Here is a 230,686-nt window from a genome sequence, read left to right as displayed (position 1 = left end):
ACCAGTATTTTACACAGCCTAAGGGGAGCAAAACCATTTACCTGCAGCCCACGCGGTAATAGTTTTTACAACGGCAAACATGGTTTAAAGATGCACTAATGATAAAGGGCATACCTGCATGGGTATGCCCTGTTTGTTGTAAAATAAAGTGCAGGTATCAGCAAGCCTCAAGCTATTTTAGCCAAACGTATGCTGCAGTTCCAACTGTTGGTCCAGCACGATAAAATTTGCGGCAAAACCCGCAGCCAGCTTGCCGTACTGCGTATCAAGCCCCATTACCTGCGCCGGGTACAGGCTGCACATGCGCAGTGCCTCTTCTACTTTAATGCCGGCATGCTGCACCAAGTTGGTAAATGCGGCATGCATCGTTAAAGCCGATCCGCTGAGCACACCGTTGCTTTCATACTTATCGCCAACTTTTTGGTGCCGATAGCCGCCTTCGGTGGTTTCGGTAACCGCATCGGTAATGGCAAACAGGCGGTTGCCCATCATTTGGTGCGCCAGTTGGATGGCTGCAAAATCAACATGGTGCCCATCCGGGATAATGCTGGCCCTTGCCGAGTGGTGCAGTAGCAACGCACCTACCAGTCCTGGCTCGCGGTGCTGCAATGCACTCATTGCATTGTACATATGCGTGGCTACGCCAATGTTTTGTTCGTTAAAAGCCCGGTTGGCCTGCGCAAAGCTGGCACTGCTGTGCCCCGCCGAAACCATCACGCCATAAGATTGCACCAGTTGGATCACTTCATCGCTGCACACTTCCGGTGCTAGGGTAATCATCGTAATCACGTCTTTGCCATACTCCAGCAGTTGGCGGGCTTCGTCCAGCGTTGGCGGGTGCACACATTCGGGCAGGTGCGCACCGCGTTTGGCCATACTGATCCAAGGCCCTTCCACATGCAGCCCGATGGCGCCCTTGCCACCCTGCTGCTGGTACTGCCGCACTGCATCAATGGCTTTGAAAAAAACATCCATGGTGTTGGTAGCCACTGTGGGCTGAAACAGCGGCGCCCCGCCGGCTGCGCAATATGCATACAGATCCTGGAGCGCATCAACGGTGGGATGTACTGCCAGCAATTTGCTGTTGGCGCCATAAATCTGCAGGTCGATAAAGGCGGGTGCCATGCTGGCCAACTCAAAATGCGTATGAACAGTATCGGCGGGTATTTCATCGGCGGGCAGCAGGGCTTCAATGCGGCCATTGGTCACAACAAGTGCATGATCGTGGAGCCATGCTTCGCCGGTAAAAATTTTGGGCGCCGAAAAATAAGTGCGGGACATAGGGGCAAGATAGCAAAGAAGGGAGAGAGAAGAAGTCGGAGGTTGGAAGACGGAAGTCCGAAGACGGAAAAGACGGGAAAGTCGAGAGTCGGGAGTTTAGAGTTGGGAGTAGTGTTGGTTGTGGTAAAAGGAATGGTCTTGCGTTTGTGTTTGCAATAGGGTGGCTCAATTTTTCAAACATCTCTTTCAGCTGCTGACTGGGAAATCCATTTCAGACCAAGCCTGCATCCATTCCATTCTTTACTGTCTTTCCTGTCTTTCCCGTCTTCGGACCTCCGTCTTCCGACTTCGGACTACTCATACACCCCGCTTTTCAGCATCACTTCCTGCATGCCTTTGAGCATGGTTTTCCAGATGGTGGCAAAAAAAGATTGGTTGGAGGGGCGGGCATATACCACTTCGTTGCCGTGCCGCACCACGCCATCGGGGCCGGGATTGCTGGGGTAGAGTGTAAACTTGTTGAGCAGTTTAGTGAGCAGTTTTTTGGTTTTCAGTGCGCCGGTTTCATCGTCAATAGTGCGCAGGATCACGGCCATGTTTGAATAGCGCATTTCCACCCGTCCGTAGCCGCGGTAGCTGTCGCCGCGCAGTGCAAACTTGATGTCGTCGATTTTGCCCGATGTAAGTTCGGTGTTGCCGAGCGGCATGGCCACCGTATTGAGCTGCGCGGCCGTTACATTTCTGGCCCTGCCCGATACAGCCCATTCGCCATCAGCCGAGTCGAGGTAAAAAGTAAAATGGGCCTCCAGCGGGCTATTTTCTAAAATGTTGGTGTTCATCTGCGCCACACACAAGGGGTCTTTCTGGATTCGTGCCGGCAGGTTGGTTACATTGTTTACCAGTAGGTTGGTGCCCCTAAACGTGAGTGTTCCCTCCTTGTCTGTTTTTTCGCCCCGCTCGGTGTAGCTCAGGTCGCCGTTTTTTACATGCAGCGTACGCACATCAATAGCCATGGGTGCATGCAGCAGCCGCTGGTGAGGGTAAGTGCCCAGTTTACTTACATACTCCGGCGGCAGCGTTTTATCCAGGTAAATTTCTAGGTCCGGTTGCACCACCACGGCACTGTCGGCCACAATAATATTGTCGTGAATAAAGCGATCAAGTCGCAGGTTGGTAAAATAAGCCTTGTTGGTAGTCACCTCGTAGCGGCTCATGCGCCGGCCCATGGTTTTGTAAAATGTGGCCAGGTCGAGGGTTGGCTGCAGGGTAAAATTGGCCAGTTCCAGGTAGCGGTCGCCCGACGAATAGTAAAGCTGCTCCGCCGCCATGTTGTACAACGAATCGGGGGTGCGGTAAGAAAGGTCGGCAAACCGCAGCGTGATGTTTTTGGTAAATACAATACGCGATGTATCAGCAGCGGCCGCCGAATCTACCCGCACATTGTTGAACTGGGCCACACAGCGATCGAACTGCAGTTGCACCGATTCGGATGTATCGGCGTTGGCATAGAGCAGTTTTATTCCGTCCAGGTTGATGCGGTCGACCTGAATGCTGCGGATGGCCGGCTGCAGCATTTTCCACAGCGGCTGTGCGTTGCTGGCAATATTGTTGGGCCGCACATGCCGCGACAGCCGAACGTTTGCTTCTTTTGAACCGATTTCCGTGATTTCTATACGCTTGCTGAACAGGAGGCGGAACACGCTGAGCCCGCTGATATATCCACGCTGCAGTTGCAGCTCCATAGTGAGCGACGGCAGTGCATGGGCCGCATCGAGCCGGCGGTAATGACTGCTGTCAATGTCGATGCGCAGGTTTTCGACCGTTACATTGCCGCCAAAAAAGTTTGCTTTCAGGTTGCCCAGTTCGTAGCGGTACAAACTGTCGGAGCCCTGGATGATGAGGGTATGCAGGCGTTCGCGGAGCATGGGCGTTACCAGCCGGTTGGCCATGAGCAGGAGTATGGCAAAAACCAACCCCAGAAAGATCGCAGCTATCCCTATTATTGTTTTCCACCGCCTGTTTCGCCACGCCATGCACCAGTGATGAAATTGGCATGCCAGAACGGGAGGGAATATCGAACAGATGAACAAGGAACAGAGGAATGATGAAGTTGAGGGAAGAATAACGAACAAGGAACAAGGAATGTTGAATGACGAAGGGAATGATGAATTGGAAATGATGAGTTATGAATTAGTGAGCCGGCTCGTTAAAAGAGAAATGCAAAAATTTGACACAAAGAAATGAACAAAAAAAGGTGGGCATGGCCCACACCTGTTGGTAGCGAATAATGTTTTCAGGTAAATATCATTTTCGTTGATCGTAGATCAACCCTATGGAATGGTTAGATGCGGCAACGACAGACGATAAGAGCAGGTTTGGGCTACGCCCAAATTGATGCCAATAAAATGTCATGCTACCAATGGTTGTGGGCTACGCCCACTGGCTACAAACCATATACTTTTTGTTAACCGACATTATTTTGTCCATACAATACCGCCATTTGCACCACGACAACCAATAATCAATAACCGGCTGTTCCCCTTCTGCGGTTCGCCATTCCTTGTTCCTTGTTCGTTATTCTCCCCTCGACTTCATCATTCCTCTGTTCCTTGTTCATCTGTTCGATATTCCTTACTCCATCACAAACCGGTAACCGATGCCTTTGATGGTAATGATTTCAATAGCGGGGTCGGCTTTGAGATAGCCGCGCAGTTTGGTCACATACACATCGAGGGTGCGGCTGTTGAAAAAAGAATCGGAGCCCCAGAGCAGGATGAGGATATCGCGGCGCTCCACAATATTGTTGCGGTTTTGGTACAACAGTTTCAGCAATTCACTTTCGCGGTATGATAGTTTGCGTTCTTCTTCGTCGCCGGAAAGAGTTTGGCGCCGCAGGTTAAACACCAGTTTACCCAACCGCACTTCCTCGGCTTGCAGATCAGGATCAGCACCCCTGTTTTTGAGCACATTTTCAATGCGCACCAGCAACTCCTCCATGCTAAACGGCTTGCGGATATAATCGTTGCCGCCCAGTTTAAAGCCAGCTACCACATCCCGCACTTCTGACTTTGCCGTCAGAAATATAATGGGCACCGATGCATCCAGCTCCCTGATCTCGTCGGCAATGGCAAAACCATCTTTGCCCGGAAGCATAATGTCCAGCAGGCACACGTTCGGCTTTTCCTTTACAAAAGCATCCACGGCTTCCATACCATCGTGTATGCCAATCACATCGTAACCTTTATCGCGCAGCGTATCGGTTACAATGCGGGCCATAAACATTTCGTCTTCTACATACAAAACGCGGGGCTTGCTCATGCGGGTTGTTTGGGTATGGTAATTACAAAACGGCTGCCCGTTCCTTCTTCCGAATCAACGCGGATGGTGCCTTTATGCTTTTCCACCACGTGGGCCACATAACTCAGGCCCAGGCCGTATCCTTTTGCGTTGTGCAAATTGCCGGTGGGCACCCGAAAGAATTTATCAAACACTTTATCGCGGTATTCTTTTGGAATGCCGATGCCGTTGTCGGCCACACACAGCTGCACCGAACCGCCGGCGTCTTTTACCAACACATCAATCTGTGGCTTGCCGTTGCTGTATTTAAGTGCATTGTCCATGAGGTTAAACAATACGCTGACGAGGTGCAGGCGGTCGCCTTCCAGCACGGTATCGCCTTCCTGCTCAACGGTTACGTTGGCACGGTACTTTTCAAACTGCAGCCGCATCGATGCCGTTACTTCATCCACCAGTTCCCGCATGTTGAGGCGCTCATATTTCAGGTCCACTTCTTTGGTTTCGAAAATGGAAAGCTTGAGCACTTTATCCACCAGCAGCGACAGACGTTGCAACTCGTTGTGCGAAATATCGAGGTACTCTTTAGTGCGCTGTTGGTCCATCGAGGCATTGAACGAGCGGAGTGCTTCAATGGCCACGCTAACCGTAGCAATGGGCGTTTTCAGCTCGTGGGTAATGTTCGAGATAAACTCGTTTTTAATATCGGTAAGGCGCTGCTGGTGCCGCAGGTTGCGGTACAGCAGGATAAATGAAAGGGCCGTAAATCCAACAATAAACAAGGAAAGAAAAATGGGCGCCATGATGCGGCGCATCAGGTAGAGGCCGGCCTGCTGCACTTCCAGTTGGTACGTTACCGGGTGCAAAAATCCCAGCGTCACTTCATTAAAAGCGCGGCGTTCGCGGTCGCGTTCAAAACGGTTGATGACAAAAGACACATGGATGTTTTGCGAGTCGAGGCGCTGTGCATATACCGCCCTTACCTCGGAAAGTTTTACTGAATCCTGCGCTGCGTCCATTTCGTATAAAATGCGGAACAGGCGATCTTGTCGTGGTATTTTTTGGGCCAGGCTGTCGAGCGGCATGCTGGTTTGCCGCAGCGAGTCAGTGATGCGTTCGCGCAGCACATTCATCATGGCCGTTGTTTTTTGGTTGCGGCCCATTGGCCGTGTTACCACCGTACGCAGCGGATCCTGGTTTACATGGCTGCTGTCGGTGTTCAGCTTCAGCTTGGTGGCCTGCAGGCTGTGCACCGTTTCGCGAAACATCCAGTTGGTGCGCATCTCCAGGTTACGCCGTTCCTGATCGTAGGTATTGTACAACCAATAAATTTGGAAGGCGGCAATGCCCACGATGGTTACACCCAGCAAAACCGGCAACCATTTGATATGACTGATGCGACGCATAGTTACAAATGTATCCTATTCGCCTACCGTTCATCCTGATGTTAACCATTATTAACGTAGCTGAAATCCCGCATTTTAACAGGCACCGAAATTTTTCGTAAACTTTGTTTCATGACCCGATTTTTACTTGCCATGGGCACGCTGCTTTTTGCTATGCCGGCGCTGGCCCAGATGAAAGAAGGAAAAGTGGTGTACGAACGTACCATGCAGTTTCAGATGCGCTTGCAAAATGTGGATCCGGCGGTGGCCAACAACCTGCCCCGCAGCCGCACCGATCGCTTTGAATTATCATTTACCCCGGCTAAAACCCTTTGGGAATCGCTGCCCGATATGGAAGAAGGCGAAGGCGGTGGTGGCCCCGGCGGCGGCATGTTTATGCGCTTTGGCGGCGACGATTATGTGTACACCAACCTTGAAACCGGCGTATCGGTAGCCAAGCAGGAACTGGCATCGAAAAACTATATTGTTACCGACAGCCTGCGCAAACTGGCCTGGAAATTAACAGACGAAACAAAGCCCATCCTGAACTATAAAGCCCGCAAAGCCGTGGCTCAGCGCATTGGGACCCGCTTTGTGATGAATATGGAAAACGGTGAAATGAAACGCAAGGAAGTGGCCGACACGGCCAGCATCACTGCCTGGTTTACCACCGAAATTCCTGTTCCGGCCGGACCCGAATTTAACGGGCAACTGCCCGGCCTGATCCTGGAGCTTGAAATGAATGCAGGCCGCATGGTGTACAAAGCAGTGGAGATCAGCCCCAAAGTAAATGCGGGAAACATTAAAGAACCGAAAGGCGGCAAATCCATTACAGCAGCGGATTTTGCGCTGGAACGCAATAAGATGTTTGAAGAAATGCGCCGCAATATGCCGCGTGGCGGTCCCGGTGGCGGTGGCCAACGCATTGTGATTCAAGGCAATTAGAATTTGGTTTACAAAAGCTAAAAAAAGGGAAAGCATTCAGCTTTCCCTTTTCCTTTTAAGCCAATAAATAGCACCAAAGCTTTTTCAACAGCCATCAACATTGCTTCAACTATTGGCTGCGTTTACTGAACAGCATTTGCTCTATTCATCGCCGGCGCCGGCTTCGTCATCGTCCCGCTCTTTGTCGTACACCAGCAGCTGCACTTTCCACTCCGGAAATTCAAACTGCATCGACACATCTACCCGCAGCTTTTGGTACTGCGTAGGCGGTGCCACCAGGGCCAGTGTGCTTACCGCAAAGCCGCGGCTTTCGTCCGCCTCCTGGTAGTTGCCCCGCAAGGTGTACTGGTCTTTTAAGTAAAAAAGATTGGCACCCTTGATCTGCTGGTACAGCCACTTGTATTTTTTGGCTGCCGCCACATAATCTTCGGTGGTGTACAACAAGGCCTGCCAGCTATACACTGGTTTGCTGCCCGAAGAATAAGCAATGATGGAACAATGGTCGGCATCAGCGATCTTAATCTTGGAACGATACTCGGTAGACTGCGGGTTGCGGTCCACCACCTCGCCGCGAATGGCTGCAAACTGAGCTGGGTAGTCGTCCACTACTTTTTGCAGGTCGGCACGGATGCCGGTTGGAACGGGGAAACGAATTTGTGCGAAAGAAATCTGGGAAATAAATAGAATTAATGTAATACAAAGGGTACATTTTCGTTTCATAAGCAGGATTTTGGCGTAAATTATAGAATTTTTCCACAGTCAAAAGCCGTTTTATCCACATTTATTCATATCTTGAAAGCTCATCATATCGCCATATAAAATATACCTGTATGAAAAACAAAAACATCGTCCATGCCCGCCAGAAAGCTGAGATCTACAAAGATTACTATCGTCCATCCATCAACCCACTGCGGTTTTTGAAATCCGTACTGGGTGTGCTGTTCTTTGGATCGGGCACAGCAGCCAATAGTTATAACCCCAAAAACAGGGGCCTGTAACCGGCTTTATTTTTTTACCCGTATTGTTTTTTTAGTCTCGACATAAGCATACTGCATATAGCCTAGACTGTAACTTTTAAAATAAAAACACCCCGCAAATGCGGGGTATTTTTATTTTATGCACAGCTATTTTATGCGCAGCACATTTTATGTATCGGTAATGAACAGCAAGCTCCAGGCAACAATAGCCTGAAGCTTGCGGACTGCATTTATTGCATGCCCCTGCCGCCACCAAAGTTACCCCCACCCATGCGCATCATTTGGTTGCCGCCACGCTGGTTGCCCTGCGTGTTGCCCATGCGATTGAGGTTGTAGGTAAAGGTGAGCATGAAGTAGCGCTGCAATACGCTGTTCTGGATGTCTTCAATATAGTTGTCGGCCACGTTGCGGCTGATGGCGCGGTTCTGCTTCATGATGTCGAACACAGAGAGCTTCAACTCACCGCGGTTGTTTTTCAGCATCTGCCGGGCAAAAGAAGCATTCCACAAAAAGAAGCTTTGGTTGTAGCCCTGCGTAAGACCGGTTGTAGTTGTGTAATCGAGGTCGGTGCTCAGCACCCATTTCTGGCTAAAGATGTAGCTGATATCAGCCGAGGTAACATAAGTATAATACTCGTTGTTGCCTCTTGTGTTCAGCGTATTGCGGGTAAGGTTGTATGTAACACCACCGCTGAAACCAATGTCAAACTTCTCTTTGTAGTTATAGTTCACCCGAACGTTTTCGCCCAGTATCAGGTTGTTGGTATAGTTCTTCAACTCGCCGGCATAGCTGATGTTGCGGAACATGTTCATGGTGGTGGTGGTATTGATATTACCGCCTTTGATCTTGCTGATGGGCACACCAAAGTTGATCATACCATTCATGTTAAATGCACCGTCGGCGTTAACCGGGCGGCTCAATTGGATACCCGAGTCCAATTGCAGCACCTGGTTTACGATCTTGTTGTACGTGTTCGAAAAAGTAAACCGTGCAAACAAGTTGCGGTACTTCATCATGTCGAATGAATTGTACTGCATTGTAAAGTTGTTGCTGTACTCCTGGCGCAGGGAAGGGTTACCTTCTGTTTGATACAACGGGCTGCTTACATCGCGTATGGGCTGCAACTGTGTAACACTTGGCTGGTTGGTGCGGCCGCGGTATTCAAATCGGAAGTTTTTGGAGCGGGCAAAACGATAGTTGAACTGCGCCGAAGGAAACAGGTTCGTAAATGTTTGCGACAGCTGCGTTTTACGCGACAGGTTATTGCTGTTAAGCGTTAGCCTTTGCGCAGCCAAACCAAACTGGTAGTTATATTGCTTTTTCACCACACGCAGGTTGGCGCCAACGCGGTTACTTTCGTTTACATTTTCAAACAGGTTGGTTTGAAATGCATTCAACACATCAAACTTGCCGGTGCCGTTATTAAAATCATACACCTGCCGGTCGTTGCGGCTTGAGTTGTTGTTATACTGATAATTCAGCTCCAGCGTTTTGTCGCGGCCAATGGGCTCGGTGTAGGAAGCCGATGCACCATAGTTGTTGCTTTTATTATCCACGATGTTGATCTGGTTCACTACACTGTCGCGGAACTTGATGCCTTCCCTGTAATAACCAATATTTGAAAACGTGCTGCCGTTGCGATCGTTGTTGGAAATGCTGTTCGACAGGTTGATGGAAAATGTGCGGCCACGCTTGGCAAACCGGTGGCGGAACAGGAGGTTGTTGTTGAAGCTGTTGCCGGTACCGTTATTTTTTTGCAGCGTGGTATTATCCAGTTGCTTATAGGTAAGCTTTCCATTTTCCACCAAATTCTGTTGCTCGCTTGAGCGGTAGCTTTCGCTTTGCTGCAGCGATACGTTGGGCGTATATACAATAGAGTTGAACGAATCGATCGAATGTGTCAAGCGCAGGTTAAGGCGGTGGTTGGTGCCCTGGTTATTTGAAGTCACCGACTGCGGACGCAGCACCGTAGAGTCGCCACCAAAGGTGCGGCGAAAGCTCGAACTGTTGTTTTCGGTATTGGTATTGTTGAAAAAATATGAACTCGTTACTTCGGTTTTTTTACCCCACAGATCGCTGTAGTTGAGGCCCGCCATGGTATTGCGGGTAATGCCGGGGCCACTGCCGCCGGTGTTGATGCCCGTTACATCGTTTTGCGTAAAGCCCTGGTTGTTTACGTTGTTGGAGCGGCTTACCAACGACAGTTTGGTAGCGCCTTTAAAATAAGATGCGTTTACATTCGCTTCATAGCGGTTGTCGGTGCCATAGCCTGCACCTGCACGGCCAAACACGCCTTTGTTTTTATCTTTTTTCAGCTTCAGGTTAATAGCCCTGGTGCGGTTGCCATCGTCCACGCCGCTAAACCTCGATTGCTCGCTGCCTTCTTCAAACACTTCTACGTTTTCGATCATGTCGGCAGTAAGGTTGCGGGTAGCCATTTTGGGGTCGTTGCCAAAAAACTCTTTGCCATCCACATAAATCTTTTGCACGTTCTCGCCCTGCGTTTTTACCGTACCGTCTTTTTCCACCTGCACGCCAGGCAGCTTTTTCAGGAGGTCTTCAACGGTAGCGTTGGGTTTTGTTTTAAATGCATCGGCCCTGAAGGCGAGTGTATCGCCTTTTACCTGGATGGGTGGCGTGCTGTTGATCACCACTTCGCCCAGTTGTTTGTATTCCTGGTCGGCATAAATGTTACCGAAATCTTTCACTGGCGCTTGTGCCGTTAAGCTAAATGGCTTTTGAATGCTGGGATAACCCTGGTAAGAAACCTGCAGTATATACACACCGGTATCGAGGTTTTTTATTTCGAAAAAGCCACTGTTAGAGGTAAGCGAAAAAGAAATAAGCGAGGAATCTTTGGCGCCCATTACCGAAACGGTTGCATCGTTCAGGCCCTGCTTGGAGGCAGAGTCGAGCAAGGTACCCCGGACAGAACCCGGAAATTTTTGTGCATACAGCGACTGGGCACTGCAAAAAGCAAAGACGGCCAAAAGTATAAAGCGGTACATAAGCAGGTGAATTGCCTACGAAGTTATTCGCAAGCCGCATCATTAAGGGTTAAAGAACGTTAAGACCTTGATGAACGGCACTGGCGCCACCAACAAAACCAAAAGCCTTCACTGATGGTGAAGGCTCCGGCCAGATTGAAACATTATTGATTACAACTCGGGAAATTCTTATTGAACAGCTATCAGCGTTGTGGTAGATGTAGTGTTGCCGGTAGTTTCCGCGCTTTTTACCAGGCCCACACCTTTGGCATACCACATGGTGTTTTGCATTACAGTGTTGGTAGCATTTGCTTCGCCAATTTTCATGCTCAATGTGCCTTTGAACGACCACTTCATGCAGTTCTTGAATGTGCCGGCAGGTGTGGTTACATCTTCAAAGCCGAGCACTTTACCATCGCTAAAAGTAAAGTCCATCGAGATCTCGTACTCATCTTCATCATCGTGCTGAATCCAGCCAATGTGCATGGGATCAGAAAACTGGATCACGTCATTCACTTTAGGGTTCGCAGGCAGCTTTTGCAGCAGCGGGAAACCCGTGATGGAGAAGTCAGATACATCCGGATCCTGCTCCATCTCCGCCAACACTTCTTTCAGATCGGCAGGCAACGTGTTGGCATAAACGATCTGGCTGCTGGTGTGGTGTACAAACGGGTTGAGTTTAGTGCCATCGTCGAAAGCCGTTTCATAATGAATCACTTTGCCGCCGGCCGAATCTTTTTGGTTCAACACACGCAGGTTGTGCTCCGAAATCTCACCGGCATCATCAGAGCGGTATTTCCATACTTTGTTGGTAGCGGTAGGAAAATAGCTTTGCTCCTGTGCGGGAGGGTTGCCACCGCCGCCGCCATTTCCGGGTGTGTCGTCGTCTTTTTCACAAGCAGTGAGCAACATGCCCATTGCCATTACAGCAAGCAGGTTGCGGGTCAATTTTTTGGCGATGGAGGGCACACGTGTGGCCATAGAGGTTGTGGTCATAAACAAGAAGTTTTGGTTTGTTTTTAAAAATTTTTGGTTGTGAGGTTGGTGTTTGGTGTTTTTGAATGGCGTTAGTTTCGGTTACTGGTGTTGGTTAGTTTTGGTTGTTGTTTGATTGCTTGGCAAAGATGCGGTGTGTGTTTGCTGCACACAACCACTTTGGTAACGAACGGTAAAAATGAGGGTCTGAGTTGAAGGGAATGGGGCATGAGCTGCAATGATGGCTTTTTGGAGAAGTCGGTTTTATACCGGGTTTATGCTTGGCCGCTAATATGTTGATTGATATGATGTTGCAACAGGGAATTTAGCTTTGCTTGGACCTACCTAAGTTTAAATACGGCACCATCCAAAGCCCACTTTCTATCAATAAAATAACAAAGGTGTAGCTTATTACTGCACCAATTCCATTGTACTTATCTAAGATATCACCCGCAATTTGTGTGACTAGATAAATTACTTGAGCATTATTCTAATCAATTTTGTCAGCCAATTCTGCTTCAATTTCTTTAACAGTTGGCAGCTTCCCTTTCAATGATGGAGGTATGTTTTCTGTTAGTTCATATTCGCTAACACCGATAGGCCGATTGATGCCCCGCAAGGCATATTCGGCTATCACTTTATTTCGTTCTTTACAAATTAATATCCCAATGGAAGGCCCATCAGTTGGATGCCGCAGGTTGTCATCTACAACATTGAGATAAAAATTAAGCTTGCTGGCGTATTCAGGAATGAACTTGCCGGTTTTTAATTCAATCACCACAAAACAGCGGAGCTTCAGGTGATAGAACAGAAGATCAATATAAAAATCCTCACCGCCTACTTCCAAATGATATTGGCGGCCTACATAGCTAAAACCTGCGCCCAACTCCAGCAAGAACTTGGTTATATGTTCAACCAATGCATTTTCTAAATCTTTCTCCTTGTATGCTTCACCCAAACTCAGGAAGTCAAACTTGTATGGGTCTTTCATGAGTTCCTTCGCTAGGTCGCTCTGAGGCTGCGGCAACGTAGTAGCAAAATTAGTGACTGCATTACCTTTTCTGCGGTACAAACCACTTTCTATCTGGTGTACCAGCACATTGCGGCTCCAGCCATGAACAGCTGTTTCGGTTATATAAAACAATCGTTCTTCGGGATCTTTTACTTTATCGAGTAACGTGATGTGATGATACCAAGTAATTTTTGCAAGCGGGTCTTGCACTTTTTGTACATCGGACAATTTTGCAAGTGGCACTTGCAAAATTTTATTTCCATCTTTTCTGTGAGCACCTACAGCAGGCTGTAAAAACAAAGGATAAGCATTTGCAAATTCCCGCATGTACCGCAAGTTTCGCGATGAAATGCCTTTCATATCCGGAAACTCACTGCGCAAGTCGCTGGCTAATTGCTCTACTACTTTTCCGCCCCAGCCTACGCTACCTTCCCTGTCAGCAATAGCTTTTCCCATCTTCCAATACAGCACCAGCAAATGCACATTTGCAGTAAGTGTTGCCTCTAGCCGGGCCGACTGAATTTCAGCTTTTAGCTGCGCTACAAATTCATTATAGTTAGCCGGCTGTTTCATATTTGAAAAATATTCAAACCTTTTCCAAGTGGTATGCTAGTGGCTAGGTAAGCGATATAAATACCAGCCTTTCAACGTGGTATTTATATCGCTTGTGTTATTAACTGAACAAGTACTCCACATCCTCCTTCGTCAGCGTTTTTACAAACGAAGAATCATCGGCGATCAGGTCTTTTGCCAGCAGGCGTTTGCGCTCCTGCAACTGCATGATCTTGTCTTCGATTGTGTCTTTACAAATCATGCGGTAAGCAAAAATGTTTTTTGTTTGTCCAATGCGGTGCGTACGGTCAATGGCTTGCTGCTCCACGGCGGGGTTCCACCATGGATCAACAATGTATACATAGTCGGCCGCAGTCAGGTTCAAACCCACGCCACCCGCTTTCAGCGAAATAAGAAACACCCGCACTTCATCATCGCCCTGGAAACTCCTGATTGCTTTTTCGCGGTCGGGTGCCGTGGTGCTGCCATCAAAATATTCGTACTTGATGCCCAAGCTATCCAGCTTTTCGCGGATGAGCGCCAGCATGCCTAGGAACTGCGAAAACACCAGCGCTTTGTGGTTCGAAATATTCTCTGTGATCTCCCGGCCCAATTCTTCCAACTTTATCGAGTGGTTTTCGAACCGCTCCGTTTCGTTTAAGATGGCCGGCGAATCGCAGATCTGGCGCAGCTTCATCAGGCCCTGCAAAATGGTGAGCTGCGATTTTTGAATACCCTGCTCCTCGATGGTGCCCATGATGCGGCTGCGGAAATCGTTGCGGTACGCATCGTAAATACGGCGCTGCTCGCCTTCCATTTCGCACCAAAGCACCATCTCTGTTTTGTCGGGCAGGTCTTTGGCCACCTGCTCTTTGGTGCGGCGCAATATGAACGGATACAACAGTTTGCGCAGGTGATCTTTTTGTTCCGCTTCGCCAAATTTATCAATGGGGATGGCAAATTCCTGGCGGAAAAATTCCATCGAACCCAGCATGCCAGGGTTGAGGAAATTCATTTGCGCATAAATATCAAATGTATTGTTCTGCAGCGGCGTACCACTCATGCATACACGGGTTTTTGCATTGAGCAGGGCCACGGCCTTGGTTACTTTCGATGCCGGGTTTTTAATCGCCTGGCTTTCATCAAGCACTACGCAATCAAACTTTGTGGCCACAAAAGTTTTGATGTCGCTGCGCAATGTGCCGTACGTGGTAATGATGATGTTGTGGTGTTGCAATGCATCCACGCTGCGGTTGCGCAATGGCCCGTGATGTATGTAGTAAGTAAGCCCCGGTGTAAACTTCTTGATCTCGTTTTCCCAGTTGTAAATAAGCGTAGTAGGACAAACAACCAACGCTGTTAACTCACCATCCTGGTCATCGTGGTAATGTTGTAAAAACGAAAGTGCTTGCACGGTTTTACCCAAACCCATGTCATCGGCCAGGATACCGCCCCAGCCTACTTCGCGCAGGTAGTTGAGCCATTGAAATCCGGCCACCTGGTAGGGGCGCAAAATGCGCTCCACCTGTTGTGGTGGCGGCACTTCACGGATGTCGTGAAAGTCGCGGAGCTTTTCGTATTTCGCTTCAAGTTGTATGGTCAGTTCTTCTTCATCGCGGTTTTCATACAGTTCGTCAATCACGCTGAGGTGATAGCGGGAAAGCTTCAGCGCATTGCCTTTGCCTTCGCCCACCCGAAACAGGAGTGAATATTTTTTAAGCCAGTCTTCGGGTAAAATGCCCAAGGTTCCATCGGCCAGTTGCACAAACTGCTGCTTGTTGGCAATGGCTTTTTTTACTTCGGCTACTGTTACCCGTTGGTCGCCAAAAAGTATGTCCACTTTTGCATCAAACCAATCAGTGTGGCTGCTGATGAAAATGTGCGTGGACGGCTTAGCGGTATTGAAACGAAAGTTCTTTAGTGATTCAAAACCAAACACGGGAACCTTGTGATCCTTCATGCTGTCCACAAAAAGAAAGAACCAGTTGTTCTTGAGCACATCGGCGCCTTTCAGGGCCAGCGCTGCGCCATCTTCAAACCTTACAAAGTTGGAGTGCAGCGTACGCAGCTTGTGCATGAATGCTTCTTCAGCATCGCGGTTGCGGTGCACCACCATTACTTTGCCGCCTTGCGGCACAATCAGTTCATCGCGGTCTTTGGGGCGTGTGTCAAAACCTTTGTAATTGAAAATGGGTTGAAACACCAGGTAGTCGCCTTTCTCCTGCAAGTACAGGCGCACATCCGGCTCACCGTCTTTTACCTCGCCAATCAGTTCGCGGCTAAAGTCCACTTTATAGTCGCGGCTCAGGGGCAAAATTTCTTTTTCCAACACCTGCGGCCAGGCCTCTGTGCTGTATGTTTTTACGCCGGTGCCGTATTGCATGGCAATGGTGGCGCCGTCGGTATTTTCCCACAGGTACACCTGGTGGTTGTATAAAAAAAACAGCGGCGTAGGCACTTCGTTATCGCTGAGCGAATAAGCAACGGCTTCGGGTTTGATGAAACATTCCACCGCAAAGTCGGCACCCTGGCGCTCCACCGAAAACTGCGGCAGCAGGGTATTGTTGTTGTATTCTACTTTTTGCAGGTTGGCCGTTTTAAAAGCCTGCCCTTGCGGCAACACAAAAATGGCCGCCTCGTTTTCGATGCAGATCTTTTTCAGCTTCGGCACAAAATATTCAAGGATCAGGGTCTTTGTTTCCTCGGGCAGTTCATCGCCTTCCTGGTGCACGATGTTTTCCCAAAAACCCGAGAACGGCGAGTTGCGGTTGATGTATTTGTTTACATCCGCCTCCTGCAGTTTGCGGGCATTGCTGATCAGGCTTCGGCCCCGTTCGTCATACCCGTCCAGGTCAATATATTTCGACAGTTCCAGCTTTTGCACGGTGCCCAAAAACTGGCCTTCTTCGTCCATTTCACCTTCTACCACATCCACGAAAAAATGCGGGTATGCAGGCCGGTTAAGGTTAAACACCACACCCAGTTGCCGTGTGGCGGTGGCCACTTCTTTTTGTACGGGCAGGGGCTGCGCCACCGGTGCCGGCGCTTCGGCACGGCGATAAGTGGGCAGCGGCGCCGGTGCAATAATGCGTTTGATGCTGGGATCAAGCACCCGCAGGTAAGGCTTGCCTTCTTTGTAATTAAACTCAAACTTGCCTTTCAGGTCGTCGCTCAACGAATAGCCATAGGCTTCCAGCAACTTGTTTTTTTCCTTGTCCCAGTTGCGGATGGTATCGAAATAATAAGGTCCTTCTTTTTGCAAAAAATAGAGGAACACGATGATCTTGGGCAGGCACAGCGGATGCTCTTCGTCTTCGTAATCGGACGAAGTATCGAAGGTGCGTTCTTCGTTGCGGCGGATGATGACATAATAATCGCGGCCATCGAGGGTTACGGTGGCTTTTACGGTTTCGTCTTTTGCGCTTTCAATTTTTGGCTTGCCCTTTTTCAAAAACGCCTCGGCATCCATCATCACCTCCGGCGAGCACATCATGCGCAGGGTTTTCAGCTCAATGCTGCGCATTTTGGCCACGGTGTGGTGCTGGTCGTATGCGGCATCGGCGGTATCAAGCAGGCCTTTATCCAACATCTCCTGCAGGCGCAGCAGGCCGGCCACTTCGTGGCGGCAAATGTCGCCCAGGTTGTACGGGCAGGCGCAGCGCAGCGAAAGCCCTTTGGGATCTTTATACTGCTGGATGTGCACTTTGTAAAAGGTGCCGTAGTTATCGTCTTTTACCCGAAAAACTGCGTTACCAAACAGCGGGTCGTGTTCCACCATGTCAACAAAGCCCATGGCATGGATCTTTTTTCCGCGGCGGATCACTTCATCTGTTCCCTGGGTATAGATGTATTTGAGTAAATGTGGTAAGGCCAAACGACGTTCTTTTAAGGGTGTAAGGGGTACTTGTATTGTTTTTTACATTCGCCACCCACCGGACCCAAAACAACGCTGCAAATGCCTGCACAATCCGGAAAGGGCAATTTGCAAAAGTAAAAGAAAGTAGGGGAGAAAAACTTGAAGAAAATTTGAAATTTATTGGCCCGGCAACAACATAGCGCTGCTACCGGGCCAGCGTAGGGCCGGCGGTTAAATCACCAGCCTTGCATCCTGGTAGTAAGGCAGCACATTGGCCAGGTCGGGGGTAAGGCAATGGCGTATATCGCGTTCCAGTCCAAAGTTCATGAGGCGGTGGTAGTGCGATGCGTTGTTTTGCTGCATAAAGCCAAACAGGTCGTCCTGCGCCAAGCCATACAGGTTGCGGGCCATTGCGGTGGCATCGCAGTTAATGGAAAAGTGTTTACCAATGCGGCTGGCCACAGCGCCGGCAAACAGCGTATCTTCCAGGTTCACACGGTCTTTCCAACCGGCGCAGCCCAATATCACGGCCTTGTTTTGCGCCACCAGGTGATCGCATACCGCAGACAGGTTTAAAAAGGCGCCGGTAACAATTTCCTGTGCGCCCCGGTTCAGCGCCATATGCAGCAGCTTGGTGCCGTTGGTGGTGGTAAGCACCAAGGTTTTGCCCCCAATAAAATCGCGGGGATACTCGAACGAAGAATTGCCGTATTGCAGGCCCGGTGCAATTTGCCCATCCCGTTCACCGGCAGTAATGCATTCTATTTCGCGGCCGTACTGTATGCAGCGCTCCACGGTATCAACCGGTATAATTTGCTTAGCGCCGTTGTACAATGCCGTGGCAATGGTGCTGGTTGCCCGCAGTACGTCAATTACTACAACAATGGTGTCTTTTACATCGTACAGCGGCAGCAGCGCCGGCGAAAGGCAGGTATATAACGAGGGTTTTTTGTTCATCTATTTTTATTGAAAAAAGAAGTGTTCAATTTGAAAATTCGGGGATTTGAAAATTTGAAAATGGATTGGAGGAACATTATGCAATTACTGACTACCATGATTATGAAACACCAAATAATAATCAATAATGATTAATTAATAATCCATGCCACACAGCAAGCATTTTCAAATTTTCAAATCACCACACCTTCAAATTTTCTTTAGCTAAACGGCAGCTTCACCACTTTTGCGGCCAGTTGTTTGTCCCGCACTTTTATGTAAATGGTGCTGTCGATATCGGCATGGGCCGTTTGCACATAACCCAAGCCTATGGCCTTGCCCAGGCTGGGCGACTGTGTGCCGGAAGTAACATAACCAATGGCATTGCCATCCGCATCGCAGATCTCGTAACCATGACGCGGAATACCTTTATTCACCATTTCAAAACCAGCCAGTTTACGCGTTACGCCGGCTTCTTTTTGCTGTTGCAAAATGTCTTTTGCAGTAAAATCGGGTTTAGCCAGTTTAGTGATCCAACCCAGGCCCGCTTCCAGCGGCGATGTGGTATCGTCGATATCATTTCCGTACAGGCAATAACCCATTTCCAGGCGCAGCGTATCACGGGCACCCAGGCCAATGGGCTTTAATCCCTGCGGACCGCCTGCTTCAAAAATGGCGTTCCATATTTTGTCGGCTGCGCCGTCTTTGTCTTCAAAATAAATTTCAACGCCGCCAGCACCGGTGTAGCCCGTTGCGGATATCACCACGTTTTTTACACCGGCAAATTCGCCGCGAACAAACGTGTAGTATTTCAGGTTCAGCACATCCATGCTGGTAAGCGGCTGCAGTATTTTGGTAGCATTGGGACCCTGCACGGCCAGCAGGCAAGTTTTGTCCGAAATGTTGTGCATTTCCACATTGCCGGTGTTGTGTTGCACAAACCAGTTCCAGTCTTTTTCAATGTTCGATGCGTTCACCACAATCATGTACACAGCTCCTTCTTCAATGCAATAAATGAGCAAGTCATCAATGATGCCGCCCTGCTCGTTGGTGAGGCAGCTGTACTGCGCTTTGCCCGCCACCAGCTTCGATGCATCGTTGGTGGTAATGCGCTGGATCAGCTCGAGTGCACCCGGCCCTTTGAGCATGAATTCGCCCATATGGCTTACATCAAACACGCCGGCAGCCTTGCGAACGGTGGCATGTTCATCGTTGATACCGGAATAAGAAATGGGCATATTGTAGCCTGCAAACGGAGCCATCTTAGCGCCCAACGCAATATGCTTGTGGGTGAACGGTGTATTTTTCATGAACGCATTTTTGAAGGGCAAAAGTAACTGTTAGTTCGGGGTTTCCTGCAGGTTGGTATTTGGGCAGTTGCGATAAAAAAAGGCTCCCAGGAATGGGAACCTTCTAAGCAAATGGCCAGCCGGCCATTTAACTTCAACCAAGGTTGTGGTGCACCGTGCAAAAGCGCCACTGCATACAAACCGCAAGTATGCTGCGGTGCGGCAAATATTATAGTTGCCGCAGGGTGGCCCTTTCCACCACTGCACCGTTTTCGCGTATGGTGAGGTGTTTTGTTTTTTGCCCGCTTTCGGGGCCAAATTCAAAGGTTAGGTCTCTTTCTTTTATAAAAAAACTGTGGTTGTTTGCTGCAAAAAGCGCAAACGATTGACCACCCACAGTGATGTGTAAATTGCTGCCGCTGCGTTTTACAACGATGGGACCTTTTGCGTTGCTGTTGTAGGTTCCTTCCAGCTTGTTCAGCGTTCGCCGCGATAGTTGCACTTCCTGCCGTTTGTTTTGGTACACCGCGGGTTTGTGATCGTAGCTCAGCACCCGCGACATTTTCCATTCGCCGCCACGCAATACCCATAGTTGTGTAAAACGTGCATGTCCGTCGAGGTACTCCGGCTTGCCGCCGTCCGTTACATAAAAAATATGCTCGCCGGAAATAAGGGCGCCGTACACAGCGCCGTTGCTATACATGGGAAACACCTGCACGGTACCGGCCACTGCCTCGCGGCGCAACTTATAACCCGGCGTGCCGCACATGCCCTTTTTTACGTTGGCCGAAAGCGTGGCCAGGCCTGTTGTAGCGCCGCCTTTATCGTGGTAAAATTCTACGTCTTCGGTAAACAGTGCATCCATGCCCGCAACATCGCAGCGGTTGTATGCAGCCCAAAAGGCGCTGTCTTTTTGAATAATAGTCGAACTGATATCTCCCTGCTGCGCCTGTGCCACTACCGGTTGCGCATAACCTAAAAACAAGGTAACTGCGGCAATGATGGGTGTGCTGAACGATTTCATAATGCTGGTGTTTTGATGGGTGTGCAAGGCATAACACAGGGAGCGGGAAAGTGCAGCAGTGCCGCCTGGCGGGGCAACACTGCCTTATGTTATATCATAAACGGAAATGTAGGCATCAGTGCAAAGGCTGTGGTTTCGGGTTTGATGCGGATGGGTGCACTGGTAGAGGTACGCTCCAACTCTTCGAGGCGGCGGCGCTCTTCTTGCAGCTGGCGTTCTTTTTCTTCAATGCTGCGGCGCAGGCTGTCGCCGCTGTTGCCGCCTTTGTATTCGTAAACACCTTCGCTTTGCTCGGTGGTAGTGCTGCTCGATTGTACATCGGTAGAAACCAGGTCGCCGTTTTCGGTCATCACATAGTCCACACCAGTTTGCCAGTCAAATGAGCGGTCGTCCCAATCCCAGTCGCGGTTGCGGCGGCCAGGCTCGCCAATGCGTACGTTCATGGGTTCCAGTTTATCGGTAACCGAAGGATCGAAGCGGAGCTTTTTGCCGACAGGCACCCGTATTTCCACTACTACTTCCTGTCCGCGGAACTTGTTGTTGCGGCCGATGGCAAAACCGCTTCCCAGGTTCAGCACGCTGTCGGCGTAGTTCACGGCGTATTTAATGTTGCCGGCTCTTGTTTCGGCTGCACGACGGCTGTTGCCGCGGCTATATTTATACACCGTAACCTTGTAGTTCGAGTCTTCGCTTTTTACCACGCGGATGTCTACATTGGCCAGCTTCATGCTGTCTTCGGTGAGGTCCCAACCCATGTTTTCGTTGTCGTCTACCCACCACCAGTCGCCGCTGTATTCAATGGCAGGCTCGGCTACGTTCACCAGCATGCGGCTGTTGAGCGGCTGTGCTACCACCACATCCTGGGCCACTTCTTTTTTAAACCTGAAATCTTTTCCCAGCGATGCAGCCAGCAGCGAAGCGCTGATCCAGCCCAGGGTCCAGAGGCCCGCAAAGGTCCAACCCAGGTAGTGGCGCTGCGAACGAACTTTCATCAGGCGGCGCACCAGCCAGGTAATAAAAGCTACCAGCGGCACGGCCAGGAACAGGATGATGGTGCCCCAGAAAAATGTTTTTTGCCAAAAACCATCGAGCACAAAATCCATTATGCTTTCCTTCATTGGCCACAGGGCCGGACCACCGCCAAAAATCAGTACGATCAGGCCTACAAACAAGCCAAAGGCAATGGAGCCGGCAATGAAAATAAAGAAGGCTTTGAACAGCACACCTATTGCATGGCCGATGCCGCTGGCTACGGGGCGGGCAGTTTGGGCCACTTCGGCGGCAAAGCTGCGGCCGCGGGTGTTTACAAACTCCGATGCTTCGGCGCTAAAACGCTGGGCAGAGTCGCGTACCTCCTGGCCAAAAGCCTGGGCACGGTCCTGCACGTTTTGCTTGATGGAGTTTACATCCACCTTTTCGCCGCGCATCTCCATTTTTTCAAACGGAGAGCGGGCTTCGGGCAGCACAATCCACAGCACTATGTAAGCGAGGAAGAACGTGCCGGTGAGTGATCCTGCAAAAAAGTTGGGAAAATTGGGTCCATCAAATGGATCAAAAACACCATTCAGTACAGAGATCACAATGTTGAGCAGCAGCGGTGCGGCAAATATGAGGCGGATGGTGCTGGCCGATTTGTTGAAATAAGCACCCAGGCCACCGGCTACCCCGCCAATGATGCGGTCTTCGGGGTTGCGAAAAAGGCGTTTACCAGAATAGCCGTCCAGATCGCTTGCCGGCAAAATAGCCCAGGCAAGGATGTAGAGCAAAAAGCCAAAACCAAAGCCGCCAAAAGTGATGATGGCAAACAGGATGCGCACCACCGCGGGGTCGACATTGATGTAGTTGGCAATACCGGCACACACACCGCCCAGCATTTTATCGCTGCTGTCGCGGTACAGGCGGCCTTTGAAGCGCTGCTTGCCGCCGGTGCTTTGGCTGTAAGTAAAATTGGGCTCGTAAGGGGCGCCGGCAGTTTGGCTTGCGGCTTCGCCTTCGGTGGCTTCAAAATCTTCTACGCGGCCCATGGAACCGATGATTTCGTCCATATCGGCTTCGGTAACGGCGGCGGCACCTTTGCGTACTTTATCGTTCATCAGTTCGGCAATGCGGCTTTCAATGTCGTTGATGATCTCGTCGCGGCCTTCTTCGGCGGCAAAGTAGCGGCGCAGGCTTTCGATATAGCGTTGCAAACTTTCATAAGCAGCGTCTTCGATGGGAATTACCCTGCCGGAAAGGTTGATGTTAATAATCTTTTTCATTGTTATTGCGGTTTGGTTGAAGTTTCGATCGTTGACTGGCTGGTAAGTGCATTGACGCCGTTGGAGAGTTCCTGCCATGTTTGCTCCAGTTCGCTGTAAAAGGCGGCTCCTTTTTCAGTGAGGGAGAAGTATTTGCGGGGCGGCCCGGAAGAACTTTCCACCCACCGGTAGGTGAGCATGTCGGCGTTTTTGAGGCGGGTGAGCAGGGGATATAATGTGCCTTCCAGAATCTGAAGGTTGGCGGCCCGCATTTCTTCCACAATATCGGAGGGGTAGGCCTCACCCCGGCGAATGATGGAAAGAATGCAAAACTCCAGAATCCCCTTCCGCATTTGGCTTTGTGTGTTTTCGATATTCATATCGGTAACCTCCTTCTGGGTTTTTGTTTTGTTGAAACAAAGCTAATTGAGTTTTTAGTACTATGCAAACTAAAGTACCAGTTTTTTTATGGTAACTGATGCTGCCGAGTATTGTCAACACGCCATTTCGTTTGATTATCAACGGTTAAAAGAGTTTATCAAATAATAAGAAGTTTTTGGGCGGCAATAAAATGGGATGGATGGACATCAAAAAAGCGTCCGGATGGACGCTTTTGGGCTTAAACGATAATTTTTTAGACTTGGGCTTTACGGAGTAATACCAAAAAAAAACGAATTGCTGGTATGCCGCATCAACGCCGGCTCCATATGGACCGGCACAGGCATGTTTTGATATAAGTTACAGGACAACGATTACCAACCGCTTGCAAACGTTGCCTTGTTCGTGCCCTGTTTTAATCAACAATATTTAGTTCAAACGCGTATCGCGAATGGCATCAGACAACTGTGATTCGATGGCATATAGCCAGCGCAGTGAACCGGGGTTAAGTTTCCACCTGTTTTCTGCAGCGCGGCTCAGGCTAAAAGAAATAGGCTTTTGTTTTTCATCTTTCGATGTAATAAAAAACTTGACGCCGTTCATATTCTCCATCCTTGTAAATACAAACAGCCTGCTTTCATTGTCCACTAATATTTCCTTTGAAAATCGATCCATGATGTATTGTTTAAACGATGAAAAAAGGATACAATAAAAAACCCCGGATAACCGGGGCTTTTTATTGTATCGTTGTATTAATACCTGTTCTTGTTATAACTGTCGCTGTTATTAAAGTTGCGGGCAGGCCTGTCTTCTTTAGGCTTAGCCTCCATTACCTTAATGGTTCTGCCGTCAACGTTTGCTTCATTCAATTCAGCAATCGCTTTTTTAGACGCAGCATCATCGCTCATTTCCACAAAACCAAAACCTCTGGAGCGGCCTGTTTCCCTGTCATTGATAATCTTGGCAGAAGTTACTTCACCATAAGGTGCAAAAAATTCTCTTAAGTCTTCATCCTGTACGTTGAAGCTTAAGTTTGAAACGTAAATGTTCATTCTTAAAAAATAAGTAGATTAATATGTACTTGAGGAAGGCGAAGAGTAAAAACTAACTAAGATGCAACGGAGCAGGATAATTACTGAATACTAGTGCGAGGCTCAAATTGACTTGGTGAAGATAGGGTAATTAAACGGAAGGCTAAGAAAACAAATCACAAAGAATATACAACATGCCATTTCAACCGCTGCTGGTACGCCGCCCCAGTTACCCCCACGGCATACCAACAACGGCCAAATGGGGAATATTACTATTTAAAAGTTCATTACTTATGTACTATCGGGATCCAAATAGTAATAGGATCAGCAAGATAAATGGACCCTTCAAGCTGCCGACCGTTGAACTCGGTATAGCCATCACCAATCCATTTAGGTGCTTGCCCCTGCTTACAGGGGAAATCAGGCGTAATGAAAAACACCGGAAAAACAAAATCCATACTCGAGTAATTTTTTTCTTTAAACATTTTTAAAAGCGGATGTATATCGAGTCGTTTTTCAATGCGCTTCAACTCGTATTTGAATACGGCAGGAGCACTGTCTGAAAATGCAAAGCCTTCAATATTTCCTTCTTTTACCGATACTTTCAACATAAAAATCCGTGAAGAGCAGGTGTCGGTGATCCATTCATTTGATATACTAAACCCTCTTTCAAAAGAGCGTACAAATGGTTTTAAGGTTTCATAATTCACCTGGCTTTTAGCCGCAGTATACCCGAACAACAGGATAAGGATCAGAATCTTTGCCTTCATAAGTATTAGTTACATTTTGTACCGGCGTTGCCAGTCAGATGCTGAGTGTTATTGAAAATAATTCTATTCTTTACATCCGTTGATAACAAACCCCATTGCTGAGTTTGTTCTAATCCACCCCAACATAGGTCCTGAGCAACTATAGGGTCTAATGACGGATACATACTTAAAACAGCAGTTGTCATACGATTGAGGGTGGTTGGGTCAGCCATTATTCCATGGCTGATATTATCTGGAATCACTTTTCCCTTGTTATGACTAATCCATGCATGCATCACTTCGTGAAATATTGTTGCTGCAATGTATTCTTTCGAACTTGCAGGTAGTTTTTGTGAATTAAGCCTAATTCTATATCTCACAATTCCGGATGCAGTACCCTCCGGGGATGTTGTAGCATCATCAGATTCATCCAAGAGCGTACCATCTTCAAACATTAAATCTAAATCCTCATTTAAACTAAAAGTATTGTTGATAAATGCAACCAGCTCATGTCGTATATTATTACTAATCGCGGCATCCACCATTCCCCTAAGACAAGAGTTTTCAACATTGTTTATAACGTTCTCAGGTTCCCATGCATTTTCATCACAAGGATTAAGCACATACGTGGTACCACTTGCATCCTGCCAGGTAGTTTGTGCTGTGCCCTGTTGTACTGGACATGGGTCTGGATCTACAATACCACCATCTGTCATTTCTCCTCCGCCACCGCCTTCATCCGGTTGAAAGTTTTGCCAGTCTCCAGGCTCATTGTCATTTACAAATTCTGTTTTGCAGATGCTGCGGGTGGCACAGCTTCCCGGGGTGGTTGACCCTCCCACATACACGCAAGATTTGTAAGGTTTACAAGTAGTTACCAGTGAACTCAACTGGTTATTCGGATCGCTGCTGCTTTGGGCCGCTTCAAAACTAATGCGGAACCGATCGCCAATTTTTCCGCCCATTATACGGCCATCATTTACCACAAAATTCTTGTAGCCAAACAACTGTTCTTCCATCATCGCAAAAAGCAGCATCAGTTTTCTGGCGTTCCACTGTCCGGCCGTTTCCTCAAAACCATAATCGGGGTAGTGCTGGCGGTAAACAATTTTGTATGCCGTGTCTGCACCTTTTACTTTTACCATCAATAAAGCACTTACCCGTTTAGCTCCCGGTTTTACAAATGGAACGGCATACATTTTCTTTTTAACTGTTCCCTTAGCCTCCATGCCCATTATGCCGCTGCCGCCTTCGGTTATGCGCAAGGCATCATTCCATTTCGGCATGCCTGCCTGCTGAGAAAGCTTGTTAATGAAAGCAGTGCGGTTGTTGCGTTCGCTTAGCCTGCCTGCAACTATTTTCATGGTGGCATCTGTTTGTGCCGAAACATCAAAAAACTCGTTGGCCAATTTTTGAGAAGCAGGATCCGTTGTTGTGTCATCAGCCTTGCGGCACCATGTAAGTACAAAAGCCAGGCTAATTAACAGGCATGTATTAGTTAGAAAAAGAAAACGCTTTGGTTGCATGTTATTTTATTAGATGCGCAATATAAATGAGCTGCTTAAATTAATGCATACGGTAAACACCTGACTGGTTTAGTAATTTTACGATTCCATAACTCTTATTGAAAGATTTTTTACACCGCATTTTTACGCCATTGCTGGTGTGGTGGGATGGCTAATGTGCGCCAGCCCACCAGCAACCAACTAAGTAGTTGGTACGCTACCGCACCAAGCACTGCCGCATACCAACTACGGCGTAACCACCATTCATAACATGACCATAAACAGAAAGCGCCTTGCAGCGCCTTCCTATCAATCCTTTCTAATCATTACCATCACTGGTTCCTATTTCTTCAACCCGATCTCCGCCAGCCGCTCGTCCAGGTATTCACCGGCGGTAGCATCTTCATAAGCTTTAGGGTTAGCGGCATCCACGCATCCTTCCAAGCAAGCCAAATTCATCGACGCTTTGGGATGCAGGAAAAACGGGATGGAATAACGGCTGGTGTTCCACAGTTCCCGCGGCGGGTTTACCACGCGGTGCGTGGTGGACCGCAGCTTGTTGTTGGTGAGCCGCTGCAACATATCGCCCACATTAACCACAATCTGCTCCGGCAGCGAGGTTACGCCTACCCATTCATTTTGTTTGGTCAATATCTGCAAACCATCGGCAGAAGCACCTACTAATAAAGTAATGAGGTTGATGTCTTCATGCTGCTCGGCCCGGATGGAGCTTTTGGGTTCGCCGATAATAGGCGGGTAATGAATGGCCCGCAAAATGGAATTGCCGTTGTGCACATACTGCTCAAAATATTGTTCGTCGAGGCCCAGGTACAGCGCAATAGCCTGCAGCAGGGCACGGCCGCTGCGTTCAAAGTTTTTATAAGCAGCCAGCAGCGTAGGCGTAAACTGCGGCACTTCGGCCACCACTACATTGTCGGGGTATTGCGCCTTGATGGGATCACCGTCTTCCACCGTTTGCCCAAACTGGAAAAACTCTTTCAGGTCGGGTGCTTCAAATCCTTTGGCGTGTTCGCGGCCAAAAGATGTGTAGCCCCGCTGGCCGGCCAGCTCCTTTTTCTCGTACGATAATTTTACATCGGTAGGCAGCGCAAAAAAATGCTGCACGTATTGATAGAGGTCGGCAATTAAATCATCGGGGATGCCGTGGTTTTTTACCGCTACAAAACCCACTTCTTCATAGGCATTGCCCAGCGCCTGCACAAATTGTTGCTTGCGGGCAGCATCGCCACTCAGAAAATCGGACAGGTCTACCACAGGGATCGTCATAACACAATTTTTTATTTAGGGAAATGAGGGCAAATTTACACCGCCGGTTACTCACACAAAATTTATTGTACCTATGCGCGGTCTGTTCCTTTTCCTTCCTGCATTTTGGCTGATGGCATGCACTGCGCAACGAGCGGGTTATACACATGATCAGGCAATCACTAAGCCGGGTACTGCCCCGCAATACAACGATCTTTTTTATTGGGCAGCACATCCGCACAAATGGGATCCGTCGGACAGTGTGCCACAACCCCTGCGCAGCGAACGGCGCGATACCATTGCCGATGTATTTTTTATACACCCTACCACGTTTACACAAAAAGGATTGCAGGGAAATGCATTGCTGCACGATACCGGGTTGAACCGCAAAACGGATGGCAGCAGCATCCTGTTCCAGGCATCGGCATTCAACCAGCATGCACGGGTGTTTGCACCCCGCTACCGGCAGGCGCACTACGGTTCATTTTTTCTTGATTCAGCTGCAGCTATTCCCATTTTTGATACGGCCTATAATGACGTAAAAACAGCCTTTGCATTTTACCTGCAACACCATCACAACAACCGTCCAATTGTTATTGCAGCGCATAGCCAGGGTGCACTGCTGGCCATCAGGCTGCTGCACGATTTTTTTGACGGCAAGCCTTTGCAACAACACCTGGTGGCCGCATACATTGTTGGCTGGCTGGTTAAGCGCAACGAGTTTGCACAAATACAGGTGTGCAGCACACCGGGGCAAACCGGTTGCTTTGCCAGTTGGCGCACATTTAAAGAAGGCTATGTGCCCCCTTATATTGCTTTGGAAAAAGGCAGTGCAGCCGTGGTAAACCCGCTGCACTGGCGCATATCGGATGATGTGGCGCCATACAGCCTGAACAAAGGCAGCGTGCTGCGCCAGTTTAATAAAGTGGTGCCGCATGTGGCCGATGCACGCATTGTGCCGCAGGGTGTGTTATGGGTAAGCAAGCTGCGCTTTCCGGGAGCTTTCTTACTCAACACCTCCAACTACCACATTGGCGACATCAACCTGTTTTATGTAAATGTGCGGCAAAATGTTGCCGATCGCATTAGGGCATTTTTACAGCATTAGCGCCAGCATCCATCCATGCAGTTTCAGCTTCGGTTGGTGCCACCAGTGCATAGCGGGTTACGCCGTTGATGGTTACTTCATCAAGTACATCCACCACGTTTTTGTAGGATGCATCAGCCGAAGGTTTTACCATCAGCACTAAGTCTTTGGCAGAGCGGCCTGTGGCAAGCAGCTGCTGTTGCTTTTGCCTGATGAGGGCACCAACACCTTTGGTGATGTGATAGTTGCTGTGCACGATTTTTTTATTATGCATAGCATCGTCCCAAAAGCCTTGGTATGCGGCCACTTGATTATTTCGGCCAAGCAACACCGTTAGTGTTACCGATTCGCCTGAATCCATAGGTGGTCCATCGGCCGGCACGGCCAGCGGCATCACTGCCTGGCTGCCCATGGTGGTAGTAAAAATAAAAAAGGTGATGAGCAAAAAGCCCAGGTCAACAAGCGGGGTCATATCTACACGCAGCGATGGACGGTACATGCGGGGCCCTTTGCCGCTGGCAGATGGTGTGGGTAAGCTGGCCATGGTTTATTTTTAATGATAAGATTCAGTACGGCACAAAATGCACATCATTTCAGACCCGATTTTTGTTTGTAGCTTTCAACAGGTGCCGTGGTGCCGTTTTTGCCACCCAAAAAACGCTATATGAATACGATCATCATTCCTACCGATTTTTCAGCCAGTGCAGAAAATGCTGCGGTGTTTGCCGCACACCTGGCACGCCAGGTGCAGGCCCGCCTGCTGCTGGTGCATGTATATCAAATACCGGTAACCATGAATGACATGCCGGTGATGGTGTTATCGGCCGATGAACTGCGCCGCAGCGCCGACGAGCAACTGACCCGCCAGCGCACCGATCTGCAGGGGCAGTTTGGCGATGTAGTGATAGAAGCGGAAAGCCGCCTCGGCAACATCAACGACGAGCTGGACGATCTTTGCCAGGAAATAAAGCCAGTGGCACTGGTAATGGGTACTCATGGTACCAGCGGGCTGGAACGGATGCTTTTTGGCAGTACAACGGCGTCGGTTATGCGCCACAACCAACTGCCCGTGATTGCCGTGCCCAAAGACCATAAACGATATGGGCTGCGCAAGATAGTGCTGGCTGCCGACCTCCTGGATCAATCGAAAATACCCACGCAACGCATCATCGAAGTAACACAGCAACTCGGTGCATCGCTCGACCTGGTGCATGTGGCCATCAACAACGCATCCACCACCGATGCTTCGCGCCAACTGTTGGAAAAACTGCAGCCGCTGCAACCCAGTTTTCATACCGTACAGCACCAAAATGTTCGCGATGGATTGGTGCAATACCTGCTCGATTACGAGGCCGATTTACTGATGGTTTTACCACATGAACACAACCTGATTGAACGCCTGTTTTTTAAACTGCATACCGAAGATATTGTGCGGCATGCACCCGTGCCGGTGATGGCGATCAGGTGTTGAGAGAAGTCCGAAGACAGAAGTCCGGAAAGTCGGAAGACGAGATTTGCAGTTGTAAGTGTCTTTTGATTTTCCGGATTTTATGTTTTGTGGTTTAACTCAATGACCTGCGCAGACCGGTGATCATGGCCAGAATTTCTTCACACGAAGAATAAATCATAGAAAAGTCTTCATGACTGATGATGTTGCGTTTTTGTGCAATGAAAATGCAGCCGACAACTTCAATATTTGAACGCAAAGCGATTTGCAGAAATCTACTGAATTCATTATTGGATAAACTGGTGGAACCTTCTGCGATGTTTAAACAAATAGAATCAGCGGCACGTTTTATTTGCGTTGCCAGTACAAACATTTCTTCCTTTGGAAATTTTCTGGAAACATCATGAACAACGCCTGTTAGTTCAAGCGCTTTTTGCCAAACCGTAAGTTTTTCAAATTTGAATGGCATTGCAGTTAGTTTGAAGTAAAATACAAATTGCTTCAAACAAAAAAAGTCCGGAAAGCCAAAAGACGCTCAGTACAACAGTACCCGTCCTCCGACTTTCCGGACTTCCGTCTTCGGACTTCTACTAAAACTCCGCACTCTTCGGCGTACGCGGAAAAGCAATCACATCGCGGATGTTACCCATGCCGGTAACAAATTGCACCATGCGTTCAAAGCCAAGGCCAAAGCCTGCATGCGGCACGGTACCAAAGCGGCGGGTATCGAGGTACCACCACAATTCTTCGTGTGGAATGTTCATGGCGGTCATGCGTTGCTCCAGTTTATCGAGGCGTTCCTCACGTTGCGAGCCACCCACAATTTCACCAATGCCTGGTGCCAGGATATCCATGGCAGCAACAGTTTCGCGGCCGGGTGCACAACCATCATCCTGGCGCATATAAAACGCTTTGATAGCAGCCGGGTAGTTGGTAACGATCACTGGTTTTTTAAAATGCTTTTCTACCAAATAGCGTTCGTGTTCGCTTTGCATATCAATGCCCCAGGCCACATCGTACTGAAACTTTTTCTTTTTATAATGCGGCGACTGCAGCAAGATATCAATGGCTTCAGTGTAGGTAATGCGTTCAAATTTATTGTCCACCACAAACTGTAATTTCTGGATCAGGTCCATTTCGCTGCGTTCGGCTTGCGGCTTGCTTTTTTCTTCGTCCAATAGGCGCTGGCGCAAAAACTCAAGGTCTTCTGCGTTGTGCTCCATCACGTGTCGAATGAGGTATTGAATAAATTCTTCGGCAAGGTTCGCGTTGTCTTCCAGATCGCAAAAAGCCATCTCTGGTTCAATCATCCAAAACTCCGCAAGGTGCCGTGCCGTGTTGGAGTTTTCGGCGCGGAATGTAGGCCCAAATGTATAAATCTCACCAAAGGCAGTAGCACCCAGTTCGCCTTCCAGTTGTCCGCTCACCGTAAGGTTGGTGGCACGGCCAAAAAAGTCTTCTGCAAAATCAATGGTGCCATCTTCTTTGCGCGGCGGGTTATCGAACGGTAATGTAGAAACGCGAAACATTTCACCGGCACCTTCTGCATCCGATGCAGTAATGATAGGCGTATGCAGGTACACAAAACCTTTTTCGTTGTAAAACTTATGTACCGCAAATGCCAGCGAATGGCGGATGCGAAACACCGATCCAAATGTGTTGGTGCGAAAACGCAGGTGCGCTATTTCACGCAAAAACTCGAGGCTGTGTTTTTTGGGTTGCAGCGGGTATTTTTCCGAATCCGAATCGCCCAGGATTTCCACATGTTCGGCCTTTACTTCCACAGCCTGTCCTTTGCCCAACGATGCCACAACAGTACCGGTAACTTTCAGCGATGCCGATGTGGTAATGCGCCGCAGCAGCGCATCATCAAACTTACCCAGCTCCAGCACCACTTGCAGGTTGGCGTTGGTAGAGCCATCGTTGAGGGCTACAAACTGATTGTTGCGAAATGTACGCACCCAGCCCATTACCGTCACCGATTGTCCTTCGGGCTGCATTTGCAACAGCGCTTTTATTTTGGTCCTGTTATTGAACATATAAAATTAGAATGAGGGGCAAAGATAATGGAGCAAAAGGAGCAATTTGCGCCTGATAATTAGCATGAGCCTGATATTGGCGGCGACCGAAAAATTTTTGGTTTTCTCTTTTTAGGCGTATAATTGCAGCGGAATGCGTTGAGCGATCAATCCCTTATTCTCTCGCAACAACCGGTTTTCAATTTTTTTCCATTCAATTTTTAGCAACGCCTCATAGCTATCTGCCATACCAGGGCGTAAAAAAGAACTTTCATTTAGTATGTACGATATTTTGCAATTGAACGATATGATCGTTCCTGAATTGCTGGACATTGCCGAACAACTTCGCATTGACAACGCCAACAAATTAGATAAGCAGGAACTTATTTATAAAATACTGGATCGCCAGGCTGTAGTTGCCAGCGAAGGCAAGGCTGCTCCGCAAGGCGACCGTCCGCGCCGCAAACGCATCATCAAAGCGTCTACGGCCAACTCCACCGAAGAGGCAGTAGTGGAAGATATTGCACCGGACCCCGTACCTGAAGCAGCAGCAGTTGTTGCACCAGCCCCCGAGCCGGCAGCAGCGCCCCAGCAACAAGCCGATGGCAAACGCATTGTACGCAAAGCGGCACCGGTAAAAAAAGAAGCACCACAAAAACAGGAAGCGCCGCTAAAGCGTGGCCGCAAAAAGCAGGACGAAGCAGCACCCGTTGCCCCCGAACTGCAACTGCAACTGCCGGTAGCCGAACCCGAAGCAGCACAGCAACCCGAACAACCCGCTCAGGAAGAAGTGCAAGCGCCGGAAAACGCGATTTCGGATGCAGCCCGCGCCGAAAAATTTTTACAGGCCACCAACAAGCTTTTTGAAAAACGCCGCGAACAACAGTTCAATATCGAATTTGATGGCATCATCATTGGCGAAGGCGTTTTGGAAATGATGCCTGATGGTTATGGCTTTCTCCGCTCCTCCGATTACAACTATCTTTCTTCTCCCGATGATATTTATGTGTCGCCCTCACAGATCAAATTGTTTGGTCTGAAAACCGGCGATACCGTATACGGCTCGGTACGTCCACCAAAAGAAGGCGAGAAATATTTTGCTCTCCTGAAAGTGGATACTATCAATGGTAAAAAACCGGAAGATGTACGGGACCGCGTTCCATTCGATTACCTCACGCCGCTGTTTCCGTTTGAGAAACTGAACCTGTTTACCACGCCCACCAATTATAGCACCCGCATCGTTGACCTGTTTACCCCCATTGGTAAAGGCCAGCGCGGACTGATTGTGGCGCAGCCAAAAGTGGGTAAAACAGTGCTGCTGAAAGAAGTGGCCAACGCTATTGCAGCCAACCACCCAGATGTGTACCTGATGGTGGTACTGATTGACGAACGCCCTGAAGAAGTTACCGATATGGAACGCTCTGTACGTGCCGAGGTAATTGCTTCTACGTTTGACGAGCCCGCCGAAAAACACGTGAAGGTTTCTACCATTGCCATGCAAAAAGCAAAGCGCCTGGTAGAGTGCGGCCACGATGTGGTGATCCTGCTCGACTCTATTACCCGCCTGGCCCGTGCACACAACACCGTGGCGCCATCGTCGGGTAAAGTATTGTCGGGTGGTGTGGAAGCCAACGCCATGCAAAAGCCAAAACAATTTTTTGGCGCAGCCCGCAAAATTGAATTTGGCGGATCGCTCACCATTATTGCTACAGCACTGGTGGATACCGGTTCGAAGATGGATGAAGTGATCTTTGAAGAATTTAAAGGTACCGGCAACATGGAACTGCAACTGGACCGCCGCCTGGCCAACCGCCGGATTTTCCCGGCCATCGACCTTACGGCATCGAGCACCCGCCGAGATGATTTGCTGTTGGACAAAGACGTGCTGCAGCGCATGAACCTGCTGCGCGTATATCTTACCGATATGAACACCGAAGAAGCAATGAACGAATTGCTGAAACGGATGCGGGGCACCAAAAGCAACGAAGAGTTTTTGGCCAGCATGAACCGATAATTATCAAATGCATTATATTGTAAAAATGCCCTCTGACCGGAGGGCATTTTTTATGGTGGCAAAACCAGCAGCCAAGAATTTTTCGACCGCCGGGCAAGAATCCGGAAAAGAATACGTTTTTTTACAATCTGATCCAGTTCCTGAAAAACGGCCATCCGCCAACCAACATGAAAAACCTTTTTTGTTTTATACTTCTATTAAGCGCCTGCTCCCTTCATGCCCAAAACATCAGCGGCTTTTACTCCGGCACGTTGCTGAACGACAGCACCGGCAAAGAACAACAATACGAGCTTGCCTTGAGCGAATACCGCGGCAAGATCACTGGCTACTCCTACACCACCTTTATTGTAGATGACAAGTTTTATTACAGTGTAAAGCGTGTGAAAGCACAACGCAACAATGGCACACTGGAAGTGGAAGATGTAAAAATGCTGGGTAATAATTTTCCGCAGGCACCCGACAAAGGTGTGCGGCAGGTGATGATCATTCCGTTGAACGAAAGGGACAGCATTACCGAAATAAAAGGCACCTGGAAAACCACTGAATCGAAAAAACATCGCTTTTACTCAATTGGTGGTGCTATGGAAATGCGCCGCGAAGCAGACAGTAGCCGCATGGCGTTGCTTGGGCATTTGAAAGACCTGGGCGAATGGCAACAACCCGTTGCACAGCCTGCACCGCAAACCATTGCTGCTGCACCAACACCGGCGGCAAAACAATCCACGCCGAAAGCTACAGAACCCAAGCCCGCAGCGGAAAACAAAAATCCTGTTGCCCCTCCGGTATTGGCTTATAACAAACGTTCCGAACAAGTGGCCGAACGCTTTGTGGCCACCACCGATAGCCTGGTGCTGCATTTTTACGACAACGGTATGGTGGATGGCGATACCATTTCGGTGTACCTCAATGGGACCAATATCATCAGCAAAACGAAACTTACTGCAGCAGCAGCCAAGCAAACCATTCAACTCGATCCTTCCATTGAAGTGCATAAGCTGGTGCTGGTTGCTGAAAACCTGGGCACCATTCCGCCCAACACCGGACTGCTGGTAATCCAGGATGGTACACAGCGCCACCAGGTGCATTTCACCGCCGACCTGCAAACCAATGCAGCCATCGAGTTTAGAAGAAGAAAGGATAAATAGGAGCGCACAAAAAAACCCATGCAGTAAACACGCTGCATGGGTTCGAATATCGTTTATTACACTGCTATTTTATGGCATCAATTTGCGCGGCCAGCTTGCGGTCTTTATCGGTGATGGTGTTGCCGGCGCTGTGTGTATTCAGCCAAATTTCTACTGTATTCCACACATTGGTCCAACGTGGATGATGATTGGCTTTTTCGGCCAGCAGCGCCACACGGGTCATGAACGCAAATGCTTCCGAAAAATCCGCAAATTCAAACTTGCGGTACAGTGCATTATTTTGTTCCTGCCACATGGGGATAATTTAAACATGAGGAAATTTGAACATTTGAAAATGGAATGCGTTCGAATTAAAACGCAGCTGCTACAGCACACACATTTTCATCAAGCAACGGGCTGTTTTATTTTCAAATTAATGAATCTTCAAATCTTCAAATTAAAACACCAGATGTTCCTTGTTGCGGATCTTTTCGTTGTTTAATTCGGTAACCAGTTGCACGCCACGAATTTGTTTGATAGAGTGCACCAGGTGATCGAGTTGCGTGGTTTCAGCATCATCGCCTTTCAGCAACCACAAAAAATCCAGGTGCCTGAATTCGGGCAGCAGGTACTCGCCATCAAACTGGTTGTTGTACAGGTAATGCTCCACCGAGTTGTAAGGCTCGCAGTATTGGTAAATGGCAAAAAAGTAATTGCGCTTTTTCTTGGTGAGCTGTATTTCGATTTCGTTGTTGATTCTGAAATCAATGCCAAGCTTGTGATTGAGTTGCCAGCAAAACTGGTAATCCTTGATTGGCGCCATGATGCCCAGCAAGCGTGTTTCTGCAAAAAAGCAGTCGGTCATTTCTCTAGGATCAAGTACTAATTTCATTACTACCAAGTTACTAAGTACACAAATGTAGGGTGCTCAAATCAGGTTTATATGCGGGAATAAATGTCCACAATATGCCCAATGTATCTACATCCTTGACTACCGTGCATTTGCTGGCGTGCATAAACTTTTACGCACAATTTTATCGGCACATTTGTTCACGTAATTTCAAAAACAGGGTGCAATATTTCAGTGTTGTTTTTACAAACCCATCCATACGCTAAAACCGTTACCCAGCCTGTGTTTTACAGCTCCACTACACCCGACAGCTTTTGTGCACCGCGCATATACGTTACCGTTACTTTTTCGCCTTTGTTGAAACGGCCCAGTGCTTCCATATATTTTTCCATGGAAGATATATCCAGATCACCCATTTGTACGATCACATCGCCGGCCTTGATGCCCGCTTTTTGCGCCGGCCGGTTTTCCGTTGTGCCCTCTACACGTACACCCTTTCCACTGAATGTATAATCGGGCATAATGCCCAGTGTTACCCTGAATGATGATGCAGTATTCATCTGCACTTCGCGGGTAGGTGTAAAGGCTATTTTGCCACCGGTTTTTTCCAGTTGCTGCACCACGCTGTAAATGTGTTTTACAATATGCAGTGTGCCTTCGTAATTTATTTTATCGGCATCATCGGTGGGCTTGTGGTAATCGGCGTGGGTACCGGTGAAATAAAAAAGCACCGGTATGTTTTTGCGGTAAAACGAAGTATGATCGCTGGGGCCCGCGCCGCTGCTATCAAACCTGAATTGCATATTGGCTTTATACACGCCACGTTTGCCCGATGTGTTCAACACCTGGCTCCACGCCGGCGATGTGCCGTAGCCGCCAATGGTGAGGGTAGGGCTGGCAGCATTCAACCGGCCCACCATATCCATATTGAACATAGCGCTTGCCGTGGCCAAATCAATCGTTGGGTTTTCGGTAAAATATTTTGAGCCAAACAATCCCAACTCTTCGCCGGAAAAAGCAAGGAACAGGTAATTGAATTGCCGCGGACCCGAAGCTTTCAGCATGCGGGCCAATTCGAGCAAGGCCGCAGTGCCGCTGGCATTATCATCAGCGCCGTTGTGCACCAGGCGTGTGCCGCTGGCATTGAGCGAACCGCCATCCTCACCATAACCCAGGTGATCGAAATGGGCGCCAAAAATGAGCGTAGCTGCAGCGTTGTTATTGATATAACCCGCTACGTTGGTGCCCGTCCTGTTTTTAGGGCCAATGTCGGTACGCAGGTCAATATCCAGCGTGGCAGATGGATCGTTGAAATATTTTTTAATGGCGTCTTTTGTCAGATACACCACCGGGATTTTTGCGGCATCGCTGCGGTCTGCAGCTTTAAACTTTATATCTGCGGCGGCCGGTGTGGTATTGTACACAAACAATGCGGTGCCACCTTTTGCAGCCACCTCCTGCGCTTTTTTCAAAATGGCGGCATCAAGGTCGAAGTGCGGGTTTGTTTTGGCCGCTTCAAGCGTTTCCTTTAGGTCCACAAACCAGGGCATGCCTTCTTCGTGAAGCGCCATGGAAGGCAAAGCCTCCAATGATGCATTGGCGCTGTATGGTAGGGGAAAAAAATCGCGGTGCAGCTCCAGCAGTTTACCCGCAACCGTCAGGTGTGTGGGCGTATTGACCTGCCGGCCTTCGTACACTTCGAAGGGCTGCAAAAACTGCTGCGTGCCTTTTGGCTGCAAGCCGATGGCGCCAAATTGCTCCGATAGGTAGCGGGCAGCAATAGCCTCGCCGGGTGTGCCCGTGCGGCGGCCTTCCAGCGAATCGTGGGCCAGGAAGCCAATGTGTTTTTTTAAATGCTCCAGCACAGCCCGGTCTTCTTTTTTAAGTTTCTGGGCAACAGTTGGCAACGCACAAAACAGGAGAATAATAATGTACAGGTTCCGCATTGATACAGGCTTCAAAAGTGCTTACAAAGGTAGGTACCGGGTATGATGTGCAAGGATGATATGATTAGAAAAATACCTTTCATCAATCGCCAGGCACAAGCAAGGAACGAATACCGCCGCTGTAAATTTTGCAAAACACCATTTTTTATCTGCCCGCCCGAAAGTTTTGTAAAACTTCCGCCTTTCGTAAAGGCCGGGCGGCCGGTATGGTTAACTTTGCGGCCCATACGTGATACCTCAACATTTACATATAGCACTGGTAGGCAACCCCAACAGCGGTAAGAGCTCGCTGTTCAACAGCCTTACCGGTATGAACCAAAAAGTGGGCAACTTTCCGGGTGTAACCGTAGACAAGAAAACCGGCTTTACCGACCTTGGCAACGGCAATGAAGTAAAGGTCATTGATCTGCCCGGCACTTATAGCCTGTACCCCAAGCGCCTCGACGAGTGGGTAAGCTACCGGGTTCTGCTCAACCAGGATAAAGACATTCATGCCGATGCCTACGTGGTGGTGATTGACGCCGCCAACCTAAAGCGCAACCTCCTGTTTTGCACCCAGATCCTAGACCTGAAAAAACCGGTGGTGATTGCCCTGACGATGGCCGACCTGGCCAAAAAGAAAGGCATCCGCATTGACATTGCGGAACTGGAGCGGGAACTGGGTGTGGCCGTTGTGGCGGTAAACCCACGCAAAGGCAAGGGTATTGCGCAGCTAAAAAAAGCAATTGAGCAAACACTGGGCGGGCAGTATAAAGTGCCGGTTCGTGACTTTATTGAAAACAAGGCACTGGCCAGCGCTGCCATCACCGACCTGCAGCATATGCTCCCCGGAGTTTCCGACTACAGCGCCCTGCACCTGCTCATCAACCACGAAGGTTTTGAACTGGATGCTGCCACGCAGCAAAAAATTGAAGGCATCGAACAAACGCATGGGTTCAATCCAACCAAAACCCAGGCAGCCGAAATTTTGCAGCGCTATGGCCGCATCAAGCACATCATGCAGGTAGCCGTGGCCGAACCCGATCCGCTGGAGCAAACCCTTTTTACCGATAAACTGGATAATGTGCTGCTGCACCCGCGGTGGGGCTACCTGATTTTATTGGGTGTGCTGTTCCTCTTGTTTCAAAGCGTGTTTCTGCTGGCTCAGTACCCCATGGACTGGATCGACACCGGATTTTCGGCGGCTTCGGGCTGGCTGGCGCAGGTGCTTCCGGAGGCATGGTGGAGCGACCTTTTAATAAATGGGTTGATGGCGGGCATTGGCGGCATCCTCATTTTTGTGCCACAGATCATGATCCTTTTTGGACTGATTTCGCTGCTGGAGGATACCGGCTATATGGCCCGTGTTTCTTTCCTTACCGACCGGCTCATGCGCAGCGTGGGCCTCAATGGTAAAAGCGTGATGCCCCTGATCTCGGGTTTTGCCTGTGCTGTGCCGGCCATTATGAGTGCCCGCAGCATTGAAAACCGCAAGGAGCGCCTGCTTACCATATTGATTACGCCGCTGATGAGCTGCGCTGCACGGCTGCCGGTGTATGCCATTCTTATTAGCCTGGTTATCCCGAACACGTACTATTGGGGATGGATCAGCTTGCAAGGCTTGGTGATGATGGGGCTGTACCTGCTTGGACTGGTGGTGGCCCTGTTGGTTTCGTATGTGGCCAAATGGTTCATACACATCAAAGAGAAAAGCTTTTTCATCCTGGAGTTGCCCATTTATCGGGCACCCCGATGGAACAATATCCTGCACACCATGTTCAGCAAGGCCCGCATTTTTGTAACCGATGCCGGCAAAATCATCATCATCATTAGCCTGGTGTTGTGGGGGCTAAGCTCATTTGGGCCTGCGGGTAAAATGGAAGCCGTGGAGGCGCAATTTGCGCAAGCTACAGCAGCAGGTACCCGTCCGATCGAAGAGCTGGAAACAGAATACAATACGGCTAAACTTGAAAACTCATACGCAGGGTTGCTGGGCAAAGCGCTGGAGCCGGCCATTGCGCCATTGGGCTACGACTGGAAAATCGGCATATCGCTAATTACGTCGTTTGCTGCCCGCGAGGTGTTTGTAGGCACCATGGCTACCCTGTATAGTGTAGGCGAAGAAGATGGCGAAGGGCAATTGCTGCGCGATAAAATGAAAGCCGCCACCCGTGCCGATGGCACGCCGGTGTTTACGCTGGCCACTGGCTTGTCGCTGATGCTATTTTATGTATTTGCGATGCAGTGCATGAGTACATTGGCCATTACCAAAAGGGAAACCCGCAGCTGGAAATGGCCCACCATTCAACTGGTGTATATGACTGCACTGGCCTATGCGTTTAGCTGGGCCGCATTCCAAATTTTTTCATAACTGCCTGATTTTGAGACACTAATACACAAAGGGAAATCAGAAACACCAAAGAATTTCCTTAGTGCATCTTATGTCTTCGTGTCTTTGTGGTTTAAATTTTTATTGAAACTTGTCCGCGCCGTCGGCAGGCGTCCAATTCTTTCCTTCAAAATGCTGCCATAGGTAAGCCGACAATTTCCGGGTCAGGGTCCAGGCTTCGTTGTCCGGCGTCCAGCTTTGGTCGCGGTTGTTTTTGGTGGCGATACAAAACAGGTAGGCAGACTTTTTTCCACGCACCAGCACTACTTCGCTCCGCGACTCATTTACCGCACCATTTTTACTAAAAACAGCAGCATATGGAGCTATTTCGCTGAGCGCTTCGGCATCCCAATAGTTGCGGTTCAGCAGGCGCAGCAGTCGGTCGGAAGCAGCGGGCGATATCACCCGGCGCCGGTAGATTTCCTCCATCAAGCCCGCAATGGCGCGGGGCGTCATTTGGCCCCAGCCGTATACTTCCCGGTCTGCTTCGCGGCTTGGAGTCCTGGAGTTGACACCTAGCTGCGGGAAACCAAGCGTATCCATGAGGACATTAACGGTGGTGCCGCCACCTGCCAGCGATTGCAGCCACAGGCTGGCGGTATTGTCGCTGGTAGTAAGCATCAACATCAACACTTTGCTGAGGTCGATTTGCTCCCCGTTTTTAAACGAGCCTAGAATATCAACTCCGGGATACAGCAACGAGTCTTTGTAAACCAACGGCTGATGATATGTCAATTCACCGCGTTCCAGCTTTTGCATGATGCCCACGGCGATGGGAATTTTTACAATGCTGGCGGTTGGGAAAATGGTATCGGCATTATAGGCCGCCATTCTGCCCGAACGCAGGTCTTTTACATAAATACCCACCTGGCCGCCGAAGCCAACTGCCATTTGCTCAATGGCCTGCTGCAGTTTTTTATGCTGCTTCTGCGCCTGTAGGGCAGGAGTAATACAGAGCAAGAGGATGGGCAACCACCATTTGTTCAGGAGCAGCATTTTGCAGCAGGATCGTGCTGGAAAGATTGCTTTGCTCTTTTGATTCAAAATCATTTAGCCACTTTAGGATAATCGAGCACCAGTTGGCAAAATGCCCGGATGCCGGTTTTCATGCCTTCTTCATCTACAAAAAACTTAGGGGTGTGGTGCGGCGCAGATTGTTGCTCGGTAGTATTGAGCGGGCGGCCACCCACATATAAAAACAGCGACGGTACTTTTTCAGCAAAAAACGAATAGTCCTCCGCACCGGTTGCGGCATCCATCTCAACCAAATTGCCGCCGGTGGCCTTTTGCAGCGAAGGCATCATTTTCTGGAGCAGCGGCGGATCGTTGTACACAATGGCGGTTTTGGGCTCAAACGAAACCGTGGCCGTAGCACCCGACGCTTCTGCAATGTTCGTTGCCATGGTTTGAATGCGTCGCTTGACGTCGGTACGCATGGCCGTATCCAATGTGCGGATGGTACCGGCCAACTGGGCCTGCTCAGGAATGATGTTTTCCCGCACACCGCCCTTAAAAATAGTGGTGGAAATAACCACGGCATTCTTGGTGAGCTCCATTTGCCGGCTCACAATGGTTTGCAAGCCATTGATTACCTGGGCACCTACCACCACAGGATCTACGCCCAGCCATGGTTGTGCGCCATGTACCTGCTTGCCTTTAATGGTAATGGTAAACCAATCAGCTGCGGCCATCATGCCCCTAGCGCGGTAGCGAATTTGTCCCACCGGCGTTTGCGCATTGATGTGCAGGCCAAACATCACATCCACTTTTGGGTTGTCCATTACGCCTTCTTTGATCATCAGCAGGGCACCGCCTTCCTCACCAGCGGGTGGACCTTCCTCGGCCGGCTGAAAAATGAATTTCACCGTTCCGGCCACTTCCGCTTTGCGTTTGCTTAAAATCTCCGCGGCACTCATCAGCATCGCCACATGGGTATCATGGCCACAGGCGTGCATTACGCCTACCTGCTGTCCATTGTATGTAGCGGTGGCTTTAGAGGCAAAAGGCAGGTCGGTTTCTTCAGTTACGGGCAGGGCATCCATATCGGCACGGAGCCCAATGACCGGACCGGGTTTCCCGCCTTTTAATATACCTACCACGCCGGTGTGGGCCACGCCTTCCTGCACTTGCAATCCCAACGACTTCAGGTGAGCGGCAATTAGTTTAGCGGTATTGGTTTCCCGGTTGGATAGCTCCGGGTTTTGGTGCAGTTGCCTACGCCAGCTAACAGTCTTGGCGAAAAGCGCATCTACATCGGTAGTAAGCCATGCAGGGGAGTTGTTGCTTTGGGCTGTAGCAGCAACGGAACTCAGCAGAAAAAGATAGATGGATAAGAACAAACGCATCATTTAGTTGAACATTTAGGTCAATTTAAAGATAGCTGCTAATTATCAAGGGCTTAGTTTTCTCTTTTTTCTATTTTAGCCCATGCCCTTGTTGCGACATGTTCGTTTTCTAAAAAGTGTTTTACTGTACAGCTTAACTGCATTTGGCGGCCCCCAGGCACATATCGCCATGATGCTGAAAACATTTGTACACCGCACCCCTTATGTAACCGAGGAAGAGTTGCTGGAGTACAACGCGTTTTGCAGCTTGCTGCCCGGCGCATCGTCTACGCAAACCGTAATGCTCATTGGCTACAAGAGGGGAGGATTGCCGCTAGCGGCATTGACAGTGCTGGTGTGGATACTGCCCGCATGCCTGCTGATGGGCGCCTTTTCGTTTTTGCTCCACTATTTCGACAAGACATCGCTACACACAGATATTTTCAAGTTTATCCCGGCCATGGCTGTTGGCTTTCTAGCATATGGAACTGCAGCGGCCTTTGGTGTGTCTATTCGTAATACCATTACTTGGGTTATTATGTTGGTTGCTGCAGCCGCCACTTATGCTTTTTTCCGGTCACCTTGGATATTTCCGCTGCTTATTGTACTGAGCGGCATCGCCACCAACTTGAGCCACAAACGCATTCCACAGCAGAATGTGACCCGCAAAAAGCTGAAATGGGGCAATCTCTGGGTGTTTGTCGCCATTTTCGTCATTACTGGGACCATTAGTGAAACAGCCCGTGTGAATAACTGGCATAATCGAAAGGTTATCAACCTATTTGAGAATGTGTATAGGATGGGCGGATTTGTTTTTGGTGGCGGTCATGTGCTGATGCCGCTGATGTACGAGCAGTTTTCCGTGCGGCCAGAAGCGGTACAGGAACGAAACCCGGAGGCCATCCGCATCCGTAAGGAGGATATGACTACCGGAATGGGTATTGTGCGGGCTATTCCTGGTCCCGTGTTCTCTATTGCCTCGTTTGCAGGTGGCATGGCGTTGAAAGATCTGGGAAAAGAAATGCAGGTGCTGGGTTGTGTGATCGGCTCTGTTGCCATTTTCCTACCCAGCACATTGTTGGTTCTATTCTTTTTCCCGGTCTGGAATAACCTAAAGAAATACGCAGCCGTATACCGGTCGCTGGAAGGGATTAATGCGGCCGTGGTAGGAGTGATGATTGCGGCCACCTTTTACATTTTGAAAGATATTACCCTGATGGAGTTTACTCCTACAAGTATGGTAAATATTGGCATCCTGTCAGCTACATTCCTGCTTTTAAAATTTACCCGCCTGCCGTCGCCTGTAATTGTGGTTGCCAGCCTGCTGTTGGGCTACTTTCTTTGAACTTTGTAAAAGCGGTTCTCGGCCAACTCCGCCTCAATTGGCGCAGGTACCAGGTACTTTATGGATTTCTTCTCTGAAATAAGTTGGCGGATATGGGTGGCGGATATCTCCAGCAAAGGCGCCTTAAGGATTGTCACATCTGCGCCTAATTTGTCCCGAACTGGAAAGTCAGGACGCAAGTAAACAAGGAGCGGATAACGTTCTGTAATGGCTGTATAGTTATGCCATTTGTGTAGGTTTTGAAAAGAGTCGCTCCCCATCAGGATGGAAAACTGCCGCGTCGGGTACTTCTCCGCAAGATAGGCCAGCGTTACAGCGGTATAAGACGGTTTCGGCAGGGCAAACTCCACATCTGATGCTTTTAGTCGTGGGTCTCCATCTATTGCTTTTTGCACCAAGTGCAGGCGATCATATTCGTTCAGGAGGGTAGCAGACGGCTTGAATGGATTTTGTGGAGAAATAACAAACCAAACTTCATCGAGGTCAGTTTCATTGAGCACATGATTGGCAATGATGAGATGCCCAATATGAATAGGGTTAAACGACCCGAAATACAGCCCTGTCTTCATCTATTGCTGCTACAAGGTTTCAAGAATGATTTGATCAGCTTCGTTCAGGCGCAGGCTCAACGAGTAACCGGCCACACGAATCGAAATGGGATCGCCAAGAGGCGCTACCTGTTCCACCACCACCCATTCACCCGGGATACAGCCCATTTCCATCAATTTCAGCTCCAGATCTGAACTCGCAAAACCCTTGATCTTTGCCCGCTGCCCTTGTTTTAGCTTCGATAGTTTCATTTCCATAATCAAAGCGCAAAGCTACTGCATTCAATTGCGGTTCATTACCGAATTTTGGAAATGCAAGCTTCCTTTCCCATTCAGTTTCACTTTGCGGACGTACAATTTTCATTTCCGAAACGGACGGCGACTAAAGAAATGGTGCTCACTCTTTTTAGACAGGAGGAAAGCAAGATTGAGCACATCAATTACATCTTCTGTACCGATGAATACTTACTCGGCCTCAATCAACAGTATCTATCCCACGATACACTTACGGACATCATCACTTTTCACTACCACCGACAAGGACAACCCGTTCATTCCGATGTTTACATCTCTTGGGACCGCGTAAAGGAGAATGCGCAGAATTTCAAAACCACATACCGGCGTGAACTGCATCGTGTTATTTTCCACGGTGCATTGCATCTTTGTGGCTATAAAGACAAAACAGCAAAGGACCAGAAGCTGATGCGCCAAATGGAAGACAAATACCTGAGCCTGTTCCTATGATGTTTCACGTAGCACTGTTTCAAACCGAAACACCAATATTACATTTGTAACGGAATGTTCCACATAACACAGTTTCAACTTGAAACCTGAACATGGCAAGAAAACGTTGGACACCCGCGAAAGATGTAAATGACCAAATTCAAAACACCCGCCAAAAGAAGAAATGGCAGATCGCACTGCGCCGTTACCTCTTAGAAGGCCAGAAGTCAACGCAATACGCCCCATATTTCGGCCTCGACGCGTCACTTTTCCGCGAGTGGATAGAGGTTCAGTTTGACGAGCACATGAATTGGGGGAATTTCTCGGCCGTTTGGCAACTCGACCACGTTATTCCAACCCACTACTTCAAGCTGGAAGATGAACAAGAACTCAAGCTTTGCTGGAACTTCATCAACATCCGGCCGGGCACTGTCCAAGATGAGGAAGGCTCTTTAAAAGTAGATGCACTCACGGCCAAGGCCTATTTCACCAATCTATTCGAGCTCACAGGGCTGGCGCAATGCGGAGAAATGCTGGAAAAGATAAAAGTATTGGAAGCCGCACAACAAGCCGCCGCATCCAAAACGGCGCAATTCCTCAGCAGCCACAAAGAGCAACTTGAAACGATGCGCCAATGGAATACAGCCGACTTCGAGCGGCTCAACACCGGCACATCCTTTCAAGACTTGGCTTTTGAAAAGACCTTTTTTAAAAAGTTTGCGTAAGCAATAACAGCAGTTGCGCTGCTTTGCAGGTACTTTTGCACCTATGTTTCCGCAGTACGATGTTATTGTAGTTGGTGCCGGCCACGCCGGTTGTGAAGCCGCAGCCGCGGCCGCTAATCTGGGTTCCAAAACATTGCTCATTACCATGAACCTGCAGACCATTGCACAAATGAGCTGCAACCCTGCCATGGGCGGTATTGCCAAAGGCCAGATTGTGCGGGAGGTGGATGCATTAGGCGGCTATTCGGGCATTGTTTCTGACGAATCGATGATCCAGTTTCGGATGCTGAACCGGTCTAAAGGCCCAGCAATGTGGAGCCCACGGACCCAAAATGACCGCATGTTGTTTGCCCAAAAATGGCGCGAACACCTGGAGGAAACAGCGAACCTCGAGTTTTACCAGGATATGGTGAAAGGCCTGCTGGTGGAAGGGAATAAGGTAACCGGCGTAATTACTGGTTTGGGTCACGAGATCAAAGCCAAAACCGTGGTGCTCACCAATGGTACGTTTCTCAACGGCGTTATTCATATTGGTGAAAAACGCTTTGGCGGAGGCCGCGTAGCCGAGCGGGCAGCCGAAGGAATTACAGAACAACTGGTATCCTTGGGTTTTGAAAGCGACCGCCTGAAAACCGGAACGCCGCCGCGGGTAGACGGACGCTCATTGGATTACACCAAAATGGAAGAGCAAACAGGCGACGAAGAAGTCACCGGCTTTTCTTACCTCAATACACCCAAGCCTAAACAACAGCGCAGTTGCTGGATCACGTACACCAACAACCAGGTGCACGACATGCTAAAAACCGGCTTCGACCGGAGCCCCATGTATGCGGGCCGCATTGAGGGCACAGGCCCAAGGTATTGCCCCAGCATAGAGGATAAGATCAACCGCTTTGCTGAGCGGGAACGCCACCAGATTTTTGTTGAGCCAGAAGGCTGGAACACAGTGGAGATCTATGTAAATGGCTTTTCAACCTCCCTACCCGAAGAAGTGCAACATGCCGCGTTAAGGATGGTACCTGGCTTTGAAAACGTTCGATTTTTCAGGCCAGGCTATGCTATTGAATACGATTTCTTTCCGCCAACGCAGCTTCGGTATTCGTTGGAAACAAAAGGATTGGATAACCTGTTTTTTGCCGGCCAAATCAATGGCACTACCGGATACGAAGAAGCTGCTTGCCAGGGCTTGATGGCGGGCATTAATGCACACCTGAAATGGAGGGGAGAAGCGCCGTTTATCCTGCGCCGCAGCGATGCGTACATCGGCGTGTTGATTGATGACCTGATCAGCAAAGGAACACAGGAGCCTTACCGCATGTTTACCTCCAGGGCTGAGTTCCGCACCCTGCTGCGCCAGGATAATGCCGACCTGCGCCTGACCGAAATGAGTTACCGCATGGGACTGGCATCGCAGGAGCGCATGGACCGGGTTATTGAGAAAAATGCAGCGGTTGCGGCCATCAAGGAAAAAATTGGGGCTACCCAGTTGGACCCTTCAGAAGCCAATCCATTCCTGGAATCATTGGGCAGCGCACCCATCCAGGAAAAACAGCGATTGGAAAAAATATTGCTGCGCCCCAATATTGGCCTCGAAGCAATCGAAAGTTCGCAGCCAAAAGTGGCTGCCGACTTGGCCATTTTCGACAAGGAATCGAAAGAGCAGGCCGAAATCCAGATCAAGTACCAGGTGTACATTGACAAAGAACGGGAACTGGTTGCCCGCATGAAGCAAATGGAAGACCTGCTGATACCGGAAGGCTTTAATTACCGCAAAATACAGGCGCTCAGCATTGAAGCCCGGGAAAAACTGGACCGGATGAGGCCGCAAACATTGGGGCAAGCGAGCCGCATTTCGGGTATCAACCCAAGTGATGTGCAGATACTGATGGTATACATGGGGCGGTGATGATGGCTGACCGGTAAACGTTTTTCCACTAATTGCCGTTTAAAAATTTGTCGCGACTCAATCGCAACAATATATCGCGGGTGCCAGCGTTCGTTGGCACCCTTTTTATGCCCATAACCTAACGGCCATTGTCGGCGATACCCGCCAGCAACGGCGCTGAATGCATGCATCAATAGCTAACCAAACCCTTGTGCACATGAAAAAATTTTACCTGCTGGTGGCCCTGTTAGCTGGGCTTCAAACTATATCTGCCCAAACCATATCGCTCAACGAACTGCTGAACATGGCCGGCATCGGTGCCAGCAAATTCCAGCAATACGCTTCGCGTAAAGGATTTCAGACGGAAGAACGGCAGCAGGATTTTGTTCGCATGCAATACACCCGCGACACGGCCAACGCCTTTTTTATTTCGCGGCAATGGAACGGACGCGGCGGTTGGCTGCGCCTGGAAAAAATAACCGCCACAGATTATGACCTGCTGAAGCAGCGCATAAAAGCAGACGGTTTTGTAGCCGGCGAATTGAAAGCAAAAGTGCACACCGAACTTTTTGAAAAAGGTTCGTTGCTGATCACTGCCTCGCCTGAAATAGACCTGGAAGAAGGAAAGCGGTTATACAACATCGTTATACAAAACAAACCACTGCCCAAGGCAAAAGACCTGCAGTTTGCCGAAGACCTGTTGCAATTTGATTCGCACCAGCAATTGGTGCAGGTGTTTGGTGCCGGCAACGTTCGTAAGGATGCATTTATAGCCGACGATGAAAGCCAACAGCCATGCTCGGTAATATTTCCGCAAAGCCCGTACGAAGCTGTGTTTATTTGGAACGATGGCAACAACTTGCGCATACTGGAGCAGGTACGTGTGGGCGGCAACCCGCACACCAGATCATCGCTGCAATACAGCAACTCAGTATCGCAAAATCGTTGGATATCGAAGCAGGGCGTGTATCCAACCATGACGCTCGACCAACTGGTGGCCCACAACGAATCACCGGTGAACTTTTATGGTTGGGGCGCTGAAAATTCAGGCATGTTGTGCAGCACTTCAACTGCGGGTAAACTCGACTTGTCGCAACTTAGTTTTGTATTCAGTTGCTTCAATTGCAATGATGAAAAATACTATGGTGATGCCCGCCACAACGCGAATGATGTGATCCGCGAATCGAGGCGGGTGCACATTGCTACAATGATTTTGAAGCCGGAAACATTAGAGGAACTAACGGCTGGCCACAACCGAAAATAATTGAGAGAAAACACTTATGCACAAATAAAGTGTTCCGGTATTGCTGCAAGAAAGAAAACGGACCAGCGTTGCAGCATTGAAAATGGCGCTACATTCAATTATCCAATACAGTTATAGAAAAACCAAACCGATTATCCTAAGAAAGCCGTCCAGATCCAATCCTTTGTTGAAAGACCCCAGGCGTCCAATCCATGAAATGAACCATTACCTAAACGCCTGAAGAAATTGCTCCCTTGCTGTAAAGCAGGGGAGTTTTTTTATGTGGTTATCCAGATGGATGTAACTATTAAAACAGCATGTCTTTGCAATAGATGTCTGGCGTTGAAAACTTGTCATGCCGAACTTGTTTCGGCATCGCCTGCATTATTCGCAAGTGCTATAAGTGCTGAATACGCCCCGACTTTTTTTCAATAAGAAGTAAATAATAGTTGGAGATGCCGAAACAAGTTCGGCGTGAAAAACCCTAATAAGTACTTTGCTTAAATGAATTGCAGGATCAAAAAAAAGCCCGATACAAAAGTACCAGGCTTCATTCTGTGGTGTGGGCCGGGATCGAACCGGCGACACAAGGATTTTCAGTCCTTTGCTCTACCGACTGAGCTACCGCACCATCCTTGCTCCGCGTTTTACCGCTGAACGGGCAGCAAAAATAAGGAACTCGGTGATATAAAGCGCAAAAATGGAAAAGAGTTTTTCAATATTATTTGCTTTCCCTTTGTGCGCCAATTGCTTATACAAAAACAGCCGGTTTGGAAAAACCTAGTTGCCGTATACGCTTAAAAACTTGATCCGCATGATCTTTAACTGTTCCCAGTTGTAGTTGCTGTCGGCCAGCTCTTCCTGCGCCAATTGCAGCGACGATACCTCGCAGCTTTTAAAATACTCCATGATCTCTTCCTGCTCGTACTCATCCAGCATATCGTTGATGGCGTAATCCAGGTTCAGCTTGGTGCCGCTGGCCGCAATGGTTTCCATTTCTTCCAGCAGTGCATCCATGCGCAGGTCTTTTGCCTTGGCAATATCCGGCAGCGGAATTTTCTTGTCCACCTGCATGATGATGTGCACCTTGTTGCCGCTTTTGTTCACCACGCTTTTCATCACAAAATCATCCGGCTTGGTGATGTTGTTTTCTTCCACATAGCTGGCCACCATTTCAATAAACGGCTTGCCGTATCGGGCAGCTTTTCCTTTGCTTACGCCACTGCATTTTTCCAACTCCGGAATGGTGGTGGGAAACAGCGTGGCCATATCCTGCAACGAGGTTTCGAGGAAAATAACGAACGGCGGCAAACCCTTACGCTTGGCTTCTTTCTGACGCAGTTCTTTCAGCATCTCAAAAAGCTTTTCATCGGTAACGGCAGCACCCGCAGCATCGGCCGCTGCTGCAGCTTCATCGTCGTCGGCATTGGCTTCTTCAAACAGGTTGCTGAGCACAATAGAAAACGACTTGGGCTTTTTCAAAAACTGGTGGCCTTTGTCGGTGATCTTCAGCACGCCGTATTCTTCAATGTCTTTGTGCAACAAATCTTCGAGCAACATCTGGCGGATGAGTGAATTCCAAAAATGCTGCGGTTGCTCCTTTCCTTTGCCAAAAACATCCAGTCCTTCGTGGCGGAACATTTTGATCTTGGGTGTAAGAATGCCGCTGGTGATCTGCACCACGTAGTCGGTAGCAAAACGCTCATCCAGCGCCATAATGGTTTGCAGCATCAGTACTATGTTTTCCTTGGCTTCAACCCGTTCTTTCGGATGCTTGCAGTTATCGCACAGGCCGCAGTTCTCGGTAGTGTACTCCTCGCCAAAATAGCTCATGAGGACTTTGCGGCGGCACACGCCACTTTCGGCATAAGCCACTGTTTCGTTGATCAATTGGGCGCCCACTTCACGTTCGCTCAGCGGCTTGTCGCGCATCAGGTGCTCCAGCTTCGACACATCTTTGTGCGAATAATAAAGGATACATTTTCCTTCCAGTCCATCACGGCCGGCGCGGCCTGTTTCCTGGTAATAATTTTCAATCGACTTTGGAATATTGAAGTGGATCACAAAGCGGATATCGGGCTTGTCGATGCCCATGCCAAAAGCAATGGTAGCCACAATAACCTGCACGTCTTCGTTCAGGAACTGGTCTTGCCGCTCGGCACGCAGCTTGGCATCGAGGCCGGCATGGTAAGCCACCGCTTTTACACCATTGGCCATCAGCATATCGGCCAGTTCTTCGGTGGTTTTACGGTTGAGGGTATAAATGATGCCGCTCTTGCCCTTGTTCTGCACAATAAATTTGGCGATGCTTTTCAGCGTATCGTCTTTTTTAACCTTGGGCAGAATTTCGTAATAAAGATTGGTGCGGTTAAACGAAGAAATAAAGGTGTTGTGGTCGCGCAATCCCAGATTCTTTACAATATCGCTCTGCACCTTGGGCGTGGCGGTAGCTGTTAGCGCAATCACTGGCGACTCAGGCGCAATCACATCCATCATATCGCGCAGGCGGCGATACTCAGGGCGGAAATCGTGGCCCCACTCCGAAATACAGTGGGCCTCATCCACCGCAAAAAACGAGATCTTCAGTGCTTTGAAGAAATCGAGGTTATCCTGCTTGGTGAGTGTTTCCGGGGCAACGTATAACATTTTGGTGCGGCCGGCCTGCAGATCGTCCTGCACCACTTTAATTTCTTTTTTGGTGAGTGTGGAGTTCAGGAAATGCGCCACATCGTCCTTTTCACTGTAACCACGCACCAGGTCTACCTGGTTTTTCATCAGTGCAATCAGCGGGCTGATGATAATGGCCACGCCTTCGCTTACAATGGCGGGCAATTGGTAGCAAAGGCTTTTACCGCCACCGGTGGGCATGATCACAAATGTATCGCGGCCCGAAAGCAGGGAGCGGATGATTTCTTCCTGTTGTCCTTTAAATTTTTTGAAACCGAAATGTTCCTGTAATGCAGCTTCCAGGTCAAGTGTTGGGGAAGCAACTGCAACAGCCGGGGTGTTGGTTTTTCGGGTAGAAACTCTTTTTCGCGTAGTGGCCATTTTGATTCTTGTTTATTGCTTTAAAAAAAGCAACCATATATTGGTGTTGGTGCAAATTGATATTAGCCCGCAGGGTATTGCCACTTACAAAAGCTTGCTACAACTCGCAAAATGTTTTATTTCCGGAGGGTAGAGAATGGCGGCCCGTAGGGCGTTTCGAAAAGTATGCGAATTTAACGAAGTAGGCGGGCAATGCAATTGTTAAAAAGGTTAAAACCGGGTTTTTAACCGGTGAAGGGCCTGCAGTGGAAATGCGCTATTTTTGCGGCCTTGGAAAAGATTAGCTCCATACAGCAAGAAGCACTGCGCACCATTACGATGGAAGCTGAAGCAATTAGTAGGCTGGCGCAGTTTGTAAACGAGGATTTTGAACAGGCCATTGCCACACTGGCTGCCTGCCAAGGCCGCATCGTGATCAGCGGCATTGGTAAAAGCGCCATCATTGCGCAAAAGATCGTGGCTACACTCAACTCCACCGGTACGCCAGCCATTTTTTTACATGCCGCCGATGCCATCCATGGCGACCTGGGCATGGTGCAGCAAAGCGACGCGGTGATCATTATTTCCAAAAGCGGCGAAAGCCCGGAGATAAAAGTGCTGGTACCCCTCATTAAAAATTTTGGCAACAAACTGATGGCAATGGTGGGCAATACCACATCATACCTGGCCCGAAATGCCGATCATGTGTTCAACACAACGGTAGATGCCGAGGCTTGTCCCAACAACCTGGCGCCAACCACCAGCACCACTGCACAACTGGTAATGGGCGATGCCATTGCAGTGTGCCTGATGCAGCAAAAAGGTTTTAAAGTAGATGACTTTGCAAAGCTGCACCCGGGCGGCACTTTGGGCAAAAAACTATACCTGCGGGTAGCCGACCTGTGCCGCGACAACGAAAAGCCGCAGGTGCGGGAAGACGCTACTCTGAAAGAAGTAATTGTGGAAATGACTCGCAAACGCATGGGTGTAACCGCAGTAACCAAAGGGGACGGCGAACTGGTAGGCATCATTACCGATGGCGACCTGCGTCGCATGCTGGAACGTGATGGCCTCGATAAAATCCGAGCCACCGACATCATGACCCGTAACCCAAAGAACATCGGTCCAAGAGAAATGGCCGTAAACGCATTGGGCATTTTACGCCAGTACGAGATCACGCATTTGCCGGTTACAGAAGACGGCCGTTACCTGGGCATGATTCAACTGCACGACCTGGTGAAAGAAGGCTTGATTTAAATAAATAAACAACGCATTTTTATACAAACAACCAAAACCAGCTGCGCCTTTTATTGCATTGCTAAAAAAGACCGGCTTAAAAACAATCCGACGTGGTAAACAACGACACTAAACACACATACGTGGCCATCATGGCCGGGGGCATTGGCAGCCGCTTTTGGCCCATCAGCCGGGTAAATCATCCCAAACAATTCCTTGACATTTTGGGCACAGGCAAAACGCTGATCCAGCAAACACTGGAGCGGTTTACGAAGTTTGTACCCATCGAAAATATTTTTGTGGTAACAGCCCGCGACTATGTGGACATCACCCGCGAACAACTGCCCCACCTGCCCGAAAGCAACATCATTGCGGAGCCGTATCGCAAAAACACGGCACCTTGTATTGCCTACATTTCTTTCCGGCTGCAGCAGTTGGATGCTAATGCAAAATTGATTGTAGCTCCCGCCGATCATCTGATTTTGGATGAAGAAAAATTTATGCAGGTGTGCGCCGGTGCACTGGAGTTTGTGGAAGAGAAAAATGCACTGGTAACACTGGGCATTAAACCCACGTATCCCAACACTGGTTATGGCTATATCCAGCACGAAGATGCTGCTGTGGCCACCGATGTGTACCGCGTAAAAACATTTACCGAAAAGCCCAACCGCGAACTGGCCGAAACCTTTATACAATCGGGCGACTTTTTATGGAACGCCGGCATTTTTGTTTGGAAACTGAGCACCATCCTGGCTGCATTTCAGCGCCACCTGCCCGAGATGTACGAAGTGTTTGCCGCCGATGAAGACAAGTTCAACACCAGCGAAGAAGCAGCCGTACTCGAAAACATTTACCCGCAGTGCACATCTATTTCCATCGACTTCGGCATCATGGAAAAAGCAGATAACGTGTTTGTAATTCCGGCCTCATTTGGCTGGAGCGACCTGGGCACCTGGAACAGCGCATGGGAAAACATGGAAAAAGATTACCTGGGCAATGCCGTTGCCGGCAAAAAAGTAATGGTGGTAGATGCTACGCGTTGCGTGGTGCATACTTCCAACGAAAAGCTGGTGGTGTTGCAGGGCCTCGATGATTTTATTGTGGTGGACACCAAGGACGTGCTGCTTATTTGCCAGAAAGAAAAAGAGCAGGAAATAAAAGAATATACTGCCGAAGTAAAACGCAACATCGGTGACAAGTTTTTGTAAAAAAGCTATCCACAAATGCGCTTGAATGTTAAAAGAAAGGCACCAGCTTCTGGTGCTTTTTCTTTTTTAGTTGTACACTTCCTCTTTGTCATCCTGAGCGCAGCGAAGGATCTGAGTGTTGCACTAAAAACAAAATGCATACGGGCAGGCTACCTACAATTTTCAAGATCAAACTGAATGTAAGCTTAGATCCTTCGCTGCGCTCAGGATGACAAGCACGCCGCTGTTAATCAACCTCCCAAAAACCAAATTTGTTTTCCACATCGCCAACCAGTAATTTGAATTGTGGCAACTGTAAGTGAACTTTGGAATAATTACCAGTCATGAATTTCAACAACATACTTTTCCTCGATATAGAAACCGTGGCGCAGTCGGAGAACTATGAACAACTGTCCGAATCGTGGCGCGAACTGTGGGACCATAAAGCCCGCAGCCTGATCCGCAACCCAGAGCAGGACACACCGGAAAGCATATACGACCGTGCCGGCATATACGCGGAGTTTGGCAAAATCATCTGCATTTCGTGCGGTTGCATACAAGGCCAGGGCGAAGACAAAAAACTAATCATCAAATCTTTTTTTGATGACGATGAACACAAGTTGCTCACCCAATTTGCGGCCATGCTGCAAAAATGGTCGGGCAGTTCCGAAAAGTTTTTGTGTGCCCACAACGGGAAAGAATTTGATTACCCTTACTTGTGCCGCCGCATGATCATCAACGGCATTGAAATACCAGAAGCCCTCAAAATTGCAGGCCGCAAACCCTGGGAAGTGCGCCACCTCGATACTTTGGAGATGTGGAAATTTGGCGATTATAAAAGTTATACATCACTGAAATTGCTGGCGCAGGCATTGGGCATTCCATCGCCAAAAGACGACATCGATGGCAGCCAGGTGTACTCGGTTTATTACAAAGAAAAAAACCTGGAGCGCATTGCCACTTATTGCCAGAAAGACGTGGTAACACTCACACAGATACTGCTACGCATGCACTGCCAGCCCCTGATCAAACCCGAAAACGTAACGATCAAGTACGTGCAGCAAATGGACATTATTTCATAAAGGGATGCCATCTCCAAAAGAGGTGGCATTTTTCATTTAAAACAAAAACATGCAGCGCACCAATTACGCATCGGGTTCCAAGTGGGAAGACATTGTAGGCTATAGCCGCGCCGTAAAAGTGGGCAACATTGTAGAAGTTACCGGCACTGTGGCCTCGGGGCCTGATGGTGCCGTGGTGGGGCATGATGATGCGTATGCACAAACAAAATTTATTTACCAGAAAATAGCCGAAGTGTTGCAGCGTGCTGGCGCCGACATGAAGGATGTGGTGCGGGTACGGATGTTTGTAACCGACATCAGCCGCTGGCAGGAATATGGCCGTGCACACAGCGAATTTTTTAAGGAAATAAAACCCTGCAACACCATGGTGGAGGTAAGTGCATTGATCGGACCCGGATACCTGGTAGAAATAGAAGCCACCGCAATCATCGCCGAATAAATTTATTAGCCTAATTTTCATAGCCCGTTTTACAGCGGGCTATTTCTTTATCAGCTATTCACCACATGCACCAATTGCAGATTACCGACAAACTGCCCAATGTGGGCACCACCATTTTTACCGTCATGAGTGTGCTGGCCGCCGAGCTCAAAGCCATTAACCTGGGCCAGGGCTTTCCGGATTTTGACATGAGCGAAAAGCTTATCTCGCTGGTAAGCCAGGCCATGCGCAACGGCCACAACCAGTATGCACACATGAACGGCTACATGCTGCTGCGTGAAGCCATTGCCGAGAAAATATCTTTTCTATACAACCAGGAAGTAAACCCTGATACCGAGATCACCGTTACTGCTGGCGGCACTTATGGCCTGTTTACCGCCATGGCCACAGTGCTGCATCCCGGCGATGAAGTGATTGTATTTGAACCGGCGTACGACTGCTATATTCCTACTATTGAAATGCTGGGTGCAACAGCAGTGCGGATTCCGCTGGTGTTTCCAACCTATAGTGTGCCCTGGCAACGGGTAAAAGAAAACATCAACCAGCGCACCAGGGCCATCATCATCAACTCGCCGCACAACCCCACGGGTTCTATTCTTTCGGCAAACGATATGCAGCAGTTGCAAAGCCTGGTGCAGGATACCGACATCATTATTATTTCCGACGAAGTGTATGAACACACGGTGATGGACGGCTTACAACACGAAAGCATTCTACGGTATCCGGCCTTGCGGAAGCGCAGTTTTGTTTCTTTTTCGTTTGGTAAAAATTACCACTGCACGGGCTGGAAGATTGGTTACAGCATTGCACCGCCTGCCCTGATGAAAGCATTTAGAAAAGTACACCAGTTCAACTGCTTTAGCTGTGATATGCCCAAACAGGTGGCCCTGGCCGAGTATTTAAAAGACCGAGATGCATACCTGCAACTGGGCTCGTTCATGCAACAGAAACGCGATTTTTTACAAGGTCTGATGCAGCAAACCCGCTTCGAGCCCATGTCGAGCAAGGGCAGTTTTTTTCAATGTTATTCGTACAAAAATATCTCCGACGAAGGCGAAGCACAGTTTGCACAGCGCCTGGTGCGGGAACACGGTGTGGCTGTGATTCCGCTTTCCGCTTTTTACCAGGATGATGTGAACAACAATGTCGTTCGTTTTTGTTTTGTAAAAAAAGACAGCACGTTGGAACAAGCAGTGGAACGATTGGTGGGGTTGTAGAATAACGAACAGACGAACAAGGAATTTCGAACAGAAGAAGTGGGTGGGAGAATATCGAACAAGGAACAAGGAATATTGAACCGCAGAAGGAAACAGCCAATGATCAATATTTGAATGATTATTTATTATTGGATGATTGATTATTGATTTGATGAGGAGAAGGGAATGTAACCGGAAGGCAAAGCGATTGTCGATTTGAATAAAAGCAGGGTCAATAAGCTCTATAAATTTTGGGCGTAGCCGATACCCGTTGGTAGCAAATAACCAGTTTTAAGCATCCTGTTGGGCATAGCCCAACCCTGAGAACCTGGTTACAATTTTGGGGCATCCATTTCAATCCATAGGGTTGTTCTACGATCAACAGCATAAAATTGATTTGCGTTTGTCCTGTGTTACCAAAAGGTTTGGGCTATGCCCAACTATTAATTATTGGGATGCATGCCCAATTCATAACTCACAATTCATAATTCAACCTTCTCACCCGGCCTTCTACATTCATCTGTTCCTTGTTCATCTGTTTGACATTCCACTGCTCTTAATCATTCTAAATCATACAAATCACTGGTTCCTACCTTTGCACAAATCATTGTGCATTGACCACTCCGCTCCTGTCGCAGACCAGTTACCGTGTTTTGTTTCCCCTGCTGGGCATTGTATATATCATTGGCTTGTTTGTGCCGCTTATGGACAACGACTCGGCGCACCACGCCGTTATTGCGCTGCACATGCACCTCACCGGCGATTATGTAAGCCTCATTGACGCCGGCGTGCCCTACCTCGATAAGCCGCACCTGCACTTTTGGCTGGCAGCCCTGAGCTATAAAATATTTGGCGTCACAACGTTTGCTTACAAGTTGCCTTCGTTTTTATTCACCATCATGGGCACCTATGCCACTTACCGGTTAGGCAAAGCTTTGTATAACAACGAAGCGGGCAAACTCGCTGCATTGATTGTAGCATCAGCGCTGGCCTATATGCTGGCCAATATGGATGTGCGCATGGATGCAATCCTTACTGCATGTGTGGCGCTATCATCGTGGCAATTGGTGGAGTGGATCAAACACAAAAAAGCGAAGTTTGCCATAGGTGCCGCACTGGGACTGGCTTTGGGCTTTTGCACCAAAGGCCATATTGCTGTAGTAACACCTGCAGCAGGCGCATTTTTTTACATCCTCAACACCAAAAATTGGCGCAGCTTTTATCATCCGCAACTGTTGCTGATCCTTGCTGCATTTGCCTTATTTATTTCGCCTGTTGTATATGCTTATTACCTGCAATACGACATGCACCCGGAAACTGTTGTACGGGGCCGCAACAACATTTCGGGTGTAAAATTTATCCTGTGGCAGCAAAACACCGAACGCTTCCAGGGCGACTCTTTCGGCTCCGATGCAAAGAATGATTACTTCTTTTTTATCCACTCTTTTCTGTGGGCTTTTGCACCGTGGAGCGTTTGGGCATTTGTGGCCATGGCGCACCGCTTCCGCTCTATTACCGCCCGCCGATGGGAGTGGTTTACACTGGGCACCATTGTTCCCATTTCATTGATCCTAACGTTTTCCGGGTTCAAACTGCCGCATTATCTCAACATCACTTTTCCTGCCGCTGCGGTATTGCTGGCGGGCTTTATACAACAATGGAAGCGGGAAGACCGCAGGCCCAAACCCTACGCCATTTTGCAATCAGTGATCTGCGTGATCTTATTGCTGGCAGTGGGTTTGATCAACATCTGGGCATTCCCGGTGTACAACATTTGGGTAATCGCAGGGTTTTTATTGCTGGTAAGTTTGAGTTACTGGATTTTGAAAAATGAACCCGGCCGCTGGCAGCGCATCATCACCGGTTCGGCGGTTACATCGGTGCTGGTTTGGAGCCTGCTCAATGGCAATTTTTACCCGCAGTTGTTAACCTACCAGGGCGGCAACGAGTTGGCAAAAAAAGCAACCGGTGTTTATCGGGAAAACCTGTTTCAACAACCCGGCATCCGTGCATTTTCTTTTGATTTTTATACACAAACATTGGCCAAACCATTGCCCCAAGGATGGGTGGAAAGCGGCAAACCTGCATGGGTGCTGGCCGACAGTACCGGCATTGCAGCACTGCGCAGCAAATACCGCCTGGGCAACATCATGCGGCACAGAGATTACAGCGTAACACAACTGACCGGCACATTCATCAATCCGGCCACACGCCGCAAAGCCTTGACAGAACTGGCACTTGTAGAAATAGTAGGAACAAAACAGGATTGATGTAGGTTTAAAGTCTAATGTTTAAAGTTGGATTCACCATTACACTAACCTTAAACTTTAAACCTTGAACATTCACAAAAGCAGTAACATGAACAACGCATTGGATATACTGATCATTGGTGGTGGGCCAATTGGCCTGGCTTGCGGCATTGCGGCAAAAAAGGAAGGCCTTAGTTATGTGATTGTGGAAAAAGGTTGCCTTGTAAACTCGCTGTATAATTACCCATTGAACATGACCTTTTTTTCCACTTCCGAACGGTTGGAAATTGGTGGTGTTCCATTTGTTTCTATACAACCAAAACCGACCCGCTCGGAGGCATTGGAATACTACCGCCGCGTAACCATTAACTACGATCTCAACATCCGCTTGTTTGAACCCGTAACCGGTGTGCAAAAGGGCGCAAATGGTTTTATTGTTACAACTGGCAAAACAACATACGAAGCGAAAAATATTATTGTGGCCACCGGCTTTTACGATATCCCCAATTTATTGAACATACCCGGCGAAGACCTGCCTAAAGTGCGCCACTATTACTACGATCCGCATTTTTATGCGTTTCAAAACGTGCTGGTGGTAGGTGCCAACAATTCGAGTGTGGATGTGGCTTTGGAAACATGGCGTAAAGGTGCACAGGTAACAATGGTGGTGCGTGAAAGTGAAATAGGCAGGCGGGTAAAATATTGGGTAAAACCCGACATTGAAAACCGCATTAAAGAGGGCAGCATCAAGGCATATTTTAATTCGAAGCTTGCAGCCATTCGTGCAGATGAAGTGGATATACAAACAGCGGATGGGATAGTAACCATACCGAACGATTATGTAATGGCCATGACGGGTTATCAACCTAATTTCAAGTTGTTGCGATCCTTTGGTGTGCAGCTTTCTGATGACGAAAAATTAGCACCGGCTTACAATGGGGATACGATGGAAACAAATGTTTCGGGTCTTTATCTTGCCGGAGTGGTGTGCGGCGGCATGGATACGCATAGCTGGTTTATAGAAAACTCGAGGGAGCATGCGTCTAAAATTGTAGCTGCAATTCTGGCAAAAGAAACAGCGGACAACTAACCCTATTTTATATATAAAAAAAGCCTGCTTGCACCAAATTACAAGCAGGCTTTTTTGTGTAAACAGCCTTCATCCTTTTATTGCGGCAAGCCGCTATCAAACCGTTTCGTAAGCATGTATATCATGCCATTCGTCGGAACCGGCCAAAGCAATTTTTGTTTCGGAAGGCAGCTGGCCTTCATCTATCATGCTTTTAATTTGTGCCAATGATTTCGGTCCTTTAGGAATGCCATTATCCGATAAATAAAAGAACGAATCAGATGGCTTTGCAGCGATCCTATCGGAAATCAGTTTTGTTGCGTTGACCGCATGTGAAGTAAGGTTTTTTGTAACGCCTGTAATATTACTTCCCGCACTTTTCAACATATGGCGCAGCCGTTCACCGTCATCTGTTCTAAATTCTTTTAATGAGGTTGAATCGTTGCCAGTCATATCAAACTGCAGGTAAGGCGCTTCGGAAAAACCAATAAACTGGGCAACGAAAACGGTGGGTATGCCCGACCGCTTAGAGTTATACTCCTTAACAGTTTGATTATACTTTTCTCGGTTATCCTGAATATTTACTTCGCAGTTAGTAATGTTGTCCATAAGACGGTGGTACTGGTCGCTAGACTTTAAATTCGGAAACCGCTCAGCAACCCCCTGAATGGTCGAAAGCACCGTACCCGACTGCTGATAGGAAGTCATCAGGTTTGCGGTATTGGTGTCTTGTGCAATTTTCAGATGCACAAACTGTTCGCCCTCCTGGTAGTTCTTAACAATATCAATCAGTTGGTTGATCAGCGTTAGTTTTTTGGAAATCGCAACTTGGACGTTAGAGGCTTTTTCCTTTACATTTTGCGAAAGCCTTTGCAGCGAATTGTAAGAAGATGCAACGACTACCAAAATTAAAATAATCAGGACAACGAGAAAGGTTCCCATATTCTACTATTTAAATTATTTTGATACAATACATCGGCTGGTGCATAAACAAGTCCCTTCTTGCTAACGCTGATACAATAGCACTGCTCGTCTAAAACCGTTTTATTAAAATGGCTTATCGCAAAAGCATGAGCACTGTATTCGTATAAAAGGTGTAGAAAAAATTGGCGTCTATGCAGTTCTCCGAGGTGGATTGATAAACATAGGAAAACGGGTTATCCACAAAATAACCAATATTGCAAGAAATACAAATATCTCCACATGTTTGCCGGCAGCAGCATCACGAAAAATCAAGGACCATAGCAACCAACAATCCTTTGTGAATATTGAACAGACAGCAGAGAATGCTGTTTTAAACCAGTTACCTTTGATGTACTATGAAAAAAAATTCTGTTCTTTTTATAGCAACCGTTTTTGCTGCACTGTCCACACAGGCACAAAAGCCCATTAATTGGACCGAAAAACAATTGATGGAACCAGCGGCACTGGCCACCGTTTTAAAAGAAAACAGCAAGCTTCCGCTGATTGTTTCGGTTGGTCCCGGTGCACTGATACCCAACTCTGTGGATATCGGCCCCGGCAGCGATGAAGAAAACATTGCAGCATTTGGCAAACTGCTTTCCGGCAAAAAGAAGGAAGAGAAAATTGTGGTGTATTGCGGATGTTGTCCGTTTGCACAATGCCCCAATGTGCGGCCCGCCATACAAGCTTTGAAAGATGGTGGCTTTACCAACTATTACCTCCTCAACATTCCTAAGAATTTAAAAACGGACTGGATCGATAAAGGATATCCAACCGTGAAATAACAAGAGCCCGCACTTGCGGGTTTTTTATTTGGCGGCTGTTCGTCATTGCGAGGCGCTGCGTACGCCTGCAGCTAGTTGCCTTCATTGCGCCGAAGCAATCTCCTGCTAACTATAGAATCAAAAATGATTTGCAATAGGACCCAAAGATGAATTGAGATTGCTTCGGCGCAAACATGAGTTTAAATGATAAATGCGTCCATCGCCTCGCAATGACGGCAGCACTGTGGTGCAAGGCTTGCAAATAAAAAATACTGTTGCTAATTTTTATACACCAAAACTAAAGCCCATGAACAAGCAAGGCTGGGTGTATATCCTCACTAATGCACATCACACCACCTTGTACACTGGCGTTACCAGCAACCTGTATCAGCGCATGCAACAACACATGAATCATATTTATCCTCATTCTTTTACTGCCAAATACAATTGTAGCAAACTGGTGTATTACTGCGCATACGCCACTATGATGGATGCCATACATGAAGAAAAAAGAATCAAAGGCAGCAGCCGGATGGATAAAGTGCACTTAATCTCCCAGCAAAACCCGGAATGGAAAGACTTGTGGCAAACAGAAATTTCTTAAATGCTCCAAATGAGTAGCACAGGTGTTCAGTCGTCATTGCGAGGCGCAGCGGAAACATTGAAATATCATCAAGTCAACGCGCCGAAGCAATCTCCTTTCGAATTATTAACACTACAATTGAAAGCTTATTGTAATAAACTCCGAAGTAGCAGGAGATTGCTTCGGCGCCATAGCCGCTACATTTCAACAAGCCACTCCTGCGCCTCGCAATGACGGGCAGCCTCCAAACAAAAAAAGGCCCGCAAACGCAGGCCTCAATACTGTCAACTACCAACTATCAACTGCCAACTAAATCAACCCTGCCCGTTCACTGATCTCCAGCATCCTATCCAGGCTTTTCTTTGCCTCCAAGCGCAGTTCCTCGTCCATCAGGATCTCGGGTTGTTCGTATTTCATACACAGGTATACTTTTTCCAATGTGTTACGCTTCATGTGCGGGCAGTCGTTGCAGGCGCAGGAATTATCGGGCGGAGCCGGAATCAGCACCTTGTCAGGAGCCTGCTTGGCCATCTGGTGCAATATACCTGCCTCTGTTGCCACGATAAACTCTTTGTGGGGTGATTGCTTCACGTAAGCCAGTAACTGCGTTGTAGACCCTATAAAATCGCTTATACGCAGGATCGGCTCCTCACACTCGGGGTGCGAAATGAGTTTTGCCTCCGGATGCCGCACCTGCAGCCTGGTGATTTTCTCCAAACTAAAGATCTCATGCACCATACAGGCACCGTTCCACAGCAGCATATTGCGGCCAGTTTCCTTGTTGATCCAGGCGCCCAGGTTTTTATCCGGCGCAAAAATGATCTTCTGGTCTTTCGGAAAGCTTTCCACAATGGCCTTGGCGTTGCTCGACGTACAAATAACATCGGTTAGTGCCTTGATGCCGGCGCTGCAGTTGATGTAAGAGATCACCACATGGTCGGGGTGCTGCTCCCTGAACTTCTTAAACAGAGGCGGCGGGCAACTTTCGCTGAGCGAGCAGCCGGCCTTCAGATCCGGTATCACCACTTTTTTGGTGGGGTTCAGGATCTTGGCGGTTTCGGCCATAAAGTGCACGCCGGCGAACACAATCATATCGGCGTTGGTTTGCGCCGCTTTTTGAGCCAGCCCCAGGCTGTCGCCAATATAATCGGCAATGTCCTGGATGTCGGCCTCCTGGTACAGGTGCGCCAGGATGATCGCGTTTTTTTCTTTTTTCAGCTTTTCGATTTCGGCAAAAAGATCAAGGGTGGGGTCAATGTCCACGTCAAGAAAACCTTTCTCTTCTACCTCGTTTTTTTGCGCTATCAACATATCCGTATCCATCTAATAATTTATAATAGTTTATTTATTTAAAAGAAAAAGCTATTACTATTAGGGGTGTGCATTAGTGGATAACCCCAAACCGACTGAACCAACCGTACAAATATGGTGCAGTTATACACAGCTACCCACAGTTTGTTCACAACAAAGGTAGCGCATACCGCCTCTTTTGGTGCAGTTTCCACACCGGTGTGGATTACCCACTGGTAACAACAAATGCTTACATACCGTTTTTACTACCTGTGAATAGCATCGGGATAACGGGTGGGTTTTGGACACCGGCAGGGGCCCCTCCCCCTTTCCCGAAACTTATAAGCCATCCATCCACATCGGCTTTCCCACCCTGCCACCCCTTTATCCACATAAAAAGTGAACAATTAACAGCAAAATCAGGCCTAGGTGCCGTGGCTTGTCCTAACTTTCGGGGTTGAACCATGTGTGCAGGAATGGCGCGGAGGCGGCAGGCTTAAAACAATGCAAAATATAGCGATATTAACAGGGTGGGCATTTCGAAACCCTTGATTTATGCGGCTTTCAGGGGTTTTCCCCAATTTGTTGATAACCTGATTTCCCCTATTTTTGCCCACTCTTAAAATACCACAGTACCACCTTATGTCAGTTATTCAGCAAATCAGGGACAAATATGCCCGTTGGGCCGTAGTAGCCATTGCGTTGTCTTTGCTTGGTTTTATTATGATGGACGCCTTTGCCGGACGCACCAGCGTGATGGGCAACAACAGCACTACTCTGGGTGTCATCAATGGCCATGAAATAGATGTGCAGGAGTTTGAGCAAAAAGTAAAGGCCCAGGAAGAAATGGCCCAGCAGCAAGGTATGGCCCTGGGCGAGGAAAGCCGCCAGCAGATCATCGAGTCTGTTTGGAACGGCGAAATTGACCGGGCCCTGTTGCAAAGCGAAATTGACGAGCTGGGACTGGCTATTGGTAAAAAAGAAATCAACGACATCCTGTTTGGCGCCAACCCGCCCCAGGACCTGCGCCAGGGCTTTACCGATCCGCAAACCGGCCAGTTCAATGTGCAGGCAGCGCAGCAATATTTTGCCAACCTGCGCAAAAGCGGCACCCCCGAGCAGAAAGCCCAGATGAACCAGTACCTGGAAAGCCTGGAGCTGCAGCGCCTGTCGGAGAAATATTCTTCACTGCTGGGCAACAGCACCTACTATGCTAAATGGTTTGTTGAAAAACAAAATGCCGACAACAGCCTCGTGGCCAATGTATCTTATATTACTGTACCGTACGCTACGGTGTCGGACAGCGCCGTAAAAGTTTCGGACAGCGATATCCAGAGCTATATCAACGAACGTAAAGACGAGTTTAAGCAGGATGTGGAAACACGTTCTATTAATTATATCGTGTTCAATGCATCGCCTTCGGCTACCGACAGCACCGCGGTGCTCAACACTATCAGCGGGCTGAAAGAAGGTTTTGCCACTGCTACCAATGCAGAGCAATACCTGACCCAACAAGGCACTACCCTTCCTTATTTTGACGGCTATCTGGCTGGTTCCAAAATCCAGATTCCTGCCAAGGATTCTATTTTTTCGCTGCCCATCGGCGGTGTGTACGGACCTTACCAGGATGGTAACTCTTATGTACTGGCCAAAAAGCTGGACCAGAAAGTACTCCCCGATTCTGCCCGTGTACGCCACATCCTGATCACCAACCAGGCGCAGCCCGATAGCGTTGCCAAACGCCGCATCGATTCTATTGCCCTCGCCATCCGCGGCGGTGCCAATTTCGATTCGCTGGCCAAGCGTTTTTCCGAAGATCCAGGTTCCAAAGACAAGGGTGGTGTGTATGAATATTTCCCGCAGGGCCAGATGGTAGCTGCCTTCAACGATTTTGCTTTTGGCAAACCCGTAGGCACCCGCGATGTGGTTAAAACCGAGTTTGGCTACCACCTGATTGAAGTGCTGGGCCAAAAAGGCGGCGAAATGAACTACAAGATTGCTTACCTGGGTAAAGAGATCGTGCCCAGCAGCGAAACCGATAATGCCGCTGCCAATGCCGCCAACCAGTTTGCCGGCGACAGCCGCAGCCTGAAGGCATTCAACGAAAACTACGACAAAAACCTGCGCAGCAAAGGCTACAACCGCCTGCTGGCTGCCGACATCCGCCCCAACGATTTCCAGGTGGCCGGTATCGGTGCATCCCGCTCCCTGGTGAAAGCCATCTTTGAAGCCGACAAAGGCGATGTGCTGGAGCCACAGCGTGTGGGCGACAACTACGTGGTAGCAGTGGTTACCGAAGTAGAAAAAGAAGGTGTGGTGAGTGTTGCCAAAGCCCGCAACGTGGTAGAGCCCATTTTGCGCAACAAGAAAAAAGCCGAGCAGATCAAAACCAAGCTGGGGAAAATTTCTTCGCTGCAAGCTGCTGCAACTGCTGCCAACCAGCCCGTGCAGGTGGCCGACAGCCTGAGCTTTGGCGGTGCCCGCAATGCAGCACTCGGCTACGAGCTGAAAGTGGTAGGTGCCGCATTTAATCCCGCTAACAAAGGTAAAGTAGTGCCAGAAGCACTGGAAGGCCAGGCTGGTGTATATGTGGTGCAGGTAAACAACGTAAGCGCTGTTCCGCAAGGTGCCGCCGACATCAACATCCAACGCCAGATGCTGGAAATGCAGGCTCGCCAGCAAATGATGTATCGCTCGCCGCTGCAGGCACTGCGCAAATCGGCCGACATCAAAGACAACAGGTCTAAGTTTTATTAATAGCTTTTTGTTTTAAAATATCCCAGCCCGCAACATTAAACGTTGCGGGCTTTTTTATGCACTTTAAGTATCGTTGCCTGTCATCCTGAGCGCAGCGAAGGATGACAAGCAAAAATCAATCAACAGGATCTGGTGTGTTGCTTACATACATTCAAGGCTAACTTTGCACCTTCAATACAAACACATGCAGCCTACGATATACTATTGTTACGATGCTTATTGCGGATGGTGTTACGGATTCAGCCCGGTGATCAAAAAACTGGAAGCCGCATACAAAGACCGTCTTTCTTTTGATGTGCTCTCCGGTGGTATGATCCTGCCCGAAGAGCCCACGCATTTTGGCACCATGGCCAAATACATTCAAACAGCGTACAAACAAGTGGAGCAAACCACCGGCATCGAGTTTGGGCAGGATTTTCTCTGGCATGTTTTTCATCCCGAAGAAACCGACTGGTACCCCGATTCGACCAAGCCCGCTATTGCGCTTTCTATTTTGAAAGAACAGCATCCCGAAAAAGCCGTCGCATTTGCCTCCGACCTTCAGTATGCCCTCAATTACGAAGGCCGCGACCTCACCGACAACGAAGCATACCGCCACCTGCTGCTTCAGTACGATTTGGCTGAAGAGGATTTTTACACCAAGCTCAAAAGCGAGGAGTACCGCGAAAAAGCATACTATGATATGGCCTTGGTAAAACAGTTGCAGGTAAATGGTTACCCCACTGTGCTGATGCAGGTAAGCGATGCGAAATTTTACCTCCTCAGCCGCGGATACACCGATTATGAAACCCTGCAGGCAAGGGTGGAAAAAGTGTTGGAAGAACTGGCCCCTTAAGCCGCTGCACACTTGCTGCACCATTATCAAAAATGTTGGTGCAGCAAGTGTTGCATTTTTATTTCGGTAAAAAAACGGACCGCAAAAGGCTGCATGGTTTACATTTAGAGAACGGACGCAAAATCCGTTGCACTAACATGAAAGCTTTGCCAACGATTGTAGGTTCGCTGCTGCTGGCAGCCACCACCTTGTGTGCTACGGCACAAAAAGCGCAACCGGTAAAAACCGATGCAAAACTTGCTGCATCTTTTAAGCAGCAATACACCGATGCTGCAGCGCAGTACAAACTGCTGGCAAAAGCATTGCCGCCAGACAAATTCCCGAAAACATATTTCCCCCAAACAGGCAAATACGAATTCAGTAATTCGGGTTGGTGGTGCAGTGGTTTTTATCCTGGCACATTGTTGTACCTGTACGAGCAAACCGGCGACAAGGAATTGTATAACGAGGCGATGCGCATCATGCAGGTGTTGGAAAAAGAAAAAAATAATAAGTCCACACACGACCTCGGTTTCATGATGTTTTGCTCATTTGGCAACGCCAACCGCATTGCATCAAAACCAGAGTACCGCGATATTTTACTGACCAGTGCACGGTCTCTATCTACCCGCTTCAATCCTACAACAGGCACCATCAAATCATGGGATTCAAAGCCCGAGGATTTCCTAGTCATCATCGACAATATGATGAACTTGGAATTACTTTTTTGGGCCACTAAGGTCAGCGGCGATTCCAGTTTTTATAAAACAGCCATCACACATGCCAACACCACTATTCAAAATCATTTTCGCCCTGATGGCAGCTCTTACCACGTAATTAACTACAACCCGCAAACCGGCGCTGTACAACAAAAGCGCACTGCACAAGGTGCCGCTGATGAATCGGCATGGGCCCGCGGGCAGGCATGGGGCCTGTATGGATACACGGTGATGTACCGCGAGACCGGCGACAAAAAATACCTCGATGTGGCGGAGCGCATTGCGCAGTTCATGCTCAACCATCCCAACATGCCGCAGGATAAAATTCCGTACTGGGATTTCAATGCACCAGACATCCCCACTGCGCTGCGCGATGCTTCGGCAGCGGCCATTACGGCTTCCGCATTGCTGGAGTTGCAGGGCTATGTAAGCGGCACCAACAAAACAAAATACCTGCAGGCAGCCGAAACAATGCTGCGCAATTTATCGAAGCCGCCTTACCGCGCCGCAGTGGGCACCAACGGCGGATTCATTATTGAACATGGTGTGGGCCACAAGCCCGCCGGCACCGAAGTAGATGTGCCGCTTACTTATGGTGATTATTATTTTGTAGAAGCGATGAAGCGCTACCAGCAACTGGCTGCAGGTAAAAGACTAACGTTTTAGCGTAGCCGACATGCAAATACAATACAACGAAAGCAATACATGCAAGGGCTATTTTAATTTACGGGTAAACAAATGGGCATATGCAACGCGTAGCATTTAAAATGAAACTTTTTCCGGGTAATGAAGCTGCATACAAAGAGCGGCATGATGCCATCTGGCCAGAACTAGTGCAGCTATTAAAAGCAACGGGCATCAGCGACTACAGCATTTTTTTAGACAGCGAAACCCATACGCTTTTTGGTGTGCTGCAAATAGCCGACAAGGCAGCAATGGATGCACTGCCGCAACAACCCGTGATGCAAAAATGGTGGGCCTATATGCGCGACCTGATGGAAACAAACGCGGATGGCTCGCCGGTATCCATTCCGCTGCAGGAAGTTTTTTATATGCCCTGAATCAACACCATTTCATTTCACAACCATTACATCCGTAGCTATAAACAACCGCTATGTTCACCACCCAATCATATCGAATAATTGTGTTCATGTTGCTGGTATTTGCCAGTGTACAAATGCAGGCGCAAAAAGGCAAAACAGCACCAACCGACCGCGAGGTTTGGCTGCAACACCTAGATAAAATTGCACGGCCTGTACTCTCCAACCTTGCTGCCGACCAGTTGAAAGAAACCATGCCCATAGTGCTGCCGCAACATGTGGATAACGCCGAACACCGCGGCAAAGTGGCTTACCTCGAAGCATTTGGCCGTACGCTTTGTGGCATTGCACCCTGGCTCAATAGCGAAGGCGGCAACGCAGCCGAGGTGGCGCTGCGCAACCAATACCGGCAGTGGTCGCTGAAGGCATTGGCCAATGCAGTAAACCCCGCAGCAAAAGATTATATGGTGTGGAATGGTGGGCAGCCGCTGGTTGATGCATCGTTTGTGGCCTTTGCGTTGGTGCGTTGTCCGTGGCTTTGGGAGCATAGCGACACAGTTGTAAAGGCCCACCTGATTGATGCATTTAAAACCACCCGCGGCACCGTGCCGGTATACAGCAACTGGATTCTTTTTTCAGGAATGATTGAAGCATTTTTTTGCAAGTATGGGCTTGACTACGACCCGGTGCGCATTGAATACAGCATCCGTGAATTTGCCAACCATTGGTATGTGGGCGATGGCATGTTTTCCGATGGGCAGGCGTTTGCGCTTGATTATTACAACAGCATTGTAATACAACCTTACCTGGCGGCCATTGTGGATATTGCCGTGCAAAAAAGGGGCGCATACAAATGGTTCGCACCGCAAATGTTGCAGATTAACCAGCGCTATGCCGAAGTGCAGGAGCGCTACATTCACACCGATGGATCTTACCCGGTGCTGGGCCGCTCCATTGCATACCGCAGCGGCGTGTTTCACCATCTCTCCGATATGGCGCTGCGCAAAGCTTTGCCCGCTTCGTTGCAGCCTGCGCAGGTACGCAGTGCACTCACTGCTGTTTTAAATAAAACCATGCAGGCGCCGCAAACTTTTACTACCGGCGGCTGGCTCAACATAGGTTTGTATGGGCACCAGCCGGGCCTGGCCGAACGTTATATCAACACCGGTAGCCTGTACATCTGCAGCACAGTGCTGGTGGCTTTAGGTTTACCGCAAACAGATCCTTTCTGGGCAGCACCTGCTGCACCGTGGACCTCCGTAAAAGTGTGGAGCGGTGGGGATATGCCTGCCGATCATGCACTGGATCTGCAATTGAAATGACGGCACATGCAACAAGCTGCAGCTACAATTCATATCTTTCAATCATAACATTGTTTGCACAAAAAAAATAAGGATGAAATATTTACTGATTGCCCTGCTATTGACCACTACACAATTGCATGCACAAACCAACAATGAAAAAGCCGTAACCGCCGCGGTGGAACAATTGCGCCAGTTGATGATCACACCAGACAGCAGCGCATTGGTAAAACTTGTTTCAAACGATTTGAGTTATGGCCACTCCAGCGGACTGGTAGAAGATAAAGCTGCATTCATCAAATCGCTGGTGAGCGGCTCGTCGGATTTTGTGAGCATGAACCTGTCGAACCAAACCGTGCAGGTGCTGGGCGAAACAGCCATTGTGCGCCACCTGCTGGAAGGTGAGATCAACGCCAACAACGCGACTTCGAAAGTGAAGCTGCATATTTTGCTGGTGTGGCAAAAGAAAAAAGAAGGATGGCAACTGGTGGCCCGCCACGCGGCAAGGGCTGCTTAAAAAGCCAATCTTTTTTTACCAACACCAATGGCCAACAGCCGCTGCACCACTTGCAGCCGCCCGTTGGCCATTTTTATTTTTGGCCGTAAAATAAAAAATGCAACGTTTTTGCATTTTTTATTGCCTATAGTGATAAACCAAAATGTATGCGCCGGCTTTTACCAATACTGCTGCTTTTTTCGGCCTGCACCGATATGAACATGAGTGATGATTTTCCGCCCGGTCCTGCTTTTGTTCCCGTGTATGCCAGCGTGGAGTGGGATGCGCCTGTGGAAATGCAGCCCGCAAAGCCCACTGTTACCGCCGGAAAAATTTATGCGTTCCGCGATTATGCTTTCCAGGTTGATCAGTACAAAGGCATCCATATCATCGACAATGCCAAAAGTGCCGGCGCCAAAAAGATCGGGTTTTTACAAATACCGTTTTGCACCGAAATAGCCATCCGCAACAATTACCTCTACACCAATCACAACAACGATATGGTGGTGTTTAACCTGGCCAATCCCACGGCACCGCAACTGGTAAAGCGCCTGAAAGATGCATTCCCAGCAATGAACACCATACAAGAGCATCCCCCATTTTCGAACGTAATGTTTGAATGCCCCGATCCTGCAAAAGGCATGGTGATAGACTGGGTGCAGCAAACGGTAGCCAACCCCAAATGCCGCCGTTAATTCAAGTTCAATGATTTTTTTTAAAATGATTGGCCCACTAAAGCCGGCTCATTTTTCAACAATGCCAAAACAAAATATCATGCGTTTGCTTTTGTCTGCGCTTCTTTTTATAACACTGCTCGGCTGCGATAAGTCGGCATCGGACAGTAAACTGTATAACGGCGGCGGCACGGGCCAGGGCGGCTCGCTGGCACGTTTTACCATTGCCGGAAACTACCTGTACACGGTGGATAACGAAGACCTGAAAGTGTATGAAATATCGGATGCGGCCAACCCGGTATATAAGCGTACAGTGCAGGTGGGTTTTGAAATAGAAACCATCTTTCCATTCAAAAACCGGTTGTTCATCGGCTCTACCAGCGTGGTGCATATTTTTAGCCTCGACGATCCATCGAAGCCGGAGAAATTGAGCGAAGCCATTTCGCCGGAAGTAATGCGCCGTTGCGACCCGGTGGTGGCAAAAGACACGGTGGCTTTTGCAACATTGCGCACCAACGGCCCCTGCGGTGGCGTGCAAAGCATACTGGCGGTATACGATATCCGCAATGTGGCAAAGCCCGTGCAGCGGGCCAGTTTTCCATTAACAGAACCATATGGCCTTGGTTATTCCGACACGGTGTTGTATGTATGCGACAACCAACAGGGATTGATGGTTTTTGATATCAAAAACGCATTTGAACCCAAGTATGTAACAAGCCTCAGAGACGGCTGTTTTATAGATGTGATACCTTATGGCAACACGCTTATTTGCTGGGTACGCAATGGTATGATCCTGTACGATATTTCGGATAATAAAACCCCACAGTTCCTAACCCGTATCAATTGATGAAAAAAATTTGTTGTGTTGTACTGCTGCTGTGGGCTCTAGGTGCCGCTGCGCAAAAAGCACCATTGGGCCGGCCCAAATACACGCCGCACAACCTGGTGGTTACCATCAACCCGTTGGCCATGTTCAATGCCGATCATCGCCTGATGATGGGCGTTGAGCACCGCTTCAGTAGCCGCTTTTCGCTGGTGGGCGACGTGGGCCTGGTGGTACAATCGAGTTACCTCGATGAAGCAAAAAAAGCAAGGGGTTTTGAGTTGCGGCCAGCACTGCGCTACTATTACACCCGCCAGGGTGCGGGTTATGTACAGGGCCAATTGCACTACCGGCTGATGAATTACGACCTGCACGGATGGCTGGGCCAGAATTGCGTTAATGGGGTGCCTACTTACGAAAAGTTGCAGGACTTTACTTTTCAAAAAAGCCAGGCTGGCGCTGCTGTGGTTACCGGCGGCACCGAACGATTGGGCAAGCATTGGCTGCTCGATGTATCGGTGGGTTTGGGATTGGTATACCGCCAGCAAAAAGTGAAAGATGAACCCAATTGTTGCTACATGCCGACCGATAATTTCTTCGGCAACACTACGCAGAACAATATGTGGTTGCCGGTAGTGCCGATTTCGGTAAAGTTGGGGTATGTGATAAAATAAGTCAAAAGTGAAAAGTCAAAAGGGATGTTGTAAACGTTAGCTGTCTGCGTTATTTCGGAACGCTTTTGAATTTTTACTTTTGACTTAACCCACGATCTTATAATTTTGATACGTAAAAAACTGCCGGCCGGTCAGGTCTTCTACAAACTTCATCACCTTTTCTTTTACCGACATATTGTTTTTGGCTGGATCGTACACAAAGGTCCAGTCCTGTGCAGCCACAACATCTTGCATCACGGCAGGATGCGTGCCGGTAAAGCGTTTCAGGTAATCGTATTCGCGGTAGCTATAGCCTTCCGCTTCCTTTTGTTGCACATCGGCAATAAAGGCATCGCTATCGGTATATTTTTTATGAAACTCGATGCGCTTTGCCGTCATCTTTTTCGGTGGTCTTGCCCAGCTGTAATGATAAATGGGCACCGGCACTTTCAGCACCCGCAGCTTGGTGCCTTTTTCGCCATCCTGGTTCTGCGGATTTTGATACATGCGAAAACCCATCGAATCTTTATAACTGCGGATAGCAGCGTTATTTTTCACAATGCGGATCTCGTATTTATGAAAACGCCTCGATGGACAGTAGTGATCATAATCGCCATAAAAATGAATGAACGGCAGCAGCAATCCATCAATGTTGTTGTTGCTGATATGATCCTGCATGGCCTTTTGCAAAAGAGGTAAATCTTTTTCATGCACCACTTCATCTGCCTGCAGGTGAAAGAGCCAGTCGGCATCCTTGCGGCAATGATCCATACCAATATTTGCCTGCTGCGCAAATACTTTTCCGCCTACACGCAGTTGTTCGTCCCACACCGTATCCACGATGGTGACCTTTGGATCGTTGAGAGCCACAACTGCTTCGCGGGTGCCGTCGTTTCCTGCACCAATTACCACAATATATTCATCCACTATTGGCAGCAGGCTTTTAATGGATTCGATAAAAGGATAAGCATAGGTAAACCCGTTGCGAACGTAGGTAAATGCGGAAACGATCATGGTGTAAGTCAAAAGTAAAAAGTCAAAATTCAAAAAGCGTTTAAGTCAGTGTTGGTTGCATTTGATTGCAACCCTTTTTGACTTTTTACTTTTGAATTTTGACTTCCTTGTTATTTAATTATTCAGCAGTTTCTGTAGCTTCCTCATTGCCCCATTTCTCTGGGCGCATTTGCGGAAACAGGAGCACATCCTGGATGGAAGGCTGGTTGGTAAGCAGCATGCACAACCGGTCGATGCCAAAACCAATACCGGCAGTAGGCGGCATGCCATATTCCAGCGATCGCAGAAAATCATAGTCGATAAACATGGCTTCGTCATCGCCGCGTTCCATCAGGGCCACCTGGTCTTCGAAACGTTCCCGTTGATCGATGGGGTCGTTCAGCTCGCTATATGCATTGGCAATTTCCTTACCATTTACGATCAGCTCAAAACGCTCTACCAGGCCGGGTTTGCTGCGGTGCTTCTTTGTCAACGGGCTCATCTCGATTGGATAATCGATGATGAAAGTTGGCTGCACATAATGGTGCTCACATGTCGATCCAAAAATTTCATCAATGAGTTTGCCTTTGCCTACTTTCGGGTCGGCATCAACGCCCAGTTGTTTGCACACATCGCGCAGGTCTGCTTCATCCAGCTCGCTTACATCAATTCCCGTATGTTCTTTGATGGCATCGTAAATAGAGATGCGCTTGAACGGAGCTTTAAACGAAATGGTATTGTCGCCGTTTACAAAATCGGTGGTGCCGTTTACATCGATGGCTGCTTTTTCGAGCAGCGCCTCGGTAGTTTGCATCATCCAATCGTAATCTTTATATGCAGTATAAAACTCAAGTACGGTAAACTCGGGGTTGTGCGTACGGTCCATGCCTTCGTTGCGGAAGTTGCGGCTGAACTCATACACCCAATCAAAGCCGCCAACAATGAGGCGCTTCAGATAAAGTTCGTTGGCAATGCGCAGGTAAAAAGGCACATCCAGCGCATTGTGGTGCGTTACAAACGGCCTTGCGGCGGCACCACCCGGAATGCTTTGCAGCACCGGCGTATCTACTTCCAGCGCACCATTGCTGTTCAGGAAATCGCGGATGGAGTTGATCAGTTTGGAGCGCTTTACAAATGTTTCTTTTACCGTAGGGTTGATCACCAGGTCGGCATAGCGCTGGCGGTATTTAAATTCGGGATCGGTAACGGCATCGTACACCACGCCGTCGGCTTCTTTTACAATGGGCAGCGGCCGCAGTGCTTTTGCCAGCACCGTCAGCTCTTTTACATGCACCGATATTTCGCCGGTTTTGGTACGAAACACAAAACCTTTTACGCCTACAAAATCACCAATATCGAGCAGCTTTTTCCAAACCGTGTCGTACATCGATGTGTCTTCGCCACGGGCCAGGTCGTCTTTGCTTACATATACCTGTATGCGGCCGGCACTATCCTGCAGCACGGCAAACGAAGCCTTACCCATAATGCGCACACTCATAATACGGCCGGCTAGGCACACTTCACTAAACTCGGCGGCGTTATCGTCGGAAAAGGCATTTTTGATAGGCGTAGAAAAATGGGAAACCGGAAAAGAAGCGGCAGGATACGGGTCGATACCCAGGGCCTGCAGTTGCGCCAGCTTGTCGCGGCGTATCTGCTCCTGCTCTGAAAGCTGCTGTTGTTGCATGTTTTTCAATTGAGGTGCAAAAGTACGGCGATGAAGGGAATGCTCAACTTAATGAAACGAATAGTGACGGGTGAACAACTCCTGCGGTTTTTTGTAAAAAATAAAACGCAGGAGTTACCGCGTGGCCCCTCCATCAAACCGGAGCCGGTACGCCAGCGACAACCGGAAATGAACGCCATCGTTGAATTTTTCCGCAAAAAAGTATTTCGAAGCACCATCGGTTGCACCCAGCCGAAACCGCCGAAATAGGGAATGACCCAATTCGGCAGTGAGCACCAGCTTGGGTTGCAGATACAGGTCGGCAAATGCCTGCACCTGGTTGTCATCAATGCGCACAAATCGATTTTCGGCGCCGGCCGGGTACCTAAAAGAAGTGGTGATGGCCCGAAACGAAGCGCCATAATAGAACCGGGGCGATACTTTTTGCTCCAGTACTATGCTGCCCGGCAGGGTGCCAAAAAGCTGCAGCCGCCGGTTGATGGTCCATTCAATGCCAGCCAAGGGGATGAAAAAGTTGCCAAAAAACTCGCGGTTGTAATACAGCCCGAATTTGTATTTCAGCTTTGGATTTACCGTGCGGGTGGCCAGCAGCACGGTGCCCAGTTGAAAACGGTTGTTGAAACCAAAATCTGCTGCACCGTTCCAGCGGGCTATCAACAGCATGGTGGTAGTCCACTGCGGGCTCCATGGTTTGATGTAGCCACCCACCATCGTTAAGCCGCGCAGCCACTGCGGTGCGGCTGCCAGCGCCGTGCTGCTGATGCTCCATTGTTCGGCAATAGGATTGAGCAAAATGATGCTACTATCCCGCAACACCAGCGGCAACTGCACCTGTGCCTGCCCATATTCAAAGCTGTTGCGGTTAAAATTGCGCCGCACCAAACCTGCATCGGGGCTCCGATGAAAACGGATGGAAGCCACATCAAGGTAAGGCTGCGCCAAGCCATTTATAGCAAACAAAATGCACAGCAGGCCAGCCAGCAGTTGGGAGCGCATCGTAAAGGTTTTAGTGGCTGCATTTCACAAAATAAAAAAGCAGCCACTACTAAAGTAATGCGCAGCCCATCGCTTTAAAAGCAATCTGCCGGGATTTTATTGGCCCGTTGTTTCAGGCACTTCATTACCTGCCGAAAGCATTGCAGCCGCAGCTTGTTTGCCGCTTTGCAGGGCAGCTTCTACCGTGCCCAGTTCGGGGCCGTGGTGCAGCGCTTCGCCTGCAAAATACACGGTGTGTTCGGCAGGTTGCTGCAGCGTTTTTTGATGCGTAGCGCCGTCTACTACTTCGTAAGAATAGGCACCATGGAAAAACGGGTCGGCCGACCAGTTGTGGCTCCAGGCAGCTTTTAAATCTTGCCATAAGTAGGCTGGCTCCAAATCAAAAATTTTGGTAAGCGACGAAAGCGCCAGTTGCAACAACTCATCGTGGCTTGCGTGCTGCAGTGCCTGTGCTTTGGGGCCGCCCAGCCAGCCGGTAAGTATATTGGTATTCAAGGGGTGCTGGCTCCACCAAGTGGGAATGCTTTCTTCAGAAAAAAGAAATTGCAGATCGGCCAGGTTTTGGCCGCCAACAAGGGTGCTCCGCTTCCAAAACGCCTGGCGAAACAGGAGATTGATTTTTACCACGTGGCCGTAGCCTAGTGCTTTTGCGGCTGCATCGTATTGGGGCAATGCCGGCACAAACTTGATGCTGCCCGATTGCAACACACCCAGTGAAACCGTAACCAGCAACTGGCTGCATTTGAATAAAGTTTTATCAGTAGTAACTGAAACGTTCTCCCTTTGCCAGTCTATTTGCTCTACTGGCTGGCCCAGGAAAAACTGCACGCCTTTTTCCCGGCACTGTGCCTCCATGTATTGCGCCAATTGCAGGTAACCGCCTTCAATGCGGTACTGTGGCTGGTCGTCGCCGGTCAGCTCTTCGGCAAGGGCCAGCGTGCTCGACCGGTTGGTGTCGGCGGCATAATATCCTTCGGCGTAATCCTGCACCTCTTGCCGCATATTGGCACACTGCGGGCCGGCCAACTGCCGTTGTATAAACTCCTGAACGGGCAGGTCGGTGGTAACGGCTTTGAGTTTGGGCTCCAGTATATCGTATCCTTCAATAAAATCTTGCTGCGGCTGCAAACCAGCCTCTTTTCGCTGCCAGATGCTGCCTTCAATTTGGTGTGTGGTAGCGCCGGCCTGCTGCAACAAGGATTGGGTTAGCGGCAGACTGCCGTGTACAAACTCGGCGCCCAGTTGCACCAAGGTGCCCGTGTCCTTATCCTGCACACACAGCATGCGGCCGCCGGTGCGGCTTGTGGCTTCCACCACTGCTACCCTTTTCCCGGCACTACTTAATTCAATGGCAGCCATCAGCCCGGCCGCACCGGCCCCAACAATAACGATATCGAATTGCGCTTTGGTCATGCACTTTTTTATGCAAGGCCCGGACCAGTAGCCTATTTAACCCCCGATTTAGTTCGGGCGGATTATTTTTGCATACTGTTGAGATTCTGGCAAAAGATTTGAAACCATCCTAAAAACCTTATATGATCCGTTCTTACCTGGCAATATTTGCATTTGCACTTACCTTTTTTTCCTGCGATACCCTTTCTAATTTACCCCAGATGAACATCCCGGTTTCCGAAGGCGAGGCCGCACAAGGCATTCGTGAAGCTTTGGACCAGGGCGTAAGCCGCGGCATTTCGCTGCTGCATAAAGAAGATGGGTTTTTTAAAAACACCGCATACAAAGTGCTGCTGCCCGAGGAAGCCCAGCGTATTGAAGGCGTGCTGCGCCAGATGGGTATGGGCGCCATGGTAGACCGCGCCATTTTGCAGATCAACCGGGCTGCCGAAGATGCAGTGGGTACGGCTGCGCCAATTTTTGGCGATGCCATCCGGCAAATGACCCTCTCCGATGCGTTGGGCATTGTTCGCGGCCCGCAGGATGCGGCCACGCAATATTTTCAGCAACGCACCACCACGCAGTTGAAAACTGCATTTACACCCATCATCAAACAATCGTTGGACAAGTTCAGCGCCACCAAATATTATGGCGATATGATCAACACGTACAACAATTTTCCAACAACGCTTAAAAAGGTAAACCCCGACCTAACGGCCTATGTAACCGAAAAAGCAATCAGTGCGCTGTTTGACCAGGTGGCGAAAGAAGAAGCCAATATCCGCACCAACGCATCGGCCCGCACTTCGCAGATTTTGAAGCGGGTGTTTGGAAGAGGATAGTCTGAATATATTTCAATAAAAAAGCCGCAGGTAAAATGTCCGCGGCTTTTTTATTGAAAACAAATCGTTCACTGTTCAGGCGCTCATGCACTTAATACAATTGAAATATCAAAGTTGCCGCCATATAAGTTTCATAATACGCCATTAAAAAACCGAAAAGCCTACTTGCGTTGTTCCCTTCACCTCAAAATTTTTCGATCATCGAATGTATAGGAAGTGTTATGTCTGCTTTCCTGGGGCAATATCAGTTGCCTTCAATGTGAATATTCCTGCGCCATTGTATTCATAGTTAAAGCCATTTTCGTCTAAAAACTCCCCTTCATAATGTTCTTCATCCCAAACCTCGAGGATAACTCCTGTCATTCCAACCTTAAGGACTGGATTGATGTCTCTTGTTAATTCAATACGCTGATACTGGTAGAACATAGAAGAAGATTGCGCACAGCAGGTGTTATTGCCATATATCGTTCAATACGATGTTGGCACTGCAGCCGGAAAATTGAAAAGTGAATGGGGCCATCTCATCTACTTCTAACTGCTGGTACACATTTTCCACCAACTGAAATACTTCTACTGTATTCCGGTCCGTATCAATGATCAGGTAGTAAGGAACCTGTTGCTGCTGGTAGATTTCAAATTTTGTATGGCGGTCCTTTAATGCAGTGGCAGGAGAAAGAATTTCTGCAACCAGGTCGGGTGGAAAGTCAAGAAAAGCTTTTTCGATGGGTTTGCAAACTATCAGCAAGTCGGGGTTCAACACCGTATCTTCTGAAATCTTATAATCAATGGGTTGATATGCAGTGCAACCGCATTTACCCTTTTTCAACGCAGCCCTGAATTCTGCATGCAAGTTGCCCGCAACGGCCTGGTGACGCGGCTTTGGCGCCGGGCTCATCGCATACGGAATACCATCAATCAGTTCCCACTTGCCCTCCCAATGCAGGTAATCGGCATAAGTGTAATGGGGCAATATTTTGTAAGCGGTAGACATTGCTGTTTTAAAATTAAGACTATTCCGCAAGACGAAAACCTCCTGACCACTGCTTCTGCTCATTTATAGGAGCAACTTACACCACCGATAGCAACACCTGCCATGCAGCTTCCACTTTACCCGCATCCAGCAATTGGGCGGCATGGCGGTGCATTTCCGCTTCCATTTCATCGGGGTTGAGTGAATAGTATTGCACAATGTTTTTCAGGTGATCGTCTTCAAACTGCGGCTGCACCACGGGCTGCTCATGCACATTGGCCAGCATGCCCAGGTGGTTGCCGGTGAGTATTTTGCTGTGGCGAATGCTATCTGGTAAAGCATCGATGCCGATGCCCAGTTGCGTGTTGGGTTTGGGCACCGTAAATAAATTATCGGCACCTACGCGGCAATACCAGTCGCCGCCGAGGCGGGCTACCAGTTCCAGTTTACGTTGGTCTATTTTACCGTTTTCGTCTAGCAGCGCATCATCTACATGAACACACAGCACTTCACAGATCACCAGTTGGCCGGCGCCACCTTCCGCACCCAGCGATTTTATTTCCAAAACCCTGCACTCCAGTTTTGCTTTTGCCTCCTGCACCATGGGCGGCCGCACCAGGCTGGCCGGTTGTTTGGTAAAACCGCTTTTTACAAATTCATCCACATCCTTGCCGTATTCGCATGAAGCCAGCGATGCCTGCTGCACCATATCGTAGGTAACGATGTTAATCACCACTTCGGGCACTTCCTGCACGTTTTGCAACGTGTGTTTGGTGGTATTGTCCCGCACTCTGCGGGCCGGCGAAAAAATAACAATGGGCGGGTTGGAAGAAAACAGGTTAAAAAACGAAAAGGGGCTCAGATTTACGTTGCCGGCAGCATCGATGGTGGATGCAAAACAAATGGGCCGCGGGGCCACCAGGTGCTGTAGCCAGTATTGTTTTTCGGCAGCCTTCAGCGGGGCAAGGTCAATACGCATGGGCGTGAAAGTAGCAAATAGAAACTTACCCTTTGCCTGTAACGGTATCGGCAGCGGCTGCGGCCCGTTTTGCTGCAAAAATTGCCGCTGCTCCCCACATACCGCCACTCGTACCAGAAAAGCCCTTTTCCTGTAACATCCCGGTGCGCTGCTCCGTTGCACTTACAAACCGACACATAACCAACCAAACCAATAGCATGAAAGCAATTATTTTATCCCTGCTGCTCTTTGTTTTTACCATGGGCAAAGCCGTTGCACAAACCATTACCGGCAATAAAGTAAGCCGCGATTTCCCGGTGGCCAGTTTCGATGCCATTAAAGCCAATGGCGTAGTGGAGCTAACCCTGGTGCAGGGCACAAAGGAAAGCGTGACTGTTGAAGGCGACGAAGGCCTGCAGGCTTTTATCACCATTGCCAACAACGGCAACACACTGGAAATTGACACCAAGAAATTGAGCAACAAAAAGTTAAAGGGCGACTGGAAGCTGGCCGTTACGGTTTATTTCCGCAACCTCAACGATGTGTCGTTAAGCACGGTGGGCAATGTTCGCAACGAGGGTACACTAAAGCTGGATGATGTAAAACTGCGGATCAGCAGCGTGGGCAACACCAACCTGAAACTGGAGGCGCAAAAGTTTCGGCTTGATGCCAGCAGCGTAGGCAATATTGAACTGGCGGGCAGTGCGAAAGATGCAGTGCTGCGCAACAGCAGCATCGGCAACATTAAAGCGGTTGATTTTGCAGTAAGCAAAATGGACATCGACAACAGCGGCATCGGTAACACCGAGGTAAACGCTGCAGAGATCACCGGTTTTCACAGCAGCACGCTGGGCAGTGTTCGCAACCGCGGCCAAAAAGTAAAGAATTGGGATTAACAGCCAAGTACTCCTCCATATAGCAGGGAAGGCGGATATCGGAAACAGCAGGTGCAGGCTTCCTACATTTCCGGTGGAAGCCTTTCCTTTTTTTGGATAGACCAGAATATCGAACAGACGAACAAGGAATGTCGAATAATGAAGTATCTTGAACTGTACTCCAATAATTTACAATTATTAATTATTGGCTGTTCCCTTCTTCATTCGACATTCCTTGTTCCTTGTTCATCTGTTCTTTATCTCTTTGTTCAAAATGCTCCAATCAGTGTCTTCCTGCTCCACCACGTTGTGCAATGTGCCCAGGCCTTCAATCTCCATTTCCACGGTATCGCCGGGTTGCAGCCACTGCTCGGTATAGTTGGGGTCATTGAATTTGCCTGTGCCATTGAGTTCTAGGAAACAACCGGTGCCAACTGTGCCGCTGCCAATCACATCGCCGGGCAGCAGGTCCACACCATACGATGCCCGTTCGATGATCTCGCCAAAAGTCCAGTCCATATCGCCCAGGCTACCACGGCTTACTTCAATGCCATTTACTTTACAGCTCATGGCCAGGTTCCAAGCTTGTCCCCGGTGGCCGTCTTTGGGTGCCGTTTCAAAACCCCTGAGCTCATCCAACGTTACCAGCCACGGTCCAATGGTGGTGGCAAAATCCTTCCCTTTTGCGGGTCCCAGGTTCAGCAGCATTTCTTCCATTTGCAGGCGGCGGGCACTCCAGTCGTTCATGATCATGAGGCCGCCAATGTATTCGTGTGCTTCTTCTGCACGGATGTTGCGGCCGCTTTTACAAATAACAATGGCCGCTTCCAGTTCAAAATCCAGTTTTTCAAAATGATCGGGCATCAGTTGCAGGGTACCCGGGCCGGTAATGCTGTGGTGGTTGGTAAAATAAAAGATCGGGTATTCGTCAAACTGCGGGATCATGTCCATGCCGCGGTTGCGGCGGGCGGCAGCCACATGTTGCCTGAAGGCATAACCATCGCGGCAGGATGTAGGAAACGGCACCGGCGCCAGCAACTCCACGGCTTCCATCGGCTGGCCTTTGGTTTCACTTATTTTGCCCGCTTTGATCAACTCCACCCCGTGCAGCGCCACCGGCAGCATATCTTCCCAGTATTGTAAAAAAAGCCCCATCGAACCCGGCAGGTCGGGGTGCAGTGTTTCGATATCGTAAACGCGGCCGCCCACAAGCACGGCCAGTTGGTCCACATGTTCTTTGCGGTAAGAAAGCAGCTTCATAAATGCAAGCGTTGAAATTGAAAAACGGCTAAGGTATGCATTTAGTAAAAAGGCCAGCCTGATACAGTTGCGCCAAATGTTTTATATGGCAGTTGCATCAATACAGGCAAAATTTTTGTGGTGATATGTGCCCATTGTATAACGTGCAATTGTTGCAGTGTTACAAATGCACCAGCCAAGATTCTTTTTTCACCACCCAAAAAGCCCTTAACAATGAAATTCGAGAAAATTCACAACAAGGGACAAGCGAAATTGTTCGACAATCCTTACCTGGAAATGCTCACCAAATCACACCCGCTGGTGATCTGGGGCATGTACATGCCGGTAATGATTGGGTTTCCTATTTATGCTGCCCGCAATTACAACTACAGTGGCCTCAACATCGCCCTGTTGTATTTGGCGGGTATGTTTGCCTGGACGCTGTTTGAGTACCTGGCGCACCGCTACCTGTTTCACTGGATTGCCGACAGTAAGCGGGCACAAAAAATCATTTACATCATGCACGGCAACCACCACCATTATCCCCGCGACAGGGAACGGCTGTTTATGCCGCCGGTGCCCAACCTGATGGTGGCCATCGTTAGTTTTTCGGCGCAGTACCTGGTAATGGGCAACGCGGCCTTTGCATTTTTCCCCGGCTTTGTATTGGGCTATTTGCTCTATGCTTCCATGCACTATGCCATTCATGCATGGAACCCGCCCTTCAAATGGATGAAGCCCCTCTGGCGCAATCACCACCTGCATCATTACAAAGATGAGCACAAAGGTTTTGGCGTGAGCTCCACGCTGTGGGATCATGTGTTTGGTACCATGTTCGACCTGAATACAGAAAAAGAAGACAAGCGGAAAGTGGAGGAACTGATGTTTGCCAGTGGCAAAGAAGGCGACAAAAGAGCATAATCATATTTTTGTGCCCTGAACAGCAAAAACACCGCAACTGTTTTCGATGCAGTTGCGGTGTTTGGGCAGGTCGTCCGGCTGTAGAAAGAGAAGTGTATTATGGGCCAAAAAAAATTAAAGCGATTTGCCGAGCTGCTGCAGTTTTCCAACGTATTGCAAAACCCGGAAAGCATGCAGGGGGCATGGCAGCAGTACTTCAATAACGACCAACCCCTAACGCTGGAGCTGGCCTGCGGCAAAGGCGAATATGCATTGGGGCTGGCGCAAATGCATCCGCAGCGCAACTTTGTGGGTGTGGACCTTAAAGGCAACCGCCTGTGGGTGGGCGCCAAAAAAGCAACCGCCGCAGGCCTCAGCAATGTTGCTTTTTTACGCATACAAATCGACCGCATCCACGAGTTTTTTGCTCCCGGCGAAGTGGAGGAAATATGGATCACATTCCCCGATCCGCAACTGCGTATTTCAAAAGATAAAAAACGCTTGACGCATCCCAAGTTTTTGCGGCTGTACCAGCAGATACTGCAGCCCGGTGGAAAAATCAACCTCAAAACCGACAGCCCGGTGCTGTACGAATTTACCCTGAAGGTGATTGAACTGTATGGCTGCACGCTGCATCAAGCTACCGATAACGTATATGCACAACCGCAAATAGACCCGGAGTTGCAGATCAAAACGCATTACGAAGGGCTGGATATTGCGGGCAGCAACAAGGTGCACTATGTATGTTTTTCGTTGCCCGCCGAGCTGCCTGGCGCCGAGCTGGATGTGCGGCTGCACGAAATGCTAAAAGAAGAAGCCGGTGTTGACTGAGGGCGAAGAATATTATATTAATAGCCAGGGCTTGCTGGTGTTTACCGAAAAATACCACCGGGCACGGGGCTATTGCTGCGGCCGCGGATGCCTGCATTGCCCGTTCAATTACTCTGCTGTACGGGAGCCGCGCAGATCGGAATTGCTGCAGCAAAGGGCGGAACGTGAAGCCGGGGATAAGAAAGAAGAGTAGTGGGTTTTTTGAACCACGGAGGCACGAAGAACACGGAGCAACACGAAGAAGTGTTTACCTCGTTGAGGTTGTTGTGATTGCATTTCAAAAAAGAAAGTTTCAATCGTTTTATAAAAATGTGGAATGGAAAAAGCTATGCATTTGATTGTTGGCAACATTTGAAATAGTTGTGTATTTCGCAGATACAATTACATAGACATAGTTGGATAACGGTACATAATCGTTTGTCGCATCAACACAAAGGCTTCATCAGAACACCAATCCGAAATCAAAGACAGCCTGATTTCGGATCTCTTTCTACCGGAATAAAAGAGCAAAAGAATCAATTAAATAGTTTGCCAACAATGCAGCGTTTTTGTCCTTAATAAAAGACAGCCGCGTCCTATCATAGCCAAAGAAGTTTATATTTGAACACCCGCACAATTCCTCCAAAAACTACCTGCAATGAAAAAGATTTTACTGCTGCTTCCGGTTATACTCTTTGGTTTGTTCAGCGCCGCACAATGCGATAAATCAGTAACTTTTAAATGTTATAAAGGGCGGGAAATCAAATACGGCAGCGCCCAACAGGAAATGCCTTTTGAAATGACCTTGGCTATTGATCAAGGTAAAATGAATATTTACATGGCTATGGACAGGGCTACCTCAACGATACAGGGCGAAATAACAGAAGTGCTTACCTGCGAATGGACCGAATACTTGCACAACGGTAAAACGAGGTACAAAGGCAAGGTTACCCCGGAAGGCGGCAGCATGCAAGACGCCTACATTGAAATTGAAAGCACCAACGGTCAGACAAAAATCTCGTTCAGCTCCACGCCGGACGATACTTCGAAACTGCAATTCGATGTAGTGGATTACACCATTACAGAAGATGATGCGGCAGCACCCAAAGCTGCCGAACCTGCAAAGCGTAAAAAGAAATCATAGCCAAAAAATCTGTTGCCAACTCATTTAAAACATAGCCTATGCCCCGCCGGCCCACTACCCGCGAAGCACTCAATAAAGTAACCCCTTCGGGTAAAAGGGATGCATCGTTCTTTGAGCTGGTGTACGATGTGGTGCGGCAAATTCCAAAAGGACGGGTTACATCGTATGGCGCCATTGCGGCAGCACTCGGCACCCGTTCATCGGCACGCATGGTGGGCTGGGCCATGAACGGCGCTCATGCCGTGCACCCGCCGGTACCTGCACACCGCGTGGTCAACCGCATGGGACTGCTTACCGGAAAAATTCATTTTGCCACGCCTACACAAATGCAGGAGTTGCTGGAGCGGGAAGGCATCGAGGTACAAGCAGATAAAGTACAGGATTTTGACCGGCTGTTTTGGGACCCGAAAACGCTTACCGTGTAGCTGCTTTTTTTTACTCAATAAAATATAACGGCAAAGGGCAACTGCTTTTATGGTTTGTCGGCACCTGCTTGTATAAGGGTGCGCACCTGCTCCATTTTAAAATCAACGGCTTTGCGCAACGCTTCGGTTGTAGGCAGCGCTTCCACATCCGGCTGCACGCCACGGCCATCTTTCGGCGTGTTTTTGTTTACCACTAATCTAAATAGCGGCAGTCGGAATCTTACCTTGGTTACCGGCAGCGTTACATCGGGTATCAGCCAGGCATTGTTGCCATAGGCGCTGCCACCGGTTTCTTCGCCCACCAGTTGCACGTTTTGCTGCGGCTGCAATGCTGCTGCCACCAGCGTGGCTGCGGAAAAGGTATTGCCACCCGTGAGCAAAAACACCTGTCCATTGTAGTGGTGCCGTTTGCGGGGCTTGAAGTATTTGCGTTCGTAAAACGGGAAATGATAGTATCCATCGCTGCGTTTGCGGGTAAACGCCACCAAAAACATGCTGTTGAACAGGCGCTCATTCCGGTAACGACCATAGCGGCTCCAGCGCCGAACCGCGTACAGCGAGTCGGCCACTTTAAAAGGCTTATCGGCCAGGTACCGCGTCAGCAGGTTGGAGTAGGTAATGATGCCGCCGCCATTGCCGCGCAGGTCGATGGCGAGGTTGGGCGTGCCCTTTTTATCCAACTCCCGAAAAGATTGCCGGAAAAAACGGCGCAGCCGGTAGCTGTGCGTAAATGTACCGAGGTCCATCACCGCCAGGTTAGCGGCGCTATCAAAGCGCAGGCTGCGGGTATTTTGCAAATCCAGTTTGCGGCGCTCCCTTCGGTTGGGGCCAATGGGGCGGGGCGGCTCGTTGGCGCGGGCCGTGCTGTCGCGAATGATGCGGTACAGCGGTGTTTGCACCGTTTGCCTGCGGCCCGTAGTAATATCGGTAAAGTCTACGCTATACCTTGTTTTATAGCCAAAAAGGGAAGTATAGGCATTGCCAAATCCGCCGCGGTTGCTCAGCGTTTGGTACTTATGGGTAAGGTTGTAGCCATCGGTAGGCAGGTGCTGAAACAGCGTATCGATAATTTGCTGCATGGGCCGCCCGTCGATGGAATGGATGATGGCGCCCGTTTTCAGCAGGCTGTCGCGGCGGTTGAGGTTGGCAACGAGGTAAGCAGTATCGGGCCATATTTTGAGCACCAGCGGAAAAAAGCGGCTGCTGCTGCGGCTGGCCCTGGCATAAGCCAGCGATGGCCGCACCGATGTATGTCCGCAACCAATGCCCGACACCACATACGACAGCACATTGCGGTATTGTATTTCATTCATCGAATCGCGGATCATGCTGCGGGCATGGTCAAAGCGGCGATCCACCGAATCTTTGGTGTAGTACCAGTACAGGCCAGGGTGGGCATCTTCCAGTATCTCCCTAAAAAGATCAAACTCCTTTTGCAGCGCCGCCGCACTGTATTTTTTATTCTGCGGCAAATGCTTTACTGCGCGGCAACCAGAGAGCAGCAGGAGTAAACCAATGGCAAATACAAAGGATTGACGATTTGGGATTGACGATTTACGATTGGAGCTGCTGCTGGTGCTATACACGCCATTTAGGGAAATGCTTCTACCACAAATCGTCAATCCCAAATCGTCAATCGTAAATCCCTTCATGCTCAGGCGCCTCCTTTATTAAACGCGTTCCATCCCTGCGCAGTTAATGCGTGTTTGGTGCCGCCCTTTGTATAAATAATGCGGCCCTCTTCGGCTTCGTTCAAAAAGCCCACAACACTAATCTGTGGGTGCTCTTTTACTTTATCGTAATCGCTTTGGCTGATGGTAAACAGGAGCTCGTAATCTTCGCCGCCGCTGAGGGCACAGGTGGTGGGGTCGAGGTTGAATTTAAAGGCAGCTTCCCTTGTTTCTTCAGCAATCGGGATTTTTTCTTCGTACAACACGCAGCCCAGATTGCTTTGCTTGCAAATGTGCAGGATCTCGGACGAAAGGCCATCGCTAACGTCGATCATGGCGGTGGGTGTCAGTTCGGCTTCTTCAAAAAACCGGATGATGTCCTTTCGGGCTTCAGGTTTCAGCAGTCGGCCTACAGTATATTTTTCGCCTTCGAGGTCGGGCTGCACCTGTGGGTTTTCCAGGAAAATGCGTTTTTCACGCTCCAGTAAAGTAAGGCCCAGAAATGCAGCGCCCAGGTCGCCAGACACACACAGCAGGTCGCCCTTTTTTGCCCCATTGCGGCGTACATATTTATCCGGCGCTACCTCGCCAACGGCGGTGCAGGAAATGATAAATCCTTTTTGCGACGTGCTGGTATCACCGCCAATCAGGTCTACGCCATATTCGTCGCAGGCTGCATGCACGCCGGCATAAAACTCGTCCAGCGCCTCCACACTAAATCGGTTGGAAAAGCCCAGCCCCAGCAGAATCTGTGTAGGCGTGGCATTCATGGCGTAAATATCACTGACGTTTACCACCACGGTTTTGTAGCCCAGGTGTTTCAGCGGGGTGTACATCAGGTCGAAATGCACGCCTTCAATGAGCAGGTCGTTGGTGAGTACAGTTTGCTTACCGTAATGGTCGATCACGGCCGCATCATCCCCCACCGGAACGATGGTGGATGCATTCTGGATCTCAAAATTTTTGGTCAGGTGCTCAATCAGGCCAAACTCGCCCAATGATGCTATTTCGGTGCGTTCTTCCATAGTTGTAAAATGCGAAGGTAGCCGGAAAGTCAGAAGTCGGAAGACCGAGGTCCGAAGACATTTGTAATGGTGCTATCTATCTTTCGTCTTCGGACTACAGACTTCCGACTTCTCCTTTCACCCATTTCACCAAATCACCATGCATTATGTCATTGGCGGCAATGATGCCGGGTTCATAAACTGAGTAAGGCTCGCCGTGGATGTTGGTAACGATGCCGCCGGCTTCCTGCACCATCAGGTAACCCGCTGCGCTGTCCCAGGGTTTCAGGCTGTGTTCGTAAAAACCATCAAAACGGCCGCAGGCCACCCAGCACAGGTCCAAGGCTGCCGAGCCCAGGCGGCGCACCGGAATGCCGCGGCGGATAAAGCGTTCAAATACCTGCAGCGGCCCATTGGGCTGATCGAGGTAGGTGTAGGGAAAACCGGTAACGAGGCAGGCATTTTCCACCCGCTCTTTTTTACTTACCTGGATGGGTTTGCCGTTGAAGGTGGCGCCCTGTCCCCGCTCGGCCAGGAACATTTCGTTCATAAACGGGTTGTACACCGCACCCAACACCATTTGGCCTTGGTACTCCAACCCGATTGAGATGGCGCAAATCGGAATGCGGTGGGCAAAATTGATGGTGCCGTCGATGGGGTCGATGATCCATTTGTATTCGGAGGCCTGCGGCAGGTCGCCCGATTCTTCGGTAAGAATATGGTGGTCGGGAAATTGGGCCCGGATGGTTTCAATAATAGCTTTTTCGGAAGCATGGTCCACTTCGGTCACCAAGTCGTTGCGGCCGTCTTTCGAGGCAATATCAAAGGCAATATCATCAAACCGCCGGATAACGGCAGCAGCGGCTTCGATGGCGGTTAAGAGGGTTTGTTTGTACATGGGGCAAAGGTAGGTTTGAAGTCCGAAGTCGGAGGTCGGAAGTCCGAAGATGGAAGACAACCACAATAGTGGCAACTGTCCTCGGACGTCGGACTTCGGTCTTCCTACTTATCTTGCCCCCGTGCAACTCTCCATCATAATTGTTTCTTACAACGTCCAATACTTTCTGGAGCAGTGCCTCCATTCGGTGCGGCGTGCCACAGCGGGGCTGGAGGCGGAAGTAATTGTGGTGGACAATGCATCAACCGATGGCAGCATGGAGTATTTACAACCGCGTTTCCCAAGGGTTGTTTTTTTATTGCAAAAAGAAAACATGGGCTTTGCACGGGCCTGCAACCTGGGCTGGAAAAACAGTAGCGGGAAAAATGTGCTGTTCCTCAACCCCGATACTATCCTTGCCGAAGACACGCTGCATGTTTGCCTGAATTTTTTAGGCCAACACCCGCTGGCCGGCGCCGTTGGCGTACACATGATTGATGGGGCTGGTGTTTTTTTAAAAGAATCCAAACGCGGCTTTCCCCATCCGATGACTTCCCTTTTTAAGCTGACGGGATTGGCCAGCCTTTTTCCGCAATCGCCCCTGTTTGCCCGGTATTATTTGGGCCATTTAGTAGAAAACGGAAACCATGAAGTTGATGTTCTGGCCGGCGCTTTTATGATGATACCGCGAGGGGTGGTGCAAAAAGTGGGCGCTTTTGACGAGGCGTTTTTTATGTACGGCGAAGACATCGACCTAAGCTACCGCATTCAAAAGGCTGGATTTAAAAATTATTACCTGGCCGAAACGTCCATCATTCATTTCAAGGGCGAAAGCACCCGCAAGGCCAGCCTCGATTATGTGCGGCGATTTTATGGTGCCATGATCATTTTTGTACGCAAACATTACCAAGGCCTGGGAGCCAGTCTGCTCCGGCTGGCGTTGGGTGCCGCCATTGGGGCCAGTGCTTTCCTGTCCATATTGGGCCGTCATTTATGGAAAAAAGAGTCGAAGAAATTGCAGCCCCCAACCGGGGCGGTTGCTGTTGTGGGCACGGAAGATCAAGTCCGCCAGTTAGCTGCAGCATTTGACAAAACAACGCCCGTGCAGCATCTTGAAAACCTGGCCGCAACAACACCGCAGCAGGCCCAAACGCTGGTGCTGTGCGAAGGAGTGCTTTCTTTTAAAGAAATAATTGCAGCCATGCGCCGCCACCCAAAGGCTTTCCGGTACCGCATACATGCAGCGGGCAGCGGCAGCATTGTGGGCAGCGATAACAGCTCGGACCGGGGCACCATCATCAACCTGGCAGGCTGATTTTCAGATCGACATTTGCTGCACTGAACCGGCCAGCCATCAACACATCCCCATCCCTCATCCCTTCCGCTCCGCTTCCTAAAACAATCGTAAATCCAAAATCCTAAATCGTAAATCCCCTGTCTTTACCTTTATATTTGACGATTAACGAACAGGATGCATGGCGAGTATTATTGATTTTAAAATTCCCAAACGGATTGCCACTGCACTGCGCTTGCCACAGAACGACCTGCGGCGGCAGCAATTGCAGGTGTTAAAAAAACTGTTGAAACGTGCCCGCTTTACCGAGTTTGGGCAGCGCTACCGGTTCGACGAGATCCTGATGAGCCGCCATGCGGGCAAGGCGTTTCAGGAAGGTGTGCCGGTGCACGATTACAACAAGATTTACGAGGAGTGGTGGAAAAAAACACTCGATGGCGTGCCTGATGTGACCTGGCCGGGCAAGATCAAGTTTTATGCGCTGTCTTCAGGCACTTCCGAGTCGGCATCAAAATACATACCGGTTACCAAAGAAATTTTGCGCAGCAACCGCATCAATTACCTGCGGCAGCTTATTTCCCTGTTTAGCTATGAGCACCTGCCGCGGCATGCGGTTACCAAAGATTTTATGATGCTGGGCGGCGCCACCGACCTGCAAAAAGGCAAGGCGGGCTGGTATGCCGGCGACCTGTCGGGCATTTTAATGAAAAACCGCCCGTTCTGGTTCCAAACTTTTTATAAACCGGGCGGCCGCATCGCCCGGATTAAAGACTGGAACGAAAAGCTCCACGAAATAGTGGAAAAAGCCCCGGAGTGGGACATCGGCTATATTGTGGGCGTGCCCGCCTGGTGCCAGATGCTGATGGAAATGGTAGTGAGCCATTACAAGGTAAAAACCATCCACGATATATGGCCCAATCTCGGGTTTTTTGTGCACGGCGGCGTGGCGTTTGAGCCCTATAAAAAAGGCTTTGAAAAGCTGCTGGGCAAACCGATTGTTTATATCGAAAACTATCTTTCCTCTGAAGGTTTTATTGGGTTTAAAGACCGCGAACATGCTAAAGGCATGCGCCTGATTTTGGACAACAACATCTTCATGGAGTTTGTGCCGTTCAACGACAAAAACTTTGATGCCGATGGCAAAATGGTGGAAAAGCCCGAGGCCTTGATGATTCATGAAGTGGAGCTTGGAAAAGAATACGCCCTGCTGATGAGCACAAACGCCGGATCGTGGCGCTACCTGATTGGCGACACGCTGCGCTTTGTGGACCTGGAGCGTGCCGAAGTGGTAATCACCGGCCGCACCAAGCACTTTTTGAGTCTGGTGGGCGAACACCTGAGCGTTGAAAACATGAACCGCGCTGTGCAGTTGGTGAGCGAAGAATTCAATATTTCCATCCCCGAATACACGGTGGTGGGTTTTCCGCACCAAAGCTTTTTTGCCCACAAATGGTTTGTGGCTTGCGATGATTCCATTGATCCCGCGCTGCTGGGCCGCCGTATAGACGAGCACCTGTGTGCCCTCAACGACGACTACGCCGTGGAGCGCACCAGCGCACTGAAAGAAGTTTTTTTGGAAAAGCTGCCCGAAGAAACCTTTATGGGTTTTATGGCGCAAAAAGGAAAATTGGGCAGCCAGCACAAATTTCCGCGGGTACTGAAAGGCAAAATGCTGCAGGACTGGAAGGAGTATTTGGAAAAGACGGAAGTCGGAGGTCGGAAGTCGGAAGAACAACAACTCAATTAAAAGGCTTCATCGGACTTTCGTCATCGGACTTCGGACTACATTTTTCACACTTATGGCAGAGGCTATCTGGAAAGGACTTTTATTGGGCCTGTTGTTGAGCATATCGGTGGGGCCGGTCATATTTTCTATTTTAAAACAAAGCATCAACAACGGCATCAAAGGCGGCTTTGCTTTTATTATCGGCGTTTCGTTTTCCGATATTTCGCTGGCTGTTGCCTCTAATATTTTTACCGAGTTGTTCTCCAACCTGACCGAGTACCGCAAGTACATTGGTATTGGCGGCAGCCTGTTCCTGATTACCGTAGGCGTATATTTTTTGTTTTTCAAAAAAGTGCAGGTCAACCAGGAGGGCAAGCAGATCATCCAGGTGCGGAAAAGGGATTACCTGAAACTGTTCCTGGCAGGTTATTTCATGAACATGCTCAACCCGGCCATCATTCTTTTCTGGCTCACCACGTCCACGGCATTTATCGAAAACACGGTGCAGCAACGCATTGTTATTTTCAGCCTGGCCTTGGTGCTGGTGTTTGCCGGCGATGTGCTGAAAGTGGTGCTGGCCGGCAAGCTGCGCCGGCGGCTGACGCCCAAAAACATCCTGCTCATCAACCGGCTCAACGGGATGATCCTGGTGGGCTTTGGCATTGCCTTGCTGTGGGGGTTGCTTTTTTACAGCCCCATCCAGGCAGTTGGCGAACCGGTGAGTAAGATCGAAACGGTAACGACGGCTGGCGTAGGTGGATGATGTAAAAAAATTGAGCGCACTAAAAAGGTGGACTTGGAAACTTTAACCCAACAAACCCGCAAATTGTATTCTTAAAAAAACCTATTCTTCCATCCGGCTTTTTAAGTCCATGCTTTGATGGAGAATCCTGATCACTTCAATGTCATTGGCAGGCATCATTCTGTAGAATACAATGTGCTTTCCTACGCGAAGGCCCATCAACCCAGCATCAACCTCCGGATACTTTTTTCCCATTTCCGGATGCTCTAGGATTTGCTCAAAAGTTGCGGCCAGCATTGCATAATACTTGTCGGCTTGCCGCTCCGACCAGGTTTCGAAGGTATATTCCCAAATTGCAGTAAGGTCTTCAACGGCTTTTTTGGTAATAAAATACTTAGGCACTCCGCTGCTTTGCTGCTTTTAATTGTTGCAAGTGCTGATCTGCATCAAAGTCTTGCGCAATGCCGCTGTTTATTCCTTCAATAATTGCATGCTTCAAAGCAGCAACCCGGTTTTCCTCTGCTTCCAAAAGCCGTAATCCCGCCCTGATCACCTCACTGGCATTTTTATACCTGCCCTCGGCAATTCGGTTTTCTACAAAGTCTTCGAAATAGTCGCCCAGCGAAACAGATGTATTGCGTCCCATGCTACACGGTTTGCCTAAAATTACCAAAAATTGGTAATTGCAAAAGAAGCTATTCGAAAACAAAAAAGGTCACCCATTCAGCCCCAAGCCAAATAGCTAACCTTTTCAATCCGCGGATTGCTGCAAGCCTTATTTAATACCCATACTCACACCCATTGCAAACAGGTTCATATCGGTCACCGTAATGTTGCTGTGGCCGCTAAGGTTCATTACCCGCACTTCCAGGCTATCTCCTTTGCTCAGCGGCGTCATTACCTGGATGGCGGTAGAAGTTACCTCGTTGCTGTCGCCGAGTTTTGTTTGAATGGTACCGGCCGAAAGGGGCTTTCCATTTTTATACACCACTGCTTTCAGCACCTGGTTTGGCTCCGCCGAAAATGCAGCCAGCGTGCAGGAAATATGAAACATTTTGGTGACGCTGCCGGTATAAGTAAGCGTGTTGGCCTCGGAACTGGCAAAACTGTAGGCCTTGCCGGTAAACTGCGTGCCGCCGGCCACTTTGTGGTATACCCCCGATGCGGAAATATCGGTAGGCACCACGTTGCTGGTCATCGACAATTCGCCCATCGGGAACAGCTCGGGTTCGGCGGGGGCCGCAGCGGCTGCTTCGTCCACATTGGGTGCTACCAGTTTGGCCCACACCGGCGCCGTTGGCGTTCCGGAGTTGTAATAATAACCGCTGCCGCCGCTTAGTGCTGCATTGGTGTTGTACACCAGCAGGCCCGAGGCGGGCCGGAGTATGGATTGTGCGTCGTTAGCGGATCGGAGGCTTACCTGCGGTACCAATGCTTCCCGGCTGGGCTGGGTAGCTAGGGGCAACGAGGCGGCGCTGGTGCGTACTGTGGCAGATGTAAATGTGGCGTTTTGGGCCTGCGTGTTTTGCATATATATGGCCAGGCAAAAGAGCAATATGGCGCTCCTATATATCTTGTTCATAGGAAAATAATTTAAAGAGTAAAGGACCGATACATGAATGACATTTTTAATGACTACAGAGATGCCATATGATGATTATACTCAAAGTGCCGTATAATGCATTTTTGGCATGGCGCCTTTTATCCACTTCTTTGTATTGCTTGCTGCATGCCGGTTTTAAGCGGGTTGCGTAGGTTTTTGGCTGCGCCAAAATGGGCCGCTGCAGCAAACATTTTTTCCGCTCTTTATTTTGCAGGAGTAACTTGCCGCACCGATGGCAAAACAAAAAAAAGCCGCTGCTCCCAAAAGCAGGCGGTCGTTCTGGGGATGGGTAAAACGGGTGGTGATCACCCTGTTTATTGTGCAACTGGTGTACATCGTGGCGCTGCGCTGGATCGATCCGCCCATTACCCTCACGCAACTAGGCAGCCTCCTCGGCGGCGATTGGCTAAAACGCGATTACGTGGACGGCTCCGAAATTTCGCCCAACATGAAACTGGCGGTAATGGCCTCCGAAGACCAGGTTTTCCCCGACCACGGCGGCTTCGACTGGAAAAGCATCAGCAAGGCCCGCAAGCACAACGAGAAAAAACCGCAGCGGGTTCGTGGTGCTTCCACCATCAGCCAGCAAACGGCCAAGAACGTTTTCCTGTGGCAGGGCCGCAGTTGGATACGCAAAGGCCTCGAGGTTTATTTTACCAAAATGATTGAATGGATCTGGGGTAAAGAACGCATACTGGAAGTGTACCTCAACGTCATTGAAATGGGCCGCGGCGTGTATGGCGCCGAAGCAGCAGCGCAGGCTTATTTTAAAAAACCGGCATCCAAACTAACCCGCCGCGAAGCGGCCATGATCGCAGCCTCGCTGCCCAACCCCAAGAAGTTTACAGTAAAACCACTGCACCCGCAGGTGTTGCGCCGCAGTGCATGGGTACAGCGCCAGATGGCTGCCCTTGATGGCGATGCCGATATCCAGAAACTGCTGCAATAAGGGTGAATGGGGAATGGTCAATAATAAACTCACCACTCACCATTGCCCATTCACGGCTTCACCTCCACGTTGATCTTATCGCTGTTGTGGGTAAACCAACCCGCATCGGAGCCAATGGCAAAGCGCAGGAAATATGTACCCGGCGGCACCGAAAGCGGCAATTGAAAACTTTGCTGCGGGCTTTTTACAAGTCCCTGCACCGACAATTGCAGCGGCAGGTCGTGCACTAATTTTCCCTCCTTAAACAAACCAATTTTTACCGGCGCATCCACATCGGGGTGCTGTTGCAGGTAAGCTGCATAATGCAGCGGCACATCGGCCCGGGCAGTGATGTTGAGCGGCGCACCGGCAGCTATTTCATAAGTGCTTTGCCCGGGGCGGATCATTATTTTGGAAAAAGAATGAAAGGCGCTGTCCACGCTCCAATGAATGGTGCCCATTGGCGTTTGCAACGAGTCGGTCCAAGGCTGGGCGCCATCTATTACCGCCACCGGTTTTCCCAGCAGCGAATCTTCCAGCGGCCAGAAATTATGGTTGTTGCGCCGCCAGATGTATTCGTTGACCGAGTAGGTAGGTTTGCCCGTATAAAACCAGTACTGCGATGCTTTTTGATACGACGACGGAATAGCTAAGGGCAAACTGCCGGTGCGCTGGCTAAGCTCTTTGGGCCAGCCATGATAATAATGAAACCGCTCCTGCACCACGCGGGCCGGCACCACGTCCACCACCATCACAAAGCGGATGATTGCAACCAATATCAATGTAGGCAACACCAGCCGCCCAATCCACCGGCGGGCCTTGGTGCGCTGCTGCAGGTGCTGATGGCACAGCACCAGGATGGGTACCACCATGGGCGCCGTCCAGTTGGCTTCTACTTTTCCCTTAAAAGTGCTGAGCAGGAAAAACGCCAACACACCAATACCGGTGAATTTCAGTGCCCGTTCGTTGATGCTTTTGGGCTTATAAATAAAAAGCGCCGGCAATAAAATAAACCCTGCCAACGGGCCGGTGATGAGCAATTGGCCCAGGATGTAATCGGTGGTGTAATTGAATTTGTACGGGTTTACATTGCTTTCAAACAGGTGGTAGCGAAACGAGATCCAGTCGTGCCCGTACTGCCACCACAGGTGCGGCAGAAATAGCACCAGCGCTATGATGCCTGCGGCATAGGTTTGCCAGCGGGTAAACAGTTTGGGATTGGAGATGAGGGTAAAAAAAACAATGAGCACCGCGTGGTATTTGCTGTACATCAGAGCTGCAGTAACAAGGGCCAGAAACACGATGTTGCGCGGCGATGCGTCTTTTACAAAATGGCGGTACACATAAAAAAACAGCGCAGTAAAAAACAAGAGGGGTAAATCGGGTACGGCCATGAACCCCGAAAGCTGCAACACGGCCAGCACACCACACAGCGCATAAAACAGGAACGGGGCTTTTCGTTCGGTCAGCGCTTCGCAAATGGCTACCGTGGCAGTATTGAGCAATACCACCATGAGGCGTACCCCCAGTTCGTTGGGGAACAGGGCATAGCCTATTTTAATAAGCAAGGCCGTCATGGGTGGGTGGTCGAAATAGCCCCAGTCGAGAAAGCGGGAAAAGGTCCAGTAGTAGGCTTCGTCATCCTGCAGGGGCGTAAGGCCGGCCTGCAGCAATCCTATAAGCAGCCAGGCTGCATAAAAAAGGGTGCGGTGATTTTTTTTTATAAAAGCGTTCATGCCTATGGGTTAGTACAGGTGTTGGTTGATGATTTGAATGGCATTGTGCAGGCGTTCTGCACCGTTGCCCGAGATCACGGCCCAGGGTGTGCCGTCGTTTACTAAAATGTCTTTGTATTCCAGAAAAAGCCGCTGCCGCATTTTGGGGTCGGGCTGTTCGCGGAGGCCGTCCTGTACCCAGGGCAGGTCTACGTTGCACAGCAGGTACAGGTCGTATTGCGCCAGGGCAGCTTTTTTTAAAATCCAGGGATGGCAGGCGCCAAACACCACTTCGCACCATACTTTCATAACGTACTGGTTGGTGTCGATGATGAGGGGAGGATTGGTTGGGAGTTGACGGTTGGCAGTTGACCGATTTCGGGTTTCGGATTTCGGATTTTCTATTCCAGATTTATGTTGTCTTTCGGCCAGTTGTGCTGCGGTGCTTTCTTCAAGTGCTTGTTGTCCCTGCGCTATTTGAAGCAGATTGTTGAACGTATAGTCGGTGCCGTTTTGCAATAGAAAATGGCGTGCATATTCGGGCACCCACAGCGTACCGTAGTGGGCCGCAAGACCTTCGCAAAGGGTGCTTTTCCCGGTGGCTTCCGGACCAATGACAACCACTTTTTTCATCGCTGCGAAGGTAGGAAGGCGGGGAAGTCAAAAGGCAAAATATAAAATAGACACCTGTTGGTTTCGGGTGCTCTTTTGTGTTGTTGTATGTTCCCTTATTGCTTATTCTTCCAGCAACTCCTGGCAGCCAAATTCTTTTTCCAGCAGCGAGTCGTAGTAATCGGCTTTTTGAAATAGTTGGCGAAACATATCGGCGCCGTTTTCGCGGGTCATGTCCAGGTCGTACATGATGCAGGAAAGCACAATGTTTTGCTTGGTGCAGCTAAGCACCAGCCCATCCAGTTTAAAGTTTTCGGAGAGCAAAAACTGGTACAGCGGCTTGATGCGGGTGGTATCGGCAGGCAACTGGCACAGGTAGGCATCGCCGGCCACAAAATAATTTTCGGGGTTGTAGTTGATCTTTATTTTGGCGGCGCCTTCTTTCACGCTCCAGTTGTTGGCACCGTCGCGGGCCAGTTTTACGTCTTTGCCCAGGTCTTCCAAAATGGCTTCCACTGTTTTGGCAATGCCCACCGGCTTGCGTTCCCGCTCGGGCGGCATGGGCAGTTTTACCTCGGTGCCGCAAAACGGGCAATACCGCGTGGCGTCGATATTGGAGGGCACCACCAGGTAATTGCAGCTGTGGCAGCGGGTGGAGGGTTCGCCGCGGTGCGACTGGTACAGCTCCAGCGCTTCGCGCAGGTAACTGACCGGCAGGGCAAAACCCAGGTTATCGCCGCCGCGAATGATGAACGAGTTGACGCCAATGATCTCGCCCTGTTTATTTACCAGCGGGCCACCCGAGTTGCCGGGGTTAATGGCCGCATCGATCTGAATGTATTTTACGCCATCGCGTACCCGATCCACTTTTGAGATCACGCCCTGCGTAGCGGTGTAGTTGAGGCCATACGGGTGACCAATGGCTACCACTACTTCGCCATCATGTACCTGTGCGTAGTTGCCCAGCCGCACTTCGGCCAGGGCCACATCTTCGGGCGGCTGCAAAAATGCGAGGTCGTGTTTTTTATCGGTGTACCACACCCGTGCAATGCGCTTTTCAAACAGGCGCCCTGCAATGGTTACTTCCGCATTTTGCCCCACCACGTGTTCGTTGGTGGCAATGAGGTTGAACTCTTTTAAATAAAAGCCCGTACCCGTGCTCGTTTGCGTAGCAATCTGGATAATAGCGGGGCGATATAGTTCGATGATCTGCTGGGTAGTCAAACCGGTGATTTGTAGGATTTGTAATGATTTTAATGACGCTGCGGCAAATGGTTGCCAATGCAGTGAAATTTTTCCGGTGCAAGATGCAGGCCATTAGGTCTACGTATCAATTTTATTGTTGATCACGCGCCGAAATTGAAGGTTTTTCGCTCCAAAATTGATCAGCAGCCCAATCGCAAAGCGGTGTGTTTCTAGATTGTTGATTGCTTGTGCCAAGTGCTCATTTTCCAAAGTTGCCAGCGCTTTTAACTCAACTGGAATATTGTTTTCAACAAGCAAATCTATTCTTCGCCTTCCCACTACAACACCTTCATAAAATATAGGCATGTCCACTTCTTGCCGAAATATCATGCCTGCTTTTTCTAACTCTATTATCATGCAGCGTTGGTAAACCACCTCCCGATGACCATTTTTCAACGCACCATGTACCCGCATTGCACATCCGATAATTTGCTCCGTCAGTTTGGAATATTTGTAACCGTCAGCCATCAACAAAAGTTACATCATCCTCAAAACGGTTGCAAGCAGGAACCGGTGATTTGTGTGATTAGAAATGATTTTTGTATGATACGAACATTTCCAGTAACACTTGAGGCATCCTGATCTTGGGTAGCCATTTGCTGAAGCATCATATAATCATTCCTTAATCATACAAATCACTGGTTCGCGGTTTCCATGTTTAAGGACTCAATCTCATTCGTAAACGACTGGTTAAACGCCACGGCATTGTCCCATTTCAGGCGGTCGGTGCGGAATTTCATTTCCCCATATTTGCCTTTCCATGCATCCTGGATGCGGGCAATTTCGGCGGTGATGGCCTCCTGGTTGTAAGTGCCGTCTTCGTTGGTGAATTTTATATTATACCCAAGATCGTTGAAATAACCGCTGTATGAAACCTGCATGAACAGGATAAAAAATTCGGTGATGGGGCGGGGCAAACTATACGTAAACTGGCAGTAAGCGAAACCGTACTCCGCAATAAGTGCGGCTATGCGTGCCTGTTTGTTTTCCTTGTACCAGTTGATGTTTTGATTGGCGTTGTAAATGGCATCGCCCACCGACTTATAGCTCTGGGGCGATACAATGGCAAACGTGTACCGCGACCGGAACAGGTAAGGCATAAACTGCTCCCTGGTGCGGCCCGCCATTTTTTGGAAACACTCAATCATTTCGCCGTTCTTTTCCGGCACGGGGCGGTTGTCTTTGCGGAAATAAGTTTCCACAATTCGTTCCAGGTCCAGCAGCAGTTTGCCTTCGGGCACAATCAAAAAATCGATGCGGTAAGCCAGCGCCAGCAGCACGTAGGCAATGCCCCCCGAGTATTTATCGGCATCCACGCCTTCGATCAGTTCCAGTGTTTCGCGGATCCATTTTTGAAACCATTTGTATTTTACTTCTTTCTCCTCTTCCGGTATGCCCAGCACATGGTCTTTATCCATGGCCTGCAGCGTGGTAAAATCCTGTACCAGCAAGTCGTCTTGTTTGTCGGCGCGGGTGGCCAGTTCTTTCAGGCCGTAATACAGCTTGCTGGGGTTGGCGGTTTCAATGTCTGACGAAAACAGCATGCACAGTTTTTCGCCGTCCAACGCAAACGAAGAGTAGTACAATTTAAAATTGATCTCCAGCAGGCGCCGCATCACGGGCACCGAAGGCTGCGGCATGCGTGCCAGCACGGTGCTGGCTTCCAGCTTTTCGGCATCGTAGCGGCCCCGCACCACCTGCGAGCCCTGGTAAATTAAAAAAGTTCCCGCGGTGTCGCCATCGGGTTGGTGCACCAGGTTGCCTTCCGCATCATCGGTGAGGTAGTCGAAAAAGGTGCGGATGCTTTGGTGGTATTTTTTTTCCTTAAACAAGGCATCGGCTTCGTTCCACTTGGCTACTTTCTCCACCGGTTTGTTGTTATCGGAGTACCGGCCAAAGCGGATGGCGGGTGTGGTTTCGTCCAAATCTTCGGGTTTTGATCTTTTAAACAACTTTTCCAACATAGTATGCAAGCCTTGTTGAGCACCATGCGGGCACCGGGGCGCCGCAGGGAAAATGGTTTGCTTCAAAATATGGGCCGCAACCAGTGAGCATTAAAGATAAGGGGATGCGCTTTGCCCCAAACATGAGCTTGATCTATTGTTGTGCTGGTTTTAGGCAGCGGCTGCGCCAAAAGTGCCGCTTCAAAAAAGGGTACGAAATATTGGTGCGCCGCCATTTTTACCAAAAACCAACTTATCAACACCCGCGGGCCGGCAACCTTCATTTGCATCAAAAATGCTTAGTTTCGCCCCTGTTCGTTTTGTATATAAAAGAACAGCTCTGGCCATACAGCAAAAGAAAAAAGGTTTATGAAATTCATCGTTTCCTCTTCGCAGCTACTGAAACAACTGCAGCATATAAATGGCGTGATCAACGCCAATACCGTTTTGCCCATCCTCGAAGATTTTTTGTTTGAAGTGGCCAACAGCCGCCTGACGGTGGTGGCTACCGACCTGGAAACGGTGATGCGCATACAAATGGACGTGGAGGCCCGCGAGGCCGGGCGGGTGTGCATTCCAGCCAAGATCCTGATGGACTCGCTGAAAAACCTGCCCGACCAGCCGCTGACCTTTACCATCGACAAAAACTTTGGTGTAGAGATCACCTCCGATAATGGCAAGTACAAGGTGATGGGCGAAAACCCGGATAATTTTCCAAAAGAACCCACTGCTGATGATACCACATCGTTTACCATGCCTTCAACAGCGCTGGTAACGGCTATTAATAAAACCCTGTTTGCGGTGAGCAACGACGACCTGCGCCCCGCTATGACCGGTGTGTTTTTTGAACTGAACAAAGAGTACATCCAGTTTGTGGCCACCGATGCGCACCGCCTGGTGCGGTACAAGCGCACCGATGTAAGCTGCCCCCGCCCCGACTCGTTTATTGTGCCCAAAAAGCCGCTGAACCTGCTGAAATCGGCCCTGCCCGACAACGAGGACGAGCTGACGATTTCGTACAACCCCAACCACCTGTTTGTGGTGCATGGCACTACGCAAATGAGCTGCCGCCTGATCGATGCCCGTTTCCCCGATTATAAAGTGGTGATTCCAGCCGACAATCCTTATAAGCTGGTACTGGAAAAAAGCCTGTTTCAAAGTGCCCTGCGCCGGGTAAGCGTGTTTTCGAACAAAAGCACCAACCAGGTAGCGCTGAATATTTCAGGTTCCGAGCTGCAGCTGGCCGCACAGGACGTAGATTTTTCTTTTGAAGGAAATGAGCGGATGCAGTGCCAGTACGATGGCGAAAACCTGACCATTGCCTTTAATGCCCGCTTCCTGATTGAGATGCTGAACGCCGCCGACGGCAGCGAAGTACGCATTGAGCTGAGTACGCCTACCAAGGCCGGCATCCTGAAACCAATGGAGCAGGAAGAAGGCGAAGACCTGCTGATGCTGGTGATGCCGCTGATGTTGAACCAGTGACTTGAGGATTGGAAAGGATTTAAAGATTAATTTTTAGCGGGTAAGAACGCCCCGCACTTTATACAACGAGCATTCCATTGGGAGTGCTCGTTTTTTATATACAGCTAAATCTTTTCCCTTGGCTTTAAAAGGAACAGCTAACAGCTAACTGCCAACTCCAGACTCCGGACTATCAACTGTCAACTCTCAACTCCTCCTTTCCGCCCTCACCATTTCCCGCTTACCCGGCGGGCCGGGGATTTTGGTAACGGTAAAACCTGCTGCCTGCATGGCGCGGCGCACCACACCTTTGGAGCAATAAGTTACCAGCACGCCACCGGCATTGGTGTGGTTGAACAGTTTGGAAAAAACCGCTTCGGTCCACAACTCGGGTTGGGCGGTGGGTGCAAAGGCATCGAAATAAATCAGGTCGAAGGGCTCGTTGGGTGAAAAAGCAAGGAGGTCGGCGTTGGATTTATGCAGGGAAAACAGGGGGTTGATGGCGACGGTTTGTTCCCATGGCGCATTGTGTAATTGGTGGAATAGCTCTGGGTTCTCCCCGGCGTAGTTGAGTCCGGAGGCTTCTTCGGCCGACAGCGGGAATTTTTCTACAGAGGTATAATGAATAGGGCTTTGAAGCCGCTCGGCGGCAAGGGCCGTGAGGTAGGCATTGAGGCCGGTGCCAAAGCCCATTTCAAAAATGTGCAGGGGCTGCTTACTGGTCTGGCCACTTGCCGGCTCGCTACTGTTGTGGGCGCCCGCCTCAGTGGCCTGACCAGTAAGCCCCAGCCGCCAATAAAGCCCGGCTTCAATAAACACATGCAGGCTCTCCTGCACGGCGCCGTGGTGCGAATGATAGGTAACCCCCATCTCGGGAATGGCCACCGTATGCGACCCATCGGCCGTGGAAATGATCTGGCGATTCATGAGGCAAGTTAAGAAGGAGTCGGAAGTCCGAGGTCGGAAGACGGAAGAAGAAAATGGCTGGAAAGATGTTTTGCTAAACAGAACGTTTATTTCCGCAAAGCCTGTTGAATCTGCATCAAATTCTTTCTGGACCTTTCAGACTTTTCGGATCTCATTCTTCGGACTTTGCGGACTGCCGTCTTCCCACTTCCTCCTTATCTTGCCTTTTATGCACTATACCGCCCACCTCAGCACCGATCCCAAGCTTGCAGCCCTGATAGAACGGCAAGGCCCGCACGAAGTAAAGCAGCGCAAAAATATTTGCCTGCGCCTGTGTGCTTCCATCATGGGCCAGCAGCTGAGCACCAAAGTGGCCGAGGTGTTGTTTCGCCGGTTTTTGGAGTTGTATGGCGGCACCGAGCCAACGCCGCAGCAGATAGCCGCCACGCCGCACCAAACGCTGCGCGGTATTGGCTTGTCCAATGCAAAGGCGCAGTACGTACTGAACGTAGCCGAATTTTTTACCGCCCAAAAACTGACCGATGCCAAGCTGCGCAAGATGGAAAATGAAGCACTCATCGACTTGCTGACGCAAATCAAAGGCGTGGGCCGCTGGACGGTGGAAATGCTCCTGATGTTTACCCTTGGCCGCGAGGATGTTTTTGCCCCCGATGATTACGGCATACAGGTGGCCATAAAGGGCCTGTACGGCCTCGACGACAGCAACAAAAAAGCCTTTCGCCAGGCCATGACGGCAGTGGCCGAAAACTGGGCTCCCTACCGCACATACGCCTGCCTGCACCTGTGGCGATGGAAAGATGAACCGGTGATTGGTAAGATTAAAAAGGATTGACATGATCAAAGCATAAATGGATTGGTACGCAGGTGAAAACGCTCAATTTTAAATAATCAAATGTTGATCAATTAAGCGCCTTTTCCACACGCAGCCTCCAATCATTCAAATCCTTTCCAATCCCACAAATCACCGGTTACACATGAAAATGCCGGTGCGGTCTGGCACTAAAGCACCACCGGTCACCGGCAAGCATATGTAGTAAAATAAAAGTTCGGTCAGTCAACGGCCTTTACGAAAACGGAGGCTTACAGTACGATCACGCTGTTTTTGGTGCCAAATTCATTGATCTTCTGATCGTCTGCATCGGGGTCGTTCATCCACTCCGTTTCGTTGATGCGGTATTTAAATTCGTGCTCCGAATTTTTGGGCAGCGACAGTTCGCAGGAAAATGTGCCGTCTTTTTTGCGGCTCATCACCACCGAGTTTTCCCAGTCGCTGTTCAGTCCCAGGATCTCAATTGTTTCGGCGTTTTCTACCTTAAAGGAAAACTTCACTTTACAGTAATCCTTTGTTTTGAAATACGTCTTTGTTACCATTTTTTAAGGTATTTAGGAGGTTGGTGTTTTGCTGGTTAATGCCCCACAAAGGAAAAAAGTAACCGGTTACATACAAAATATTGTTCAAGCCATTTTGGTTTTGGGAAAAATAATATGTGTATTTAATTGAAGAGCAGCAACAATTTTCGCTTTGCGGATACGGGTAAAATTTTTAGCCCATCAATAAAAATTGCCGTTTTCCGCCATATCAGTTTTATCCGGGCCAAAAAAGACCTTGGTCAAACTGAAAAAACGACTTCCAAAAACCGGGGTGAAAATGCGGCGCCCAAGCCGGGAGTCTGTGGCATTTGGATAAGTCCATTGGGGCCAAACTGAAACCCGCCCTCCACCGGGTCTTCCGTAAACATCAGCGGCGTATCAAAATCGCAAAAATGTACCGCGGGGCTGGCCAGCGCCAGGTGTGCCGCAGCGGTCATGCCCAGGCGGCTTTCCATAAAACCGCCCACTTGCAGCCCGATGCCGGCACCGGCCGCCTGCCCGGCAATGTTGGCCGCATGGTGCAGCCCACCCGATTTACCCAGTTTTACATTAAACAGCGGACATGCCTTGAGGGCAATAAGCCGCTGCGCATCATGAGGGCTGCACATGCTTTCATCGGCCATAATGGGTATGGGCGATGCTGCAGAAAGCTGCGGCAGTTCCGTAAAAAGCCACCTCGGAATGGGTTCTTCGCAATGCTGGATGCCGAAAGGTGCAAGGGCTTGTAGAACCTTCAGGGCGGTTGGCGCATCGGGCCAGCCCTGGTTGGCATCAATGCGCAGCGGCAGGTGCGGCCCAATGGCTTTACGGATGGCCCCCATCCGGGCGATATCTTCATCGGGGTGGCCGCCCAGTTTTACCTTGATGACGGTAAACCCTTCCTGCTGAAACCGCAGCGCATCGGCCGCCATTTTTTCGCCAGGGCCTAGGCTTACGGTCATGTCGGTATGTAAAGGCTTGTCATTTTGGCCACCCAAAAACTGGTACAGCGGCTGGCCGGCATGCTGCGCCGCAATATCGTGCAGTGCCATATCAAAGGCGCTTTTGATGGAACTGTTGGCCCAAATGAGCCGGTCCATCAGGGCCACATTGCCTGCAATATCCAGTGCATTTTTTCCGTGCAGTGCCCGGGCAAATAGGCGCCCTACGGCCAGGCAGGTTTCGGCCGTTTCACCATTGATGGTGGCAAAAGGGCTGCACTCACCCCAGCCGCTGAGGCCCGCACTGGTTTGTATGTGCACTGCCACATTCTGCACCCGCTCAATAGGCCCCAGCGAAATTACAAACGGCTCCCTCAGCGGAATATCGAGGCGGAAAAGCGAAACAGCGGTGATGATTGGTGCGGCTGCCATGGGTGTATTTTAAAGGGCATAGCACAAATATTACAGTTTTGTGCCGGTGCGGTAAAAGGGCGGCAACTTTTACGCCACCGTCCAAGTCCTGCGGTTCGGCATTCTTGCCCTATCTTGCCGCCTGCTAAAGCCAGCTTGTGAACCCAACTGTTTGTTTCGATTTTGGCAATACCCGGTGGAAAGCCGCCCTTTTTACCGACAAAAAACTGGTGCAGACCTTTCATTTTTCGGAGGCCGGGGTGCTGGCCGAAGTGGCTGCGCTGATGGACCAGTACGGCCCCGAAGCGTCCATTTTGTCGTCGGTGGTAAACCACCCGCCCGAGCTGGAAGCTTTGCTGGCGGCCCGAACCCGTTTTCATAAACTGTCGCACCTGTCGCAGCTGCCGTTTACAGTGCCGGTGGGCAAACCCGAAACCATGGGTGCCGATCGTCTGGCGCTGGCCGCTGCAGCGGTTTTTTTATTCCCCAACGGGCATAACCTTGCCATTGGGCTGGGCTCCTGCATCACGTTCAATTTTATCAACAGCGAACACCAGTTTTTGGGCGGATCCATTTCGCCGGGGCTGGAAATGCGCCTGCGGGCCATGCACCAGTTTACGGCCAAATTGCCCATGGTGGAGGCCACCTGGAACGTGCCGCTGGTGGGCTACGATACTGCTACAAACCTGCAATCAGGCGCCGTATTGGGCATGGCTAAAGAGATCGATGGCATTGTAGAAGCCTATGCAGCGCGGTATGCCAACTTTAACGTGCTGTTAACCGGGGGTGATATACCCTTTTTGGCGCCCCATTTGAAAAATAAGATATTTGCCGACCCTCATCTCATTTTTAAAGGATTATATGCAATTAGTGAAGTTAACCGCGGCCAGTAAAAAATCTTTACAGGCCTGTGGTTTGGCGGCCGCCCTTTTTCTGGGGCAGTCTGCGGTGTTTGCCCAGGGCAACTCGCCTTACTCCCGTTATGGCCTGGGCGATCTGTCGCCAAACACAAATATCCTGAACAGGGGCATGGGTGGTATTTCGGCAGGTTACTCGGAACAGCTTTCTGTCAATTTCAACAACCCAGCATCTTACTCGGGCTTTAGCGCCATACTGGAGCAGCGAAGCAAAAAAATGCTCTATGGCCGGGTGCTGCTTGATGTGGGCATCAACGTGGAAAACCGCACTCTGCGCAACCCCAACCAAACTGCCAACTTTTCGACCACCAACTCATATTTTTCTTACCTGCAGATGGGCATTCCGCTGCGCCGCAACTGGGGCCTGAGTTTTGGCCTGCGGCCGCTGACCCGCATTGGTTATAAAGTGGGCCGCAACGAATTGCTGGTAAACCCCGAAACCGGCATGAGCATCGACAGTGCTTACACCGAATTTTCGGGCAACGGCGGCACGTACCTGCCTTCAGTAGGTACCGGTTTTGCCATTAAAAACCTGAGCGTGGGTGCCAACGTGGGCTACCTGTTTGGCCGCAAAGAATACACCACCAAGCGCTCCATCATGAACGATTCGCTGGCATACAACAGCTCCAACCACACCGATGCCACATCGCTGGGCGGGTTGTTTTTTAATGCCGGTGTACAATACAAGATCAAGGTAGGTAAAGAAACCGCGCTGCGCCTGGGCGCCAGCGGCAATATAAAACAACAGATCAATGCCCGCCGCGATATCATTCGCGAAACCATTATCCGCGACCCGAACAACGGCGACAGCAAGCTGGACTCGGTTTACTCCGAAACCGACCGCCCCGGCGAGGTTACTTTCCCTGCATCATTTACCTATGGTTTTGTGCTGGAAAATGTACAACAAACCGGCGCCGGCTGGATGCTGGGTGCCGACCTGGTGCAAAACAAATGGAGCCAATACCGCTTTTTCGGCCAGCAGGATTCAGTGCAGGACAACTGGCAACTGCGTGTGGGCGGCCAACTGCGCCCCAAACCGGGCCGCAGCTATTTTACCAACGTAGCTTACCGCGCCGGATTTTTTACCGGCCCCGATTATATAAAACTGGGCCGCGAGCTGCCCCAATACGGCATTACGCTGGGTGTGGGCCTGCCCATTCCATCGAGCCGCATGGCACCGTACCAGTTTACGGTGATCAACCTGGGCTTCGAGGCCATGCGCCGCGGCAACAACGACAATACGCTGCGCGAAAACCTGTTCCGTGTTTCCGTAGGCCTTTCCTTCTCTGATGCCTGGTTTAGCAAACGTAAATATGATTAAACGGCAACGCACAAACGAAAAGAAAATACATTTCGGTAGCCGATGGTTTAACAACCATCGGCTATTGTCTGTTGCCTGTTGTCTATCATCTATTTTCTTCTTCTCCGCCTGCGAAAACAGCGAAGAAGCCATCCAGGAATGGACCGGCACCAAGGTGCTGGTGGAGGAAGCCCACAACATCAACACCCTGTTTAGCCAGGGTGGCCGGATGCGTGCCCGCCTTACGGCACCGCTGATGTTGCGCTACAGCACCGATACGGTGTACGTAGAATTTCCCAAAAGCCTGCATGTTGATTTTTACGACAGCACGGGTAAAAAGGAAAGCGAGCTGGATGCGCTGTACGGCAAATATTTTGAAACCACCAACCGCGTGTACCTGCGCGACAGCGTGGTAGTGGCCAACGTGCAGGGCGATACGCTGCGCAGCCCCGACCTTTGGTGGAACCAGGCCACAGGTAAATTTTACACCGATAAAGTGGTGCGCATCAAAACCTCCGATAAAACGGTAAATGGCGGCCGCGGCCTCGAAGCCGACCAAGACCTGAGCAACACCTACATTTTTGAGCCGAAAGGTGTGATTGCCGCCCCGCCGGGAATGTAGGGAGGAGTCGGAAGACCGAAGACGGAAGTCGGAAGATGGAGCAGCCTGATAGAGTTGGTGGTGCAGGCTGGGAAATGTATTGTTTTTAGCTTTCGGTTTCGTCGTTTTTGCCGCCGGTAAAACGAATACCCCACATTCATAGTTTTCTTTTTTAAGCCTGCATCCGGCCTTGTCATCCTGAGCGCAGCGAAGGATCTGAACGTTGTATCGAAAGTTATTTCGTGAATATAAGCGGGCTCATTTTGTTTTTCAAGAGGCCGGTTAGTGCAGGCTCAGATCCTTCGCTGCGCTCAGGATGACAACACAAATTGGTACAATAGCCCGCCATCTTGTTCTTCTACCGACTTCGGTCTTCGGACTTCCGACTTTACTTAACTTCACTCCACCTTAATCAAACATCCCACATGGAATATAGAAGAATGGGCCGCAGTGGCCTGCAACTGAGTGCACTGTCTTTTGGCAGCTGGGTTACTTTTTCCAAACAGGTTGACGACTCGCTGGCCGATGAGCTGATGGGGCTAGCCTACGATAGCGGCATCAACTTTTTCGACAACGCCGAAGTGTATGCCCGTGGCGAAAGCGAACGCCTGATGGGCCGGGTGCTGCGCAAAAAAGCATGGGATCGGTCATCCTACACCGTTAGTTCCAAAGTATTTTTCGGTTCGCGTGGCCCGGCCAACAAACCCAACATGACCGGCCTCAGCCGCAAGCACATCATCGAGGCCTGCCACGAAGCGCTGCAACGCCTGCAGGTAGAATATCTCGACCTTTATTTTTGTCACCGCCCCGACCCCAATGTGCCCATTGAAGAAGTGGTGTGGAGCATGAACATGTTGCTGCAGCAGGGCAAGATCCTGTATTGGGGCACATCGGAATGGAGCGGAGCCGAAATAATGGAAGCCCACCGCGTGGCCGCCGATTACCGCCTCATTGGCCCCGTGGTGGAGCAGCCGCAATACAACCTGCTGGAGCGCCACAAAGTAGAAGTGGATTACGATCCTGTGTACAAAAATGTTGGCCTGGGCACTACCATCTGGAGCCCCTTGGCATCGGGGCTGCTTACCGGTAAATACAACGACGGCATTCCGGAAGGCAGCCGCTTTGCACTGGAAGGTTACGATTGGCTGAAAGACCGTTACCTGGCCGAAGAAAAGATGAACCGGGTAAAAAGCCTCACTGCATTAGCCGGTGAACTGGGTGTGCCTGTTTCCAACCTGTCTATTGCCTGGACGCTCAAAAACCCAAATGTAACTACGGCCATTTTGGGTGCTACCCGCCGGGAGCAACTGGAAGAAAACCTGCGGTCGCTGGATGTGCTGCCCCTGCTCACTCCAGAGATCATGGAGCGCATTGAAGGAATCATGCAAACGAAGCCGGTAAGGCAATCTTTTTAAGGTATTTGCGATCGTTTCACTTACCGAAAGGAAAGCTTACAAAAGCGAGCAGTCTATTGATGCACGTTACTACCATGCTCAATAATGCAGTACAGTTTTGCAAAACAACCATAAAGAAAATGCGGCTTCTAAAGCCGCATTTTCTTTATAAAAAAGACGCCCTGCACTGCACACAACCGCACAAAAAAATGGGCTATCTTCCTTCAGCATTTTGGGCACCAACAATAAATTTATGAACGAACAAAACAGCAATAGCACTGCAGCTGCCAATTCGCGGAAAGGCGGCACCGTGCTGATTTCGGGCGGCAGCCGCGGTATCGGCAAAGCCATTGCGCTGAAGCTGGCCGCTGCCGGTTGCAACGTGGCCATTGCCGCCAAAACCGCCGAAGCACACCCCAAACTGGAAGGCACCATTTACACCGCTGCTGAAGAAATTGAAGCAGCCGGCGGCAAGGCGCTGGCGCTGCAATGCGACATACGCCACGAAGATCAAATTGCCGCTGCCGTTGCCAAAACTGTGGAAACATTTGGCGGCATTGATATGCTGGTGAACAATGCATCAGCCATTCACCTGGCGCCTACCACCGATATGGAAGCCAAGCGTTTTGACCTGATGCACAGCATCAATGTGCGGGGTACTTTTTTGATGTGCAAACACGCTATTCCCTATTTGAAGGGCGGCAGCAATCCACATATACTCAACCTGTCGCCGCCACTTAATTTAAATCCCAAATGGTTTGGTGCACACCTGGCTTATACCATGAGCAAATACGGCATGAGCATGGTGGTGCTGGGGCTTGCCGAAGAACTGAAACCTTTTGGCATTGCCGCCAATGCACTGTGGCCCCAAACCACCATTGCAACGGCCGCTGTACAAAACCTCCTGGGTGGCGATTTCCTCATTCAAAAAAGCCGCACACCGCAGATCGTTGCCGATGCTGCCTTTGAAATTTTATCAAGACCTGCAGCCAGTTGCACAGGTAATTTTTTCATTGATGAAACGGTATTGCAACAGGCAGGCATAACCGATTTTTCACATTACGCCGTCAACCCATCCGAGCAATTGATGCAGGATATTTTTATAGACGAATAACATCGGCGGTACACCGCTGTAATGCTACAAACAGAATGATTGGAAGCAACAGGAAAAGCAACAAGCCCTTTTCACTTTTACTTTCAACACCATAAAAAATTCACATGAGTAAACGTTTGTTGTTTCCCACCCTGTTACTTTCTTGTGCCCTACACATGCAGGCACAAAAAGCACCTGCTACACAACCGCTGAAAACCGCTGCTGCGCAAAACCTGCAGGCTGCCTACCCGCAGTACAAAGACATTGCCTTGCAAATATGGAACTGGGCAGAGCTGGGTTATAAAGAAGAACGCAGTGCCGCACTATTGGCGCAGGCGCTGGAGCGGGAAGGTTTTAAAATGGAGCGGGGCGTAGCCGGTATTCCCACCGCATTTATTGCCACCTACGGCAGTGGCGCACCGGTCATTGGCATACTTGCCGAATACGATGCGCTACCCGGCCTTTCACAGGAAGCAGTACCCGAAAAAAAGCCCATTGCCGGGCAGGCAGGCGGCCACGGCTGCGGGCACCATTTGTTTGGCACCGCATCGGTGGCAGCAGCCATTGAAGTAAAAAAACTGATTGAATCAGGTAAACTGAAAGGCACGGTAAAACTATACGGCACACCGGCCGAAGAAGGCGGCTCGGGCAAAGTGTACCTGGTGCGGGAAGGCTTGTTTAAAGATGTAGACGCCGTGTTGCACTGGCACCCGAGCTCGGAAAACAGCGTAACCATGACCAGCGCACTGGCCAACTCCTCTGCCAAGTTTCGTTTTTACGGCACATCCGCACATGCATCGGCGGCGCCGGAGCGGGGCCGCTCGGCGCTGGATGCCGTGGAAGCCATGAACTTTATGGTGAACATGATGCGCGAACACATTCCATCCGATGCCCGCATTCATTACGTGATTACACAAGGTGGCAAGGCACCCAATGTGGTGCCCGATTTTGCCGAAGTGTATTACTATGTGCGCCACCCCAACCGCGAAGTGGTGCGCCAGATTTTCGACCGCGTAGTGAAAGCATCGCAGGGCGCTGCCACCGGCACCGAAACCCGCACCGATTATGAAACCATTGGCGGCACTTATGATTTGTTGGTAAATAAAACGCTGGCGGCAGCCATGCAGCAGGCACTGCAACAAGTAGGTGGTGTGAGCTATACCAGCGGGGAACGGGATTTTGCCCAAACCCTGCAAAAGTCATTGGGTGCAGATGTGCCCCATATTTCGGATGCAGAAAAGGTGCAGCCGCTGAAATCCGTGGTAGATGCAGGCGGCGGATCGACCGATGTGGGCGATGTAAGCTGGACCGTGCCCACCGTGGGCCTGCGCACCGCCACCTGGGTGCCCGGCGTGCCGGCGCACAGTTGGCAGGCTGTGGCCAGCGGCGGCACCGAAATAGGCACCAAAGGCATGATCAACGCAGCCAAAGTGCTTGCGTTTACCGCGGTGGATTTGTTTACCAACCCGGCGCTGATACAGGCAGCCAAAGAAGAATTCAACCGCAGCCGCGGCAACAGTTTTCAATACAAACCCCTGTTGGGCAACCGTCCGCCGGCGCTCAACTACCGCGATTAAGCAACCATGTTTTTACCCAAATAAAAAAAGGCCAGCTACAACAGTAGCTGGCCTTTTTGCGGTTATGCTTTTCTGATCCATTGACCGATGGCAATGGCTATGGCCATAAAAACCGAAGCACCCGCAATGGCCAGGTTCCGGGCATTTTTTGGGGTCATTCAAATTGGGGTGCAAACCCCATTCCGGCACGCCTGGTTGTGGGCTGGCACGTTTTCTGCCTTTCAATAAGCATTATTCACCCAAAATCTACGAATATGTTACGTTGGACAATTATCTTCCTGGTAGTCGCTATTATTGCAGCGATTTTCGGTTTCGGCGGTATTGCTGCCGGTGCAGCTGGTATTGCTAAAATCCTGTTTTACATTTTCCTGGTGCTGTTTGTGATCAGCTTAATTGCCGGCCGTGGCCGTGGCGTTCGCGATCCGCTTTAATCAGGAAAGAGCGCAGATATTTTATGGGCTTATTCCCTTGGCTTATAAGGGAATGGATACCTAAGGAAAGGTTACGCAGTTTGTGTAACCTTTTTTTTATTTTGGATTGACGATTTCGGATTTACGATTTCTTTCCCGCAGAGCGCTTTCTTTAAGGATAGCATCTTGCAGTTGAGGCAATCGTAAATCCAAAATCGTCAATCGTCAATCCCTAAAACTGCCACCTTACAAACGCTTCCATCGCCGCATATTGGGTAAGCCCCAGTCGGGCGTACTCCGCCGCGGTGGCTGCATTGCGTTCCTCGGCACGCTGCCAAAACTCCCGGGCATCCGATCCCTGGAACGGTACCATGTCTTTTTGCGACTGGTGTATGAAAATACCGTAGCGCTTTTTCCGCACCTGGTCGGGGCTCATGGGGATGGCCATTTCAATTTCATGAATATCCCACTCCTGCCAGGCGCCTTTGTACAGCCACAACCAGCAGTTGCCAATCCATTCATCGCCGGCTTCTTTAATGCGGCGCAGCGCCTCCAGCACCACCTCCAAACACACTTTATGTGTACCGTGCGGATCGGCCAGGTCGCCAGCGCAAAACACTTGGTGGGGTTTTACCTGGCGCAACAACTCCACAGTTAACTGCACATCCTGTTCGCCCATCGGCTTTTTTTCGATGGTTCCGGTTTCGTAAAAAGGCAGGTTTTGAAAATGGATCTGCTCGTCGGGAATGCCTACGTAGCGACAAGTAGCACGGGCCTCGCCGCGGCGGATCAGGCCCTTGATGGCGCGAATCTGCTCCGTATCCATGCTGCTTTGTTTTTTCTGGCTCAAATAGGTTTGCACATCGCCCAAAATCTGCTGCGACCGCGTATTATCAATGCCGGCAATTTCCTCAAAGCCTACGGCAAAATCCAGAAAACGGGTAACAAATTCGTCGGTTACGGCAATGTTGCCCGAGGTCTGGTAAGCTACATGCACCTGGTGGCCCTGGTCGTGCAGGCGCTGAAAAGTGCCGCCCATTGAAATTATATCATCATCAGGATGCGGCGAAAAAAGCAGCACCCGCTTGGGGTACGGCTCCGACCGTTCGGGGTGTGCAGGAATTACTGCGTTGGGTTTGCCGCCAGGCCATCCGGTGATCGAATCGCGCAGCATATAAAACACCTGCAGGTTTACTTCGTAGGCATCGCCCAGCTCCACCAGCAGGTCCGAAAGGCCGCTTTCCATATAGTCGGTATCGGTAAGCGACAGCACCGGTTTGTTGCGCTGCAGCGCCATGTTTACCACTGCTTTTTTGATCATTTTGGGCGTCCATTGGATATCGCCGGTAAGCCAGGGGCTGCGGTAGCGGGTAAGGTTGCTGGCCGCACCTTCGTCCAAGAAAAACACCGTATCGGGGTGTTGTTGCAACAGGGAGGCGGGCACCGCTTCCGTCATCTGGTCTTCCACCGACTGGCGCACCACTGCTGCCTTGCCGGTGCCCCAGGCCATGAGGATAATTTTTTTTGCCTGCAAAATAACCGAGATACCAACGGTAACGGCTAACCGCGGCACCTGCGAAATGTTCGGCCACTCATAAGCGTTAGCCAGGCGGGTTGAGTTTTCGAGGTTGATGAGGCGGGTGCGGGAATAAATGGAAGAGCCCGGTTCGTTGAACCCGATGTGGCCGTTGCCGCCAATGCCCAGCACCTGCAAATCAATGCCGCCCAGGGCTTCTATCTGCGCTTCGTATTCGAGGCAATGCGCTTTGATTTCTTCTTTCGGCAGGCTGCCGTCGGGGATGTGTATGTTTTTAGGATCAATGTCGATGTGGCTGAACAGGTGCCGGTGCATAAAGCTGTAATAGCTTTGGTACGCCTCCGGCTCGATGGGGTAATATTCATCGAGGTTGAAAGAAATAACATGCTTAAAGCTCAGGCCTTCTTCGCGGTGCAGGCGCACCAGCTCGGCATACATGGCCTTGGGTGTGGCGCCGGTGGCCAGGCCTAGCACGCAAGGCTGACCTGCGGCTTCTTTTTCGCGGATGGTTTCGGCTATTTTCTGAGCCGCGGCTTTTGCACCTTCCTGGTAAGTGGGGTAAATGTTTACCGGGATTTTTTCAAACGCATCAATCATTGTGTTGATTTTGTAAAGTGGGGTAAAATGGAACTGCTTTGGCAGCAGCGGGCCAAAAATAGTAAATAGAACTGCCGCATGGTAACGCATTGGTTTGGCCGGTAAACACAACGCCGCGGGTAGTGGGTTTGTGTTTCTAAAAACATGTGGCTGGAAGCCCACCTGATTTACTGCCGCCGCAAAATGCAAAGCCTGACTGATTACACACGTTCTACTGTAAGAATAAAAGATTGGGAAAATAGCGGCCAGTTTTTATTTTGTGGCATTATCCAACAGGCCCATGCATCGTGGTGGTTGCCTGGAGCTGCTTTGATCCCCAATCTTATTGAAAGCCCACCCATCGTTTCCTTTTTACCAAAAACAGAACACTGCTGCCCGGCTGGTTTGCACCGCATGTACAACCTGCCCAAGCCTGTTGCAAAAAACATGAAGGCAAATTTTTTCCTGCTGATACTCTGGTGCGTGCTGTCTTCCTTCCCTGTTCAACAAGTTGGGGCGCAGGCGCCATCAAAGCCGTTTCCGCAAAATATAACGCAGCCGCCAGCCGGCGTCATTTCGTGCGGCACCGACCGCATACTGGAGCAAATGCGCCAAAGCGCCACATATGTACAACAGGAAAAAGCATTCAACACACGGGTGTTATCCGGCACTGGCCTGCTGGAGGACGAAGTGGTAACGCTGCCGGTGGTGTTTCACATCGTTAGCCGCAAGCCCGAAGCCGTAACCGATGGCATTATCCGCGATGCGGTAAAAGAATTGAACGACGCCTTCGGCAAAACAGGAAAATTTGCAGCTAGCAAAGGCGCAGATACCCGCATTCGTTTTTGCCTGGCCCAAACCGATCCCGAAGGCGGCATTACCACAGGCATTACCCGCACACCGTCTTTTTTTGGCGGCCACCTCAACCCCGTAATTGAAGACCGCAAGCTAAAAAACCTGGTGCAGTGGGACCCGCAGCATTACATCAACATTTGGATGGTGGACACGATGGACTACGAGGGTTTTATGACCTATGCCTGCGGCAAATGGATATTGGGCCCCATCGGTGCTTATGCCACTATGCCGCCCGGTGGCGGCCCGCTCGATGGCATTGTTTCTACGGGCTATGGCGTAACGCTGGTGCACGAAATGGGCCACTATCTTGGGTTGTACCACACGTTTGAAGGTATGAGCTGCTACAACGCCGATTGCAGCACCAACGGCGACCGCGTTTGCGATACGCCGCCCGATGTGGTGATGAATGGCGTTACCTCGTGCAACGACCCGATGAACTCATGCAACACCGATACGCTGTCGGGGTTTGCGCGGGACACAACCGACCCCATCCACAATTTTATGGATTACAGCCTTGAGTCTTGCCAGAATGAGTTTACCGAAGGCCAGGCCGAACGGATGCGCGGCGTGCTGGCCACAGTGCGAAAGGGCTTGCTCGAAAACAAATGCGAAAAGCCCTGTACCGGAAATATTGCAGCGCGGTTTAGCTGGCGTGGCCCGCATGCCGTGGTAGGCGATAAACTGGATTTCACCAACAACTCTTCCGGCGCTACGCAATACCAATGGCTGGTAAATGATACGCTGGTGGCCACTTCCACCAACTATGCCCATCAGTTTACCCGGACGGGCCGGTTTAAAATAACGCTGAAGGCCGCCGACGGCAATAACTGTTTTGCCACGCAAACAAGTTATGTGGTGGTCAACTGCGGCGTGACCGCCCGGTTTTTTACCGACAAAAGAACCCTTGCCGCAAAGGCACCCATTTACCTCGACACGGTTTTGTTTACCAACACTTCCGAAAATGCACAATCTTACACCTGGCTGATGCGTACCCAAACCGGGGTGGAACAGACCATTGCCACCTCCAAAAACCTGCTCTATGAATTTACCGAACCGGGCATGTATTATTTCCGGCTGGTGGCCACATCGGGCGGCTGCGCCGATACCACGGATGTGTTCCCGGTAAATGTGTTCGATGCCACGCAGGACGGTCAGGTGTACATCAGCCGGGTTGATTGTTTTGAGCAAACCAAGATCCGCGTTTCGTTTTTTGTATGCAACTCGGGCTATGCCGCCATACCCGCGGGTACGCCCATTGCCTTTTATGATGCCGATCCAAAGGTGGCCGGCGCCAAAAAAATAGGCAACGCATTTTTCCTGGAGCAGCCGGTGGAAGGCTTTTGCTGCAGTTACCTGTACACAACCATTTTGGATGTAGGCCGCCCCAACCTCAATACGCTGTATGCCGTGTTCAACGATAGTGGCGCAGTGGTGCCGGTGCAGTTGCCGGGCAGCCCCATGTTTGAAAAAAACTATGACAACAATTTTGCGGTGTACTCCGGTTTCCGGTTCCGCGCCACAGCGCAGCCTGCCAACGCCGTAATGGAACCCGGCGATACGCTGCAGCTTTTTGCATCGGGTGGGCCAAATGCGCTGCGGTCGTTCCGGTGGAGCCCGGCGCAAAACCTGAGTTGCGTTACCTGCCCCAACCCGCGTTTTATTGCCGATACCGCCGATACCATCCGGCAGGTGCTGGTAATCAGCATTTACGGCTGCTATGATAGTGCTGCGGTTTCCATTAAAGTGCCGCCGTACAACGATTTTTCTGGCCGCATCAACAAGGTGGAATGTGCCGATAATGCCGACAGCCTGCAGGTATCTTTTTCCGTGGCCAACAGTTTTAAACGCGGCGTTTTGCCCAAAGGGCTGCAAGTGCGGTTTTACCGCGGCGATCCTCTGTCGGCAAATGCTATCCCGTTGCTGCCCGCTTTTGTGCTGCAGGATACAGTGCGGAAAAAAGAAGAAACATTCAACTTTAGGCTGGCTGCGGGTAACAGCGGCGATCTTTTTATGTTGATAAATGATGGCGGCGGGGCACTGCCACGGGTACTGCCTGCAACGCCACTTTTGGAAAAGAATTATTCCAACAATGGGCACTCCTCCAATTACGCAGGATTTAGGGTTTTGGTTACCCCGGCGCAGGCGGTGCTGGAGCCCGGCGATACCTTGCAATTAAGTGCAACTGCCGGCCCCGATTCGGTGCGCAGTTATCGCTGGAGCGACGCCGCACAGCTAAGTTGCACCGATTGTCCCAACCCGCAGCTACTGGCCGATACCTCGCGTACCAAGCGGGTAGTGGCAGCCAACTTCTGGGGCTGTACCGACACGGCTTTTGTATTCATCAAAGTGCCACCAGCTGACGATTACACGGTGGTAATCGACAGCGTGATCTGCGCTGCCAACGACAGCCTGGTGGTGTGGTTTACCATTAATAACAGCTTCAGGCGGGGCACCTTGCGCAAGGATTTGCCGGTGGCATTTTTCGATGGCAACCCAGCTGGCGGCGGCAAACTGTCGGGCCCACTGTTTTATACACCGGCGCATGTAGCTGCGCAAAAAGCATCTTATGTGCACAAAGTAAGCGGCAAGGATGCAGGCGTTTTGTTTGCCGCAATAAACAGCGACGGCGCTACGCTGCCCATGAATAACGGGCCGGATACAACCTTCAAGGAAAAAGATTACACCAACAATATTACACAGCTTGCCTACCAGCCCCAAACGGTGCAACTGCAACCCGCCGATACCACGGTGCTCCGCAAATCGCCAGTGATGATGAACATTACATCGGCGGTGGTGGACCCCGCCACCACCCGGTGGGCTAACGGTGCCGGTTACACGCTAAGCTGCACCAGTTGCCCGCAGCCGCAGGTAACGCCATTTGCCACCGATACGGTGCGCATGACCACCAATAACCGGTATGGCTGCCCAATCAGGGGCACAGCCGTGGTAAAAGTGTTGCCGCCTGATTTCAGGATTGAAATTTTGGAAACGGCCTGCTACAGCAGCAGCACTACGCTGGTCCGGTTCCGCATTTGTGTGGGCAACCGCTACGATTCAGTGCCCAAAGGGCTGCCGGTTTCTTTTTACGACGGCGCTTCGGGTTCGGGCAAATTGCTGCAGCCGGTTTTTTATACACAAGCCGCTGCAGCCGATAGTTGCCAGGTGTACACCCATATTGTGCAAACACCCGCCAGCAACCAGTTGGTGGCGGTGGTCAATGATAAAGGCGGTGCCGGTGGCAACAGCAGCGCCGCATTTACCGAATCCGATTTTACCAACAATGCCCATGCGATGCCCATCATACCTTTTGTGGCCAGTATTACGCCTTCTGATACGGCCTTGGGGCGCCTGCAACCGGTGATGCTGCAAGCGGGCGCCAGCGGCGGCACCATTACTTTGTACAACTGGACGCCGGGCCTGTTTTTGTCGTGCACCACCTGCCCGGCACCAATGGCCACGCCGCAGTACACGATGCAGTACATGCTCACTGCCACCAATGAATATGGCTGTACCGATACGGCTTTGGCTACGGTGCGCACCTTTAGCGGCGGCGGGGTAAATATGCCAAATGCCTTTACACCCAACAGCGATGGTCTGAACGATGTGTTTTATGTAATGGCAGGCCCCGATGTGGTGCGTGTAAATGAGTTCCGCATTTTCAACCGCTGGGGCCAGCAGGTGTTTGGGGTGCAGGGCGTGGCGCCCAATGATCCGCAATGGGGCTGGAACGGTTCGCTTGCCAATAAAAAGCTGCCCTCCGGAAACTACGTGTGGCTGCTAACCGTAACACAGGCCGATGGTAAGAAAACACATCTCAAGGGCATGGTGCTGCTGGTTCGGTAACTATTGATTGGCGTCCGTCGCAGATGGAATTTTTTCCAAACCCTATTGCATTTATAAAAGGCTCATTGTAGGTTTAATGTTTATCTGTTTCGCAATCTTGCAGATAGGCAATTAAGGGCACCTGCTCGCCATTGCCGCCCATTTTCCAAACCCGCCGCCAACAGGCCTGAAAGCTACCACCCGAACCCGCCAATCCAACATCCTGCACCGCCTCGCAATACAATCATTCAATTACTGGATTGCAAATCATTTTTTATGAGTCAACCTACTTTTCACCTGGGTTTGTGTATGGCCGGCTCGGTATCGGCCGGTGCGTATACCGCTGGCGTCATCGATTTTTTGCTGGAAGCGCTAACCAAATGGGAAGCGGCCCGAGGCCAGGATCCCAGCATCCCAAGCCATCGCGTAGAGATCGACTTGCTGGGCGGCTCATCGGGCGGCGGCATTACTGCGGGCATGGCCTTTTTTGGCATGCGCGATAAAGTGGAGCACCCGGTGCTGCACCCCGACAACAGCTACACCGTTAACCCCGACAAGAATATTTTTTGGAAAACATGGGTGGAACTTACGGGCAACAGCGATGTGTTTTCCGAAATGCTCGACGACAGCGACATCCAGGATTACCACATCCCTTCGGCCATGAACTCGCGTTTTATTGATGCGGTTGCCGACAATTTCGAACAGTATGTGCGCCACCTTGCCGAGCGGTCGAAAACCGAAGGCACCAACACGCCGCCGTTTCTTAGCCGCGACCTAGAATTGTTCATGACCCTGTTTAACGTAACGGGCATTAAATACCAACTGAGTAGTAAAGCCAACGCTGCCACGGAGCAATATGTATCGGAGCATCGCGATATGGCGCACTTCAGGTGGGGCGATGCTTATGAGGGCGACGGCCGCATGGAGGTGTCGTTCAACAACCTGGAAAAACTAAAGCAGGTGATCCAGGCATCCAAAGCTACCGGCGCATTTCCCATTGGCCTGCGACCGCGCATCGTGGAGCGCCAGGCCAAATACATTTGGGACAACCCATTTTTCCGTAAAAACGACAAGTTTGACCAGGAAACCATTGGCCTGGGTAAAAACATAAAAGATCGGGAGGACTTGTACCGCAGCCTCAACGCCGACGGCGGCACATCGAACAACGAGCCGGTGGAAATGCTGCGCGACATGATGCTCCAGATCAGGCTGAAAGAACGCAATATGGACGCCATGCTGGAGGCAGTGAACGCCATGAGCGACACCGAACGGATGGCGGAAAAAAGCAAGCTCACTAACTATTCCGTGCTCCTGATCGACCCGTTCCCGAGTTATGATTTCGACATCGAAGAGCCGAGCCACCAGTCGGAAACCATCTTGCGCTATGGCCTGAACCTGGTGGGCGCCATGCGGGCCCAACTGCTGTTTGATGCCAAGGAAGCCATTGATGCCTACGACAAAAAAAGCTATGGCTTGCATATCGTGGCGCCGTCGCGCAGCGATGTGGAAAAGCCGGAGCATGCCATTGCCTGCGGTGCCCTGGGCGGTTTTGGCGGCTTCATCAGCCGCGAGTACCGGGTGCACGACTTTTTCCTGGGCCGGCACAACTGTCAGAGCTTTTTGCGGAAATATTTTGTGGTAAACGTGGCCGAAACACCCGGCACCGAACATTACGAATGCGTGGAGGCCGTGCTGAAAGGTTATGGCAGCCAAGAGGCGCTGGACCGCTTTAGCTATACGGATGAAAAAGGCGCCAAATGGGTGCCGGTGATACCGGATTTGGACCTGCCCGAGCCCATGAAAGTAAAAGAAGTACAGGTGTCCGATTCGCTGCGCAAAATAGTGTACACCGAAAAAGCCAAACTGCCACTGTACAAAATGGACCTGCCGGAAGAGGCTTATATCGACAACTATTTTGACCAGGTGAAAAAGCGGGCAAACACGCTGGTGCGCAATGCCTACGATTCCAACTTTTTGGTGGATAAACTAATCGCGTTTATGGCCGGCCGGGTGGATGATAAGATCGCTGCAAAAGTGTTGTCGATTATTAAAACCAACCTGCGTGAAAGAAAGTTGATGAAGCCAAAATACCACACGCCAAATGAAGCTGGTGTGGCGGAAAATGCTACAGCTAAATCAGGCAGGGAGTAGACGGGAGCCGGCGGTTTGAAAAAAGACTTTATTAAAAGCCAAGCATTCCGTGCAGAAGGACGGGTATAAGAAATGCGGTTTGAAAAAATTAGAGAAACGGCAAGCCTTATCGGAGGTTGGTTTTACGAAACTCGCTAAGCTTATTTGTCAAACAAAAAGCCTGCGGCCACAATAGCAATGGCGGCCACAGTATTAGTACTGATAAGTTTTTTCATTGGTTTCCACCAGCGAAGCATCGAACCGAAGCTGGGCCAGTTCAATATCGGCATCGCGAAAGCCGCCCGTGAGGGTAAGCTTGTTGGTGTTGATCAGGTAGCCCGCACTTACCTGGCGGGCAAATGCCGCAAGGCTTTCTATGTTAGGGAACTGGAGGGTTTGCTTTTGCATAGGTACCGTCTTTAGATATTGGTGCGCAAAATTACCCTCAAATCCAATACAGGCGCCCTAAAAGCGGTTTTAAAAGAGGCCCGGCAATAATTTAGTTTCTATTCAGTCATCCGCCTTTTCCCATAGCGATTTTTATAATATTAGGGGTGATAATTAAACAGAACGGATTTCAATGGGACGTTTCTGTTTTTATTAAATAAAAGCGCTATGTCTCAAAAGGCTGTTTTTGCGTCCCGATAATTGTTTTACCACCATAAAATGCTTTAGCAACAGCCGCAAACTATTGGGCGCTACACTTGTGCTGGCATGTTTTTTACAACCCCTCCCTGTACATTTCTAACAAAATCCATTTTATGACAAAGCAAAAATTTTTGGGCTTGCTGCTTGGATGGGGCTTCTTGGCTGCAGCCGTGGGTTGCGGCAACGACAGCAATAATACAGCAAGCACAACAGACAACGATGCCGCTGCCACCACACCTACAACTACCGATCCTGCACCCACTACAACAGATGCAACTGCCAGCGATAAAGGCATCGGCAAGTTTCAAAACGTGGAGCTTACCCACCCGCTGGATCAAAAAATGGTAGCCAGCGGCAAGGCCGTGTATGAAATGAAATGCCAGAGCTGCCACAAACTCACCGATGAAAAAATGGTGGGCCCGGGCTGGAAAGGCGTTACCGACCGCAGAACACCGGAATGGATCATGAACTTTTCCACCAACGTGGATGAGATGCTGCAAAAGGACCCTGCCGCACAGAAAATGCTGGAAGAGTGCCTGGTGCGCATGCCCAACCAAAACCTCTCCGATGAGGATGCAAGGGCCATACTGGAGTTCATGCGTAACAACGACGGCAAAAGCTAACGACACCCCGGGTTTCTTATAACGGATAAAAAGGCACAGCGGCTACAACACGGCAACGTGTGGGCTGGCTGTGTCTTTTGTTTTAGGCAACGGCTGCAATGGCGCCGCCGTTGTTATTTTTGTGCTGCGCATTCCCGTTTTGCAACGGCATTATTTGTTCAACCGCAGGCATGACCAAACAAAAGTTATGGATCAATATTTCGCTGGCCCACCTTGCCGTGGTGGCCATGCTTGGGTTGTTGTTACGTAGCAAAATAGTTTTCTCCATCCCCTTTATCGACTACCGCAACTTGCTGGCCGCACATACCCATTTTGCATTCAACGGGTGGGTTTCGTTTTCCTTGTTTGTGCTGTTTACCTACACCTTTATAACACCGCTGCAGCGAGCCCGCTTTGCGCCCCTGCTGTGGGCAGTGGCTATTTCGTGCTGGGGCATGTTGGTGGCGTTGCTGCTGCAAGGCTTTAGTGCAGTAGCCCTCATTTTTGCCGGCGTGTACGTGGTGGCTGCGGCCTGGTTTGTGGTTCTTTTTTTTAAAAAAATGCCGCGGGTTGTTCCAAACAATCCGGCCTTGTTATTAGTTGCGGGAGCATTGGGCAGCACGGTGCTGTCGGTGGCCGGGCCCATCATGCTGGGGTGGCTGTGGGGCTCGGGCAATGTGGATGCCGTGTTGCACCGCGATGCGCAATATTATTACCTCCATTTCCAGTACAATGGGTTGTTTACGCTGGGCGTTTTTGCCCTTGCATTCCAACGAATGTTTGGGGAAAATGCACCGCCTGCTGCCCGGCGTTTTGCCATGCTGCAATGTGCGGCAGTAGTGCCCACCCTGTTTTTGTCGCTGCTTTGGCACCACCACCCGCTTTGGTTCGATGTAGTGTCGGCCGTTGGCGTGGTATTGCTGCTGGCATCACTAGCTGCCCTGTGGCAGTTGCGGCAGCAGTTGCTTCACGCATCGTTTTTGGAGCACCGCCTTGCCCGCATCATGTGGCGGCTGGTGCTGCTTTCTTTTGTAGTAAAATCAATTTTGCAAAGCGGCACACTGGTACCCGAGCTGGGACAAGCCGTGTTTGGGCTACGTTCCATCATCATTGGTTTTTTGCACCTTATTTTCCTAGGGCTGGTCAGCCTGTATTTATTGGCGCATTACATCCAGTGGAAAGGCCTGCCGGCAAGGCTCGGTTTTACCCGGCTGGCGGTGTGGGTGTTTACCGCAGGTGTGCTGATGCAGGAAGCGCTATTGGCATTACAGGGCACCAGCTTGTTGCTGGGTACCAACAGCCCGTTGTACAACTGGCTGCTGTGGGTAGCGGCTATACTGCTGTTTACAGGAGCATTGCTGCTTTTTGCGGCCAGCCTGAAGGCGCCGCATTTGAATGTAAACACGGACGGTTCCATTGCTTTGGACAAATATTAAGACGCGGATTCTTCGCCTGATCCTTTTGGCCCATTCATCCGCCGCCACACCCAAATAATTAGCCCCAGCGCAGCAACTGTAAGCAATAATTTTCCCTGCCACCCAAAAGCTGTTACCTGGTACACTGCATAAGCTTCCAGCAGCAGGGCTGGCAATTTTCCCAACGAAGATGCGGTAACAAACAGCCACGCCGGCACGGTGCCTACTGCGGCCGCAAAGGTGACCAGCCCCGACGGCACAAAAGGTAGCAGGCGCATGGAAAGAATAAGCATGGCTGCTTCCATACCCGTGGCCCCAACCAGCCGGCGGGCTTTGGGGTAACGGTTCAATGCGCCGCCCATCATGTTGCGAAATCCTTTGCGATACAGCCAGAAAGAAACCACGGCACCCAAGGCTTCGCCCAGAAAAGAAATGAGCGTGCCGCGCCAAAACCCAAAAAACAGGATGTTGGCCGCCGTCACAAACACGCTGGGCACCAGGCCCAGCACCGCCACCACGATGCTTACCAGCAAGCTGATGAACAATGCGGCTTCGGAGTATTGGCTAAATAGTTGGAGAACTTGTTCTTTCACTGCTGCAAAGATGCAGCCTCTACGAATCGGGAACCGGTTTTATCCGTGGTGCTTCTTGTTCCATTTCCTTCCGGTACCGGCGGGATATAGCCTTTATTGCCCGGACAAAGAAAAATGCAATAGCCCCGGTACCCAGTATTGCAACAATAAATGCCAAGACTTCAGCCCCGGCGCAGGCAATGCTGCAGGAAAGCAATGCCAGAGCATAGAGTAAAACAAAAGCGCCGGCTACCGCCAATAATATAAGTGCTATCCTGGTTCCGATTGGTCCCTGCCGGTAGGCCTGGCGCAGGGTGCGCAGCTGCTGCCTTACAGACTTTTTTTGCAATAAAGGTTTTTTATCTACAGATGGCTGCTCCAGCTTTTGCTTCGGGATGCCATATTCAACTGCGGTGTTGGACCATGCAGAAGCGGCCTGGCCCAGCGCCGGCTGCCGCTGGTTGGCCAGGCACACCACCAGCAAAAAGCTGATGGCGCCGGCAGTGCCTTCGCACCATTTGCGCCGCACATAGGTGTGGCCGCTGTGCCCGCCCGGATGCAGCAGCCATGCCGCACCAAAGAGCAGTATCAGTAAATAGATCAGGTAAAACGGCAGCGTAACCTGGAGCAATGCCAGCGATTTGCCTACAAAAACACCAAGCAGGGTAAGCAACACATGGCCGGCCACCAGCACCAGGCGGGCCGCCCAGAGGTGGCGGCTGGCCCAGTAGGATAAGCTTTTCATTATGGCATGTTTACGCCGGGAAAATCCCGGTATATCGTTAAACTAATGCTTTTCCGGTTCGAAAGCAAACACCTTTAAAAAGGGCCACCACTTCATCATCATTGCGGGTAATGCGCACCTGGTACAGGCCGGTGCTGCGGCCGTTATGCTCCTCGGTGGCTTCGGCTGTAAGCACCTGGCCGGGCATGGTGCTTTTGGTAAAATTGATGGATGTATCCAGCGCCACCGACAGGTTGTTGCGGTTGTTGCAGGCAAAAGCAAAAGCACTGTCGGCCAGCGAAAAAGCAATGCCGCCGTGGATGATGCCAAAGCCATTGAGCATGTCGTCGCGGAGCGTCATGCGAATTTTGCTGTAGCCTTCCCGCACTTCCAGCACCTCTATGCCCAGCCATTGGCTGAAGGCGTCGTGCTGCATCATGTGAGAGACAATACGCTGTGGGGTTGTATTTTCTTCTTTGATCATAGTGTACAAATATTGATTGACGATTTACGATTTCTGATTTACGATTGCAATAATAGCTGAGTTACTTTCCAACAACTTGGGTAATTGCTGATCCCGTATTCGTCAATCCAAAATCGTCAATCGTAAATCGCCCTTATTCTCCCCTAAACCGCGGCGCTCTTTTTTCCAGAAACGCCTGCACGCCTTCGGCAAAATCGGCGGTGGTGCCGGCACGCTGTTGCAGCACTTCCTCGTCGTGGAGCTGGTCTTCAAAGTGGTTTTGAAAAGCGCCGTTCAGGGCCTGTTTTGTGTATGCCAGTCCCCTGGTGGGCATTTGCGCCAGCGTTTGCGCCAGCTGCATGCTTTCGGCCGCAAACGATTCGTCGGCAAAAACTTTATAGATCATGCCCATGCGTTCGGCTTCGGCTGCGGGCACTTTTTCGCCGGTCAGCATCAGGGCCGAAGCTTTTTGCCAGCCCACGAGCCGTGGCAGAAAAAACGTGCCCCCGCTGTCCGGGATCAATCCTATTTTGGAAAAAGCCTGGATAAATGAAGCAGAGGCGGCAGCCACCACCACATCGCAGCAAAGGGCAATATTGGCGCCGGCGCCAGCCGCCACACCGTTTACTGCTGCCACCACCGGCTTGTCCAGCTTGCGGATCATCCGCACAATCGGGTTGTAATGTTCGGCAAGGATAGCGGGCAGCCTGGGCCCGTTCGGGTCCACCACTTCGTCCAGATCCTGGCCGGCAGAAAAAGCCTTGCCGGTACCGGTGAGGTACACAGCGCGGATGTCTTTTTCTTTTTTGCAAACATCGAGGTGCTGCTGCAGCAACAGCGCCATGTCGCGGATAAAGGCATTGTATTTTTCGGGCCGGTTGAGGGTGATTACGGCCACGTTTTCTTTTACCTCAAACAATACTGTGGGCATGCGCTCTATTTGTGGGGTTAAAACAAAAATAGCGCATTGCGATTGTGAACCACCAAGGCACGAAGGGACAAAGTTGCACCAAGAAAACCCTTCGTGGCCCTTTGTGTCCTTCGTGTCTTCGTGGTTCAAAAACTTACAAATTCTCGTTTACAGATTCTTTTTCCAAACGGCTCATATAGCTCATAACGGCTTTTATTTCGCCGTAGGAATAATCGTTGCCCAGCCTGGATTTGAGTGTGCCCAAAGTTTTGGGTTCTGCTTTTTTAATGGCCGAAAGAATGACCGGGATTTTGTGCGGCGGCACCACATCGCTTACGTCCACTTCGCCGGTTTCAATGTACGCCGCCAGGTGGCCTTCAATGGTAGAAACCGTAAGGTTGCGTTCGGCGGCAATGGAGGCAATATCTTTTCCCTTGCGGAACATTTCCAGCGAAATGGCCTTTGTTTCGCCTTTGGCCGCCTTTTCTTTTACCACCACTTCCTGCACCTGCCGTTTGCGCTGCTGCTCCACAATCTGTAATAAGGCAATGGCATCAAGGCCCTGTGTCAGGCCTTTGGCCAGGTGCACTGCATGCTCAATGGCCCATTTTTTCCGCTCAATGGCAGTGGCCAAAGTTTCGAGGTCCTTGCCGTATTTTTTTACCCTTGTTTTGATGCGCCATGCCGTGGCATGATCGCGAATGGGCTGGAGCAAACCTTCTTCAATGCCTTTTACAAAAAATGCAGCGGCCGCTTCAATACGTGCCGACAGTTGCTGAAAGCCGTCTTCTTCGGCGGTGGGCAGCATGCCTTCGAGTTGCTGGATAAAGCGCATGCCCACGCCCTGCAGTTCGCGGGCTTTGAGCAGCAGACCGCTGGCCCATTCCACGGCATCGTCGGCATCCGGAATGGTGCGGCCGCCGTACGATTCGAGGTGGCCTTCCAGCAGCTCCACTTGTTTACCCAGTTGAAATGTGGCCAGCAGGCTTTGCGTCACAAATACTTTTTGCTCTTCCTGCAACAGCACCTGAAGGTCCGCTTCGTTTTGTGCCGTTTGGGAAAAAGTGTGGATGCGATCGTCGGTGCGGATGCTGTGCTGCGGAATGCGCGAACAAAGCACCATGCCTTCCATTGAAGTAAGGCGGCTGAGGGCTACGTACACCTGGCCTGCGGCAAATGCTTCGCCGGCATCTACCACGGCGCGGTCGAACGTGAGGCCCTGGCTTTTGTGGATGGTGATGGCCCAGGCCAGCCGCACCGGGTATTGGGTAAACGAGCCCAGTTCTTCTTCTTCAATTTTATCGGCGTCGCGGTCGTAGGTGTAGCGGATGTTGTGCCATGTTTCCTGCTCCACTTCCAGCTCGCCTTCTTCGCCCGGAAAGGTTACAAAAAGCTTGTCTTCTTCAATGCGGCTTACCACGCCTATTTTGCCGTTAAAAAAACGCCGGGAGTCGCCTTTGTCGTTTTTGATAAACATGATCTGCGCACCTACTTTCAGGCGCAGCGATTTATCTACGGGAAAAGCCTTGTCGCTGAAATCGCCGGTAATAGTGCCTTCAAAATGGTGCACTTTACCTGCCAGCTTGGCCAGCTCCCGCTGGTTGATGGTGTCGGCTTTATTGTTGTGCGAGGTAAGCGTGATATAACTTTCATCGGCCGGTGGCACAAACTGGGGATCGTAGCGGCTGTTGAGCAGTTGCAGGTCGGTGGTGGATGCGGTGTTGTTGCGGATGTTGTTGAGCACTTCAATAAAAGCCGCATCGCTTTGGCGGTAAATTTTATTGAGCTCGATGTACACCGGTGGCGCTGCCTGCACGGCCAGCGAATCGAAAAAATAGGGACTTCGGTAAAACTCTTTAAGCACGGGCCACTCGCGGTTGTTGACCACCGGGGGCAACTGGTGGAGGTCGCCAATGAACAGCACCTGCACGCCGCCAAAAGGCCGGTGTGCCGCCTGCCGCACACTTTTTAAAATGGCATCTACCGCATCCAGCATATCGGCCCGCACCATGCTCACTTCATCAATCACCAGCAGCTCCAACTCCCGCATCAGTTCGCGTTTTTGCTTGTTGAGCCGCAGGTTTTTAAACAGGGTAATTTCGTTGTTCAGTTCGCCGCCTACATCGCCGGGCACGTATTGCCGCGTGGGCAGGTAAGTGCCCATGGGCAACTGAAAAAATGAATGCATGGTAACGCCGCCTGCATTGATGGCGGCCACACCGGTGGGCGCTACAATGGCGATGTTTTTAAAACTGTTTTCTTTTAAATACCGCAGAAAAGTGGTTTTGCCGGTGCCTGCCTTGCCGGTAAGAAATACATGCCGCGAGGTGTGCTGCACAAAGCCTGCAGCGAGGCGAAACATGGAGTTGAAATCGGTTGCAGACATGGGCGAAAAGAAAAGCGTGAAAGTAAGAAAAGTGCAGGGTTAGCCGGCGGGCTAAGATGCTAAGGATTACGCAAAAATGCAATGGGGTGCATTGGGTGTGGCAATGGCAGCCGGTTTTAATGCAGCCCTGCTTTTATTGCCCAGCAATCCGATATTTCGTGCACATCGTTTGATTGACTGCTTTTATTTTTTGTTGTTGCAAAAAGGCAGGCGAAAAATAATGTCAGCCTGATGTCGGAATAGTTCGCTGATGAAGCTTTCATACTGCCGTGGTGAGCCGCAAAAAATTTATGTAGCAATGAAACAGTAAATTGAATGGTATAATACCACAAAACGTCAACAGTAAAGGCTGCTGTATGTATGTTAAGCTGGCAGCGAACTTTACTGCTATTCAACAAAGTCACATTTAACGCATGAATAATATTGAGCTGCTGGAAGAATTGAAGAAATTAAAAGCAATTGCAGATGTTGGTTTGCTCTACGCCAAAAACGATTACGACAAAGAGCGATACCAAGAATTGCAAGAGATGAGCCATAGGCTGCTGAGCGGTGTAAGCGGCCACGATATGGAAATTATAAAATCTATTTTTCCTGCTGCCGCCGATTATCCAACCGCGAAGGTGGACATCAGGGGCCTAGCCCTTTCTCCTGAAAATGAAATCTTGCTGGTTAGGGAAAGCCTGGATGGCAAATGGTCGTTGCCGGGTGGTTGGGCCGATGTTGGTTGCAGCCCGAAAGAAACCATTATCAAAGAGTTCAGGGAGGAAACAGGTTTGAGTGTTGCGGTTAAAGCACTATTGGCAGTATTCGACAAAAGGTTTCATGCCCATCCGCCACAACCTTTTTATGTATATAAAATGGTTTTTTACTGCGAGCTTACTTCATTTGAATTTGCAAAAGGATTTGATGTGCTGGATGTACAATATTTTGCCATAGACCGATTGCCGGAGCTTTCCGAGGACAGGATATTAAAAAGCCAGATTGAACTGCTGTATCAAAAAGTTCGCTCTTCCGATTTTGGGGCTTATGTTGATTAGCGCAGCACATTGGGCTAACAAAAAATGGCTTGTCAACACAAGCCATTTTTGAAAATATTGTTGCAATTGCATCACAATGCTGGCAGCTTTTTACGCCGCAGTTCTTCCAGCTTGGCCCGTTCGTCGTTGATGGCTTTTAATTGCGCCTCTTGTTGCTTGCGGTTGTTTCTTAATTTTTCTTCCAGGTCTTTTTCATCGTCTTTCAGCTTGCTGTATTTTTTCTCGGCAGCTTTCACGGCTTCTTCACTGGCCTGAATGTCCACATCCAGCTTGTAGCTGGCGCTGTAATCCTGGAAACCGCTCAGGAAACGATTGGCCGATTCGTACACTTTCGGGTCGGTTTCGGAAGAGTAAAACTGGTCGAGGCCGTTGCTCACCAGCATATAAATATCGGCCTTGCTTTTTTCCTTGCGGCTGGGTTGCGCCACTTTAAAATACAGGTCTACCGGCTTGCCGTCCAGGTCGCGCAGCGATACGTTTTTAAACACATAATATCCGTCCACCGTATTTTTTTTCCAAAGCAGTGCACCGCTGGTTTCAGGCTCGTAGCCAATTTCCTTCAGCTTTTGAATAATGGCGCCTTCGGCAATTTCTTCGGAGTAAGGCACCTGCAACTGGATGGCCGGCGTGTTGGCTTTATTGAATTTAACGGAAGTAGGTCTGGTTTGTGCCCCGGCCGCAGTGGCGGTAAGCAGGGCTGCAAAAAGGATCCATGTTTTCATGATGCTTGTTTTTGTACTTAGATAAATGGGTGGCTAAAAATTACGGCAGGTTGTTTTGAAATGCAACCCGGTATTTAGCGCAAGGTACGCGTTGAATGAAACCTTTTTAATGCCGCTTTACTACGCCGCGGGCTTGCCGCTGCCATCCTTCCAAAATCCTGCACATCACCGGTTCGTGTATCTTCGCGGCATGGCGGCTTTCAACTGGAACGACAGCCTTAATTTTTTATCCAAACTTACCCCGCGCCGTGTGGCCAATATGGCCAAAGTGTGGGGCAGTTACCACCTGTCAAGGCTTACCGGCCGGGCGGTGCAGTGGGGCATGCCCCTTTCCATTTCGTTTGAGCCCACCACATCGTGCAACCTGCGCTGCCCCGAATGCCCCAGCGGGCTGCGGGCTTTTACCCGCCCCACGGGCATGCTGCGCAAAGATTTTTTCCGCGAAACCATCGACCAGTTGGCGCCGCATCTTTCTTACCTCGTGTTTTATTTCCAGGGCGAGCCTTTTCTCAACCCCGATTTTCTAAATATGGTGCAATACGCCGCGGCCAAAAAAATATACACCGCCACCAGCACCAATGCGCATTACCTTAAAGACGATGTGGCCCGCCGCACCGTGGAAAGCGGCCTCGACCGACTCATTATTTCCATTGACGGTACCACGCAGGAAACCTACCAGCAATACCGTGTGGGCGGCCGCCTCGATAAGGTGCTGGAAGGCGCAGCCAATATTGTAAAATGGAAAAAGGAACTCGGGAACAGAACGCCGTTCGTGGTGTTTCAGTTTCTGGTGGTGCGGCACAACGAGCACCAGATTGAAGAAGTAAAGCGGCTGGGAAAAGAAATTGGTGTGGATGCGGTGTGGTTAAAAACAGCGCAGGTGTACGATTACGAAAACGATCCAAACGCCTTGATTCCAACCGTGGGTAAATACAGCCGCTACCGCAAAAACAGCAACGGCGTGATGGAATTTAAAGGCAACAACCAGCGCCACTGCTGGCGCCTGTGGCACGATCCGGTAATTACCTGGGATGGCGCCGTGGTGCCTTGTTGTTTTGATAAAGATGCACAGCACAAACTGGGACACCTGCAGGGCCAAAGCTTTAGCGAAATCTGGAACAGCCCCACTTACCGCGAGTTTCGCGGCAAAGTGCTGCACAGCCGCAGCAATGTGGACATTTGCACCAACTGCTCCGAAGGCGTGAAAGTGTGGGGAGACTGAGGGAATTGACGATTATGGATTGACGATTTACGATTGACTGTTACCGATGGTAAATTGTTTTGCAGCGGAAAAAACGCTATGCCGATGTTTGTAAATCTAAAATCGTCAGTCTAAAATCGTCAATCGAAACTATTTTTACAGCATGAGCATCGACCAAGACATCCAGCAGGCGCATTTCCGCAATACCCATCAAAAGGCACTCATCAACGTGTTGTACTCGCATGGATGGGTAATGGAACGCATCAAGTCGTTGCTGGCTGCCGAAGACATCACGCCGCAGCAGTTCAACATCCTGCGCATTTTGCGCGGCTCTTTTCCCGTGCCGCTTTCCACCCTGCAAATAAGGGAACGCATGCTCGATAAAATGAGCGATACCAGCCGCATTGTTGATCGCCTTATTGCCAAAGATCTGGTGCAAAAAACCACCAACCCGGCGGACAAGCGACTGGTGGATGTGTTGATTACCGAAAAGGGCCAACAACTGCTGAACAAGCTGGATGTGCGGGATGCTGAAATGGACAATATCCTGGGCAACCTTAGCGAAGAAGAAGCGCAGCAGCTAAACGATTTGCTGGATAAAGTAAGGGGTTCGGTTAACGGGAATAGATAGTGGTGTTTTCAAAAATGTTTTACTGCTGCTGTTTGTTTGCAGCCACACGAAACCCATGAAAGCTATTTATTTAAGAAAGGCTTTCCCCACAATACTGTACTATTTCGCGGGTTATGTGCTCACCTGGATTGTTTCGGAGTTGGAGCGGCCGCATTATGCACACGGGCCAAATTTCTTTCATTTAATCGCCCTGCTTTTCTTAGTTGGTGGTTTGTTGTGGGCGGTTACTAACTTTTTACAGGTGTATGCGGGTAAAAAGGAATACATGCTTTCGCTAGCAGTAAACCTCCTTGTTGTCACAAGTATTTTGATCTATGTTTTTTTCCTTGTATAAGCCACCAACTCCATGCAAAAAATGATGGCTACTTGTTGCCACGGCTTTTCTTTTACCGCTGTGTACGTGATATCGTAATGCATGTAGAATTACAACCCTTTTATTACACTTTATTTTGCTTTGTTTTTCTCTATCAGCTCATCAATTAATTCGTTTGTCCGCAAGTGTCACCACACCGACATTTGCACCCCGAATTAAATCAGAATATGATGAGCAACAAGGTATTATCGCTGGGTGCGTCCTTCCCCGAGTTCAACAAGAAGGCAGTTGTATCGATCGAAAAAGGTAAAGAGTTCTACGACCTTTCTTACGAAGAAATCAAAAACAGCGGCAAGTGGATGGTGATGTTCTGGTGGCCTAAAGACTTCACTTTTGTATGCCCTACCGAAATTGCCGAATTCAATAAACACTACCCCGATTTTGCCGACCGCGATGCCGTTTTGGTTGGTGCTTCTACCGACAGCGAGTTTGTTCACGTAGCATGGCGCCGCGATCATGAAGACCTGCGTGGCCTGCAGTTTCCCATGCTGGCCGATACCAGCAAATCGCTGGCTACCGAACTGGGTATTTTGGAAAGCGAAGAAAAAGTTGCGTATCGCGCCACATTCATTGTTGATCCGCAAGGCATCGTTCGCTGGGTATCGATGTACGACCTGAACGTAGGCCGCAACGTAAAAGAAGTACTGCGTGTGCTGGATGCGCTGCAAACCGACGAACTCTGCCCCTGCAACTGGCAGAAAGGCGAAGCAACGCTGAACGCTTAATAAGCAGCAAGCTTTTAGCTACAAGCTGCAAGTGGTTTTCTCTACTTGTGGCTTGCAGCTGGCGGCTTGAAGCTTTTCTTCCTCCTTCAACTATAAAACTTTCCCTCCATGTTTGGAATCGCTACCGAAAGCAACGCAGCCCTGTCGCTGCTGCAGGAGCTGGGCCTGGCCGAAAGCCACCTGAGCCCCAACCTGCAGGCCCTTGCCGCTGCCGACTCAAAATACCTGCGCGACCTGAAGATCAACGTGACCAACGCCCTGGGCACCGAAACGCTGAACAAAAAAGAAGCGTACCTGCTGGCCCTTTCCGTTGCCGCCAACGAAAAAGTGACCTCCCTGCAAGAAGCCTTTACCGCGCAGGCCATTGCCAATGGCGCTACTGATAAAGAAGTGGCCGAAGTGCTGGCATGCACCTCGCTGCTCAACGCCAACAACGTGTACTATCGTTTCCGCCACTTCATGCACGAAGAATTTTACAACACGGCGCAGGCCGGCATCCGCATGAGCATCATGGCCAATCCCGTGCTGGGCAAAGAGTTTTTTGAGCTGGTGAGCCTGGTGGTAAGTGCCCTCAACGGCTGCGAACTCTGCGTTACCTCGCATGAAAAAACATTGGTGGGCCACGGCACTACAAAGCAGCGCATCCACGATGCGGTGCGCCTTGGCGCCGTGCTCAAAAGTCTTACGGCTTTAATGTAAGCTCAGGCCCTGTTTGTAAAGTTTGGAAGTATCATAGCCCCTGCTTTTGCGGGGGCTTTTTTTATGTAGCCGGCTTTGGTAATGCTATTGGGCTGCGGTTGCGTCGCACACTTGTACGGTCCCGTTCGCTGTGCAGCTTTTTCACACTGCCGCACAGCGGATGCGCAAAGCCCGCAGCGGGTCTATAAATCGGCGGTAAGTTGCTTTTTACATTAATACCACGGCTCCTGCCCTTGTCATGCTGAGCGCAGCGAAGCATCTGAGTGTTGCAAAGCGTTCAACCGCATCAGCTCAGATCCTTCCTTCGTCAGGGTGACAAAATGCAAAACACTAAAATGCGTCATCACATAACAGCGTCAATTTTAACCTTCATCCTCCCAACTTCCGACCTCCGACTTCCGTCTTCCGACTTACTTTTGCGCAGAACTTTAAACTTCAAACTTTAAACCCCAAACTCCTTGTATGCCCGGATACGAATTGTGGAGCGATGCCGAACGCAAAGAAGTAATGGAAGTGCTGGAAACCGGTGTGCTCATGCGCTACGGATTTGACGGCCCCCGCCAGGGCCGCTGGAAAAGCAAAGAGCTGGAAGCTGCTATTTGCAGCACATTTGGCTGCCAGTACGCGCAGCTTACCTCCAGCGGCACCACTGCCCTTACCACTGCCATGGCGGTGCTGGGCATAGGCGCCGGCGATGAAGTGATCATGCCTTCCTTCACATTTGTGGCTTCGTTTGAAGCGGTGCTGAGCGTGGGCGCCGTGCCCGTGCTGGTTGATGTGGACGACACGCTGACACTGGCCCCCGATGCAGTGCGCAGCGCCATCACATCCAAAACGAAATGTGTGATGCCCGTTCATATGTGCGGCTCCATGGCCGATATGGATGCATTGCAGGCCATTTGCAAAGAGCACAACTTGGTGCTGCTCGAAGATGCCTGCCAGAGCATTGGCGGCAGTTATAAAGGAAAGTCGCTGGGCACCATTGGCGATGCGGGCACATTTTCGTTTGATTTTGTAAAAACTATTACCTGCGGCGAAGGCGGCGTGGTAATGACCAACCGCGAAGATGTGTACACCAACGCCGATGCTTATACCGACCACGGCCACGATCATAAAGGCGTAGACCGCGGCGCCGATCTGCATCCCCACCTGGGTTACAACTTCCGGATTTCGGAGCTGCATGCAGCGGTAGGCCTGGCGCAGGTGCGCCGCCTGCCCGATTTTTTGGCTACGCAAAAAAAGAATCATGCGCAGCTAAAAGCTTTGCTGTCGCAGATCCCGGGCATCCGGTTTCGCCGTGTACCCGATGAGGCGGGTGATAGCTGCTCGTTCATCAGTTGGTTTTTACCCACCGAAGAAGCTACCCGTGCAGTGGTAGCCGCCATGAAAGAGGCCGGTGCCATGGCAGGTTCGTTTTACTGGTTCGACAACAACTGGCATTATATCCGCAAGTGGGATCATTTGAAGAATGCTTCCACCCACAACCGCATGAGCGCTGAACAGCAGGAAGCTTTGTTGAAACTGCAGCAGCAGGATTTTTCCGCATCGGACGCCATCATGAGCCGCTGCATTTCGACCTCCATTTCCTTGTTGTGGAGCGAGGAGCAGATAAAGGAAAAAGGCGAAAAAATGGTGCAGGCTGCAACAGCTGCATTGGCGCAAACAGCAGCTTAAAGGCTTAAAAGCTGTTTTAAACAAAAGGGCAAAAATCAAAAGTCAAAAAGGCATTTTCACGCCAAAGGCTTTTGATTTTTGCCTTTTGAATTTTTAATTGTTCCCTACCTGCGGAAATGCGTCATATAAGTGCGGAAGCCGATAACAGTGGTGGCGCGGAAATGATCTTTTCCCAGGAATACAATGTCGTCGTAGTACTCGGTTAGCACCTCCGGAGTAGTGGTGCCCACCGCGGTAAGCTGCATGGCGCGAACAAAATCGTCGTCCACGTACTTTTTGCGGATGTCCCAGTTGCCCTGGTATGTAGCACCCGCTCCATCTACATAACTCAGGGAGCCGTCTTCGTTAAAAGTAAAATTGCCGCTGCTGAAGGCCAGGTTGTCGCGGTCGCCGCCGATGCTGTAGTTGTTAATGGCGGCAATGCGCCAGGTGCCAACAATGCGCTTATCGTATTTTTTCAACACATCCTTGCTGCAACCGGCCAGCAGCAAAAAAGTAAACAAAAGGCCTAGCGTGTACCATTTTTTCATCGCCCCTCCTTTTTCTTTTAAAGTTCCGAACAAAAGGGCGGCGCAATAATGCGGTAGCGGTTCTTAACAATGAATTACAAATAGGGCGTTCATGCTGTTACTGGTCTGGCCACTGACAGGTACACTTACTGGCAGGCAGCCGCTTTGGAGTGGCCTGACCAGTAAGCGCCGCTTACCTCGGCGCCTGATATTTATTTGCATTCGGCTTTTGCTCCAGGTAGTCCACATAATCTTTAGTGCCTAGCCTGAAGAACAGGTTGAGGCCGGTGCGCCGCTGCAGCTGGTCTTCTTTTTTACAGAAAAACGAAAGGTGCTGTGTGTAGAAGTTTTGCGGCAGTGGGGATATTTTATGAACGGGCAATGCTTGGCTCAAATCCGGCTTGGGATTAAGCTGCGCAAAGCCGGGGCGACAAAAAGCCGTTAACGCCAGCCCAATAAAAAATGCCTTTTTCCCCATGGATTGATATTTGCAATAAATTTACGGCTCGATTTTTGTGAAGCCGGCGGCCCCATTTAGCCGCCCCTTAAAAACGGAACCCCTGATGAGCCTTAACCAGAGTTTACAGCAAAAGTTACTGCAAAAGCTATCGCCGCAACAAATTCAGTTGATGAAATTGTTGCAGGTGCCTACAGCCATACTCGACGAACGCATCAAAGAGGAGCTGGAAGAAAACCCGGCCCTCGAACTGACCGACGAAGGTATGGAGGATTACGATGGCGATATGAAAGACGAGTTTGCCGAATCATCCGACAGCAGCGACGATTACGAAGAGTCGGCTACCGACGAAGGATACGACAACATTGATATTTCCGACTATGTGTCGGAAGGCGACGATGATATAGCCGATTATAAACTGCGCGACGACAACTACGGCGACCAGGAAGAAAAGCAGACGATGCCCTACAAGGTGGAAACTTCTTTTTACGAAGTGCTGGAAGCACAACTGGGCATGCTGAAGCTGGACGAGGCACAGTATAAAATTGCCGAGCAGATCATCGGCTCCATTGACGAAGACGGCTACCTGCGCCGCGAAACTTCGGCCATTGTGGACGACCTGGCCTTCCGTCAAAACATTTTTGTAACCGAAGAAGATGTTGAAAAACTGATCCAGCGCATCCAGCAGTTCGATCCCCCCGGCGTGGCGGCCCGCACCCTCCAGGAGTGCCTGCTGCTGCAGCTGAACCGCCAGAAGCTGGAAGGTAAGGAAGTGGATACGGCAATTGCCGCCCTCAGCCGCTACTTCGATGAGTTTACCAAAAAGCATTACGAAAAAATACAGCGCGGCCTCAACCTCGACGACGAGCAGTTGAAGGATGTGATGCACCAGATTACCCGCCTCAACCCCAAACCCGGCGGCACGGTAAGCGAGCTGAACAAAGCCGAAAGCTACGTGGTGCCCGACTTTTTTATTTACAACAATGCCGGCAAACTGGAGCTGACGCTGAACTCGAAAAATGCACCGGAGCTCCGCATTTCGGAAGGCTACCGCGATATGCTGCGCGAATACGACCGCGGCACCAAGAAAGACCGCCGCCAAAAAGAAGCGGTGTTGTTTATCAAGCAAAAAATTGATGCGGCCAAATGGTTTATTGATGCCATCAAGCAGCGGCAGCACACGCTGCTCAGCACTATGACGGCCATCATGAACCACCAGTACGAATTTTTCCTCACCGGCGACGAAACCACGCTGAAGCCAATGATCTTAAAAGACATTGCCGAACGCACCGGCCTGGATATTTCTACCGTGAGCCGCGTGGCCAACTCCAAGTTTGTACAAACCGAATTTGGCACTTATCGGCTTAAATTCTTTTTCTCCGAATCGCTCACCACCGACAGCGGCGAGGAAGTTTCGACCCGCGAGGTAAAAAAGATCCTGAGCGACCTGATCGAATACGAAAACAAGAAGAAACCCCTCAGCGACGAGCGGCTTACGGAGCTGCTTCAGGAAAAAGGCTATAATATTGCACGGCGCACCGTGGCCAAATACCGCGAACAACTGAACATACCGGTAGCCAGGCTGCGCAAAGAGCTGTAAGCAACGGGCGGCAGGCAAAAGGACTTAAAATCTTTGTCTGCCGCCCGGTTCGGCCTAAATTTTCCAAAATGTCTGACATAGAACAAAAGGCGCAGGACCACCTGTTTCATCCGGCGCTTCGCTTTGCTGCACGTGCCATTTCGGTGGTTTTTCACCCCCTGTTTGTGCCGGTGTATATTGCCTGGTTTCTCATCTACATCCACCAGGTGTTTCCGGCTGCACGCCCATACGACCAAAACCTGATGCTGCTGCGTTTTGTGGTGATGTATGCGCTTTTTCCCCTGTTTACCATTTTGCTGCTGCGCGGCTTGGGCTTTGTGCAATCGGTGTACCTGCGTACGCAAAAGGAGCGCATTATTCCTTATGTAGCCTGCGGCCTCTATTATTTTTGGATGTGGTATGTGCTGCGCAACCAGCCGCAGGTACCCGAAGTACTGGAACTGTTTAGCATGGCTATTTTTCTTGCGGCCAGTGCTGGCCTGATGGCTAACAATTATTTTAAGATCAGCATGCATGCCTTGGCTGCCGGTGTGGCCGTTACGTTTGTACTCATGCTGGGCCTTATGAGCGACACGGATTTTGGCGTGTACATTTCCTGCGCCATGCTGGCTGCAGGCCTGGTGTGCACCGCCCGCCTCATCAACAACGACCACCGGCCTTTTGATGTGTATGCAGGGTTTGTAACCGGCGCCTTGTCGCAGGTGGCGGCGTATTGGATTGTGATGTAACCGCACCCTGGCCCCGATCTTGGAGGAGCGGGTTGGTTAAAGAAAACTTCGGCACACTCAAAAGATTTTACCCATATAAGTGCTAATACAAAGAGCCCGTAACAACTAATTGTTACGGGCTCTTTGTATAAAAAATCAAAATCAAACCGAGGCGACCCTCGCCTTTCAGGAGCGGGGCCGGGGTACGGTTTAAAAAACATTCCGCACCACGTTGGCAATCACATGCGGCTTGCCCAACGTATAATAATGCAGCACCGGCACGCCGGCAGCTTTCAGTTCCTTGCTTTGCTGCTGCAGCCATTCGGTGCCCACTAGCTCCACTTCCGCATCGGTTTTGCAGGCCATGATGGCGCTGTACAACTCCACCGGGATGTCCACATGAAATGTGCGGGGAATTACCGTCAACTGTTTTTTCGAAGTGATCGGCTTCAGGCCCGGGATGATGGGAATATTGATGCCGGCTTCTTTACAGGCCTGCACGTATTGAAAATATTTCTGGTTGTCGAAAAACATTTGCGTCACCACGTATTCGGCGCCGCCGTCCACTTTCTTTTTCAGGTGCTGTATGTCGGAAGCAAGATTGGGTGCTTCGAAATGCTTTTCGGGGTAACCGGCCACGCCAATGCAAAAGTTTGTTTTTACGGCACCCTTCAGGTCTTCTTCCAGGTAAAGGCCGTTGTTCATGTTGATCACCTGCTGCATCAGCTCGGTGGCAAATTTATTGCCGCCGGGCTCGGGTTCAAAACTGCCTTCGTTGCGGGCTGCATCGCCGCGCAGCACCAGCACATTATCAATGCCTAAAAACGCCAAGTCAATCAGGGCGTCTTCGGTTTCTTGCCGGGTAAAGCCGCCGCAAATAAGGTGCGGCACTGCATCCACTTTATAGCGGTTCATGATGGCGGCGCAAATGCCAACCGTGCCGGGACGTTTGCGTACTTCCACTTTTTCAAACACGCCATCAATGCGGCGCTTGAACATGCTTTCGCTGCGGTGGTAGGTAACATTTATAAACGAAGGCTTGAATTCCATCAGGGGATCGAGGTGTTCCCAAAGCGCATTGATGCCTTTTCCTTTCAGGGGCGGCAGCACTTCAAAGGAAACCAGCGTATCCTTTGCCTGCCGCAGGTGTTCGATAACTTTCACGTTGTTGTAGCGGTGTTTTGCGGGGCCTAAATAATGGATTGATAACAATGAAACCCCGGGCTTGTTTCAATTCGGGATGCAAACATACACCCTAAAGGAAATATAAAAGCCGTTCATTGGTAAAGGGCGGTGCCCCGGTTGGCTTACTTTTGCCCAAACATTTTCAAAAGGGTGAGCATTACCATTCATACAACCGAGTTAGTAAAGCGCTACCGCAGCCGTACGGTGGTAAACCATGTGTCAATAGAGGTAAAGCAGGGCGAAATTGTGGGCTTGCTGGGCCCCAACGGTGCCGGTAAAACCACTACTTTTTACATGACCGTGGGCCTCATCAAACCCGACGAAGGCGAAGTGTTTTTGGACGATACCAATATTACCAAGCTGCCCATGTACAAAAGGGCGCAAATGGGCATTGGCTACCTGCCGCAGGAAGCGTCCATTTTTCGAAAATTGAGCGTGGAGGAAAATATCAAGGCGGTGCTGGAAATGACCACGCTGACCCGCAGCCAGCAAAAAGAAAAACTGGAAGCGCTGCTCGATGAGTTTCGGCTGCACCATGTGCGCAAAAGCCCCGGCGATGTGTTGAGCGGCGGCGAGCGGCGCCGTACCGAAATTGCCCGTGCACTTGCTGTTGATCCCAAGTTCATCCTGCTCGACGAACCCTTTGCCGGCATTGACCCCATTGCGGTGGAAGATATCCAGGCCATTGTAGCGAAACTGAAATTTAAAAACATCGGCATCCTTATTACCGATCACAACGTAACCGAAACACTTTCTATTTGCGACCGTGCTTACCTGCTGATTGAAGGGAAAATATTCAAACACGGCACCGCCGAAGAACTGGCCGTGGACGACCAGGTTAAACGCCTGTACCTGGGCCGCAACTTTGAACTCAAACGTAAAGACTACCTGCTGGAAGAAGCCCACCAGGAGCGCATCAGCGAAGGGCGGCGGTAAATAAAAGTTTTAGCTAGCCGCTCCAGCTATTTACAGCCACCTTGCTTGTCATGCTGAGCGCAGCGAAGCATTTGAGTGTTGCAATAAGTTCTCTTATGCATAGTTCAGATCCTTCCTTCGTCAGGATGACAAAGGCACTGCACCTTGATGCAACTCTATAATAGCGCTGTTGTTTTAATATCCCGTTGAAAATTTATCTGTTCACAGCAGCATCTTAAAATCATCTGCATCCCTCCAAAACGGTAGCTTTTCCCGCACTGCTTCCAGGTCCTTTTTTTCCAGCGTGATCGTAAAAATGTCTTCATCATCGGCCTTATGGTACAGCGGTTCACCTAAGGCATTGCACACCATAGTGTCGCCGGTATGATACACACCATGACCATCGGTGCCCACGCGGTTTACACCCACCACGTAACACTGGTTTTCGATGGCGCGGGCCTGCAGCAGGGTTTTCCAGGCGTGGTTGCGGCGGTCGGGCCAGTTGGCTACGTACAGCAGCACATCGTATTCCGGGCCTTCAGCCGTTTGCTGCCGTGCCCAAACCGGAAAGCGCAGATCATAACAAATATTGCAGTTGATCTTCCAGCCGTTTACCGATGCAATAAAGCGCTGTGTGCCGCCGGTGTAATGCGCATCCTCGCCACCCATGGCAAACAGGTGGCGTTTGTCGTACTGGCCCAATTGCCCGTTGGGCAGCATCCAAATAAGCCGGTTAAAATATTGTCCCCCTTCTTCAATCATCAAACTACCGGTTAGGATCACCCGCTTTTCGGCAGCCAGCTTTTTCATCCACGCAACGGTAGGCCCGTCCATGGTTTCGGAAAACTGCTCGGGCTTCATGCTAAAGCCGGTGGTAAACATTTCGGGGAGCACCACAATATGCGTGGGCTGCGCAATGCTGCGGATCTTTCCTTCCAGCATGGCCAGGTTAGCAGCTTTATCTTCCCAGTGCAACGCGGTTTGAATAAGGGTAAAAATTAAGGAGGACATATGCGCAAGATAAGGCACAGGGGCGGGGAAAAGTGCTGCTGCGCCAACGCTGCATGGGTTCCGCGTGTTGCTATTCTGGCCAGTAGCATTACCGAACGCTGCAGTGTGCGATCCTGAAACGAGTCCAGGACAGGCTGCAACAGGCGTCTGGTTATCGATATACAAGCTGGTTACATAAAAGCGAAACCTTTGTTGGAGAACGCCATGTCATAAGCACTGTTTCGTCGCACCATTTTTTTTATTGGTCGCAAAAGAATGGGTGTACCTGGGCCAAAACCTACTTTCGGGGCCTTGTATGAGCTTTTTTTACCGTTACCTCAAAATAGTATCGTCGCGCAGGTGGCTTTCGGTGCTGCTGCAGTTTGCTGCCTGGGCATTTATTTTTTCGCTGCCTTTTTTGCTGCAGTCGTCGCACAAAAACGCGGAGCCGAGGCCCAACCAGCCACAGCAGTGGCAGTTCGTGCTGCAGTATGCGGGCAACCTTGCTTCGTGGATTGCGCTGTTTTACCTCAATGGCTGGCTGCTTATCCCGCGGCTGCTCAACCGGCGGCAGTATGGCCGCTACGCTTTTTGGCTGGCAACGCTGGTGCTGGTTTTATTTGCCTTCAATGCGTTGGTTTTTAAAATGCTCATGCCTACGGTGCCTACGTCGCCGTACCGGGTGGTGATGTCGCTGGTGTTCTTCCTGTTTCCATCCATCTTTTTTATTGCCGTAAGTACTGCCATTTCGTTTTTCCTGGAAAAGCTGCGCACCGACCGGTTGGCAAAAGAGCAGGAAAACGAAAACCTCAAAACCGAGCTGCTGTTTTTGCGGTCGCAGGTAAGCCCGCATTTCCTGTTCAACGTGCTCAACAACATGGTGGCGCTGGCCCGCAAGGGATCGGACCAATTGGAGCCATCGCTGATCAAGCTGTCGTCGCTGCTGCGCTACATGCTCTACGAGGCGGCCGAGGAAAAAGTATCGCTCAACAAAGAGCTCGAATATTTGCAAAGCTATATCGACCTGCAAACGCAGCGGTTTCGGAAAGCTTTGCAGGTAAATTATACCGTGGGTGCAATCGACGGGCAATACCTGCTGGAGCCCATGCTGCTGATTCCATTTGTGGAAAATGCATTCAAACACAGCGCCACGGGCCAGCCCGGCGCATCGGTGGATATTGAGCTGCGGGCCGAAAAAAGCATGCTGCACCTGGAGGTGCGCAACCAATACAGCCCCGGCAGCGGCGAAAAAGATAAAAGTTCGGGCATTGGGTTGCAGAATGTGCGCCGCAGGCTAAGTTTGCTGTACCCCGATGAGCATGCACTGCTCATTACTGAGGACAAAGGTTGGTTCATTGTTTCGCTGACCATAAAACTGCACTGAAATGCTGCGTTGCATAGCCATTGACGACGAAGAGCTGGCGCTGGAATTGCTCGAAGACAATATCCGCAAAGTGCCGGGCCTGCACCTGGCGGGTGTATACTCCAACCCGCTGGAAGCCTTACAGGTGCTGCAAGGGGGCGGCATCGACCTGGTTTTTCTCGACATTCAAATGCCCGGCATCACGGGGCTGCAACTGATCCAAAGCGTTTCCAAAAAATGCCTGTTCATACTCGTTACCGCCTACGAGCATTTTGCGCTGGAAGGTTTTAACCTGCAGGTGGTCGATTACTTGGTAAAACCCGTTGCCTTCGACCGGTTTGTGCTGGCCTGCACCCGTGCACAGGAGCTGCACCGGCTACAGCAGGGAGGCTTTAGCGGCGGCGAAAAAACGGCGCAGCCCACCTACTTTTTTGTGCCGGCCGATTACCGCATGCTCAAAGTGGTGTTCGACGATATCATCTGGATCGAAGGCCTGAAGGATTATGTAAAAATTCATTTGCGCAGCGAAGCCCATCCCGTTATTACCCGCATGAGCATGAAGGGGCTGGAAGACCAGTTGCCGCAGGATGGGTTCCTGCGCATTCACAAATCTTATATTGTTTCCAAGGCAGCCATTACGGCGCTACGCAAAAACAGCGTTTATCTGGGCACCATGGAGCTGCCCGTTGGCGAAGCCTACCGCGAGGCTGTGTATGCGCTGGTGCAGGGCGGCCGTGGTGGCGAGTTGTAGCCTATTTCCCCCATTCTTGTTTTATTTTCCCCCTTTTCTCTCCGCCAAAGCCTGCACAACAATAGCGCGGTAATTTTTGTTGTGGCAAAAACCTGTGACGCTGCATTTCATCCAGCTTATTTACCGCTCATCAGCCGTTTTGCCGTTCGTCGCAGCTTTTTTCGCAATCATCGCAAATGCACCCCTGGCCGGCCCAAGCCGCCATAGTTTTGCTCCTGGCCATTCGGCCAAAGAAAGACACATGTTTATGAAAAAAACTTTACTGGCAACTGCACTCTTTTTTGCAACGGCCACACTGCATGCTCAATTTCCGGCCATGGCTCCTGGCAGCCGTGCCGGTGCACAACAATCCATTCCTTCCATCGGCGTGGTGTTTGGCAAGCTGGTGGACAGCGCCGGCAAACCCATTTCCGATGCATCGGTGGTGATGCTGCACAACAGGCTGGATACCGTTACCAAAAAACGCAAAGACGTATTGGTAAAAGGAGTAACCACCAAAGCCAACGGCGAATTCTTTTTTAACGAATTGCCCCTGATGGGCATCAAGATCAAGATTTCGGCTACCGGCTACAAGCCAGTAGAACAGGCCATTGCATTTCAAATGCGCATGCCCCAGGGTGGTGGCGGCACACGCCCCGCAACCGGTGGCGGCGGACAGCCCGATATGTCGGCTATTTCGGCCATGGCCAACAACTTTGAAAAAGACCTGGGCCGCATAACGCTGCAAACCGATGTGCAGCAACTGCAGGACGTGACGGTGACCGCCAGCAGCGGCCGCCTGCGCATGGACATCGATAAAAAAGTATTTACCGTTGATAAAAACTTGGTAAGCGCCGGCGGTACCGCGGTGGACGTAATGAAAAACGTGCCCTCGCTGAACGTGGACATTGACGGCAATGTAACCTTGCGCAACCAAAGCCCGCAGATTTTTGTGGACGGCAGGCCCACCACGCTGACGCTGGAGCAAATTCCGGCCGACGCCATTGAAACCGTGGAAGTGATCACCAACCCATCGGCCAAGTACGATGCTTCGGGCGGCGGTGCCGGTATCCTGAACGTGGTTTTGAAAAAGAATAAAAAGACCGGCTACAACGGTACGGTAAACGTAGGCGTTGACCGCCGCGGCGGCATGAACGGCACTGCATCACTGAATGTGCGCCAGAACAAGATCAATGCTTCGGTGGCTGCATTTACCAACCAGATGCGCAACCGCAATACCGGCAACACCGATCAACTGCTGCGCATCCCGGGACAGCCTTCGTACCAGATCGACCAGTTTAACCGCGGCACTACCAAAGGTGGTTTCGTATTTGGCCGTGCAGGACTCGATTATTTTGCCACCAACCGCCTTACCCTTTCGCTTTCCGGCGTGTTGGTAAACGGCAAGTTCGACCCATCCGACAGGCAATACATCGATACCAGCTTCAATACAGGCATGCTGAAAAGCTATTCGGAGCGCCAAACCATTTCGCACCGCGAGTTTAAAGCAAAAGGTGCGCAGGGTGGTTTTAAATACATTTTCCCCACCCAGGGCGAAGAGCTCACCGGCGACTTCAACTATTTTTCGAGCACCAACGATGGCTACTCGCGGTTTAATACCGACGTGTACAACCAACCCGGTGGCATCAAAACCGGCGAACGCCGCCAGCAGCTCCTGAGCAATGGCACCAGCGACCAGCTGACCGTACAAACCGATTATGTGCGCCCCATTGGTAAAGCCGGCAAACTGGAAGCAGGCCTGCGTACTCAGCTCCGCGAACTGTCGAACAACCAGGGCAACTATTTCATGAACCAGACCACCGGTGAGTATGTAAAAATTCCATCGGCCACCGGCGATTACCGCAACAAAGATCATGTATATGCCGGCTATGTTTCGTACGGCAACCAGGTAAAAGACTTTGGATACAAACTGGGCCTGCGCGGCGAAAGCTCGGACTATGTAGGTTACCTGCTCGACCCCACTACGCAGAAGGAAAACAAGTTTGAGGTGAAATACCCCATCTCGCTGTTCCCATCGGTGTTTTTGAGCCAGAAACTGAAAAAGAACCAGGAAGTGCAGATGAGCTATACCCGCCGTATCAACCGCCCGTTCTTTATGCAGATCATTCCGTTCATCGACTCAACGGATCAGCAGTTTTGGAGCCGTGGTAATGCAGCGCTGCGCCCCGAGTTTACCAACTCGCTGGAGGTTTCGTATGCCAAAACATTCAAAGGCAACAACAGCTTCCTGGCCTCGGTGTACATGAAAACGAGCACCGACCTCATTACCCGCTACCTCGATACCATCGATATTGGCGGTGGTGTAAAAAGAGGCATCAACACCTATATCAACGCCAACAACAGCCGTTCGATTGGTGCCGAGTTTACCTCGCAAAACCAGTTGAAAAAATGGTGGGACCTCACCACCAACCTGAACCTGTACAACTCGTACATCAATACCGATAACATCCTGGGTTATTCGCAGGACGCCATCTGGAGTTATTTTGCCAAATTTAACTCCAACTTCAAGCTGCCTAAGAACTACACCGTACAGTTTTCGGGTACTTACCAAAGCAAAACCAACATGGCTGTAGGCCAAGGCGGTGGCGGCGGTTTTGGCCCTCCCGGTGGTGGCGGTGCAGCCAGCGCAGCACAAGGCTACATCAAGCCCAACTACGGCTTCGACCTGGCAGTGCGCAAAACATTCCTCAAACAGCAGGCTGCTTCGGTAACGCTTGCTGTGAACGATATGTTCCGCACCAGGGTGTTTGACCAGTACACCGAAAGCCAGTACATTATTCAAAATACCCGCCGCCGCTCCGATGCGCCGATGGTTCGCCTTACCTTCTCGTTCCGCTTTGGACAAATGGATATGTCGCTGTTCAAACGCAAAAACCTGAAGGCCGAAAACGAAGGCATGCAGGGTGCTATGCAGGGAATGTAAGCGTGAAATTGCTCGTCAAACGTGAAACGTCAAGCGTGAAAAATGATCGGAAAAGTTATTCGTCGTTCACTATTCACGTTTCACGTTTGACGACAAAAACTCTTAACTTTTAAGTACCTCAGCTCTATTTATCTTTAATCATATTCAAACAAACTCACATCAAATGCAAATCGTAAAATCTGTTTTTCTGGCTGCTGCCACGGTGGCGGTTGCTTTTGGCGCACAGGCCCAAACAGCCGATGAAATCATAAACAAGCATATTGCGGCCATCGGTGGTATGGATAAATTAAAAGGCATCAACAGCCTGTACCTCGAAAGCACTGCCGAAGTAATGGGCAACGAAATGGCCACCACCACTACCATCCTCAACGGCAAAGGTTTTAAAACCGAAGGCGAAGTGATGGGCTCTAAAATGGTGCAGGTAGTTACCGATAAAGGCGGCTGGGCCATCAACCCAATGGCAGGAGAGGGAGCGCAGGCACTGCCCGAAGAAGCGGCTAAAATGGCGAAAGACCAACTGGATATTGCCGGCCCGCTGGTAGATTATGCAGCAAAAGGCAATAAGGTAGAACTGAAAGGCCAGGAAAAAGTAGGCGCGGTAAATGCCCACAAACTGCTTGTTACCAACAAAGACGGTGTAGCAGCTACCTACTTTATCGACCCCGCAACTTTTTACGTGGTAAAAGTGGTACGCACCGCCAACATGATGGGCCAGAACATGGACATCGCCATGACGTTCTCTGATTTCAAAAAATCTGACTACGGCTTTGTGTATCCCCACACTACCGAAACCGACATGGGTGGCCAGTTTGCCATCACTGCCAAGGTGAACAAAATGGAGATCAACAAAGCAATCGATCCCAAGGTTTTTGAAATGCCTAAATAAGCGCAACGCTTATTCTCAAACTACATACGGAGCGGCTGTCCTAATCGACAGCCGTTTCTTTTTGCCCCGCCCTTTCTATTTCATACATGGCATATTTTCTTTATTTTTCCCGCCAATTTCAGCTGCCACAAACAACCCCAACCGTAGTCATTTTTAATTGTTTATAATAAAAACCAAGCACCATGAAACAATTGTTAGCACTGTTCCTCTTTTGCTTTTTTGCCAGCAGCCTGCAGGCGCAGGATGCGGCCCGCATGATCAAAGACTGGGAACGGGCCAAAGCCTACACCGCCGAGTACCTGGCAGCCATGCCGGAAGATGGAACCAATTACAAACCCGCCGCCGATGTACGTTCGTTTGCCGAGCAAATGATCCATATTGCCGGCGCCAACTTTATGTTTGCCTCGCAGGTTTCAGGCAAGGCCAACCCGTACCAGGGCCAAAACCTCGAAACCATGGACAAGTTTAAAACAAAGGCAGCACTGGCCACACTCGTAAACGAAAGCTACGATTACGTGATCAACACCGTAAAGGGCTTGTCGGCGGCACAAATGACCGAGAACATGAAGCTGTTCAACATGGATGTGACCAAAGGTGCAGCTATCGACAAATTGTTTGAACACGGCACCCACCACCGCGGCCAAACCACACTGTACCTGCGCATGAAAGGCGTGAAACCACCACAGGAGAAGTTGTTCTAAGAAAAGACTGAAAAGACGGGAAAGACAGAAGAGACCGGAAAGACCGACGACGGAAGACCGAGGTCCGAAGACAACAGGCGGCTTTTTAATGAAATAAAGTCCTGCAGGTAGCCAGCATTTGCTTTGCTACTTGCAGGACTTTTTAATTATAAAACATTTCTTTTCCGTCTTTACTGTCTTTACTGACTTTCCGGTCTTTCTTCCGACCTCCGTCTTCCGACTCATCCTACCATCCCCCCGCCAAACCTTCTTCCAACGCTTTATCGTATTGCGTTTTATTAAAGCGGTAATAAAAGGGCGCTTTATGGGCCACGCCGGTTTTACGTTCGGGTAGTTTTTCCAGCAATCCAAAATCGAGCATGCGGCGCTGAAAGTTGCGCCGGTCAAGAGTTTGGCCCAGCACCGTTTCGTACAGCTTTTGCAATTCGGGCATCGTAAATTTTTCGGGCAGCAGGTTGTAGCCAATGGGCTGGTAGCGCATCTGCAGGCGCAGGGCTTCCAGGGCGCTGTGCAATATGGCGTTGTGGTCCAGCATCAGTTTACCCACATCGGCCAGGTTCCACCAGCTGCAGGCATCCGAAATGGAATCGGGCTGCGGCGCCACTTTTTCGAAAGGCACCAGCGCATAAAAACCAATCGTAATAAAGCGCTGGTTCAGCCACGCTTGCAGGTCCTCGTTCTCGCTGGTCCATTTATTGGCCGCCGACCGCCGCGGCTCGCTGAACACGCGGAACTGTTGCAAAAAAACCTGCTCGAGCCCCGTACGTTCCTGCAGCACCCGCGTGGCCGCCGATTCCACCCCTTCCTGCTGCCGCACAAAGCCACCCGGAAGCGCCCAGTCATCGCAGTGTTTCATTTTTAGCAGCAATACCTGCAGCCCTTTGGCATCAAATCCAAAAACCACGCAATCCACAGAAACATGGGGCAGGTATTCGGTAAAAAAAGAAGGGGCGGCAAGCTCGGTTGGTGACATGGAACAAAGAAAAGCAAACAAACGAATAGCAGAGCATAGAGAAATAACCTAATTTGTTTACATTGTGTAAATTCAACGCATAGGCGGTTTTAATTTTATTTACCTGTAAAAAAACTGGCAACCCGCTGCCGACGGAATCTGCGGCATGGCGTAAAAACAATAAATTTAGATTCCTCATTTTATCCCACATGAAACGATTTGCTGCCCACCACCGCAAGCTGCACTCAGCGGCCCGGTTACTGCTCCTGCCTGCATTTGCTGCTGCGCTTTATTTTGGTTTTGCTGCCTACAAACCCCCGCCGGTGGAAGGCACGCCACCCGATGCCAACCGCTTTTCCAAAGTGGCCCTTACCGATGCCGGTAAGCTGGACGAGCCCATGGAAATGACTTTTTTGCCCGATGGCCGTGTGCTGATTGTGGAACGCAAGGGCGGTGTAAAAGCCGTTGACCCCAAAACCGGTGCGGTAAAATTGCTGGCAACCATCCCGGTAAACACCAAATACAAAAACAAACAAGGCCAGCTTCGCGAAGCCGAAGAAGGCCTGATGGGCATTGTGGCCCACCCGAAGTTTGCCCAAAACAATTGGGTGTACCTCTATTACGCCGACCCATCCGACAGCAAGCACGTACTGGCCCGTTGGGAATTGAAAGGCGATGACCTGGTGGCTGCCAGCAAAAAGGTTTTGATGGAAGTGCCCACGCAGCGCGAAGAATGTTGCCACACCGGCGGCGGCATGGCCTTCGACCAGCAGGGCAACCTGTTTTTGACCGTGGGCAACAATACGGTAAACCCGCAGGTGGGCACCTCCAACCTCGACGACCGGCCCGGCCGCGAAAACAACGACGACCAGCGGGCACCCGGCAACACGGCCGATCTGCGGGGAAAGATTCTGCGCATCCACCCCGAAGATGATGGCTCGTACACCATTCCGGAAGGCAACCTGTTTCCGAAGGGCACACCCAAAACCCGTCCCGAAATTTATACCATGGGCCACCGCAACCCTTGGCGGCCTTCCATCGATTCCAAAACTGGGTTTCTGTACTGGGGCGAGGTGGGCCCCGATGCCTCGAACGACAGCAAACGCGGTCCGCGTGGATACGATGAATTTAACCAGGCAAAAGGCCCCGGCAATTTTGGCTGGCCTTATTTCATTGGCGACAACAAACCTTACATCGCTTACAACCACGATGACAGTTCGTATGGGGCGCCGTTTAATGCGGCAAAGCCGGTAAACGCTTCAAGGAACAATACCGGGCTAACCGAATTGCCACCCGCACAACCGGCTATGATCTGGTATCCGTATGGTCTTTCCGACGAATTTCCGATGCTGGGTGCTGCAGGCCGAAGCGCCACCGGCGGGCCGGTTTACCGCAAGGCAGATTTTGCAAAAGCCAAACGCCCTTTCCCCGAGTACTACGAAGGCAAATGGTTTATTGTTGATTTTATGCGCGGCTGGATCATGGCGGTGAGTATGGATGACAACGGGAATTATAAAGGCATGGAGCGCTTTTTACCAGACCAAAATTTTTCCTCTGCCATTGATATGGATTTTAGCCCCGACGGCGACCTGTATGTGCTGGAGTACGGATCGGCATGGTTCAAAGGCAACGAAAACGCCAGGCTGGTGCGCATTGAATACAACAGTGGCAACCGCAAACCGGTGGTAGAAGTGTTGGCAACGAAGCGAAGCGGAGCGCTGCCGTTTAAAACCCAATTGCTTTCTACCGGCACTAAAGATTATGATGGCGATGAACTAAAATATGAATGGAAAATTACCGGTGGGGGACAAACGAAAATTTTACGCGAAGCCAGCCCGCAACTATCCCTGGCAAAAGCCGGCACCTACAAAGCAACACTGACCGTTACCGATGCACAGGGTGCCAAAAGCACCAAGTCGCTCGACCTAAAAGTGGGCAACGAGCCGCCCGCTGTAAACTTTGATTTGAGCGGTGCCAACCGAACTTTTTATTTCCCCGGCACACAACTGAAATACGCCGTGAAAGTGCAGGATAAAGAAGACGGCTCGCTGCAAAATGGCAAGATACTGCCGCAGCAGGTAGCGGTTTCCATTGATTACCTGCCGCTTGGCTACGACCAGATTGATGCGGCCACCACGCACCGCGGCACCGATATGCAGGCATTTGCCACTACCGGCCAGATACTTGTTGGTAAAAACGATTGCAAAAGCTGTCACATGCCCAACAAGCGTTCGGTAGGGCCCAGCTACCTGGAAGTGGCGCAGAAATACAAGGGCAAAGCCGGCGCTGTGGAAACGCTGGCGCAAAAGATCATCAAAGGTGGCAGCGGCGTGTGGGGCAACCATGCCATGAGTGCCCACCCGCAGCTAAGCACTGCCGACAGCCGCGCCATGGTCGAATATATATTGGCCATTGGCGATAAAAAAGGGGCGGTAAAATCGGCGCCGGTGCGCAGCACTTATGCCATCAAACCGGCGGAAGAACAAAAAGAGCGGGGCACTTATATTTTGCGGGCCGCTTATCGCGATAAGGGCACCGCAGCCATGACGCCGCTGGTGGGCGAAGAAATTTTGGTGCTGCGCCACCCCAGCCTCGACCCGGAACTGGCCGATGAAACTAGAGGTTTCAATAAAGTGATCACACCAGGCAAGGCGCTGTACATGGAAGGCAACGGCGCATACCTGGCTTTTGATGATATTGACCTCACGGGCGTCAATGCATTTATGGTAAAAGCATCGGCTGGCACCCGCGCCGCGGCAGCTGGCGGCGTGGTGGAACTACGGTTGGACGGCCCCGATGGCACACTAGCCGGGCAAACCGCCGAAATAGCAGCCGGGCAGGCAACAAAGACCGTTCAACTGCCGATCAATGGCGCTACGGGCAGGCACAAGCTGTTTTTTATTTTTAAAAACGAAAAGGCTGGTCCCAACCAGGTGATTGTACAGATCAACAGCATTGATGTGCAAGCAAAGCCAGCGGCTTCAGTAACGATGATGCGGTAAAAAAAGGCGCTATTCACAACCGCCGTTTGTTTTAATACAACTAACAGGCATGCATAGCTGTAAATATGCTATTGATTGAATAGGTTCAAATCGATCGCGTGAATATTTTGGTTGTAAACACGATGAGTTGCAATAAAAAAGGAAAGCCACCATGCTTTCCTTTTTTATTGCCGCAGCCACATTCCGTAACATTGTGTTCAACAGAGTAAAACATGCGCCAACAAATAACACAAATAGCCCTGGCGGTGGCCGATTACGACGAAGCCATTAATTTTTATGTAAACAAATTGGGTTTTGACCTGCTGGAAGACACCGTGCTTTCCGAAACCAAACGCTGGGTGCGGGTACGGCCCAAAGGATCGGAAGGCTGCGGGCTACTGCTAGCAAAAGCCGCCAGCGAAGAACAGTCGTCAAGAGTGGGCAACCAAACGGGCGGCCGTGTGTTCCTGTTTTTGCACACCGATGATCTGGACCGCGATTACCAGAACCTGTTGCAGCACAACATCACCATTGTGCGGCCGCCATCGGTGGAGGCATTCGGCAAGGTGCTGGTTTTTGCCGACCTCTATGGCAACCTGTGGGACCTGATTGAGCCCACTGCAACAACCGGTGCGTAAAATTTTGGTTACAAAAAAAGCAGCAGCAACCCGCAAGCATGATGTTTGCTGCATTGCTGCAATTAAAATGCAACCGTATGATACCTCGCATCGCATTGATCACGGGCGGCAGCCGTGGATTGGGCAAAGACATGGCGCTGGCCTGTGCCCGTAAAGGCATGGATGTAGTGATCACTTACAACCAATCGGCCGAAGGCGCACAGGAAACGATTGAAGCCATCAAGATGTTTGGCGGCAAAGCCGAGGCACTGCAACTGAATGTAGGCGACATCGGTTCGTTTGATGGTTTTTTGCAGCTGCTCCAGCAAACCCTGCAACAAAACTGGGGTGTGCAAACCTTCGATTACCTGGTGAATAATGCCGGCCACGGCGGTACCATCCCGATTGCACAAATGACCGAAGAAGCTTTCGACAACTTTGTAAATGTGCATTTCAAAGGCGTGTATTTTCTCACGCAAAAAGCACTCAACATCATGAACGATGGGGGCGCCGTTGTCAACATTTCCACCGGTACCACGCGGTTTTGCGTACCTGGTTATTCGGTGTACTCGTCTATGAAATCGGCCATTGAAACGTTCACCAAATACGTGGCAAAAGAATACGGCGGCCGCGGCATCCGCTGCAACGTGGTAGCACCGGGACCAATTGAGACCGATTTCAACAATGCAGCCATCCGCAACAACCCGCAGATGAAAGGTTTTCTATCGAGCCAAAGCCCACTGGGACGCGTAGGCGAAGCCAATGATATTGGCGGGGTGGTGGCATTTTTGTGCAGCGAGGACGCCAAATGGATCAACGGGCAGCGCATCGAGGTTTCGGGCGGCATCAACCTGTAAAAAAGGGGTTTTGTCGAAAAATAGGCAAACACCATTTGCCGCGGATAAGTTGTTTCCCTTATTTTTACAACCATATCCAACTCCTGCATTTATGAAAAACCCATTTCGTTCAATTTTGAACCTGTGCGCCTTTGGCTTATTGCTGCTGGCACTTTACTTAAACTTTGTAGACCTGAACAAGCCTGAAGCAACAACCGTAAGGCAGTGGACAGTCCAACACGATACAACACCGCCACTGACCGTTGCAAAAGCGGCAGATTCGATGGGCAAACAATACTGAGCCTCGAAATAAACAATGTCCCTTCCCCCTAATTAAGCGATACCAGGGAAACCCCGCAGTAATGCGGGGTTTTTCATTTTGAACCACAAAGGAACAAAGCAACAAAGAGGCACAAAGGAAAAAATGAAACACAAGTTGGGTATGTTGAAATAAAGCCCTCTTGAATTATCCAATGCAGGATACACTCACAATGCTCTCGATTGTCATGCTGAACTCGTTTCAGCATCTCCACACACTATCAAAAACTTTACATCATATCCTAGAGCAGCATTAAACAGCATTTGCAAAACGAATCTCTCTGTGCCTCTTCCCTTCTTCGTGCCTTCGTGGTTCAAAATTCCCACCGCAACCTCCTGTACCAAAATGCAGCCCCGAATGCTACCTTCGTAACCTATGGAGAAAAAACTATTTCTGCTGGATGCGATGGCGCTGATCTTCCGGGCTTACTATGCCCTGATCCGTAGCCCACGCGTTACATCGAAAGGAAAAAACACCAACGCACAATTTGGCTTTACCAATACCCTGATCGACCTCATCAACAACCAAAAGCCCACCCACATGGCGGTGTGTTTTGAGGGCGGCGAGCCGGTGGGGCGCACTTCCGATTTTGCCGATTATAAAGCCAACCGCCAAGAGGCTCCCGAAGATATTTCTGCGTCCATCCCCGACATACGCCGCATACTGGCCGCGCTGAATATTCCCATGATCGACAGCGCCGGCTTTGAAGCCGATGATGTGATTGGCACCCTCAGCAAGCAGGCCGAAGCACTGGGGTACGATGTGTACATGGTTACCCCCGATAAAGACTACGGCCAGTTGGTAACCGAAAAAGTAAAGATCTACAAACCGGGCTACCAGGGCGGCGATGCCGAGGTGCTGGGGCCGCAGGAAATTTGCGATAAATGGTGCATACAAAACGTGCAGCAGGTAATAGACATGCTGGGCCTGATGGGCGATGCCGTGGATAACATTCCGGGTATTGCAGGTGTGGGTCAAAAAACGGCTTGTAAACTTATTGGCGAATGGGGCTCACTGGAAGCCATACTCGAAAATGCCGACAGCATCAAAGGTGCATTGGGTGAAAAGATCCGTGCCGGCCGCGAGGCAGCCCTCATGAGCAAACGCCTGGCTACCATCATTACCGATGTGCCCGTAGCATTTCATGAAGAAGATTTCCGGTTGAAAGAGTGGAACAAAGAAGGGTTAAAAGAAATACTGGGCGAACTGGAGTTTCGCACCATTGGCCGCAGGCTGCTGGGCGAAGACGCATTTGAAAACGCCGCTCCGCGCAAAAGCCGCGGCGTACAGGCCGATTTGTTTAGTGCGCCAACAGACGCTACCACTAACGATGGTGATGAAAGCGAAGAAGCTGCCTTTACCGGCGCCCTGCGTACCGCCGCCGATACCGAACACAACTACGAGCTGGTGGAAAGTGAAGGTGAATTTGCTGCATTGCTCAACTCACTGGCAGGCGTAACCGAAATTTCATTTGACACCGAAACCACTTCCATTGATGCCAACCAGGCCGAGCTTGTCGGGCTATCATTTGCTATAAAACCGCACCACGGCTGGTATGTGCCGGTGCCTGCCAACAAAGCGGCCGCCAAAGAAGTACTGAACCGTTTTAAAGCCCTGTTTGCCGATCCATCCAAACTATGGATTGGGCAAAACCTGAAGTACGACATGCTGGTATTGAAATGGTATGATGTGGAACTGGTAGGCAAAAAGTTTGACACTATGCTAGCCCACTACCTGATTGAGCCCGAAGGCAAGCGCAGCATGGATTTGCTGGCCGAAAAATATTTACACTACAAGCCTATACCCATTGAAGAATTGATAGGTAAAAAGGGCAAGGGCCAAAAAACCATGCGGGACGTGGAGCTGGAGCAAATAAAAGAATACGCTGTTGAAGATGCTGATATTACGTTGCAGTTGAAACAGGTGTTTGCGCCGGAGTTGCAAAAAATGGAAGTGCAAAACGTGTTTGACGAAGTGGAAAATCCATTGGCGCCGGTGCTGGTAGATATGGAGTTTGAAGGCATCCGCATCGACATGCAGTTTTTGCAGGATTACTCCAAAGTGCTGGAAGATGCAGCCCGCAAACACGAAGAAGCGGTGTATGAAGCTGCTGGGGTAAAATTCAATTTGGGCTCGCCCAAACAACTGGGCGAAATACTGTTTGAGCACCTGAAGCTAGACCCCAAAGCCAAGAAAACAAAAACCGGTCAATATGCCACCGGCGAAGATGTGCTGACCAAACTGGCCACCGAACACAAAGTGGCCGACGACATCATGGCGTACCGCGAGTACACCAAGCTGCGCTCTACTTATGTTGATTCGTTACCGCAACTGATCAATGCAAAAACCGGCAGGGTGCATACCACTTTTGCGCAAGCTGTAGCCGTTACGGGCCGCTTGTCGAGCAATAATCCCAACTTGCAAAATATTCCCATCCGCACCGAGCGGGGCCGCGAAATACGCAAGGCATTTATTCCACGCGATGCAGAGCACATCCTGGTTTCCGCCGACTACTCGCAAATAGAGTTGCGCATTGTGGCTGCCATTTCCGGCGATGAAGCAATGAGCGATGCATTCCGCAAAGGCAAGGATGTACACACCGCCACTGCAGCCAAAGTGTACAACGTAGCCGAAGATGCAGTGACCAAGGAAATGCGCTACAAAGCCAAGAGTGTAAACTTTGGCATTGTGTACGGGCAAGGTGCATTTGGCCTGGCCGAAAACCTGCGCATCAGCCGCAGCGAGGCAAAAGAAATCATCGACAACTATAAGAAAGAATTTTCCGGCGTTACACGGTACATGGATGAGATGATACAGTTTGCACGCAAGCACGGTTATGTGCAAACGGTAATGGGCCGCAAACGCTGGCTGCGCGACATCAACTCGGCCAACTTTACGGTTCGTGGTTTTGCCGAACGCAACGCCATTAATTCGCCCATACAAGGCACCGCCGCCGACATGATCAAGTTGGCCATGGTGCGGGTGCACGCTGCATTTAAACAACATGGTTTTAAAAGCAGCATGGTGCTGCAGGTGCACGATGAACTGGTGTTTGATGTATGCAAAGACGAACTGGAAGCCGTGAAGCCCGTAATCCTTGATTGCATGCAATCGGCCATGGAACTGCCCAATGGCATCCCGGTGCTGGCCGAAGTTGGTGAAGGCAGCAACTGGCTGGAAGCGCATTAGAAGAGTCTATAGTTTATAGACTATGGTTTTATTTTCTACCATCCCACAACAACTGTTCATGAAAATTGCTGCATCGTTTTTCATCGGTACCCTTTTGCTGGCACAAGGTGCTTTAGGTCAAGCCGCCAATGGCCGGCGCTCTATTGATTTTGAAACCTACAATCCGCCTTCATCGCTGGTGGTGCCGGGCAAGGTGGTAACCAAAGCCAAGTTCCCGTTTATTGATGTACACAATCATCAATACAACATGCCCAACCAGGACTTAGTTGCACTGCTGCGGCAAATGGATACACTCAACATGAAGGTGATGGTAAACCTGAGTGGTCGCGGCTTCCGCAATACCAATGGTGTGTTTGATGTGAACGATCACCAGTACCTGGTGAGTGCTGTTGCCAATGCAAAAAAAGCAACGCCTAATCGGTTAGTAGTCTTCACCAATGTATCGTTTGCAGGTGTGGGCGAAAAGGGCTGGGCCGATAATGCAGTGGCCCAACTGGAAGCCGATGTAAAGGCCGGCGCCAAAGGCCTGAAAGTGTATAAAAACTTGGGCTTTTCGTTTAAAGATACCGATGGTAAAATGCTGCGGGTTGATGATCCAAGGCTCGACCCGGTTTGGGCTGCATGCGGCCGGCTGGGCATCCCGGTGTTGATACACACCGCCGATCCGAAACAGTTTTGGGATGATACCGACGACCACAACGAACGACTGCTGGAGTTGCTGACCAACCCTGGCCGAAAACGCAGCGATACCGATCCTGCGCCCTGGGCCGACCTGATCCAGCAACAGCACAACATCATCAAGCGGCACCCGAAAACCAACTTCATTGCAGCACATTTTGGCTGGTACCCCAACGACCTGGCACACCTGGGCACCCTGCTCGATGCCATGCCCAATATGTATGTGGAATTTGGCGCTGTGATTGCCGAACTGGGCCGCCAGCCACGCATGGCCAAACAGTTTTTTAACAAATACCAGGACCGCATTTTGTTTGGTAAAGACAGTTGGGTGCCGGCCGAATACGCTACTTACTTCCGGGTGCTGGAAACAGAAGATGAATATTTTCCATACCACAAAAAGTACCACGCATTCTGGCCCATGTATGGCATGGGCTTAAGCGATGAAGTATTGAAAAAAGTGTATTACAAAAATGCTTTAAAGCTGATACCGGGGCTGGATGCATCGCTGTTTCCAAAATAACCCTGCTGATTGTTCGTTAAGATATAAGTAAGCATTACAACTAGATACCATACAGATACATAAATAGCAGCAAAAACCTTTAACTATTACAGATTATAATGAAAACGATCAGAGAAATATTTTACGAACATGACGGTAAGCTTATTCATAAATGGGATCATTATTTCGAAATCTACGAACGGTACTTTGCAGCATATAGAGGACAGCGGATAAACATTTTGGAGATCGGCATTTCGCATGGCGGCTCCATACAGTTGTGGAAAAAATACTTTGGTGAACAGGTGCATATTTATGCCATCGACATCAACCCAGATTGTAAAAAACTGGAAGAAGAGAATACCACCATTTTCATCGGTTCGCAAAGCGACCCGGACTTTTTACAACAAGTAAGTGCACAGATGCCCGAACTCGATATCATTATTGATGATGGCGGGCATACCATGATACAGCAAAAAACATCTTTTGAACAGTTATATTTGAAGGTGAAGTAAGGCGGGCTGTACATTGTGGAAGATACCCATACATCTTACTGGCACGAGTTTCATGGCGGGTATAAAAACAGCAAAAGCTTTATTGAGTATTCAAAAAACCTGATTGACTCTTTGTACGATGGGCATATCAACGACAACCGAAAAATCAGGGTTGATGAGATTACCAAAAACATTCATTCAATTGCTTTCTACGACAGTATCGTTGTATTTGAAAAGAAGCGCCGCGAACCGCCATTCCATATTCAAAAAGGCCACGATACCATTACACCAATGGTTGATCCAACGTTGAAAAAAGAAACTGTTGTAATGAAAGTAAAAAAGAAAGTACTCGGCAAAAAAACACACAGCTTCTGGCAAAATAGCAAAGGGAAAATTTAGTTAGAGAAGGCACTACTAAGTGCCTTTTTTCATTTAATAGGAATGCGCAATGTTGTCAAACTTTTTAGCTGGTGCCCCACGTAATGGGACGCTAAAGCCCCTAATTGTTGTTACAAAATTGGCTTTGCCCAATCTGTTACAGCAATCGTTAAAAATCACCCAATCGGTAAAAAGTGCCATCTTACCGGTGTAAAGTGCCACCCTTTCCGCAGGTTCATTGGTACCTTTGCGTAGTAAACAGAAATGGCTATGGCAAAGGCTTCCATTCCGGTGTACGATATTTGTACCATTGATCAACGGTCGCAAAAAGACCTGTTGATTGAGCGGTTTGGCGCCTACCTGCACAAGCATTACCAAAACCTGCACCTGCCGCACCGCCATTCTTTTTTTCACCTGGTGCTGTTTACTTCGGGCCGCGGCACACACACCATCGACTTTGAACAGTTTACCGTAAAGCCGATGCAGATCTATTTTATGGTTCCCGGCCAGGTGCACAGCTGGCATTTTGAAAAAGGCGTAGATGGCTTTATTGTACATTTCAACGAAGCCCTGTTTTCCTCGTTTTTACACAACAGCCGCTACCTCGACCAGTTTTCATTTTTCAGCGGCAATGCAACCGCCGGTGTTTGCCAGTTGCCGCAGGCGTTGCAGCCGCAAGTGGTGGCTTTGTTCGAAGGCATGCTTGCCGAACTGGCAACGACCAATGCACAACACATCGACATCATCCGCTTAAAATTGCTGGAGCTGTTCATCACCATCGACCGTAATTGTGGTGGCAAAAAAGCGAGCAGCGTGCCGCGGCAAAAGCAAATGTTGCTGCGCAATTTTCAGCAACTGATCGACCAGCATTTCCGCACCATCAGGCTGCCCAAAGAGTACGCGGATCTGCTTTACGTTACGCCCAATCACCTCAATGCACTGTGCCAGGATCTGTTGGGCAAAACCGCCGGTGAGCTGATTCGCGACCGCATTTTGCTGGAAGCAAAAAGGCTGCTCACCAATGCATCAATGACCGTTACCGAAATTGCCTACGACCTCAACTTCCAGGACAATTCTTATTTCAACCGCTTTTTTAAAAAAAATGCAGGTGTTACACCTGAGGCGTTCCGGCAAACATTTTTAAACCAAATAAATTAACGTCCTATGTGCGCACAAAACCTCGATCATAAACCCAATTTGGTATGGAGCATTTTGCAATCGAAATGCACCCGCTGCAGAAGGGGCGATATGTTTCAATACAAAAATCCGTACAACCTAAAACACACCATGAAGATGCACGAAAGCTGCCCCGTTTGCGGCCAGCCGCTTGACATGGAACCCGGGTTTTACTATGGCACCAACATGATCAGTTATGTGCTGGCAGTGCTGTTCAGCGTGCTCACTTTTGCGCTGTGGTGGCTGCTCATCGGGTTCAGCCTGCAGGACAGCCGCTTTTTCTGGTGGATTGGCGTGAATGCTGTTTTGCTGGTGGCATTGCAGCCGCCGCTGATGCGCATATCCCGCACCGTTTGGCTCTTATTTTTTGTGCGCTACAGTGCCAACTGGCACAAGGGCGATGTGGTGCTGCAATACAACGTAAACAAAGAGCAGCAAAACAACTGGTAGCCGCTGCTGTGCACCCTTGCATTCTATTTTTTAATACGGAACACGATGAAAAACTTTTTGAAAATGCTGGCACGTAGCCAGGCCAATTTTGTTCACCTGGCCCGTGTAGCCATCTTTATTGTAATGGTTTGGATTGGTGGGTTAAAAGCGTTTCAATACGAGGCTGATGGCATTGTGCCTTTTGTGGCCAACAGTCCGCTCATGAGTTTTTTTTATACCAAAAAAGCGCCGGAATACAACCAATATAAAAACCCCGAAGGCAAGACCGTTCAGAAAAATATTGACTGGCACCGGGCAAACGGCACTTATATTTTTTCGTATGGCTTGGGAGCAGTTATTATCATCATTGGCATCATTACGTTGATGGGCATCTGGAATGCAAAACTGGGTGTAATTGGTGGCCTGCTTACGTTTGGTATGTCGGTGGTTACGCTTTCATTTTTAATTACCACACCCGAAGTATATGTGCCCAACCTGGGCGGTGATTTTCCTACGCCGCAGTACGGCTTTCCATACCTGTCGGGTGCCGGCCGGCTGGTGATCAAAGATGTGATCATGATGGCCGCAGGTTTGATCTGTGCATCTGATTCTGCACGACGGTTATTGAAAAGGTATTGATCAAAACAACATGTGTAAATGATGGTGGAACGGTGTGCAGGATAATGTGCTGCCTATTTCATTAATGGCAATCATGCAGACCATTACTCTGTACCGGCTCAAGCGATTGCGTTAAATTGTTGGTACCTAACAACAGCGGTATTATTCCGTGAATAAAGTTTCCTGTTGATGCCGCTGTACAACAACCCACACTTGTATGGTCAAAACTCATTTCAATATACAGGGCCTTACCGACGAAAAGGTATTGGTGCAACGAAATAAGTTTGGCCGCAACACGCAGGAACATCGAAAGGAAAATCGGTTGCTCAACACCGTGAAAAGCCTGGCAAAGGAACCGATGGTAGTGCTCCTGCTGGTTGCCGCTACCATACATTTTATCAGTGGCGAAATTGGTGATGGTATTTTCCTAGCAGCAGCCATTATCCTGGTGGCCGCCATTTCGCTGTACCAAGATTCGCGGAGCCGCATGGCGCTGGAAAAACTGCAAGCCTTTACACAACCCATGTGCACCGTTATCCGCAACGGCCAGCAGCAAGACATTGTAAGCGCCGACTTAGTAGTGGGCGACAACCTAATTGTTTCGGAGGGCACCGCCATTGCAGCCGATGGCGCCATTATTCAATCCAACGATTTTTCGGTCAACGAGTCCATACTCACCGGCGAATCGTTGCCGGTGGCGAAAGATGCTGCGCAGGAAGACCATTTAGTGTACAAAGGCACTACGGTTGCCAGCGGCTTGGCCATTGTTGAAGTTACGGCCATTGGCGATGCAACGCAACTGGGTAAAATTGGCAAAAGCCTCGAAGATATTGGTGACGAAAAAACACCGCTGGAGCTGCAGATCAATCATTTTGTACAACGCATGGTGGTGATTGGCGTTGTGGTGTTTTTGGTTGTTTGGGGCATCAATTATTTCCAAAGCCGGCAAGTGCTCGATAGCCTGCTCAAAGCACTCACACTGGCCATGAGTATTTTGCCTGAAGAAATACCGGTTGCGTTCACCACGTTTATGGCCATTGGTGCCTGGCGGCTGATGAGGCTGGGCATTGTGGTGAAGCAAATGAAAACAGTGGAAACACTGGGCAGCGCTACTACCATTTGCGTGGATAAAACCGGCACCATCACCGAAAACAAAATGCGGCTCGCTAAAGTTTTTTCGGTTGAATCGGGGAGGATAGCCGATCCTGAAAAAGAGCTGAACGCAGATGAAATGGCCTTGGTTGAAGTGGCCATGTGGGCCAGCGAACCCATACCGTTTGATGCCATGGAACTGGCGCTGCACAGCGCCTACGCCAACCTGCCTACGCCCGACCAGCGACCACAGTTTCAAATGCAGCACGAGTACCCATTGAGTGGCAAACCACCCATGATGACGCATGTGTTTGGCAATGCACAAGGGCAGCGCATCATTGCCGCCAAAGGTGCGCCGGAAGCAATATTGGCGGTAAGTCATCCAAATGCAGAAGTGCAACAAAAAGTATCAGATGCCATCGAAACATTGGCGGCACAAGGCTACCGGGTACTGGGTGTGGGGCAAAGTTTTTTTGAAGGCGAAAGCTATCCCGAAAAGCAACAGCAACTGCCTTTTGTATTCAAAGGACTCGTGGCATTTTACGATCCGCCAAAGGCAAATATCGGTGCCGTGCTAAATGATTTTTATACCGCCGGCATTGCTGTAAAAATCATTACCGGCGATAATGCAGCCACCACTGCAGCCATTGCGCAGCAAATAAATTTCAGAGGCCACGAGCATGCACTTACCGGCGATGAGTTGATGCAACTTTCGCAGGATGAGTTGCAACAAAAAGTGGCCAGCACCAATATATTCAGCCGCATGTTTCCCGATGCAAAACTCCGCATCATCAATGCACTAAAGGCCAACCGAGAAATTGTGGCCATGACCGGCGATGGCGTGAACGATGGGCCTGCGTTGAAAGCGGCGCATATTGGCATTGCCATGGGTAAAAAAGGAACCGAAATAGCAAGGCAGGCCGCATCGCTGGTGCTGCTGGAAGATGATCTATCGAAAATGGTGGATGCGGTGGCTATGGGCCGCCGCATTTATACCAACCTCAAAAAGGCCATTCAATACATTATTTCCATACACATCCCCATCATCCTTACGGTGTTTATTCCGTTGGCATTGGGCTGGGTGTATCCCAATATTTTTTCACCGGTGCACATTATTTTCCTCGAGCTGATCATGGGGCCCACCTGCTCTATTGTGTTTGAAAACGAACCGATGGAAGCCAATACTATGACGCAGCCACCGCGGCCATTTACCAATACTTTTTTCAATGCAAAAGAACTGGCCACCAGCATTGTGCAGGGCTTGGCCATTACCGCAGGCACGTTATACGCATACCAGTACGCAGTGGGGCATGGGTTAGATGAAGCGCAAACCCGCACCATGGTATTTACGGTCCTTATTGCCGCCAATATTTTTCTTACACTTGTCAACCGGTCTTTTTATTATTCTGTTGTTACCACGCTGCGCTACCGCAATAACCTGGTGCTGCTGATCATTGGTGGCACTGTGGTGCTCACTGCTTTGTTGCTGCTGGTGCAGCCGCTCACCAACTTTTTTGAATTTGCGCCGTTGAGTAAAAGCCAGTTGCTGGTGTGTATCGTTACCGGCTTTGTTTCGGTGATTTGGTACGAGCTGGTAAAAGGGATCAAGCGGCTGCGGCAACCGAACGGCGTGCAACCGCAGACATCATTTGCAACAACTCGCTAATCTGCGCATACAGGTAGCCGTTAGCCTAAATACTTTCTTCGGATGCGCACTACCCGCACTTTTATACTGTCGTAAATAAGGGCCACAATAAGCGTGGCCACAGCCAGCAGCAAAATATGATTGCCTGCAATTGTATAGCCCAGCCCGCCCGCAATGCCGCCTAAGAAAAAGCAGCAAATGATGGTCAGCCGCAGCCGGATGGATGCCCACAGTTTTTGTTGCTGTTCGGGTTTTGTATAAAAAAATACCTGCGACAACTCAATGCCCAGGTCGGTGAAGAGGCCGGTAAGATGCGTGGTGCGCACCACTGCATTGGACAAGGATGTTACCAGTGCATTTTGCAGGCCCATGGCAAACAGCAGCAGGCAGGCAATGGCATCGGCATGTTGCAGCACCAGCGCCGGATGCAGCAGCGCCACAAAGGAAAGGATGGTTATTTCAATGGCAACCGGCACTGTATTTACCAGCCGCGCATTTTTACCTGAAATAAGCTCCACCAGCAGGTTGGAGCAAAAAGCGCCCAGGAAAAAAGCAAGGATATAGAGCAGGTAAATGAGTGCCTGTCCAAAATGCTTTTGCGACATTTCATCGGCAAAGAATGCAAAGTGGCCCGTAACGTTGGTGGTAAGCCGCTGCACGGCAAACAAGCCACTTACATTTACAATGCCAGCCACAAATGAAAGCAGGGAAGCCAGTTTCAGGTTGTGCGCCAGGGTTCTGCTTTTGCCTTTGTGCCGAAACATAACTGCTTTTATTAAAGGTAATGGAAGGCGAGGAGCAACAGGTGCAAAGCTACTGCATACATCAGCCCAACAGCAATCCTTGCATCGAGTATATCATGTAAAAAGAAAAGGCCACCTGTTGCAGGCGGCCTTTGGGTTGTTCCTCATAAAGCAAATAAGATAGCATGCGTTGTTGTTGGCCGGTGCGTTTTATTTATCCAATAACATTGTTGCAATAACATGGTGCAAATGGAACATGCTTAAAAAAAACAGGATAGCCCGAAGGCTATCCTGATGTAGAAGAAAAACACATGAGGCGGTTAGAAGCCTACTACTGCTTCAATTACGTATCCGTTGAACTTGCCACCGTAGCGGATGTCAGTGGGTTTGAAATCATTGTATTTCTGGATTACATACTCGCCTTTCAGCAGCACGTTGTTGGTCAGGAACCATCCGGCAGCCAGTGAAGTGCGGTTGATGTTTACTTTTTCAGTGTAGCCAGGCAACTCTGAGTTTACAGTGTTGTAGCGGGCAGCCACATAAACATTTTCGCGGGCACCAAGGCGGTAAAGACCTTCAACAGCGGTTTGGTTCATGGTGCGCTTGTCAAGATCAGCAATGATGCCTTTGGTAGCATCGCCAGCGTTACCAGCGTTACCTTTAGCAGTTTCGTAAGTTCCAAAGAATTCGAGGCCACCATATTTTACAAATCCGTTCAACATCACAGCCTGTACGTTTCTCGAAAAGTTGGGAGTGAAACGGCCGGTGGTAAAGCCTTGTGCAGCAGCGGGCTCCAGTGCACCCCAGTACCAAGAACCTGCGCGGTCACCGGCATACAGTACGTTGCGCTGAGATTTGTTATTGATGTAAGCAGAACCGGTGAAACGTACACGGGCTTTGCCTACGTTTTTATCAATACCTGCTTTAAAATAAACTGCAGGATATTTAGTAGAGTCGCCGCTTCCGTCACGTGCTTGTTTGCCTATAGAAGAGTTGATGGTACCATTGGTTACACCTACCATACCAAACACTCCTTTTTTCTGCAGGTAGATTTCACCGCCTATTTCAGTAGAGAAGGCATCAGCGATCAGGTTTTCACCAAATGGATTGTAAATGCCCTGGCCTGCATCCGAGCGGCGGAAGTGCTGGTCGCCATAGTTAATTTCCATGTGACCGATCTTGATGGTTGCATATTCCATCAGCTTGTTAAAGAACGGTGTATTGAAGGGCAGTTTGTCGAACTGGATGTACCCACCTTTTACCCAGGCTTCATTGTGGTGACGGGTAGAAAGATACGTAGTCAGGTCCAAGCGAATGCCATCGGCCAGTTGTACGTCGGTAATCAGGTTGGCCATGGCCAGGTTAAAACCAGGTCCCATTTTGTACAAAGGCACACTGCTTTTTGTTCTGTGGTCTAGGTTCTGATATTGTTGGGTAAAACCGGCACCGAGGCGTAAGCGAAGACCCTGGAAAGGAATGGTGTCGTGTTCTTTTGTGGTTTCAAATACATTGATGCCTGTTTTATCTTTTGGTCTCCAGAAAGAAGGACGTCCATAATACTCACGGTCGCTTTCTTTTGTTGCTTCTTGAGCAGTAACAGCAGTTACACTTCCCAGCAGCGCTGCAGCCATTACGATGCGGGAGATTTGATTGAGTTTCATAAAAAATGTTTTAGCAGATGTGTTTTTAATTGGTGCGTGTCCGGTTCGTGTTATATTATTTCAAGGTTACATTGAAGTTGATCGCGATGTCGTCGCCGGTGGTTACCGAGCCAAACATGAAGGAGGGTGGCTCCACTTTATAATCGGTCATTTTCAATTTTTTGATGCCAGTGATCGACAAGGTTTTGTCGGGGTTCACTTTGAGGGTTGCTACCAGGTCAGTTTCGCGGCTGGTGCCTGCAATGGTCATTTTGCCAGTGCATTTAACGGTGTAAGTGTTGGCGCCGGAAGGAGCTACAGTAGCATTGGTAGAGGTAAACGAAATGTTGCGAGCCGATGAAGTTTTCAGCGCTTTGTAAGCGTTCTTATCCATGGCGCCTTTACCGCTTTTCAGGCTTTCGGCAGGGATGGAAAAAGAAAGCGTTGCAAGATCAACCAGGCCGCCGGTAGCATTGGTGGCAAAGCTGGCTTCAATGGCAGTTTGTTTAGAAGTCATTTCCCAATCGTGCATGGTAGAAGTACCTTTTACCGAGATGTTGCCGGCTGCTGCAGTAAACTTAGACTGGGCCATAGTGAGCAGCGGAGCAAGGAATAAAACAGCGAGTATTAATTTGGGTGAGGTGAAGAACTTTTTCATGGTATTATGTTTTTCTATGACACAAAGATGGTCTGCTGAAATCCGCCCCACTGTGAGTTGCGTCAAAACATGCGGTGATTTAAAACATATCACCGGGTAGCTTTAATTGTTTCGGGCAATGACAAAACCGCGCTGGCGCAGTTTTGCCGCATTGCCCCCCTCATTACTAATGTGTTGTGGTTAAAACATTTGCCCGCCCATGCCATAACATAAAGGCAAAGCAAAGTGGGAAATAAAAAAGCCCGGCGGTACGCCGGGCTCTAAAAAGTTGGTCTTTATAAGTAAATGGTGTGGTGCCTTATGGCTGTGCGCCGTGCGGCTGGCTCCATAGCCTGAAGAAATAGCGCAGCAAAAATAAAAAGGAAATAAAGGCAATGGCGTAAAAAACAAAATGGTACCACAGCCAGCCATTTGCTACCAACGCCAGCTTAAAATAAAAACCTGCAGTAGCCACACAAAACATCCACAACAGCCCCATGCTGAAGGTGGACAGGATTTTCAGGAAATAGCGTTTTACCTCCGGGTCCATGGTTTATTATTTTAGCACTTAAAACAACAATCAGCTGCAAGTAAAAGTTGGTATGCTATTACAAAGAATACTCAATAACTGAAGAGCATAATGCTATGGTCTAAGCACTCTTCAATTGGTCGATTTTTATTTAGTACTTCAAGTTAGTGCAATGCGCTCATTTACTAAGTGCTTGATTCAAGAAGTCGCCTGCGATAACCGAATCATTTTTATAGATTGTAAAATCCTCAATTTTATTCAGTGCAATATTCACACTGTCTCCAAACTGCAAATATTTCACTTTGATCGCGTCATTTCCAAGGGTGCCGAATGCTGTATCCTTTAGTATCGAATAAACGTCAACCCACATATGTTCCGTTCCGTTTTCGTCGGTGAAGCTTGCTTTTATATAAAAGTCAAGGCTGTCGTGCCTTTGGCTAAAAATGCTTGTAAATGTTGCCAGTTCAGCTTGTGCCTTGCTAACAGAATATAGATAAGCTTGGTCTGTTGTACGAATAGCTCTGGTGTTACTGTCTTGTTCCCATTTATATTCAGTAGTAGCGTTCCTGTCCTCACAAGAAAATAATAATCCTAAAAGCAAAATAAATAGCAGTGCCTTTTTCACTGGACTAAAAAGGATATTTAAATTAAACCTCATCAACAAATTTTGATGGGACTATTTACTCAATTATCGAATATTCATTTAAGGTATCAGCAATGAACGGAACGCCACTGAGTCGCCGTTGAAGACATTAAAATCCACCCGGCTGCGGATGCCGTTTACCCGCCCTTTTTCGCTGTGCTGCCACATTACCCAGCTGCGGCTAATTCGGGGCTGGTGCGCTTCCAGGTAGTGGGCTACCCACAGCGGGTACGCATCAAAAAAGCCCTGCAGGTAATTTTTGTAAAAATCTACATTGGTATAAATAATGGGCTTTACGCCGGTGGCCCCTTCCACGGCATCGAGCCATGCGGCCACTTGTTTGCGCAGCTCAAAAGCCACCACGCCGTTGGTGGTTTCCACATCCAGCACGGGCGGCAGGTCGCCGGTGGTAAACTTTACCTGTTTCAGAAAATTCTCCGCCTGCTTTTTTCCATCGCGGGTAGCAATAAAAAAATGGTAGGCACCGCGGGTAATGCCGGCTTCCTTGCTTTTGCGCCAGTTGCGTTTAAACTGCGGATCCACGCGGCTGGTGCCTTCGGTGGCTTTGATGATGGCAAAAGAAAGTTTTACATCCTGCACCTGCATATCCCGCACGGCCGTCCAATTGATGCGTTCCTGGTACCGCGATACATCGATGCCGTGAATAGAATAGCGGGCCGGCAGGGCAATGCCAAACTCGGGGTAGCGCACAAACTGTATATCGCGGGTGCTGCGCCACTGCCAAAACACCCACGCCAAAAAGCCCAAGGCGGCAAGCGCCATGAGCAGGGCAAAAATGGGCACCAAGCGGTTGTTCTTACGCTTTTTGGGGGGCATGGGTGCAATACTACGTTGAATATCGAACAGACGAACAAGGAACAGGTGAACAGAGGAAGCAGAGGGAAAGAATGTCGAACAAGGAACAGATGAATGTTAAATGACGAAGGGGAACAGCCAATGATTGAGGAATTATGAATGATGAATCATGAGTTATGAATTGGTTTGCTGGTCAATCGAAAGGTAAAATTCATTTTCCCGCACAAGGAAAGCCATCATAAAGTAAAATGTGGGCATAGCCCACACCTGTTGGTAGCAATAGTTTTAACCGGTACAATAATTTGGGCGTAGCCCAAACCCGCGCTTTAAATTATTTTAGGAATAAACATCCGTTTACAGGGTTGATCTACGATCAACCGGTAAATTGAAATAATGATTGTAGTGCTACCAACGGCCTTGGACTACGCCCAAGAATACTATGCTGTAATAGTTCACCGCACCGCAACCCAATAATTAATAATTCATAATCAATAATTCATCATTCCCCTTCGTCATTCAACTGTTCCTTGTTCGACATTCTTTCCCCGCGCTTCGTTGCACAATCGCTAAAATAGACCAAAATCAGGCGGGGGTACATGGCGGCGGCTGTACTTTTGCGGCATGAAAACGTCCCGTTCTTCCCGCCCGGTAGCGGTATGGCTCCTGGTTGGTGTGTTCATGATCATGGTGCAAATTGTATTGGGCGGCATTACCCGCCTTACCGGTTCGGGGCTGTCCATTACCGAGTGGGACGTAATTACCGGCACACTGCCGCCGCTCAACGAAACGCAGTGGCTGGCCGAATTTGACAAATACCGCCAAACGCCGCAGTTCCGCCTGCTCAACTTCGACTTTGGCCTGAGCGATTTTAAATTCATTTATTTCTGGGAGTGGTTTCACCGCCTTTGGGCCCGCCTCATCGGCGTGGTGTTTGCCATTCCGTTCCTCATATTTTTAGCGCAGCGCCGTTTTAGCAAAGAAATGGTGCGGCCGCTGGTGGTGCTGTTTATATTGGGCGCTTTGCAAGGTGCCGTGGGTTGGATCATGGTGGCATCGGGCCTCACCGGCGATGCGGTGTATGTAAAGCCTACGCGGCTGGCAGCCCATTTTGTGCTGGCGCTGGTGCTGCTGTTTTATACATTTTGGGCTGCGCTAAAATTGCTGGTGCCGCAGCGCCAACTGGTGGTTGCGCCCAGGCTGAAAAATTTCACCGTTGCCATTATTGCATTGTTGTTTGTGCAACTCGTATACGGTGCACTCATGGCCGGGCACAAAGCCGCTTCGGCTGCACCCACCTGGCCCGATATCAACGGCAGCTTCATACCCGATTATATTTTCATCAACCCGCACGGCCTCATTGGTTTCATCGACGATCCCATCATGGTGCATTTTGTGCACCGTAGCCTGGCTTACCTGTTGGTGGCCCTCATCGTTGCATGGACGGTGCAGGCATGGAAGCAACGGGCCACGCCACTGTTTGCAACGGTGCGCTGGCTGCCACTAATTTTTGCATTGCTGCAAACCACGTTGGGCGTGCTTACAGTGCTCACCAGCATCGGCATCAGTGCGGGTAAATGGAACGCTTTTGAATGGATGGCGCAACTGCACCAGGTTGTTTCGTTTTTCCTGCTGATGTCGCTGGCAATGGCGGCTTATGTGCTGCGCAAAAAACCGGTTGCTGCTGTTGGTGGTCAGGCCACTCCAAGTGGCCAGACCACCAACACCGCGGTGCCGCAGCAACACACATTTTAACTTTCCTGTTTTCATTGATACCTACCCCGTGGCCCGGCATTTTGTAGTAAATTAGAAGAACCTACAAGCCGCCACCCATGGACTATCTCAGAGGTATATTTTACTCACTTCCGGTGCAACTGGTGTTTTTGCATTTTCGTAAATACCAGTTGCTGCTTATTTTCTGGCTCATACTTTTTGCAACGGTTGGCGGCAGCTTTTTAAAAATGATGGGCGCCGATGCGCTGTTTTTGGCACCCGAATATCTGGGCGATGTAAATGCACTCAGCGCCGGCATCATGGGCATGTCCATTGGTGTGTTCATCATGTGCTGGAACATCACCACATTCATCCTGTTCAGCAGGCATGTGCCGTTCCTTGCGGCAACGCAATATCCTTTCTTCAAGTACTGCATCAACAACAGCATCATCCCGGTTGCCTTTATCATTTATTACCTCGTTAAAACCATCTTGTTTTTACACCACAAAGAGCTGGTGCATTGGGTGGAGATCCTCTTTATATCAGTGGGATTTATTACCGGTCTGTTGCTTACTCTTGCCTTATCGTTTTTTTATTTTTTTGGTGCGGATAAATCCATCCTGCGCCGGCTGCAGCCGCTTTTTAAAAGTGCTACAGAATTAGTATCACAACTGCAGCCCGAAACTGCACCCAAAACAAATGCACTGATCCGGCCCGAGTGGTTTCTTACCTCCTTCAATTCTGTGCGCCGCTGCCGCGATGTATCGCACTACTCCGAGGAGTTGATGAGCAAGATTTTCAAGCGGCACCATTTCGCTGCAGTGGTGTCAATCATGGTCACCATTTGCTTTTTGATCCTCATTGGTTTTTTCCTCGAGTATGCGCTGTTTCAATTGCCTGCCGGTGCATCCATCACGCTGCTGTTTGCGGTAATGATTGGTGCCACCGGCGCTATTGCTTATTTTTTTCAAAGCTGGAGTGTGCCCGTGCTGTTGCTGCTCCTTTTGGGGTTAAATGCGTTGTATAAAAACGACATCATTGATCCGCGCAATAAAGCATATGGCCTTAGTTACAACAACGAAGATGAGTGGCCCGAATACGGCCGCGAATGCCTCGACTCGATGGCCAGCTCGCAGCACCGCGAAGCGGATTACCGCAATATGGAAACGGTGCTGAACAACTGGAAGGTGCGGCAGGGCGAAGAAAAGCCACTGTTGGTGCTGATTGCTACCAGCGGTGGTGGCAACCGCAGCGCCACATTTACCATGAACACGTTGCGCGGGCTGGACTCGGTAACCGGCGGCCGCATCATGCGCAATACGGTGCTGATATCAGGTGCTTCGGGCGGCATGATTGGTGCCGCTTATTTCAGGGAATTGTACCGGCAGAAATTGCGTGGCGCTCCTATCAATTTGCAAAGCCGCCGCTATGTAGAGAACATTTCTAAAGACCTACTCAACCCGATATTTTCATCACTGGTGGCCCGCGATGTATTTGCTCCGGCGCAGTACTTCAACATCGGTCCCTATCGCTACATCAAAGACCGTGGTTTTGCATTTGAAAATAAATTGAACCAAAACACTGGTGGTATACTCAACCGCCAGTTGCGCGACTATATTAAAGACGAACATGAGGCCGTGATACCGATGATGTTTTTTCATTCGCTCATCAACCGCGATGCAAAAAAGTTCATCATCAGTACACAGCCGGTGCGTTTTATGATGCAGCCAGTAGGCGATAGTCTTGCAGCCGGCAATGTCGATGTAGTCGACTTTGTACAGTTTTTTTCGGGGCAGGATCCATACAGTTTGCGCATGCTTACGGCACTGCGCATGAACGCCACTTTTCCCATTGTGATGCCATCGGTATGGCTGCCCTCCAAGCCGGTAGTGGATATTATGGATGGCGGCTTGCGCGATAATTTTGGCGTGGAAAATAGCCTGCGTTTTTTAACAGCCATGAACAATTGGATTAAAGAAAATACGCGTGGTGTGTTGCTCATTCAAATACGCGATCGGCAGGCCGGCGGATGGGAAGACCCGCTGGAGTTAAAAGGTTTTGCCGATCATACCATCAAGCCCATTGTGCTGCTGCAGCATAACTGGAGCGATATGATGGAGTATTTTCAAAACGACATGTATTCGTATTTCGTAGCAGGTAATGGTTTTCCCATCAACCGCGTCGTGTTTCAATACGTATCGGATGCAACGAAAGAAAAAGCAGCCCTTAGTTTTCACCTGACGCGCAGCGAAAAAAAGAACATCGAAGAAGCTTTGCATGCACCAGTAAACCGTGCGGGTTTTGAAAAAGTAAAAGCTTTGTTTGGAGCAGCGCCAGACGTGAAACGTGACTCGTCAATGGTGAGTGGTGAATAGTGGGCGTGAAATGTCAAACGTCAAACGTGAATGGGAATAGTGAATGGTAAAAAATAATTACCAAATAGTGTTCAACAGCTACAAATCATTTTTTCACTAAACTTCGTGCTACTGCTTACCCTTCGTGTCTTCGTGGTTCAAAAAATCTTCCCCTTCACATTTCACGTTTCACGACATTGCCCATTCACCATTCACGCCCATCACATCCCCGCCGGGTAAATCAACTGAAAAGCCCCCGGGATCACTTCCACATCCAGCACTGAAGCGGTTTCGGCAGGATCGCCGTCAATATGTAGGGGCGCACTACCGGTGTTGTGTATGCGCAATTTATCGGTTTGGAAATACAGCACACTGGCATCGGCACTGATTTGCTCCACGCTTTGCAATTGGGTGCGGCCACTGATCTGTAGCAAGGTTTGCAGCAACACGCTCCACTTGCTTTGCCGCAGCATGATCACCACATCCAGCAAGCCATCGTGCAGCGAGGCGCGGGGCGCAATGGTAAACTGGTTGCCAAACTGGTTGCTGTTGGCAATGGAAATAAAGTACGCATCAAACTGCAGGCTGCTTTGGCCATGCTCCAGTTCAAACGGGTAGGTGCCGCAACTCCAAAAACCTGCAATGATCTTTTGCACATACGTGGTGAGGCCGCGTTTGCCGGCGTTGGCAAAATCGTGGGCTACCTGCGCATCAAAGCCCAGCCCGCTGAGCATGCAGGCAAAACGACCAGCAATATAGAATGCATCGGTTAGCTGCGGCGTGCCGCTAACAATTACATCCAGCGCTGTGGGCAGGTTGCGCGATATGCCGGCACTCAGGGCCAGCCCATTGCCCGAGCCCATGGGCAGCAGCCCAAACGGCAGGCCGTGGTGGCGCATGCCCTGCACCACGCTGTTGATGGTGCCGTCGCCGCCGCAAATAATGATCTCCGAATAGTTGCCGATCTCGTTGTCCAGGTAGCTGTAATCGCCGGAGGCCACCGTGGGGCGGATTGCATAAGAAAGACCGGCGGCTTCCATTTTTTGCCGGATCAGCTCCTGCAGGCCTGCTTTGCTGGCTGTGCCGGAAATAGGGTTGATGAGAAAAAGAAGGTGGCGCGGCATGCGGTAAGTTAATGCGCAATATTAGGAAAATGCGTTTGCGCTTGTGCGGCCGGTTTCGGACCAGCAATTACCCCGTCATTGCGAGGCGCATTCGTCACGCCGTATTCAAACGAATCTTATGCGCCGAAGCAATCTCCTCCCGAAACAGACTTCATTTTAAATGATTGACGACATTTCTTATTAACGCAGGAGATTGCTTCGGCGCACAAAATTTATTTTGGAATGGAGTTTATTCGGCGCCTCGAAATGACGGTAAAGGGCGCACTAAGCACAATTGCTCCGTCATGCAACAAAGGGAATGATTGTAGTTTTGTTTTCGAAAATGTGTTTTTGCCGCATGCATAAAATGAACGATTCTTAATAAGATACGCCAGTTAAACAGGACGCTATAGCTTCACCCCAAACCCTCAAATGAGCACCACCGGTAAATACCTGATCATTATTGGCGCCGTCATCATTATTGTCGGGCTGCTGTTTTACCTGCTCGGCGATAAACTCAATTTCCTCGGCCGCCTGCCCGGCGATATCCGGGTGGAACGCGACAATTTCCGCTTTTATTTCCCCATTACCACCATGATTCTGCTGAGCCTGCTCCTTTCCTTGGTGCTGCAACTCATTAAAAAGTTTTTGTAAACTCCGCCACCGCGGCCGTTTCCCGGCCGGAAACGCCTACCTTTGCGAACTCTTTAAAACAAGCAGCAAGTTTTAAGCTACGAGTGGTGGGAAAAGCTTTTCTCGTAGCTCATAACTCAAATCTCGCAGCTCTACTCTACTTATGGACATCAGAAACATTGCAATCATTGCTCACGTTGACCACGGAAAAACCACCCTCGTCGACCGTATCCTCCACACTACAAAAGTGTTTCGCGACAACCAGGAAACCGGCGACCTGATCATGGACAACAACGACCTGGAGCGGGAACGCGGCATCACCATTTTTTCGAAAAATGCGGCCGTAACCTATAAAGGCGTAAAAATAAACGTAATTGACACCCCGGGCCACGCCGACTTTGGCGGCGAAGTGGAGCGGGTGCTGAAAATGGCCGACGGCGTGATCCTGCTGGTGGATGCCTTTGAAGGCCCCATGCCCCAAACCCGTTTTGTACTGCAAAAAGCACTGGCCCTTGGCCTGAAGCCGATTGTAGTGATCAATAAAGTGGATAAGCCTAACTGCCGCCCCGACGAAGTACACGACGCGGTGTTTGAGCTGTTCTTTAACCTCGACGCCTCTGAGGAGCAACTGGATTTCCCAACCTTCTACGGTTCGGGCAAAAACGGCTGGTTCAACAGCAGCCTGGAGCAGTCGGAAGATATTACTCCGCTGATGGACGGTATTTTGCAATACGTACCAGAGCCTAAAATTGCCGAAGGTGCACTGCAACTGCAGGTAACTTCGCTGGATTACTCTTCTTTCCTCGGCCGTATTGCCATTGGTAAAGTGGCCCGCGGTTCTATCAAAGAAGGCCAGTCCATTATGCTCCTGCAGGCCGACGGCAGCAGCCGCCGCCAGCGGGTAAAAGAGCTGTATGTGTTTGAAGGCATGGGCAAAAAGAAAATTTCGGAAGTTTTTGCCGGCGACCTGTGCGCCGTTGTGGGTATTGAAGATTTCAACATTGGCGATACTATTGCCGATGCCGATAACCCCGAAGCACTGCCCGTAATTTCGGTGGATGAGCCTACCATGAACATGATGTTCTCCATCAACAACTCGCCGTTTTTTGGTAAAGACGGTAAGTTTGTTACCTCCCGCCACCTGCGCGACCGCCTGGTGAAAGAAACTGAAAAGAACCTGGCCCTCCGCGTGGTAGACACCGACAGCGCCGACTCGTTCCTGGTTTATGGCCGCGGTATTCTGCACCTGGGTGTACTGGTTGAAACCATGCGCCGCGAAGGCTACGAACTGACCATTGGCCAGCCGCAGGTAATTGTAAAAGAAATTAACGGTGTAAAAAGCGAGCCGTTTGAAACCTTGGTGGTAGATGTGCCGCAGGAGTATGCTTCGAAAGTAATTGACCTGGTTACCCGCCGCAAGGGCGAAATGCATGTGATGGAAACCAAGGGCGACATGCAGCACCTAGAGTTTGAAATTCCTTCGCGTGGCCTGCTGGGTTTGCGTACGCAAATGCTGACCAACACCGCCGGCGAAGCCGTGATGAACCACCGCTTTAACGAGTACAAGCCCTGGAAAGGACCCATCCCCGGCCGCAACAACGGTGTGATGATTGCCAAAGAAGCCGGTACTACTACCGCTTACTCCATCGACAAGCTGCTGGACCGTGGTTTCTTCTTTGTTGATCCGGGCGAAGAGGTGTACAAAGGCATGATCATTGGCGAAAGCAACAAGCCTGGCGATATGGTGGTTAACCCCAACGAAGGCAAGAAGCTGACCAACATGCGTGCCTCCGGCTCCGATGGTACCGTAAGCCTGCCGCCCAAGCGCCAATTGTCGCTGGAAGAGTGTATGGAATACATTCAGCAGGATGAGTGCATTGAAGTAACCCCCAACTTTATCCGGATGCGCAAAGTGATGCTGGACGAAAACGACCGCATCCGCGCCGCCAAGCAAATGAAGTCGGAAGCGATTTAAATAGCCGAATAATTTATAGTAAAGCCGCCGGGTTATCCGGCGGCTTTTTTTGTGCCAGACCATTTTATCAGATACTTACCAAAGGTTTTGTTAGCATAATATATCTGCACCATTCATATTAATAGGTTACCTTACAGGAATTCTCCCAAAGTTCGTGGTGCACATTCCAACCCACTTCCTACCCGGTTTCCATTGTTGCAGCAACTTTCTCTGAATACTATTACCAATAAATAAGATACATCCCGGTAAAATGCCGTGTGGATACAGGCGCCGAAATTCTTTTTGTCAAAAAAAGCGGGTGCCTGCTGAATAATAGTTTAAAAAATACATTATGAAAAAGATCATGTACGCAATCTTTCTTTTTGCCCTGACGCTTACAGGCACCACAGCGTTTGCACAGGTATATAAAACGATAGAAGATACCGCTAAACTAAACAAAGAGTTTACTGAAGTAAGCAACGATATTGCTACCCTTACGGCAAAACTTACTGTAGCACAAAACAACATGCCGGGTTATCGCGCTAAAGCCAACTCTGCTGATGCAAACGCGCAGGATGCAGCCATTTCCAGCAGCAACCAAGCCGACAAAGCCACCACCAAGGGCGGAGTAAAAGAAGCCCGCAAGGCAAAACGTGAGGCCAAAAAATCTTATCGCGAGGCAAAGGATGCACGATCGGCCAACAAGGACATCGGCGACCAGGATGATAAGATTGCTTCACTCAAAGGCCAGCTGGCCAAAAAGCAAGAGCGGCTGGACCAACTAACAGCTATGCGCACTGCTATTGGTGTGCAGTATCCGCAGCAGTGATCGGCAAATTAATAAACGCAATCCTTGCCAGTAATGCTGATTGGACTGCATCACTTTTTACCGCACCACTCATCTTGTTTTAAAAAAGAGGTGTTATAAAATATTAACCATGTCAGAGGTACAACCGCAGGGCCTGAACGATGCACTAATCAAGCATTTGGGTTTGAAGCCAGCCAGCAAATCCATCAACGCACAGATTGCACCCAACGCCAGGGTATTTGAATATCCGGCTATGGACAATGTGTACCTGATGGAAAGCGACCTGTATGGCAATGAAATGCCGGAGGGCTCCCTGTTTCTTGCCTTTGATGGGCATTCGGGCATGGCAGGCAAACATATTAAGATTGAAACATTGCAAAACAGTAGTGTGGAAGATGTCCGTAAAATGGTAGCCGACAACGATTCTGGTTGAATAATGCGATGAATATTTGTAGCAGGCCGCCATTTATAAAGCAACAGGTAAACCCCTGTTGCTTTTTTTGTGCAGGCTATTATAAGGGTTGATTGCAGCTTAGTTGTTGCTGCTCCTTTCCACTCCACTTTAAACAATGCTGCAAAATATCCGGTGTGCAATTCCGTTTATCATGGGCTGCCTTTGGCCGCAACTTTGCATTTTTACACCCATGACCCGTATGATCGCCATTATTGCCCTCTTTGTACAGCTCGTATCCTGCCAGGAACTGGATCGTTTTATACCCAAAGACACCACCACCGATACCACCGAACGGCCCCGAACTTACTCCTACGCCTGCCTCGACAGCGCAGTGAGCGGCAACCGCGTTAACCGCACCCTGGGCCGTGCCGGCGACCTGATTCGCGATATTGCGGTGAATGAAAACAAGATCACCGACGAAGTGCAAAGCGAATATGGGGCAACCTTTCACCAGCAAATGGTGGTGGAGCAAAAAGAGTTTGTGCTGCTGAAAGATGCCGCGGTGCAAGGCCGCCTGCAAACGGCTCTCGACAAGCTGCTTGCGGCGCGGACCCGGCCTTCCAAAATTGACTACCATATTTATGCGCTGAAAGACACGGCCATCAATGCTTTTACTTTTGGCGGCCGCATTTATGTAACGCAGGGCATGCTGCGCAAAATAGGCAACAACACCTCGCTGTTGTATGCCATCGTCGGCCACGAAATTGGCCACTCCGAAGAAGGACACATCAAAAAAACCATCCAGGACCTGCAACTGACAAACAACATTTTTGGCGAAGCCAACGCCGGTTTTGCACTGCAGGTAATGAAGCTGATCACCGCATCGTTTAACCAGAAAAATGAGCTGGAAGCCGACTACTACGGCGTGGAGCTTACCCACAGGTTGCAGCAGGAAGTTTGTTCGGCCGTAAAATTTTGGCGCGAAATGGCCAGCAACGAAAACCGCTACAGCCAGGTGGAGGATTTTTTCCGAACCCACCCGTTCTCAGGGCTGCGGGCCCAATGCCTTGAAGACCACATCATGGCCAACTTTGGCACCTCCTGCGGCGAAAACCGCAAAGGCGTGCTGCCGCAGGTGGAAGAAAAGCCCGTTTTGAAGTAAAAAGTAAAAATTCAAAAGGCAAAACGGGCTGCTCCATTTTTGCCTTTTGAATTTTGCCTTTTGAATTTCCCAAAGGCAAATACCATTCGCCTCTTTTCCCCACGCAGTTCATCATCCAAAATCTGCAACCCATGCTCTTTGCGCTGTTCACGGGCAGCGACGGTTGGTAATCTTGTGCCTCAAAATCAACTGCAATGAGCTTTAGCATCCAAAACCAACACATTGAACCGGGTACCAAAATCCTTTTTGCCTGCATGGCCGCCGATGGCCATTTTAATCCACTAACCAGTTTGTCCCTGCAGCTGCAGGCCATGGGCTGCGAAATTGGCTGGTATGTAGGTTCGGCATTTGCCGAAAAAGTAGAAGCAATGGGCATCCGCTATTTTCCGCAGAAAAAAGCCGTTGATGTAACCGCCGAAAACCTCGAAGAAATTTACCCCGAACGCAATAAGCTGAAAAGCGGCATTCCCAAACTGCGCTTCGATCTGGAGCATTTTTTTATCCGCCGCGGCCCCGATTTTTACGCCGACATCAAAGAACTGCACCAGGAGTTTCCGTTTGAACTGATGGTAACCGAAGTGTCGTTTACCGCCATTCCTTTTGTGCAGCAAAAAATGAACATCCCTGTGGTGACCATTGGCATCATTCCCATTGCCGAAACTTCGAAAGACCTGCCGCCGATGGGCCTGGGCATGACGCCCAGCAATTCAATATTAGGCCGCCTGAAACAGGCAGCGCTGCGCTGGATTACCGAGCAGGTATTGCTGCGCAAACCTATGCTGGTGCTGGACGAACTGATGGCTGTGGAAGGCCTCAAACGCGACGGCAACCTGTTTGACACAGCCTACCGCACCAGCACGCTGGTGCTGCAAAGTGGCACGCCGGGTTTCGAATACCCGCGTACTGATATGAACCCGAACCTGCGGTTTATCGGCGCCCTGTTGCCGGCCCCGTCGCGCAAAAAACAAAAGCCTTGGAGCAGCGAAAAATTGCTGCAATTCAATAAAGTGATCCTGTGCACACAAGGCACTGCCGAAGCCGACGTGGAAAAACTCATTGTGCCCACGCTGGAGGCTTTTGCCGGCACCGATCACCTGGTGATTGTAACCACATCGGGCAACCAAACCGAAAGCCTGCGCCAGCGTTTTCCGCAGCGCAACGTTATCATTGAAGATTTTATCCCCTTTGCCGATGTAATGCCTTACTGCGATGCCTATGTAACCAATGGCGGTTATGGTGGCACTTTGCTGGGCATACAGCACAAGCTGCCGCTGGTAGTGGCCGGCGTAAACGAAGGCAAAAACGAAATCTGTGCACGGGTGGGCTATTTCAAGCTGGGCATCAACCTGAAAACCGAAAAGCCCAAACCGGCGCAGCTGAAAAAGGCTGTGGAAGCAGTGTTGAACAACGACACCTACCGGCAAAACGTGGTGCAGTTGAGCAAGGAGTTTGGGCAGTACAATCCGCAGGAGTTGTTTGTGCAATACGTTGCGGAACTGCTGCAACAACAGCCGAGGAAGCGGCGGGTAATGGAAGCGGTGTATTGAGGTAAAACGAACTTCGGCCTGCATTCATCATCTAAATGCCTGTTCGCTTATGCCTACCCGTTACCAAGTAGATCTTTTGCGCTGCTGGGTTGTCATGCCGAACTTGTTTCGGCATGCCCTTCAACCTTTGGAGCTTTCTGAATGTATAGACTACAAAACGAGTCTGGCATTGCCTACACCGCGTAGCTAGACTGTGTTTTGAATACGGTTGCTATTAACAAGCATGATTTTTCAAGATGCTTCATACATATAGTGGTGTGTTTTTCTCGCAAAAAGCCCCTACTTGCAGGGGCTTTTTGTTTGAGTAAAAAACCTAGCTAAATGCATATCGAAAGCTTCTTTTCAGGTGCGATACAAAAGCTGCTTTCCGCACCTTGCTGGAATATATAGCGTGACGGTGCTGCATCAAAAACAGGAATAGTTGCCAACGGTTGGCGCCATTCAATCCATCCTGCCACAACGCATGCAGGTTGTTGAAAAATGCCTGCTGTTCCTCCTTCAATCCTGGCGTGGTACAAAACTGCTGCAGGTTGCGCAACACCATTTCTTTTTCCTGCCGGTGCCGTTCGGCCAGGCTCAGTTGAATTTTTTCGGTAGCGTTGGCACCATGCCAGCGCTGGTACACCAGCACCTGCGGGCAGTATTGCACACCGCCATTGCATGCGGCCACCATAGCCAACCACCAGTCGTAATACACTTGTGGGTGAAAAGGCGGCGCCAACGCCAGCAGCTCTTTTCTAAACAATACCGCGTGGCCGCTCACCGTGTTGTACACCGCCAGGCTACGCGAATCAGTGCCTGCAAAATGCCGCATCATGTTGTTGGGTTGCGCCGTGGTGGGGTCGTTGCCGGTAAACAGCGCCGAGTTGCAATAAATAAGCGGGCACTCCGGGCTCCATTGCGCCAGCATGGTGCTGATTTTTTCGGGGTGCCATACATCGTCCTGGTCGGCAATGGCAATAACATCGCCCGAGGCCAGGCGCAGGGCCTGTTCAAAATTTCGGTTGTAACCGAGGTTGGTTTTATTTTGATGCAATGAAATAACCCCGTTGCCGGCCGCAATCCTGGCCACAATTGCAGGCGTGCCGTCGGTGCTGGCATCATCTGCTACAATGATCTCGTACAGCGGGTAGACCTGTGCCAGTATGGAAAGGAGTTGTTCTTCGATAAAAGCGGCACCATTGTAGGTGCACACCACTACCGATACACGCTGTATTGCGTTCATCATCAACGGGGCAGGTTTTGCAGGGAAAAAAGCGGCATCGGGCGGTTCGTTTTTTTAACTGCGCTATCTTTTGTTACTTGCGCCTCAATAAAATTGCTCATACAACGACAGGGGCCGCTCCATGGTCACTATGAAAAACAGCGCTGCGCAAAGGTAGGCAATCGGCGAAGCAAACCATTACAATGAACACACAGTTGGACCCCTCCCTGATATCTGTAGTACTGGCTGCCTGCAATGGCGCCCGGTACCTGGCGGTGCAACTCGATTCTGTTTTTGCCCAGACTTATCCCAACATAGAAGTAATAGCCGTAGACGATGCCAGCACCGATGACAGCTACCGGATTTTACAACAATATGCCCAACGGCACCCCAATATGCGGGTGTACCGCAATGAGGAAAACCTGGGTTATATCAAAAATTTTGAACGGGCCTGCAGCTTGGCGCAGGGCAGCTTTATAGCGCTGTGCGACCAGGACGATTACTGGGTGCCGCAAAAGCTGGAGCGGCTGGCGGCCAACATTGGCAAACACCCCATGATTTATTGCGATTCGGCCATTTGCAACGAAGACCTGCAGCCTACCGGTGTGCGGGCATCGGACCGGGCCGAAATGATAGACATAACCAATTGCCTGCAGCAGGCGGTGGTTTGCCGGGTTTATGGCCATGCCTCGCTGTTTGTGCGGCAGTTGTTGCAGCAGGCTGCTCCTTTTCCGCCGGCACTGCCCCACGATTGGTGGCTTTGTTTTGTGGCGGCCAACCACGGCGGCATTGCTTACCTGCCCGAAGTGCTGGTGCATTACCGCCAGCACGACAACAATGCCGTGGGCGCCATTGGCGAACGCAGCCGGCACAGCGGCCACCGCACGGCGCTGCACCGCAAATGGTCGGAGGTAAAAGCCATCAGGTGCCGCATGAATCTTTTTTACAAAACCTGCCCGGACACGCTGGTGCAGGAAAAAGGCGTGCTGAAAAACTTGGCCGAGAGCTATGGCAGCTTTTCGTTGTGGCACAACCTGAAGCGGGTGCAGGTTTTTATGAACAACCAAAGCCAGTTGCTTGCGGTAAAAAAAGGCAACGGGCTGCGCAAATACATTTTTTGCCTCAAGATGTTTTACCGCATCCGCTGACGGCTCATTTTTTCCCGGGTTTATTTAACGCTTCCGTGTATGCCGTTGGCTTACTTTTGCAAAAAAGCGGAAACCGGCATGCGTAAAGGATTTTTTATATTGGCTTTATCGCTGGGCCTTGGAGTTGCTGCCGATGCCCAATGTTCTATTTGTACCAAAACGGCGGCCCAACTGGGCGAAAAACCTGCCCGTGGTTTGAACGCCGGCATCTTGTACCTGGCCCTGACACCGCTGGCCCTGGCGGGTGGTATTGGCTGGTATTGGTGGAAGCGACAAAAGGCGTAAGGTTGAATCCACTTGGTGTTTTGAATTTTGCACCAAAGGGTAGGTTATAATATTTCCAGCTTTCCCATTTTATTTTCCTTAAAATGCCGGTAGGCCAGCAGTAGAAAGCTAGCCAGCTTGCGGGTGTTGCGGCCGTAAAAAAGCGCTTTCTCAATCCGTTTCAGCACATCTCTTCTAATGACTGGCATCAGGGGCACTTTTTGGCCGGCAAACTTCTGTTGCAGGTACAACAGGTTGCGCAGCATATAATAGCAACGCAGCGGTGGGTGCACTTCTTTTTTCTTTTTTACCAAAAACATAGTTTTGATAGATGACCTGTTGATGAGGGAGCCCACCTTGTGTACCATGGCCACCGATTGAAACTCAATGATGGAATAACCCGCCAGGCTTGCTTTGATGCAGTATTCGTGGTCAACCGAATCGATAAACAAGGCTTCGTCGAACCCGCCGATTTGATGAAATGGCTGCAGGTTCATCAACGCCCCGGAAGTAATTACCCGTTTGGCTTTTTGCCAGCTGCAGGTTAGGGGCAGCGGCTGGTTTTCCCTGAAAAATTTGGGACCGAACAGCGCCACCTGTTTTTTTTCGGCAAAGCCGGCAAAGCATTGCAGGTATTGCGTTATCGACTGTGGCGTAAACCAGGAATCCTGGTCCATGGTGAGCAACCAGTGGTACCCCGCTGCTATTGCATAACCCGCTGCTTCATTGAGTCGCACCGCAAGGCCACGGTTTTGCCCATCGTGGAAATAGGAAACTTTTGGATAACGCGACCAATCAACCTGCAATGCTTGATCCTCGGTATTGTCGATTATAAAAATCTGCGCAACGGCACTGTAATAGGTTTCGAGGTTATAGATAAATGTGTCGTCGGGGTGATAGAGAATAACCGCGGCCGCAATGGCATACTCCTCATGTCTTGAATCCATAATCGGCGAACTTGAACTGGTATTCTGGCTGGACGGCTCGTTGCGCCAACCTTTGTCCTGCATATTTCAGGTGGTCAAAAATCGATCTTGTACTAAAATAAAATCCTTTATAATCTGCCGGCTAATAGCATTAAAAGTTCAGGTATTGGCTGATGCCAACCGGGCCCCATTTCGTCTTTTGCTGGATGGCCTCATCCATCATCCGGATGTTTTCGGCTTCGTTGTCCCTGCTTGCCTCGCGGTGATACAGGTGATAAGTAACACCGCCCATTTTCAGAAACTTCTTTTTTACCCCGGCATTGATCAGGCGGATGGCCAGCTCGCTGTCTTCACGGCCCCAGCCGGTAAAAGCTTCGTTGTAGCCGTTCACTAGCAGCAGGTCATCGCGCCAAAAAGCCATGTTGCAGCCTTTTACGTAGTATTTGTTTTTGCCCTCGGTTTTGTAGTGCCGCGACAGCAGGTTGCGCAAAGCACGGTTGCGCAGCTTGTTGAAAAAATTTTTACTGCCCTGGTGGTGCTTGTCCACGTTAAGGGAGCGATGCTGCAGCAGGGCCGCCGTGGTACGTGCCGACAGCAACACGCGGCTACCCGATACAAAAAAATGGGGTTCCTGCAGGTGCAGGTGGTCTTCAATAAAATGCGGGTGCAGGATCAGGTCGCCATCAATTTGAATAATGTAGGGAAAAGCGGCGCGGGCCATGGCACGGTTGCGGATTTTGGCCAGTTGAAAACCTTCGTCGGGGTGCCACACATGTACAATGGGCACTTTGCTTTTGACGGCAAACTGTTCTATCAACAGGCGGGTTTCGTCGCCGGAGCCATCGTCGGCAATAATAATTTCCTGCGGCAGCACGGTTTGCAGCTGCACGCTTTCCAGGCAAAGCTCAAGGGCCTGCGGCCAATTGTAAGTAGCAATGATCAGGCTACAGGGCTGTTTCATAAAACTGTGATTGCGCAAATCGGTACAGGTTAAAATCGGGTTGGGTGCTGGCGGCACGCAGCCGGGCCATCAGCACTTCTTTGGACAACGATTGCATGCGGTGGCGTTGCACCAACTGGTAGGCCCTTTCGGTAAGCAGCCACAGGCGGCGGTCCGTGCCCAGTTGTTCGGGTACCGCTTCTTCCAGATGGTTGCTCAATACATCAAGGCCGGCGCCGGTGGCGGCAACGGTTTTTACAATGGGTACTTCCTGGCGGTGCGTGCCAAATGTTGGCGCCAGCATGGCCCGGAGGGCTTTTACAAAAGCATCGGCACCGGGGCGGTCAGCTTTATTTACCACAAAAAGGTCGGCAATTTCCATAAGGCCTGCTTTCATCGTCTGCACTTCGTCGCCTGCTTCGGGCACCAGCACCACCAGCGTAGTATCGGCCAGCCCGGCAATTTCCACCTCGCTTTGGCCCACACCCACCGTTTCCACCAACACATAATCGAAGCCGGCTGCCCGCATCAGTTCGGTAATTTCAATGATTTTGGGGTGCAGCCCGCCCAGCGACCCGCGGGTGGCCAGCGACCGGATAAATACCTGCGGATGGGTGTACCACTGGCTCATCCGGATGCGGTCGCCCAGCACGGCGCCAAGGTTGAACGGTGAAGAAGGGTCCACACAAAGCACGGCCACCTTTTTACCCTTATCGATCAATTGCCCAATAAGTCCATCCACGAGGGTACTTTTGCCGGCACCCGGCGGACCGGTAATGCCCACAACCCGGCATTGCTGCCGGTGCGGCAGGCGGGCAAGCAGCGCATCATAGCCGGGAGCTTCATTTTCTACAAAAGAAACGGCCCGGGCCAGCGCCTTTTGCGATCCTTGCTCAATTTGTGCCAAAAGTGTGGAAGCATTCATTAGTCAACAGGGAGTGCCAGCATGCCTGAGCTTGATTTTTACGTGGTATAAATATTTGTACAATACGTCGCTTTATGCCCGCATACCCACCGTTGCGAAAATAAGGGTGCCGGGCCAACACTTTATTTTATTTAATACATAATTGAACCTTTAACCAAATCGAATGGCTGAATTTGATTACTTGATTGTGGGCGCCGGGCTGTTTGGCGCCACCTTTGCGCACCTGGCTACCAAGGCCGGAAAAAAATGCCTGGTCATTGACCGCCGGTCCCATATTGGCGGCAACACCTACTGCGAAAACCAGGACGGCATCAATGTGCATGTGTACGGAGCCCATATTTTTCATACAAACGACAAACCCATCTGGGATTTTGTCAATTCCTTTACCGAGTTTAACCGCTATACCAACAGCCCCGTGGCGCTGCACGAAGGCAAGCTGTACAACCTGCCGTTTAACATGAACACCTTTTACCAGCTATGGGGTGTAACCACGCCGCAGCAGGCGCAGGATAAAATTGCGGAGCAGATCCAGTCGCTCAACATTAAGGAGCCGCAAAACCTGGAAGAGCAGGCATTGACGCTGGTGGGCACCGATATTTATTATAAACTGATCAAAGGCTACACCGAAAAGCAGTGGGGCCGCAAGGCTACCGAGCTGCCCGCATTCATCATCAAGCGGCTGCCGGTGCGTTTTACCTACGACAATAATTATTTCAACGACAAATACCAGGGCATTCCCATTGGCGGTTATAACAAAATAACCGAAGGCATGCTGCAAGGCAGCGATGTGCGCCTGAACGTGGATTATTTTTCCGATCGCGACCACTTCAACAACATTGCCGACAAAGTGGTGTTTACCGGTCCGCTGGATGAGTATTACAATTTCCAGTTTGGCGAACTCGAGTACCGCAGCCTGCGCTTTGAACACGAACGCCACGAAGTGGAAAACTACCAGGGCAACGCGGTGGTCAACTACACCGAGGCCGAAGTGCCGTACACCCGCATCATTGAGCACAAGCATTTCGAGTTTGGCAAACAGCCCCACACCATCATTACCCGCGAATACCCCGACCAGTGGAGCCGCGGCAAAGAAGCTTATTACCCCATCAACGACGAGGAAAACACCCGCCGGATGAAGCAATACCAGGAACTGGCTGAAAAGGAAGAAGGCGTGCTGTTTGGCGGACGCCTGGCCGAGTACCGCTACTACGATATGCACCAGGTGATCGGTTCGGCTTTTGTAAAAGCAAAACAGGAGTTGGGTGTAGATTCGCCCAAAACTGTTGCATGAACATTGTAGCCGTAGTGGTTACCTACAACCGGAAAGCTTTGTTGCAGGAATGTATTTCGGCCCTGGAAAAACAAACGCTGACGCCGGCAAAAGTGCTGGTGGTAAACAACAGCGCTACCGACGGTACTACCGAGTGGCTGCAACAACAGCAAGGACTGTTTGTGGTAAACCAGCCCAACCGGGGCGGATCCTGGGGGTTTTATACAGGCATTAAAACGGCTTACCACGCCGGCGCCGACTGGGTATGGTTGATGGACGATGATACCATTCCGGACCCCGATGCATTGGAGCAGCTGGTAAAGGCTGCGCAAAAAATGGAACAGGCTGGCGAGCCGTTCCATTTTTTTGCGTCTAAGGCGGTGTGGACCGACGGTAACCCGCACCTGATGAACATTCCGCAGGTAGACCAGCATTTTTCGGGTAAACACCCCGATGCCTGGTACGAGGAGCAGGGTGTGTTGCCAGTGGCTTTTTGCTCTTTTGTTTCGCTGTTGGTATCGCGGGAAGCTATTGGCAAAGCCGGGCTGCCGGTAAAAGAACTGTTTATCTGGAACGACGATTTTGAATACACCACCCGCCTGCGGCGGCTTGGTTTTAAGGGCGGCTATGTGCCCGGCAGCGTAGTGTTGCACAAAACGCCCACTAACTACCACGCAAATTTGTTTACCGATAGTGCCGCCAATCTTTGGAAGCACCGCTATGGTATTCGCAATGAGCTGTATGTGCGGCGCATCAACAAAGGTTATGGCTCCTTTTTGCGCAATGTGGCCAAGCGTTTTGTAGTGCTGCCCCTCACCATCATGGCTAAGCGAAAAGAGGCCCGCTGGCCGTTTATCAAAACCGTGTGGCAGGGCACCTGGCAAGCATTGAGTTTTAATCCGGAGCGGGAGGGGGTGGAATAGGACAGTCGGAAGTCGGAGGTCGGAAGTCCGAAGACGTTTATGCCAATGAGGAGGGTGCTATGGGGTGTGGAAGACGACATTTTCATGACGATAAGAACATGACCTCTTTAAGCCATCTTCCCTGTCTTCCGACTTCGGACCTCTGACTTCCGTCTTCCCTTGCACCATATTTGCTGTATGTTGGCGCTATGACCAATTTCATCCCGATCTTCCCCCTGGGCGTGGTGCTGTACCCCGGCGAAAGCCTGAACCTGCACATATTTGAACCGCGCTACAAACAATTGATCAAAGACTGCTACGAACAGAAAAAGCAGTTTGGCATACCGGCAGTGATCGAAAACAAGCTACAAGATTTTGGTACCCTTACTTCAATCGCCGAGATTACCAAAGTGTATGAAGGCGGCGAAATGGACATTAAAACCAAGGGCGAAAAGGTGTTCCGCATATTGGAAGTGATCAAGGAAATTCCCGAAAAACTGTACAGTGGCGCTATTGTTACCTACCCCGATAATATGGACCGCGGCAACCCCGAAGTGCTTCGCCGGCTGGTGGCCTCCATCCGCGAACTGCACCGCATGCTGAATGTGCAAAAGGAGTTCAATAAGGCGGACGAAGAACTGAAAACCTACGACCTGGCGCATCATATCGGGCTTTCGCTGCAGGAGGAATACGAGCTGCTGAACCTGTTCGACGAACGCCAGCGGCAGGAATATCTCAAACGCCACCTCACCAAAGTGATCCCGATGATTGCCGAAATGGAGCAGTTAAAAGAAAAAGTTAAACTCAATGGTCATTTCCGAAACCTGAGTTCGTTTAATCTCGACCTGTAAAACAGGCAGCAAGATTTCTATAAATAAAAAAGCAGCCGAATGTTATCGGTTGCTTTTTTATGTACGGTAAAACGGAGCGCTTATTTCCGCAGCGTCAACTCCTGGATGATGTTGGAGGCGCCGCCCAGTTTATCAATACACCACAGCACATAGCGGATGTCCACATTAATGGTGCGGTTCAGGTCTTTATCAAAAGCCAGCTTGTGGCTCAGCGCCTCGTAGTTGCCGTCGAATGCCAGGCCAATCAACTCTCCGTTGCCATTAATTACCGGCGAGCCCGAGTTGCCCCCAGTAATGTCGTTGGAGGTGATAAAACCCACCACCAGTTCGCCGGTGCGGGCATCCCTGTACTGGCCATAGTCCTTGGCGCGGGCTAGTTTCAGCAGGTTTTCGGGCAGGTCAAATTCGTAATCGCCCGGTTTGTATTTATCCAGCACACCTTTCATGGTGGTCACGTAATCGTATTTCACCGCATCGCGGGGCTGGTAGCTAGCCACTTTGCCATAGCTCAGGCGCATGGTAAACGTGGCATCGGGGTACATCACTTTTGTAGGCTGTTGCTCCATGATACCTTTCAGGTACAGCCGGCCCCAATCGGCATTGCGGGTGGTAAACTGCTGGAACAGGGGCAGGTATTTGCTTTGGTAATTTTTCAAAAACGACGATGCCAGGTTATAGGCCAGGTCGCCCTGCAGCGCATTGGCATCGGGGCTTTTTACAAAATCGGCCCAGCGGTTGTTGTCCAGCAAAATGGTGTTGCGGAAAACAGCCTCGGCGTATTTTTCATACGTTGATGTTTTGTCCAGTGCGCCGTATTCGTTGCGGATGGCCTCAAACAACCCGATGGGGTGCTGGTCTTTGGGCACATCGGTGTAAAACATTTGCAGCACCGCCGCCAGTATTTTTTGGTCGGAAGCCTTGTTGTGTTCTTTTAAAAACTGGGTGCGGGCCTCGTTGGCGGCCGCCACAGCTTTTTGCATGTCGGCACCCGATGCATTGGTACGCACCAGCGCAGCTTCCACGGGTTGCAGCGTTGCAGCAAACGAAATCAACGGTGAGCCAAAAATGCCTTCGTTGATGTACACCCGTTGCTTGGCATAAGGCCGCCATGCAGCGTAGGCCTGCTCCAAATTGGTAAAAATGTCTTTGTACTCAGGCTTGTTGGCTGCCCATTTTTGAAAAGCTTCTTCGCTCCTTTTCTTTTGCCCGTAAACATCATACTTCAGCAGTTGCTTGGTTTCGCCGTCGTAAAATTTCCAGTAGTTGGCAATGGAAGCATAACTGGAAGCCAGTTGCAGCTTGATGGCCGGGTCCCGCTTCATTTCCTCAAACATGTATTTGAGGCGCATGTCGCGCAGCTTTACCAGCGTGGGGTTGGCAATGTCGGTGGCCAGTTGCACACCAAGCGAACTTTCATACCGGTTGGTGCTACCGGGGTAACCGTAGATCATCGCAAAGTCGCCTTCTTTCACACCTTTCAGCGAAACGGGCAGGTGCCATTTTGGTTTCAGCGGCTGGTTGTCGGCGTTATATGCAGCGGGTTTGCCATCTTTTGAAGCATATACCCGGAACACCGAAAAGTCGCCGGTGTGGCGGGGCCACTCCCAGTTGTCGGTATCGCCGCCGTATTTGCCGATGCTTTCGGGCGGCGTGCCCACCAGGCGCACATCGTTATACACCTGGTACACAAACGCCAGGTACTGGTTGCCTTTAAACAAGGGAGAGATGCGGGTAATAATATTTTGCGAAGCATCCGACATACGGCCATTGATGGAAGCCAGCACGGCGCTTTGGCGTTGTGCCCGCTCGGCGCCACTTAGGCCTTTCAGGGAGTCGGCTACTTCCTTGGTTACATCTTCCACGCGGAGCAGGAACTGCACCGACAGGCCGGTGGCCGGGATTTCTTCGCCTTTATTTTTTGCATAAAAACCATCACGCAGGTAATTGCGTTCCACGGTGCTGGCAGCCGCAATGGCGCTGTAGCCGCAGTGGTGGTTGGTAAAAATGAGGCCTTGCTGGCTCACCACCTCGCCAGTGCAACCGCCGCCAAAAATCACGATGGCGTCTTTGATCGAAGCTTTGTTGATGCTGTACAATTGTTCCTTGGAAAGCTTGAGTCCCTTTTTTACCATATCGTTGTACACCGACTGGCCCAGCAACATGGGCAGCCACATGCCTTCGTCGGCAGCGGCCCGAAACACCATGCTGATGCTAAGGGCTAAAAGGAGCAGGATCTTTTTCATGTGAACGCTAAATTTTAAAGCAAACCTACCGGAAAATCGGGTGCAGGAAAATGAGCCTTGTTTGTTTTAACGAATGCTGCTGCCTGTTGTGTGGCCCTTTCCCATGCTTTGGAAAAGGTATTTGGTAAATGTGCTGCGCCAAATGCATCGGGCAAGCTTTCTTATCTTCAGGGCAAATCAATTATATGATCACTACCACTACGCCTTCCATCGAAGGGCACTCCATACAGCAATACTTTGGTGTTGTTTCGGCCGAAGTGATTATCGGCGCCAACTTTTTGAAAGACATACTGGGCGGCCTGCGCGATATACTGGGCGGCCGCAGCGGAACCTATGAGCGGGTGCTGGAAGAAGCGCGGCAAAATGCGCTGAACGAGCTGGTGCAAAAAGCGCAGCGCATGGGCGCTAATGCCGTTGTGGGCATCGACCTGGATTTTGAAACCATTGGCGCCAACGGCAGCATGCTGATGGTAGTGGCCTGCGGCACCGCGGTGCGGGTGGCGTGAGGAGGTGAATGGGGGGTGGTGAATGGTCAATGGTGAAATTCGTCAAACGTGAAACGTCAAACGTGAAATGTGAAGGAGCGTTTTTTGAACCACGAAGACACTAAGGAACAAAGGAGCACAAAGTTTAGGGCAGGTTTGCATTATATACATTAATAGCCCTTGATGCAAATTCCTAACTTCAAAATCCATTTGACACCTTTCACGTTTGACGTTTCACGATCGCTATTCACCATTGACCATTCACGATTGACGTTTGACGTTTGACGAAATTCACCGCTCATGGCCTCCTCCAACTCAATCCTCCTGCCGGTTCAGCGTTTCCCAAAGCAGGTCTTTTAGTTGCTGTATGTTTTTATGCACCACCGAAGAAACAAACAGGTGCGGAACGCCTTTGGGCAATTCGGCTGCAATGGCCTGCATCAGTTCTTCATCCAGCATATCACTTTTTGAAATGCCAATGATGAATTGCTTATGCAGCAGCTCGGGGTTGTATTCTTCTAGCTCATTTACCAAAATATCGAACTCCTTACGGTGGTCCTTGCTATCGGCAGGGATAAGGAACAGCAAAATAGAGTTGCGTTCAATATGCCGCAAAAAGCGGTGGCCCAGGCCCTTGCCTTCGGCGGCGCCTTCAATAATTCCGGGGAGGTCGGCTATGCAAAAGCTTTTATTATCGCGGTATTCAACTATGCCCAGGTTGGGGGTAATGGTGGTAAAAGCGTAATCGGCAATCTTTGGCTTGGCCGCCGTCATCACCGACAGCAGCGTAGATTTTCCGGCATTGGGGAAGCCCACCAGTCCTACATCAGCCAGCACTTTAAGCTCCAGTACTTTCCAGCCTTCAATGCCGGGCAGCCCGGGCTGGGCGTACTCAGGCGCCTGGTTGGTGGGGGTTTTAAAATTGGTATTGCCCAGGCCGCCCTTGCCGCCCGGCAGCCAAACCACTTCCTCGCCGTGGTGCAGCACCTCGGCTTCTTTTTCGCCGGTTTCCTCATCCCGTGCAATGGTGCCCAGCGGCACTTCCAGCACAATATCGTTGCCATCGGCGCCGGTTCGGTTGTTGTCGCCGCCCCGCTCACCGTTTTCGGCCAGCACGTTTTTGTGGTAGCGCAGGTGCAGCAGGGTCCACAGGTTGCGGTTGCCCCGCAAAATAATGTGGCCACCCCGGCCGCCGTCGCCGCCATCGGGGCCGCCAAACGCGGTTATTTTATCGCGGCGGAAATGCTTGATGCCGGCACCGCCATGGCCGCTGCGGCAAAATATCCGAATCTGGTCTACAAAATTGCTCTTCTCCATCGGGACAAAAATAAGTCAGTAAAGTCCGAAAAGACGGGAAAGTCGGAAAAGACGGAAGACCGAAGTCTGAAGATTTAAGAAAGGGCCGTCCGTATTTGCAGGATGGAAGCAAGAAGTTTTGATGCTTGTCATTATCAAAATGCGCTTGATTTAGAATTGCTTCAACCCTTTAAACACCTGACTTTGAAACTCCCGACTAATTATTCCCGATTCATCAATCCATAATCCACGGTATGCAGCGGCACCTGCGCCACCGGCTCCTGCAGCGGCTCGCAGGGCCGCAGCGTATCGAAGCACCACTGCGGCAGTTGCTGGTACAGCCGGGTGCCTTCGCTTTTCCAGGCCATCATTTCATCGCTTACCTGTTTGATGATTTTTGCGGGATTGCCTACCACCATCGAGCGGGCCGGAATTTTTTCGCCTTGTTTGATAAAACAAAGCGCACCCACGATACATTCATCGCCCAGTTCCACTTCGTCCATGATCACGGCGTTCATGCCCACCAGGCAGTTGCGGCCAATGGTAGCGCCGTGTATAATGGCACCGTGCCCAATGTGTGCGCCTGCTTTCAGCAACACGGTAACGCCCGGGAACATATGAACCGTGCAGCTCTCCTGCACGTTGCAGCCATCTTCAATAACAATGGCGCCCCAGTCGCCGCGCAGTGCGGCACCGGGGCCAATGTACACATCGCGGCCAATGGTAACATTTCCGGTTATGCATGCCTGTGGGTGTATAAAAGAAGAAGGGTGCACCACCGGTTTGATGCCGTTGAATTCGTAGCAAGCCATGGGTTAAAAATAGCACAATAGGGCAGTTCCGTTTTGTCAGAAAAATGCTCCATCTTTTTGCCCATACATCAAACAGGTATGTCGTTTTTCCGGAATGCGTAAGCCTAAATTCCGGTTTGCGTTAGTGAAAGCGGGGGCATCGGGCCAGTTTTGCACTTCAAAATTGAGACGACAACCATGAGAGGGGCATTGATTTTTTTAACCGTACTGCTTACGGGCCTGCAAGCGGCTGCATTCAACAACATAGAAAACAGCGGCATCATTCGCGGCACAGTTACCACCGCCGAGGGCAAGGCCGCACCGGAGGTAACCATCCAATTGCAAGGCACAGCAAGGGGCACCATCACCGACGAAAAGGGTTTTTTTGAGATAAAAAAACTGGCAGCCGGCAGCTACACGGTAGTGGCATCGCTGCAGGGTTTTGAGCGGGAAGAACAAACCGTGCAGGTAGCCGATGGACAATCGGTAAACATTTCTTTCCAGTTAGCCATCAACTCCAAGCAACTCGACGCCGTGGTAGTGACCGGCAACCGCAAGTACCGCACCGGCAATGTATCGCCATCGCTGCGGCTCACCACGCCCATTTTGGAGCTGTCGCAAAACATACAGGTTATTTCCAAAGGCATCATTGCCGACCAGCAATCGTTTGACATGCTGGATGGCATACAACGCAATGTAAGCGGTGCGCAAAAACTGGAGCATTGGGACAATTATGCCCGTATCAATATGCGGGGCAGCGCCCTCACCGCTTTTCGCAACGGGCTGAACGTATCGATGCCTTGGGGCCCGCTTACCGAAGATGTAAGCATGGTGGAGCGCATTGAGTTTGTAAAAGGGCCGGCGGGTTTTATGCTGGCCAATGGCGAACCCAGTGGGTTTTATAACGTGGTAACCAAAAAGCCCAGTGGCTACAACAGGGGTGAGGTAAGCGTTTCGCTTGGATCGTTCAACTTGTACCGCGCCACTGCCGATGTGGATGGCAAATTTTCCAAAGACGGCAAGCTGCTCTACCGCATCAATGTAATGGGCCAGCTTAAAGGATCACACCGCGATTTTGAATACAACAACCGCTATTCTATTGCGCCGGTGTTGAAATACCTGATCGACGACAAAACATCGGTAACGCTGGAATACACCCACCAGTATTCGCAAATGAATGTGATCGGCAGCAATTATTCTTTTTCAAAAAAGGGCTATGGCGACTTGCCCCGTAATCACACCACTGCCGAACCGAATCTAGATCCGTCGGTAATTAAAGACAACAGTGTGTTGGCAATTTTTGAACACCGCTTCAACGACCAGTGGAAGTTTACGGCACAAGGCGCTTATTTTAATTACAACATGCAAGGCCAAAGCATCTGGCCCTGGAACATTTCGATGACCAACGACAGCCTGATGCAACGCGGCATCTCCATCTGGGATGCACTGGCCCTGAACAAAACCGGCCAGATGTTCGTGAATGGTGAATTTGCTACTGGTGCGGTTGGTCATAAAGTGCTGGCGGGATTGGACATGGGCAATAGGGATTATTACGCCGACTGGAACCAGGGCGCCGCGTTGGGTGCTCCCAACTTTAATATCTACAACCCGGTGTTTGGTACTGTTGCCGCAGCCGATGTGCCTAAATGGGACCGCAGCCGCGACATACGCGAAAGAGGCGTTCGGTACAACAACGGCTATAGTGCCGTGTACCTGCAGGATGAACTTTCGTTTTTTCAAAACAAATTGCGCCTGACCCTTGCCGGCCGCTTTACCACCAATACCGACCTGAACCCATACAGCGGCAGCACCGACAACAGCAAGTTCACGCCCCGTCTGGGTTTAAGCTACTCCATCAATCCCTCAACGGCTGCCTATTTTGTGTACGACCAGGCTTTTTTGGCCAACTACGGCGCCGACTGGCAGGGCAAAAAATTTGACCCCATCACCGGCGAAAACCTGGAAGTGGGAATCAAACGCGATTGGTTTGGCGGCAAATGGAACACGGCTGTTTCGGCGTACCAGATCACTAAAAACAATGTGCTGACCACCGACCTCGAACACCCCAACGCAGCAGGCCAGTTTGTGTACAACCGCCAAAGCGGGCAGCAGCAAACCAAGGGCGTTGAGTTTGACCTGAAAGGCCAGGTGGCCCGCAACCTGGAGCTGATTGTAAACTATGCTTTTACCGAAGCCAAAACCACTAAGGACAGCGATCCCAAACTGGTTGGCGCACCGGTGGCCGGCGCCACCAGGCACATTCAAAACACATGGGCCAGCTACCGCATTGGCAACGGCGCACTGAGCGGGCTTAAATTTTCGCTTGGTTATCAGTACCAGGCGGGCCGCTCCTCGTGGTTTGTATTTGACAAAACGGCCAATGCACTGCCCGATTATTTCCGGCTGGATGGCGGCATATCCTACGCCGGCGGGCCATTTGGCGTGGCGTTTAACATGAATAACATTTTGGATAAATACCTGTACTCCGGTGCGCCGTACGGTGATATGTTTTACTGGCAAACCGAAGCCGGCCGCAATGCCCGCATTACTGTATCATACAAGTTCTGACCATGACCACGAAAAAAATTGTGCTGCAGATACACCTCTGGCTCGGGCTCCTGTCCGGGCTGGTGATTTTGTTCCTCGGCGTTACCGGTTGCATCCTGGCGTTTCAGCGGGAAATTGAATCGGCAACGCAGCCTTATCGCTATGTGCAGGCGGAGGCCAGGGCGCAACTAGCCCCATCGGTGCTGCAGCCCATTGCCGAAAAACAACTGCCCGGCAAGCATGTGCATGCCGTGATGTACCAGGGCAGGGAGCGGGCCGCCGAAGTGATTTTTTACCATTACGATTTGGCCACCAACACCATCAGCTACTATTACCACGTGTATGTAAACCCGTACAGCGGTGAGGTGCTGAAGGTGAAAAACATGGACACCGATTTTTTCCGCGTGGTCACCATGGGGCATTATTACCTGTGGCTGCCGGCGCACATCGGGCAGCCCATTGTGGCGTCGGCAACGCTCATTTTTGTGGTGCTGATGATATCGGGGCTGGTGCTGTGGTGGCCGCGCAACAAAGCGGCCCGCAAACAGCGCTTTAGCATTAAATGGAATGTGCGCTGGCGGCGCCGTAACTACGACCTGCACAATGTGCTGGGTTTTTACATGACTTGGCTGGCCATTATCCTGGCGTTTACCGGGCTGGTGTGGGGCTTTCAGTGGTTTGCAAAAGGTGCTTATACGGCGGCCGGTGGCCAAAAGGACTTGCTGTACACCGAGCCGTTTTCCGACACTACTGCATCCCGGGCAGCAGTGGCCAATGCGCCAGCCATTGACCAGGTGTGGCAAAAAATGCAGGTGTTGTATCCCACCGCCGAAGCTATTGAAGTGCATCCGCCAGAGTCGGCCGCATCGCCTATTGCGGCCAACGCCAACCCCGACCGCGCAACGTATTGGAAAATTGACTACCGCTATTTTGACCAGTACACTTTAAAAGAACTGCCAGTGGATCATGTGTTTGGCCGGTTTGGCGAAGCCGCCTTTGCCGACAAGCTTTTTCGCATGAATTACGACCTGCACACCGGAGCTGTTATTGGCCTTGCCGGTAAAATACTGATGTTTTTTGCCAGCCTTATTGCAGCATCGCTGCCGGTTACAGGCTTTGCCATTTGGTGGGGACGGCGGCGTAAAAAAAGCCCTGCTAAAAAAGTGGTGAGCACACTTGAGCCTGCAGTGGCGTAAGGAGTAAAAAGCCAAAATTCAAAAGTAAAAAGGGCTGTAAATCCAAAACCGGGATTTTTACTTTTGAATCTTGGCTTCCCGTTTATCTATTCCTCGTAAATAGGAATGGATGCTTCCAGCTCACAGCCCTGGCCGGGGCCGCTGTTGATCAGGAGCTGGCCTTTCACACTTTCGGCACGGGTGGCCATATTGCCGATTCCAATGCCTTTGCGTTTTTGACCCGGGTCAAAGCCCTTACCATTGTCGCGAACCTGGCAAACCAGCACGCTATCTACGCGGTACAGGCGCACCCATACCTTGGTGGCTTCGGCATGCTTGAGTATGTTGGTAAAATGCTCCTGCAAAATGCGGTAAATGGTGAGGTGCACATCCTGCGCCACCTCCAGCGCTTCAATACCGTTAGTATCAAGTTCAATTTCCAATTTGTCGGTAATGCCGATGGTTTCGATGAGTTCGGTTACCGATTCGCGCAGGTTGAGGCGGTTAAGCGAAGGCGCCGACAACCGTTTGGAGAGGCTGCGTATTTCATTGATGGCATCCTGCAGCAGTGCAATGGATTTGTTCACCAGCTCACCGCTGTCGCCAATGCCATCGCGGCAAAGCTCCTGGTATAACTTAACGGTGGTGAGCACCTGGTTTACATTGTCGTGCAGCTCGCGGCTTACCTGCGACCGCTCCTGCTCCTGCACCTTTATGGCCGCCGTGGTAATCATTTGCTGACGTTGCTGCTGTTCGCGGTCCAGCACCTGTTGCAGCTTTTTGCGTTCGGTAATGTCGGTGGCCATCGAAAAAAAATGCAGCAATTTCCCTGCTTCATCAAACACAGGCTGACACAGGATTTCTGCCCAATAAGTGTCGCCGCTTTTTTTATAAGCCAGCACTTCTATCCGGAAGGGTTCACACTGGGCCATTTTTTCCTGGGCCATGGAAAAATGGTTTGGTCCGGTGCTGGGTCCGTCAAAAATGCTTCCAATAGGTTTGCCAATGGCTTCATCGGAGCGGTAGCCGGTGATGCGGGTAAAAGCTTCGTTTACCCAAATTACGCGGTGGTCCAGGCCGGAAATGGCAATAATGTTATCGGTTTGCTGAGCCACCAGCGACAGGCGGCGCAGTTCTTCTTCTGTTTGTTTGCGCTGGGTTATGTCGCGAATGAATACAACAAGGCCATCAGGCGAAGGATAAATAAAAATATCGAAGGCCATATTTACCTGGGGCCTAAATGTTTCAAAATGAACCGGCTGTTGTGTGGTCAATGCCTGTTCGTAACGCGGCCTGAATACCGTGGCGATTTCCGGCGGGAAGCAATCCCAGATAACCTTGTACATCACAGCGTCCTTTGGGACTTGCAAAATGTTTTCGGCTTCCTTATTCCAGAAGGTAACGCGGAAGTTGCGGTCCATAGCCACAAACCCTTCATGGATCCGCTCCAAAATCGATTCGAGTAATTGGTCCTGTTTGCTGCGGTAAGCTTCGGCGGCTCTTTTTTCGGTAGCGTCCCGGGCTATCGCAATCACCATTTGCTCCTGTTCGTCCCATTCGCCTACCCAAATTACAGGTACAATTGAGCCATCTTTGCGCCGAAAATTATTTTCAAAACCCACCACTTTGCCGCCCTTTTTGCCTTCGGCAAATGTGTGCAGCGATCGCTCCAGATCTTCAGGCATCACCAGGTCGGTAAAGGGTTTGCCCACCAGCTCTTGCGGCGCATAACCCCACAGCTGCACCGAAGCCTTGCTGGCCTGTACAAAGCGGCCGGCCGCATCGAAATAGCAAAGCACATCCAGCGAATAATCGAAGAGCCGCTGAAACTGTTGAATGGTGGGATAATACGGCGCAGTATGCAAGCTTGTGTTGTTTGGTTGATCACTCACCGGTGCAATATCATTAGAATTTTAATGTGTAAGGCGGCAAAGCAAAGCCCTATGTGGGTTATTCGTGGCCTATAAAGTTTACCAGGCCGCTTTGTAATATAGCAACATTCCGTTATTTGTAGTGTGTTTGCAGCGTGCTGTTTTTGCAATTTGCAGGTAGACCAGGGTGTTCCTTTTTTATTTTGGAAAATGCCGTGCAGTTGACGAAGTAGACATCAGCAAAAAAGAAAAGCCGGGTAGAAACCCAGCTTCGTTTTAAAATCCAATATCCTATGAAAAACCGATTAGGAATTTGCAAACCGCGTTCCAAAATTTTTCAAAGCTGCGAAATAACCTATTAAGCTCAACTATTGAGGTATTTTTACCTCATCAATAAAAAGTTGCCCCATTTATACCCCAATTTTCCTTTAACACAACCTTACCTATGGGCTTTTAATCCCAAAAGACATCCTTCCTTCTTAAAAAGCATGAACGCCCCAAACCCGTTCTGCTCACTATGAAAAAACAAATTTTACTCGCAGCCCTTTCTATTTTTTCCCTTGGTGCCTTTGCACAGGAAACGCCTTCTTTTGGTATTCGTGGCGGTGCCTCCATCGGCACACTCAAAGGCGATGCAACTTCCAGCCTCAACAGCCTTTTGGATTATACCAACGGCGCCATTAACGAAGCTTACCGCACTGGTTTTTACGGCGGTACTTATGTCAACATACCGCTGGGTAACGGCATATCGGTAGAGCCTGCACTTTATTATGCGCAAAAAGGTTACGAGCTCCGTGGCGAACTGGGCATCAAAGGCGCTGAATTCATCGGTGCCAATGCAAAAGCCCGTTTAACCACCCATTATATCGACTTGCCCGTGGTGCTGAAAGCCGACCTGGGCGGGTTCCAGGTGTTTGCCGGCCCGCAGGTTTCGTACCTAGCCAGCGCCGGTTTGCGCACCACTGCAGGCGTACTGGGTTTTAATCTTTTAAATAAAAAAATGGATGCTACCCAACAGTTCAACCGCTGGGATGCAGGCATTACCGGTGGTGTAGGCTACCAGTTTGCCAACGGCGTCAACATCAGCGCGGCATACGACCATGGCCTGTCGCGGGTAGATGCCGGACAAAATATGAATGCCTACAACCGCAGTGTAAAAGTGGGACTGGGCTTTACTTTTTAATTGATCCCTTGAAAGCTGCACACAAAAAAGCGACACCTGTTCAGGTGCCGCTTTTTTTATAAAAATGTGTTGCATTAAACTGCAGCCACTGCCGGTTGCACCACACGCTTCAGCGCCATGATGTAGCCTGAATGCAGCCCTTCGTGAAACTGCAAAAAGCTGATGGCGCTGTCGATGGAATCAATGTCTACACCATAGCGGGTGCTCCACGCCGGGTATTGCGTCCAGGTGCCAGCAGCAAGGTCGGCTTCCAGCTCGTCGAGTGTAGTAAACAGGAGTTCCTTGATGCGGGCAATGCCGGCGTCATCTACTTTGCCTTCGGGCTTGGTGCCGGGGCGGTAAGCGGCAATAATGCTTTCGTCCACTTTGGCGGGCAGCCCGGCGCGGAGGTAGCAAATGCCTTGCTGCGCAGCCACCAGGTGCCCCAGGTTCCAAATAATATTGTTATTAAAACCGACAGGTACTTCGTTGAGTGCATCGTTGCTCAGGTCGGCAATATTTTGCAGCAAGTAATTGCGGGTTTTGCGAACGGCGTCGATTTGTGCGTTCATAACTGTTCCGTTTAAATAAGTGGGTTAAGGTTGCAGTTTGATCAGTTGCCCGGGGCCTTCGGTTAGCACGTAAATGTAACCATCGGGGCTTTGTGCCACATGGCGTACCCGGCCAATATTTTCCAGCAGTTTTTCTTCGCCTTTATAGCCGGCGCCGTCCAATTGCACACGGGCTACATAGCGGAACGATAGGGCACCTACCAGCAGGTTGCCTTTCCAGCCCGGGTAGCGGTCGGAGGTAACGATGGCCATGCCGCAGGGCGCAATAGAAGGCACCCAGTAACGTACCGGGTTGGTAACGCCGGCCAGCTCTTTATCTTTTGTAAGGATGGTGCCGTCGTAATTGATGCCGTACGAGGTTTTGGGCCAGCCGTAGTTTTTACCCGGCTCAATCAGGTTCAGTTCATCGCCGCCTTTGGGGCCGTGCTCAATGGCCCAGATGCGGTTGCCGGCAGCATCGTACACCATGCCCTGCGGGTTGCGGTGGCCGTAAGTCCAAATGGATTTAGAAGCGCCTGCCTGTTTGGCAAATGGGTTGTCTTCGGGGATGCGGCCATCGTCGTAAATGCGGTGGATTTTGCCATGATCGTTGTCGAGCTGCTGCACTTTAGGTTGTGTGCCCCGTTCGCCAACGCTTACATACATAAAGCCGGCTTTATCCCACACAATGCGGCTGCCAAAATGGTAATCGGCGTTGAGTGCGGGCTTGGCCACAAACACATCTTCCGCATTTACCACCTGGTTGCCCTGCAGTTTAAAACGCGTAACCGCGGTGGATGACCCGCCGGGCATGGGTTTGCTGTAGGTAATGTAGATCCAGCCATTTTGTGCATAGGCCGGATGCGTCTGGATATCGAGCAGGCCGCCCTGGCCTTGCGCCACTACTTTGGGCACGCCGCTCAGTTTTTCGCCGGTAAACTTATCGCCCTTGAATACAAGGATGTCGCCGTTGCGTTCGGTTACCAGCATGCGGCCATCGGATAGCCAAGTCATGCCCCAGGGGTTGGAAAGGTCTTCGTATAATTTCACCACTTTAAAACTGGTGGTATCGGCAGCCGTGGTGGTGGCTTCGTTTATACCATCGGCTGGCTCGTTGCTGGTGTTGGCGCTGCATGCCGCAACGCCTAAAGAAAAGAGTAAGGCAAATTGATAAAACATATACTTCGGTTGTGTTCTGATTAGGGAGCGTGAATGTAAACAAAGGTAAGCGGCTTGCAATGAGGTGTGGGCGCTACATGCTTGTAGCGCTTTTATTTTTAAAAAAACAAAAAGCACAGGTAGCGGATTGTTGTAAATAAATGCGGTCAGGGTTGGGAAACCGTGGCTTTTGTAGCAATATGTTTTGCCGTAAGGCTATAAATAAAAAATGCCCCGCCCAGCAACAGTGCGCCGGTAATGCACACGCCGCTCCAGCCCCACCCCTGCCATACCCACAGCCCCAATGCCGAGCCGGCTGCCGTGCCTATAAAACTCACCGTCATGTACACAGTATTAAGGCGGTTGCGAGCTTCGGGTAAAAGCGCATACACACGGGTTTGGTTGCTTACATGTACCGACTGCTGGCCCAGGTCGAGCAAAATAATGCCGATGACCATTCCCACCACAGCATTTCCCCAAAAGTAAAATACCAGGTAAGACAGCAACACGGCTGATAGCCCATAGCCTATGGCTACCCGCGGATTGCCACGATCGGCACGGCCGCCAACAAGCGGCGCCACCAGTGCGCCGGCCACAGCCGCCAATCCAAACAAGCCAATGGCGCCGGAATTAAAATTGAAGGGCGGCCCCGAAAGGTGCAGCACCATGGTAGTCCAAAACAGGCCAAAAGACGCAAAGGTCAATGCATTGATGGCAGTGGCTTCCCGAAGCACCGGTTGCTCCTTAACCAGTGTAACCAGCGACCGCATCAGTTGCCCGTAATGCCCTTTAAAGGAAGGTGGTGTTTTTGGAAAAAGTGTTTGCATCAGCACCAGCAGCAGCGCCGAAATACCGGCCGCAATCCAAAACATGCCGCGCCAACCCAGCCAGGCACCAATAAGCCCGCTGATGGTTCGCGACAGTAATATGCCAATGAGCAGGCCGCTCATAATGATGCCAATAACTTTTCCGCGGCGGTGTGGTTGTGCCCAGTAGGCGGCGAGGGGTAAAATGAGTTGCGGCACTACCGAGGTGGCGCCAATAAGCAGGGAGGCCACGCTCAGCATAGCTAGTGATGTGGAAAGGGCGGCAGTTGCCAGGAACACTACGGCCAGGGCCGTGGTCACCACGATCTGGCTGCGTTTTTCAAACATATCGCCCAGGGGCACAAAAAACAAGAGGCCCAGGGCATAGCCCAGTTGTGTAAAAAAAGTAATGGTGCCGCCGGTACTTTCGGCCACGCCAAACTCGCGGCTGATGAGCACCACCAGGGGCTGGCAGTAATAGATGTTGGCTACGATCAATCCGGTGCACAACGCCATCAGCAGCACCTGTGCCGCACTAAGGGTGTATGGTTTCATGGTGAGGCGGCAAAGTTATGCGCATAAAGGCAGCTGCAATTATTTGCCCGCTTCGTCAAACCGGATCGCATCGGAACACGAAATTTTACTGTAGACAAACGGCTATGCTAATAAACAGCCGACTTATCCCCATTCCGGTGAATCCAAGCCATCAACGGTTATATTTGTACTGGGTAAAATGAGGAAACGATAGAAAGGATTAATGATTTTAGAACATTAGACAGCTAGATAACAATTAGTAGAAATTAAAGTCATTTTTTAGAAAGAAATGGGCGAAAAGCCAACCGCCGGCATTAGCCAGCGGTTGAAGTAGATGTGCGATTTAAAAAAGCCTGACAGAAAGAAAGACTGTCCTGATAGGCTTACGCGATGGCTAAAACTAGCTATCGTATTTGTTCGGTTGGTAAAAGAGCTATTCCAGTAGCTTAATCTTTCTTCAACCTTGAGAACCACAGTTCCAGCTGTGGTTCTTTTTCTTTTGTAACACGAAGCTAAACAAAATAACACATAATCACACAGAAGAAATACAGATACTACACAGATATCGCACAGATAATGCATAATTACAGTACAGATATTAAACAATCAGAAAACGAAATTTATACAAGTAGTTTTCTAATATCATCTTTTAAGATCTGGATTCTAATTCAATCCTTATTTACCCACTTCATCAAACCGGATCGCATCCAGGTTAAACAGCTCCGGAATCTTGGCGTGTTTGTCTTTATAAAAATCGCGGATGACGGCGGCATCTTTTTCGCGGTCGCCGGTCATAATCACTTCTTTGCCAAAACCCGCCACTTTATTTTTATAATCCAAATAACCCAGGTACACTGGCACGCCGGCACCCAGCGCCACATGGTAAAAACCGGTTTTCCAGCGTTCCACGCGTTTGCGGGTGCCTTCGGCAGGGATCATCAGCCTTAGTTCGTCGGTATTGCGAAACAATTGGATGATATAATCCACCAGTTTGGTACTGCGGCTGCGCTCCACCGACATGCCGCCGGTGGCCCGCATTACGGCACCGAGCGGGAAACGAAACAGCTCTTTTTTGGCCAGGTAGCGCAGCCGTGTGCCTGTGAGATAAGCGCAACCAAGCGAATACACAAAATCCCAGTTGGAAGTGTGCGGCGCCGCAATGACCACGCATTTTTTTACCGAAGGCGGAATGCTTTCGGCAGTGCGCCAGCCTTTGAGTTTAAACCACCAGCCAAACAGTTGAAATAGCAACATGCAAACAATATTTTTTAAGAAAAGACAACACTACGAAACGCCGGCAGTGATCTTGCCAATTTGGGCAAATGCAGTTTTGGCAACGGTTAGTGGGTCCTGCCCGTAATAGCCTTTGTTGAACACTTCCACCGAAACAATGAGCGGCCGATCGGGGTGGCGCAACGCCTGCAATTGCTGCAGGATGGGTGCTTCGCCCATGCCGGGATAAACACGGTCGCCGTCGGTAATATCCGCGGGCTTTATGGACAGGGGGTAATCGTTTACATGAAATATTTCCACCGCACCGGCACTGATCAGCGGCAGCGTTTCCATGGCAGAGCCGCCTTTGTACAGGTGGTATACATCGAGCAGCACTTTGGCTTGCGGGTGCCCGCTTTCAATGGCCACATAAGCCACATCGGCCAGGCGGTGCAGGTTTTTGGCAAAACCCCATAGCTCCAGGTGCGGCACCACGCCGGTTTGCTCACCCAGTTCCAAAATGGCGCGGTAGCGTTCGGCGGCACGTTGCAGCGAAAGGCCTGCCTCCTGCACGGCGCCCATGGGCGGTGCGGCAATGCGGCTGCAGCCAATGGCGGCCAGCAGTTCCATTTCTTTTTGCAGTTGCGCTATGCCCCGTTTGCGGCGGCCTTCATCATCCACCACCCATTCGGCAAAGCCAATGCTGTTGACCACTTCAATGCCCAGGTCTTTTAAAAGGGCATTTGCTGCCGTGGTGCTGCCACCGCCCTGCAAGTATTTTTGAAAGCTGTCCATCCAGATTTCAACCGCGCCAAAACCAGCTTTGGAAGCCACTTCCAGCTCTTTTACAAAACCAAGATTGTGGCCGCGAATGGTGGCCATGTTGAGGCAGGGAATAAAGACATTGGCCTTGGGCTGCTGCGGCACGGCCCCTGCCACGCGGGGCAAGAGGCTGGTAGCTGCAGCGGCGCCCATCAGGGAAAGCAGGTGCCGGCGGTTCATGATGTAATGCAATGTTGGTAACAGCGTTGAAGTTAGGGCAAACAGGCCACCCAAAACCGGGCAATGCTATTGGTTTATTGATTGGGGGCAACCCAAATGCGCTGCAATCATTTGTACATCCCCAATAACGTTGCCGTAAACAATATAGCCCTGCTTGCAATCGGTAAAAAAAGAGGGTAATTTAATCGGTGATCCTTTCCTGCCTGCTACGCTTTTAGCCCGTGCCTTTTTCAAAACTGTCCATTCTTTTTTCACCATAAACAAAAACACATGAAGCAGCTCTTATTTGTTCTGCTGGCGGCAGCAAGCCTCGGCACCGGCACAACAGTTTATAGCCAGCAAAGCGGCGGCACCAACCCTGTTGCCAAAGAAAAAACAAAAGCAAAAGCCAAAGGCGCAAAAGAGGCCATGCCGGCTGCCCGCATGGAAACAGCTAACAACAGCGCACTCCCTTATGTGCCTACTTACTCCGGCAAGTTTGCCATGGGCAACCCGGCACACAGCCGCATGGTGCTGAACCTGATCAAGGATTATGAAACCAATCTTTTTTCCATGTCCGATGCTTTTGCCGATACCGCCATTGTATTTTTCCCCGATGGTACTACGGTGCGGGGTATTGAAGCATTGACGGGTGCCTTTAAACAAATGCGTACCAGCGAACCCGATATGACCATCAATATATCGGCAGTGGTGCCCATGCGCAGCACCGACCGCATGGAAGACTGGGTGCTGGTTTGGGGCAATTCGGGCGGTACCACCAACCGGTTAGAGTTTCACCACATCTGGCGCATCAATAAGGATGGTAAGATCGATTTTTTGCGGCTGTACCAAGGCAAAGCCGCACAACAGTAAACAGGTCAATTTATTTTTATGCAAATGCAGCACTTATTTAGTGCTGCAAATTTTGGTGTTGTAGGGCACTCATCATTTGTTGGCGGGCCGCCATTGTCCACCGCCGTTTGCCATTTATCCGGGTAGTTTGCCGCTTGGCAAACAGGCGGTCTATTTTGCTCCAGCACAGTAACCCCTGTGCTCTATTTGCCGTTATAAATGCAGGATTCCGCTGCCAACAAAAACCTGCTGTTCTGTTATGCGATTCAGTGCCTTGCTATTATTTGCCTTGCTGCTTTTTTCGTTTGGTGTACAAGGCCAGGATGCGCCCCGGGTGGCCAGGCAACTACCCGCTGTGCGTACCGTGGCCGTGCCTAAAATTGACGGCGTACCCGATGAGGCGCTGTGGAAAGCCGCGCAGCCTGCTACCAACTTTGTAGAGTGGCGGCCCACTGCCGGAAAGCCCGAAGACAACACCAACCGCACCGAAATTTACCTGCTGTACGATAACACCTCCGTGTACATTGGCGGCTATTGCTACGAAAAATCAAAAGACAGCGTATCTACCGAACTGGTGGGCCGCGATGTAGTGGGCGTAAACGATTTTGTGGGTGTTATTTTCGATACGTACAACGATAAGATCAACGGCTTTGGATTTTATGTAACGCCGCTGGGCGAACAGTTTGATGCCAAATACTCCAACACTGCCGGCGAAGACGGCAGCTGGAACGGTGTGTGGGATTCGGAATCGAAGCTGATGGAAGGGGGGTGGAGTTTTGAAATGCGCATACCTTACTCGGCCCTTCGTTTTAGCAGCGCCGCCAACCAAACCTGGGGGCTGAACATTACCCGCCGCCGCAACAAAAGCGGCCAGCAATACATGTGGAGCCCGGTGGACCAGAAGATCAACAACTTTATGAGCCAGGAAGGAAGCTGGGTGGGCATCGACAAAATAAAAGCGCCGGTGCGGCTTTCGCTGTCGCCTTATTTTTCGGCGTATGCCAATCATTACCCGGCCAATGCCGCAGGCAGTAAAAATGTAACCGCTTCGGTAAACGGCGGCATGGATGTGAAATACGGCATCTCCGATGCGTTTACCCTCGATATGACACTGGTGCCCGATTTTGGCCAGGTACAAAGCGACAACCAGGTACTGAACCTGTCGCCGTTTGAAGTAAAGTACAACGAGAACCGCCCGTTCTTTACTGAAGGCACCGAGCTGTTCAGCAAAGGCAACCTGTTTTATTCGCGGCGTATTGGCGGCCAGCCCTTGCATTATTATGACGTTGAAGGAAGGCTGGGCAGCGGCGAACGCATTGTAAAAAACCCGCAGGAAGCCAAGCTGCTCAATGCCACCAAAATTTCGGGGCGCACCAAAGGCGGGCTGGGTATTGGTTTTTTCAATGCTATTACCAAACCCATGCGGGCCACTATTGAAGATGATGCAAAACACAGCCGCACCGTGGAAACAAGCCCGCTCACCAACTACAACATCATGGTGCTGGATCAAACGCTGAAGAACAATTCATCGGTGTCGTTTATTAACACCAATGTGCTGCGCAGTGGCAGTGATTATGATGCCAATGTAAGTGCGGCGATACTCGATATCAACAACAAAAAGAACCGCTTTAACTGGTACGGAAAATTTGCCGCCAGCCACCTAACTAACGTGAATGGTAAAAGCAGCACGGGCTATTCGCACAACGTATCGTTTAATAAAACAGGCGGCAACTGGTTGTTTACACTGCAGCAGGAAGTGGCCGATGCCAAGTACGACATCAACGACATGGGCATCCTGTTCAACAACAACTACATGGACCATTACTTTTGGACAGCCTACCGCTGGCTGAAACCCAAAAGTTTTTACAACCGCATACAGGTAAACTACAACGCTACATTAAGCCGCAGGTTTCAGCCCGGCGACCACCAGATTTTTTATACCAATGTAAACGCCAACATACAATTCAAAAACCTGTGGTGGGCCGGTGTATTTGTAGGCCGCAATGCAAGCGGCAACGATTTTTACGAAGCCCGCACTGCTGGCCGCTTTTACCGCACACCGCCATCGTGGCGCTACAACGTGTGGGTGGAAAGCAACAACGCAAAAAAGTATTATGTAAGTGCCGGTACATTCATGGCGTTCCCGGAAATGTTTTCGGGTAAACTTGTAGAAGCCAACCTGGAGCAACGCTACCGGTTCAACGATAAATTTTCGCTGACGCATACCGTAATGGGTGGACCATCGAAAAACGAAGCGGGCTTTTACAAGCTCAATGGCGATGAGATTATTTTTTCAAGGCGCAACCGCCTCACCTGGGAAAACATTTTGCGGGCTAAATATAATTTCAACAACAAGTCGGGCATAACGTTCCGGGCAAGGCATTATTGGAGCAAAGTGGAGCCGCAGCAACTGTACCAGTTGCAGGCCGATGGCCACCTGAAAGAACGTGCAGCCAACGGCACTGCCATTCAATACCAAAACATCAACTTCTTCAACATCGATGCTATTTATACGTTGCAGTTTGCACCGGGCAGCTTTATCAATGTTGTTTGGAAGAATGCCATTTACAGTTCCAACGATGCGGTAAACTTTAAATACTTCCGCAACTTGGGCCGCACTATTGATGCACCACAAAACAACAACCTGTCCATTAAAGTGCTGTATTACCTCGACTATCTTGATTTGAAAAAAGGCAGGAGCCGTAAGCAGAATAACTTGTAAAAAATAGAAGAGCACCAAGGCCCCAATAAAAACTTTTATAACAGATAAAGCGATGCGTTAGAACAGCCTTTTGCATACACCATCATAAAAACAAGAAGCCGGGTAGAAACCCGGCTTCGGTCTAAAATCCAATATCCTATGAAAAACCGAAGAGGTAAGTACAAACAGCATTCCGGAAAATTGTAAACGGAAAGGCGAGTAAATCAGCTCATCCATTGTGGATTTATTTGCTCATCCATAAAATGGGTTACACAAATCGCTTTTTCGTCAAAACTTTTCCGGTTATTGAATAGCTTTATCAGCTGTAGCTGCTGAGTGCTAATAAATTCTTTTAAAACGGCCTATATAAATTAAAAAATTCTCTATAAGAAAATATACTTTTGTGGAAAATCCGGTATACCTAATATCCTCCGCAATGATGCTTCCCAACATACAGGTTTCCCAAACTATCCTCGACAAAGCCCCCGTGATCATTTTGGTGATCGGTGTGGACGGGCGGGTAACCTACATCAACCAATGGGGTTGCCAGCTTATTGGCGCAGCAAAAGAAACAGTACTGAATAAAGATTGGATCGATGAATTTGTAGTGTCGGAAAACAAGGACGAAGTAAAAAGTTATTTCAACCAGGTTATGCGGCAGGAAACAAAGATCATGGGCAATTTTGAAAATTGCATCCGCTCTTTTAACGACGGGGTATTGTTTGTGAGCTGGAACAGCAACCTGATGCTCGATGAGGCCGGAAGTGTACAAGGCATCATCACCATTGGCGAAGATGTTACCGATAAAAAGATTTTGCTGAAAAAGCTGTTGAGCCAGGAGTCGGTTAACCGCTCCACCCTGAACCGCGCCATCGAAACGGCAAGGGCCAGCGAACGGGATGAAATTGCATCGGAACTGCACGACAACATCAACCAGAACCTGACCACCTGCAAACTATTGCTGGAGCAGGAGCTGCAGGGCCACACGCCGCTGCCCTTTGTATCGAAAGCATACACCATTTTAAAAGAAAGCATCAACGAGATCCGGAACCTCAGTCACCGCATTAGTTCGGGCTCGCTTACGTTCAGCGATTTTGAATTGTCGTTAAAAAACTCACTGGAAGAAATAAAACTGGCAACCGGTGTTAATTACCGCCTGAGCATTACCGGCAAAGATGCATTGAACAATGCGCCCATTGCCATTATTGCCAACATATTCCGCATCATGCAGGAGCAGTTGAACAATATTGTAAAACATGCCGATGCAGCTTCCATTCATATCGCGTTGCAGGCCGACAAAAATGCCATCAACATGGAAATAAAAGACGATGGCAAAGGCTTTAATCCGAATGGTGTAAAAAGAGGGTTGGGGCTAAACAATATTTTCAAACGTGCCGAACTCAATCATGGTAAAGTGTATGTAGATACAGCACCGGGGCAGGGCTGTCTGATATCGGTGATCATTCCGTTGGATTAAATACATTGGAAGATCTATAGCATAACCGGCACATTGCCGGTTTTTTTATGGCAAAAAATAAAGGCCGGGTAGAAACCCAGCCTCGTGTAAAATCCAATATCCTATGAAAAACCGAGGTAAAGGTAAAAACTTATTTGAATAATCAAACAAGCCCGGCCGTTTTTTATCCCTTTTATTGAAAAAAATCGCGGTTGTTGCGGTTCGTTTACTATTAAAAGGTAATGAGCATCAGCAACACGCTATGAACTAAAAGATTGCACGATCACATTTGATACAAGTGTTGTTTTTACAATTGTAAAATGGAAGGATTGAACCATAAAGATCAGCGCAAAAAAAAGCACAAAGAAGAAAACTAAAGAAGTTTCCTCTTTGTGCTTTTTGATGAATACCGCCAACCTTTTATTTACTGCTGACGCACTTTACCCGAGCCGGAAATAGATGCATTGATTACCGGTGTGCCGGTATAATAAACCGAGCCGCTGCCGGCAATTGTTACATCCAGCCTATCCGATACCCGTAGCCTTGTATCACCCGATCCGCTGGTGCGGGTTTGCACATTTTTAGCTGCCACACCTGCCAGGTTAATGCTGCCACTGCCGCTGATCTTCAGCTTTTCTTCGGTGGCGGTGCCGTTGAATACTTTAATGTCGCCGGAGCCGCTAATGGTAGCATCGAGGTAATCGGTAGCCAGGTGTTGCATGTCTATATCACCCGAGCCGCTGATGTCCATTTCCATAGCGGCGCTTTGAATATCGCCGGTGGTGCGGATGTCGCCGGAGCCGCTTACCCGCAGGCTACGCAGGCTCGGTGCCGTTACTGTTACCGATACACCATCGTGCAACCTTACCCGCACATCGTTTTCAAATTTGATCACCAGTTTTTCACCCGATACATAAGTGTCCAGCACCCGCAGAATTTCATCTTGTGCCCGCACTTCCACTTTAAATTCCGGTGCGATTTTAAAGTTTACATCGGCGCCCATCCGCAGGTCGATGCCGGTGAAGTTGGTAACGTTGCGTGTTTCATTAACCATTGGCCCATCGCCAACTACTTTTTTGCAAGATGCAAAGCCCAATGCCAGGGCCATTAATGCAATACTGAGATTTTTCATGATGTTATTTTGTTTAAAAGTTTAGAATTCGATTTTGTAATTGAGTACCGGAAGCAGGCCGGTTTGGTATGCGTAAACGAGTTCGCCTTTTTCACTGTCGAACCACTGGCTATGTGTGTTCAGCCGGTTGGTTACATTCTGTATGTCCAATGATAGCGTGGAGGTGCGATTTGATTTGTTCCATTTCATGCTGAGGCGCAGGTCGGTGCGGAAGTAAGCACTGTTTTGCTGGCTGAATGCATCTTTTTCGCGAAAGATGGTGTAGCCTTCTGCCTTCGATCGCTCCAGGTCAACCGGTGTGGTGCGCAGGCCGCCGGCATAAATGGTTTTGATGTTGATGCCGTATGTTTTGTTGCCGTTGCTGCGCACAAACTCTTTACCCGCCAGCAGCGTGCTGATGTGGTTTCCGGCAAAACGGGTGTTGCGTTCCACACCATCGGAAGCGGTGTATTTCGATTGGTACAACGAGTTACTGAGCGTGTAATAAAAATGATTGCTCAGGTATTTTTCCAGCGAAATTTCCACACCATAATTGCGGCCTTTGCCCTTGTTCACCAACGGGTCGGTTACATAGTCGCTTTGAATGTTGAGGGTGGAAAAAGTCTTTGCCGGATCAGCACTTACCGGCACATTGAACAGTTGCTGGTAATACAGTTCTGTTTTCAGGCGCAGGTTTTTGGCCAGTGCATATTGGTGCGATAAAACATAATGCCTTGCCTTGGTGAGCTCCAAGGCCTTATTGGGTTGTGTAACGCTGCCGTTGGAATTAGCTACCTGCGCAAAATATACACCGAGTGCTTGTATCTGGCTGTGTTGGCCAAATCCAACTGAGAGGCTGGTTCTGCGGCCCACATCCCATTTTACCGAAGCCCTTGGTTCAATGGCACTGGTGTTGTTGAGCAACAAGGCCAGATAATGTGCACCTGCATTGAAAGTGATTGCATTGGATGGTTTGTATTGCCATTGTGCAAAGCCCTGCACTGTTTGTGTTTGCCCTTGCGTGTTGATGGTTTCTTTTAATTCTGCGAATGGATTTTCTTTCGACTTGCGGTAAAAATCAAAGTTGATCAGGTTGGCAATGGCTCCTGCACGCAGCGTGTGCCGGTTGTTGAACTTATGATTGGCAGTGGTGGTAGCCGTCCACTTTTTGGTGATGTATGCTTCCTTATAACTGGGTGCTACAGAAAGGTCGTCTTCAATGTGCGACTCGTTGTATCCAATCTTGTTGATGGAATAAGCAACCGCAGATCGAACATGTGTTTTTTGCCCCAGCAAAATGCTGTGCGTAACACCACTCATGCCCGTGTTGGAAATAAATTTAGACGCATAGCGGTCGTAGCTGTTTTCCCATTTTGCCGAATCTTCAACCGCCTTATCGTTTACACTGCTCAAGCCGCCAAAACCAAAGATGCCAAAGGTGCCCAGCTTGTAAGTTGGCAGGTGGATGTTGTAAGAAAGATCCTGGAAATTGGTGCTGCTGCCCTGGTCAACCGGCAGGCCCAGTTTGCTCAATAATTGCAAGGTTGAATAGCGATAGTTGATGACATACGAACCTTTGTAAAACGGTGCGATCGGGCCTTCTGCAGCAGCGTTCAATCCAAGCAAACCAGCCTGCAAGGTGTACTCACGTTTTTCGTTATTGCCTTTGCGCAGCTTCAGGTCAAACACGCCGCTCAGTGCATTGCCGTATTCCGATGCAAATGCGCCGGTAACAAAATCGGAGTTGGCCAGCAGTTGTGCACTTAGTATGGAAATGCCGCCACCGCTGGCGCCTGCTTCGCTGAAATGATTTGGGTTGGGAATGTCGATGCCTTCCATGCGCCACAACAAACCGGTAGGAGCATTGCCGCGAATGATGATGCTGTTGGCGCCATCATCGGCAGCCATTACACCCGGAAAGCCGGTGGCCATGCGCAGCGGATCGTTTACTGCGGCTGCATATTTCTGTGTTTCTTCCACACTAAATGCACGGGCACTTACGGTGCTCATATCGTTGAGCGGACGGTTCTTTTTGCCTGCTGCTTTTACCACCACTTCATGCTCCGATTGGACCGTGTGTTGCAGCGAAATATTAAGTACCGATTCTTTGCCTGCAATCACGTTGATGTTGTCGAGGCTTTGTAATTGATAGCCGATGTGTGAAACCTGGATCTGGTGCGAACCAACAGGCACACCACTAAAACGAAAGCTTCCCTGCGCATCGGTGGTAACTGTTTTTTGCAGGGCCGCAATGGTAACCGTAGCACCCGCTACAGGCGATTGCAATACGGCATCGGTAACGGTGCCGCGAACCGACTGGGTAATTTGCGCAGATGCCTGCAAATAAAATAAGCACAGAAAAAACATAATCGTTTTGGTTGTTGCGCTGAAGCGCTTGTGTTGCCGTAGGTTCAAAGTAAACAGCGCATACTTCTTTTTAGAAGTTAAATTGGATAGAGCGGCACTGTTGCTTCCTGAGTGGCAGAAAGCGCCGGATGAGCCGATGGTTGCGGGTTGTGTCAGTATTGGTTTTGGTGTCATTGTAATTGCGTATTTATTAGAACGACAACGCAACGCTATTTTACCCCTATGCGCACCGCATGAAAAGATGCTTTTTTCCGGTATTCTGTGACAAGCGGCAGATGGTTTGGATAAGCGAAATGAAATGGGGGATGTTACAACTGCATTTGCTGCCAAGTTTCAAAATGCCATGTGTTTTTCATACTTATAAATGCACACTGCTACAAGCCTTTTGCAATTGCATCATGGGCGTAGCCCATGTCCGTTGGTAGCGGCAACAAGATCAATGATGCCAGTTGGGCATGGCCCAACCCAACACGAACGTATCGAACAGTTTAATTGGCGCAGCAGGGTTGGGCGATGCCCAACTCAAAATTGTTGTTGTATTTTTTGCTACAAACAGGTATGGGCTACGCCCATGTGATGGATGATGGACTTTCGGATGAATGTAGCTGATGAATGTATGTTAATTGTTACCTGCGCATGCAGTGCATACGTTTTACCTACAAGCTTCATGCAGCAATAAATAATCGCCTCTTGCTGATCCAGTAAAACAGCCCGCTTATTCATACAACTGCATTTTAATATATCAAGTGAGGGCTTTATTGCTAAAAAATATGGATGCCTGCATTCCAGCCAATCCATCCCGGCCACTCTTTGCCCACCAGGTATTTGTTATACCCTGACGGCGGCATGGGAAAGCGATAACCCGGAACGCCGCTTGTTTGCTCTGTGTAATAAACGTTGAACACCGGCCCGCCAAAAATGGAAAAATATTTGCCCAGCCGCAGGTTGAGGTTCACTGCGGCTTTGCCCAGGAAATTAAAATCTTTCCATTCGCCCAGGTACAAATAGTTGGCGCTTACTTCGGGGTTGATTGATAGCCAGCGGGCCAACGAAAGCTCACTGCCCAGGCCATAACCAAAGCTGTATGCCTGTTCTTTACTGAGTGCATCTGCATTCCATTCGCTGATGTTCATGCCTGCCTGCAGGATGCTGTACAGGCGATGACTACCGGTTTTAAAAGCGGCGTTTATATTTGTCACTTCGTTCGATGACAGCGCAAACTTGTGGTAGCCTTTCAGGATGATGTTGATCAAACCAATGCTGTAGCCGCTTGATGTATCAGCAATGTTGATCAAACCAATCTGCACGCCTTTCATGCGTTTGGCGTAGTTAAACACGCCACCGATCTGCACGCCGCTCATGTCGCGGTTGGCCACATTACCCACGCCGGCCACCTGCATCCCGCTTACTTTTTCTTTTGCAAAATTGCCCACGCCACCGATCTGCATGCCTTTTACAAAACCTGCTGCGTGGTTGTACACGCCACCAATTTGCAACCCGTCAAGATCGCCTTTAACGTAGTTGCTAACGCCGCCAATTTGCAGGCCATAGGTGTTGTTCAAAACATTGTTGGTAATGCCGCCCACCTGAAGGCCTTGCACCTGTCCGCCAACTATATTGAACAGGCCTGCCACTTGCACAAAGCGCACATCTTTTTTATCAATGTTAAACAAGCCGCCGATCTCCAGACCATTTACACCACCCGAATAACCACCCAATATGTTGAACGAAAAATTATTGATTACCTGCCCGCTCAATTTGCCATGAGTGCTCAAACCCGGTGTGAGTGAAACTTGAAACGGCCGGTCGGTAAAGAATTTTTTAAGGTTGAGGGATTGTATGCGTTGCCTGGATGAAACAAGGAAAGCACCTGCTCTTGTTTGCTCCACCCGTGCCGAATCCTGTCGCACATACGTATATTCGGTGGTGCCGGAAGGCGAGGTAACCCGTACCCGCAATGAGTCAGGTACAAAATAATCTTCGGGTTTTACAATAGTGATATCAGGCGCACTTTCGGGCAGCAGTGTTACCGTTATTTGCTGGTTGTACCGGGGCTCGATCAGCACCGTTGTGTCTTCGTAAAACTCTTTGCTTACGGTGAGTGCAGCCGTTTGCACTTTGTTTTTAAACTTCAGTTTAAAATAGCCTTTGCTATCGGTCATTGTAGAAACAAGCAGCCGTTTTTCATAAATGCTGGCATCGGGTATTTGCATGCCGGTATGGTCGTCGAGCACATAGCCGCTAACAATATATTGGTTGTCTACTGTAACTGCTTTATTGGTAACAATGGTAAGTTTCACCGGTGCTTTGCGGATGATGATATAGTTGCCGCTTTCGCGAAATTCATAATCGGGGGGAAACAGCGTAGTGAGTATTTGCCGCACCGAACGGTTGGCTGCAGCCAGTGTTACGAGGCTGTCGCGTTTGACTATATTGGAGTTGTAGGAAAAATAAAAGTTGCCGCGGTTGCTCAGTATTTCCAGCACCTGGTCGAGGCGCTGGCGGGTAACATTTACCGGCACTACTTTATCGAGGTTGCTTTGCGCAAATACTGTGACATAAGCAGCCAGTACCAGCCCAAGCAACAAGCATTTTTTTATGGATGTTTGGTAAAACATGGTTGTTTGAAGAATAGGTTTTTGAAGTAGCGCCGTCAGCATTTTTGCTACGATTACATTTTCCAATTAGTTTGGTTTTTGCCCTTGTCATCCTGAGCGCAGCGAAGGATCTGAGTTGTCCTACTCAAGCATATTGCTACAATGATGATCTTTCTTTTTGGATGATTTCATCCTGTTGTTGGCTCAGATCCTTCGCTGCGCTCAGCATGACAAAGCGGGCAAACTGCACCTTTTGTAAAATGCGCCAATCATCATTGCAATACAATTGCATCGTCTTTGCGCACCACTTCAATGTCAAATGTTGCACTGATTACGGTAAGAATATTATCCAGCGGCTCGTTGTAAAAAGTAGTATTCAGCGGCAGGTTGCGCAGGCTGTTGCGGCCAATTACAATGTTGCTGCCGTAAGCTTCGTTCAGCACCTCCACCAGCTTCCAAAGTGGTGTATTGTCGCATACAAATTCCTTGGTGCGGTAATAATTATGCAGCTGGTCGGCTACCGCTTCTTTTTGCAAAACAGAATCCTGCGGCTGCACCACAATTTTCTCTTTTGGTTTTAACTCCACCACTTTGTTGTGGCGCATCACCTGCACAATACCGGTTTCCACAATCACTTCGGTTTTGCTCCCTTCGCTGCGGATGTTGAACGATGTGCCCACCACCCGTACCGTCACATCGTTTACCGTAATTACAAACGGCTGGTCTTTGTTCGGTGCCACATCAAAAAACGCTTCGCCTTGTAGCGCAATGGCGCGGGTGTTGCCACTAAACTTTGATGGATAATTGATGCGTGATGCTTTATTCAGCGTAACAATGGAGCCGTCGGGCAGCGTATCGCTAATGGGTTGTGTAGTGGTTTGCAGGGCCAGGCTGCGCACCGGTTCGGCGCCTTCCTGCTGGGTGCTCAATGCCCACCAAATGCCACCAGCCAGTACAATAAAAAGTGCCGCAATACGCAGCCACGAATAGTTGAATGCTTTTTTTACCGGCACTACCGGGGCTGTATCTTTTGGCTGCAGCCGTTGTTGCATGCGCAGCCATGCAGCATCCACATCAATGGGGCGGGTTGCGGCCAGTTGCCGGCTTTCTTCCCACAGTTTTTTTGTTTGTAAAAAAATCCGGTTGTTTTCCTCACTAGCTGCAATCCATGCCTGCACGGTGGCCTGCTCTTCCGGTGTGGCTTCTCCCAGCAGCAATTTAACCAGCAGGTCCTGCATCATATCGTTGTATTGTGGGCTCAACTGGTCTGTTTTTTAGGGTTAGGGAAAAGGGAAGTTGAACCACTGGGGCACGAAGGAACAAAGTTGCACGAAGACTTATGAATAGCCTGCCGTTTTTGTGGCCTGGCGGTTTTTGCTGCCAGCGGCACAAGGGTTAGCAACAGCCAGATGATGAGTGGCAGCAGGTCGGCCAGTTTTTCGCGCAGCACCCGCAATGCCTTGCCCATTTGCGCCTCCACGGTTTTAACGGAGAGGCCTAACCGATCTGCAATTTCGCGGTAGCGCAGTTCTTCAAAACGGCTCATCTGGAAAATGGTACGGCACTGCTCGGGCAACTCGTTCAGGGCTTTGTGCAGCCGGCCTTCCAGCTCTTTTGCCTGCAGGGTTTTTGATGGCGTTTCGCGGTGCGTTGGTGCAATATACGCTACGTGCAATGCATGGTTGGCCCGCACCTTTTGGTGTTTTAGCTGGTTCAGGCTTTCGTTGTTTACAGCCCGGTACAGGTAAGCCGCCAGCGATCCGGAAATGGTGAGGTTATCGGAGCGGTCCCACAGTTTAAAAAACACGTTTTGCACCGCTTCTTCAGCCGCTGCATCGTCCTTAAGTATGGAGCAGGCGTAGGCATGGAGGCTCTTAAAATGCGTTTTAAAAACCTGTTCAAAAGCAGCTTCGTTCCGCTTTGCCAGTTGAGCAACGAGTGCCGTGTCGTTTACCTCCATGTGCAGCCGCGGGTAAATGGGTATATGTAAAACGGGCTGGGCCAAAACGGTTTTTTCTTTAACTACAACTGAGCAGCGCTTTACCCCTATTTACCGCCGCAAATTTTATCAGAAAAATTTTCTCTGGCGGCGGTAATGTTATGAACGGGCTGACCGGGCACGGAATTGAACCACGGAGGCACGAAGAGCACGGAGGAACACAAAGGAATTATGTCGCCTGTTTCTGTCGTTGCAGCTTCTTGCTTTTGTCATCCTGAGCGCAGCGAAGGATCTGAGCTTAGTTCCAAAGAAATCCCTAAAATAGGAGCGGTAAATACCACCCAATGCATATCCACTATTGCAAAAGCGCTGCTCCGCTAATATCTTACTTCAAACCAAAACCAGCATGAATCGTGGCTACTCGTTTTATGTTTACATCCTCACCAATCAGCAAAAAACCGTGTTGTATACCGGCGTCACCAATAACCTGCACGAAAGAATAATCACGCATTGGAAAGGCAGGGGCGAGCCCCAAACCTTTACCGGAAGATACCGGGTTCATTTTCTTTTATTTTATGAAGCACATACTCATATTGACCAAGCTATTTTGCGGGAAAAAGAAATAAAGGGTTGGGTGAGAAAGAAAAAGTGTGACTTGATTAGTGGCTTCAACCCTGAATGGAAATTTCTTAATGAGGAAGTGTTTGGCGAGTGGCCGCCGAAATATTAACTGTAGGGGCGCTGAGGGTTTTTAATTCAAAATTACTTTCCTGCTACTGCGAAGGCTGCAATTAATAAGCTTAGATCCTTCGCTGCGCTTAGGATGACAAAGGCAAGAAGCCAATGCAGTTGCAACAACTCTCCATTTCCCTTCATCATTCCCTTTTTGCTGCGGCCGCTGTTTGCTTTATGTTTACCATGTAAAAAAAATCGCATGAGAATTACAGCTACGCTGACCCTTTTGCTGTTGCTATGCCTGGGCGCATCGGCACAGAAACCATCCATTGCGCAACTAAAATCATGGAAACCCCGCAACATCGGTCCTGCGGGGATGAGCGGCCGCATCACCTCTATCGACGTGGTGCACAACCAACCCGATACCTGGTACGTGGGTGCCGCATCGGGCGGTGTGTGGAAAACCGAGAATGCCGGCGCCGCATGGACGCCCATTTTCGATGAGCAGCCCACGCTCAACATCGGCTCGCTGGCCATTCAGCAAAGCAATCCGAACATTATTTGGGTGGGCACCGGCGAAGGCAACCCGCGCAACTCGCTGAACATTGGCGAGGGCATTTACAAAAGCCTCGACGGTGGCAAAACATGGAAGCGCATGGGCCTCGAAAAAACACGCAACATTCACCGCATTGTGATCGACCCGGCCAACCCGCAAACGGTATATGCCGCGGCCATCGGCAACCCTTATGCAGAACATGCCGAAAGAGGTGTGTACAAATCAACCGACGGCGGTGAAACCTGGAACCGCATTTTGTATGTAAACGATACCACCGGCGCAGCCGAACTGGTGATGGATCCATCGAACCCCAACAAGCTGATTGCATCCATGTGGCAGCACCGCCGCACGCCGTATAGTTTTAAAAGCGGTGGCAAGGGCAGTGGCCTCTACATTACCATTGATGGTGGCCGCAACTGGAAAAAGCTGGAGCCCAAAGACGGCCTGCCTGCCGGCGAGTTGGGCCGCATCGGCGTAGCCTTTGCCCGCAGCATGCCCAGCCGCGTATATGCAAAAGTAGAAGCTGCCAAAAACGGGTTGTATGCTTCCAACGACGGCGGGGCCACTTGGACGTTAGTCAACAACAAGCCTGATGAAGTAACCGACCGGCCTTTTTACTACCAGGAAATTTATGTGGACCCCCAAAACGAAAACCGCATTTACGACATTCATTCAACGGTAACGTATAGCGAAGACGGCGGCCGCAATTTTAAAACCATGCTGCCGTATTCCGGCATCCACCCCGACCACCACGCCTGGTGGATCCATCCCACTAATCCCAACTTTATCATTGAAGGAAACGACGGTGGCATCGGCATCAGCCGCGACCGCGGCCAAACTTGGGTGTTTGACGAAAAGCTGCCTGTGGGCCAGTTTTACCACATCAATGTCGACGACCAAGTTCCCTACAATGTCATGGGCGGCATGCAGGACAATGGCAGCTGGCATGGTCCGGCATATAGTTGGATGAATGGCGGGATTCGCAACTATTACTGGCAAAACGTGGGTGGTGGCGATGGCTTCGATGTAGTGCCCGATCCGCAGGATCCATCCTGGGTGTACAGCATGAGCCAGATGGGCTACCTGGGCCGATACAATTACCAAACCGGCGAACGCTGGAACATTAAGCCGCCGGCGCTGGACACAGCAACGCAACTGCGGTTTAACTGGAACTCGGCCATTGCGGTGGACCCGCTGCAAAAGGGAACCGTTTATTTTGCCAGCCAGTTTTTATATAAAAGCACCAATAAAGGCGCCAGTTGGGAAATCATTTCGCCCGACCTGACGACCAACAACCCCGAGCAGCAAAAGCAGGAAGAAAACGGCGGCCTTACGCTTGACGTGACCGGCGCCGAAAATTTCAATACCATCCTCACCATTGCACCTTCGTATAAAGAGCAGGGCGTTATTTGGGTGGGCACCGATGACGGTAATGTGCAACTGACCCGCGACGGTGGTAAGACCTGGACCAACTTCAGGGGTAAAATTCCGGGCATGCCGGTAGGCGCCTGGATCCCGCAGATCCGTGCCTCGCGGCACAATGCCGGCGAAGCACTGGTGGTGGTCAACGATTATCGCCGCGGCGATTTCAAGCCCTATGTGTTCCGCACCACCGACTATGGCCGCACCTGGAGCCGGGTGGTAAATGAGCAGAAAGTGGCTGGTTATGCGCTGACCGTGTTGCAGGACCCCGAAGAGCCGAACCTGATATTTTTGGGTACCGAAAATGGCTTGTGGGTGTCGCTGGATAATGGAGCAACATTCGAGCAATGGAAACACGGATACCCTTCTGTGTCTACCTACGACTTGGCCATCCAGGAGCGGGAGGCCGACCTGGCCATTGCCACGTTTGGCCGGTCGCTTTGGGTGCTCGATGACATCAGGCCCCTGCGCCGCATGGCTGCAGCCAACAATATTGCCGGCCGCCGGCTCACTGTTTTCCCTGCCCCTGATGCCTACCTGGCCAGCTACCGAGCTGCTCCCGGCTACGAGTGGAGCACCTATGGTCTCTATGATGCTGAGAACCGTCCGCGTGGTGCTGCCATTTCATTTTTGGTACAATCGCCGGTAGCGGCTAAACAGCCAGTTGCTGCAAAAACATCGGGCAAGGGCGCAGTGGTACGCAACGCCAGTGCTACAAAACCGGTGTTGGAAAAGCCGGTGCAGGGCGAAGACAGTATTCTTTTTGCCGGCCAAAGAGCGGCCGGTGCCCGTATGGACAGTGCTGCCGCCAAAACCGTGACCGACTCGGTGCAGGTGCGCATTTACAACGACCGCAACGAAATCATTCGCAACCTGAAATGGAAAGCCGATACAGGCTTTAACCGTGGCTGGTGGGGCATGGAGGAGCGGGGCATCCGCAACCCCAATGCGCCCAAGCCAAGGCCCAATGCACCCGAACCCGGCGGCCTCTCCGTGTTGCCTGGCAAGTATAAAGTAGTGTTGCAAATGGGTGCTGAAAAGGACTCGACCATGATCACCATCAAAGACGATCCGCGGATCAGCCGCGATGGTGCCGTGCTGCAGGCACAGCGCCGTGAAGTGGAGCGCCTTCGTAAAAGCACCGAACGCCTAGCAACCGCTATGGATGGCCTCCGCGACTGGGAAGAAGTGCTCACCAAAATGCAGGCGCAACTGCGTGGCCTGGAAGGAAAGGATGCGGACTCAGTACGCAAACTCACCACCCGCCTGCAGGATTCGCTCAAAAACATCCGCGAGTTTGTGAACGGCCGCACTACCGACAAACAGGGCATTTTCCGCCCGCAGCAGGTAACGGTGATGAATAGCCTGCAAACCGCGCAGCAGTATATTTTGGGTAAAAGCGTGGCACCTGCCGAGCAGGAAGCCGTGCTGGTGCGCAACGCCGAAGCAATGGTAGGCACTGCCGTTGCCCGCATCAACCGGTTTTATGAAAGCGCCTGGAAACCTTACCGCCAGTTGGTGGAAGGAACAAAACTGGGCCTGTTTAAAGAGTACACGCCGGTGCAGTAAAATGATTGAAAGCTTTTAAAAAATGCGCCCCGCAATTGCGGGGCGCATTTTTGTGTGCGGTTGTAGCTCCTGAATATTTTCAAATAAAGCGTGGTTTGGTGCCCGAAAGAACTGTCATGCCGAACTTGTTTCGGCATCTCCTACATATTCGGAAATCTCTGAGGTTTGAAGGTGATACCAAAACAAGTCCGGTATGCTTGAAGTCTCTTGTAATAAGAAAATTTGATCTCAGCAAATTGAAAGGGTGGAGTCATTATGCAGTCGGAATATGACATTGAATAATACACTTAGCCTGTCATCCTGAGCGCAGCGAAGGATCTGAGCTAACATAGGAGAGAAGAATCAAATTGAAAATGCCATCACCATAGCAGTTTATCGGACATTGAAAACTCAGATCAACGCGCTGCGCTCAGGATGACAAAGGCAAAAGACTACCTGCGCCGAAAAACCAATAGAACCGCTTGTTAGTAAAAATCTTTTTTGCACTCAATCATTACCCACCCAACCGATTTGGCCATTAGTTGTTATGATTGATTGTGCACACAACCATTTACCAATATAGCTGAGCATGAAAAGAGTGGAAAAACCCAACCGGCTTTACTACGCTTCAGTGGTCTGCAAATTGTTGCTGGCACAATACTCCATGCCTTTCTGAAACAAATCATTTTCACCCTTAAACAATACCTACATGAAGCAAATGAGCCTGGCACTGGCAGCTACATTGCTGCTGGCTTCCTGCAGCCGCGAAGCGCAACAAAGTGAAATCACCACAGCTGCCGAAACCCTTTCGGCAGCAAAGAAAAAAGCCACCACCGCCCAACGCATTGATTTTACCCAAACCAACCTTTTTCCTGAAGGCGTGGTGTACGACCCGTTCAACGACTGGTTTTATGTAAGCTCGCTAACCCGCGGCGATATTGGCATTGTAAAAACTGATGGCAGCTACACGACGTTCATCGACGACCCAACGCTGGTGGCCACTAACGGTCTGGAGCTCGACGCTGCCCGCAAACGCCTGCTGGTGACGAACAATGTGGGCGGCGTTGGTGCATACGACCTCCGCACCGGCCAGCGCCTTTGGTATGCCGACCTGGCGGCACTGGCTCCCGGCGCACCGCTCTTTATCAACGATGTGGCGCTGGACCCACAGGGCAATGCTTATGTTACCAACTCGGCCAGTCCCATTATTTATAAAATAGCCCCCGATGGCCAGGCGAGTATTTTTTTCCAAAGCGATGCGTTTGCCCTGACCAGCGGTTTTGGATTTAACGGCATTGAATGGGGCACCGATGGCGGCGGTTACCTGCTGGTGGCATTCAGTGCCCGCAACCAGGTGATCAAGTTTAATGCAAAAGACCCTGCGCAATACAGCATAGTGCAGCTGTATGCACCGCTGGCCGGCCCCGATGGGCTGCTGCTGAGCAAGGATGGCAAACAATTGATTGTAGTGAGCAATGCCGGCGGTACCGATGCGGCCCGGGTGCAATCGTTTACTACCACCAATAAATGGGCAAGCGCCACGCAAACCGATACTTATGCCACCGGCGCCGTATTTCCTACCACGGCCACCAGCGATGGCAAGAACGTGTATGTGCTGTACGCCTACCTCAACCAGCGGGCCACCGGCCGCGATGTATTCAACATCCAACAAGTGCCGCTGTCTGATACAAGGCCGTTTTAATCTTGTTTTACGTCATAAAAAAATCCCCGCGTTATGGCGGGGATTTTTTTATGTATGTGCTAATGATATTCCGTTAAAACATCGTCATCCTCTTTGCCTGTCATCCTGAGCGCAGCGAAGGATCTGAGCCTGCACCTGCACAAATTTTGGGTTAACAAGAAGTCTGCTGGTAATTGATCAATTCTTTTTCTACAACATTCAGATGCTTCGCTGCGCTCAGCATGACAACATACAGACCCTGACGATTATATATGAATGCAGATAGTCTGCTAAAACATAACTACGCTTTTACCACCACCACTTTTTGCGGGCTTAAATAACTAATGCGTACTTCCAACTCGTCGCCCACTTTCAGGTCGTTCAGCCCTTCGGCGGGCAGCGGCATTTTGCTTTGCATGGCGCCATCGAACAGGCTTACATACACCGCGTAGGGAGATACTTTGGTGACCACGGCCTTCAATGTTTTTTTAGCTTCCATGGCTGCTTCGGCCTGGCGGTACTCGGGTTTGTACACCGGGAAAGCCAGCTCCGCAGCAATGGTTTTTTGTTTGTCTGCATTCACCAGCCGGAACGAATAAGGCGTATTGAACGATGCCTCCGAAGGATGTGTTTCCCACGGCGAAAGCTGCAGCGGAAAAAACAGGTAGGTTTCCACTTCTTTAATAAACAGCGCATCATCCACCTTTTTCAAATAGCCCGAAAAGCGGTTTTCGTGTCTTGATTTTTGCACCAGTTTTTCCAGCAGTGGGTTAAACAGCACCCGCACATTATGCGCCGTCATGCGGTCGCCGCGGTCGGTGAGCCTGAGCTCGAAAGTTACCTCGTCGCCCACCCGGTAATGCTGCGACTTCTGACCTTCATCCTTGCCACGGGTTTTAAAGTTCACAGTCTTTGCCTTGCCTTTCGCATCGTAATCGATGGTGGCAAAATGTTTATCGTAGTGTACAAAAGAAATGGTTCCGCGTAAAGTTGTTTCACTCATGTATCTGTAATTGGAAAAAAGCCGCAGCTCGGCCCCGGCGCCACAAAGGTAGGCACCGCCCGGCCTGCCGGCCTTAAATTTTGCCGCAGGCTTTTTTAAAAAGAAAACAGAGCAGGGCAAAACCGGCTTGCAGCCCGGCGGGTAAACAACTACATTTATAGCAACCGACGACAGCACCAGCCTGGTAGCACACCGCCAACTAAACAACACAACTGCCCACACATGCAAGCCACTGCTTTGAGCACACCCCCCGCACCGCCGCCCGTTTTACGCAACTACCGTATCAGCAGCATCGATGCGCTGCGCGGACTGGTTATGATCATCATGGCACTCGATCATGCCCGCGACCTGCTGCATTTTGGCGCCCTCACCGAAGATCCCGCCAACCTGCAAACCACCACGCCCTGGCTTTTTGCCACCCGCTGGATCACGCATTTTTGTGCACCGGTATTTGTGGCCCTTTCGGGCACTTCCATTTATTTGCAAAGCCGCCGCAAAAGCAAGGGCCAGCTCAGTGCATTTTTATTAAAACGCGGTCTGTGGCTGATCCTGGTGGAAATCACCCTGGTCACTTTTGGCATTTCATTCGATCCCGGCTGGACTTTTATTTTCCTCCAGGTCATCTGGGCTATCGGCATTTCGATGGTCATCCTTGCGGGTCTTATCTGGCTGCCTTTTGGTGTGTTGCTGGCACTGGGCGCCCTTATTTTGCTGGGCCACAATGCGCTGGACGGCGCCGAAGCTGCGGGGCAGGCACCGCAAAACCTGCTGTATAGTTTGCTGCACCGGCAGGCCTTTATCCCGTTTGGCAACGGACATGTGCTGGGCATCCTGTACCCGTTTTTACCCTGGACGGGCATCATGCTGCTGGGCTATTGTTTGGGAAAACTATATCAACTGGAAGCGGCGCTGCGGCGCAAATGGCTGGCCGGGTTGGGGGCTGGTGCAGTGCTGTTGTTTATACTGCTGCGGGCCACCAATGCCTATGGCGATCCGCTACCCTGGGCACCGCAGGCCAATGGGCTGCGTACGGCACTGTCGTTTGTGAACACCCAAAAATACCCGCCTTCATTGCTGTTTACCTGCATGACGCTGGGGCCGGCGCTGCTCCTGCTGGCCCTTGCCGATGGCTGGCGCAATGCATTTACCCGCATCACCACGGTGTTTGGCCGCGTGCCGTTTTTTTACTACATCCTGCATTTTTACATCCTGCACGGGATTGCGGCGATGATATTTCTGGCCAAGGGCGGCACCATTGCCGAGGGCCTCAAAGGCGCCGAAGGTGTGCCCTTCAAATTTGTGGTGCCGGGTGTGGGGCTGCACCTGTGGCAGGTTTACCTTACGTGGCTGGCCGTGGTGGCCCTGTTGTACCCGCTGTGCCTGTGGTACGGCAACCTGAAAAAGCGCAAGGATTGGTGGTGGCTGAGTTATTTGTAAGTGGTGTTTTTGTAACCGGCTTTTGTATGGCTATCCGGCACCGGTTGCGTCGCACACTTATACGTTCTGTATCACTATTGGGCTTTTCTCAAGCAACTGTAGTAAACCATCGTTCCATTTTAGCTGTCCTTTAGACTTGCATTTTTGATTATTGCGGTGGTTTTCTTTTTGTTGTGGTTTACTTCTATACTGTTTGCTTTCTTTGGTTGGCTATTGGTTTAGTTTTTTTGTACA

At 50.2% G+C, this 230,686-nt stretch carries 202 protein-coding genes and 1 tRNA gene (1 of these 203 cut by a window edge); 108 read left to right on the top strand and 95 right to left on the bottom strand.

Features of this window, described 5'->3' with window-relative positions:
* Positions 1 to 59, top strand: the final stretch of a protein-coding gene (locus DRJ53_RS05755) for a hypothetical protein (RefSeq protein ID WP_241558464.1). Its footprint begins 298 nt before the window's first position; the window shows 59 of its 357 coding nt (coding positions 299–357); its start codon lies off the left edge, out of view; the stop codon is at positions 57 to 59.
* 118 nt (positions 60 to 177) lie between these two features.
* On the opposite strand, the gene nagA is transcribed toward DRJ53_RS05755, so the two are convergent.
* Positions 178 to 1,281 carry an N-acetylglucosamine-6-phosphate deacetylase gene (nagA, locus tag DRJ53_RS05750; RefSeq protein WP_114234641.1) on the bottom strand — a complete coding sequence of 368 codons (1,104 nt, stop codon included), beginning with the start codon at positions 1,279 to 1,281 and terminating at the stop codon, positions 178 to 180.
* A 293-nt stretch (positions 1,282 to 1,574) separates the two neighbouring features.
* Complete coding sequence (locus tag DRJ53_RS05745) at positions 1,575 to 3,170, bottom strand: AsmA family protein (RefSeq protein WP_114234640.1); 1,596 nt, start codon at positions 3,168 to 3,170, stop codon at positions 1,575 to 1,577.
* A 133-nt stretch (positions 3,171 to 3,303) separates the two neighbouring features.
* On the opposite strand from DRJ53_RS05745, the gene DRJ53_RS21235 reads away from it, so the two are divergent.
* Positions 3,304 to 3,465 (top strand): hypothetical protein, encoded by a 162-nt coding sequence (locus DRJ53_RS21235; RefSeq protein WP_155523192.1) that lies wholly within the window; start codon positions 3,304 to 3,306, stop codon positions 3,463 to 3,465.
* A 387-nt stretch (positions 3,466 to 3,852) separates the two neighbouring features.
* Here the strand turns inward: DRJ53_RS21235 and DRJ53_RS05740 are convergent, their stop codons facing one another.
* The gene (locus DRJ53_RS05740; protein WP_114234639.1) at positions 3,853 to 4,539 is read right to left on the bottom strand and encodes a response regulator transcription factor; all 687 of its coding nucleotides are present in this window, start codon (positions 4,537 to 4,539) and stop codon (positions 3,853 to 3,855) included.
* A complete protein-coding gene (locus DRJ53_RS05735) occupies positions 4,536 to 5,921 on the bottom strand; it encodes a sensor histidine kinase (protein WP_114234638.1) in 1,386 nt (461 codons plus the stop codon). Before DRJ53_RS05735 ends, DRJ53_RS05740 begins: the two co-directional genes overlap by 4 nt.
* 111 nt (positions 5,922 to 6,032) lie before the next feature.
* Between DRJ53_RS05735 and DRJ53_RS05730 the strand changes: the two genes are divergently transcribed.
* Positions 6,033 to 6,845, top strand: a complete 813-nt coding sequence (locus DRJ53_RS05730) for a GLPGLI family protein (RefSeq protein ID WP_114234637.1) — start codon at positions 6,033 to 6,035, stop codon at positions 6,843 to 6,845.
* Between the two features lie 141 nt (positions 6,846 to 6,986).
* On the opposite strand, the gene DRJ53_RS05725 is transcribed toward DRJ53_RS05730, so the two are convergent.
* Positions 6,987 to 7,565 (bottom strand): hypothetical protein, encoded by a 579-nt coding sequence (locus DRJ53_RS05725; protein WP_114234636.1) that lies wholly within the window; start codon positions 7,563 to 7,565, stop codon positions 6,987 to 6,989.
* Between the two features lie 110 nt (positions 7,566 to 7,675).
* On the opposite strand from DRJ53_RS05725, the gene DRJ53_RS21230 reads away from it, so the two are divergent.
* Positions 7,676 to 7,843 carry a hypothetical protein gene (locus DRJ53_RS21230; RefSeq protein ID WP_155523191.1) on the top strand — a complete coding sequence of 56 codons (168 nt, stop codon included), beginning with the start codon at positions 7,676 to 7,678 and terminating at the stop codon, positions 7,841 to 7,843.
* Between the two features lie 209 nt (positions 7,844 to 8,052).
* On the opposite strand, the gene DRJ53_RS05720 is transcribed toward DRJ53_RS21230, so the two are convergent.
* The 14 genes from DRJ53_RS05720 to DRJ53_RS05655 form a co-directional block, all read right to left on the bottom strand.
* Complete coding sequence (locus DRJ53_RS05720; RefSeq protein ID WP_114234635.1) at positions 8,053 to 10,830, bottom strand: outer membrane beta-barrel family protein; 2,778 nt, start codon at positions 10,828 to 10,830, stop codon at positions 8,053 to 8,055.
* Between the two features lie 168 nt (positions 10,831 to 10,998).
* Positions 10,999 to 11,805 carry a TapB family protein gene (locus DRJ53_RS05715; protein ID WP_114234634.1) on the bottom strand — a complete coding sequence of 269 codons (807 nt, stop codon included), beginning with the start codon at positions 11,803 to 11,805 and terminating at the stop codon, positions 10,999 to 11,001.
* Positions 11,806 to 12,274: 469 nt separating this feature from the next.
* A complete protein-coding gene (locus DRJ53_RS05710; RefSeq protein WP_114234633.1) occupies positions 12,275 to 13,369 on the bottom strand; it encodes a PDDEXK nuclease domain-containing protein in 1,095 nt (364 codons plus the stop codon).
* A 100-nt stretch (positions 13,370 to 13,469) separates the two neighbouring features.
* Entirely contained in the window at positions 13,470 to 17,222 is a 3,753-nt protein-coding gene (locus DRJ53_RS05705; protein ID WP_114234632.1) for a DEAD/DEAH box helicase, read from the bottom strand.
* A gap of 213 nt (positions 17,223 to 17,435) precedes the next feature.
* Positions 17,436 to 18,161, bottom strand: coding sequence for a 2-phosphosulfolactate phosphatase (locus DRJ53_RS05700; protein ID WP_114234631.1), 726 nt, complete (start codon positions 18,159 to 18,161; stop codon positions 17,436 to 17,438).
* A gap of 200 nt (positions 18,162 to 18,361) precedes the next feature.
* Complete coding sequence (gene gcvT / locus DRJ53_RS05695) at positions 18,362 to 19,450, bottom strand: glycine cleavage system aminomethyltransferase GcvT (protein WP_114234630.1); 1,089 nt, start codon at positions 19,448 to 19,450, stop codon at positions 18,362 to 18,364.
* 208 nt (positions 19,451 to 19,658) lie between these two features.
* The gene (locus tag DRJ53_RS05690; protein ID WP_114234629.1) at positions 19,659 to 20,453 is read right to left on the bottom strand and encodes a nuclear transport factor 2 family protein; all 795 of its coding nucleotides are present in this window, start codon (positions 20,451 to 20,453) and stop codon (positions 19,659 to 19,661) included.
* A gap of 89 nt (positions 20,454 to 20,542) precedes the next feature.
* Entirely contained in the window at positions 20,543 to 22,711 is a 2,169-nt protein-coding gene (locus DRJ53_RS05685; RefSeq protein ID WP_162303811.1) for a PspC domain-containing protein, read from the bottom strand.
* 2 nt (positions 22,712 to 22,713) lie between these two features.
* Positions 22,714 to 23,043, bottom strand: coding sequence for a PadR family transcriptional regulator (locus DRJ53_RS05680; protein WP_240040716.1), 330 nt, complete (start codon positions 23,041 to 23,043; stop codon positions 22,714 to 22,716).
* 454 nt (positions 23,044 to 23,497) lie between these two features.
* Positions 23,498 to 23,743, bottom strand: a complete 246-nt coding sequence (locus tag DRJ53_RS05675) for a hypothetical protein (RefSeq protein WP_114234626.1) — start codon at positions 23,741 to 23,743, stop codon at positions 23,498 to 23,500.
* 77 nt (positions 23,744 to 23,820) lie between these two features.
* On the bottom strand, positions 23,821 to 24,120 hold the full coding sequence (locus tag DRJ53_RS05670; protein ID WP_114234625.1) for an RNA recognition motif domain-containing protein: 300 nt from the start codon (positions 24,118 to 24,120) through the stop codon (positions 23,821 to 23,823).
* A gap of 266 nt (positions 24,121 to 24,386) precedes the next feature.
* Complete coding sequence (locus tag DRJ53_RS05665; protein WP_123893384.1) at positions 24,387 to 24,869, bottom strand: hypothetical protein; 483 nt, start codon at positions 24,867 to 24,869, stop codon at positions 24,387 to 24,389.
* 5 nt (positions 24,870 to 24,874) lie between these two features.
* Entirely contained in the window at positions 24,875 to 26,374 is a 1,500-nt protein-coding gene (locus DRJ53_RS05660) for a hypothetical protein (RefSeq protein ID WP_114234623.1), read from the bottom strand.
* A gap of 321 nt (positions 26,375 to 26,695) precedes the next feature.
* A complete protein-coding gene (locus DRJ53_RS05655) occupies positions 26,696 to 27,640 on the bottom strand; it encodes an isopenicillin N synthase family dioxygenase (protein WP_114234622.1) in 945 nt (314 codons plus the stop codon).
* A gap of 73 nt (positions 27,641 to 27,713) precedes the next feature.
* Between DRJ53_RS05655 and DRJ53_RS05650 the strand changes: the two genes are divergently transcribed.
* Positions 27,714 to 28,727: a DUF3089 domain-containing protein gene (locus DRJ53_RS05650; protein WP_114234621.1), complete on the top strand. Its 1,014-nt coding sequence runs from the start codon at positions 27,714 to 27,716 to the stop codon at positions 28,725 to 28,727.
* Here DRJ53_RS05650 and DRJ53_RS05645 read toward each other — a convergent pair.
* Positions 28,705 to 29,250, bottom strand: a complete 546-nt coding sequence (locus tag DRJ53_RS05645) for an ExbD/TolR family protein (protein WP_114234620.1) — start codon at positions 29,248 to 29,250, stop codon at positions 28,705 to 28,707. The genes DRJ53_RS05650 and DRJ53_RS05645 overlap by 23 nt on opposite strands.
* A 120-nt stretch (positions 29,251 to 29,370) precedes the next feature.
* Here DRJ53_RS05645 and DRJ53_RS05640 point away from each other — a divergent pair, with 120 nt between their 5' ends.
* Positions 29,371 to 30,177, top strand: a complete 807-nt coding sequence (locus tag DRJ53_RS05640) for a universal stress protein (protein ID WP_123893382.1) — start codon at positions 29,371 to 29,373, stop codon at positions 30,175 to 30,177.
* A gap of 91 nt (positions 30,178 to 30,268) precedes the next feature.
* Here DRJ53_RS05640 and DRJ53_RS05635 read toward each other — a convergent pair whose 3' ends face one another.
* Together DRJ53_RS05635 and asnS are read right to left on the bottom strand one after the other, a co-directional pair.
* Positions 30,269 to 30,622, bottom strand: coding sequence for a four helix bundle protein (locus DRJ53_RS05635; protein ID WP_114234771.1), 354 nt, complete (start codon positions 30,620 to 30,622; stop codon positions 30,269 to 30,271).
* A 121-nt stretch (positions 30,623 to 30,743) separates the two neighbouring features.
* On the bottom strand, positions 30,744 to 32,192 hold the full coding sequence (asnS, locus tag DRJ53_RS05630) for an asparagine--tRNA ligase (protein ID WP_114234618.1): 1,449 nt from the start codon (positions 32,190 to 32,192) through the stop codon (positions 30,744 to 30,746).
* 259 nt (positions 32,193 to 32,451) lie between these two features.
* On the opposite strand from asnS, the gene rho reads away from it, so the two are divergent.
* The gene (rho, locus tag DRJ53_RS05625; RefSeq protein WP_114234617.1) at positions 32,452 to 34,185 is read left to right on the top strand and encodes a transcription termination factor Rho; all 1,734 of its coding nucleotides are present in this window, start codon (positions 32,452 to 32,454) and stop codon (positions 34,183 to 34,185) included.
* A 167-nt stretch (positions 34,186 to 34,352) separates the two neighbouring features.
* A complete protein-coding gene (locus DRJ53_RS05620) occupies positions 34,353 to 35,330 on the top strand; it encodes a hypothetical protein (protein ID WP_123893380.1) in 978 nt (325 codons plus the stop codon).
* 64 nt (positions 35,331 to 35,394) lie between these two features.
* On the opposite strand, the gene DRJ53_RS05615 is transcribed toward DRJ53_RS05620, so the two are convergent.
* The 3 genes from DRJ53_RS05615 to DRJ53_RS05605 form a co-directional block, all read right to left on the bottom strand.
* Positions 35,395 to 35,625: a 4a-hydroxytetrahydrobiopterin dehydratase gene (locus tag DRJ53_RS05615; RefSeq protein WP_114234615.1), complete on the bottom strand. Its 231-nt coding sequence runs from the start codon at positions 35,623 to 35,625 to the stop codon at positions 35,395 to 35,397.
* 141 nt (positions 35,626 to 35,766) lie between these two features.
* Positions 35,767 to 36,201 carry an IPExxxVDY family protein gene (locus tag DRJ53_RS05610; RefSeq protein ID WP_175580737.1) on the bottom strand — a complete coding sequence of 145 codons (435 nt, stop codon included), beginning with the start codon at positions 36,199 to 36,201 and terminating at the stop codon, positions 35,767 to 35,769.
* A gap of 245 nt (positions 36,202 to 36,446) precedes the next feature.
* On the bottom strand, positions 36,447 to 38,105 hold the full coding sequence (locus DRJ53_RS05605) for a M20/M25/M40 family metallo-hydrolase (RefSeq protein ID WP_114234613.1): 1,659 nt from the start codon (positions 38,103 to 38,105) through the stop codon (positions 36,447 to 36,449).
* A gap of 229 nt (positions 38,106 to 38,334) precedes the next feature.
* Here DRJ53_RS05605 and feoB point away from each other — a divergent pair, with 229 nt between their 5' ends.
* On the top strand, positions 38,335 to 40,455 hold the full coding sequence (gene feoB, locus DRJ53_RS05595) for a ferrous iron transport protein B (protein ID WP_114234611.1): 2,121 nt from the start codon (positions 38,335 to 38,337) through the stop codon (positions 40,453 to 40,455).
* 99 nt (positions 40,456 to 40,554) lie between these two features.
* On the opposite strand, the gene DRJ53_RS05590 is transcribed toward feoB, so the two are convergent.
* The gene (locus tag DRJ53_RS05590) at positions 40,555 to 41,469 is read right to left on the bottom strand and encodes a serine hydrolase (protein ID WP_241558463.1); all 915 of its coding nucleotides are present in this window, start codon (positions 41,467 to 41,469) and stop codon (positions 40,555 to 40,557) included.
* Positions 41,470 to 41,519: 50 nt separating this feature from the next.
* Positions 41,520 to 42,821, bottom strand: a complete 1,302-nt coding sequence (locus tag DRJ53_RS05585; RefSeq protein WP_206609725.1) for an amidohydrolase — start codon at positions 42,819 to 42,821, stop codon at positions 41,520 to 41,522.
* 79 nt (positions 42,822 to 42,900) lie between these two features.
* Here DRJ53_RS05585 and chrA point away from each other — a divergent pair, with 79 nt between their 5' ends.
* A complete protein-coding gene (chrA, locus tag DRJ53_RS05580) occupies positions 42,901 to 44,142 on the top strand; it encodes a chromate efflux transporter (RefSeq protein WP_114234610.1) in 1,242 nt (413 codons plus the stop codon).
* On the opposite strand, the gene nadD is transcribed toward chrA, so the two are convergent.
* Positions 44,130 to 44,711 (bottom strand): nicotinate (nicotinamide) nucleotide adenylyltransferase, encoded by a 582-nt coding sequence (gene nadD, locus DRJ53_RS05575; RefSeq protein WP_114234609.1) that lies wholly within the window; start codon positions 44,709 to 44,711, stop codon positions 44,130 to 44,132. The genes chrA and nadD overlap by 13 nt on opposite strands.
* Before the next feature lie 9 nt (positions 44,712 to 44,720).
* Positions 44,721 to 44,942 carry a FeoA family protein gene (locus tag DRJ53_RS05570; RefSeq protein ID WP_114234768.1) on the bottom strand — a complete coding sequence of 74 codons (222 nt, stop codon included), beginning with the start codon at positions 44,940 to 44,942 and terminating at the stop codon, positions 44,721 to 44,723.
* A 138-nt stretch (positions 44,943 to 45,080) separates the two neighbouring features.
* On the opposite strand from DRJ53_RS05570, the gene ybeY reads away from it, so the two are divergent.
* The 4 genes from ybeY to DRJ53_RS05550 all read left to right on the top strand — a co-directional run bounded on the left by ybeY (position 45,081) and on the right by DRJ53_RS05550 (position 49,287).
* Positions 45,081 to 45,434 carry an rRNA maturation RNase YbeY gene (ybeY, locus tag DRJ53_RS05565; protein ID WP_114234767.1) on the top strand — a complete coding sequence of 118 codons (354 nt, stop codon included), beginning with the start codon at positions 45,081 to 45,083 and terminating at the stop codon, positions 45,432 to 45,434.
* A 92-nt stretch (positions 45,435 to 45,526) separates the two neighbouring features.
* Complete coding sequence (locus DRJ53_RS05560; RefSeq protein WP_114234608.1) at positions 45,527 to 46,138, top strand: hypothetical protein; 612 nt, start codon at positions 45,527 to 45,529, stop codon at positions 46,136 to 46,138.
* 43 nt (positions 46,139 to 46,181) lie between these two features.
* Positions 46,182 to 48,044 carry a tRNA uridine-5-carboxymethylaminomethyl(34) synthesis enzyme MnmG gene (gene mnmG, locus DRJ53_RS05555; protein ID WP_114234607.1) on the top strand — a complete coding sequence of 621 codons (1,863 nt, stop codon included), beginning with the start codon at positions 46,182 to 46,184 and terminating at the stop codon, positions 48,042 to 48,044.
* A 196-nt stretch (positions 48,045 to 48,240) separates the two neighbouring features.
* Positions 48,241 to 49,287 carry a hypothetical protein gene (locus DRJ53_RS05550; RefSeq protein ID WP_123893378.1) on the top strand — a complete coding sequence of 349 codons (1,047 nt, stop codon included), beginning with the start codon at positions 48,241 to 48,243 and terminating at the stop codon, positions 49,285 to 49,287.
* 537 nt (positions 49,288 to 49,824) lie between these two features.
* Here DRJ53_RS05550 and DRJ53_RS05545 read toward each other — a convergent pair.
* Positions 49,825 to 49,897, bottom strand: a tRNA-Phe gene (locus DRJ53_RS05545).
* 149 nt (positions 49,898 to 50,046) lie between these two features.
* Positions 50,047 to 52,314, bottom strand: a complete 2,268-nt coding sequence (gene recQ / locus DRJ53_RS05540; protein WP_114234605.1) for a DNA helicase RecQ — start codon at positions 52,312 to 52,314, stop codon at positions 50,047 to 50,049.
* 270 nt (positions 52,315 to 52,584) lie between these two features.
* Between recQ and DRJ53_RS05535 the strand changes: the two genes are divergently transcribed.
* The 7 genes from DRJ53_RS05535 to DRJ53_RS05505 all read left to right on the top strand — a co-directional run bounded on the left by DRJ53_RS05535 (position 52,585) and on the right by DRJ53_RS05505 (position 60,772).
* Entirely contained in the window at positions 52,585 to 53,550 is a 966-nt protein-coding gene (locus DRJ53_RS05535; protein WP_241558462.1) for a KpsF/GutQ family sugar-phosphate isomerase, read from the top strand.
* 92 nt (positions 53,551 to 53,642) lie between these two features.
* Positions 53,643 to 54,737: a mannose-1-phosphate guanylyltransferase gene (locus DRJ53_RS05530; protein ID WP_240040712.1), complete on the top strand. Its 1,095-nt coding sequence runs from the start codon at positions 53,643 to 53,645 to the stop codon at positions 54,735 to 54,737.
* 323 nt (positions 54,738 to 55,060) lie between these two features.
* A complete protein-coding gene (locus DRJ53_RS05525) occupies positions 55,061 to 55,798 on the top strand; it encodes a 3'-5' exonuclease (RefSeq protein WP_114234604.1) in 738 nt (245 codons plus the stop codon).
* 49 nt (positions 55,799 to 55,847) lie between these two features.
* The gene (locus DRJ53_RS05520) at positions 55,848 to 56,237 is read left to right on the top strand and encodes a RidA family protein (RefSeq protein ID WP_114234603.1); all 390 of its coding nucleotides are present in this window, start codon (positions 55,848 to 55,850) and stop codon (positions 56,235 to 56,237) included.
* Positions 56,238 to 56,302: 65 nt separating this feature from the next.
* Complete coding sequence (locus DRJ53_RS05515; protein ID WP_114234602.1) at positions 56,303 to 57,454, top strand: methionine aminotransferase; 1,152 nt, start codon at positions 56,303 to 56,305, stop codon at positions 57,452 to 57,454.
* A 593-nt stretch (positions 57,455 to 58,047) separates the two neighbouring features.
* Positions 58,048 to 59,703, top strand: coding sequence for an ArnT family glycosyltransferase (locus DRJ53_RS05510; protein ID WP_114234601.1), 1,656 nt, complete (start codon positions 58,048 to 58,050; stop codon positions 59,701 to 59,703).
* Between the two features lie 88 nt (positions 59,704 to 59,791).
* Positions 59,792 to 60,772: a YpdA family putative bacillithiol disulfide reductase gene (locus DRJ53_RS05505; protein ID WP_114234764.1), complete on the top strand. Its 981-nt coding sequence runs from the start codon at positions 59,792 to 59,794 to the stop codon at positions 60,770 to 60,772.
* Between the two features lie 96 nt (positions 60,773 to 60,868).
* Here DRJ53_RS05505 and DRJ53_RS05500 read toward each other — a convergent pair whose 3' ends face one another.
* Complete coding sequence (locus DRJ53_RS05500; protein WP_114234600.1) at positions 60,869 to 61,693, bottom strand: LemA family protein; 825 nt, start codon at positions 61,691 to 61,693, stop codon at positions 60,869 to 60,871.
* Positions 61,694 to 62,070: 377 nt separating this feature from the next.
* Between DRJ53_RS05500 and DRJ53_RS05495 the strand changes: the two genes are divergently transcribed.
* The gene (locus tag DRJ53_RS05495; RefSeq protein WP_114234599.1) at positions 62,071 to 62,499 is read left to right on the top strand and encodes a rhodanese-like domain-containing protein; all 429 of its coding nucleotides are present in this window, start codon (positions 62,071 to 62,073) and stop codon (positions 62,497 to 62,499) included.
* A gap of 286 nt (positions 62,500 to 62,785) precedes the next feature.
* Entirely contained in the window at positions 62,786 to 63,082 is a 297-nt protein-coding gene (locus DRJ53_RS05490) for a GIY-YIG nuclease family protein (protein ID WP_114234763.1), read from the top strand.
* Positions 63,083 to 63,370: 288 nt separating this feature from the next.
* Here the strand turns inward: DRJ53_RS05490 and nadA are convergent, their stop codons facing one another.
* The gene (nadA, locus tag DRJ53_RS05485) at positions 63,371 to 64,384 is read right to left on the bottom strand and encodes a quinolinate synthase NadA (protein WP_114234598.1); all 1,014 of its coding nucleotides are present in this window, start codon (positions 64,382 to 64,384) and stop codon (positions 63,371 to 63,373) included.
* A gap of 609 nt (positions 64,385 to 64,993) precedes the next feature.
* Here nadA and DRJ53_RS05480 point away from each other — a divergent pair.
* The 9 genes from DRJ53_RS05480 to DRJ53_RS05440 all read left to right on the top strand — a co-directional run bounded on the left by DRJ53_RS05480 (position 64,994) and on the right by DRJ53_RS05440 (position 73,649).
* The gene (locus DRJ53_RS05480) at positions 64,994 to 67,108 is read left to right on the top strand and encodes a peptidylprolyl isomerase (RefSeq protein ID WP_114234597.1); all 2,115 of its coding nucleotides are present in this window, start codon (positions 64,994 to 64,996) and stop codon (positions 67,106 to 67,108) included.
* A gap of 184 nt (positions 67,109 to 67,292) precedes the next feature.
* The gene (locus DRJ53_RS05475) at positions 67,293 to 67,943 is read left to right on the top strand and encodes a DsbA family protein (protein WP_114234596.1); all 651 of its coding nucleotides are present in this window, start codon (positions 67,293 to 67,295) and stop codon (positions 67,941 to 67,943) included.
* A gap of 137 nt (positions 67,944 to 68,080) precedes the next feature.
* Positions 68,081 to 69,307: a glycoside hydrolase family 88 protein gene (locus tag DRJ53_RS05470; protein WP_114234762.1), complete on the top strand. Its 1,227-nt coding sequence runs from the start codon at positions 68,081 to 68,083 to the stop codon at positions 69,305 to 69,307.
* Between the two features lie 80 nt (positions 69,308 to 69,387).
* On the top strand, positions 69,388 to 69,702 hold the full coding sequence (rhaM, locus tag DRJ53_RS05465; RefSeq protein ID WP_114234595.1) for an L-rhamnose mutarotase: 315 nt from the start codon (positions 69,388 to 69,390) through the stop codon (positions 69,700 to 69,702).
* Positions 69,703 to 69,791: 89 nt separating this feature from the next.
* On the top strand, positions 69,792 to 71,003 hold the full coding sequence (locus DRJ53_RS05460) for a DUF2264 domain-containing protein (RefSeq protein WP_114234594.1): 1,212 nt from the start codon (positions 69,792 to 69,794) through the stop codon (positions 71,001 to 71,003).
* Between the two features lie 73 nt (positions 71,004 to 71,076).
* On the top strand, positions 71,077 to 71,499 hold the full coding sequence (locus DRJ53_RS05455) for a nuclear transport factor 2 family protein (protein ID WP_114234593.1): 423 nt from the start codon (positions 71,077 to 71,079) through the stop codon (positions 71,497 to 71,499).
* A gap of 146 nt (positions 71,500 to 71,645) precedes the next feature.
* Positions 71,646 to 72,173 (top strand): LVIVD repeat-containing protein, encoded by a 528-nt coding sequence (locus DRJ53_RS05450; RefSeq protein WP_114234592.1) that lies wholly within the window; start codon positions 71,646 to 71,648, stop codon positions 72,171 to 72,173.
* Between the two features lie 79 nt (positions 72,174 to 72,252).
* Complete coding sequence (locus tag DRJ53_RS05445; RefSeq protein WP_162303810.1) at positions 72,253 to 72,999, top strand: LVIVD repeat-containing protein; 747 nt, start codon at positions 72,253 to 72,255, stop codon at positions 72,997 to 72,999.
* Entirely contained in the window at positions 72,999 to 73,649 is a 651-nt protein-coding gene (locus DRJ53_RS05440) for a DUF3575 domain-containing protein (protein WP_114234590.1), read from the top strand. Before DRJ53_RS05445 ends, DRJ53_RS05440 begins: the two co-directional genes overlap by 1 nt.
* 84 nt (positions 73,650 to 73,733) lie before the next feature.
* On the opposite strand, the gene DRJ53_RS05435 is transcribed toward DRJ53_RS05440, so the two are convergent.
* The 4 genes from DRJ53_RS05435 to DRJ53_RS05420 all read right to left on the bottom strand — a co-directional run bounded on the left by DRJ53_RS05435 (position 73,734) and on the right by DRJ53_RS05420 (position 78,717).
* Positions 73,734 to 74,642 (bottom strand): glycosyltransferase, encoded by a 909-nt coding sequence (locus DRJ53_RS05435; RefSeq protein ID WP_114234589.1) that lies wholly within the window; start codon positions 74,640 to 74,642, stop codon positions 73,734 to 73,736.
* A gap of 118 nt (positions 74,643 to 74,760) precedes the next feature.
* Positions 74,761 to 76,308 carry a lysine--tRNA ligase gene (lysS, locus tag DRJ53_RS05430; protein ID WP_114234761.1) on the bottom strand — a complete coding sequence of 516 codons (1,548 nt, stop codon included), beginning with the start codon at positions 76,306 to 76,308 and terminating at the stop codon, positions 74,761 to 74,763.
* 114 nt (positions 76,309 to 76,422) lie between these two features.
* A complete protein-coding gene (locus DRJ53_RS05425) occupies positions 76,423 to 77,304 on the bottom strand; it encodes a DUF6268 family outer membrane beta-barrel protein (protein WP_114234588.1) in 882 nt (293 codons plus the stop codon).
* Between the two features lie 96 nt (positions 77,305 to 77,400).
* Complete coding sequence (locus tag DRJ53_RS05420) at positions 77,401 to 78,717, bottom strand: flavin monoamine oxidase family protein (RefSeq protein ID WP_114234587.1); 1,317 nt, start codon at positions 78,715 to 78,717, stop codon at positions 77,401 to 77,403.
* A gap of 122 nt (positions 78,718 to 78,839) precedes the next feature.
* Between DRJ53_RS05420 and DRJ53_RS05415 the strand changes: the two genes are divergently transcribed.
* Positions 78,840 to 79,538 carry a DUF4197 domain-containing protein gene (locus DRJ53_RS05415; protein WP_114234586.1) on the top strand — a complete coding sequence of 233 codons (699 nt, stop codon included), beginning with the start codon at positions 78,840 to 78,842 and terminating at the stop codon, positions 79,536 to 79,538.
* Positions 79,539 to 79,757: 219 nt separating this feature from the next.
* Here the strand turns inward: DRJ53_RS05415 and DRJ53_RS05410 are convergent, their stop codons facing one another.
* The 3 genes from DRJ53_RS05410 to DRJ53_RS05400 form a co-directional block, all read right to left on the bottom strand.
* Entirely contained in the window at positions 79,758 to 79,964 is a 207-nt protein-coding gene (locus DRJ53_RS05410; RefSeq protein ID WP_114234585.1) for a DUF4926 domain-containing protein, read from the bottom strand.
* A gap of 25 nt (positions 79,965 to 79,989) precedes the next feature.
* Complete coding sequence (locus DRJ53_RS05405) at positions 79,990 to 80,529, bottom strand: Uma2 family endonuclease (protein ID WP_162303809.1); 540 nt, start codon at positions 80,527 to 80,529, stop codon at positions 79,990 to 79,992.
* Positions 80,530 to 80,605: 76 nt separating this feature from the next.
* Positions 80,606 to 81,487, bottom strand: a complete 882-nt coding sequence (locus DRJ53_RS05400) for a flavin reductase family protein (RefSeq protein WP_114234583.1) — start codon at positions 81,485 to 81,487, stop codon at positions 80,606 to 80,608.
* A gap of 197 nt (positions 81,488 to 81,684) precedes the next feature.
* On the opposite strand from DRJ53_RS05400, the gene DRJ53_RS05395 reads away from it, so the two are divergent.
* Complete coding sequence (locus tag DRJ53_RS05395; RefSeq protein WP_114234582.1) at positions 81,685 to 82,362, top strand: head GIN domain-containing protein; 678 nt, start codon at positions 81,685 to 81,687, stop codon at positions 82,360 to 82,362.
* A 225-nt stretch (positions 82,363 to 82,587) separates the two neighbouring features.
* On the opposite strand, the gene DRJ53_RS05390 is transcribed toward DRJ53_RS05395, so the two are convergent.
* Positions 82,588 to 83,601: a fumarylacetoacetate hydrolase family protein gene (locus DRJ53_RS05390; RefSeq protein ID WP_114234581.1), complete on the bottom strand. Its 1,014-nt coding sequence runs from the start codon at positions 83,599 to 83,601 to the stop codon at positions 82,588 to 82,590.
* A gap of 213 nt (positions 83,602 to 83,814) precedes the next feature.
* Here DRJ53_RS05390 and DRJ53_RS05385 point away from each other — a divergent pair, with 213 nt between their 5' ends.
* From DRJ53_RS05385 to DRJ53_RS05365, 5 genes are all read left to right on the top strand, one after another.
* Complete coding sequence (locus tag DRJ53_RS05385) at positions 83,815 to 84,501, top strand: sterol desaturase family protein (RefSeq protein ID WP_114234580.1); 687 nt, start codon at positions 83,815 to 83,817, stop codon at positions 84,499 to 84,501.
* Positions 84,502 to 84,600: 99 nt separating this feature from the next.
* Positions 84,601 to 85,311, top strand: a complete 711-nt coding sequence (trmB, locus tag DRJ53_RS05380) for a tRNA (guanosine(46)-N7)-methyltransferase TrmB (protein WP_114234579.1) — start codon at positions 84,601 to 84,603, stop codon at positions 85,309 to 85,311.
* The gene (locus DRJ53_RS05375) at positions 85,301 to 85,504 is read left to right on the top strand and encodes a C1orf53 family protein (RefSeq protein ID WP_240040711.1); all 204 of its coding nucleotides are present in this window, start codon (positions 85,301 to 85,303) and stop codon (positions 85,502 to 85,504) included. The genes trmB and DRJ53_RS05375 overlap by 11 nt, the downstream gene beginning before the upstream one ends.
* Positions 85,505 to 85,948: 444 nt before the next feature.
* Positions 85,949 to 86,434, top strand: coding sequence for a hypothetical protein (locus tag DRJ53_RS05370; RefSeq protein WP_114234577.1), 486 nt, complete (start codon positions 85,949 to 85,951; stop codon positions 86,432 to 86,434).
* Between the two features lie 38 nt (positions 86,435 to 86,472).
* Positions 86,473 to 86,859, top strand: a complete 387-nt coding sequence (locus tag DRJ53_RS05365; protein WP_114234576.1) for an MGMT family protein — start codon at positions 86,473 to 86,475, stop codon at positions 86,857 to 86,859.
* Positions 86,860 to 86,906: 47 nt separating this feature from the next.
* On the opposite strand, the gene DRJ53_RS05360 is transcribed toward DRJ53_RS05365, so the two are convergent.
* From DRJ53_RS05360 to DRJ53_RS05350, 3 genes are all read right to left on the bottom strand, one after another.
* Entirely contained in the window at positions 86,907 to 88,331 is a 1,425-nt protein-coding gene (locus DRJ53_RS05360; RefSeq protein ID WP_162303808.1) for a S41 family peptidase, read from the bottom strand.
* A 182-nt stretch (positions 88,332 to 88,513) separates the two neighbouring features.
* Complete coding sequence (thiL, locus tag DRJ53_RS05355; RefSeq protein WP_114234574.1) at positions 88,514 to 89,554, bottom strand: thiamine-phosphate kinase; 1,041 nt, start codon at positions 89,552 to 89,554, stop codon at positions 88,514 to 88,516.
* Between the two features lie 94 nt (positions 89,555 to 89,648).
* Positions 89,649 to 90,431, bottom strand: a complete 783-nt coding sequence (locus DRJ53_RS05350) for an inositol monophosphatase family protein (protein ID WP_114234573.1) — start codon at positions 90,429 to 90,431, stop codon at positions 89,649 to 89,651.
* 121 nt (positions 90,432 to 90,552) lie between these two features.
* On the opposite strand from DRJ53_RS05350, the gene DRJ53_RS05345 reads away from it, so the two are divergent.
* The 3 genes from DRJ53_RS05345 to DRJ53_RS05335 all read left to right on the top strand — a co-directional run bounded on the left by DRJ53_RS05345 (position 90,553) and on the right by DRJ53_RS05335 (position 94,193).
* Positions 90,553 to 91,725: a glycosyltransferase family 2 protein gene (locus DRJ53_RS05345; protein WP_162303807.1), complete on the top strand. Its 1,173-nt coding sequence runs from the start codon at positions 90,553 to 90,555 to the stop codon at positions 91,723 to 91,725.
* A gap of 160 nt (positions 91,726 to 91,885) precedes the next feature.
* On the top strand, positions 91,886 to 93,451 hold the full coding sequence (locus DRJ53_RS05340; protein WP_114234571.1) for a GH3 family acyl-acid amido synthetase: 1,566 nt from the start codon (positions 91,886 to 91,888) through the stop codon (positions 93,449 to 93,451).
* Between the two features lie 52 nt (positions 93,452 to 93,503).
* Positions 93,504 to 94,193: a LysE family translocator gene (locus tag DRJ53_RS05335; protein WP_114234570.1), complete on the top strand. Its 690-nt coding sequence runs from the start codon at positions 93,504 to 93,506 to the stop codon at positions 94,191 to 94,193.
* An 81-nt stretch (positions 94,194 to 94,274) separates the two neighbouring features.
* On the opposite strand, the gene DRJ53_RS05330 is transcribed toward DRJ53_RS05335, so the two are convergent.
* The 3 genes from DRJ53_RS05330 to DRJ53_RS05320 all read right to left on the bottom strand — a co-directional run bounded on the left by DRJ53_RS05330 (position 94,275) and on the right by DRJ53_RS05320 (position 95,754).
* Positions 94,275 to 94,574, bottom strand: a complete 300-nt coding sequence (locus DRJ53_RS05330; RefSeq protein ID WP_114234569.1) for a type II toxin-antitoxin system RelE/ParE family toxin — start codon at positions 94,572 to 94,574, stop codon at positions 94,275 to 94,277.
* On the bottom strand, positions 94,567 to 94,818 hold the full coding sequence (locus DRJ53_RS05325) for a type II toxin-antitoxin system ParD family antitoxin (RefSeq protein WP_114234568.1): 252 nt from the start codon (positions 94,816 to 94,818) through the stop codon (positions 94,567 to 94,569). The genes DRJ53_RS05330 and DRJ53_RS05325 overlap by 8 nt, the downstream gene beginning before the upstream one ends.
* A gap of 129 nt (positions 94,819 to 94,947) precedes the next feature.
* Positions 94,948 to 95,754, bottom strand: coding sequence for a hypothetical protein (locus DRJ53_RS05320; RefSeq protein ID WP_123893377.1), 807 nt, complete (start codon positions 95,752 to 95,754; stop codon positions 94,948 to 94,950).
* 253 nt (positions 95,755 to 96,007) lie between these two features.
* Here DRJ53_RS05320 and mtgA point away from each other — a divergent pair, with 253 nt between their 5' ends.
* The gene (gene mtgA / locus DRJ53_RS05315; protein WP_114234566.1) at positions 96,008 to 96,724 is read left to right on the top strand and encodes a monofunctional biosynthetic peptidoglycan transglycosylase; all 717 of its coding nucleotides are present in this window, start codon (positions 96,008 to 96,010) and stop codon (positions 96,722 to 96,724) included.
* A 50-nt stretch (positions 96,725 to 96,774) separates the two neighbouring features.
* Here the strand turns inward: mtgA and DRJ53_RS05310 are convergent, their stop codons facing one another.
* From DRJ53_RS05310 to DRJ53_RS21090, 6 genes are all read right to left on the bottom strand, one after another.
* Positions 96,775 to 98,439, bottom strand: a complete 1,665-nt coding sequence (locus tag DRJ53_RS05310) for a glycosyltransferase family 39 protein (protein ID WP_114234565.1) — start codon at positions 98,437 to 98,439, stop codon at positions 96,775 to 96,777.
* 9 nt (positions 98,440 to 98,448) lie between these two features.
* Complete coding sequence (locus DRJ53_RS05305) at positions 98,449 to 99,051, bottom strand: AAA family ATPase (RefSeq protein WP_114234564.1); 603 nt, start codon at positions 99,049 to 99,051, stop codon at positions 98,449 to 98,451.
* Positions 99,052 to 99,153: 102 nt separating this feature from the next.
* Positions 99,154 to 100,254, bottom strand: a complete 1,101-nt coding sequence (locus tag DRJ53_RS05300; protein WP_114234563.1) for a trypsin-like peptidase domain-containing protein — start codon at positions 100,252 to 100,254, stop codon at positions 99,154 to 99,156.
* A 99-nt stretch (positions 100,255 to 100,353) separates the two neighbouring features.
* Positions 100,354 to 100,743 carry a GxxExxY protein gene (locus DRJ53_RS05295; protein ID WP_114234562.1) on the bottom strand — a complete coding sequence of 130 codons (390 nt, stop codon included), beginning with the start codon at positions 100,741 to 100,743 and terminating at the stop codon, positions 100,354 to 100,356.
* A 167-nt stretch (positions 100,744 to 100,910) separates the two neighbouring features.
* Positions 100,911 to 102,200, bottom strand: coding sequence for a YbjN domain-containing protein (locus tag DRJ53_RS05290; RefSeq protein WP_241558461.1), 1,290 nt, complete (start codon positions 102,198 to 102,200; stop codon positions 100,911 to 100,913).
* A 101-nt stretch (positions 102,201 to 102,301) separates the two neighbouring features.
* Positions 102,302 to 102,511, bottom strand: a complete 210-nt coding sequence (locus DRJ53_RS21090) for a hypothetical protein (protein ID WP_123893375.1) — start codon at positions 102,509 to 102,511, stop codon at positions 102,302 to 102,304.
* A gap of 76 nt (positions 102,512 to 102,587) precedes the next feature.
* Between DRJ53_RS21090 and dnaN the strand changes: the two genes are divergently transcribed.
* Positions 102,588 to 103,703 carry a DNA polymerase III subunit beta gene (gene dnaN, locus DRJ53_RS05285; protein WP_114234560.1) on the top strand — a complete coding sequence of 372 codons (1,116 nt, stop codon included), beginning with the start codon at positions 102,588 to 102,590 and terminating at the stop codon, positions 103,701 to 103,703.
* A gap of 186 nt (positions 103,704 to 103,889) precedes the next feature.
* Here the strand turns inward: dnaN and mnmC2 are convergent, their stop codons facing one another.
* Entirely contained in the window at positions 103,890 to 104,609 is a 720-nt protein-coding gene (gene mnmC2 / locus DRJ53_RS05280; protein ID WP_114234559.1) for a tRNA (5-methylaminomethyl-2-thiouridine)(34)-methyltransferase MnmC2, read from the bottom strand.
* A 208-nt stretch (positions 104,610 to 104,817) separates the two neighbouring features.
* Between mnmC2 and DRJ53_RS05275 the strand changes: the two genes are divergently transcribed.
* Positions 104,818 to 105,441: a DNA-3-methyladenine glycosylase family protein gene (locus DRJ53_RS05275; protein WP_114234760.1), complete on the top strand. Its 624-nt coding sequence runs from the start codon at positions 104,818 to 104,820 to the stop codon at positions 105,439 to 105,441.
* Positions 105,442 to 105,689: 248 nt separating this feature from the next.
* Here DRJ53_RS05275 and DRJ53_RS05270 read toward each other — a convergent pair whose 3' ends face one another.
* Both DRJ53_RS05270 and DRJ53_RS05265 read right to left on the bottom strand, forming a co-directional pair.
* Complete coding sequence (locus DRJ53_RS05270) at positions 105,690 to 105,980, bottom strand: isoamylase early set domain-containing protein (protein ID WP_114234558.1); 291 nt, start codon at positions 105,978 to 105,980, stop codon at positions 105,690 to 105,692.
* 239 nt (positions 105,981 to 106,219) lie between these two features.
* Entirely contained in the window at positions 106,220 to 107,332 is a 1,113-nt protein-coding gene (locus DRJ53_RS05265; protein WP_114234557.1) for a mandelate racemase/muconate lactonizing enzyme family protein, read from the bottom strand.
* 137 nt (positions 107,333 to 107,469) lie between these two features.
* Between DRJ53_RS05265 and DRJ53_RS05260 the strand changes: the two genes are divergently transcribed.
* The 7 genes from DRJ53_RS05260 to DRJ53_RS21945 all read left to right on the top strand — a co-directional run bounded on the left by DRJ53_RS05260 (position 107,470) and on the right by DRJ53_RS21945 (position 114,624).
* Complete coding sequence (locus DRJ53_RS05260) at positions 107,470 to 108,204, top strand: type III pantothenate kinase (RefSeq protein ID WP_114234556.1); 735 nt, start codon at positions 107,470 to 107,472, stop codon at positions 108,202 to 108,204.
* A complete protein-coding gene (gene bamG / locus DRJ53_RS05255; protein WP_114234555.1) occupies positions 108,173 to 109,549 on the top strand; it encodes a BamG family beta-barrel-assembly machinery protein in 1,377 nt (458 codons plus the stop codon). Before DRJ53_RS05260 ends, bamG begins: the two co-directional genes overlap by 32 nt.
* A gap of 64 nt (positions 109,550 to 109,613) precedes the next feature.
* The gene (lptC, locus tag DRJ53_RS05250) at positions 109,614 to 110,150 is read left to right on the top strand and encodes an LPS export ABC transporter periplasmic protein LptC (protein ID WP_162303806.1); all 537 of its coding nucleotides are present in this window, start codon (positions 109,614 to 109,616) and stop codon (positions 110,148 to 110,150) included.
* Between the two features lie 404 nt (positions 110,151 to 110,554).
* Positions 110,555 to 111,544 (top strand): potassium channel beta subunit family protein, encoded by a 990-nt coding sequence (locus tag DRJ53_RS05245; RefSeq protein ID WP_114234553.1) that lies wholly within the window; start codon positions 110,555 to 110,557, stop codon positions 111,542 to 111,544.
* Between the two features lie 232 nt (positions 111,545 to 111,776).
* The gene (locus DRJ53_RS05240) at positions 111,777 to 112,637 is read left to right on the top strand and encodes an SDR family oxidoreductase (protein WP_114234552.1); all 861 of its coding nucleotides are present in this window, start codon (positions 111,777 to 111,779) and stop codon (positions 112,635 to 112,637) included.
* A 104-nt stretch (positions 112,638 to 112,741) separates the two neighbouring features.
* Entirely contained in the window at positions 112,742 to 114,193 is a 1,452-nt protein-coding gene (locus tag DRJ53_RS05235) for an amidohydrolase (protein WP_114234551.1), read from the top strand.
* 80 nt (positions 114,194 to 114,273) lie between these two features.
* The gene (locus DRJ53_RS21945; RefSeq protein WP_479680808.1) at positions 114,274 to 114,624 is read left to right on the top strand and encodes a DUF1328 domain-containing protein; all 351 of its coding nucleotides are present in this window, start codon (positions 114,274 to 114,276) and stop codon (positions 114,622 to 114,624) included.
* A gap of 211 nt (positions 114,625 to 114,835) precedes the next feature.
* Here the strand turns inward: DRJ53_RS21945 and nagB are convergent, their stop codons facing one another.
* Entirely contained in the window at positions 114,836 to 116,737 is a 1,902-nt protein-coding gene (nagB, locus tag DRJ53_RS05225; protein ID WP_114234759.1) for a glucosamine-6-phosphate deaminase, read from the bottom strand.
* 144 nt (positions 116,738 to 116,881) lie between these two features.
* Here nagB and DRJ53_RS05220 point away from each other — a divergent pair, with 144 nt between their 5' ends.
* Together DRJ53_RS05220 and DRJ53_RS05215 are read left to right on the top strand one after the other, a co-directional pair.
* Positions 116,882 to 121,414, top strand: coding sequence for a T9SS type B sorting domain-containing protein (locus tag DRJ53_RS05220; protein ID WP_114234550.1), 4,533 nt, complete (start codon positions 116,882 to 116,884; stop codon positions 121,412 to 121,414).
* Between the two features lie 255 nt (positions 121,415 to 121,669).
* The gene (locus DRJ53_RS05215; RefSeq protein ID WP_114234549.1) at positions 121,670 to 123,544 is read left to right on the top strand and encodes a patatin-like phospholipase family protein; all 1,875 of its coding nucleotides are present in this window, start codon (positions 121,670 to 121,672) and stop codon (positions 123,542 to 123,544) included.
* Between the two features lie 192 nt (positions 123,545 to 123,736).
* Here DRJ53_RS05215 and DRJ53_RS05210 read toward each other — a convergent pair whose 3' ends face one another.
* Positions 123,737 to 123,931, bottom strand: a complete 195-nt coding sequence (locus DRJ53_RS05210) for a hypothetical protein (protein ID WP_114234548.1) — start codon at positions 123,929 to 123,931, stop codon at positions 123,737 to 123,739.
* Between the two features lie 353 nt (positions 123,932 to 124,284).
* Here DRJ53_RS05210 and DRJ53_RS05205 point away from each other — a divergent pair, with 353 nt between their 5' ends.
* Together DRJ53_RS05205 and DRJ53_RS05200 are read left to right on the top strand one after the other, a co-directional pair.
* Positions 124,285 to 124,794: a c-type cytochrome gene (locus DRJ53_RS05205; RefSeq protein WP_114234547.1), complete on the top strand. Its 510-nt coding sequence runs from the start codon at positions 124,285 to 124,287 to the stop codon at positions 124,792 to 124,794.
* Between the two features lie 170 nt (positions 124,795 to 124,964).
* Positions 124,965 to 126,209 (top strand): hypothetical protein, encoded by a 1,245-nt coding sequence (locus DRJ53_RS05200; RefSeq protein ID WP_114234546.1) that lies wholly within the window; start codon positions 124,965 to 124,967, stop codon positions 126,207 to 126,209.
* Here the strand turns inward: DRJ53_RS05200 and DRJ53_RS05195 are convergent.
* The 5 genes from DRJ53_RS05195 to DRJ53_RS21775 form a co-directional block, all read right to left on the bottom strand.
* Entirely contained in the window at positions 126,206 to 126,781 is a 576-nt protein-coding gene (locus DRJ53_RS05195; protein ID WP_114234545.1) for a TVP38/TMEM64 family protein, read from the bottom strand. The two genes, DRJ53_RS05200 and DRJ53_RS05195, sit on opposite strands and share 4 nt — an antisense overlap.
* Before the next feature lie 19 nt (positions 126,782 to 126,800).
* The gene (locus tag DRJ53_RS05190; protein WP_114234544.1) at positions 126,801 to 127,505 is read right to left on the bottom strand and encodes a hypothetical protein; all 705 of its coding nucleotides are present in this window, start codon (positions 127,503 to 127,505) and stop codon (positions 126,801 to 126,803) included.
* A gap of 37 nt (positions 127,506 to 127,542) precedes the next feature.
* Positions 127,543 to 127,968, bottom strand: a complete 426-nt coding sequence (gene paaI, locus DRJ53_RS05185) for a hydroxyphenylacetyl-CoA thioesterase PaaI (protein WP_114234543.1) — start codon at positions 127,966 to 127,968, stop codon at positions 127,543 to 127,545.
* A 133-nt stretch (positions 127,969 to 128,101) separates the two neighbouring features.
* Complete coding sequence (locus DRJ53_RS05180; protein ID WP_114234542.1) at positions 128,102 to 128,878, bottom strand: enoyl-CoA hydratase-related protein; 777 nt, start codon at positions 128,876 to 128,878, stop codon at positions 128,102 to 128,104.
* Between the two features lie 133 nt (positions 128,879 to 129,011).
* A complete protein-coding gene (locus DRJ53_RS21775) occupies positions 129,012 to 131,243 on the bottom strand; it encodes a helix-turn-helix domain-containing protein (RefSeq protein ID WP_114234541.1) in 2,232 nt (743 codons plus the stop codon).
* 413 nt (positions 131,244 to 131,656) lie between these two features.
* Here DRJ53_RS21775 and DRJ53_RS05170 point away from each other — a divergent pair, with 413 nt between their 5' ends.
* On the top strand, positions 131,657 to 132,280 hold the full coding sequence (locus DRJ53_RS05170) for an NUDIX hydrolase N-terminal domain-containing protein (protein ID WP_114234540.1): 624 nt from the start codon (positions 131,657 to 131,659) through the stop codon (positions 132,278 to 132,280).
* 71 nt (positions 132,281 to 132,351) lie between these two features.
* On the opposite strand, the gene DRJ53_RS05165 is transcribed toward DRJ53_RS05170, so the two are convergent.
* Entirely contained in the window at positions 132,352 to 133,002 is a 651-nt protein-coding gene (locus DRJ53_RS05165; RefSeq protein ID WP_114234539.1) for a hypothetical protein, read from the bottom strand.
* Between the two features lie 109 nt (positions 133,003 to 133,111).
* Between DRJ53_RS05165 and DRJ53_RS05160 the strand changes: the two genes are divergently transcribed.
* From DRJ53_RS05160 to DRJ53_RS05135, 6 genes are all read left to right on the top strand, one after another.
* On the top strand, positions 133,112 to 134,224 hold the full coding sequence (locus tag DRJ53_RS05160) for a radical SAM/SPASM domain-containing protein (protein ID WP_241558460.1): 1,113 nt from the start codon (positions 133,112 to 133,114) through the stop codon (positions 134,222 to 134,224).
* 142 nt (positions 134,225 to 134,366) lie between these two features.
* Positions 134,367 to 134,834, top strand: a complete 468-nt coding sequence (locus tag DRJ53_RS05155) for a MarR family winged helix-turn-helix transcriptional regulator (protein ID WP_114234538.1) — start codon at positions 134,367 to 134,369, stop codon at positions 134,832 to 134,834.
* A 55-nt stretch (positions 134,835 to 134,889) separates the two neighbouring features.
* Positions 134,890 to 135,168, top strand: a complete 279-nt coding sequence (locus tag DRJ53_RS05150; protein ID WP_114234537.1) for a hypothetical protein — start codon at positions 134,890 to 134,892, stop codon at positions 135,166 to 135,168.
* Between the two features lie 209 nt (positions 135,169 to 135,377).
* Positions 135,378 to 135,932 carry a peroxiredoxin gene (locus DRJ53_RS05145; RefSeq protein ID WP_114234536.1) on the top strand — a complete coding sequence of 185 codons (555 nt, stop codon included), beginning with the start codon at positions 135,378 to 135,380 and terminating at the stop codon, positions 135,930 to 135,932.
* 108 nt (positions 135,933 to 136,040) lie between these two features.
* Complete coding sequence (locus DRJ53_RS05140; protein WP_114234535.1) at positions 136,041 to 136,631, top strand: carboxymuconolactone decarboxylase family protein; 591 nt, start codon at positions 136,041 to 136,043, stop codon at positions 136,629 to 136,631.
* Between the two features lie 462 nt (positions 136,632 to 137,093).
* Positions 137,094 to 138,305, top strand: a complete 1,212-nt coding sequence (locus DRJ53_RS05135; RefSeq protein ID WP_114234534.1) for a DegT/DnrJ/EryC1/StrS family aminotransferase — start codon at positions 137,094 to 137,096, stop codon at positions 138,303 to 138,305.
* A 104-nt stretch (positions 138,306 to 138,409) separates the two neighbouring features.
* Here DRJ53_RS05135 and DRJ53_RS05130 read toward each other — a convergent pair whose 3' ends face one another.
* Both DRJ53_RS05130 and DRJ53_RS05125 read right to left on the bottom strand, forming a co-directional pair.
* Positions 138,410 to 138,835: a hypothetical protein gene (locus DRJ53_RS05130; RefSeq protein ID WP_114234533.1), complete on the bottom strand. Its 426-nt coding sequence runs from the start codon at positions 138,833 to 138,835 to the stop codon at positions 138,410 to 138,412.
* Between the two features lie 172 nt (positions 138,836 to 139,007).
* On the bottom strand, positions 139,008 to 139,292 hold the full coding sequence (locus DRJ53_RS05125; protein ID WP_114234532.1) for a hypothetical protein: 285 nt from the start codon (positions 139,290 to 139,292) through the stop codon (positions 139,008 to 139,010).
* A gap of 85 nt (positions 139,293 to 139,377) precedes the next feature.
* Between DRJ53_RS05125 and rpoN the strand changes: the two genes are divergently transcribed.
* Entirely contained in the window at positions 139,378 to 140,871 is a 1,494-nt protein-coding gene (gene rpoN, locus DRJ53_RS05120; RefSeq protein WP_114234757.1) for an RNA polymerase factor sigma-54, read from the top strand.
* Between the two features lie 68 nt (positions 140,872 to 140,939).
* The gene (locus tag DRJ53_RS05115; RefSeq protein ID WP_114234531.1) at positions 140,940 to 141,599 is read left to right on the top strand and encodes a phosphatase PAP2 family protein; all 660 of its coding nucleotides are present in this window, start codon (positions 140,940 to 140,942) and stop codon (positions 141,597 to 141,599) included.
* A 189-nt stretch (positions 141,600 to 141,788) separates the two neighbouring features.
* Here the strand turns inward: DRJ53_RS05115 and metF are convergent, their stop codons facing one another.
* Complete coding sequence (gene metF / locus DRJ53_RS05110) at positions 141,789 to 142,742, bottom strand: methylenetetrahydrofolate reductase [NAD(P)H] (RefSeq protein ID WP_114234756.1); 954 nt, start codon at positions 142,740 to 142,742, stop codon at positions 141,789 to 141,791.
* Between the two features lie 171 nt (positions 142,743 to 142,913).
* Between metF and lptB the strand changes: the two genes are divergently transcribed.
* Positions 142,914 to 143,699 carry an LPS export ABC transporter ATP-binding protein gene (gene lptB, locus DRJ53_RS05105; RefSeq protein ID WP_114234530.1) on the top strand — a complete coding sequence of 262 codons (786 nt, stop codon included), beginning with the start codon at positions 142,914 to 142,916 and terminating at the stop codon, positions 143,697 to 143,699.
* Positions 143,700 to 143,900: 201 nt separating this feature from the next.
* On the opposite strand, the gene DRJ53_RS05100 is transcribed toward lptB, so the two are convergent.
* Positions 143,901 to 144,689 carry an amidohydrolase gene (locus DRJ53_RS05100; RefSeq protein ID WP_114234529.1) on the bottom strand — a complete coding sequence of 263 codons (789 nt, stop codon included), beginning with the start codon at positions 144,687 to 144,689 and terminating at the stop codon, positions 143,901 to 143,903.
* Positions 144,690 to 144,984: 295 nt separating this feature from the next.
* On the opposite strand from DRJ53_RS05100, the gene DRJ53_RS05095 reads away from it, so the two are divergent.
* From DRJ53_RS05095 to DRJ53_RS05075, 5 genes are all read left to right on the top strand, one after another.
* Positions 144,985 to 146,052 (top strand): sensor histidine kinase, encoded by a 1,068-nt coding sequence (locus tag DRJ53_RS05095; protein WP_114234755.1) that lies wholly within the window; start codon positions 144,985 to 144,987, stop codon positions 146,050 to 146,052.
* 1 nt (position 146,053) lies between these two features.
* A complete protein-coding gene (locus DRJ53_RS05090; RefSeq protein WP_114234528.1) occupies positions 146,054 to 146,782 on the top strand; it encodes a LytR/AlgR family response regulator transcription factor in 729 nt (242 codons plus the stop codon).
* A gap of 247 nt (positions 146,783 to 147,029) precedes the next feature.
* Positions 147,030 to 149,705: an outer membrane beta-barrel protein gene (locus DRJ53_RS05085; RefSeq protein WP_162303805.1), complete on the top strand. Its 2,676-nt coding sequence runs from the start codon at positions 147,030 to 147,032 to the stop codon at positions 149,703 to 149,705.
* Between the two features lie 163 nt (positions 149,706 to 149,868).
* Positions 149,869 to 150,591 (top strand): outer membrane lipoprotein-sorting protein, encoded by a 723-nt coding sequence (locus tag DRJ53_RS05080; RefSeq protein ID WP_114234526.1) that lies wholly within the window; start codon positions 149,869 to 149,871, stop codon positions 150,589 to 150,591.
* A 182-nt stretch (positions 150,592 to 150,773) separates the two neighbouring features.
* Positions 150,774 to 151,292, top strand: a complete 519-nt coding sequence (locus tag DRJ53_RS05075) for a DinB family protein (RefSeq protein ID WP_114234525.1) — start codon at positions 150,774 to 150,776, stop codon at positions 151,290 to 151,292.
* Between the two features lie 226 nt (positions 151,293 to 151,518).
* Here the strand turns inward: DRJ53_RS05075 and DRJ53_RS05070 are convergent, their stop codons facing one another.
* Positions 151,519 to 152,265 carry an NUDIX hydrolase gene (locus DRJ53_RS05070; RefSeq protein WP_114234524.1) on the bottom strand — a complete coding sequence of 249 codons (747 nt, stop codon included), beginning with the start codon at positions 152,263 to 152,265 and terminating at the stop codon, positions 151,519 to 151,521.
* A 188-nt stretch (positions 152,266 to 152,453) separates the two neighbouring features.
* On the opposite strand from DRJ53_RS05070, the gene DRJ53_RS05065 reads away from it, so the two are divergent.
* The 12 genes from DRJ53_RS05065 (at position 152,454) to DRJ53_RS05010 (ending at position 167,213) form a co-directional block, all read left to right on the top strand.
* The gene (locus DRJ53_RS05065) at positions 152,454 to 155,246 is read left to right on the top strand and encodes a PQQ-dependent sugar dehydrogenase (RefSeq protein WP_114234523.1); all 2,793 of its coding nucleotides are present in this window, start codon (positions 152,454 to 152,456) and stop codon (positions 155,244 to 155,246) included.
* 212 nt (positions 155,247 to 155,458) lie between these two features.
* On the top strand, positions 155,459 to 155,863 hold the full coding sequence (locus DRJ53_RS05060) for a VOC family protein (RefSeq protein ID WP_114234522.1): 405 nt from the start codon (positions 155,459 to 155,461) through the stop codon (positions 155,861 to 155,863).
* A 77-nt stretch (positions 155,864 to 155,940) separates the two neighbouring features.
* Positions 155,941 to 156,699, top strand: a complete 759-nt coding sequence (locus DRJ53_RS05055) for an SDR family NAD(P)-dependent oxidoreductase (RefSeq protein ID WP_114234754.1) — start codon at positions 155,941 to 155,943, stop codon at positions 156,697 to 156,699.
* A gap of 91 nt (positions 156,700 to 156,790) precedes the next feature.
* Positions 156,791 to 156,979, top strand: a complete 189-nt coding sequence (locus DRJ53_RS05050) for a hypothetical protein (RefSeq protein WP_114234521.1) — start codon at positions 156,791 to 156,793, stop codon at positions 156,977 to 156,979.
* 393 nt (positions 156,980 to 157,372) lie between these two features.
* Positions 157,373 to 160,186, top strand: a complete 2,814-nt coding sequence (gene polA, locus DRJ53_RS05045; protein WP_114234520.1) for a DNA polymerase I — start codon at positions 157,373 to 157,375, stop codon at positions 160,184 to 160,186.
* A 58-nt stretch (positions 160,187 to 160,244) separates the two neighbouring features.
* On the top strand, positions 160,245 to 161,384 hold the full coding sequence (locus tag DRJ53_RS05040; protein WP_114234519.1) for an amidohydrolase family protein: 1,140 nt from the start codon (positions 160,245 to 160,247) through the stop codon (positions 161,382 to 161,384).
* Positions 161,385 to 161,482: 98 nt separating this feature from the next.
* Positions 161,483 to 161,875 carry a hypothetical protein gene (locus DRJ53_RS05035; protein WP_123893372.1) on the top strand — a complete coding sequence of 131 codons (393 nt, stop codon included), beginning with the start codon at positions 161,483 to 161,485 and terminating at the stop codon, positions 161,873 to 161,875.
* Between the two features lie 15 nt (positions 161,876 to 161,890).
* The gene (locus DRJ53_RS05030) at positions 161,891 to 162,253 is read left to right on the top strand and encodes a hypothetical protein (RefSeq protein WP_114234517.1); all 363 of its coding nucleotides are present in this window, start codon (positions 161,891 to 161,893) and stop codon (positions 162,251 to 162,253) included.
* Positions 162,254 to 162,502: 249 nt separating this feature from the next.
* Complete coding sequence (locus DRJ53_RS05025) at positions 162,503 to 163,390, top strand: AraC family transcriptional regulator (RefSeq protein WP_114234516.1); 888 nt, start codon at positions 162,503 to 162,505, stop codon at positions 163,388 to 163,390.
* Positions 163,391 to 163,396: 6 nt separating this feature from the next.
* Positions 163,397 to 163,858, top strand: a complete 462-nt coding sequence (locus tag DRJ53_RS05020; RefSeq protein WP_114234515.1) for a DUF983 domain-containing protein — start codon at positions 163,397 to 163,399, stop codon at positions 163,856 to 163,858.
* Between the two features lie 45 nt (positions 163,859 to 163,903).
* Positions 163,904 to 164,476, top strand: a complete 573-nt coding sequence (locus DRJ53_RS05015) for a DUF417 family protein (RefSeq protein ID WP_114234514.1) — start codon at positions 163,904 to 163,906, stop codon at positions 164,474 to 164,476.
* A gap of 196 nt (positions 164,477 to 164,672) precedes the next feature.
* Complete coding sequence (locus DRJ53_RS05010) at positions 164,673 to 167,213, top strand: cation-translocating P-type ATPase (RefSeq protein WP_114234513.1); 2,541 nt, start codon at positions 164,673 to 164,675, stop codon at positions 167,211 to 167,213.
* Positions 167,214 to 167,233: 20 nt separating this feature from the next.
* On the opposite strand, the gene DRJ53_RS05005 is transcribed toward DRJ53_RS05010, so the two are convergent.
* From DRJ53_RS05005 to DRJ53_RS04980, 6 genes are all read right to left on the bottom strand, one after another.
* A complete protein-coding gene (locus DRJ53_RS05005; protein ID WP_114234512.1) occupies positions 167,234 to 167,956 on the bottom strand; it encodes a YoaK family protein in 723 nt (240 codons plus the stop codon).
* A 299-nt stretch (positions 167,957 to 168,255) separates the two neighbouring features.
* Positions 168,256 to 169,596 carry a hypothetical protein gene (locus DRJ53_RS05000; RefSeq protein WP_206609722.1) on the bottom strand — a complete coding sequence of 447 codons (1,341 nt, stop codon included), beginning with the start codon at positions 169,594 to 169,596 and terminating at the stop codon, positions 168,256 to 168,258.
* A 55-nt stretch (positions 169,597 to 169,651) separates the two neighbouring features.
* The gene (locus DRJ53_RS04995) at positions 169,652 to 170,233 is read right to left on the bottom strand and encodes a YceI family protein (RefSeq protein ID WP_114234511.1); all 582 of its coding nucleotides are present in this window, start codon (positions 170,231 to 170,233) and stop codon (positions 169,652 to 169,654) included.
* 298 nt (positions 170,234 to 170,531) lie between these two features.
* The gene (locus DRJ53_RS04990) at positions 170,532 to 170,762 is read right to left on the bottom strand and encodes a hypothetical protein (RefSeq protein WP_114234510.1); all 231 of its coding nucleotides are present in this window, start codon (positions 170,760 to 170,762) and stop codon (positions 170,532 to 170,534) included.
* Between the two features lie 157 nt (positions 170,763 to 170,919).
* Positions 170,920 to 171,366, bottom strand: coding sequence for a DUF2314 domain-containing protein (locus tag DRJ53_RS04985; RefSeq protein ID WP_162303804.1), 447 nt, complete (start codon positions 171,364 to 171,366; stop codon positions 170,920 to 170,922).
* A 78-nt stretch (positions 171,367 to 171,444) separates the two neighbouring features.
* Positions 171,445 to 172,221: a glycoside hydrolase family 25 protein gene (locus DRJ53_RS04980; RefSeq protein ID WP_114234508.1), complete on the bottom strand. Its 777-nt coding sequence runs from the start codon at positions 172,219 to 172,221 to the stop codon at positions 171,445 to 171,447.
* A 600-nt stretch (positions 172,222 to 172,821) separates the two neighbouring features.
* Between DRJ53_RS04980 and DRJ53_RS04975 the strand changes: the two genes are divergently transcribed.
* Entirely contained in the window at positions 172,822 to 173,952 is a 1,131-nt protein-coding gene (locus DRJ53_RS04975) for a COX15/CtaA family protein (RefSeq protein WP_114234507.1), read from the top strand.
* 77 nt (positions 173,953 to 174,029) lie between these two features.
* Entirely contained in the window at positions 174,030 to 176,285 is a 2,256-nt protein-coding gene (locus DRJ53_RS04970) for a patatin-like phospholipase family protein (protein ID WP_114234506.1), read from the top strand.
* 200 nt (positions 176,286 to 176,485) lie between these two features.
* Here DRJ53_RS04970 and DRJ53_RS04965 read toward each other — a convergent pair whose 3' ends face one another.
* Complete coding sequence (locus tag DRJ53_RS04965) at positions 176,486 to 177,388, bottom strand: diacylglycerol/lipid kinase family protein (RefSeq protein ID WP_114234505.1); 903 nt, start codon at positions 177,386 to 177,388, stop codon at positions 176,486 to 176,488.
* A 411-nt stretch (positions 177,389 to 177,799) separates the two neighbouring features.
* On the opposite strand from DRJ53_RS04965, the gene DRJ53_RS04960 reads away from it, so the two are divergent.
* The 6 genes from DRJ53_RS04960 (at position 177,800) to DRJ53_RS04935 (ending at position 183,865) form a co-directional block, all read left to right on the top strand.
* Complete coding sequence (locus DRJ53_RS04960) at positions 177,800 to 178,021, top strand: DUF2905 domain-containing protein (RefSeq protein WP_114234504.1); 222 nt, start codon at positions 177,800 to 177,802, stop codon at positions 178,019 to 178,021.
* 142 nt (positions 178,022 to 178,163) lie between these two features.
* On the top strand, positions 178,164 to 179,975 hold the full coding sequence (gene typA / locus DRJ53_RS04955; protein WP_114234503.1) for a translational GTPase TypA: 1,812 nt from the start codon (positions 178,164 to 178,166) through the stop codon (positions 179,973 to 179,975).
* Positions 179,976 to 180,306: 331 nt separating this feature from the next.
* Entirely contained in the window at positions 180,307 to 180,783 is a 477-nt protein-coding gene (locus DRJ53_RS04950) for a hypothetical protein (RefSeq protein ID WP_114234502.1), read from the top strand.
* A 109-nt stretch (positions 180,784 to 180,892) separates the two neighbouring features.
* The gene (locus DRJ53_RS04945) at positions 180,893 to 181,195 is read left to right on the top strand and encodes a hypothetical protein (RefSeq protein ID WP_114234501.1); all 303 of its coding nucleotides are present in this window, start codon (positions 180,893 to 180,895) and stop codon (positions 181,193 to 181,195) included.
* A gap of 211 nt (positions 181,196 to 181,406) precedes the next feature.
* The gene (locus DRJ53_RS04940) at positions 181,407 to 182,318 is read left to right on the top strand and encodes a M48 family metallopeptidase (RefSeq protein ID WP_162303803.1); all 912 of its coding nucleotides are present in this window, start codon (positions 181,407 to 181,409) and stop codon (positions 182,316 to 182,318) included.
* 194 nt (positions 182,319 to 182,512) lie between these two features.
* Positions 182,513 to 183,865, top strand: a complete 1,353-nt coding sequence (locus DRJ53_RS04935) for a glycosyltransferase (RefSeq protein WP_114234499.1) — start codon at positions 182,513 to 182,515, stop codon at positions 183,863 to 183,865.
* Between the two features lie 313 nt (positions 183,866 to 184,178).
* On the opposite strand, the gene DRJ53_RS04930 is transcribed toward DRJ53_RS04935, so the two are convergent.
* Complete coding sequence (locus DRJ53_RS04930) at positions 184,179 to 185,093, bottom strand: glycosyltransferase (protein WP_114234498.1); 915 nt, start codon at positions 185,091 to 185,093, stop codon at positions 184,179 to 184,181.
* Positions 185,094 to 185,272: 179 nt separating this feature from the next.
* Between DRJ53_RS04930 and DRJ53_RS04925 the strand changes: the two genes are divergently transcribed.
* Together DRJ53_RS04925 and DRJ53_RS04920 are read left to right on the top strand one after the other, a co-directional pair.
* Positions 185,273 to 186,217, top strand: a complete 945-nt coding sequence (locus DRJ53_RS04925) for a glycosyltransferase family 2 protein (protein WP_114234497.1) — start codon at positions 185,273 to 185,275, stop codon at positions 186,215 to 186,217.
* Between the two features lie 78 nt (positions 186,218 to 186,295).
* Positions 186,296 to 186,502 carry a hypothetical protein gene (locus DRJ53_RS04920; protein WP_114234752.1) on the top strand — a complete coding sequence of 69 codons (207 nt, stop codon included), beginning with the start codon at positions 186,296 to 186,298 and terminating at the stop codon, positions 186,500 to 186,502.
* A gap of 44 nt (positions 186,503 to 186,546) precedes the next feature.
* Here DRJ53_RS04920 and DRJ53_RS04915 read toward each other — a convergent pair whose 3' ends face one another.
* The 3 genes from DRJ53_RS04915 to meaB form a co-directional block, all read right to left on the bottom strand.
* On the bottom strand, positions 186,547 to 187,428 hold the full coding sequence (locus DRJ53_RS04915) for a glycosyltransferase (protein ID WP_162303802.1): 882 nt from the start codon (positions 187,426 to 187,428) through the stop codon (positions 186,547 to 186,549).
* 130 nt (positions 187,429 to 187,558) lie between these two features.
* Positions 187,559 to 188,368: a glycosyltransferase family 2 protein gene (locus DRJ53_RS04910; RefSeq protein WP_114234495.1), complete on the bottom strand. Its 810-nt coding sequence runs from the start codon at positions 188,366 to 188,368 to the stop codon at positions 187,559 to 187,561.
* A complete protein-coding gene (gene meaB, locus DRJ53_RS04905) occupies positions 188,352 to 189,272 on the bottom strand; it encodes a methylmalonyl Co-A mutase-associated GTPase MeaB (RefSeq protein WP_114234494.1) in 921 nt (306 codons plus the stop codon). The genes DRJ53_RS04910 and meaB overlap by 17 nt, the downstream gene beginning before the upstream one ends.
* Positions 189,273 to 189,435: 163 nt before the next feature.
* Here meaB and glf point away from each other — a divergent pair, with 163 nt between their 5' ends.
* The 3 genes from glf to DRJ53_RS04890 all read left to right on the top strand — a co-directional run bounded on the left by glf (position 189,436) and on the right by DRJ53_RS04890 (position 192,295).
* The gene (gene glf / locus DRJ53_RS04900) at positions 189,436 to 190,563 is read left to right on the top strand and encodes a UDP-galactopyranose mutase (RefSeq protein WP_114234493.1); all 1,128 of its coding nucleotides are present in this window, start codon (positions 189,436 to 189,438) and stop codon (positions 190,561 to 190,563) included.
* The gene (locus tag DRJ53_RS04895) at positions 190,560 to 191,465 is read left to right on the top strand and encodes a glycosyltransferase family 2 protein (RefSeq protein ID WP_114234492.1); all 906 of its coding nucleotides are present in this window, start codon (positions 190,560 to 190,562) and stop codon (positions 191,463 to 191,465) included. The genes glf and DRJ53_RS04895 overlap by 4 nt, the downstream gene beginning before the upstream one ends.
* Before the next feature lie 188 nt (positions 191,466 to 191,653).
* Positions 191,654 to 192,295, top strand: coding sequence for an LON peptidase substrate-binding domain-containing protein (locus DRJ53_RS04890; protein ID WP_114234491.1), 642 nt, complete (start codon positions 191,654 to 191,656; stop codon positions 192,293 to 192,295).
* Between the two features lie 80 nt (positions 192,296 to 192,375).
* On the opposite strand, the gene DRJ53_RS04885 is transcribed toward DRJ53_RS04890, so the two are convergent.
* Positions 192,376 to 194,538, bottom strand: coding sequence for a S46 family peptidase (locus DRJ53_RS04885; RefSeq protein WP_114234490.1), 2,163 nt, complete (start codon positions 194,536 to 194,538; stop codon positions 192,376 to 192,378).
* 185 nt (positions 194,539 to 194,723) lie between these two features.
* Here DRJ53_RS04885 and DRJ53_RS04880 point away from each other — a divergent pair, with 185 nt between their 5' ends.
* Complete coding sequence (locus DRJ53_RS04880) at positions 194,724 to 195,044, top strand: YbjQ family protein (RefSeq protein WP_114234489.1); 321 nt, start codon at positions 194,724 to 194,726, stop codon at positions 195,042 to 195,044.
* A gap of 294 nt (positions 195,045 to 195,338) precedes the next feature.
* Here the strand turns inward: DRJ53_RS04880 and obgE are convergent, their stop codons facing one another.
* Both obgE and DRJ53_RS04870 read right to left on the bottom strand, forming a co-directional pair.
* Positions 195,339 to 196,340 carry a GTPase ObgE gene (obgE, locus tag DRJ53_RS04875; RefSeq protein WP_114234488.1) on the bottom strand — a complete coding sequence of 334 codons (1,002 nt, stop codon included), beginning with the start codon at positions 196,338 to 196,340 and terminating at the stop codon, positions 195,339 to 195,341.
* A gap of 200 nt (positions 196,341 to 196,540) precedes the next feature.
* Entirely contained in the window at positions 196,541 to 197,131 is a 591-nt protein-coding gene (locus tag DRJ53_RS04870) for an acyltransferase (protein WP_114234487.1), read from the bottom strand.
* 177 nt (positions 197,132 to 197,308) lie between these two features.
* On the opposite strand from DRJ53_RS04870, the gene DRJ53_RS04865 reads away from it, so the two are divergent.
* Entirely contained in the window at positions 197,309 to 199,678 is a 2,370-nt protein-coding gene (locus DRJ53_RS04865; RefSeq protein WP_114234486.1) for a TonB-dependent receptor, read from the top strand.
* A 2-nt stretch (positions 199,679 to 199,680) separates the two neighbouring features.
* Positions 199,681 to 200,853 (top strand): PepSY-associated TM helix domain-containing protein, encoded by a 1,173-nt coding sequence (locus tag DRJ53_RS04860; RefSeq protein ID WP_114234485.1) that lies wholly within the window; start codon positions 199,681 to 199,683, stop codon positions 200,851 to 200,853.
* An 86-nt stretch (positions 200,854 to 200,939) separates the two neighbouring features.
* On the opposite strand, the gene DRJ53_RS04855 is transcribed toward DRJ53_RS04860, so the two are convergent.
* Positions 200,940 to 202,697: a PAS domain-containing sensor histidine kinase gene (locus DRJ53_RS04855; RefSeq protein WP_123893370.1), complete on the bottom strand. Its 1,758-nt coding sequence runs from the start codon at positions 202,695 to 202,697 to the stop codon at positions 200,940 to 200,942.
* 523 nt (positions 202,698 to 203,220) lie between these two features.
* Here DRJ53_RS04855 and DRJ53_RS04850 point away from each other — a divergent pair.
* A complete protein-coding gene (locus DRJ53_RS04850) occupies positions 203,221 to 203,886 on the top strand; it encodes a porin family protein (protein WP_114234483.1) in 666 nt (221 codons plus the stop codon).
* Between the two features lie 74 nt (positions 203,887 to 203,960).
* Here DRJ53_RS04850 and DRJ53_RS04845 read toward each other — a convergent pair whose 3' ends face one another.
* The 5 genes from DRJ53_RS04845 to DRJ53_RS04825 all read right to left on the bottom strand — a co-directional run bounded on the left by DRJ53_RS04845 (position 203,961) and on the right by DRJ53_RS04825 (position 209,128).
* Positions 203,961 to 204,437 carry a DinB family protein gene (locus tag DRJ53_RS04845; protein WP_114234482.1) on the bottom strand — a complete coding sequence of 159 codons (477 nt, stop codon included), beginning with the start codon at positions 204,435 to 204,437 and terminating at the stop codon, positions 203,961 to 203,963.
* A 24-nt stretch (positions 204,438 to 204,461) separates the two neighbouring features.
* Complete coding sequence (locus DRJ53_RS04840; RefSeq protein ID WP_114234481.1) at positions 204,462 to 205,595, bottom strand: PQQ-dependent sugar dehydrogenase; 1,134 nt, start codon at positions 205,593 to 205,595, stop codon at positions 204,462 to 204,464.
* A gap of 146 nt (positions 205,596 to 205,741) precedes the next feature.
* Positions 205,742 to 206,935: an MFS transporter gene (locus tag DRJ53_RS04835; protein WP_206609721.1), complete on the bottom strand. Its 1,194-nt coding sequence runs from the start codon at positions 206,933 to 206,935 to the stop codon at positions 205,742 to 205,744.
* 654 nt (positions 206,936 to 207,589) lie between these two features.
* On the bottom strand, positions 207,590 to 208,168 hold the full coding sequence (locus tag DRJ53_RS04830) for a 1-acyl-sn-glycerol-3-phosphate acyltransferase (protein WP_114234480.1): 579 nt from the start codon (positions 208,166 to 208,168) through the stop codon (positions 207,590 to 207,592).
* Between the two features lie 30 nt (positions 208,169 to 208,198).
* A complete protein-coding gene (locus DRJ53_RS04825) occupies positions 208,199 to 209,128 on the bottom strand; it encodes a sugar phosphate isomerase/epimerase family protein (RefSeq protein ID WP_114234750.1) in 930 nt (309 codons plus the stop codon).
* Between the two features lie 270 nt (positions 209,129 to 209,398).
* On the opposite strand from DRJ53_RS04825, the gene DRJ53_RS04815 reads away from it, so the two are divergent.
* The 3 genes from DRJ53_RS04815 (at position 209,399) to DRJ53_RS04805 (ending at position 214,137) form a co-directional block, all read left to right on the top strand.
* Entirely contained in the window at positions 209,399 to 209,980 is a 582-nt protein-coding gene (locus tag DRJ53_RS04815) for a nuclear transport factor 2 family protein (protein WP_114234478.1), read from the top strand.
* Positions 209,981 to 210,218: 238 nt separating this feature from the next.
* Positions 210,219 to 212,681 carry a DUF5916 domain-containing protein gene (locus tag DRJ53_RS04810; protein ID WP_114234477.1) on the top strand — a complete coding sequence of 821 codons (2,463 nt, stop codon included), beginning with the start codon at positions 210,219 to 210,221 and terminating at the stop codon, positions 212,679 to 212,681.
* A gap of 415 nt (positions 212,682 to 213,096) precedes the next feature.
* Positions 213,097 to 214,137 (top strand): PAS domain-containing sensor histidine kinase, encoded by a 1,041-nt coding sequence (locus tag DRJ53_RS04805; RefSeq protein ID WP_114234476.1) that lies wholly within the window; start codon positions 213,097 to 213,099, stop codon positions 214,135 to 214,137.
* A 403-nt stretch (positions 214,138 to 214,540) separates the two neighbouring features.
* Here the strand turns inward: DRJ53_RS04805 and DRJ53_RS04800 are convergent, their stop codons facing one another.
* Entirely contained in the window at positions 214,541 to 215,248 is a 708-nt protein-coding gene (locus DRJ53_RS04800; protein ID WP_114234475.1) for a head GIN domain-containing protein, read from the bottom strand.
* Between the two features lie 21 nt (positions 215,249 to 215,269).
* Complete coding sequence (locus DRJ53_RS04795; RefSeq protein ID WP_114234749.1) at positions 215,270 to 217,594, bottom strand: TonB-dependent receptor; 2,325 nt, start codon at positions 217,592 to 217,594, stop codon at positions 215,270 to 215,272.
* A gap of 7 nt (positions 217,595 to 217,601) precedes the next feature.
* On the opposite strand from DRJ53_RS04795, the gene DRJ53_RS04790 reads away from it, so the two are divergent.
* A complete protein-coding gene (locus DRJ53_RS04790) occupies positions 217,602 to 217,859 on the top strand; it encodes a hypothetical protein (RefSeq protein ID WP_123893368.1) in 258 nt (85 codons plus the stop codon).
* A gap of 496 nt (positions 217,860 to 218,355) precedes the next feature.
* Here the strand turns inward: DRJ53_RS04790 and DRJ53_RS04785 are convergent, their stop codons facing one another.
* From DRJ53_RS04785 to DRJ53_RS04775, 3 genes are all read right to left on the bottom strand, one after another.
* Positions 218,356 to 220,182, bottom strand: coding sequence for an LA_2272 family surface repeat-containing protein (locus DRJ53_RS04785; RefSeq protein WP_162303801.1), 1,827 nt, complete (start codon positions 220,180 to 220,182; stop codon positions 218,356 to 218,358).
* 281 nt (positions 220,183 to 220,463) lie between these two features.
* Positions 220,464 to 221,453: a FecR domain-containing protein gene (locus tag DRJ53_RS04780; RefSeq protein ID WP_114234472.1), complete on the bottom strand. Its 990-nt coding sequence runs from the start codon at positions 221,451 to 221,453 to the stop codon at positions 220,464 to 220,466.
* Complete coding sequence (locus DRJ53_RS04775) at positions 221,450 to 222,196, bottom strand: RNA polymerase sigma-70 factor (RefSeq protein ID WP_241558456.1); 747 nt, start codon at positions 222,194 to 222,196, stop codon at positions 221,450 to 221,452. The genes DRJ53_RS04780 and DRJ53_RS04775 overlap by 4 nt, the downstream gene beginning before the upstream one ends.
* A gap of 340 nt (positions 222,197 to 222,536) precedes the next feature.
* Between DRJ53_RS04775 and DRJ53_RS04770 the strand changes: the two genes are divergently transcribed.
* From DRJ53_RS04770 to DRJ53_RS04760, 3 genes are all read left to right on the top strand, one after another.
* Positions 222,537 to 222,860 (top strand): GIY-YIG nuclease family protein, encoded by a 324-nt coding sequence (locus DRJ53_RS04770; protein WP_114234470.1) that lies wholly within the window; start codon positions 222,537 to 222,539, stop codon positions 222,858 to 222,860.
* A gap of 204 nt (positions 222,861 to 223,064) precedes the next feature.
* The gene (locus tag DRJ53_RS04765; protein ID WP_114234469.1) at positions 223,065 to 226,352 is read left to right on the top strand and encodes a VPS10 domain-containing protein; all 3,288 of its coding nucleotides are present in this window, start codon (positions 223,065 to 223,067) and stop codon (positions 226,350 to 226,352) included.
* Positions 226,353 to 227,040: 688 nt separating this feature from the next.
* Positions 227,041 to 228,033 (top strand): SMP-30/gluconolactonase/LRE family protein, encoded by a 993-nt coding sequence (locus DRJ53_RS04760; protein WP_114234468.1) that lies wholly within the window; start codon positions 227,041 to 227,043, stop codon positions 228,031 to 228,033.
* A gap of 280 nt (positions 228,034 to 228,313) precedes the next feature.
* Here DRJ53_RS04760 and DRJ53_RS04755 read toward each other — a convergent pair whose 3' ends face one another.
* The gene (locus tag DRJ53_RS04755; RefSeq protein WP_123893364.1) at positions 228,314 to 229,015 is read right to left on the bottom strand and encodes a hypothetical protein; all 702 of its coding nucleotides are present in this window, start codon (positions 229,013 to 229,015) and stop codon (positions 228,314 to 228,316) included.
* 222 nt (positions 229,016 to 229,237) lie between these two features.
* Here DRJ53_RS04755 and DRJ53_RS04750 point away from each other — a divergent pair, with 222 nt between their 5' ends.
* A complete protein-coding gene (locus DRJ53_RS04750; RefSeq protein WP_114234466.1) occupies positions 229,238 to 230,452 on the top strand; it encodes an acetyltransferase domain-containing protein in 1,215 nt (404 codons plus the stop codon).
* Positions 230,453 to 230,686 lie beyond the last annotated feature (234 nt).

It is taken from the genome of Paracnuella aquatica (assembly GCF_003332885.2).
Lineage (GTDB): Bacteria > Bacteroidota > Bacteroidia > Chitinophagales > Chitinophagaceae > Flavisolibacter > Flavisolibacter aquaticus.
Note: the sequence above shows the minus strand (reverse complement) of the source record. Positions and strands in the feature narration are given on the sequence as shown.

Coding starts and splice junctions, on each gene's coding strand:
- DRJ53_RS05745 (WP_114234640.1), bottom strand. CDS start 3,170: ATGGCCAACCGGCTGGTAACGCCCATGCTCCGCGAACGCCTGCATACC.
- DRJ53_RS05080 (WP_114234526.1), top strand. CDS start 149,869: ATGCAAATCGTAAAATCTGTTTTTCTGGCTGCTGCCACGGTGGCGGTT.
- obgE (WP_114234488.1), bottom strand. CDS start 196,340: ATGGAGAAGAGCAATTTTGTAGACCAGATTCGGATATTTTGCCGCAGC.
- DRJ53_RS05245 (WP_114234553.1), top strand. CDS start 110,555: ATGGAATATAGAAGAATGGGCCGCAGTGGCCTGCAACTGAGTGCACTG.
- DRJ53_RS05645 (WP_114234620.1), bottom strand. CDS start 29,250: ATGGCCAGCTTACCCACACCATCTGCCAGCGGCAAAGGGCCCCGCATG.
- DRJ53_RS05475 (WP_114234596.1), top strand. CDS start 67,293: ATGCAGCCTACGATATACTATTGTTACGATGCTTATTGCGGATGGTGT.
- trmB (WP_114234579.1), top strand. CDS start 84,601: ATGGGCCAAAAAAAATTAAAGCGATTTGCCGAGCTGCTGCAGTTTTCC.
- DRJ53_RS05495 (WP_114234599.1), top strand. CDS start 62,071: ATGAAAAAAAATTCTGTTCTTTTTATAGCAACCGTTTTTGCTGCACTG.
- DRJ53_RS04960 (WP_114234504.1), top strand. CDS start 177,800: ATGAGCACCACCGGTAAATACCTGATCATTATTGGCGCCGTCATCATT.
- DRJ53_RS05025 (WP_114234516.1), top strand. CDS start 162,503: ATGGCAAAGGCTTCCATTCCGGTGTACGATATTTGTACCATTGATCAA.
- DRJ53_RS05450 (WP_114234592.1), top strand. CDS start 71,646: ATGCGCCGGCTTTTACCAATACTGCTGCTTTTTTCGGCCTGCACCGAT.
- DRJ53_RS05070 (WP_114234524.1), bottom strand. CDS start 152,265: ATGTCACCAACCGAGCTTGCCGCCCCTTCTTTTTTTACCGAATACCTG.
- DRJ53_RS04890 (WP_114234491.1), top strand. CDS start 191,654: ATGACCAATTTCATCCCGATCTTCCCCCTGGGCGTGGTGCTGTACCCC.
- nadA (WP_114234598.1), bottom strand. CDS start 64,384: ATGGATACGGATATGTTGATAGCGCAAAAAAACGAGGTAGAAGAGAAA.
- DRJ53_RS05635 (WP_114234771.1), bottom strand. CDS start 30,622: ATGCCATTCAAATTTGAAAAACTTACGGTTTGGCAAAAAGCGCTTGAA.
- DRJ53_RS05000 (WP_206609722.1), bottom strand. CDS start 169,596: ATGAAACTCAATCAAATCTCCCGCATCGTAATGGCTGCAGCGCTGCTG.
- DRJ53_RS05055 (WP_114234754.1), top strand. CDS start 155,941: ATGATACCTCGCATCGCATTGATCACGGGCGGCAGCCGTGGATTGGGC.
- DRJ53_RS05590 (WP_241558463.1), bottom strand. CDS start 41,469: ATGCTGCTCCTGAACAAATGGTGGTTGCCCATCCTCTTGCTCTGTATT.
- DRJ53_RS05400 (WP_114234583.1), bottom strand. CDS start 81,487: ATGCGTATTGACCTTGCCCCGCTGAAGGCTGCCGAAAAACAATACTGG.
- DRJ53_RS05295 (WP_114234562.1), bottom strand. CDS start 100,743: ATGGCTGACGGTTACAAATATTCCAAACTGACGGAGCAAATTATCGGA.
- DRJ53_RS05460 (WP_114234594.1), top strand. CDS start 69,792: ATGTTGCTGGTATTTGCCAGTGTACAAATGCAGGCGCAAAAAGGCAAA.
- DRJ53_RS05640 (WP_123893382.1), top strand. CDS start 29,371: ATGAATACGATCATCATTCCTACCGATTTTTCAGCCAGTGCAGAAAAT.
- DRJ53_RS04810 (WP_114234477.1), top strand. CDS start 210,219: ATGCGATTCAGTGCCTTGCTATTATTTGCCTTGCTGCTTTTTTCGTTT.
- DRJ53_RS04755 (WP_123893364.1), bottom strand. CDS start 229,015: ATGAGTGAAACAACTTTACGCGGAACCATTTCTTTTGTACACTACGAT.
- DRJ53_RS04750 (WP_114234466.1), top strand. CDS start 229,238: ATGCAAGCCACTGCTTTGAGCACACCCCCCGCACCGCCGCCCGTTTTA.
- DRJ53_RS04865 (WP_114234486.1), top strand. CDS start 197,309: ATGAGAGGGGCATTGATTTTTTTAACCGTACTGCTTACGGGCCTGCAA.
- DRJ53_RS05190 (WP_114234544.1), bottom strand. CDS start 127,505: ATGAAAAGCTTATCCTACTGGGCCAGCCGCCACCTCTGGGCGGCCCGC.
- DRJ53_RS04965 (WP_114234505.1), bottom strand. CDS start 177,388: ATGCCGCGCCACCTTCTTTTTCTCATCAACCCTATTTCCGGCACAGCC.
- rhaM (WP_114234595.1), top strand. CDS start 69,388: ATGCAACGCGTAGCATTTAAAATGAAACTTTTTCCGGGTAATGAAGCT.
- DRJ53_RS05550 (WP_123893378.1), top strand. CDS start 48,241: ATGAAAAAATTTTACCTGCTGGTGGCCCTGTTAGCTGGGCTTCAAACT.
- DRJ53_RS05005 (WP_114234512.1), bottom strand. CDS start 167,956: ATGTTTCGGCACAAAGGCAAAAGCAGAACCCTGGCGCACAACCTGAAA.
- mnmG (WP_114234607.1), top strand. CDS start 46,182: ATGTTTCCGCAGTACGATGTTATTGTAGTTGGTGCCGGCCACGCCGGT.
- DRJ53_RS05570 (WP_114234768.1), bottom strand. CDS start 44,942: ATGAAACTATCGAAGCTAAAACAAGGGCAGCGGGCAAAGATCAAGGGT.
- DRJ53_RS05220 (WP_114234550.1), top strand. CDS start 116,882: ATGTGGCTGGAAGCCCACCTGATTTACTGCCGCCGCAAAATGCAAAGC.
- DRJ53_RS04815 (WP_114234478.1), top strand. CDS start 209,399: ATGAAGCAGCTCTTATTTGTTCTGCTGGCGGCAGCAAGCCTCGGCACC.
- DRJ53_RS05305 (WP_114234564.1), bottom strand. CDS start 99,051: ATGAAAAAAGTGGTTGTCATTGGTCCGGAAGCCACCGGGAAAAGCACC.
- DRJ53_RS05135 (WP_114234534.1), top strand. CDS start 137,094: ATGCCCGGATACGAATTGTGGAGCGATGCCGAACGCAAAGAAGTAATG.
- DRJ53_RS05730 (WP_114234637.1), top strand. CDS start 6,033: ATGACCCGATTTTTACTTGCCATGGGCACGCTGCTTTTTGCTATGCCG.
- DRJ53_RS04805 (WP_114234476.1), top strand. CDS start 213,097: ATGATGCTTCCCAACATACAGGTTTCCCAAACTATCCTCGACAAAGCC.
- DRJ53_RS05270 (WP_114234558.1), bottom strand. CDS start 105,980: ATGGTAACAAAGACGTATTTCAAAACAAAGGATTACTGTAAAGTGAAG.
- nagB (WP_114234759.1), bottom strand. CDS start 116,737: ATGATTGATGCGTTTGAAAAAATCCCGGTAAACATTTACCCCACTTAC.
- DRJ53_RS05585 (WP_206609725.1), bottom strand. CDS start 42,821: ATGATGCGTTTGTTCTTATCCATCTATCTTTTTCTGCTGAGTTCCGTT.
- DRJ53_RS05725 (WP_114234636.1), bottom strand. CDS start 7,565: ATGAAACGAAAATGTACCCTTTGTATTACATTAATTCTATTTATTTCC.
- DRJ53_RS05040 (WP_114234519.1), top strand. CDS start 160,245: ATGAAAATTGCTGCATCGTTTTTCATCGGTACCCTTTTGCTGGCACAA.
- DRJ53_RS05440 (WP_114234590.1), top strand. CDS start 72,999: ATGAAAAAAATTTGTTGTGTTGTACTGCTGCTGTGGGCTCTAGGTGCC.
- DRJ53_RS05500 (WP_114234600.1), bottom strand. CDS start 61,693: ATGGGAACCTTTCTCGTTGTCCTGATTATTTTAATTTTGGTAGTCGTT.
- DRJ53_RS05490 (WP_114234763.1), top strand. CDS start 62,786: ATGAACAAGCAAGGCTGGGTGTATATCCTCACTAATGCACATCACACC.
- DRJ53_RS04825 (WP_114234750.1), bottom strand. CDS start 209,128: ATGAACCGCCGGCACCTGCTTTCCCTGATGGGCGCCGCTGCAGCTACC.
- DRJ53_RS05145 (WP_114234536.1), top strand. CDS start 135,378: ATGAGCAACAAGGTATTATCGCTGGGTGCGTCCTTCCCCGAGTTCAAC.
- DRJ53_RS05170 (WP_114234540.1), top strand. CDS start 131,657: ATGAATAATATTGAGCTGCTGGAAGAATTGAAGAAATTAAAAGCAATT.
- DRJ53_RS05065 (WP_114234523.1), top strand. CDS start 152,454: ATGAAACGATTTGCTGCCCACCACCGCAAGCTGCACTCAGCGGCCCGG.
- DRJ53_RS04990 (WP_114234510.1), bottom strand. CDS start 170,762: ATGGACCCGGAGGTAAAACGCTATTTCCTGAAAATCCTGTCCACCTTC.
- paaI (WP_114234543.1), bottom strand. CDS start 127,968: ATGATCAAAGAAGAAAATACAACCCCACAGCGTATTGTCTCTCACATG.
- DRJ53_RS04935 (WP_114234499.1), top strand. CDS start 182,513: ATGAGCTTTAGCATCCAAAACCAACACATTGAACCGGGTACCAAAATC.
- DRJ53_RS05015 (WP_114234514.1), top strand. CDS start 163,904: ATGAAAAACTTTTTGAAAATGCTGGCACGTAGCCAGGCCAATTTTGTT.
- DRJ53_RS05480 (WP_114234597.1), top strand. CDS start 64,994: ATGTCAGTTATTCAGCAAATCAGGGACAAATATGCCCGTTGGGCCGTA.
- typA (WP_114234503.1), top strand. CDS start 178,164: ATGGACATCAGAAACATTGCAATCATTGCTCACGTTGACCACGGAAAA.
- DRJ53_RS05050 (WP_114234521.1), top strand. CDS start 156,791: ATGAAAAACCCATTTCGTTCAATTTTGAACCTGTGCGCCTTTGGCTTA.
- DRJ53_RS05205 (WP_114234547.1), top strand. CDS start 124,285: ATGACAAAGCAAAAATTTTTGGGCTTGCTGCTTGGATGGGGCTTCTTG.
- DRJ53_RS04975 (WP_114234507.1), top strand. CDS start 172,822: ATGAAAACGTCCCGTTCTTCCCGCCCGGTAGCGGTATGGCTCCTGGTT.
- DRJ53_RS21775 (WP_114234541.1), bottom strand. CDS start 131,243: ATGTCTGCAACCGATTTCAACTCCATGTTTCGCCTCGCTGCAGGCTTT.
- DRJ53_RS05075 (WP_114234525.1), top strand. CDS start 150,774: ATGAAACAATTGTTAGCACTGTTCCTCTTTTGCTTTTTTGCCAGCAGC.
- DRJ53_RS05620 (WP_123893380.1), top strand. CDS start 34,353: ATGAAAAACCTTTTTTGTTTTATACTTCTATTAAGCGCCTGCTCCCTT.
- DRJ53_RS05100 (WP_114234529.1), bottom strand. CDS start 144,689: ATGTCCTCCTTAATTTTTACCCTTATTCAAACCGCGTTGCACTGGGAA.
- DRJ53_RS05410 (WP_114234585.1), bottom strand. CDS start 79,964: ATGTTCTACCAGTATCAGCGTATTGAATTAACAAGAGACATCAATCCA.
- DRJ53_RS05670 (WP_114234625.1), bottom strand. CDS start 24,120: ATGAACATTTACGTTTCAAACTTAAGCTTCAACGTACAGGATGAAGAC.
- glf (WP_114234493.1), top strand. CDS start 189,436: ATGGCTGAATTTGATTACTTGATTGTGGGCGCCGGGCTGTTTGGCGCC.
- DRJ53_RS05130 (WP_114234533.1), bottom strand. CDS start 138,835: ATGAAAAAATGGTACACGCTAGGCCTTTTGTTTACTTTTTTGCTGCTG.
- DRJ53_RS04845 (WP_114234482.1), bottom strand. CDS start 204,437: ATGAACGCACAAATCGACGCCGTTCGCAAAACCCGCAATTACTTGCTG.
- DRJ53_RS05515 (WP_114234602.1), top strand. CDS start 56,303: ATGCACCAATTGCAGATTACCGACAAACTGCCCAATGTGGGCACCACC.
- DRJ53_RS05155 (WP_114234538.1), top strand. CDS start 134,367: ATGAGCATCGACCAAGACATCCAGCAGGCGCATTTCCGCAATACCCAT.
- mtgA (WP_114234566.1), top strand. CDS start 96,008: ATGGCAAAACAAAAAAAAGCCGCTGCTCCCAAAAGCAGGCGGTCGTTC.
- DRJ53_RS04760 (WP_114234468.1), top strand. CDS start 227,041: ATGAAGCAAATGAGCCTGGCACTGGCAGCTACATTGCTGCTGGCTTCC.
- DRJ53_RS05010 (WP_114234513.1), top strand. CDS start 164,673: ATGGTCAAAACTCATTTCAATATACAGGGCCTTACCGACGAAAAGGTA.
- DRJ53_RS04925 (WP_114234497.1), top strand. CDS start 185,273: ATGAACACACAGTTGGACCCCTCCCTGATATCTGTAGTACTGGCTGCC.
- DRJ53_RS05035 (WP_123893372.1), top strand. CDS start 161,483: ATGAAAACGATCAGAGAAATATTTTACGAACATGACGGTAAGCTTATT.
- DRJ53_RS04800 (WP_114234475.1), bottom strand. CDS start 215,248: ATGAAAAATCTCAGTATTGCATTAATGGCCCTGGCATTGGGCTTTGCA.
- DRJ53_RS05740 (WP_114234639.1), bottom strand. CDS start 4,539: ATGAGCAAGCCCCGCGTTTTGTATGTAGAAGACGAAATGTTTATGGCC.
- DRJ53_RS05715 (WP_114234634.1), bottom strand. CDS start 11,805: ATGACCACAACCTCTATGGCCACACGTGTGCCCTCCATCGCCAAAAAA.
- DRJ53_RS05320 (WP_123893377.1), bottom strand. CDS start 95,754: ATGAACAAGATATATAGGAGCGCCATATTGCTCTTTTGCCTGGCCATA.
- DRJ53_RS05085 (WP_162303805.1), top strand. CDS start 147,030: ATGAAAAAAACTTTACTGGCAACTGCACTCTTTTTTGCAACGGCCACA.
- polA (WP_114234520.1), top strand. CDS start 157,373: ATGGAGAAAAAACTATTTCTGCTGGATGCGATGGCGCTGATCTTCCGG.
- DRJ53_RS05605 (WP_114234613.1), bottom strand. CDS start 38,105: ATGCGGAACCTGTACATTATTATTCTCCTGTTTTGTGCGTTGCCAACT.
- DRJ53_RS04840 (WP_114234481.1), bottom strand. CDS start 205,595: ATGTTTTATCAATTTGCCTTACTCTTTTCTTTAGGCGTTGCGGCATGC.
- DRJ53_RS05275 (WP_114234760.1), top strand. CDS start 104,818: ATGCACTATACCGCCCACCTCAGCACCGATCCCAAGCTTGCAGCCCTG.
- chrA (WP_114234610.1), top strand. CDS start 42,901: ATGCCCTTGTTGCGACATGTTCGTTTTCTAAAAAGTGTTTTACTGTAC.
- DRJ53_RS05020 (WP_114234515.1), top strand. CDS start 163,397: ATGTGCGCACAAAACCTCGATCATAAACCCAATTTGGTATGGAGCATT.
- DRJ53_RS05425 (WP_114234588.1), bottom strand. CDS start 77,304: ATGCGCTCCCAACTGCTGGCTGGCCTGCTGTGCATTTTGTTTGCTATA.
- DRJ53_RS05405 (WP_162303809.1), bottom strand. CDS start 80,529: ATGTCTACCGCTTACAAAATATTGCCCCATTACACTTATGCCGATTAC.
- DRJ53_RS05385 (WP_114234580.1), top strand. CDS start 83,815: ATGAAATTCGAGAAAATTCACAACAAGGGACAAGCGAAATTGTTCGAC.
- DRJ53_RS04830 (WP_114234480.1), bottom strand. CDS start 208,168: ATGTTGCTATTTCAACTGTTTGGCTGGTGGTTTAAACTCAAAGGCTGG.
- DRJ53_RS04910 (WP_114234495.1), bottom strand. CDS start 188,368: ATGAAACAGCCCTGTAGCCTGATCATTGCTACTTACAATTGGCCGCAG.
- DRJ53_RS05445 (WP_162303810.1), top strand. CDS start 72,253: ATGCGTTTGCTTTTGTCTGCGCTTCTTTTTATAACACTGCTCGGCTGC.
- DRJ53_RS05240 (WP_114234552.1), top strand. CDS start 111,777: ATGAACGAACAAAACAGCAATAGCACTGCAGCTGCCAATTCGCGGAAA.
- DRJ53_RS05215 (WP_114234549.1), top strand. CDS start 121,670: ATGAGTCAACCTACTTTTCACCTGGGTTTGTGTATGGCCGGCTCGGTA.
- lysS (WP_114234761.1), bottom strand. CDS start 76,308: ATGCAACAACAGCAGCTTTCAGAGCAGGAGCAGATACGCCGCGACAAG.
- DRJ53_RS05680 (WP_240040716.1), bottom strand. CDS start 23,043: ATGCGGAAGGGGATTCTGGAGTTTTGCATTCTTTCCATCATTCGCCGG.
- DRJ53_RS05370 (WP_114234577.1), top strand. CDS start 85,949: ATGAAAAAGATTTTACTGCTGCTTCCGGTTATACTCTTTGGTTTGTTC.
- DRJ53_RS05505 (WP_114234764.1), top strand. CDS start 59,792: ATGAACAACGCATTGGATATACTGATCATTGGTGGTGGGCCAATTGGC.
- DRJ53_RS05265 (WP_114234557.1), bottom strand. CDS start 107,332: ATGGCAGCCGCACCAATCATCACCGCTGTTTCGCTTTTCCGCCTCGAT.
- DRJ53_RS04950 (WP_114234502.1), top strand. CDS start 180,307: ATGAAAAAGATCATGTACGCAATCTTTCTTTTTGCCCTGACGCTTACA.
- DRJ53_RS05210 (WP_114234548.1), bottom strand. CDS start 123,931: ATGCAAAAGCAAACCCTCCAGTTCCCTAACATAGAAAGCCTTGCGGCA.
- DRJ53_RS05115 (WP_114234531.1), top strand. CDS start 140,940: ATGTCTGACATAGAACAAAAGGCGCAGGACCACCTGTTTCATCCGGCG.
- DRJ53_RS05615 (WP_114234615.1), bottom strand. CDS start 35,625: ATGTGGCAGGAACAAAATAATGCACTGTACCGCAAGTTTGAATTTGCG.
- DRJ53_RS04945 (WP_114234501.1), top strand. CDS start 180,893: ATGTCAGAGGTACAACCGCAGGGCCTGAACGATGCACTAATCAAGCAT.
- DRJ53_RS05125 (WP_114234532.1), bottom strand. CDS start 139,292: ATGGGGAAAAAGGCATTTTTTATTGGGCTGGCGTTAACGGCTTTTTGT.
- dnaN (WP_114234560.1), top strand. CDS start 102,588: ATGAAATTCATCGTTTCCTCTTCGCAGCTACTGAAACAACTGCAGCAT.
- DRJ53_RS04895 (WP_114234492.1), top strand. CDS start 190,560: ATGAACATTGTAGCCGTAGTGGTTACCTACAACCGGAAAGCTTTGTTG.
- DRJ53_RS05455 (WP_114234593.1), top strand. CDS start 71,077: ATGAAATATTTACTGATTGCCCTGCTATTGACCACTACACAATTGCAT.
- nagA (WP_114234641.1), bottom strand. CDS start 1,281: ATGTCCCGCACTTATTTTTCGGCGCCCAAAATTTTTACCGGCGAAGCA.
- DRJ53_RS21230 (WP_155523191.1), top strand. CDS start 7,676: ATGAAAAACAAAAACATCGTCCATGCCCGCCAGAAAGCTGAGATCTAC.
- meaB (WP_114234494.1), bottom strand. CDS start 189,272: ATGAATGCTTCCACACTTTTGGCACAAATTGAGCAAGGATCGCAAAAG.
- DRJ53_RS05160 (WP_241558460.1), top strand. CDS start 133,112: ATGCCGCTTTACTACGCCGCGGGCTTGCCGCTGCCATCCTTCCAAAAT.
- DRJ53_RS04940 (WP_162303803.1), top strand. CDS start 181,407: ATGACCCGTATGATCGCCATTATTGCCCTCTTTGTACAGCTCGTATCC.
- DRJ53_RS04920 (WP_114234752.1), top strand. CDS start 186,296: ATGCGTAAAGGATTTTTTATATTGGCTTTATCGCTGGGCCTTGGAGTT.
- DRJ53_RS05095 (WP_114234755.1), top strand. CDS start 144,985: ATGAGCTTTTTTTACCGTTACCTCAAAATAGTATCGTCGCGCAGGTGG.
- DRJ53_RS05165 (WP_114234539.1), bottom strand. CDS start 133,002: ATGAAAACATGGATCCTTTTTGCAGCCCTGCTTACCGCCACTGCGGCC.
- DRJ53_RS05060 (WP_114234522.1), top strand. CDS start 155,459: ATGCGCCAACAAATAACACAAATAGCCCTGGCGGTGGCCGATTACGAC.
- DRJ53_RS05675 (WP_114234626.1), bottom strand. CDS start 23,743: ATGGATCGATTTTCAAAGGAAATATTAGTGGACAATGAAAGCAGGCTG.
- DRJ53_RS05735 (WP_114234638.1), bottom strand. CDS start 5,921: ATGCGTCGCATCAGTCATATCAAATGGTTGCCGGTTTTGCTGGGTGTA.
- DRJ53_RS05325 (WP_114234568.1), bottom strand. CDS start 94,818: ATGGGACGCAATACATCTGTTTCGCTGGGCGACTATTTCGAAGACTTT.
- DRJ53_RS04795 (WP_114234749.1), bottom strand. CDS start 217,594: ATGTTTTTTCTGTGCTTATTTTATTTGCAGGCATCTGCGCAAATTACC.
- asnS (WP_114234618.1), bottom strand. CDS start 32,192: ATGTTCAATAACAGGACCAAAATAAAAGCGCTGTTGCAAATGCAGCCC.
- DRJ53_RS05140 (WP_114234535.1), top strand. CDS start 136,041: ATGTTTGGAATCGCTACCGAAAGCAACGCAGCCCTGTCGCTGCTGCAG.
- DRJ53_RS04970 (WP_114234506.1), top strand. CDS start 174,030: ATGGACTATCTCAGAGGTATATTTTACTCACTTCCGGTGCAACTGGTG.
- bamG (WP_114234555.1), top strand. CDS start 108,173: ATGCAATTAGTGAAGTTAACCGCGGCCAGTAAAAAATCTTTACAGGCC.
- rpoN (WP_114234757.1), top strand. CDS start 139,378: ATGAGCCTTAACCAGAGTTTACAGCAAAAGTTACTGCAAAAGCTATCG.
- DRJ53_RS04835 (WP_206609721.1), bottom strand. CDS start 206,935: ATGAAACCATACACCCTTAGTGCGGCACAGGTGCTGCTGATGGCGTTG.
- DRJ53_RS05610 (WP_175580737.1), bottom strand. CDS start 36,201: ATGAAATTAGTACTTGATCCTAGAGAAATGACCGACTGCTTTTTTGCA.
- DRJ53_RS05415 (WP_114234586.1), top strand. CDS start 78,840: ATGATCCGTTCTTACCTGGCAATATTTGCATTTGCACTTACCTTTTTT.
- DRJ53_RS05700 (WP_114234631.1), bottom strand. CDS start 18,161: ATGAACAAAAAACCCTCGTTATATACCTGCCTTTCGCCGGCGCTGCTG.
- DRJ53_RS05720 (WP_114234635.1), bottom strand. CDS start 10,830: ATGTACCGCTTTATACTTTTGGCCGTCTTTGCTTTTTGCAGTGCCCAG.
- DRJ53_RS05560 (WP_114234608.1), top strand. CDS start 45,527: ATGGCAAGAAAACGTTGGACACCCGCGAAAGATGTAAATGACCAAATT.
- thiL (WP_114234574.1), bottom strand. CDS start 89,554: ATGGAAGAACGCACCGAAATAGCATCATTGGGCGAGTTTGGCCTGATT.
- DRJ53_RS05365 (WP_114234576.1), top strand. CDS start 86,473: ATGCCCCGCCGGCCCACTACCCGCGAAGCACTCAATAAAGTAACCCCT.
- DRJ53_RS04980 (WP_114234508.1), bottom strand. CDS start 172,221: ATGCCCCCCAAAAAGCGTAAGAACAACCGCTTGGTGCCCATTTTTGCC.
- DRJ53_RS04885 (WP_114234490.1), bottom strand. CDS start 194,538: ATGAAAAAGATCCTGCTCCTTTTAGCCCTTAGCATCAGCATGGTGTTT.
- DRJ53_RS05710 (WP_114234633.1), bottom strand. CDS start 13,369: ATGAAACAGCCGGCTAACTATAATGAATTTGTAGCGCAGCTAAAAGCT.
- DRJ53_RS05685 (WP_162303811.1), bottom strand. CDS start 22,711: ATGAAAAAGATTATTAACATCAACCTTTCCGGCAGGGTAATTCCCATC.
- DRJ53_RS05420 (WP_114234587.1), bottom strand. CDS start 78,717: ATGACCAAAGCGCAATTCGATATCGTTATTGTTGGGGCCGGTGCGGCC.
- DRJ53_RS05335 (WP_114234570.1), top strand. CDS start 93,504: ATGGCAGAGGCTATCTGGAAAGGACTTTTATTGGGCCTGTTGTTGAGC.
- DRJ53_RS05660 (WP_114234623.1), bottom strand. CDS start 26,374: ATGCAACCAAAGCGTTTTCTTTTTCTAACTAATACATGCCTGTTAATT.
- DRJ53_RS04880 (WP_114234489.1), top strand. CDS start 194,724: ATGATCACTACCACTACGCCTTCCATCGAAGGGCACTCCATACAGCAA.
- DRJ53_RS21235 (WP_155523192.1), top strand. CDS start 3,304: ATGAACAAGGAACAGAGGAATGATGAAGTTGAGGGAAGAATAACGAAC.
- DRJ53_RS04860 (WP_114234485.1), top strand. CDS start 199,681: ATGACCACGAAAAAAATTGTGCTGCAGATACACCTCTGGCTCGGGCTC.
- nadD (WP_114234609.1), bottom strand. CDS start 44,711: ATGAAGACAGGGCTGTATTTCGGGTCGTTTAACCCTATTCATATTGGG.
- DRJ53_RS05350 (WP_114234573.1), bottom strand. CDS start 90,431: ATGTACAAACAAACCCTCTTAACCGCCATCGAAGCCGCTGCTGCCGTT.
- DRJ53_RS05310 (WP_114234565.1), bottom strand. CDS start 98,439: ATGAACGCTTTTATAAAAAAAAATCACCGCACCCTTTTTTATGCAGCC.
- DRJ53_RS05655 (WP_114234622.1), bottom strand. CDS start 27,640: ATGACGATCCCTGTGGTAGACCTGTCCGATTTTCTGAGTGGCGATGCT.
- DRJ53_RS05090 (WP_114234528.1), top strand. CDS start 146,054: ATGCTGCGTTGCATAGCCATTGACGACGAAGAGCTGGCGCTGGAATTG.
- DRJ53_RS05690 (WP_114234629.1), bottom strand. CDS start 20,453: ATGAAATCGTTCAGCACACCCATCATTGCCGCAGTTACCTTGTTTTTA.
- DRJ53_RS04870 (WP_114234487.1), bottom strand. CDS start 197,131: ATGGCTTGCTACGAATTCAACGGCATCAAACCGGTGGTGCACCCTTCT.
- DRJ53_RS05150 (WP_114234537.1), top strand. CDS start 134,890: ATGAAAGCTATTTATTTAAGAAAGGCTTTCCCCACAATACTGTACTAT.
- DRJ53_RS04765 (WP_114234469.1), top strand. CDS start 223,065: ATGAGAATTACAGCTACGCTGACCCTTTTGCTGTTGCTATGCCTGGGC.
- DRJ53_RS05200 (WP_114234546.1), top strand. CDS start 124,965: ATGACCAAACAAAAGTTATGGATCAATATTTCGCTGGCCCACCTTGCC.
- DRJ53_RS04770 (WP_114234470.1), top strand. CDS start 222,537: ATGAATCGTGGCTACTCGTTTTATGTTTACATCCTCACCAATCAGCAA.
- DRJ53_RS05235 (WP_114234551.1), top strand. CDS start 112,742: ATGAGTAAACGTTTGTTGTTTCCCACCCTGTTACTTTCTTGTGCCCTA.
- DRJ53_RS05470 (WP_114234762.1), top strand. CDS start 68,081: ATGAAAGCTTTGCCAACGATTGTAGGTTCGCTGCTGCTGGCAGCCACC.
- DRJ53_RS04930 (WP_114234498.1), bottom strand. CDS start 185,093: ATGATGAACGCAATACAGCGTGTATCGGTAGTGGTGTGCACCTACAAT.
- DRJ53_RS04915 (WP_162303802.1), bottom strand. CDS start 187,428: ATGGATTCAAGACATGAGGAGTATGCCATTGCGGCCGCGGTTATTCTC.
- gcvT (WP_114234630.1), bottom strand. CDS start 19,450: ATGAAAAATACACCGTTCACCCACAAGCATATTGCGTTGGGCGCTAAG.
- DRJ53_RS05340 (WP_114234571.1), top strand. CDS start 91,886: ATGGCGAGTATTATTGATTTTAAAATTCCCAAACGGATTGCCACTGCA.
- DRJ53_RS04850 (WP_114234483.1), top strand. CDS start 203,221: ATGAAAAAACAAATTTTACTCGCAGCCCTTTCTATTTTTTCCCTTGGT.
- ybeY (WP_114234767.1), top strand. CDS start 45,081: ATGGTGCTCACTCTTTTTAGACAGGAGGAAAGCAAGATTGAGCACATC.
- DRJ53_RS04995 (WP_114234511.1), bottom strand. CDS start 170,233: ATGAAAAAGTTCTTCACCTCACCCAAATTAATACTCGCTGTTTTATTC.
- DRJ53_RS05390 (WP_114234581.1), bottom strand. CDS start 83,601: ATGAAGCTGCTTTCTTACCGCAAAGAACATGTGGACCAACTGGCCGTG.
- DRJ53_RS05180 (WP_114234542.1), bottom strand. CDS start 128,878: ATGCCCACAGTATTGTTTGAGGTAAAAGAAAACGTGGCCGTAATCACC.
- rho (WP_114234617.1), top strand. CDS start 32,452: ATGTACGATATTTTGCAATTGAACGATATGATCGTTCCTGAATTGCTG.
- recQ (WP_114234605.1), bottom strand. CDS start 52,314: ATGGCCACTACGCGAAAAAGAGTTTCTACCCGAAAAACCAACACCCCG.
- mnmC2 (WP_114234559.1), bottom strand. CDS start 104,609: ATGAATCGCCAGATCATTTCCACGGCCGATGGGTCGCATACGGTGGCC.
- DRJ53_RS05520 (WP_114234603.1), top strand. CDS start 55,848: ATGCAGCGCACCAATTACGCATCGGGTTCCAAGTGGGAAGACATTGTA.
- DRJ53_RS05665 (WP_123893384.1), bottom strand. CDS start 24,869: ATGAAGGCAAAGATTCTGATCCTTATCCTGTTGTTCGGGTATACTGCG.
- DRJ53_RS05525 (WP_114234604.1), top strand. CDS start 55,061: ATGAATTTCAACAACATACTTTTCCTCGATATAGAAACCGTGGCGCAG.
- DRJ53_RS05650 (WP_114234621.1), top strand. CDS start 27,714: ATGCGCGGTCTGTTCCTTTTCCTTCCTGCATTTTGGCTGATGGCATGC.
- DRJ53_RS05435 (WP_114234589.1), bottom strand. CDS start 74,642: ATGATCGTTTCCGCATTTACCTACGTTCGCAACGGGTTTACCTATGCT.
- DRJ53_RS05395 (WP_114234582.1), top strand. CDS start 81,685: ATGAAAGCAATTATTTTATCCCTGCTGCTCTTTGTTTTTACCATGGGC.